The organism is Micromonospora sp. RL09-050-HVF-A, from assembly GCF_019374995.1.
In the GTDB taxonomy this organism is placed as follows: Bacteria; Actinomycetota; Actinomycetes; order Mycobacteriales; family Micromonosporaceae; genus Micromonospora; species Micromonospora antibiotica.
Map to the genome: position 1 here is coordinate 803,838 of NZ_JAGKQP010000002.1, position 227,405 is coordinate 1,031,242.

Genomic DNA, 227,405 nt, shown 5'->3' on the forward strand with positions numbered 1-227,405 from the left:
CGTGCCGGGCGGGGGTGGCCGCGTCGCGTAGCAGCCGGTCCACCTCCGCGTCCTCGCCGGGGGAGTCGACCCGGACCAGGGCGTCGGCGTCCGGCGGGGCCGCCCCGGTGAGCACCCGCGCCCAGGGCAGCACCGCCGGGTCGGGCAACCCCGCCTCGCGTACGGCCCGCCGGAACAGCGCGACCCGCCGGTTGTCGGGGTTGCCCACCACGGTCAGTCGCATGTCACTCCGACACCGCCGTGTAGCGGTAGGTCTCCCCGTCGTCCTCGTCGGCTTCCTGCGGTTCGGAGACGTCCACCTCGACCCCGGGCAACGCGGCGACCACCCGGTCGGCGGCGTCCTCCGACAGGTAGTGGTGGTGCAGGTCGAGCGCGGACAGGTGGGTCAGGGGCTGCCCGCCGAGCAGTGCGGCGAGCCCGTCGTCGGACAGGGTGCCCAGCGACAGGTCGAGCCGCTCCAACCGGGGCACCACGGCGGCGGTGGCCAGCGCGGCGGCCAACTCGTCGGTGATCACGGAGTTGCGCAGCCCGAGCCGGCGCAGCGCCGGGAAGAGCTTGCCGGCCAGCAACGCGTCCAGGTCGGCCACGGTGGTGTCCCCGCCGTAGTCGTCGGTGCCCAGCCACAGGTCCAGGTGGTGCAGTGCGGGCAGCTCCGAGCCGAGCACCGCGGCGACGAACTCCCGGGGCAGCCCGCCGCTCTGCACCGACAGCGTCCGCAGCCGGTCGTGGCGCACCGGGGAGAAGCTGAAGTCCTCGCCGCCGCGTACCCGCAGCACCTCCAGCTGCGGGTAGGCGGTCAGCAACGGGCTGACGTCGCCGACCCGCATCCAGGAGACCTCGCACTCCTCGGTGACCATGTCGCCGAGGAACAGGGCCCGCAGCCGGGGCAGCCGGGGGGCCGCCGCGCAGAGCTGGGCGATCGGGGCGTGGTGGAACGCCGCGTATCCCCAGGCCCCGACGACCAGCGCCTCGGCCTGGTCACCGACCTGCTCGACGAACCTGTCGAACCGGTCCCGGAACTGTTCCGACAGGGTGTCCTGCCGGGTGTTGCCGTCGAAGTGCCAGTCGGCGACCCGCCAGCAGACCGGGCCGTCCACGGTGGGCAGCGGACCGTCGGCAGGGAACTCGACCACCGGCCGGCCGGCGAACGTCTGCGCGTGGGAACCGAACGTCATCGTCGCTCACTCCCCGACCGCGGTGAACCGGTAGACGGTGCCGTCGTACTCGTCGGGCGTCTGCGGGTCGTCCAGGTCGACCTGGACACCGGGCAGCGCGTCGGTCAGCCGCTGTGCGACCTCGCGGGAGAGGAAGTGGTGGTGCAGGTCGAGGCGGCGCAGGTGGGTCAGCGGCTGCCCGGCCAGCAGCGCCTCGGCGCCGGGGTCGGTGAGCACGCCCATCGACAGGTCGAGCACCTCCAGCCGGGCCACCACCGGGGCGGTGGCCACCGCCCGCGCGACGTGGTCGGCGAACTCGGCGTTGCAGACCGCCAGGTGCCGCAGCGCGGGCAGCCGGTCGCCGGCCAGGATCGCGGCCAGGTCGTCGACGCCGGTGTCGCCGCCGTAGTCCTGCCGGCCGAGCCACAGGTCGAGCCGGTGCAGGGCGGGCAGGTCGCTGTCGCCCACCGCCCGGGTCACCTCGGCCGGCAGGCCGCCGGTCTGGAAGCCCAGTTCCCGTAGCCCGGTGTGGCGTACCGGTTGCAGGGTCAGCTCGTTGGCCCCGCGTACCCACAGCGTCTCCAGCTGCGGGTAGGCGGTGAGCAGCGGGGTGAGGTCACCGTGGGTCAGCCAGGAGATCTCGCACTGCTCGCTGACCAGGTCGGCCAGGAACACCGCGCGCAGGGCGGTCCAGTCCTTCGCGGCGTCGGCCAGCAGGTCGACCGGGAGGGCCCGCTCGTACGCCGAGCCCCACTCGCCGATCACCAGGGCGCGGACCGCCTCGCCGGGCACCTCCGCCCGCAGCGCCGCGACCAGGCCGGCGAACTCCTCCGGCTCGGCCTCGAAGTCCTCGACCTCCAGCCGCCAGGCGACGGCCGACGGGTCGTCGGGCAGGGTCATCCCCGGTGTGAAGGGGACCACCGGCATTCCGGCGAACGACGACATGTGCGAACGGATCACGCCTACCTCCGGCTCGACTGGTGTGACAGCGGCGCGACCGTAACAGGGCCGACCGACAGGATGATCAGCCGCCGGGTGACCGGACCCGTCCGCGCCAACCGGTGGTGTCCGGCCGGTGACGCTTTACAGCGGAAGCAGGGTGTGCGAGGCTCGGGTGAGCGCTCCCACGGCGGTCCGTGTTCGGATACCCCGGGGAGTTCGCTCGTGAGAAATCGCACCCGGCGGGCGGCGTCGATCGTCGCCACTGCCGTCACCACCACCCTCGTCGCCGGTGTCGTCACCGCCGTCTCGGCGCAGGCCGCCGCCGGCTGTCAGGTCACCTACCAGGTCGGCGCCCAGTGGACCGGTGGCTTCACCGCCGCCATCTCGATCAAAAACCTGGGTGACCCCGTCAACGGCTGGCGGCTCGGCTGGACCTTCCCCGCCGGGCAGACCATCACCAGCGCGTGGGGCTTCACCGCCAGCCCGGCCAGCGGCGCCGTCGTCGCCACCAACCTCGACTACAACGCCGCCATCGGCACCGGTGGTGTGGTGGACGTCGGGTTCAACGGCACCTGGACCGGCAGTAACCCCGACCCCGCCGGCTTCACGCTCAATGGCACGGCCTGCACCGGGACGACCACCCCCACCACCGCCGCGCCGACCACCCCGCCCCGACGACCACCCCGCCCCCCACCACCCCGCCCCCCACCACCCCGCCTCCGCCGACCACCCCACCGCCGACCACGCCGCCGCCGACCAGCGGGACGCCGACGGTCGCCTCGGACGGCACCGGCAGGTACCGCACGGTGCAGGCCGCCATCGACGCGGTGCCGGCGAACAGTTCCAGCCGGACCACGATCACCATCAAGCCCGGCACCTACCGCGAGGTCGTCCGGGTGGCGTCGAACAAGACCAACGTCACCCTGCGGGGCCTCGGCTCGGCACCGTCGAACGTGGTGCTCGTCTACAACAACTCCGCCGGCACCCGTAAGCCGGACGGCACCACCTACGGCACCTTCAACAGCGCGAGCATGTTCGTCGACGGGGCGAACTTCGTCGCCGAGAACCTGACCATCGCCAACGACTTCGTGGAGAACTCCTCGGGCGTCGACCAGCAGGCGGTGGCGCTGCACCTGAACGCCGACCGGGCGGTGCTGCGCAACGTCCGGCTCCTCGGTGACCAGGACACCTTCCTGGTCAACGACAAGACCCGCGCGTACGTGGTCGGCTCCTACGTCGAGGGCACCGTCGACTTCATCTTCGGCGGCGGCACGATCGTCGTCGACAGCAGCTCGATCTACGAGAAGCGGTCGACCGGTGGACCGATCACCGCCGCCCGGACGCCGGCCAGCAAGACGTACGGGATGCTGATCTACCGCTCGACGATCACCGGGGCGACGAACAACACCACCCAGCTCGGTCGTCCGTGGGGGCCGGACGCCCAGGTCCTCTACCGCGAGTCGACGCTCAGCGCGACCATGAAGACCGCCCAGCCCTGGATCGACATGTCCGGCAACGTGTGGCAGAACGCGCGGTTCCGTGAGTACCGCAACACCGGGCCCGGTGCCGGCACCAACGGCAACCGTCCCCAGCTCAGCGACGCCCAGGCGGCCACCTACACGCCGCAGCGCTACCTGGCCGGCAGCGACGGCTGGAACCCGATGTGAGCGTCCGACCGACGGCGGACGAGCCTCACCCGAGGTGACCCCGGTCCCCGCGTCGGGTTCCGACGCGGGGACCGGACGGTCCGCAGCACGGGCCGGTCAGTCGGCCGACCGGCCTGGCCCGTGCTGCGCAGGTGCCCTCGCGCTCCTCGATGAGGGCGCGACGCAGTCGTTGCCGCTCGCGGCGGATGACCAGGAACTCGGTGCCGGCCTCCCCGACGAGGGTGGGCATGTGCTTGAACCCCAGGGCCAGCAGCATGATGCCGGCGATCATCGGCAGGTGCGGGTGCCCGCCACCACCACCGCGAGGGCGGAGGCGACCAGCAGGCCGACCGAGTTGGTCAGCCGGGAGCCGGCGATGCCGACCGCGGTCAGCACCTCCCCGAGGGCGGTGATGACGATCAGGTCGTGCCGTTCGGTCCAGTGCCGGGCGGGGAAGATCATGCGCGGCGGCAGTGGCAGGGCCTGGCCGACGACGTAGTCGACGATGCCGGCCAGCACCCACAGCAGCACCTGCGCGGCGATTGTCCGGTCGGTGGGCAGCGCGGTGCGCGGCAGCAGCGCCGCGCCGGTCAGCAGGCCGGCGGCCAGGACCGGGGGCACGGTGAGCGCCAGGACGTCGCGGGCCCGCAGCTGCGGCGACGAGTACAGGCGCAGGCCCAGGTAGCAGCAGCGTACGGCGAGATGGCAGCCCGACGCGGGTATTGGCGACGCAGGGTGAGCCCGCCGCGCCCAAGGGTGCAATGTTTTGCGGATCATTGCCGGCAGATGTCGAAAACTTTGCCGCAAGGTCTTGCAAAACCTTTCATCGATGCCGCATCGTCTTCTCCACCGGACGGCCGTCCCACCGCCCAGCGCCTCTTCGACCCCCGGAAGTAGGTCCACTCCCGATGTCCGCACCCCGCGTTTCCCGGGGAACCCGTCTGCGACGGGGCCTCCTCGCCCTCGCTGTCACCGCCTCCTCCCTCGCCGCGCTGAGCGCGCTGCCGGCCACCGCCCCCGCGACCGCCGCCGTAGCCCTCAACGACAGCGAGGTCACCGCCAACCTCTGGGAATGGAACTGGCGCTCCGTCGCCGCCGCGTGCACCGACCACCTTGGTCCGGCCGGGTACGGCGCGGTGCAGGTCGCCCCGCCGCAGGAGTCGGTCAGCCTGCCGAGCAGCGCCGACGGCGTCCACCCCTGGTACGAGGTGTACCAGCCGGTCTCCTACCGGCTGGAGAGCCGGTTCGGCACCCGGCAGCAGTTCGCCGACATGGTCACCACCTGCCACAACGCCGGCGTGCGGGTGTACGTCGACGCGGTGGTCAACCACATGGCCGGCGCCAACAACCCCGAGTCGGTCGTCGGGTACGCCGGCACCGACTTCTCCGGCCCCGGTTACAGCTTCCCCGCCGTGCCCTACGGCACCGGCGACTTCCACCGCCCGGGTGACAACTGCCCGACCTCCGGTGCGATCAACGACTGGAACAACGAGGCCCAGGTGACCAGCTGCGAGCTGCTGTCCCTGACCGACCTCTACACCGAGAAGGACAGCGTCCGCACCAAGGTCGCCGGCTTCCTCAACGACCTGGTCGGCCTCGGGGTCGACGGGTTCCGGGTGGACGCGGTCAAGCACGTCAAGAAGGACGACTTCGCCGCGATCCTCGGCAAGGTGCGCAACACCACCGCCGAGAACAAGCGCCCGTACGTCGCCCAGGAGATCTTCGACGGGGCCAGCAACGACGCCCTCAAGGCCCGCGCCTTCACCGGCAACGGCGACGTGCTCGACTTCGGGTACGCCAAGGGCCTGAAGTCGGCGTTCCAGGGCTCGATCGCCAACCTGGCCAACGTCGGCAGCTGGAACCTCGACGCGCCGAGCGCCAACGTGTTCGCCATGGTCACCAACCACGACCTGGAGCGCGACGGGGTGGTGCTGTCCTACCGCGACGGCAGCGACTACGTCCTGGCCAACTACTTCGCGCTGGCCTACCCGCACGGCAAGCCGTCGGTCTACGACAGCTTCACCTGGTCCAACCGCAACCAGTCGCCGCCCGCCGACGGCAACGGCTACGTCACCGACACCGTCTGCGGCAACAGCTGGAACTGCCTGACCCGGTCCACCGGGATCAAGGGCATGGTCGGCTGGGCGAACACCGCGAAGTCGGTCCGGACCGTCTCCGACTTCACCGTGGTCAACAGCAACGTCATCGGCTTCCACCGGGGCGACCGGGCCTGGATCGGGATCAACGACTCCGGTTCCGCCAGCACCGCCACCTTCACCACCGGCCTGGCCGACGGGTCGTACTGCGACGTGATCTCCGGGGCGCGGGGCGGGTCCGGCTGCACCGGCACGACGGTGACCGTCAGCGGTGGCCGGGCCACCGTGCAGATCCCCGCCAACGGCGCGGTGGCGCTGCACGTCAACGCGAAGAGCGGCCCGGCGACCACGCCCACCGCCACCCCGACGCCCACGGCCAGCGCCACGCCGACGCCGACCGCGCCGGCCGGCACGGTCGCCACCACCTTCACCGTCACCGCGTCCCTCGCCGGTGGTCAGGACGCCTACGTGGTCGGCAGTGTGCCGGCGCTGGGTTCGTGGGCCCCGGCCGCCGCGGTCAAGCTGACCGCGCTGGGCGGGGGGACGTACCGGGCGGTGGTCAACCTGCCGGCGGCCACGGCGGTGGAGTTCAAGTTCCTCAAGAAGACCACGGCCGGTGTGGTGACCTGGGAGTCGGGGAGCAACCGGACGTTGACCACGCCGGGCGGCGGCACCGCGTCGGTCACCGACACCTTCCGGGGTGACCCGGCCGGCACGCAGGGGGCGTCGTTCACGGTCAACGCCACCACCTCGTACGGGCAGAACGTCTTCGTGGTGGGCAGTGTCGCGGCGCTGGGCTCGTGGAACCCGGCGAACGCGGTGGCGCTCTCCTCGGCGGCGTACCCGCTGTGGCGGGCCACGGTCGCCCTGCCGGCGAACACGACGTTCGAGTACAAGTACCTGAAGAAGAACCCCGACGGCACGGTGACCTGGGAGTCCGGGGGCAACCGCAGCGCCACCGTCGGGTCGACCGGCTCGTGGAGCGCCAACGACACCTGGCGGTGACGCCGGGCGGGTGCGGCGGCCGGTCCCCTTCCCGGGGGTCGGCCGCCGCGCCGTCGGTGCCGGGTGCACCGCCCGGCGGTGGGGTGCAACGGGAGAATCAGTCGCGGGCGACATGTTGACGACAGTCGATGCATGCTCGTATCGTCCGGGAAAGCGCTTTCTCTGAGCCGCCACCCCGTCCGCCCACCGTCGGAGGTACGCCTCATGCGACCGTCCCGCCAGCGTCGGCTGGCCCTGCTGTTCGCCGCGGTGCTCGTCCCCGTGGTCGCCCTCCTGGTCGGACCGGTCACCACCGCCTCCGCCGCCACCGCGTTCAGCGACGACTTCACCGACGGCGACACCGCCGGCTGGTCGAAGTCGGGTGGCACCTGGACGGTCGTCACCGACGGCTCCCCGGCCGTCCGGCAGTCCAACGCCGGCAGCGAGAACGCCCGGCTCTTCGCCGGCAGCAGCGGCTGGACCGACTACCTCGTCCAGGCCAGGGTGAAACCGCTCAGCCTCGGCACCGGCGGCCAGGTCGGCCTGCTGGCCCGCGCGTCCGGGTCGACGCGCTACTACCGGCTGGCGCTGCTGCCCGGCAACCAGGTGCAGTTGCAGGCAGTGAACGGCGGCGCGGTCACCGTGCTGGCCGGCATCGTCCACCCCGTGACCACCGGCACCTGGCACACCCTCGTCGTCGAGGTCGTCGGCAGCACCGTACGGGGCCGGGTCGACGGGGTCTTCGTCGGCGAGGTCACCAGCTCGCTGATCGGAGCCGGCCGGATCGGGTTGCAGACCGCGTACTCGTCGGCGTCCTTCGACGACGTCCTGGTCAGGGACAACGACGTTCCGCCGACCACCCCGCCCGCCCCCACCCACACCCCGCCGCCGAGCCCGACCACACCCCCGGTGACCCCGCCGGCCACCACGCCGCCGTCGACCCCGCCGCCCACCAGCCCGCCCACCGTCCCGCCGCCCGGGACCGTCGTGCTGGTGGTGGCCACCGACGGCGACGACGCCAACCCCGGGACGCTGGCCCGGCCGTTGCGCACCATCCAGCGCGCGCACGACCTGGCCGAGCCCGGCACCACCATCGCGGTACGCGGCGGGACCTACGCGCCGACCAGCACCATCAAGATCCTCAAGGACGGTACGTCGTACCAACCGATCACCCTGATGAACTACCAGGGTGAGAAGGTGGTCATCGACGGTGAGAACATGCCGTACACGCCGGGCGCGGTGGGTTCCAGCATCCCCCGGGCCGACCGGGGCGCGCTGCACGTCGAGGCCGACTGGTGGCGGTTCGTCGGCCTGGAGATCGTCCACGGCCCGTACGGCATCTTCGGCGTCGACACCAACTACGGCAGGTACGAGCGCCTGGTCACCCGGGACAACTACGAGTCCGGGCTGCACCTGCAGGGCGCGTCCAGCGGCAACCGGATCATCAACCTGGACAGTTACGGCAACCGGGACCCCCGCAAGAACGGCGAGAGCGCCGACGGGCTGGCCATCAAGGAGGGCTCGGGCCTCGACAACCGGGTGAGCGGTGCGCGGCTGTGGCGCAACTCCGACGACGGGTTCGACGCCTGGCTGTTCCAGTCGCCGATCCTGATCGAGGACAGCGTCTCCTACGACAACGGCTACAACTACTGGAACCTGCCCGACTACTCCGGCGACGGCAACGGCTTCAAGCACGGTGGCGGCAACGACCCGCGCCCCGCCGTCGACCACGTCACCCGCAACAGCATGGCCTGGGGCAACTCGGCCGGCGGCTTCATCGACAACGGCAACCCCGGCACGCTGCTGTTCGACCGCAACACCGCGTGGCGCAACGGCAAGGCCGGTTTCGACGTGTCCCGTTCCACCTCCCGGCTCAGCCGCAACCTCGCGGTCGGCAACACCCCCGACGTCTCGCCCGGCTCCTCGACCGGGACCGACAACTCCTGGAACCTCGGCGGCACCTGGCCGCTGGTCAGCACCGACCCGTCGACCATCACCGGCCCCCGGGCCGCCGACGGGTCCATCCCGCCGTCTCATTTCCTGCGCCCGGTCGACGCTGCCGACGTGGGTGCCCGGCTCTGAGCCACCCGACCGGGTCGTGCTCCCGCCCGCACCGGCGGGAGCACGACCGACCCGTCCGGGCGGCCCGGCCCGCCGGCCCCCGACCGGCGTGGTCGGGGCCGGCCGGGCGGTGCGGCGTCGCCCGACGGGGACTCAGCGGCCCTGGAGGGCGCGTACGTTGTCGCCGAAGGTCCAGCCCTTGGACCCGTCCCAGTTCACCGACCAGGTCATCATCCCCTTCAGGCCGCCCCGGTAGGTGTTCCAGGCCTGCGCCACCGAGGCCGGTGCCAGGTAGCCGCCGCCGGCGCCGGGCTGCGCGGGCAGGCCGGGGACCTGCTTGTCGTACGGGACGCGGATGGTGGTGCCCTGGATGACCAGGCCGGCGTTGAGGCAGTCGGTCTGGGCGGTGAAGCCCGCCACCGTCCCGGCCGGGTACGAGTCACCGGCGCAGCCGTACATGCTGCCGTTGTAGTACTGCATGTTCAGCCACCAGAGCCGCCCGTTGTCGACGTACCGCTTGATGACCGGCAGGTACGCGCCCCAGATGGAGCCGTAGGTGACGCTGCCGCCGGTGACGTACGCGGTCTCCGGTGCCATGGTCAGGCCGAAGCCGGCCGGCATCTGGGCCAGCACGCCGTCGATGATGCGGATCAGGTTGGCCTGCGAGGTGGACGGCCGGGTGATGTCGCCGCTGCCGGTCAGCCCGGTCTCGATGTCGATGTCTATGCCGTCGAAGTGGTACCGCTTGAGGATCGGCACGACGGTGGCGACGAACCGGTCGGCGACGGCGGCCGAGCCGAGGTCGATGCCGGCGGTGGCACCGCCGATCGACAGCAGCACAGTCAGCCCGGCGGCCTTGGCCTGGCACATCTCGGTCGGGGTGGGCACCCGGACGGTGGCGTCCATGCCGTCCTCCCAGAGCACCGTGCCGTCGGCGCGGATCACCGGGAAGGCGGCGGTGACCACGTTGTAGCCGTGCCCGGTGATCCGTGGGTCGGTGATCGGGATCCAGCCCAGCGGCGGGTGGACGCCGTTGGCCGCGCCGTCCCAGTTCTCCCAGTAGCCCTGGAGCACCTTGCCGGTCGGCCGGGGCTTCAGCGCACAGCCCGTGCCGTCGGGCGGCGGCGTCGTCGTGCCGGGGGTGGGCGTGGCGGTGGGTGTCGGGGTCGGGGGACGGGTGGGCGTGGCGGTGGGTGTCGGCGACGGCGTGGGGGAGGGTGTGCCGGTGCAGGTGCCGAGGTCCCGCCAGAGCGCGGGCACGGCGGCCGGGTTCCAGCCTGCGCCGGCCGGCGGGGTGTGGGTCACCAGCGACTCGTAGAGGCGGCCGAGGTAGCTGATCCGGGTGCCGGCCGGGTAGCTGACGCCCTCGACCCAGGCCGGTGCGGAGCAGGCCGCCAGGACGCGGGCGTTCCCCGTGGTGGTGGTCGGTGCGGCGAAGCCGTTCGCGGCGGGCAGCGCGGCGGCGAGCAGCACCGCGCCGGCCAGTACGGCCGTCGTCCCGGGTCGAAGTTGCATGACATACCTCCTCGTCGATGGCGGGGAGGTTATCAGTTAAGTTTGTTAAATGTAAATGCCCGACTGCCGACGGGGTCGCGCCGCCGCCCGCCCCGGGCGGTCGTGCGGGCGGCGGCGCGTGTCTCAGGGGATCGGATTCCAGCCGTCGGTGCCGGCCAGGTAGCGCTGCGGGGTGTAGGTCGACGCCTGCGCGTCGGTCAACTGTGGCCGGTCGACGGTGACCGTCGACCCGGGACCGTCGTTGCGGTACTCGAAGAACCGGGCGTCACGCCAGGAGAAGCCGGACATGTCGCTCCACGGGGAGTCCTTCACGTGCGCACCGAGCACGCTGTCGCGGAACACCACCTGCCCGATCGCGTTGACGTCCCCGCTCGGGTGCCACGGTCGGCCCAGGTGCACGCTCTGCGCCGCCGCCGAGTCGGTGGTCAGGGTGCAGTCGGTGAAGAGCAGCCCGTACGGGTTGCCGATCATGGTGGACGGTGCGGTGACGTACCCGTTGTTGCTCGTCGAGCCCCGGCTGAGTGACCGGATCTCGCAGTGGTCGAAGACCCCGGTGCCCCGGCCGAAGACGAAGTCGACGTCGCCCTCGACGTAGCAGTCCCGGAAGTACGCCCGGCCGACCGCGTCGACGGAGGCGCTGTTGTGGTAGAGGGTGTCCTGGTTGCCGAGGAACCGCACGTCGTCGAAGACCAGCCGGTCGGCCCGGGTCAGCACGGCCACCGCCTGCTCGGCGCTGTAGTCGTGCGCCGCCTCGTCGAAGTCGTTGGCGAAGGTCAGGTGCCGGGCGGTGAAGTCGTTGCCGTCGATGGTCACCGAGGCGCTGCCCGACGTGCCGTACGTGCCACCGCCCGGCTTCGGGGTGCCCGAGGCGTTGTCATAGACGATCACCACGTCCCGGGCGTCCCCGGTCGACCCGACGAACGACACGTACGGCTTGCCGGCCGGGACCGTCACCCGTTCCCGGTAGGTGCCCGGCCGGATGGTGATGGTGTACCGGCTCGTGTTGCCCACCGGCACCGCGTCCACCGCCGCCTGCACGCTGGTGAAGTCACCGCTGCCGTCCCGGGCGACCAGCGAGGACCCCTCGGCCGGCCCGGTGGGCGTGGGCGTCGGGCCGGTGGGCGGCGGGGTGTCCGACGGGGTGGCGGTGGGGGTGCCACCGGGGGTCGGCGTCGCGCCGGTCGGGGTGGTCGTGGGGCTCGGTGGCGCACTGGTCGGGGCGGGTTCGCCCCGGGTCACCAGCACGTCGTCGAAGCGGGCGGTGGCGTTGCCGGTCTGCACGCCGATCCGGCCGGTCGCGGTCAGGGTGCCGGTGCCGGAGCCGACCGCGACGCCGTCGACCCAGCCGCGTACCACCGTCCCGGCGACCTCGATCCGCAGGGTGTGCCAGCCGCCCGCCGTCACCGGGTGGGACACCGTGCCCAGCGGGGTGACCCGGCCGCTGCGTACCGCCTCCAGCCGGACCTGGTCGCCGGCCGACAGGGCGAGCCGGTAGTAGCTGGTCGTGCCGCTGGCGCGGGCCAGCAGCGCGACCATGCCGTTGCCGGGCAGGGTCAGCGGCTTCACCCGGGCCCGCACGACCTGGTCGGCCCACGACGCGCTGCCGGCGAACAGCCGGGCGTCGCCGGTGTCGGCCCTGGCCTGCTGCAACGCCGGGCTGTCGTCGGCGGCCACCGACCAGGTGCCGCCGGACCTCGACCAGCCGGCGAGGTCGCCGTCGGTGAAGTCGTCGCTGAACAACGGCGCGGCGTGGGCCACCCGCGCGCCGCCGAACTGGGTGAGGGCGAGCAGTACGGCGGTGAGCGCCGCGACGGTGACGGCGAGCGGGCGGAGGCGCTTCGTGCGCATGGCGGATGAACCTCCGGGGACGGGGATGGAGGTGGGAGACAGTACGTGAAAGCGCTTTCCTGGCGCACCGTAACTCCGCCCATACGCGACTGTCAATGCGCAGCGACCGCCGGAAACGGGTGTCCGTCCCGGCTGCGCGGACCCCTCAGCCCATCCCGAGGGCGGCGGCGAGTTGGCGGAGGGTCGGCGGGGCGTCAGGCTCACGGGCCACCCGGGCGAGCACGTCCCGGCCCGCCGGGCGGTGCCGGATCTCGGCGGGCGCGATCCGGTCCGCGTCGACCAGGATCCGGCCGGCCCCGGCCGGATCCGCGTGGTGCAGATGGGCGCGGGCCGCATCGACCAGGTACGCGGCCCGGTGCTCGACGGGCAGCCACCGCCAGCCGTCCCGCCGGGTGACCGCCTCGTGTCGGGCCAGCGCGCCGTGGGCGTCGCCCAGTTCGACGGCCGTGGCGGCGCGCGCCACCGCCACGGCCGTCGGTCCGAAACCGGTCCGGTGGTGGTCGTGCCCGTCACCGACGAACGTGGCCAGGTCGTCGGCCTCGTCGAGCAGGTCGGCCACCGCCGCGTCGTCGCCGTGGGTGGCGGCGGCCAGGGCCGCCTGGAGGAGCAGCGTCCCGCACAGGGACAGCTCCGGGGACACGTCGCACCCGATCACCGGCGGGGCGATCCGGTACGCGGCGGCCAGCATCGCCGACTTCGCCACCCGCACCTCACCGGAGGCGCGCAACACCTGGCCGAGCTGCACCGCTGCGGCGGCGACCAGAACGGAATCGTCGGTCGCGGTGCCCATCGCCCGATCGACCGCCAGCCACGCCAGCTCCGGCGCGGCCAGCTTGACCAGCAGCGACGCCGTGACCCGGTACGTCTCCACCAGCGGCCCCCGGCCCGCCACCGGATCGGCGGCGTGGGCGCGTTCCGCGTCGGCCAGCAGTTCCGGCAGCAGCGCCACCACCTGGGGATAGCTGGCGTGCTGGAAGGTCGTCCAGGCGTGGGCCACCCGCCGGGCCACCTGGCCGGCGGGTGGCACCGGCCGACTGCCCGCCGGGCGGGCCAGCGGGATGTCGTAACCGGGAGAGGGCCACCCGGATCCGCGCGACGTCCGCCGTCCACCCGGTCACCTCGGCCGACCGGGCGTCCCGACCGAGCAGCACCCCCGGGTCGATGCGCAGCACGGCGGCGATGTGCTGGAGCGTCGACACCTTGTCCAGCGTGCGGACACCCCGTTCGATCTTGTCCACCCAGCTCTTCGACTTGCCCAACCGGTCGGCGAACACCTGCTGCGACAACCTGCGCCGGCCCCGCCAGTACGCCACCCGCCGCCCCACCGGCAACAACTCACTACTGTCCACGACGCCACCGCCGGTCGGGTACGGCCCGGGTGGTCTCCTCGGCCGGTATCCGTTCGGCGTCGGCCTGGGCGAGAAGCCGTTGCCTCGCCTCCTCGTGCTCCGCCGCCTGGATCTGCTCGCCTCGGCTCGCTGCCGGCTTGTCGCCCTGGTCCCGCATGTCGCCTCCATCGGTAGGGGCGCGGCGACACGTTCCTGAGATGACATCACGCCGCGTCCTGCGTCGGTCACCAACTTCAACGAGCAGGTCACCCGAACACAGGTTGTCGTGACTCAGGGCGATGACACAGGTGCGAATGGTGCGATTCGATGATCGTGACGCATCAACTCGGACGTGCCGTACCAGCTCAGCGCGCGCCGCCCGTCAGCTCGGCCAGCTCCGCCAGCTCGTCCGTCATCGCTCGACGGCGACCCGTGACGATGGTGTCCACGATGTCCCCCGCGTACCGCTGCTGCCGCAGCCAGGTGGGGGCGGTGTCCCGCAACTGAGTCAGCACCGCCGTGGCCTGCCCGTACCGCCGCAACTGCGCATAAGCCCATGCCAGGTCCAGTCGATGCCGCCGCCACGCCGACGCGCTGATGGTGGGCACCGGGGGCACCAGCGCGGACAGCTCCAGCACCCGGCCCGCATCCCCGGCCACGGCTGCCGCCTCCACCCGTTGCATCTGCACCTTGGCGTCGTCGAACCCGCCCACCAGCATCAGGTGATCCGATGCCGGCACCCGCTCGCCGATCCGGGCTGCCGCCGCGGCGGCGACGCCGATGAGATCGGCCACCTCGTCCGGCCGGTTGTCCCGGGCGTGCGCGGCGGCGGCGCTCAGCAGCAGCCACCCCCAGGCGGCCAGCTCTTCCGGGGCTGCCCGAGACAGTCGCGGCTCCACCTCGTCGGCGGTCACCACCGCCAACCCGGCCGACTCGCCAATTCGTCCCTGCCGCATCAGCAGCCAGCACATCGTCCGAATGACGGTGGCCGCCACCACCCGGTTCGCGGACCGCTGGGCGGCGTCGAGCGCTGCCGACAGTGCGGTCTGCGCCAGGTCATCGGCCCGCAGTTGGATCAGCAGACCACCCGCCAGGTGCTGGGCGCGGGCCAGTAGGTCGTACGCTTCGTGCTGCCGGTCACTCCCCACGAGCCCGACGGCGGCACGTACGTTCACCAGCAGCGGCGGCACCACCCGCAGCGCGACCGCGTAGTCACCGGCATGGTAGACGTGGTCGGCGGCGTGCAGATTCCGTCTGAGCGTGTCGAGGTCGGGGGGTTCGTCCGCCGGCACGACGAGCGGAGCGCCGTCGATCCCCCGCACCGGGGCCACCACTCGGCGGATCTCCGCCAGTGACAACTGTCGGTGACCCGGCTCCCCGCGCGCGGCGGCCTGCGACGCGTCGCCCAACAGCGCGGACGTCGAGACTCCCAGGGCGCGGGCGAGCGCGTGCAGCGTATCGAGGCGAGCCGCGCCCCGGCTGCCCTGCTCCAGCTTCCGAATCACCTCGACGCTGATGCCCGACCGTTCGGCAAGCTGCTCCTGCGTCAGCCTCGCCTCACGACGGATCTCCGCGAGACGATCACCCACTGTCGGTATAGCCATGCCGTCTCCTGCCAGCGCGAGGAGCAACCGCCGCCGGCTCGCCCGGGAGGCTGTCACTTCGGACGGTACACCTCGCACCGATCGCATGAGGTGTCCGGGTGGTTACCGTACGCGTTGTCCTCGGTAGATGCCTCGGCGCGGTGTGATCAGTCCTCGGTCTGGGGGCCGAGCAGGCGGATCTCCTCGATGTCCAACGTCGCCTGCACCTCCCGCAGCACGCTGTCGTCGATCTCGTTGTTGTCGCGCAACCGGGTCACCTCGCGGCGCTTGTGTTCCAGCACCCCCAGCCGCAGCCGGGTGTCCAACTCCTGGGCCCGGTCGGCCTCCGGCCCACCACCGGTCTCCGTCACCAGGTCCAGGTGCCGCTGGTAGTCGGCGCGCAACCGGTCCACGGCCGCCGCGTCGACAGCGAGGTCGGCGGCGACGTCCGGCAGCGCCGCCAACGCCACCTCGGTGGTCCGGCGGCGGGCGTGCCGGACCTCGTCGCCACGCGCCTCGTCGCCGCGCAGGCCGGCCCAGCGGGCCACCGCCGGCAGGGTGGTGCCCTGCACCAACATGATCGACACGATCGCCACGGCGGTGCAGAAAATGATCAGATCCCGTTCCGGCACCGGCGTGTGCGTGGTGGCCGTGGTCACCGGCACCGCGAGGGCGGCGGCCAGCGACACCGCCCCCGGAACCCCGCCCAGCCGGCCGCCACCCGCACCCGCCGGCTCACCGTGGCACCCCGGCCCACCACCGGCAGGCCGTAGGAGAACAGCTGCAACCACACCAGCCGGACCACCACCACCATCAGGGTGACCGAGGCGGCGATCGCCACCGACCGCATCAGCGAGGTGCTGGTCACGTGGTTCACCGCCCGGGGGATCTGCATCCCCAGCAGCACGAACAACGCCCCGTTGATCAGGAAGGTGGACAGGTCCCAGAAGGCGTACGCCAACACCCGGGACCGGGCCCGGATGATCCTCGGGCTGGCGTACGACAGCAGCAGCCCGGCGACCACGACGGCGAGCACCCCGCTGGCGTGCACCACCTCGGCGAGCAGGAACGCGGCGAACGGGGTGAGTACGCTCAGCGCGCCCTCGCGCAGCGGGTCGTCCAGCCGGCGGCGGATCAGCACCACGACCAGGCCGACGACCAGCCCGGCGGCGACGCCTCCGCCGGCCGAGCCGACGAACCGGCCCAGGAAACCGAACACCCCCGGCGCGGTGCCACCGACGATCAACCCGACCGTCACCGAGAACAGCACCAGCGCGGTGCCGTCGTTGACCAGGCTCTCCGCCCGCAGGGTGGTCAGGATCCGGCGGGGCATCCGCTTCGCCAGGCCGGCCACCGCCGCCGCGTCGGTGGGGGCGAGCACCGCGCCGAGCACCCAGGCCGCCTGCGGGCTCATCCCCAGCCCCTTGGCGACCAGCGCCACCGCCACCATGGTCACCACCACCAGCGCCACCGCCAGCGAGGCGATCACCAGCAGGTTCGCCCGGATCTCCCGCAGGCTGATCACCAGGCTCTCCCGGTAGAGCACGGCGGGCAGGAAGAGCAGCAGCACCACGTCCGGTTGGAGCACCACGTCCGACAGGGGCGGCAGCAGCGCCAGCAGCCCGCCCATGGTGATCAGCAGCACCGGCGGGGCCACCCGGTACCGGCCGCCGATGGTGGTGCCGACCAGCACGGTGGCGGCCAGCACCACGATCAGGACCAGGACCTCCACGGCACCCCCCGCCTCCACCCGACATGCTGGTACGAAGTCGGCGGCGAGGCGGGGAGAATCCGGGATCTGCCCGGACCGGGTCAGGTGACCCGGGACGGCTCCGCCGGCACCTCGGTCCAGGCCCGCCGCTCGGCGAGGTCCCGCAGCCGGTCCATCGCGTCCCACACGTCGACGTGCCGGGTGTAGAGCGCCGCCGGGCCGAGCCGTAGCCGGTCGGGCACCCGGTAGTCGCCGACCACCCCGGCGTCGACCAGGGCCCGGGAGATCCGCAGCGCCTCCGGGTGGTGCAGCGACACGTGTCCGCCGCGCCGACGCGGGTCGCGCGGGGAGGCGAGCTGGAAACCGTGCGGGACGAGCCAGGCGTCGGCCAGCTCGATGATCAGTTCGCCGAGGCGTAGCGACTTCTCCCGCACCCGGTCCATCCCGGCGTCGGCCAGCACGTCCAGGGCCGGGTCGAGGGCGGCCATCCCGAGCACCGGCGGGGTGCCCACCAGGAACCGCTCCGGGCCGGGCGCGGGATCGTAGCCGGCCCCCATCCGGAACTGGTCGCGCTGGCCGAACCAGCCCCAGATCGGCTGGCGCAGCGACTCCTGCAACTCCCGCCGGACATAGAGGAAGGCCGGTGCGCCGGGGCCGCCGTTGAGGTACTTGTAGGTGCAGCCGACCGCGAGGTCGACCCCGGCGGCGGTCAGCTCCAGCGGCACCGAGCCGACCGCGTGCGACAGGTCCCACAGCACCAGCGCGCCGACCCGGCGGGCCGCGTCGGTCACCGCCGCGACGTCCAGCAAGGCCCCGCAGCGGTACGACACCGCCGAGAGCACCACCAGCGCCACGTCCTCGGTCAGCGCCGCTGCCAGGGTGTCCGGGTCCAGCCCCTCGTCGAGGTCGGAGGGGAGTAGCCGCAGGGTGTGCCCGCGCTGGGCGGCCAGCCCCTCGAGCAGGTACCGGTCGGTGGGGAACTCCTCGGCGTCGGCCAGGATCGTGCCCCGGCCCGGCCGGGCGTCGAGGGCGGCGGCGGCCAACTTGTAGAGGTTGACCGAGGTCGAGTCGGAGACGATCACCTCGCCGTCGCGGGCGCCCAGCGCGTGGGCGGCGATCCGGTCACCGATGCGGCGTGGCCACTCGATCCAGGTCGGCCAGCTGCGGACCAGCTCGGTGCCCCAGCCGTCGCGGACCAGGCCGGCCAGGTGGTCGCCGGTGGCGGCGGGCAGCCGGCCCAGCGAGTTGCCGTCGAGATAGAGCAGGTCGTCCACCACGAACCGGTCCCGCAGGCCGGCCAGCGGATCGGCGGCGTCCCGTTCCTGCGCGTCGTGCCGGGATGTCGGTGCGGTCATGGTGTCCTCCCTCCGCCCGGGGACACCCGGGCCGATGCAGGCTAGCCGATCGCCTGGTCGGCCCACCCCGGCCGGTGCCCCAGGCACCGCAGGCCAGCGCCCCGGCGTCGGGGAAGCGCCCGGCCGCCCCCGGGCTGTGCCGCGTACCCCGGGCGGGTCGGCGGTCGGTCAGCGGACCGGGACGGTGGCGGTGACGGTGGCCTGGTCGATGTCGCTGGTGCGGACGGTGAACCGGATCGTCCAGTCCCCGCGCGCCGGCAGGCTGATCTCGGCGCTGCCGTGGTGCGGCTCCGGGGTGTCCACCGGCACGGCCATCGGTTCGATCCCGGCCGCCGGCAGGGCGAGGCTGACCGTCCACTGGACCACCGGCAGCGGCTGCCCCTGCGGGGTGTAGACGTAGGCGTGCAGCGAGTTCGGCACCCCCACCCGTACCGGATAGATGTCGAACTGGAGGGTGTAGGTGCCGCTGGTCAGGGTCTGCGCGACGCCCTCGCGGGTGGCGCGGGCGGCCTCGGTGTCGGCGGTCCGACCGGGCGGGGTCTGCACCAGCACGGCGGTCAGTGCCAGCACCACCGCCGTGGCGGCGAGTTCCACCCCGGCGGCCCGCGCGACCCGGCCCGGCCGGTCGGCGGCCCGGCCGTCGCGCACCGCCCGGCGTTGCCAGGCGGCGACGCCGAGCACGGCGGCGAGCAGGGCCGCCTTGGCGCACAGCAGCCGACCGTAGGTGGTGCCGACCAGCGCGCCGGGCCGGCCGAGTTCGATCGCGGCCTGCCCGACGCCGGAGGCGACCAGCCAGCCCACCGCGACGGTCGCCCACCGCGACCAGGCCGGCAGGATGCGGCCCAGCACCCGCCGGTGCGTGCCGCGCAGCACGAACACCGCCAGGGTGACCAGCCCGCCCAGCCAGACGCTCATCCCGGCCAGGTGCACCACGTCGGCGAGGATGCTCACCGGCGGCAGGGGCGTGGCCACCGGGTGCCCGGCCAGCGGCCAGGTCACCAGCCCGGCCAGACCCACCACCGCGAGCGCCGTCCGCCGTCCGCGCCCGGCCCGCCCGCCGGCCACCGCCGCCAGCAGCCCGGCGGCGATCGCGGCGAGCGCCAGCCGGGCCCCGAGCACCGGCCCGACGTCGCTGCCCGCCACCGCCGTCAGGTCACCACGCGACAGACCGCCCACCGGCACCCCGACCATGTCGGCGGCCTGCGCCACCCACGTCCCGGCGGTGCCGACGGCCACCAGCGCCAGGCCGACGTACCCGGTGACGGTCACCGCGCGACGGCGGCGACGGCGCGGCCAGCGCACCGCGCCGAACAGGGTGGGGCCGACCGCCAGCACCAGGCCCAGGTAGCCGACGTACCGGGCGGCGGGGGTCCACCCGCCGGAGGGGCGCTCGTCCACGCTGACCGGCTCCGGGGGCGTCGCCGACGGCGCACCGGCCGAGTAGGCGAAGCTGCCGGCGACCGGGTGGCTGTCCGCCGAGATCACCCGGTAGCTGACCAGGTACGTGCCGAGCGGCCGGTCCGGCACCCGCACCGGGATGCGCAGCGTGGCCCCGTCCGCGACCGGCTCCCCGGCGGTGACCCGCCGCCCGTCCGGGCCGAGCACCTGCACCCGGCCGATGACCGGGGAGACCGACTCGCTGAAGACCAGCACCACCTCCGCGGGCGGGGCACCGATCACCGCGTCCCGGACCGGGCTGGTGGCGACCAGCGCGGCATGGGCGGCGGCCGGGGTCGCCGGGGTCAGCGGTACGGACAGCAGCGCGAGGAGCAACCCCAGCAGCACGGCGGAACGGGTGGTACGCACGCACAGTGGTTCGTATTTCGTGATCACATGGTTCAACCGTCGCCGGAACGATTCGGCTCACCGGTCGGGTGCTGGTGCAGGGCGAGGGTCAGCAGGAGGCGGGCGTCCGGGTCGTCGAGGGCCGGGCCGAACAGGCCGCGCAGCTGCCGCATCCGGTAGCGGACCGTCTGCGGGTGGGTGTGCAGGTCCTCGGCGACGGCGACCACCTGACCCTGCCGGCGCAGCCAGCCGTGCAGCGTTTCGGCCAGGGCCCGGCGGGTGATGGGCCGCAGCCCGGCCAGCGGGGCCAGCACCGTGCCGGCGAGGTGCCCGGCCAGGCCCGGCTCCCAGGCGGTGAGCAGGGTGAGCAGGTGGTCGTCGCAGGACACCACCGGGTCCGGGCCGAGCGCGCCCTGCTGGTGCAGGGCCAGCGCCCGGCGGGACAGCCGGTACGACAGCCGCGCCCGCTGCCGCTGCACCGTCGGCCCGAGCGCGGCCCGTCGCCCGACCAGCGCCTGCCGGGCCCGGTCGAGCCGTCCCGGCGTACCGGGATCGGGCAGCACCACCCGGATGGCGTCGCCGACGACGGCGGCCAGCGCCCCCGCGCCGATGCCCCGGGCCACGTGTTCGGCGTCGGTGCCGTCGACGCTGCACACGGCCACGGTCGCCGGCAACGGCCAGCGGGCCGCGTCGGCGGCGGCGTGCAGCACCGCCCCGGTCGGCGGGTCGGGCTGCACGAGGAGGGTGACCAGCCGGCGTCGGGTGGTGGCCCAGTCCTGGGCGGTGTCCCGCTGCTCGGCGAGGAACCCCTCGGCGGCGGCCCCGGCCAGCGCGTCGACGTAGCCGAACAACGCCCCGGCGATCACGTACAGGTCGGCCGGGGCCGGGCCGGCCGGTGCGGTGGCGGGCCAGCCGGGCGTGGCCGGCGCGGTGGCGTGTTCCACCAGGAAGGCCCAGATGTCGCGGGCCCCGAGGGTGAGTACGGTCCGCAGCGCGTCCACCCGGTGCCCCTCGCGGTACTCGGTGCGCCCCAGGGCGTGGAACACCTCCCGGGTGCTGGTCAGCTCCCGGGCCGGGTCGGCGACCGCGTCGACGAAGGTGTCGACGGCGGTCTGTACGCCCAGGGCCAGGCCCTGCCCCTGCCCACCGGTCAGCGACCGGCCCTGGGCGGCCATCGCGGCCCGGACGGTGGTGAGGATCCGCTCGTGCAGCGGCCCGCGCAGCCCTCGCAGGTGGTCGCCGACCGACGGCGCGAGACCGGCGAGACCGGGCTCGATGTCGAGCAGGGCGTCGGACACGATCGGCCATCCTTTGTCATCCGGGTGACAATTCCGCTGGTGAATCCTGCACCCCGGCACGGATCATTTTGGCACCACGCTACGTAGGGTCGGCGCATGGAGACGGATGTCATCGTGATCGGCGCCGGCCTGGCCGGTCTGGTCGCCGCCGCCGAGGCCGCCGACGCGGGCCGTCGGGTGCTGCTGCTCGACCAGGAGTCGGAGCACAACCTCGGCGGGCAGGCGTTCTGGTCGTTCGGCGGGCTGTTCTTCGTCGACTCGCCCGAGCAGCGGCGGATGGGCATCCGCGACTCGGTCGAGCTGGCCTGGCAGGACTGGACCGGCAGCGCCGCCTTCGACCGGCCCGAGGACCACTGGCCGCGCCAGTGGGCGCAGGCGTACGTGCACTTCGCCGCCGGGGAGAAGCGGGCCTGGCTGCGGTCGATGGGCCACCGGGTCTTTCCCGTGGTGAGCTGGGCCGAGCGGGGCGGGGGAGCGGCCCACGGGCACGGCAACTCGGTGCCCCGGTTCCACGTCACCTGGGGCACCGGCCCCGGCGTGGTCGAGCCGTTCGCCAGGCGGGTCCGGCAGGCCGTCGAGCAGGGCCGGGTGACGCTGCTGTTCCGGCACCGGGTCGACGAGCTCGTCACCACCGCGGGAGCCGTCACCGGGGTACGCGGCGCGCTGCTCGCCCCCGACGACGCGCCCCGGGGGCGCAGCAGCTCCCGGGAGGTCGTCGGCGACTTCCAGCACGACGCCCAGGCCGTGATCATCACCTCGGGCGGCATCGGCGGCAACCACGACCTCGTCCGGCGGGCCTGGCCGGCCCGGCTCGGAACCCCGCCCACCCGGATGGTCACCGGCGTACCCGCCCACGTCGACGGCCGGATGCTCGCCATCACCGAGACCGCCGGCGGGCAGGTGATCAACCCGGACCGGATGTGGCACTACACCGAGGGGCTGCGCAACTGGGACCCGATCTGGCCCCAGCACGGCATCCGCATCCTGCCCGGCCCGTCCTCGCTCTGGCTCGACGCCACCGGGGCCCGGCTGCCGGCGCCGCTGTTCCCCGGCTTCGACACGCTGGCCACCCTGCGGCACCTGCGCGCCACCGGCCACGACTACAGCTGGTTCCTGCTCACCCAGAAGATCATCGAGAAGGAGTTCGCGCTGTCGGGCTCCGAGCAGAACCCGGACCTGACCAACCGCAGCGTGCGGCAGGTGCTGCAACGCGTCCGGCCCGGCGCACCCGGGCCGGTGGAGGCGTTCAAGCGGCACGGGGCCGACTTCGTCGTCGCCGACACCCTGCCCGAGCTGGTGGCCGGGATGAACAAGTTGGCCGCCGAGACCGACGGGCCGCAGCTCGACACCGCCGCGCTGACCGCCCTGGTCGAGGCCCGCGACCGGGAGATCGCCCACCCGTTCGGCAAGGACGCCCAGCTCGCCGCGATCCGGGGGGCCCGCCGCTACCGGGGTGACCGGCTGATCCGGGTCGCCACCCCGCACCGGCTGCTCGACCCGGCGGCCGGCCCGCTGATCGCGGTGCAACTGCACGTGCTGACCCGCAAGAGCCTCGGCGGGCTGCACACCGACCTGTCCGCCCGGGTGCTGCGCCCCGACGGCGAACCGCTGGCCGGGGTGTACGCGGCCGGTGAGGTCGCCGGCTTCGGCGGCGGGGGCATGCACGGCTACAGCGCCCTGGAGGGCACCTTCCTCGGCGGCTGCCTCTTCTCCGGCCGCACCGCCGGCCGTGCCGCAGCGGCAGCCGTCAGCTGACCGGCACCGACACCCGGCCGGCACCGTGAGCCGACCGGCCCGGGCTGTGCCCCCGGTAGGCTCTGCGGCCGTGGACGACGACGCGCTGACCGCGCTGGTGACCGTCGCGGCGGGGCAGGTGACCCTGTCCGACAGGCGTACCGAGCGCCGCTGGTCGGTCGGGGTGGCGGCGTACCGGCTCGGCGTGGTACCGGTCACCCAGGGGTGGTACGCCCGGGTGACCGGGGAACGGCCGGGCGCCATCCGGGGCGACCGGCTGCCCGTGGAAGGGGTGTCCTGGCTGGACGCGGTGCGCTTCTGCAACGCGCTGTCCCGCCAGGAGGGGCTGACCCCGGCGTACCGGCTGCACGACGACGGTGCGGGCGTGGACTGGGACCGGGGCGCCGACGGCTACCGGCTGCCCACCGAGGCCGAGTGGGAGTACGCCTGCCGCGCCGGCACCCCGGGCCCGCGCTACGGCCCACTCGACGAGATCGCCTGGTACCGGGGCAACTCCGGTGAGCGGCCGCACCCGGTCGGTGGACGCGCCCCCAACCCGTGGGGCCTGTACGACACCCTCGGCAACGTCTGGGAGTGGTGCTGGGACGTCTACGACGCCGAGGTGTACGGCAGCTACCGGGTGTTGCGTGGGGGCGGCTGGTTCGACGAGCACTGGAGCTGCCGGGCCTCGGTGCGCCGTCGCAGCCACCCGACGCTGCGCATCGACGACGTCGGTTTCCGGGTGGCGCGTTCCCTGCCGCGCTGACCACGACCCCGGCACGGACCCTCCGGTCGGCCCGGGGTCAGGGCACGCGTCGGGTGCTGTGCCGCGCGATCAGCGGGGTGGCCAGCTCGATCCGGTGGCTGTCCAGCCCCTCCCCGGCGATCAGGGACAGCAGCATCCGGGTCGCCATCCCGGCCATCTCGGCGAGCGGCTGACGGACGGTGGTCAGCGGCGGGGCGGCCCAGCGGGCGGAGTCGAGGTCGTCGAAGCCGACGATGCTGATGTCGTCGGGGACCCGGGCCCCGCGTTCGTAGAGCGCCTCGTAGGCGCCCAGGGCCATCTCGTCGGCGCAGGCGAACACGGCGGTGGGCGGCTGGGCGAGGTCCAGCAGGGCGTTCATCTCCCGGTAGCCCGACGGGGAGGTGAAGTCGCCGTGGCGGACGTACCCGGCGGGGATCTTGCGGTTTGCCGCGTTCATCGCGGCCCGGTACCCGTCGACCCGGGCCCGGCTGCACGGCACGTTCGGCGGCCCGCCGATCACCGCGATCCGGTGGTGACCCAGGTCGAGCAGGTGCTCGGCGGCGGCCACCCCGCCGGACCAGTTCGTCGCGCCCACCGACGGGATGCCCGCGCCGGGCTGGCCCGCCGGGTCGATGATCACCACCGGGATGCCCAGCTCGTCGAGCTGGCCCTGCTGGCTGGGGGACAGGTCGGACAGGACGAGCAGCACCCCGTCGCACCGGCGCTTGGACAGCTGCTCGATCCACCGCCGGTCGGGGCGGGTGCGGCTGCGGCCGTGCACGGCGGAGACGACCACCCCGACGCCCGCCCGGTAGGCCAGCTCCTCGACGCCGTCGAGGATCTGCATCGCCCACGGGCTGCCGAGATCCCGGAAGACCAGGTCGATGAGGCCGGCGGCCCCGGGCATCGAGGGCGCCCGGCGGGCGGTGTACGACCGCCGGTCGAGCAGGTCCTGGATGCGCCGCCGGGTCGCCGGGGCGACGTCGGGTCGACCGTTGAGCACCTTCGAGACGGTGGGGACGGACACCCCCGCGGCGGTCGCGATCTCCGACAGCGTCGCCCGGTCCTCCGCCATGCCCATCTCCTTCGGTCGTGCGCCCGTCGGCAGCATAGCCCGAAAGTTTCGGAGGTCGGGGGTCGGGCCGGCCGGCGCGGCGGTCGGACCGCTCGTCATCGACGGTCGCCGCCGACCCGTGTCGAGGGCCGCCGTCGCTCGACAGGGACTCGAAACTTTCTCGAAACGGAAGTATCCGGTACGTCCTGTCCCCGGCCGGCGGACCGGTCCGCCGAAATCGGGCCGGGGCGAACCGCCCACCCGGCCCGATTTCGACTCCGGCCGCCCATGCGGCATGCTGGTGCCCGGCGGCAGGAACCTCTGTCGGCGGCCGGCGACGACCCGCGGACACGCGGTCGTCCCTGCGCGGGACGTGCGGGAGGACAGGGCGGCGATGGCCGAGGCTCAGGCGAGGCGTTCCGTGTTCACCGGCACCGGTGAGATGGCCGGGCGGATGCGCGCCCTCGACTGGTCCGCCACCTCCCTCGGCGCGGTCGAGAGCTGGCCGGCGAGCCTGCGTACCGCCACCCGGATCTGCCTGACCTCCCGCTTCCCCATGATCGTGTGGTGGGGGCCGGAGCTGCGGTTCCTCTACAACGACGCCTACGGCCCGCTGCTCGGCAGCAAACACCCCGCCCTCGGCAAGCCGGGCGACCAGGTGTGGGCCGAGATCTGGCACATCATCGGTCCGATGCTGCGGGGCGTGGTGGAGACCGGCGAGGCGACCTGGTCGGAGGACCTGCTGCTGCCGATGAACCGGCACGGCTACTGGGAGGAGACGTACTGGACGTACTCCTACAGCCCGCTGCACGACGACGACGGCGTGGTACGCGGCGTCTTCACCGCGGTCAGCGACACCACCGAGCGGGTGATCGGTGAGCGCCGGCTCGCCGCGTTGCAGGACCTGGGCGCCCAGGCCGGCACCGCCCGTACCGTGGGCGAGGCCTGTGACCTGGTCGTCGGCTCGCTCGGCCGGTCCGCGGTCGACGTGCCGTACGCGGCCGTGCACCTGCGGACCCGCGGCGGTGAGCTGCGCCCGGCCGCCAGCACCCTGGCCGGTGAGGTCGACCGGTCCGACCCGACCGCACCGCCGGTGTGGCCGGTCGCCGAGGTGCTCGCCACCGGCCGGCCCGCCCACGTCACCGACGTCGTCGCCCGCATCGGTGACCTGCCCACCGGCGGTTGGCAGACCGCGCCGACCGAGGCGGTGGTGCTGCCCCTGCACGGCGAGACCGGCGCCGAGGACATCGGTGTCATCGTCCTGGCCGCCAGCGCCGGACGGGCCCTCGACGACGGCTACCGCACCTTCCTCGACCTGGTCGCCCGGCAGGCCGCCGCCCTGATCAACGGTGCGGTGGCCTACGAGGTGCAGCAGCAGCGGGCCGAGGAACTGGTCGAGTTGGACCGGGCCAAGACGGCGTTCTTCTCCAACATCAGCCACGAGTTCCGCACCCCGCTCACCCTGATCAGCGGGCCGTTGCAGGAGTTGCGGGCCCGCCTCGGCGACCAGGACGAGCAGGTCCGCGACGAGCTGGAGGTGATGCACCGCAACGCGTTGCGGCTGGGCAAGCTGGTCACCGCACTGCTCGACTTCTCCCGCATCGAGGCCGGCCGGATGCAGGCGAGCTACGAACCCGTCGACCTGGCCCGGTTCACCGCCGAACTGGCCAGTGTCTTCCGGGCGGCGGTCGAACGCGCCGGCCTCACCCTGGACGTCGACTGCCCGCCGCTGTCCCGGCCGGTCCACGTCGACCGGACGATGTGGGAGAAGGTGCTCCTCAACCTGCTCAGCAACGCGCTGAAGTTCACCTTCCAGGGCGGTATCCGGGTGTCCGTCGCCGAGCGCGACGGCATGCCGACCGTGCAGGTCGCCGACACCGGTGTCGGGGTGCCGGCCGACGAGATCCCCCGGCTGTTCGAGCGCTTCCACCGGGTCCCGCAGGCCCGGTCCCGGTCCCACGAGGGCAGCGGCATCGGACTGGCCCTGGTGCAGGAGCTGGTCGGCCTGCACGGCGGCACCATCACCGTCGACAGCACCCCGGACGTCGGGACCGCCTTCACCGTGCGGTTGTCGTACGGCGTGGCCCACCTGCCCGCCGAGCACGTCGTCACCGGCATCGGCACGGCGACGCCGTCGGACACCGCCGAGCCGTTCGTCCAGGAGGCGCTGCGCTGGCTGCCCGCCGGCGACACCGACGACCGGCCGGCCGGACGACCACCGCCGGCTGACCGTCCCGGCCCGGACCGTCCCCGGGTGCTCGTCGCCGACGACAACGCCGACATGCGCGAGTACCTGCACCGGCTGCTGCGTTCCCGGTACGACGTCACCGCCGTGGGTGACGGGCTCGCCGCCCTGGCGCGGGCCCGAACCGACCTGCCCGACCTGATCGTCAGCGACGTGATGATGCCCGGCCTGGACGGCCTCGAACTGGTCGCCGCGCTGCGCGCCGAACCCCGCACCATGGGGGTGCCGGTGCTGCTGTTGTCGGCCCGCGCCGGTCAGGAGGCCGCCGTCGAGGGGCTGGAGGCCGGCGCCGACGACTACCTGGTCAAGCCCTTCTCCGCCGAGGAGCTGTTGGCCCGGGTCCGGGCCAACGTCGACCTGGCCCGGTTGCGCAACCACCACGCCAACTGGCGGGCTGCGATGATCAACTCGCTGCAGGAGGGCTTCTTCGTCCTCGACGCCGACGGCGCGTTGGTGGAGATGAACACCGCCTTCGCCGACCTGTTCGGCTACGGCCCGGAGGGCCTGCCCTACCGTCCGCGCTATCCATGGTGGCCCGACGAGACCACCGACCCGTCGGCACACCGGCTGGTGGCCGACACGTTCTCCCAGGCCATGACGGTGACCCACGGCTCGTTCGTGGTGCCGCAGCGGCACCGCGACGGTCACCGGCTCTGGACGGCGGTCGCCTTCAACGCGGTCACCGACGACCACGGCCGGCGGCTGGTGGTCGGCACCATCCGCGACGTCACCGCCGAACGGTACGCGGTGCAGCGGGAGACCGCCCTCAGCGCGCTCAACCAGCGGTTGTCCCGGGCCGCCAGCACCACCGAGGTGTTGCGCGCCGGAGTGGAGGAACTACGCCAGCTGTGGCAGGCGCACCGGGTGCTCGCCACCCACTGGCCGGCGGCCGGCACCCCGACGGTGACCGGCACGCCGACCACCGACTGGGCGCAGCTGCCCGACCCGGTGCGCGACACCGTCACCGCGCTGCGGTCGCAGCCACCCCTGCGGATCACCATCGACCCGGCCACCAGTGTCCGGCCGGCCGGGGCCGGCACCACTGTCGACTCGCCGCAGGGTCCGCTGGTGATCTGGCTCGAACTCGACCCGGCGCGGGGTTTCGGCACCGAGGACCAGATGCTGCTGCTGCTCCTGTGCGGTGCCCTCGGGCAGGCGTTGCACCGGGCGCACGCCGCCGACCAGCAACGCGAGGTGGCGGTCGCGCTGCAACGGTCCATCCTCGGCCCGGCCGAGCTGCCCGCCGGCTTCGCCGTACGCTACGAGCCGGCGACCCGCCCCCTGGAGGTCGGCGGCGACTGGTACGACGCGGTGAGCCTGCCCGACGGCCGGATCGGCATCGTCGTCGGGGACTGCGTCGGCCGGGGCCTGCCCGCCGCCGCGGTGATGGGGCAACTGCGCAGTGCCTGCCGGGCCCTGCTGCTGGAGGCGTCCGGCCCGGCCCAGGTGCTCACCGCCCTGGACCGGTTCGCCCGGATGCTGCCCGGGGCGTCCTGCACCACGGTGTTCTGCGGCATCCTCGACCCGGAGACCGGCGAGCTGACCTACAGCAGCGCCGGGCACCCCCCGGCGATCCTCACCCACCCGGACGGCCGCACCGAGCTGCTGGCCGCCGGTCGGGGCAGCCCGCTGGGCATCCCGTCCCCCGGTGGACGCCCCGACGCGACAAGCGTCGTACCGCCCCGGGCCGTGCTGCTGCTCTACACCGACGGACTGGTGGAACGCCGTCGCCAGTCGCTCGACAGCGGGATCGCCCAGGCCGCCTCCGCCGTGCGGGAGCACCACACCGCCGGGGTGCAGCAGCTCGCCGACCGGGTGATGGACCGGATGACCCCGCAGGGCGGCTACGACGACATCGCCCTGCTGCTCTACCGCCACCCGGCACCGCTGGAGTTGTCGTTTCCCGCCGACCGGTTGCAGATGGCCCCGGTGCGCTCCACGCTGCGGCAGTGGCTGCGGCGTACCGGCGCCGACCCGCACGTGGCCCAGGACGTACTCGTCGCCACCGGGGAGGCCTGCGCCAACGCGGTCGAGCACGGCCACCGCGACGCCCGCCCCGGGCTGATCCGGCTGCACGCGGTGGCCGCCGGTGCGGACCTGTTCGTCACGGTGGCCGACTCGGGGCGGTGGAAGGTGCCCGAGATCGACCATGACCGGGGGCGCGGCATCAACCTGATGCGCGCGCTGATGGCACACGTCGACATCCGGACCACCGATGCCGGCACCACCGTCGAGCTGCACACGAGGATCCCCGCATGAACACGCCCCTGGGCCTGTCCACCGGCCTGCGGGCCGACGGCGCACCGGTGCTGACCGTCACCGGCGAGATCGACATGAGCAACGCCGACGAGTTCCGGGCGGCGATCGTCGACGCCGTCGTCGACGGGCACCGGCTGACCGTCGACCTGACCGCCGTGGAATACCTGGACAGCGCCGCCCTCGCCGCGTTGTTCGCCCACGTCGACCGCCTGTCGGTGGTGGCGAACCCGCTGCTGGACAGCGTCCTGACCATCTCCGGTCTGGGTCGACTCACCACGGTCACGATCCGCGACTGAGCCGCCCGGCCGGCGGGTGACCCGGCGCCCCGGGTGATCAGCTCGCCGTCACGCAGAACTCGTTGCCGTCCGGATCGGCCAGCACGATGTCGCCGTCCGCGCCGGCATCCAGCCGGGTGGCCCCGAGGGCGACCAGTCGGTCGACCTCCGCCTGCTGGTCGCCCTCGGGGGCGAGGTCCAGTCGCTGCCGGTTGCGGCCCTGCCTGGGAGCCACGGGCGGACCACCCCAGGCGATCTTCGTGCCGCCGTGCGGTGACTGGACGGCGGTCTCCTGGTCCTGGTCCCAGACCAGCGGCCAGCCCAACGCCGCGCTCCAGAAGAGACCGACCGCCCGGGTGCCGTCGCAGGCGATCTCCCCGAGTGGACCGCAACCGGCGAGGAAGTTGTTGTCCGCCTCGATGACGCAGAACTCGTTGCCCTCGGGGTCGGCCAGCACGATGTGCCCCTCCTCGGGTCGCTGCCCGACGTCGAGGTGGGCGCCGCCGAGGTCCAGCGCGGTCGCCACCTGCCGCTGCTGGTCGTCGGGGCTGGTGCTGGTCAGGTGCAGGTGCATCCGGTTCGGACCGGCCTTGCGGGTGGGGCTCGGGACGAACCGGAGGCCGAGCTGGGTGTCCGTGCCGGGCAGGAGCGCCCGACCGGTGGCGTCCTCGACGACCTCCCGGTCGAGCAGGCCGGCCCAGAAGCGCGCCAGTCGGGTCGGATGTCGGGCGTCGAGGGTCAACGTCAGGGGTCCCGAGAGCATCACCGCACCGTAGACACCGGCCGGTGCGGCGACAAGGCAATATCGCCGGGCCCCGACCGGAGCGCGCGGCGGGCCCGATCCCCGCCCGCCGCGCCGGTCTCGCCCCAGCCGTGCCCGCCGCGCCGGTCTCGCGCCCCCAGCTGCCCGCCCCAGCCGCCGGCGGCACCCGGCGGGTGCCCGGTCAGTGGCCGTGCCAGGAACGCCACAGGGACGCGTAGACGCCGTCGCTGGCGACCAGGTCGTCGTGCCGGCCGATCTCGGTGATCCGGCCGTCCTCCAGCACCGCCACCCGGTCGGCGTCGTGCGCGGTGTTGAGCCGGTGCGCGATGGCGATCACCGTCCGGCCGGCCAGCACCGCACCGAGCGCCCGCTCGGTGCGCCGGGCGGTCGTCGGGTCCAGCGCGGCGGTCGCCTCGTCGAGGATCAGGATGTCCGGGTCGGCCAGGACGAGCCGGGCCAACGCCAACTGCTGGGCCTCGGCCGGGCCCAGGTCGCGCACCCCGGCCCCGAGCGGGGTGTCGAGGCCGTCCGGCAGATCGGCGTGCCAGTCGGCCCCCACCGCCGCCAGGGCGGCCCGCAACTGCGCGTCGGTGCCGCCCGGCGCGGCGAACACCAGGTTGTCCCGCAGCGTGCCGAGGAAGACGTGGTGCTCCTGGGTGACCAGGGCGATCCGGCGGCGGCGTTCGGCCGGGTCGAGGTCGGTGACCGGGACCCCGCCGAGGCTCACCATCCCCCGGGCGGGCACGTCGATGCCGGCGAGCAACCGGGCCAGGGTGGACTTGCCCGCCCCGGACGGGCCGACCACGGCCAGCCGTTCCCCCGCCGCGACCGTCAGGTCGATGCCGTGCAGCACCTGCGGGCCGCCCGCGTACCGGAACGTGGCCCCGCGCACCTGCACCATGCGCCCGGTGGGCAGGGCCGCCCGGCCCCGGGGCTCCGGCGGCACCTGCCCCACCCCGAGCACCCGGGCGTACGAGGCGACGCCGCGCTGCGCCTGCTCCACCCACAGCAGCAGCCGGTCCAGCGGGTCGATCGCCTGTTGCAGGTAGAGCGCGGCGGCGACCACCTCACCCAGGCTGACCCGTCCCCGCGACAGCAGCACACCCCCGGTGAGCAGCACGGCGGCGATCGGGAGCGGATAGCTGCCCTCCACCACCGGAAAGAACGCCGACCGCAGGGCGAGGGTGGCCCGTCGGGTGGTCCACACCGCGCCGATGCGGGCGGTGCCGTGGGCGACCCGGTCACGGCCCAGCCGCAACGCCTCGACGGTGCGGGCGCCCTCGGCGGTCGTGGTCAGCGCCTCGGTCAGCTCCGCCGTCGCCGCCCCTCGGCCAGGTAGGCGGGGGTGGCCCGGCGCAGATACCGGTGGACCGCCAACCCGATCGACGGGAACCCGGCGAGCGCGACCAGGCCGAGCAGCGGGTCCAGCAGGAACACCGCGCCGAACAGCAGCGTCAACTGGGTGCCCGCGATGACCAGCACCGGCACCACGTCACGCAGCATGGTGCCCACCGTGGACACGTCCACCGAGCTGCGGGTGGCCAGGTCACCGGTGCCGGCGTGCTCGACCACCGAGACGGGCAGGCCGAGCAGGCGGGTCACGAAGTCCTCGCGCAGCCGCGCCACGGCCCGCTCACCGAACCGGTGCCCGGCGTACTGGGCGTAGCGGGCGAGCAGCCCCTGCACCAGCACGCAGCCCCCGATGGCCAGCGCCAGCCGGTCCACCGCGCCCGCCCCGGCCCCGGCGGTGACCTGGTCGACGATCCGCCCGATCAGCCACGGCGCGGCCAGCCCGGCGAGGGCGGCGGCGCTGTGCAACGCCAGCACCCCGACGACCGCCCACCGGTCACCGGCGAGCACGTCGCGGGCGGCCCGCCGGACCACCGCCGCACTCGCGACCGGGAGCTTCGTCATCGTCCGGCCCGCCCCACCGGCGTGTCGTCGGTGCCGCTGGTCCGCCAGACCAGCCGCCGGTAGTCCGGGTCGGCGGCCAGCAGCGCGGTGTGCGTCCCGGTGCCGGTGATCCGACCGTCGCGCAGGTGGGCGACCGTGTCGGCGTGCCCGAGCAGCACCGGTGAGGTGCTCAGCAGCACCGTCGTGCGGCCCGTACGGGCCAGCCGCAGGCGCTGCGCCACCCGGGCCTCGGTGTGTGCGTCCACCGCCGACGTCGGGTCGACCAGGATCAGCACCTCCGGGTCGGCGAGCAGGGCGCGGGCCAGCCGGACCCGCTGCCGCTGACCGCCGGAGAGGGTACGGGCCCGGTCGCCGACCGGGGCGTCGAGACCGTCGGGCAGCCCTTCGACGACGTCGCGGGCCGACGCCACGTGCAACGCCGCGTCGATCCGGGCGTCGTCGACGGTGCCCTGTGGACCGGCGAGGATCTGCCGCAGCGTCCCGGCGAAGAGGTACCCGTCGTGGTCGGCGACCAGGATGCGGGAGCGCACCTCGTCGAGGTCGACGGCCGTCAGCGGGACCCCGCCCCAGGTGACCGCGCCGGTGACGTACCGCCCCAGCCGGTCGGCCAGGGCCGCCGCGTCGCCCGGGTCGTCGGCGGCGACGCCGATCAACCGGCCCACCGGGACCGTCAGCCCGCTGTCGGGGTCGTGCAGCGGGGCCGGGCCGGCCGGGGCGGGACAGGTCGCCGGGCCGCCCACCGGGTCGGGGGCGAGCCGGAGCAGGTCGACGATCCGCCGGGCGGCGACCCGGCCCTGGATCAACTGGTAGCTGCCCTCCAGCAGGAACCAGACCGGCACGATGAGCACCGCCACGTAGCCGTAGACGGCCACCAGTTGCCCGACGGTGATCTCGCCCGCCGCGGCCGTGCGGGCGGCCAGCCACACCACCACGGCGAGGAACAGCCCGGGGATGACGGCGGTCAGCGCGTCGACCCAGCTGAGCACCGCACCGACCCGGTAGCCCTCGGCCCGCAGCCGTTGCGACCGGGCGGCGTACCGGCGGGCGAACAGGTGCCGGCCGCCCACCCCGGCGAGCACCCGCAGGCCGGCGACGATGTCGTCGGCCCGGGTGGTCAGCTCGCCCTGCTGTTGCCGGTAGACCGCCTCGGCCCGCTCCAGCTGGCGCAGCAGCGGGCCCACGACCAGCGCGATCACCGGCACCCCGAGCAGCGTCACCAGCGCCAGCACCGGGTCGATCGACCAGAGCACCACGGCCGCGACCGCGTACGCCAGTACCGCGCCCACCCCGGGGCCGGTCAGCGTGAGCACCTGCGAGGTGCGCACGATGTCGTACCCGCCGACGGTGGCGACGTCCCCGGCGGCGAGCCGGCGGGGCAGCACCGCCCCGACCCGGGCGAGTTGCCGCAGCAGCACGGCCGCCGAGCGGGCGCTGGCATCCTCGCGGATGAACGTCATGGTCCGGTGCCGCATGATGCCCGCCCAGGCCAGCGCGGCCCCGGCGACGACGATCGCGGCGACCCAGCCGAGCAACGCCCCGGTGTCGCCGGTGCGCAGCCCGTCGTCGACGGCACGGGCGACCAGGAACGGCCGCACCGACAACCCCACCATCCAGACCGTGCCGAACAGTGACCCGCGCAGCACCCGCCACGGTTGGCTGCGGACCAGCCACCAGATGTACCGCAGCGGTCCCGCCGTGTCCGGGGTGCCCGGGTCCGGGTGGGGCAGGCGTGGAGGCACCGACCCAGGCTAGTCACCGGCCGTCGGCCGCACCGGCCCGTACGCGGCCACGGCGCGGTGGCGTACACCTCAGTGCCCGGCGGGGTGGCGGCATTGACGCGGCGTACGGCGACCGGCAAGCTCCTGTGCTCGGATCGTCGGCGGGGGGTCGCCGGCCACGGCGGGGGAGGGGCGATGACGCGGCGGCCGGCAACCCGCTTGTCGTCGCTGCTCACCACGCTGCTCGTCGTCGGCACGGCGACGGTGGCCGTCCCCGACCCGGCGCGTGCGGCGGCACCGGCCACGGTGTGCCGGGTCCGCGACGGGCGGCTGACCGAGATCTCCGGCATGGTCGCCACCGACTCCGGGTTCGTGATGGTCAACGACGGCGCCGACGAGGCGTCCCGGCGGCGCATCTTCTTCCTCGACACCCGGTGTGCGGTGGTGCGCACGGTGGCCTACCCGTCGCGGCCCCGCGACACCGAGGACCTGGCGGTCGGCGCGGACGGCACGGTCTGGGTCGCCGACACCGGCGACAACGACCGGACCCGGTCGACGGTGGCGCTGTGGAAGCTCGCGCCCGGGGCCCGCCGGCCGGTGCTGCACCGCCTGGCGTACCCCGACGGGGCGCACGACGCGGAGGCGCTGCTGCTCGACGGGGCCGGCCGGCCGGTGCTGGTGACCAAGCAGGGCGGCAGCGCCGGCGTCTACCTGCCGGCCGGGTCGCTGCGGGCCGGCGCGACGGTGCCGTTGACGCTGGCCGGGCAGGTCCGGTTGCCACTCACCACGACCCCGAACCCGTACTCGTTCTTCGGCCGTCGGCTGGTCACCGGCGGGGCCGTCGCCCCGGACGGCCGCCGGGTCGTGCTGCGCACCTACGCCGACGCCTTCGAGTACGAGGTGACCGACGGCGACGTGGTGGCCGCGCTGACCGGCGGCACGCCCCGGACCGTGGCGCTGCCCGACGAGCCGCAGGGCGAGTCGGTCAGTTACAGCCGCGACGGCCGCTGGCTGCTCACCGTCTCCGAGACCGCCGGTCAGCCACCCGGCACCCGGCCGACGGTGCTGCGTTACGCCCGCCCGGCGGCCCCCACGCCGGCCGTGTCGTCCCCACCCGCCCCGACGGCGTCCGACGGAGCCCCGACAGCAGCGTCCCCGGGCGCGACCGCCACCGCCGTTGCCCGGTCCGGCGTCGACGGGACCCGGTCGCTGCTGCTGGGGGTCGGGGTGATCGTCGCCGGCCTGCTGCTGGCGGCGCTGGTCGGGGTCGTCCGGGCGCGGCGGACCCGCCACTGAAGCGGGGGACGGCGACGGCCGGGTGTCCCGGTGAGGGATGCTGGACCCGTGCAGATCAGCATCCTCGGCCCGCTCGCCGTCGACGGCCGGCCGGTCCGGGGCGAACGGCTCGCCGCCGTGATCCGCACGCTGGTCGACGCGCGGGGCCGGGCGGTCTCCACCCCGTTGCTGGTGGACGCGGTGTGGGACGGCACGCCCCCGGACGACGCGACCGGCGCGGTACAGGCCCTGGTCTCCCGGGTACGCCGGCTCGGGCTGCCGGTGCTCGCGGTGCCGGGTGGCTACCGGTTGCCCGCCGAACAGGTCACCGTCGACGCGGTCCGGGCCCGGTCGCTGCTGGAGCGGGGCCGGGCCGCCCTGCGTGACGGTGCCGGGCCGGCCGCCCGGGACGCCGCCGACGCGGCCCGGGTGCTGTTCCCCGAGGTCCCGGCCTGGGACACCGAGGAGACCAGCCGGCTGTTCGCCGACGTCGTCGCGTTGCGCGCCGAGGCGGCGTTGACCGGCCCCGGCCCGTATGACGACAGTGACCTGCGGCGGCTCGTCGCGCGGACCCCGCCGGACGAGCCGTCGGCCGCCCTGCTGGTCCGGATGCTCGCCGCCCAGGGGCGCGACGCCGAGGCCCTGGAGGTGGTCGCGCGGTTGCGCACCGAACTGGCCGACCGCTACGGCACCGACCCGTCGCCGGTGATTAGCCAGGTCCACCTGGCGTTGCTGCGGGGTGAACTGACCGCCCCGACCGGCCCGGCGTCGCCGGTCGCGTCGACCCGGACCGTGCTGCCGTCCGGGTGGCGGCGGCCGGTGACCGCGCTCGTCGGCCGGGACCGTGACGTCGAGGCGGTGGAGGCGGCGCTGACCGGCGCGGCCCTGGTGACGGTCGTGGCCACCGGCGGCGCGGGCAAGACCCGGCTCGCCGCCGAGGTGGTACGTCGGGCGGTGGCGGCCGGACGGCCGGCCCGGGTGATCGAACTGGCCGGGCTGCGGGCCGCCGAGGAGGTGCTGCCCGCCGTTCTGGCTGCTCTCGGCGGAGCGGACACCACGACGGCCGGCGGCACCCTGGGCCTCGACCGCCGGGTGCTCACCCCGCCGGAGCGGCTGCGTGCCCTGGCGCCGGATCTCGACGGCCTGGTGGTGCTGGACAACTGTGAACACCTGCTGGACCCGGTGGCGGCGGTCGTCGCGGACCTGGTCGCGGTGAGCCCACCGGAGGTGGCCGTGCTGGCGACCAGCCGGGCGCCGCTGGGCCTGGTCGGGGAACGGGTGCACCGGTTGACCGCGCTGCCCGACGCCGACGCGGTGGCGCTGGTCGAGTCCCGGGCCCGCGCCGGTGGTGCGGTGCCCACCTGGGACACCGACCGGACGTTGGCCCTGTGCCATCGCCTCGACAATCTCCCCCTGGCCCTCGAACTGGCCGCCGCCCGGCTGCGGCACATGCCGATCGACGACGTGCTGGCCGGGTTGACCGACCGGTTCGCGCTGCTCGACGCCGCGCTGCGCGGCCTGCCGGATCGGCACGCGAGCCTGTGGGCGATGGTCGACTGGAGCCGGGAACTGCTCGCCCCCGCCGACCGGGACCTGCTCCAGCGGGTCGCGGTGGTCCCCGCCCCGTTCACCGCCGACCTCGCCGCCGCCGTCGCCGGCCTGCCCGACGTCCGGCGTGGGTTGGCGCGGCTGGTCGAGCAGTCCCTGTTGACCCTCGTCGAGGGTGACGGTCCACCCCGCTACCGGATGCTGGAGACCGTCCGCGAGTACGGCGAGGCCCGGCTCGACGCGGCCGGTGACCGCGCCCCGGCGACGGCCGGCCTGGTCGGCTGGGCCCGACGGCAGGCGGTCGGGCTGCTCGACCGGTTCATCGGCCCCGGCCAGCTCGACGCGTTCGCCGGGTGCGCCGCCGAGCAGGACAACCTCGTCGCCGGCCTGCGGTGGGCGCTCGGGCACGACGACGAACCGGCCGCGGTGGACATCGCCACCCCGCTGTTCCACCTGTGGACGGTGCGGGGCCTGCACCTGGAGGTCTCCGGCTGGTCCCGGGGTCTGCTGCACCTCGACGCCCCCGACCGGCGGGGCGGCTCCGCGATTGTCTCCGGCCGGACCGGCGGCCGACCGCTGCCCGACGCCGACCGGCTGGCCTGGATGTGCCTGCTGGTGGCGGTCAACGCCGGCATCACCGGCCCGCTGCGGCTCACCGTGGTCGCCCGCCGGGCCCTGCGCCGGCTGCTGACCGAGCGGCCCGGGGAGGTGTCCTCCCGGCACGCGGTGCTCGCCTCGGTGCTGCCGGCGTTCGACCAGCTCGACCCGGAGCTGGCGATGCCGAGCACCACCGTGCTGGTCGAGCATCCCGACCCGTACGTGCAGGGCTTCGGCCTGTTCGCCCGCGCGGCGATCCGGGACAGCGGCGGCCTGCCGGCGGCGTCCCTGGCCGACGCCGAGCAGGCGTACCGGCGGTTCGGGGCGGCCGGTGACCACTGGGGGATGGCGATGGCGGCGCAGGCCGTCGGGCAGGCGCTGACCGTCACCGACGGCGGCGGGTCCACGACGTGGCTGGCGCGCGGCGTGCACCACATGGAGCTGATCGGCGCGACCCAGGACGTCCGTGCCGTGCAGGTGATGCTGGACGTGCAGCTCGCCCTGGGCGGCGACCCGGCGGCCGAGCGGCGGCTGGTCGAGACGGCGGCCCCCGGCCAGGGGGAGGAGATCGAGACCGCCCAGGCGAGCCTCGGCCTGGCTCGCCTGGCCTGGCAGCGCGGGCGGCACCCCGAGGCGCTCGGCCACGCCGACGCGGTGATCCGCGCGCTGGCCGGCTGGACCGGTCCGCCACCGCAGCCCCGGGTCGTGCTCCGGGTCGCGGTGGTGGTGCTGCATCTGCGGATCGCCGAGGTTTGGTCGGCGGCCCGGCACGACGTTGGCGCCCGCGCCGCCGACCTGCTGGCCGCCGCCGGCGCGGAGGCGCTGTCGTCGCGGGACCTGCCGGTGATCGGGACCTGGGCGTTGGGTGGCGCCGAACTCGCCGCCTGGTGCGGCGAGGTCGGGACCGCCCGTGAGCTGTTCGCGCTCGGTACCCGGCTGGGCAGCAACTCGGCGACCTTCTTCCCGTCCGGCGTCGGCGAACGGCTCACCGCCGCCCTCGGTGACGAGGCGCGACGGGAGCCGTTGCTGGCCGGGTGGCGGGCGCGGCCGGCCGCCGCGGCCACCGCCCGCGTCGGCGAGCTGATGGACGACCTGCTCGGCCGGGTCAGACCCGCCGACGGTACGCCCGCAGCGCCAGGGGCATGAACACCGCCACGAAGCCGGCGCACCACAGCAGCGTCCACCACACGTGGTTGCCGACCGGGGTGCCGAGGAACAGTCCGCGCATCGCCGTCACCAGGTGGGTCAGCGGGTTCACCGTCACCACCGCCTGCATCCAGCCCGGCAGGGTGCCGGCGGTGACGAACACGTTGGACGCGAAGCTCAACGGCATGATCAGCGCGAACATCACCCCCTGCACCGCGCCCGGCGTGCGGACCTTCATCCCGACGTAGACCGGCAGCCAGCTCAGGCAGAGCGCGAACAGCACCGCGAGCAGGCACCCGGCGAGGGCCTGCACCGGGCCGGACTCGATCCGGAAGCCGAGCAGGTAGCCGATCGCCAGCGTCGACACGGTCACGATCACGTACCGCACCACGTCGCCGAACACCGCCCCGACCAGCGGTGCGGACCGGGGGACGGGCAGCGAACGGAACCGGTCGAAGATGCCCTTGGCGATGTCGGTGTTGAGGTTGACACCGATCGCGATGCACCCGGTGGCGATGGTCTGCGCCAGGATGCCCGGCAGCAGGTACTGGAGGTAGTCGTGGGTGGAGCCGGCGACCGCGCCACCGAAGACGTACACGAAGATGACCAGGAACAGCACCGGTTGCAGGGTGACGTCGATCAACGCCTCCGGGGTCCGCCAGGTCTTGATCAGGCTGCGTTTGGCCAGCGCCAGCGAGTGCCGCAGCAGGCGCAACGGCCGGGGCTGCGCCACGACCGTGGACAGCGTCGGCCCGGTGCGGGGCGGGGTGCCGGTCAGGGTGCTCATGCGGCGACCTCCGTACGGGTGGTGTCGTCGTCGGCCGCGGTGCGGCCGGTGAGGGTGAAGAAGACCTCGTCGAGACTCGGCAGGTGCAGCGAGAGTTCGGTGACCGCGATGCCGGCGGCGGCCAGCCGGGCGACGCTCTCGGTCAGCGCGGAGTCGTCGGAGACCGGTACCGCGAGCACACCCCGGCGGATCTCGTCGGCGGGTGCGCCGGAGCCCACCCGGGACAGGATCGCCGCCGTCGGGGCCAGCTGTGCCGGGTCGGTCGGGCGTACCTCCAGGGTCTGTCCGCCGACGATCCGCTTGAGCCCGTCCGGGGTGTCGTGGGCGATGACGCGGCCGTGGTCGATCACCGTGATGGCGTCGGCCAGCGCGTCGGCCTCCTCCAGGTACTGCGTGGTGAGCAGCACGGTCGCCCCGTTGGTCACCAGCGACCGGACCACGTCCCACATGTCCTCGCGCTTGGCCGGGTCGAGGCCCGTCGTCGGCTCGTCCAGGAAGATCACGTCCGGTGAGCCGACCAGGCTGGCGGCCAGGTCCAGCCGGCGGCGCATCCCACCGGAGTAGGTCTTGGCCGGCCGGTTCGCGGCGGCGGTCAGGTCGAACCAGTCGAGCAGTTCGGCTGCCCGCCGTCGCGCGCCGGCCCGGCCGAGTTCCAGCAGCGTCCCGAACAGTTCCAGGTTCTGCCGCCCGGTCAGGTCCTCGTCGACCGAGGCGTACTGGCCGGTGAGGCCGATGGACTGCCGGACCCGCTCGGCCTGGCGTACCACGTCGAGGCCGTTGATCCGGGCGGTGCCGGCGTCCGGGGTCAGCAGCGTGGACAGGATGCGCACGGCGGTGGTCTTGCCGGCCCCGTTGGGGCCGAGCACCCCGAGCACGGTGCCCCGGGGCACGGCGAGGTCCACCCCCTGCAACGCCCGGGTGCGGCCGAAGGACTTGACCAGGCCCTCGGCCTCGATCATCAGTTCAGCTGTCATGCCGTGCAGCGTGCGCCGGTCGGCTGACACCGCGCCGACACGCCGCCGACACCGGCTGACATCCGCTGGCAGGGGGTGCTGCGGTGGCCCGGGGGATGGTGCGGTGGCCCGGGGGATGGTGCGGTGGCCCCACCGCCGGCGGTGGGGCCGCGCGGTCGTCGGCGGGTCGGGTCAGCAGCGGACGATGGTCGAGTTGGTCAGGGTGATGTTGCTGATGGTCAGGTTGTCGGCGCAGGGGTTCTCCACGATCCGGTTGTTGACCAGGGTGAAGTTGCGCAGGGTGAGGTCCCGGTTGCCGGGGAACTCGGTGCGTTCGGCCAGCCGCACCTCGCCGCCGCCGCTGATGGTTCCGCCGTTGGTGGCCAGGCTCACCCCGTAGCAGTTCTCGATCAACACGGCGTTGTTGCCGGTGTTGGCGATGTCGACCCGGTCGATCGTTGCCCCGCCGGACTCGGAGACGCAGAAGACGCCCCGGCCGCCGCCCCGGGCCCGGACGGTGCCGACCCGGATGTTGGTCGGGTAGCTGTCGCCGATGCGGCCGTTGCGGTTGGCCATCCGGAACGCGGCGTACCCGGTGCCGGTGCCGGCGTTCTCGGCGTCCACGGTGGACACGGTGGCGTTGATGGTCTGGTTGAGCAGCAGGCCGGACTCGCCGACGTTGCGGGCGGTGACGGTGCCCACGGTCAGCCCGTCCACCCCGTACGTCTCCACGGCGTGCGAGCTGGCGCCCGAGACGTACACGTTGTCGATGCGCACGTTGCGGGTCCACTGGCTGGTGTCGCCCCGGTTGTCGACGCGGACGCCGAGGCCGGCGGAGAGCCGCATGTCGAGCTGCCCCAGCACGACGTTGGTGACGTTGCGCAGGAAGACCCCGTAGAGCGGGGTGCCGGTGAGGGTGAGGTGCTGCACCTCGACCTGGGTGGTGCCCCGGGAGTAGACGGGGGCCTGGTCCCCCGAGCCGGTGCCGGTGACGTTGATCGTCCCGCACACGTCGAGGGTGGTGTAGCTGGGCAGCGAGATGCGGGAGTTGGCGCTCATCGTGCCCGAGCCGCGCACCACCACCCGCTGCTTGCTGGTCCGCCCGGCGGTGAGGCTGTTCACCGCGGCCTGCACGGCGGCCCGCAGGTCGGTGCCGGTGTGCACGGTCGTGCCACCGTTGCGGACGGTCCAGGTGCCGCCGGCCAGCACCGCCTCGGCCTGGAACGCGCCGCTGCCGCAGTCGGCCGTGCCGCCCGGCCGGACGAGCTGCCACTGCTGGTTGGCCCCGTCGAGGTCCTGGTACTGGGAGATGGTCGCCCCGTCGGCGGTGGACCGTTCCCACACGTCGAGGGCCTTGCCGGAGTGCCGGTTGAGCAGCCGGACGTAACCGCCCGTGGAGTCGACGAGCCGGAAGTGCTGCCGGGTGTTGCCGCTGGCGGCCGGGTTCTGCACCAGGGCGGTGCCGTCGAGGGCGTTGGGCAGTTCGAGGACCTTGCCGCTGTGCGCCGAGCGGATCTGGTGGTAGCCGCTGCCGACGTCGACGAAGCGCCACCGCTGCACGGCGAGGTCGTTGCGGGTGTACTGCTTGACCGGTGCGCCGTCGGCGGTGGCCCAGTCGTACAGGTCCATCGCCTTGCCACTGTTGCGGTTGACGAGCACGTAGTCCGCGCCGGGGTCGACGGTGGCCGCCGAGGCGGCCGGTGGGGCGACGGTGGTGGCGGTGGCGACCAGGGCGAGGACGGTGACGGCCAGCAGGCCGGGTCGCCGGGGGCGGGATCTCCGGGTGGGGGTGACGGGTGGCATGGGGCTCCTTCTGCGGGGGTGCGGTGCCGGGACGGGCGGCCTCCGGCTGTACCGTATCGACAGAGGTGGATTCGGGCAATTGCCCGCCGATCAGTGCCGATCCGGGCAGGCCAGGACACCGTCCCGTCGGCCGAACGGGGGCACCCGTGCGGCCGACGTGCCGACCGGCCCACCGGTGCCGGTGCGGTGCGGGGCGCTGTTATCGTCAGCGGCCGGGCGGCGACCGGGCCGCCCGCTCGTCTCCGGACAGGTGGTCGCCGTGACCCGGGCCCGTACGCTCGTCCCGCCCGTGCTGCTGGGCCTCGTCGTCGTGGCGCTGCTGCTGTCCGGCCTGCACCCTTACGACCGGCTCACCTGGCTGCTGGAGACGGTCTGGGTGATCGTCGGGGTGCCGGTGGTGCTACTGGTGTGGCGGCGGTTCCCGTTGACCACCCTGCTGTGCTGCCTGCTGGCGGCGCACGCGCTGATCCTCATCGTGGGCGGGCACTGGACCTACGCACGGGTCCCGTTGGGCGACTGGGTACGCGACGCGCTCGACCTCTCCCGCAACCCGTACGACCGGCTCGGGCACTTCGTGCAGGGCTTCGTCCCGGCGATCCTGGTCCGCGAGATCCTCGTCCGCCGGTCCCCGTTGCGGGGCAGCCGCTGGCTCGCCCCGCTGGTGGTCTGTGCCTGCCTGGCCTTCAGCGCCTTCTTCGAGATGATCGAGTGGTGGTCCTCGGTGGCCGGTGGCTCCGCCGCCGCCGACTTCCTCGGCACCCAGGGCGACGTCTGGGACACCCAGTGGGACATGTTCCTCGCGCTGGTCGGGGCGGTCACCTCGCTGACCCTGCTCAGCCGGTGGCACGACCGTCAGCTGCCGGCCGCGACGCCCGCCCGCCCGGCTCCTGCCGTCGCGGTGGGCTGACCGGCCGGGCGGCAGGTCACGGCCGGTCGGCCCAGTCGTCGAGGACGGTGGCGACGTCCAGCGGGTCCGCCGGGTCCGGTGCCGGTCGCGGCGCAGCGGCGGGCGTCCGGGCGAACCGGGGTGCCGGTGCCGGCTGCACCTCGCCGCCCACCGCGACGAAGGTGCCCCGGGCGGCGTTGTGCGGATGGCGGTGCGCCTCGGTGGGGGCGAGCACCGGCGCGACACAGGCGTCGAGGTCGGCGAAGACCGCCGTCCACTCGTCGCGGGTGCGTTCGGCGAACCGGGCGGTGAACCGGCGGCGCAGCTCCGGCCAGCCGTCCGGGTCGTGCTGGGCGGGCAGCGTCGGGTCGTCGGCCAGGCCCAGCCCGGTCAGCAGCGCGGCGTAGAACGCCGGCTCCAACGCGCCCACCGCCACGAACCGGTCGTCGGCGGTGCGGTAGGTGTCGTAGAACGGGGCGCCGCCGTCGAGCAGGTTGGCACCGCGGGGCGCGGACCACCGACCGTCGCCGAGCATCCCGTGCAGGAACGCGGTGAGCAGCGCCGACCCGTCGACCATCGCGGCGTCGACCACCTGCCCGAGGTCGGAGCGTTCCCGTTCCAGCAGCGCGGCCAGCACGCCGGTGGCGAGCAGCATCCCGCCCCCGGCGAAGTCGCCCAGCAGGTTCAGCGGGGCGTGCGGGCGTTCACCGGGACGGCCCAGCGGTTCCAGCGCGCCGGACAGCGCGATGTAGTCGATGTCGTGCCCGGCGCGGGCGGCCAGCGGACCGTCCTGACCCCAGCCGGTCAACCGGGCGTACACCAGGCGGGGGTTGCGGTCCCGGCAGGTCCGGGGCCCGAAACCGAGCCGCTCGGCCACCCCCGGCCGGTACGCCTCGACCAGCACGTCGGCCCGTTCGACCAGGCGCAGCAGGTCGGCCACCCCGGCGGGGGTCTTCAGGTCCAGGGTGGTGACCCGGCGGCCCCGGTGCAGCGGCCCGGTCGTCGGGGCGGCCAGTCGTCCCGGGGCGGGGCCGCCGGGCCGGTCGACGCGCACCACGTCCGCGCCGAGGTCGGCCAGCACCATGCAGCCGAACGGGGCCGGGGCCAGGCTCGCCAGCTCCACCACCCGCACCCCGGCCAGCGGCCCGGTGGCGTCGGGCCGGCGGTCAGAGGGCACGGGCGATCAGCTCCTTCATGATCTCGTTGGTGCCGCCGTAGATCTTCTGCACCCGGGCGTCGGCGTACATCCGGGCGATCGGGTACTCGGTGGTGTAGCCGTAGCCGCCGAACAGTTGCAGGCAACGGTCGACGACCTCGCACTGCCCCTCGGTGAGCCAGGCCTTCGCCATCGCCGCGGTGGCCACGTCCAGCTCGCCCCGGTCGTGCCGGGCGATGCAGTCGTCGAGGAAGACCCGGCTGACCCGGGTGCGGGTGGCGCACTCGGCCAGCACCATCCGGGTGTTCTGGTGGCCGATCAGCGGTTTGCCGAAGGCGGTGCGTTCCTTGACGTACGCGGTGGTCAGCTCCACCGCCCGCTGCATCGCCGCGACCGCCCCGATGCCGATGACCAGGCGTTCCTGGGGCAGTTGCCGCATCATCTGGCCGAAGCCGAGCCCTTCGGCCCCGCCGAGCAGGTGCGTCGTCGGCACCCGCAGGTCGTCGAAGAACAGCTCGGCGGTGTCGTTGCCGTGCAGCCCGATCTTGGACAGCAGCCGGCCCCGCCGGAACCCGGCCCGGTCGTCGGCGACCTCGCAGACCAGCAGGGAGATGCCGGCGGCCCGTTGCGTCGGGTCGGTCTTGACGGCCAGGATGAGCAGGTCCGCGAGGCCGCCGTTGCTGATGAACGTCTTGGCCCCGGTGACCAGGTAGTCGTCGCCGTCGCGGACGGCCCGGGTCCGCATCGCCTGCAGGTCGGAGCCGCCGTCGGGTTCGGTCATCGCGATCGCCCCGACCAGTTCGCCGCGGCACAGGCCGGGCAGCCAGCGGCGCTTCTGTTCGGCACTGCCGTAGGCGACCAGGTAACCGGTGACGATGCCGCTGTGCACGCCGAGGCCGAGGGTGCTCTCCCCGACGTGCGCCTGCTCGTGCAGCAGGACCGCCTCGTGGGTGAAACCGCCGCCTCCGCCGCCGTACTCCTCGGGCACGGACAGGCCGAGCAGGCCCAGCTCGCCGGCACGCCGGTAGTGGTCGCGGTCCGGGTGGCCCTGCGCCAGCAGCCGTTCGGTGTGCGGCAGCACCTCCCGGGCGAAGAAGTCACGGGCCAGGTCGGCGAGGTCGTCGTGCTCGGGCGCGCGCCACGGTGGGGAGTAGTCGTGGAGTCCAGGCGTCGGCATGGATACACCCTCACGCCCTGTTGGCGGCGTGTCAACAATTCCTGATCATCGTCCGGTGGCCCGCCCGGTCTGCCCGAGCGGACCGGTGCCGCACCGGGTCGGGGAGACCGGCGCAGCCGCCGCCGCCCGGCTGACGGGACCCGTCGTCGGCCCGGGGTGTGTCGCGCCGACCTGCCGATAGGGTGCGGCGGGTGAGCGTTGACACGGAATCACGGCGACGGCGGCTGGAGCCCGACGCCCGGCGCGGGCAGATCCTCGCCTGCGCGGTGAGGCTGTTCGGCGCGCGCCCCTACGCCGACGTGTCCACCACCGACGTCGCCCGCGAGGCCGGGGTGGCCCGGGGCCTGATCAACCACTACTTCGGCACCAAGAAGCAGCTCTACCTGGAGGTCGTCCGGGTGATGGTGACCGTGCCCGGGGTGGCCGTCGAGCGACTGCCCGTCGGTGACCTGCGCACCCGGGTCGACGCCAGCGTCACCTGGTTCCTCGACGTGGTGTCCCGGCACCGCGATTCCTGGCTGGCCGCGGTGACCGCCGGGGGGATGGGCCACGACGCCGACGTCGCCCGGGTGCTCACCGAGGCCGAGGAGGTCGCGGCGGACAGCGTCCTGGTGGCGGTGGGGCTGGCCGACGTGACCGTCCGCCGGGCCGAACTGCGCGCCATGATCCGGGCGTACGGCGGGCTGGCCACCGCGACCGCCCGGGAGTGGCTCCAGCGGGGCGCGTTGGACCGTGACCAGGTGCACCTGCTGCTGACCGCCACCCTGCTGACCATCGTGGAGCAGGTCTATCCGGCGGTCGTCGGCCCGGCCGGGGCCTCTCAGGCGGGTGGAGCCGGATCGGGCCGTTGCACCGCCATCGGCACGGTGTCGAGCCGGGCCCAGTCCTGACTGATCCCGGCGGCGGTGCGCAGCAGGCGGGGCAGGTGCTCGTCGGTGAGCCGTTCCAGTGAGGTCTCGGCGGCGTGCACCGTGACGTTGAGCGCGGCCACCACCCGGCCGTCGCCGTCGCGTACCCCGGTGGCGATCGACCGGATGCCGGCGGCCAGGTCCTGGTCGGCCAGGGCCCAGCCGCGTGCCCGCACCTCACGCAGCTCCCGGTCCAGCTCGTCGCGGTCCGGCCGCCAGCGGGCGGTGATGCCGGAACGGCCGGGCACGGCCAGTACGGCGGTGAGTTCCGCCGGGGTGAGGGCGGCCAGCAGCACCTTGCCCATCGAGGTGGCCACGGCCGGGAACCGGGTGCCGATGGTCACCGCGAGCGTGACGATCTTGGGCACCGCGACCCGGGACACGTAGACGATGTCGCTGCCGTCGAGCTGGGCCAGCGACGTCGACTCGTCGGTCTCGGTCACCAGCTGTCGCATGTGCGGGCGGGCCACGTCCCAGATGCTCAACGAGTTGACGTAGGCCACGCCCAGCTCCAGCACCCGGGGGGTGAGCGCGAAGCCCCGGTCGGCGGTGCGGACGTAGCCCAACTCCTCCAGGGTGAGCAGGATGCGCCGCACGGTGGGGCGGGCCAGCCCGGTCACCGCCGCGATCTCGCTGAGGGTCATCGTCGGCTGGCCCGGACGGAAGCAGCGCAGCACGTCGAGGCCGCGCGCCAGCGCCTCGATGAAGTCGGTTCCGGCCTCGCGCCCCATGGAGTCCCTTCGCTGGCTGCCCCGCGCCCGGCGGGTGGTCACCGCCGGGCGCGTCGGATGGCTATTGTTTCCACTGCGCCGAGCCGGCGTCCCACTGGGTGTAGGTGTACGGGTTGTCCAGCACCGCAGTCTCGGGGACGTCCGGGTTCATCCCCTTCTCCCACGCGTCGGCGCCCATGGTGTCGGTGAGGTGTTCGACGGTGCGTCCGACGGCGGCGCGGGCGGCGGCGAGGTCGACGCCGACCAGCCGGTGCTCGTGCTTGACCAGCCGGCCGTCGATCAGCACGGTGTGCACGTCGCCGCGCTGGGCCTGGAACACCACGTGGCCGTAGGGGTGCAGGATCGGGAACATCACCGGGGAGTTGTCGTTCTTGATCAGCACCACGTCCGCCTTGCGGCCCGGGGTGAGGGCGCCGACGAGGTGGTCGAGGCCCAGGGCCCGGGCACCGCCCCGGGTGGCCCACTCCACCACCTGCTCGGCGCGCAGGTGGCAGTGGGTGACGGTCTCCTGTCGACCGTGCGCCTCGAGGTGTTCCCGGGACCGGTCGGCGCTCAGCGTGGCGCGCATCGCGGAGAACAGGTCCCCGCTCCACCAGACGCTCGTGTCCATGGACAGCGAGACCGGGATGTCGTGGTGCCGTAGCTGCCAGGTGGGCGGGTAGCCCTGGCCTGCGCTCTGCTCGCTCTCGGTGGACACCGAGACCGAGCCGCCGGTTGCCGCGATCCGGTGGTACGAGTCGCGGTTGAGGGTGGCGGCGTGCACGTAGACCGTCGAGTCGGTCATGAACCCGTGCTCGTGCATCAGCCGGATGCCGTCGTCGTTGGTGGCCCCCCACACCCCGGCGTGGGTGGTGACCGGCACCCCGAGGTCCCGGGCCACCTCGAAGGCGGCCCGCTCGGGGAAGGCCGGGTCGCCGGTGACGTCGAAGGCCATCTGGAAGCCGAGCCGGTCGCCGCGGCCGTGGATGCGGCGGGTGACGAAGTCGCGGAACTCGGGGGTGGTGGCCCACTCCCACGGACCCTGTTGCAGGTTGCCGTAGGCGAGCACGAACCGGCCCGGCACCGCCTCCAGGGCGTCGACGGCGGCATCGGCGTGCTGCGGGGTCTGCAGGCCGTGTGACCAGTCCACGGTGGTGGTGACGCCGGCGTCGACCGCTTCGATGGCGGCGAGCAGGTTGCCGGCGTAGACGTCCTCGGGGCGGAACAGCTTGCCGGACTCCAGGTAGTACCAGACGAAATACTGGGTCAGCGTCCAGTCGGCACCGTAGCCGCGCATCGCGGTCTGCCACATGTGCCGGTGGGTGTCGATCATGCCGGGCATGACGATGCCGCCGGCCGCGTCGATCTCCCAGGTGCCCTCCGGCACGGCCAGTTCCGCGCCGACGGCGGCGATCCGGTCGTCGATCACCAGCACGTCGGCGCGGGGGAGCACCGTGTGGGTGTCGTCCATGGTCAGCACCAGGCCGTTGCGGAAGACCACCGGCTGGCCTGCCGCCGGTGTCCGCCCCTCGTTCGCACTCATCGCCGCCACTTCCGTTCCGGGGTGCCTGCGGACGCTTGTCCGCTCTACGGTCAGATCAGGGTTTCGCCAGTGTGTTCCCGGTCACCGGCCATGTCAAGAGCACGTTACCGTCGTGTCTCCGGTTGCTTTCTAACGCGTGGAACTGGGAGTTTCCCGAGAATTTAGTCGAGGTGTTGACGTCTCATGGAGTCATCGGGAAACTGATCGAGCGGACACTCGTCCGCCTAGCGGTCAACGAGAGGGTGGATCATGGCGGAGGAGACACCGGGCCGGACCGGCCCGCTGCACGGCGTCGTGGTGGCCGACTTCTCCCGCATCCTCGCCGGGCCGTACGCCACCATGCTGCTGGCCGACCTCGGCGCCGAGGTGATCAAGGTGGAGGGGCCCGGCGGCGACGACACCCGCACGTGGATGCCCCCGGTCCGCGACGACGTCTCCACCTACTACCTGGGCATCAACCGCAACAAGCGGTCCATCGCCCTTGACCTGAAGGACCCCGACGACCTGGCCGTGGCCCACCGGCTGGCCGCCCGGGCCGACGTCCTGATCGAGAACTTCAAGCCCGGCGGGCTGCGCCGCTTCGCCCTCGACTACGACACCGTGGCCGCCGGCAACCCCCGGGTGGTCTACGCCTCGATCAGCGGGTTCGGCACCGGCGCGGGCGCGGGCTACCCCGGATACGACCTGATGGTGCAGGCGATCTCCGGGCTGATGAGCCTCACCGGCGACCCGGACGGCTCGCCCTACCGGGCCGGCATCTCCGTGTTCGACGTGATGGCCGGGCTGCACGCGTCGATCGGCATCCTGGCCGCCCTGCACCACCGCCACGACTCGGGGCGCGGCCAGCACGTCGAGGTCAACCTGCTCTCCTCCGCGCTGTCCGGGCTGGTCAACCACAGCAGCGGCTACGTCGCGGGCGGAGTGGTGCCCTTCCGGATGGGCAACGCCCACCCCAGCCTCTTCCCGTACGAGCCGTTGCCCGTCGCCGACGGCGAGCTGATCGTGATCGCCGGCAACGACGGGCAGTTCCGCCGGCTCTGCCAGGTGCTCGACCTGCCGGAACTGGTCGACGACCCCCGGTTCACCCGCAACCAGGACCGCACCGCCAACCGGGAGGAACTACGTCCGCTGCTGGTCGAGCGGCTGCGCCGGCGCACCCGCGACGAGTGGTTCACCGACCTGATGGCCGCCGGGGTGCCCTGCGCCCCGATCAACACCATCGACGGCGGGGTCGCGTTCGCCGAACGCCTCGGGCTGGACCCGGTGGTCACCGTCGGCGAGGGCGCCGCCGCGGTCCCCGGCATCCGGCACCCGATCACCCTTTCGGACACCCCCGCGCGGTACGGCACCCCGCCGCCCGCGCTCGACGAACACGGCGAGGAGATCCGCGCGTGGCTGACCGGCAGCTAGACTTCCCGACCTCGATCGGCACCTCCGACCCGACCACCATCCGGCTACTCGGTCAGGACCTGGCCGGTGACCTGATGGGTCGGGTGGGCTTCGGTGAACTGGCCTTCTGGCTGGTCGCCGGGCGTCGCCCCGGCCCCGGCGAGGTCCGCGTCTTCGAGACCGTCCTGGTGGCCCTGGCCGACCACGGCTTCACCCCCACCGCGATCGCCGCCCGGCTGACGTACCTCAGCGCGCCGGAGGCGTTGCAGGGCGCGATCGCCGCCGGCCTGCTCGGCGGCGGCTCCCGCTTCCTCGGCGTCACCGAAGACTGCGGCCGGTTCCTCGCCGACACCCTCGCCGGTCTCACCGAGCCACCCACCGACGACGCCGGCTGGGACGCCGTCGCCCTGGACGCGGTCCGCGCCGCCCGCGCCGCCAAGCGCCTGGTGCCGGGGCTCGGCCACCCGGTGCACAAGGAGACCGACCCGCGCACCCCGGTGCTGATCGCGATCGCCGAGCAGGAGGGGCTGCGCGGGCCGCACCTGCGGCTGTTCGAGGCGATCGGCCGGGTCCACCCGCAGGTGCTCGGCCGCACCCTGCCGCTCAACGGCGCGGGGGTGTGTGGCGCGGCCCTGGCCGACCTCGGCCTGCCCATCGACCTGCTGCGCGGCTTCGCGCTGCTGGCCCGCACCGCCGGCCTGCTCGGCCACCTCGCCGAGGAACGCCGCCGCCCGCTCGGCATGGACATCTACCGCACCGTCGACCGCAACGCCCGGTACGTGCCGGACGACGCCGACTGATCCCCACCCCACCGTCTGCGAGAGGAGCGGCCATGGCCCAGGTCGTCGCGGTCATCGCCTCCACCCACCACCCGTTCTACTACCGCGCCACCACCGCCACCGGCGAGGACCGGCCCCCGTTCGCCGACGAGTGGGCCCGCAAGATCCTCGCGTTCCGGGAGACCCTCACCCGGGCCAGGCCGGACGTGCTGGTGATGGTCGGCTCGGACCACTTCCACCAGCTCTGGCTGGACAACATGCCGCAGTTCCTGGTCGGCAAGGCCCCGTTCTACGACGCCAACTGGTACAACGAGGAACGCGAGTTCGGGCTGCCCCGGATGCTGCTGCGCGGCCAGGAGGACCTGTCGGCCCACGTGCTGCGGGCCGGCCTGGACGCCGGTTTCGACCTGGCATTCAGCAACGAGCTGCGCATCGACCACAGCATCACCTGCCCGATCATCACGCTGCGGCCCGAGGCGGACCTGCCGATCGTGCCGATCTACACCAACATCTTCGCCCCGCCGCTGCCGCAGCCGAAACGGTTCGTGCAGCTCGGCGCGGCCATCCGGGAGATCGTCGAGAGCTGGCCGAGCCACCTGCGGGTGGCCGTCATCGGCACCGGCCACCTGTCGTTGGAGCTGGGCGGGCCCCGCCAGTTCGGCCCGCAGGGCCCGGACCCGGAGTTCGACCGCCGGGCGGTGGAGTGGATCGCCAACGGCGACCTCGACGGCTGCCTGTCCGAGGTGACCCTGGACAGCCTGCACGCCCCCGGCAACGCCACCCACGGCTTCATGGACTTCATGCTGATGATGGGGGTGGCCGGCGCGGGCGCCAAGGCCGACCACGTGGACACCCTGGACCTGTTCCACACCATGGAGGCGTACTTCACCTGGTATCCGAACGGAGCGCCGGCATGAGCCGCTACCTGGTCGACAAGTTCCTCTACACCGTCGACCGCGATCCGGAGCTGGTCGAGCGCTACCGCACCGACCCGCACGCCACGGTGGCCTGGTGGGAGGCCGAACGCGCCAATGCCGTGCTGAACTGCACCACCGGTGAGGCGAGCACCTGGCTGCGGTTCACCGACGAGGAACGCGACGCGTTGGCCAGCCACGACCACGTCCGGCTCTTCGCTCTCGGCGCCCACCCGTTCCTGACGTTGACCCTGTTCATCGCCATGTTCGAGCGGGACCACGACGAGCCGATGGCCTACCAGAAGCAGTACGGCCTGCGGTTGGCCCACTTCTCGCTGCCCTACCCGGACATCGCCACCTGATGACCGCCGGACCCGACGCCGCGTCGATGCCCGCCGTCGTCGTCACCGGTCACGGCGAGCCACCCGAGGTGGTCACCCGCCCCCGCCCGGTGCCGGCCGAGGGTGAGGTGCGGGTACGGGTCACCGCCGCCCCGCTGACCCCGCTGGACCTGCTCTGCGCCTCGGGCACCTCCTACCTGGGCGCCCCGGCGCTGCCGTACGTCCCCGGGGTGCAGGGCGTGGGCACCCTCGACGACGGCACCCCGGTCTGGTTCCCGACCCGGGCGGGACTGGCCCCCGGTGACGGCAGCCTGGCCGGGTACGCGGTGGTCCCCGCCGCCGACCCGGTCGTGCTGCCGGACGACGCCGACCACTGCCTGGTGGCTGCCCTCGGGCTCTCGGCGGTCGCCGCCTGGGCGGCGTTGACCCTGCGGGGCGGCCTGCGCCCCGGGGAGGTGGTGCTGGTGCTGGCCGCCGGTGGCACGGTCGGTCAGGCCGCGGTGCAACTCGCCCGGCTCGCCGGGGCGGGCCGGGTGGTCGCGGCCTGCCGGTCCGACGCCGCCGTCTACTCCGCCCGCCGCTGCGGCGCGGACGCGGTGGTCCGGCTCGCCGACACCGACGATCCGGAGAACCTCGCCCGGCGGTTCCGGCAGGCCGCCGCCGGCCCGGTGGACCTGGTGCTGGACCCCCTGTTCGGGGTGCCCGCCGCGGCGGCCCTGCGCGCCCTGGCCCCGGGCGGCCGGCTGGTCAACCTCGGCGGCTCGGCCGCACCGACCGCGACGATCGACTCGGCGACCCTGCGCGGCGGGTCGTTGCGGATCCTGGGCTACACCAACAACGAGCTGACCGCCGCCGAACGCGCCACGGCGATCGCCCTGGTCGCCGGGCACGCCGCCGCCGGTCGGTTGACCGTCACCCACCAGGTACGGCCGCTGGCCGAGGCGGCGCAGGCCTGGGCCGACCAGCGCGCCGGCACCACCGCCGGCCGGTTCGTGCTGGTGCCCCCGGGCTGACCGTCCGCCCCGTGCAGCCCGTCGGCGACAGCGTCGGCCGGTCGGCTTCCATCCGGCCGACCGGCGATGCCGTCGTCTGCGGGCGGGAGCAGGTCGGCTGACCGATTCCCGACCGCCGCTGCCGCCGGGTTGCCTGCCGGCGCGAGGATGAGGCGGTGCTCGAGCTATCACCGCGGGTCGCCGTCCTCGTCGTCGATGCCGCCCGTACGGCCGTCACCCGCTACGCCCCGGAGGAGCTGGAGGTCTTCGACGCGGTCGCCGCCGACTGGCGGGCCGGCACCGGGCGACCCGCCCGGACGTCGGGGGCACCGGGCAGCGCCGTCGGCTTCGGCATCGACACGTCACTGGTCGGCGAGCTGTTCCTGCAGGCGGTCGCCGCCGCCACCAGCGAGGTGCTCGTCCTGGGTGCGACCGGGATCGGCACCGGGATCCTGGCCGGCTGGCGTCGCCGCCGTCGCCCGTCCGAACCGTCCCCGGGCACCGAACCGTCGTCGACCCCGCCGGCCGGGGACCGGGACGGCACGTCGGCCGACCCTCGACCGGCCGTCTGCGCGTCCGCCGCCCCGCTTCCCGGCACACCGGCACAGCAGGACCGGCTGGAGCTGACCGCCGAGCAGGCGGTCCTGCTGCGGGCGGCCTGCCGGCGGCACGCGCTCGCGCTGGGCCTGCCTCCGGAGGCGGCCGACCTGCTCGCCGATGCCACGATCGGCGCGACGGTCACCCCGGACGACCGGTGACCGGACCCGCCACCGGTCCGCCCGGTCCGGTCGACGCGGCCGGACCGGGCGCCACCCGTCCCGCCGGTGGGCCCGCCTCGGCGTCGAGCGCCGGTGGGCCCGGCCCGGCGTCGAGCGCCGGTGGGCCCGGCCCTCGGCAACCCGTCGGGGCGGTCGGCACGCGATCCGGTTCCGCACCGGACCGGCTGGGCTGGTGGTACCTGCTCGTGGTGGCGGCGCTCGGCGCGGTGGGCGTCGGTGCGGGAGACCTGTACTTCCTCGCCGACCGGTCGCTCAGCCTGCCCTGGGCGGTGGCGTTCGACGCCTGCGAGCGGGCGTTCGGGGCGACCACCGTCGACCCGGTGCCACCCGGGTTCACCGACTGCCTGGCCGAGCCGACCCGACAGCGGGCCCTGGTGCTGCTCGTCGCGGTCGCCGTCGTGCTGGGCTGCGCGGCGGTGCTGCTGGTGGCGGTGCCGGCGGTCGACCTGTGGCGGCTACGTCGGCACCGGCGTTTCACCGTCGGCGCGGCGGCGCAGCGGTTCGCGGTGCTCTGCGCCGCCGAGGGACTGACCGGCCGGGATCGACCGCGCCTGCTGATCGCCGGTCCACCGGTGCGGCAGGCGTTCACCGTGGGGGTCGTCGGTCGACGGCCGATCGTCGTCCTCCCGGTCGGGCTCGCCCTGGCCCACCGGGAGCCGCGACGGTTCGACCCGGTGGTGCGCCACGAGCTGGCCCACGTCCGGGCCCGGGACGTGGTGTGGGTGGCCGCCGTCCGCGCCCTGGTCTGGTTGCCCCTGCCGGCCGTCGCCGTCGGTGGGCTGCTGGAGGTCGGCGTGTTCGGACCGAACCGGACCGTCGCCGGGGCGTTCCTGCGGGCTGGGCTGCTCGCCACCCTGGTCGCGGTGCTGTCGGCGGCGTTGCTGCGGGCGCGTGAACGGGCGGCGGACCGGCAGGCGGCCCGGGACGACCAGGCCGGGGCACTGACCGCCCTGCTGCGCGCCGACGGCGCACGGGCGCGCGCCGACGGCGGCGGACGGGTGCGCGGCGGGCCGGCGCGGGCAGCGCTGCGGACGGTGTTCGCCCGGCACCCGACTCCTGAGCAACGGATCAGGTCGCTGCGGGAGTCGTCGGACCGGCGCGGCGGTGAGGTCACCCAGGGGATGGCGGTCGGCGCGGTGACGGTGGTGAGCATGGCCGCCGTCCACGAACTCGTCGCGAACGCGCACTACCCGGCGCTGGGCTGGCTGCCCCGGCTGGTCGACGTCTGGGTCGCCGCCGTGCTGCTCGTCGGCGGGCTGTTTCCGTCGCTGCTGCGGCGGGCGACCACCGCCCACCGGTCCGCGACCGCGCCCGGCTGGTGGCGTCCGGTCGCCGGTACGGGCCTGGGTCTGTTCGGCGCGACCCTGGTCGTCGCCGTGCTGCCACTGCCCGGCAGCGCGGGACTCTTCCTCGCCGAAGGGGCGGTCGCCGGTCTGGTCTTCGCCGCGGTGACCGGCGTGCTCGGCGCGGGCGCGGTGGCGCTCTGCGTGCTCGTCGCGGCGGCGCTGGCCGACCTGGCCCGACCTCGCACCGGCAGCTGGCGGTACGCCGGGCACGCCACCGCCCTCGCGGTGACGGTCGCGGTGCTCTGGCCGGTGCCGGGGCTGCCACCGCTCTGGTCCGACCCGGAGCTGGTGCGGATCTGGCTGGCCTACGACCTGCCCGACACCGGTTGGCTGCTGCTCGCCCTCGGGCTGCCGGTACTGCTGGGCGTGCGCTTCCTGGTGACCGCCCGACGCGCCGACCGGCACCACGGCGGCTCCCTGGCCCGCCGGATGGTCGACTCGACCCGGGTCCGGGTGGTCGCGGTGGCCGTGCTGGTCGGCGCCGGTGGTGCGGTCGGGCAGCTGCGGTTCGCCCCGCCGGGCACCCTCGACGAGGCGGTCGGCGACGCACAGGCCCGTGGGCTGCTCACCGGGCTCGTCGGCGTCGTCGTCCTGGTGATCACCGCAGCCGGGTCCGACCCCGGTCCGACGAGCGACCCCGGTCCCGCGTCCCCGTCGGACCCCGGGGCCGGTCATTCACCCGCCCCGGGCCGTCGGGGCGGGGTCGCGGACCGGCTCGGTGGGGCGTTGCTCGCCGCGACCGCGGCGACCCTCGGGTCGGCGCTGGTGCAGTACCTGGACGCGGCCCTGGCCGGGCGGTCCGCCGCCGGGTCGGCGTTGCGGCTGACCGTGGGCAACCCGCTGGTCTGGCTGCTGTATCTGGCGGCCCTCGTCGTGCCGGTGCTGCTGCCCCGGGCCGTACCCCGCCGGATGGTGCTGCCGACCCGGCTGGTGCTGCCGGCGGCGGTGTCGATCGTGCTGACGGTGACCGTGCTGGTGCTCGGGCCGGGGGTGCCCGGCGTCCGGGTCCCGGTGCCGACGGCCGGCACCTCGTCCGCCTCCCGCGCAGCCCCTGACGCGCCGACCCCGTCGGCACGGGTGGTCCCCGACCCGCCGCCCGCTGCCGGGCGACGACTCACCGCTGCCGAGGCGCGGGTCGCCGTCGATGCCGTCCGGTCGGCGCTACCGACGTCTTGGGAGTCCCGACCGGTCACCGCCGCCGGCAACGATCGGATCGAGCCTACCGAGTGTGTCCCGCTGGCCCGCGACAGCTACCTCGACCGGCTCAGACCGGGGGAGCGGGCCCGGGCGGCGGCGCGGTACGCCACCCCACGCGGCAGACTCGGCATCGCCTCGACCACGGTGGAGGTCGGTGTCACCTCGTACGTCGGGCCGGTGGGCGGGGGCGTGTTCGCCGCCGCCGAGACCGCCCGGGCCGCCTGTCGGCGGTTCGTCAGCGGTGGCGTGCGGTTCACCGTCGGGGGCCGCGCCGCCCCGGCCCTGGGTGAGCAGTCCTGGCGGGTCGACTATGCGCTGGCCGTCGGTAGCGGGCGGAGCCGGATCACCGGTGCGACGGCATTCGTCCTGGTGCGGGTGGGACACAACCTGGTCGCCGTGTCCATGGTCGTGACGGCACAGCCGTTGGACGAGCGGCTGCTCACCGCTGTGGTGACCACCGTGGTCGGTGCACTCGGTCCGCCCTGACCGTCCACGACCCACACCGGGCGGCCGATCGGACGGCGTCCCGCCCGACGCGGAACCGTCTGCCACTTTACTGTTAACAAACTTTAAATTACCGTGGGGGCAGTCACCGGGTTCGATCCGAGCGGCGCGTCGTAGGGCCGTCCGGCGCCCGCCGTCGACCGCACGTTTCGCCCCGAGGAGGGTCCCCATGCGTCGAACCGTCACCGTCCCCCTGCTGGCGACGGGTGCCGTCGTCACCTCCCTGGGTCTCGCCGCGCCCGCCCAGGCCCACGGCTACGTCTCCGCCCCGCCCAGCCGCCAGGCCCTCTGCGCCCAGGGGAAAGTGCCCGACTGCGGTCAGATCCGGTACGAGCCGCAGAGCGTCGAGGGCCGCAAGGGGCTGCGCAGTTGCAGCGCCGGGATCACCGGGTTCGCCGTCCTCGACGACGACAACCGGGGCTGGCCGGCCACCCCGGTCGGCAGCACACTCACCTTCACCTGGGTGAACACCGCCCGGCACGCCACCAGCAACTGGGAGTACTTCGTCGGCGACACCCGGGTCGGTGTCGTCGACGGCGGCGGCCGGCAACCCGAGGCCACCGTCTCGCACACCGTCAACCTGGGCGGCCTCACCGGCCGGCAGAAGATCCTCGCCGTCTGGAACATCGCCGACACCGCCAACGCCTTCTACTCCTGTGTGGACGTGCAACTCGGCGGCGGTGGCCCGACCCCCACCCCGACCCGTACCCCGACTCCCACCCCCACCCCCACCCGTACGGTCACCCCGCCCCCGACCACTCCCGGGCCCTCGCCGACCGCCGGCGGCACCTGGACGGCCGGCCGCAGCTACCAGGTCGGCGACCTCGTCACCTACCAGGGGGCGAGCTACCGGTGCCGGCAGGCGCACACCGCGCTCCCGGGCTGGGAGCCGCCGTACGTGCCCGCCCTGTGGACCCGGGTCTGACCGGCGTCGCCGTGCCCGTCCACCGAATCCGGGCCGTGCCCGTACCCCGGCAGGCGGATGGCGGAGCGCCACCGTCCACCATCGACCGCACCCGGTCCGACCGCCGCCGTCCCGGCCTGCGCCGACTGGGTGTGGTGGTCGGCGCGGTCGTGCTGCTCACCGGGTGCGCGCCCGCCGTGTCCCCGGCCACCCCGGGGCCGCCCCTGTCGAGCGGGTCCGGCCCGCCGCCCGTGATCGGCGGATCCGACCTGGTGTTCCTGCACACCATGACGGCCCACCAGGAGCGCACCCTGGTCATCGTCCGGGTCGCGCCGCAGCGGATCCGCCACCCGCGACTGCGTACCCTGGTCGCCGCCATAGACGCGACCGAGACCGACGAGGTCGCCCAGGCCCGCGAGTGGCTGCGCGCCGCCGGGGCGGAGCCCGGCGGGCACCGGCACGAGCATCCCGCCCCGGGCGGCGCACCCGACCCGGTGTCCCGGCTGCGGGACACCCCCGTCACCGGGTACGACGCCGCCCTGGTGGCGGTGCTGGTGGTGCAGCAACGGCAGGCGGCCGTGCTGGCCCGGGCCCACCGGGCGTCGGCGGTCTCCCCGATCGTGCGTGACCTGGCCCGGCGCATCGACGAGTCCCGTACCGCGCAGGTCCGGCTGCTCACCGAGCTGCCGGTGGCCCGGGTCGCGCCCTGACCGGGCGGGCAGCTGTCGGCGGACGACCGGCCCCACCAGCCGACGTCGGCAGTACGGTGGGGTGCCGGAGCCATAGCGCAAGCGGCTGAAATAACCACCCGTACGGTCAGCGGGTGGGAGTCGTTCGGCCACCCCGACGGAATCGATGTTCCTCGTCTTCCTTGGCCCCGGTATAGTCCCGTCAATCCTCATTGGAGTGTCGCAGGGAAAGCACGTGATCTGCGTGATGGCAGCTGGGCTGGAGAACGCGGTGGCCGGCCCACCATTCGTCGGGCGGCACCCGGAGATCGCGCGTCTGCGCGCCGCGCACGTCGACCGCGTACGCACCGCGACGCAGGTGGTCTGCGAGGTGGTGGGCGACCCCGGCATCGGCAAGACCCGCTTCGTGCACGCGGCGTTGGACCGCTGCGCCCCGGCCCTGCCCCTCGTCGTCGGCACCGGCGCGGAGGCCGAACAGGGCATCCCGTTCCACGTCTTCCGGCACGCCTTCGGCACCGCCCGGCCACCCCGGGCCGACCCACGGCGACCTCCCACCGGTGGGGCCGAACCCGACGGCGCGCTGCTGCCCCGCTTCGCCGGCCCGGTCGACGTGCGGCTGTTCCGCACCTATCAACTGGCCCGCCGGCTGCTCGCCCTGGCCGCCCGGGACGGGCTTACCCTCGTCCTGGACGACCTGCACTGGGCCGACACCGCCTCCATCGGGCTCGTCACCCACCTGCTGCGTTACCCGGTGCCCGCGCCGCTGCTGCTGATCCTGGCCTACCGGCCCCGGCAGATGGCCACCGCGATGCCGTTCGGCCCACCGGCCACCGGCGTCCCGGCGGGTCGGTGCCGGGAACGCATCGAGCTGGAGCCGCTCAGCCTCGCCGAGACCGTCGAACTCTACCCGGACGACGACCCGGATGAGCTGGACGAACGCCACGAGTGGGCCGCCGGTGTCCCCGGCTACCTCACCGCACTGGCCGGCGTCGTGCCGACCGGTGACCGTGACGCCCCGTCGACCGGCCCGCCCCGGCTCACCGACCGGGCGGTGGCCACCCTGCGTGCCGAGTGGGCCGGCCTGCCCCCGGCCGACACGGCGTGCCTACGCGCCGCCGCAGTGCTGGACACGCCGTGCGCGGTGGAACTGCTCGCCGAGGTGGCCGGCCTGCCCCCACCGCTGGTCAACGAGTCCGCGTGGCGCCTGGTCCGCCGCGACCTGTTGCGGGTCGTCCCGGCGACCTCGCGGTTCACCTTCCGACATCCGCTGCTGCGCTCGGCGGTCCGTCAGGACACCGACCCGGCCTGGCGGGCCGAGGCCCACCACCGAGCGCTGACCGCGTTGCTCGCCGGGGACGCGCCTCCGGCGGAACGGGTGGCGCAGGCCGAACAGCTGCTCGGCCTGCCCCACGACCGGCCGGTCGAACCGTACGTCGAGGTGCTCTGCCGGGCCGCGAGGGAGATCCGCCGCGAGGCCCCGGAACTGGCCGTCCGTTGGCTGCGGGCGGCGTTGCGCGCGTTACGCCCACCGGCCGGTTCCCCCGACAGCCGGCACGACGTCACCCTGCTGTTGGCCCGGATCACCGGGGAGGCGGGCGACCTCGCCGAGAGCCGGACGTTGCTGCGGGAGGTCGTCCCGGAGCTGCCCGCCGACCCGGCGGGTCGGCGGGCAGCCGCCGTCGCCCAGTGGGTGCGGGTGGAACGGCTGTTGGGCAACTACGCGGAGGCCGCCGCGATCAGCCGCCGGGAGCTGATCAGGATGCCGACGCCGAGCGCCGGGGCGTACCAGCTCGCCACCGAACTCGGTGCCGTCGGCATCCTGTCCGGCCACCCCGCGCCGGTGCCCGGCGGCGCACCCGACGGAGACGCCAGCGGCATCGACCGGGCCGGTCTGCTCGCGGTACGGGTACTCGCCGCCGCCCACGACGGTGACGTCGCCATCGCCCGGGACCTGCTCGCCACCGCGACGCCGATCGTCGACGCGCTGCCCGACCGGGACCTGCGCGACCACCCCGACTGTCTGCTGGCCCTGGGCCTGGCCGAGCTGTTCCTGGAACGCCCCGCCGACGCCAGCCGGCACCTGGACCGCGGCATCGCCCTGGTCCGTGACGCCCACCGCGACGACGGCCTGTGCCAACTGCTGCTCGGCCGCAGCCAGGTGGCCTACCACCGGGGGCAGCTCGGCACGGTGATCGCGCTGGCCACCGAAGCCGGGACCGTCGCCCGCCGGATCGGCAGCCGTTCCCTGCTCAGCTTCGCCCTCGCGTTCGAGGCGCAGGGCACCGCCTGGCGGGGCGGCCCCCGCGACGACGAACGCGCGGTGGCGCTGGCCCGCGGCGCGGTGGAGTACGCCAGTGACCTGGACAGCTGGTCCGGGCGCACCGCGGCGACCGCGTTGGCCACCGCGACCCTGCTCGCCGGTGACCCGGTCACCTGCCGGGAGATGCTCACCGACGCCGGTGGGGACAGCCGACTGACCCGCCTCCAGGCATCCCTGCGTCCGATGTGGCACGAGCTGCTCTGCGCTGCGGCGCTGGCCGCCGGGGAACTGCCCGAGGCGCAGCGCCGGGCCGAGGCCGCGTTGGTGGCCGCCGACCTGATCGACCTGCCCGGGCAGCGCGCCTTCGCCGAGTCGGCGTACGGGGAGGTGCTGCTCGCCCGCGGGGAGGTGGCGGCGGCCATGCCCTACCTGCGTGCCGCGGCGGACCGGTTCCGGGCCGCCGGCATGGTGTTGCGGCACAGCCTGGCCCTGGTCTCGATCGCCCGCGCGGCGGACGTGGTGGACCAGGGCGGTCCCACCGCCGCCCGGGCCCGCCACCGGGCGTTGGAACTGGCGGCCCGGTGCGGCACCGACCGGGTCGGCCTGCGGCTGGCCCGACCGCTGCGGGCGCTCGCCGAGACCGCGCTGACCGACCGGGAGTGGCACATCGCCCGGCTGGCCACCACCGGTGTCACCAACCGGCTGATCGGCCGTCAGCTCCACATCAGCCCCCGCACCGTGGAGGCGCACCTGACCCGGATCTACCGCAAGGCGGGGGTGGAGTCCCGGTCCGGTCTGGTCGCCTGGGTGTCCCGCTTCGACGACACGGACCGCTGACCGGCCCCGCGACGCAGGAGCGGCCCACGGGTCGGTCACGACCCGGTCAGCCGTTGTCGACGGGCCGCTGCGGGCCGGGCGGATTCTCCAGCAGGTCCGCGACGTAGGCCTCCGCCTGGTCCTCCACCGCCAGCCGGAACGCCTCGGTGAGCACGTTGACCACCCCCTGGGTCAGCAGGATCGTCTCCCGGTCCACGTCGGACCACGACGGACGGTCACCGGTGCCACCCAGTTCGGGGGCGAGGGCCAACATCCGGGCGGTGACGGCCGCGACCAGTTCGTCGGCGAGGGGCCGGACGCTGTCCAGCACCTCGCTGAGCGCCTGCAACGCCGGCACCGTGCCCATCCGTACCCGGTGCAGGTCCAGCGCGGCGCGCAGCGGCCGGGGCCGCACCGTGCGGACCGTGCCGTCGGGGGCACGTCCGAGCACCCCGTGCCGGGTCAGCGCGTGGGTGAGCGCGGGCCGTTCGGTGGCCAGCCGTTGCAGCATCGCGGTCAGGCCGTCGGGTGCCTCGTCGCCGCTGCGCACGCCGAGCATCGCCTCGATGGAGACCAGGTTGAAGCCCTGCCGTTGCAGGGTCAGGATGGCCTCGAGGCGGCGGACGTGGGAGTCGTCGTAGAGCGCTACCCGACCCCGGCGCACCGGTGGGGCCAGCAGCCGGCGGGCCTGGTGGGCGCGGATGTTGCGCGCCGACATCCCCACCTTACGGGCTAGCTCCTCCACGGTGTATCCGACCGCGGTGCCGGCGGTAGCCGGCCCGGTCGTCACCCGGTCGATGGTCACGGTGGCCTCCGCAGGCGTCGGGGACGGGGTACGGCGACCTGCCGGCCGGTTGCGGCGGACGGCGGGACTCCCCGGGGCCGAGCGTATGACCGGGTAACTGCCGGGCGACAGGAGGGGAACCACTACTTGTCCCCGTCGGCGATCAACCATTATCCTCCGTGAGCGCGCGATCACTGTCCCGTATCGCCCGGTCTCTCCACTCCTGTCCCACCGGTCAGCCTGTCCCAGCGGTCAGCCGGCGCGGGCGGGCGCGGTGAACGGCAGCAGCACCCGGAACACGGTCGCCCCCGGCACACTGTCCACCCGGATGTCGCCGTGGTGCTTGTTGACCACGATCCGGTACGAGATGTCCAACCCCAGACCGGTGCCCTCACCGACGCCCTTGGTCGTGAAGAAAGGCTCGAAGATGCGCGGCCGTACCGCCTCGGGAATGCCGGGTCCGGTGTCGGCCACCTCGACCGTCAACAGGTCGCCGGCCCGCCCGGTGCGCAGTGTCAGCACGCCCTGCGCGCCCATCGCCGACAGGGCGTTGTCGATCAGGTTCGTCCACACCTGGTTCAGCTCAGCCGCGTACGCCGGCAGGGGCGGCAGGTCCCGGTCGTAGTCGCGGACCACCCGTACCCCCAGCGGGATCTTGGCCTTGAACATCACCAGGGTGGCGTCGAGCAGGTCGTGCACGTCCACCACCTGGTGCGGGGCCCGGTCCAGCTGCGAGTACTGCTTGGCCGCGCCGACCAGGGTGGAGATCCGGGTGACCGCGTCGTCGATCTCGGCCATCAACTGCTCGGTGTCCAACGTGTACGCAAGCCACCGCACCGCCGACTCCAGGTCCTGCGGGCCGACCACCTCGCGGACCTGTTCCAGCCAGGCGACGTCCAGGCCGGCGGCGACCAGTGTCGGCGCCAGGTCCCAGCCGGCGGTGAGCCGCTGCCCGTCCAGCCAGTCAGCCAGCTCGTCCTCGGCGTCGCTGACGGCCATCGGGGACAGTTGCGGGGCGCGGGCGGCCCGCTTCACCGCCTCCTCCTGCAACTCCACCAGGGCGTGCAGCCGGCTGCCGTCGAGCCGGCCGTCGGCGATCATCGCCAGTTTGTGCCGCATCCCGGCGACCCGGTCCCGCAACGCCGAGGTGGCCCGTACGGCCGCGCCGGCCGGGTTGTTCAGCTCGTGGGTGAGCCCGGCCGACAACGAACCGAGGGCGAGCAGCCGTTCCCGCTCGCCGACGATGCTCTGGGTGTCGCGCATCCCGAAGAACAGCCCCTCCAGCAGGTGCATCGCCATCGGGAACCAGGTCCGCACCGCGTGGGCGAACGTCTCGGAGGGCAGCACCAGGAACTCGGCGTCGGTGACCGCCCGCAGGGTGTTCAGGTAGACCTGGTCGACCTGCCCGCCCAGGTACGCCTGGGTGGCCCCGCCGTACACCCCGCGCTGGTCGGTGCGGTTGACCTCCAGGTCGTCCCCGTGCACCCGCCGGCTCATCGACACGGTGCCGGACAGCAGGGTGAAGAAGCAGGTCGCCGGCTCGCCCTCGGCGTAGACGACGGTCCCGGCGGCCCGCTGCTCGACCCGGCCGTGCTCGGCCAGCCAGTCGAGCTGCCCGGCGTCGAGGGCGGCGAACAGGAACAGCTCCCGCAGCTGGTCCGGGGTGAGTCGTTCGTCGGAGTCGCTCACTGTGCCTCCAGATAACGGTGTACCAGCGAGACGGCCATCGCGCCCTCACCGACCGCCGAGGCGACGCGCTTGACCGACGAGGCCCGCACGTCCCCGGCGGCGAACACCCCCGGCAGGCTCGACTCGAGGTGGTACGGGTCGCGGGCCAGGGTCCAGCCGGGTGGTCGCCGGCCGCCTGCGGTCAGGTCCGGGCCGGCGACGATGAAGCCCCGCTCGTCGCGGACCAGCACCCCGTCCAGCCACTCGGTGCGTGGTTCCGCGCCGATGAAGATGAACAGCCAACTGGCGTCCATCTCGCGGACGTCGCCGCTGCGGGTGTCGCGCAGCCGCAGTCGTTCCAGGTGCCCGTCACCGTCGCCACCGACCACCTCGGTGTGCGGGTGCACGACGATCCGGTCGTTGCGTTCCAGCTGCTGGATCAGGTACGACGACATCGAGGCGGTCAGGTCGGCGCCCCGGATCAGCAGGTGCACCTGGCTGGCGTACCGGGAGAAGTACACCGCCGCCTGGCCGGCCGAGTTGGCCCCGCCGACGATCCACACGTCCTGGTCGACGCAGCTCGGGGCCTCGGTCGACGCCGCGCCGTAGAACACCCCCAGCCCGGTCAGGTCGGCCAGGCCGGGCGCGTCGAGCACCCGGTAGGACACCCCGGTGGCCAGCACCACCGTGTGGGCGGCGATGGTGCTGCCGTCGCCGAAGTGCAGCAGCCGGGCCGCTCCGGCGCTCTCCAGCCCCACCACCTCGCGGGTGCTGAGCAGTTCCGCGCCGAACTTCAACGCCTGCCGGCGGGCCCGGTCGGTGAGCTGGGCGCCGGAGACCCCGTCGGGGAAACCGAGGTAGTTCTCGATCCGGCTGCTCTGTCCGGCCTGGCCGCCGGTGGCCCGCCGCTCCACCAGCACGGTGCGCAGCCCTTCCGACGCCCCGTAGACGGCCGCGCCGAGTCCGGCCGGGCCGCCACCGACCACCACCAGGTCGTAGAAGTCGGCGGACGGGGCGACGGTGAGCCCGGCCACCGCCGCCAACTCCGCCTCCGTCGGGGCGATCAGCGCCTTGCCGTCCGGGGTGACCACCAGCGGTACGTCGGTGGCGTCGGCCCCGGCGGCGGCGAGCAGCCGGCCACCCTCCGGGTCGTCGGTGAGCAGCCAGCGGTAGGGCACCAGGTTGCGGGCGAGGAAGTCCCGGACCGCGAACGACGGGGCCGACCAGCGGTGCCCGACCACCCGGATCTCGTCGCTGGCCTGGTCGGGGCTGGCCGCCCAGGCCTCCAGCAGGGTGTCCACCACCGGGTAGAGCTTCTCCTCCGGCGGGTGCCACGGCTTGAGCAGGTAGTGGTCCAGGTCGACCACGTTGATCGCGTCGATCGCCGCCTCGGTGTCGGCGTACGCGGTCAGCAGCACCCGGCGGGCGGCCGGGAAGAGGTCCATCGCGGCCTCCAGGAACTGGATTCCGTTCATCTCGGGCATCCGGTAGTCGGCCAGCAGCACCGCCACCCGTTCGCCGCGCAGCTTGATCTCCCGCAGCGCGTCCAGCCCGCCGGAGCCGGAGTCGGCCCGGACCACCCGGTACCGGTCGCCGTACCGGCGGCGGATGTCCCGGGCCACGGCCCGGGAGACGGCGGGGTCGTCGTCGATGGTGAGGATCACCGGCTGTGCCATGGTGCCCATGTAAGCACAGCGGGCGGTCCGGGCCGCCGCGCCGCCGGGGCGGTCCGGCGGCGGGTGTCCGTGGCGTTATCCGTTGGCTTTCGTCGGGGCGCGGCCTATGGTGGGCCTCATGTCCCTGGCCGTTCGACTGCGCCGTCCCACCGCCACCGGTTCTCCGGTGACGGCGGTCGTGGTCGGCCGGTTCGAGGCGGTGGCGCCCGGTGCGGCACAGTCCGCCGTCGTGCCCACCCAGGGGCGGCCGAGCCCGATCCCCGCCGGGCGTGGCCCACCCGGAGAAACGCTCCTCCTCCGGATCGGCCACCAGGGCGAAGCCATTTCGGCTTCGGCCCTTTTTCTGTTTCCGTCCCTTTTTCTGCCCGTCGTTCCCCGCTTCCCGAAGCGCGGTGCCCCGAAAGGACACGCCATGAGCACCGACCTGCACCACCAGGCCGAGCAGCACCGGCTGACCATGCTCCGCCAGGCCCTCACCGATCAGTTCGCGACGCAGACGGCCCGGTTGACCGAGCTGACCGCCGACACCGGCGACCCGGCCGAGGCGCACACCCGGGGCGCGTTGATCGCGGCCACCAGGCAGAGCCTGGACCACCTGGCCGCAGCGCTGCGACGGCTGGCCGAGGGCGGCTACGGCCGCTGCGAACGCTGCGAGGCGGCGATCCCGGCGGAACGGTTGGAGGTGCTGCCGCAGGCCCGATTCTGCGTTCCCTGCCAGCAGAAGGCGCACGGCTGACCGGCCGTCCGTAGCCGGCGGTGGGGCGGGATGGGGTCGGGGACCCCATCCGCTGATTGCCCTTTCCGGTCGATGGCCTCGCCGGTGGCCGGCCTTTCTGATTGATGGCCTCGCTGGTGTCGGGCCGGCCGCCAGCGGGGCGGTCGCCCCGGCGGGCGGATTCTCCCCGGCCTCCCGGCAACGGTGTCCTGCCGGGAGGCCGGGGAAGCTCGGAACCCCGTTCCGCCCCGCCATGATGCCGGGGAACCCACCCACCGGGCCGCCGGCCCCGACGACCGCCCCATCAACCACCTAGCTACCTAGGATGCCTTACGCGAGCTGACCCCCGGCGTCACCATCGACCAGGCGCCCAATCAGGACGCCGCAGTCAGGGGAGCCGGAGCGTGGTACGAACCGGTACGGTGCTCGCCGTGACCGCAGACGATCACCGGGCGGCCGGCCCGGTCGCCGTGCTCGCCAATCCCACCGCCGGCCGGGGCCGCCATCGGGGTCTGCTGCCCCGGGTGCTCGACGGCCTCGCCACGGCCGGTCGGCCGGTGGAACTGCTCACCGCGCACACCCCGGCCGAAGCGGAGGCGGCCTGCCGCGCGGCGGTCGCCGCCGGAGCGTCCGCGCTGGTCGCGGTCGGCGGTGACGGCACCGTCCACCAGGCCCTCCAGGTGGTCGCCGGCACGGCCGTGCCGTTCGGCCCGGTGCCGGCGGGCACCGGCAACGACTTCGCCGCCGACACCGGGTTCCCGGCCGACCCGCTCGCCGCCGTCGAGGTGATCGCCGCCGCGCTGCGCGCCGGTCGCACCCACCCGGTCGACCTGGCCCGGATGTCCACCGCCGGTGGTGCCGACCGCTGGTACGGCGCGGTTCTCGCCGCCGGATTCGACGCGATCGTCAACGAGCGCGCCAACCGGATGCGCTGGCCGCGCGGCCCCCGCCGGTACGACCTGGCGATCCTGGTCGAGTTGGCCCGGTTGCGCCCGCGTCGCTACACGCTGCGCCTCGACGGCACGGAACACCACGTGGACGCCGTGCTGATCGCCGTGGGCAACTGCGCCAGCTACGGTGGTGGGATGCGGATCTGCCCCGCCGCCGACCCCACCGACGGGCTGCTGGACGTGGTGGTCGGCGGCCGGTTCGACCGGCGCACCCTGATCCGGGTCAAGCCGCGCATCTACGCCGGCACCCACGTGGCGCATCCGCTGGTGCGCAGCTACCGGGCCCGTACCGTCGAGGTGGCCGCCGAGGGCATCACCACGTACGCCGACGGCGAGCGGTCCCTGGACCTGCCGGTGCGGATCACCGCGGTGCCCGGGGCGGTGCGGCTGCTGCGCTGAGCGGCCCCTGCGGCGGCGGCACCGGTGTGGGCAGGGCAGGACCGCCCCCACCCGCCGGCCACCTACCCGCCGGGAGGGGCGGCGACGCGCGGGGCGGCGACCCGGACCGCGCCGATGCTGGCGACGACCACCAGGCCGATCGCCAGCACCTCGACCGGGTGCAGGTCCTGGCCGAGGATCAGCCAGCCGGCGAGCGCGGCGAGCGCCGGCCCGAGACTCATCAGCACCGCGAAGGTCGAGGTGGCCAGCCGGCGCAGGGCCAGCAGTTCCAGGGTGTAGGGCAGCACCGAGGCGAGCAGGGCCAGCCCGGTGCCGAGGGCCAGCACCCCCGGATGCCACAGTCGCGCCCCGGCGTCGGCCAGACCGAACGGCAGGGTGAGCACGGCGGCGAGGGCGAGGGCGAGGGCCAGGCCGTCGGCGCGGGGGAACCGGCCGCCGACCCGGGCGGAGCAGACGATGTACGCCGCCCACAGCGCGCCCGCCCCGAGTGCGAGGGCGGCGCCGACCGGGTGCAGCCGGTCGAATCCGCCCTGGCCCAGTAGGGCCACCCCGGCGAGCGCGAGCCCGGCCCAGCACCAGGCCGTCCACCGGCGGGCGGTCAGCACCGACAGGGTGAGCGGCCCGAGCACCTCCAGGGTCACCGCCGGGCCGAGCGGAATGCGTTCGATGGCCTGGTAGAAGACCGAGTTCATGCCGGCCAGGGCGAGGCCGAAGGTGCCGACGGCCAGCCAGTCCGCCCGGTCGTGCCCGCGCCACCGGGGACGGCACACCAGCAGCATCAGCAGCGCCCCGATGGCCAGCCGCAGGGTGACCGTGCCGGCCACCCCGACCCGGGGGAAGAGCAGCGCGGCGACGGCGGAGCCGAAGTGCACCGACAGCGCCCCGCCGAGCACCAGTCCGACCGCCGCCGCCCGGCCGGAAGTGTCGATCATGGGGAGGGCAGGGCCAGGTCGAGCACGGCGCCGAGGCCGTTGGGGCGGCCGGGGCCGGCGGCCGGCAGCACCAGCGCGCCGCACCCGGCGGCGACCGCCCCGGCGTCGGCGGGGGTGTCGCCGACCATCAGGGTCCGCTCGGGGTCCACCCGCAGCATCCCGCAGGCCCGCAGGAAGATGCCCGGGTCCGGTTTGCACCGGCCCACCTCGTACGACAGCGCGTACGCGTCGACGAGGTCGGCCAGCCCCCAGGCGGCGAAGAACGGCCGCAGGTCGAAGCCGATGTTGCTCACCACCGCCACCGGAATCCCGGCGGCCCGCAGTGCGGTCAGCACCGGCGCGGTGTCCGGGTAGGGCACCCAGCCCTGCGGCACCAGCACCCGTTCGTAGAGCGCCTCGGCGAAGCCCTCGATCCCGGTGTCGACCGTCTCGGCCAGCCCGGTGTACGCGGCCCGGTGGGCGTGCTCGTAGAGATCCCGGTCGGCCCACAGCTCGGCCAGTCGGGGTGGCACCCGGGCCGGCAGCGGTCCACCGGCCCGGCCCGCGGTGAGCAGCCGGTCGGCCAGCGCGGTGGCCCGCATCCGCTCCAGGCTCACCCCGCACGTCGCCGCGGCGGCGACCACCCAGTCGTGGGCGGGTTCGACCTGGGCGAGGGTGCCGTGGAAGTCGAAGAGCACGGCCTGCACGGGGCGGCGGGACGCGTCGGTTCGGGGGGTGTCCCCGACGCCGTTCGTGGCTTCGGGCGGTTCGACGTGATCCGGCACGTCGTGCACCCTACCGACCCGCCCCGACCCCGCTGCCGGACGGCCTTGGCGGGTGGCCGTCGGGGGTACCGATTAATCTTGCTGACATGTCGAGCCCCGCCGAGCGGTACGCCGAGGCACGCCGCCGGGCTGCCCAGGCCGCCCAGTTCCCGGCCCTGGAAGAGTTCGCCCTCGACCTGGGGTTCGATCTCGACGATTTCCAGCGCGAGGCGTGCCAGTCGTTGGAGCGGGGCAGCGGGGTGCTGGTCTGCGCCCCGACCGGGGCGGGCAAGACGGTGGTGGGTGAGTTCGCCGTCCACCTGGCGTTGCGGGGCACGCCTGCGGCGGTGTCGGCGGCGGCCGACGAGCCGGCGACGCCACCGGTGCGGCGCAAGTGTTTCTACACCACGCCGATCAAGGCGCTGTCCAACCAGAAATACCACGACCTGGTGCAGCGTTACGGGGCCGCGCAGGTCGGCCTGCTCACCGGCGACAACGCGATCAACGGGGACGCCCCGGTGGTGGTGATGACCACCGAGGTGCTGCGCAACATGCTCTACGCCGGGTCGACCACCCTGGCCGGCCTGGCCTACGTGGTGATGGACGAGGTGCACTACCTCGCCGACCGGTTCCGGGGCGGGGTCTGGGAAGAGGTGATCATCCACCTGCCCTCCTCGGTGACCCTGGTGTCGCTGTCGGCGACGGTCTCCAACGCCGAGGAGTTCGCCGACTGGCTGGTCACCGTGCGCGGTGAGACGGCGGTGGTGGTCAGCGAGCACCGGCCGGTGCCGCTGTGGCAGCACATGCTCGTCGGCAAGCGGATGTTCGACCTCTTCCACGACGCCGACGCGGCCCGCAAGCACGACGTGCACCCCGAGCTGCTGCGCTACACCCGGGAGCAGACCCGGCGGCTGGAGCTGGGGGAGGGGCGCAGCGCCGGCCCCGGCGGCGGGCGGCGTGGCCCGCGCTGGCGGGGCCCGATGCGCCCCGACATCGTCGACCGGCTGGACCGGGAGGGGCTGCTCCCGGCGATCCTGTTCATCTTCAGCCGGGCCGGCTGCGCCGCCGCCGTGCAGCAGTGCCTGGCGGCCGGCCTGCGGTTGACCTCGGCGGAGGAACGCGCCGAGATCCGCCGGGTGGTGGAGTCGCGGGTCACCGCGATCCCCGGTGAGGATCTCAGCGTCCTGGGCTACTGGGAGTGGCTCGACGGGTTGGAGCGTGGTCTGGCCGCCCACCACGCCGGGATGCTGCCGGTGTTCAAGGAGGTCGTCGAGGAGCTGTTCGTCCGGGGCCTGGTCAAGGCGGTCTTCGCCACCGAGACCCTGGCGTTGGGCATCAACATGCCGGCCCGGTGCGTGGTGCTGGAGCGGCTGGTCAAGTTCAACGGCGAGGCCCACGTCGATCTGACCCCGGGGGAGTACACCCAGCTCACCGGGCGGGCCGGTCGACGGGGCATCGACGTCGAGGGGCACGCGGTGGTGGTCTGGTCGCCGGAGACCGACCCCCGGCACGTGGCGGGCCTGGCCTCCACCCGCACCTATCCGCTGCGGTCGAGCTTCCGGCCGTCGTACAACATGGCGGTGAACCTGGTCGGCAGCGTCGGCGTCGAGCCGGCCCGTGCGTTGCTGGAGTCGTCGTTCGCGCAGTTCCAGGCGGACCGGTCGGTGGTCGGGCTGGCCCGCCAGGTGCAGCGCAACACCGAGACCATCGAGGCGTACGGCGCGGAGGCGGTCTGCCACCAGGGTGACTTCGACGAGTATTTCGCGTTGCGGGTGGCCATCGCCGACCGGGAGCGGGCCATCGCCCGGCAGGGGCAGACCCAGCGTAAGGCCGCCGCGGTGGCGGCGTTGGAGCGGTTGCGGGTCGGTGACGTGATCCGGGTGCCGTCCGGGCGGCGGGCCGGGCTCGCGGTCGTCCTCGACCCGGCGACCGGGGGGTTCGGGGAGCCCCGGCCGCTGGTGCTCACCCAGGACCGTTGGGCGGGGCGGATCAGTCCCGGCGACTTCACCACCCCGGCCGAGGTGCTCGCCCGCATCCGGGTGCCCAAGCACTTCAACCACCGCTCACCGGCCGCCCGGCGGGATCTCGCGGCCGAGGTGAGCAGCACCGGGCTGGACCGGCACGGCGGCCGGCGGGGCGGGCGTTCCCGGCAGGCCGCCGGTGAGGACCACCGGCTCAGCCAGCTCCGCACCGAGCTGCGTCGGCACCCCTGCCACGCCTGCCCGGAACGGGAGGACCACGCCCGTTGGGCGGAGCGGCGACGCCGGTTGGAGAACGACACGGAGGAGCTGCGGCAGAGGGTGTCGGGGCGGACCGGCTCGCTGGCCCGGACCTTCGACCGGATCGTCGCGTTGTTGACCGCCCGGGGCTACCTGTCCGCCGACGGGCGGGTGACCGACGCCGGGCGGATGCTCGGCCGGATCTGGACCGAGGCGGACCTGCTGGTCGCCGAGTGCCTGCGGCGGGGCGTCTGGGACGGGCTGTCCCCGGCGGAGTTGGCCGCCGCCGTGTCGGTGGTGGTCTTCGAGGCCCGCCGGGACGTCGACGAGCGGGCGTCGCTGCCGCGCGGGCCGGTCGCCGACGCGGTCGACGAGACGCTCAAGTTGTGGAGCGAGATCGAGGCCGACGAGGCGCAGCGGGGGTTGACCGTGACCCGGGAACCGGATTTCGGGTTCGCCTGGCCGATCTACCGCTGGGCGCGGGGGGAGACCCTGGCCAAGGTGCTCGCCAGCGGGCACCAGATCGACGGTGAGATGCCCGCCGGGGACTTCGTCCGGTGGGCCCGGCAGGTCGCCGACCTGCTCGGTCAGCTATCCGACTCCGGTGGGGCGTCGATCGAGCTGCGGGCCACCGCGCGGCAGGCGATCGCGGCCGTGAACCGGGGCGTACTTGCCCATTACACCTCCGCCTGATCATCACTTTCGGTCACCGACGGGCGGTGAATCGACGCATCGCACGGTCACCGTGACGGCACCGGCCAGGAAACCGGGGGGCCGATGTTGCGCCTGCTCGGAGCCTCCCCGATCATTGCTCGGGCGCGGTCTCCTACGCGCCGGTAATGAGTGGGGGGAAGGCCGCCGTGGCGGAGATCAATCACTTTGAGTACGGGTGGATCACACCCGCGTTGAGTTACGCACTGTCCGTGCTCGGTTCGTTCCTCGGTCTGGTCTGCGTCGGGCGGATCCGTACCGCCACCAGCTCCGGGCAGCGCTTCTGGTGGGGTCTGCTGGCGGCCTGGGCGATCGGCGGCACGGCGATCTGGGCGATGCACTTCATGGCCATGCTCGGCTTCGCGGTCACCGGCACCCGGATCCGCTACGACGTTCCGCTCACCGTCGCCAGTACGGTGATCGCCGTCACCGCCGTCGGGATCGGCCTGGCCATCGTCGGCACCGGTCGGCTGGGTGCCGCGAAGGTCCTCGGCGGTGGCCTGTTCACCGGCATCGGTGTCGCCGCCATGCACTACACGGGGATGGCGGCGATGCGGCTCAACGGCGACCTGAGCTACGACGCCACCCGGGTCGGGCTGTCGGTGGCCATCGCCGTCGTCGCGGCCACCGTGGCGCTGTGGCTGGCGATGACCGTTCGCCGGGGGCTGGCGATCGCCGGGTCGGCCCTGGTCATGGGGGTCGCCGTCAACGGTATGCACTTCACCGGGATGAGTGCCCTGTCGGTGCACCTGCACGAGCGGCGCGGGGAGCTGACCGGCGCGGGGGTGAGCACGCTGCTGGTGCCGATCGTCCTCGCGGTGATCCTCGTGGTGGTCGGGCTGGTCTACGCGTTGCTCGCCGCCCCCACCGACGACGACCGGGCCGCCGCCGCCTACCTGCACGCCCGGCAGGCCAACGCGCCGGTGGTCGAACCGGAGACCGCCCCGGACCCGGTGGGACTGCGTAGCCGGTCGGCCACCCTGGGTCGGCCGGGCACCCCGTTCCCGTCCCGCCGGGACGTCCCGCCCCCGCGCTGACCGGGCCCGTGCCGGGACTGTCCCCGCCGCGCTTACCGGGCGTGCGTCGCGCGCACCGGGCCCGGCCCGGCCGGGACGTCCACCGGCCGGGCCCGCACAGCCGTGGCCGGCCGGGTCAGGGCTGCGCGGCGAGGGCGTCGACCAGCCGCCGGCAGGAGCCGGCCAGGTTCCACCGTTGGGCCAGCTCCAACAGCCGGTCGGGATCGGCGGGCGCGGTGGGTAGCGTGGTGACCAGCGTCGGCAGCGGCACGTCGGTGGCGACCCGGACCACCTTCGGGGCCACCGCCAGATAGTCGCGGGCGCCGTCGAGCTTGGCCCGCAGCCCCGGGGCGAAGCCGGAGCCCGGGTCGTCGAGCGCGGCGAGGATGCCGGGCAGGCCGCCGTAGCGGTCGATCAGCCGGGCGGCGGTCTTCTCGCCGACCCCGGGCACCCCGGGCAGCCCGTCGCTCGGGTCGCCGCGCAGCGCGGCGAAGTCGGCGTACCGGTCGGCGGGGACACCGTAGCGGGCCCGGACGGCGGCGGCGTCGCAGTCGTCGAGCTTGGCCACCCCGCGACCGACGTAGAGCAACCGGACCCGGCGGGCGTCGTCGATGAGCTGGAACAGGTCCCGGTCGCCGGAGACCACCTCCACCGGGCCGGGTTGGGTGACCGACAGGGTGCCCAGCACGTCGTCGGCCTCGTAGCCGGTGGCCCCGGCGGCGGTGATGCCGATCGCGGCCAGCACGTCGAGGATCACCGGCACCTGCGGGGAGAGGGTGTCCGGCACCTCCTCACCTCCCTCGGGGGCGACCCGGTGCGCCTTGTACGACGGCAGCAGCTCCACCCGCCAGGCGGGCCGCCAGTCGTGGTCGAGCGCGCAGACCATCCGGTCGGGCCGGCGGGTGCGGACCAGGTGGGCGAGCATGTCGAGGAACCCGCGCACGGCGTTGACCGGCTGGCCGTCGTCGGTCCGCGCCGCCGACTCGGGCACCCCGAAGTAGGCCCGGAAGTAGAGGCTGGGGGCGTCGATCAGCAGGATCGGGGGTTGGTCTGCCACGCCCGACAGCCTGGCACACCCCACCGACGGGATGGGGGACGGCACGACGGTCGACCCGGGCCGCAGCTCGGGCCGGCCGGTGACGCGGTGGTCTCCCGCACCCGTCGGGTCACCAGCGCACCGGCACGGTGACCACGATGAGGGTGTCCCGGCCATACCGGACCCGGAGCCGGTCGAGTAACCGGTGGTGGCGGGAAACCGGCGTGACACCCACCGGCCGGCGGGGCGAGACTGCGGGCATGGAGTTCGTGCCCGGTCTGGTGCTGTGCCGCCGCTTCCACGACGAGGTCCTCGCGCCGCTGCTGGCGAGCCGACTGCCGGGCCTGCGGTACTCGGCGGGGTTGCTCGACGGCGGTTCGGAGCTGCTGGGTCTGGACACCGAGCGCTCCACCGACCACGACTGGGGCCCCCGGGCGCAGATCTTTCTGGCCGAGCCGGCCGACCTGGCGTCGGTGCGGGCGGCGTTGGTCGACCTGCCGACCCGGTTCCTGGGCCGACCGACCCGGTTCCTCAGCTGGCCGACCGCCCGGCTGGGGGTGCCCGACGCCGCCGGGGACCGTAGCGGGGTCGAGGTGGCGGGCTGGCGGGACTGGCTGCGGGGCCGGCTCGGTTTCGACCCCACCGTCGCGGTCACCACCGACGACTGGCTCGCCACCCCGACCCAGCGGCTGGCCGAACTGACCGCGGGTGCGGTCTTCCACGACGGGCTCGGCGGCGCGGTCGGCGCGGTCCGCGCCCGCCTGGCCTGGTATCCGGACGACGTGTGGCGGCACGTGCTGGCCGCCGGGTGGACCCGGGTGGGGCAGGCCGAGCATCTCGTCGGCCGGTGTGCCGAGGTGGGCGACGCGTTGGGCAGCCGCCTGCTGGCCGCCCGGGTGGCCCACGACCTGATGCGTCTCGGTCTGCTGCTGCACCGGCGCTGGCCGCCGTACGACAAGTGGCTCGGCACCGCGTTCGCCGCGCTGCCGGATGCCGGGCCGGTGGTGGCGGCGCTGGCGGACACCCTCGGGCCGGGCGACTGGCCGCACCGGCAGGCGGGCCTGGTGCGGGCGCTGGAGACGGTCGGTGAGTGGACCAACGCCACCGGGCTGGCCGCGCCGGTCGTCACCACGGCCCGCCCCTTCCACGGGCGGCCCTTCCTGGTGCTCGACGCGCCCCGCCTCGCCGCCGCGCTGCGGGCCGCGGTCGTGGACCCGGCACTGCGGGACCGGCCGCTGCTCGGGGCCGTGGACCAGTACGTCGACAGCGTGGACGTGCTGACCCACCCCGATCGTGCGCGCCGGGTCTGCGCCGTCGTCGCCGGCTGACGGTATCGCCGGGGGGACGTGGCGTCGCCGGGCGGCGGTCTCCGTCGGGGTGGGTCGCGGCCACCGACGGTCGGCGTCGCCGCGTGCGGCGACGCCGACCGTCGGTGGCCAGCCGGGTCAGCCCCGGATCCGGCTGCGGATGAACTCCCCCGACTCGGTCAGCACGGCGGTGCCGGTGAAATCGGTGCCGGCGCAGGTGCCCCGCCGGAACACCGAGTTGCTCTCCGGCCCGTCGGAGAAGCTCCACATCGCATAGCTGATCTTCAGGCTCTTGAGCAGGTCCAGCCAGGTGGTGGCGCTGTCGAGGTCGTTGGGGCCGTCGCCGGTGAAGGTCTGGGTGCCGAACTCGCTGACGAACAGCGGCAGGCTCCGGGCGGCACGGGCCACCGTGGCCCGTTGCAGGTCCCGGTGGGACGCGGCGTAGAAGTGGAAGGTGTACATGATGTTGGCGGCGTCGACCGGGTCGTCGATCACCTCGGTCTCGTCGGCGCCCTCGGAGACGCCGAGCGAGGAGAATCCCCGGGTGCCGACCAGCACCACGCTGTCCGGGTCGGCGGCCCGGATCACCGGGATGACCTGCTCGGCGTAGCTCTTGATGTCGGCCCAGCCGACCCCGTTGGGCTCGTTGGCGATCTCCCAGAGCACGTTGGTCCGGTCGGCGTGCCGGGCGGCGACCTCGGCGAAGAACGACGTGGCCCGGTCCAGGTTGAACCGGGGGTCGCCGGGGGTCAGGATGTGGAAGTCGACCACCACGTAGAGGCCGAGCGCGCTGGCGGTCGCCACGGCCTCGTCGACCTTGCGGGTGAAGCCGGCCGGGTCGGTCTCGAAGCCGCCCTCCTGGACGTACATGGCCACCCGGACGAAGTCGGCCCGCCAGTCGGTGCGCAGCGCGGCCAGCGAGTCCGGGTTGAGGCAGTTCGGGAAGAACTGGAGGCCGTGGCTGCTCATCCCGCGCAGTTGGATCGGCTCGCCGGCCTCGTCGCACAGGTTCACCCCGCACACCCGCAGCCGGCCGTGCACGGCCACCGGGGACCCGGCGGGCGCGCTGGCCGGGCCCGCGGTGGGCCCGTCGGTGGCGGTGGCCGGGGGAGCGGTGGTGCCGGTGGTCGGGTCGGTGGCGACGGGGCCGGCCGTGGCCGGTGGCGCGGGCTCGGTGTCGGCACTCGCGGTGGGGACGGCCAGGGCCGCCCAGCCGGCGACCAGGGCGGCGAGGGCCACCCCGGTCCAGGTCAGTGCTGCGCGTCGGTGCATCGGAATCTCCGGTCGGGCTCGTCGGGACCCGGGGAAGGCATCCGGTGGTACGAGATCGACGCGGCCACGGTTCACCCCGGGACATGGTCGCCTCCCGACCGCCGGACTGGGCCCTGGCCCAAACGACCGTTAAGCTGACGGGGTGGCGCCCGACGACGGGCAACGGCTCACCACCCTGGAGTTCATCGCGCTATGACTGTCGACCGGATCCTGCCCACCGACGAGGCCCACGACCTGCTCGACCTCGCCACCGAACTCGCCGACCGGGAGCTCGCGCCGAGGGCCGCCGGCTTCGAGGAGCGCGCCGAGTTCCCCCGGGACGTGCTGCGCACCCTGGGCCGGGCGGGCCTGCTGGGCCTGCCCTACGCCGAGGAGCACGGCGGTGCCGCCCAGCCGTACGAGGTGTACCTCCAGGTGCTGGAGATCCTGGCCGGGCGCTGGCTCGCGGTCGCCGAGGCGGTCAGCGTGCACACCCTGTCCTGCTACCCGCTGGCCGAGTTCGGCACCGACGCCCAACGCAAACTGCTGCCGGACCTGGTGGGCGGGGAACTGCTCGGGGCGTACTGCCTCTCCGAGCCGCAGGGGGGCTCGGACGCGGCGTCGCTGACCACCAGGGCGGTCCGCGACGGCGACGACTACCGGGTCACCGGGGTCAAGGCGTGGATCACGCACGCCCGGGTGGCGGACTTCTACAACGTCTTCTGCCGCACCGGCGAGCCGGGCCCGAAGGGCATCTCCTGCCTGTTGGCCGACCGGGACACGCCGGGCATCGTGCCGCAGGCGGCCGAGCGGACCATGGGGCTGCGCTCCTCGCCGGTGGCTCAGGTCGCCTTCGACGACGCCCGGGTGCCGGCCGACCGGCTGATCGGCGGCGAGGGGGCGGGGTTCACCATCGCGATGTCCGCGCTGGACTCGGGGCGGCTCGGCATCGCCGCCTGCGCGGTGGGCCTGGCCCAGGCGGCGCTGGACTACGCCGTCGGTTACGCCCGGGAACGGCAGCAGTTCGGCCGGTCGATCATCGACTTCCAGGGGCTGGGCTTCCTGCTGGCCGACGCGGCCACCCAGATCTCCGCCGCCCGGGCGCTCACCCTGGCCGCCGCCCGGCTGCGCGACGCCGGCCGGCCGTACTCGATCGAGGCGGCCAAGGCGAAGCTGTTCGCCACCGACGTGGCGATGCGGGTGACCACCGACGCGGTGCAGGTGCTCGGCGGGGCCGGTTACGTGTCCGACCATCCGGTCGAGCGGTACATGCGCGAGGCGAAGGTGCTCCAGATCGTCGAGGGCACCAACCAGATCCAACGGCTGGTGATCTCCCGGGCGTTGGCGAGGGACTAGCCTGTGCCGGTGACCTTTCCCCGGATCACCATCGACCCCGAGGTGATGGGTGGCGCACCCTGCGTGCGGCAGTCCCGGATCCCGGTGGCGACCCTGCTGGCGATGATGGCGGAGGGGATGTCGGTGACGGACATCCTCACCGATCTGCCCTTCCTCGACGAGGACGATCTGGCCGAGGTGTTGAACTTCGCCGCGGACGCGGTGCGCGACCGGGCGGCCCGCTGAGCGTCATCTCCGGCGGGACGTCGTCGCCAGGGGAGCGCTCCACCGGGTAGGTTGCACGCGTGGAGGAGATCGACCGTGCCATCGTCGCCGCGCTGACCGCCGACGGCCGTCTGTCGTACACGGATCTGGCGGAGCGGGTCGGCCTGTCGGTCTCGGCCGTGCACCAGCGGGTCCGCCGGCTGGAACAGCGCGGCGTGATCAACGGGTACACCGCCCGGGTGTCGTTCGAGGCGCTGGACCTGCCGATGACGGCGTTCGTGGCGATCCGGCCGTTCGACCCGTCCCAACCGGACGACGCGCCGGAGCGGCTGGCCCACCTGCCCGAGATCGACTCCTGCTACTCGGTGGCGGGGGAGGACTTCTACCTGCTGCTGGTGCGGGTGGCCGGGCCGGCCGACCTGGAACGGGTGCTCCAGGAGATCCGCACCGCGGCGAACGTCACCACCCGCACGACGGTGGTGCTGTCGACGCCGTACGAGGGGCGACCGCCGAAGATCACCGTCGGCGAGTTGCGGCCCCGGGCCCGGGGTGGCGCGGAGGCGTCGGCCTGACACCCCCCGGTGGGTGCGCCGTCGGTCGGTGGCGTGACGCGGGGCCCGCTCAGCGGCCGTTCCAGCGCAGGAGCACCGGTCGGCCGTGTTCGTGGCCGAGCACGCTGACGGTGGCGGTGTCCAGGCGGAGTTTGCCGCCGCCGGATGGGGGCAGCCCGATCCACCGGGCGCCGACCACCCGCAGCTGGTGGGCGTGCCCGACCAGGCCCACGTTGCCCCGCTCCAGCAGGGGAGTGAGCCGGGCGAGCAGCCGGTCGACCCGGGCGCCGATCTCGTCGGGGGCCTCCCCGTCGGGGCAGCCGTCGGTCCAGATGTCCCAGTCCGGCCGGTCGGTGTGGATGTCGGCGGTGGTGCGGCCCTCGTACCGGCCGTAGTTCCACTCCACGAGGTCGTCGTCGGTGTGGTCGACGGTGAGGCCGGCGAGCTGCGCGGTGCGCAGCGCCCGCCGCCGGGGGCTGGCGAGCACGGTGGCGAGGCGCTGGCCGGTCAGCACCCCGGCCAGCGCGCGGGCCTGCCGCTCGCCGTCGGGGGTCAGCTCCAGGTCGGTGTACGAGGTGTGCCGCCGGCTGGCGCTCCACGTCGTCTCGCCGTGCCGGATCAGGATGATCTCGCTCATCCCCCCAGTCAACCAGCATTCGCCGGGCCCGGCCCGGCTCCGCCCGCAGTTCCCGGCGCGGAGACACCGGTCCGTTTGCCGGTTTCCGCCACCGCCACCGCCACCGGGGCCGCCACCGGGACCGGGACCGGGACCGTGCCGTCGTTCTGCGGGGTTCCCACCTGCGGCGGGAGTGGATCGTCACCCCGCCGGTCGGGTGAGTCTGGCGGCGACGGCGTCGAGGACCCAGTCCAGGCCGGTGGCGAAGGAGACCTCGGCGGCCACCTCGGTGCCGTCGTGCACGGCCCTGCTCAGCGCCGGGAAACGGCCGGTGGCCAACATCTTCGTCACGTGCGGGCCGCAGGCACGCTGCCACTCGCGCTTGGACAGGCCGGTGGCGCGTTCGGCCCGCAGGTCGGCGACCTCGCGCCTGATCGCGCCGGTGAAGTAGGCGCTGACCGTCTCCACGGCGCGCATGACGGTGTCGACGTCGGCGAGGCCGTCGAGGGCGGCCAGCGTGGCTTCGGTGACGGCGAGGCCGTTCGGGCCCAGGGCCGGGCGGCCGCCGAGCAGGTCCGCCAGCCATTCGTGCCGCAGCGCGGCCTGTCTGGTGCGGTGGGCGAGGCCGCGCAACGCCTCCCGCCAGTCACCGGGTCGCTCCCCGGGGAGGATCTCGGCGTACACCTCGTCCACCATGAGGTCGAACAGTTGGTCCTTGGTGGAGATGTGGCCGTACAGCCGCATCGGGCCGGCGTTCAGTCGGGCGGCGACCTTACGCACCGACACCGCCGCCAGCCCGCCCTCGTCGGCCAGCGCGATGGCGGCGGCGATGATCTGCCCCCGGTCGAGCGGTACGGGGGGGTTCGGCGGGGCGGGCCGGTCCCAGACACTCATGATCACTCCCTGTCGTTGCGCTGAATTGTAGGGGAGCTATACGGTGTATCGCCATGAGACATCGTATTGCTGTGGTCGGGGGTGGCCCGGCGGGTCTGACCTTCGCCCGGGTCCTGCACCGCCACGGCCACCCCGTCGCCGTCCTCGAACGTGATCCCTCGCCCGACTCCCGCCCTCCGGGCGGCACGCTGGACCTGCACGAGGGGCTGGGGCAGCGGGCCCTGGACAAGGCGGGGTTGCTGGCGGAGTTCGAGGCGCTGTCCCGTCCCGAAGGACAGGCCATGCGCATCCTGGACGCCGCGGGGACCGTGCTGCGGGACTGGAAACCCGCCCCGGACGAGCGGGCCAATCCGGAGATCGACCGCGGGCAACTCCGCGATCTGCTGCTCGGCTCTCTGGACGTGCGGTGGGGGCGGGAGGTGACGCGGGTGGTGCCGGGGGCGGGGGAGGGCGTCCTGGTGCATTTCGCGGACGGGCCGCCGGAGGCGTTCGATCTCGTGGTGGGCGCCGACGGCGCCTGGTCCCGGGTCCGTCCGGCGGTCTCGTCGGTGACGCCGCAGTACACCGGCGTCACCTCGGTCGAGACCTCCCTCGACGACGTCGACACCCGCCACCCTGACCTCGCCCGGCTCATCGGTGAGGGTTCGGTGTCCGTGTACGGCGTGAACCGGTCTCTCGTCGCCCAACGCAACAGCGGCGGTCACGTCAAGGTGTACGCCAGGCTCCGCGCGCCGCTGGACTGGCACGCGCACCTGGACCTGGCCGATGTCGAGGCCACCCGGTCGGGTCTGCTGGCGCTGTTCGACGGCTGGGCCGCTCCCGTGCGCGACCTGCTCGGCCACGGCACCGCCTTCGCCCACCGACCCGTGTACGTCCTGCCCGCGTCCCACACCTGGGACCATGTCCGGGGGGTGACGCTACTGGGCGACGCCGCCCACCTGATGCCACCGTTGGGGGCGGGCGCGAACCTCGCGATGCTGGACGGTGCCGAGCTCGCGGAGGCCATCGCCGCCGACCCGGAGAATCTGGACGAGGCGGTCCGCGCCTTCGAGGAACGGATGTGGGCCCGGGCCGCCACCTGGTCGAGGATCACGACGGCCGGTCTGGAACGCCTGGTGAGCCCGGACCCCGCCGAAGCCCTCGCCCTCTTCGACCAGGTCCAGCCCTCCTGACCACCGGCAGCAGACCACCGCTTGCCGCCTATTGTCCTAGGATGGCCTACCGGTGGTGTGCCCCGGCACACCACGAACATCAGCGCCCACGGCGCAAATCCGTTTCGAGCCGGACAGAGCGGGGACGCCACGGGTGCGGGGCATCGGCCCCGTGACCGCCGGAGCGACAGGAGGCGACATGAGCTTCACCGACAAGGCGAAGAACAAGGCCCAGGAGCTGACCGGCGCCGCGAAGGAACGGATCGGCGACGTCACCGACAACGAGCGGATGCGCGCCGAGGGTGCCACCGAGCAGAGCGAGGCGCGCGCCCGGCAGGCCGGTGAGCACGTCAAGGACGCCGGTCGCGACGCCCGGGACGCCATGCGCTGAGCGGATCACCATCCGGACAGCCCCCTGAGCATGCTCAGGGGGCTGTCCGGGTTAGCGTGCGGGCATGGTGGTCGCCCGGTCGTTGGTGTTGTTCGTCCTGGCCGCGCTCGCCGAGATCGGTGGGGCGTGGCTGATCTGGCAGGGCTGGCGGGAGCACCGGGGGCTGTGGTGGATCGCCGCCGGGGTGCTCGCGTTGGGCGTGTACGGCTTCGTGGCGACCTTCCAGCCGGATGCGAACTTCGGCCGGATCCTGGCCGCGTACGGCGGGGTGTTCGTGGCGGGATCGCTGGCGTGGGGGGTGCTGGTGGACGGTTTCCGGCCGGACCGGTGGGACCTGACGGGCGCGGCGATCTGCCTGCTCGGCGTCGCTGTGATCATGTACGCCCCGCGCGGGGTGTGACGCGCGCCGCCCCCGGGACCGGTCGGGTCGTCGGGGGCGGCGGGGTGGGTGTGTCGTGGGGTCAGTCGTCGCGGTGTGCGGCCCACCACTGCTGGCCGGCCTCGGGGAGGGTGTCGATCGGGTCGTAGTAGGCGTAGCGCTTGTTGAGCGCCTCCAGGTCGGCCGACTCGATGGAGGTGCGGTAGTTCTTCGTCCAGTAGGAGATGCCGCGTTCCCGGTCGTACTCGGTGAGCATGTGCACCCAGCGCTTGCCGACGAAGGGCACGTCGCAGACGATCCGGGGGGTGGCGTAGCCGGGCAGGTAGCCCATGATGTCGTGTTGGAGCTGCTGGGCGTGCCAGACCGGGACCCGCCAGTGTTCGGCGTTGGGGATCATGTCGCACATGTAGAAGTAGTACGGCAGGATGCCGGCCTCGCCCTGCAGGGCGAAGCACAGGTCGAGCAGGTCGGGGGTGGTGGCGTTGACGCCGCGCATGAGTACGCCCTGGTTGCGCACGTCGCGGACGCCGACGTCGAGGGCGGTCTGGGTGGCCTTCGCGACCAGCGGGGTGATCGACTGGGCGTGGTTGACGTGGGTGTGGATGGCCAGGTTGACGCCGCGGCGGGCGGCGGTGCGGGCGACCCGTTCCAGGCCCTCGACGACGTCGTTCTGGAGCCAGTGCTGGGGCAGGCCCATGAGGGCCTTGGTGGCGAGCCGGATGTCGCGGACGGTTTCGAGTTCGAGCAGCCGCATGAGGTACGACTCAAGGTTGCGCCACGGGACGTTGGCCACGTCGCCGCCGGAGACGACCACGTCGCGGACGCCGGGGTGGGCCTTGAGGTAGCTGATGTGGGCGTCGTAGCGGTCGACGGGCTTGAGGGTGAGCTTGAGTTTGTCGACGGCGGGGGTGGAGTTGCCGACCAGGTCCATCCGGGTGCAGTGTCCGCAGTACTGGGGGCAGGTGGAGAGCAGTTCGGCGAGGACCTTGGTGGGGTAGCGGTGGGTGAGACCCTCGGCGACCCACATGTCGTGTTCGTGCAGTGAGTCACGGCTGGCGTAGGGGTGTGACGGCCAGTCGGTGCGCCGGTCGGCGGCGACGGGGATCATGTAGCGGCGGATCGGGTCGGCGCGGAACGCCTCGGTGGTCATCGGGGCGAACGGCACCATCGTGTTGATCATCTGGGGTGGCACCAGCATCGACATGGTGGCCAGGGCCTGCTGGTCGGCGGCGAGGTCGGTGTAGAAGGTCTCGTCGACGGTGTCGCCGAGGACGGCGCGCAGCTGCTTGATGTTCTTGACGCAGTTGACGCGTTGCCACTGGGCGTTCTCCCACTGCTCGCGGGTGACGTGACGCCAGCCGGGGAAGCGGGTCCAGTCGGGCTCGACCAGGGGGCTGCGGCGGTATTCGTAGGGCTGGCCGGCGGTCGGTGCGGCGACCGGGGCGGGGCGGGGCCCAGGGATGGTCGCCATCGGTTGGGTCTGGGTCACGGCCCCTCCTCGTGGTGTGCGTGGCCGGGGTGGCCGGCGGGTGCGAGCCGGGGTGGCCGGCGGTTGATGATCGGTAGATCCGAAGGCTACTGGAAAATATCCGGCGAAGAAATTAGTCTGCCGTAAGTTTTCCCGCGATGCGAGTCCTGGTCGGGGCTTCGGGCGGTTGAGGGGGGAGGTTGGTGTGACGTCACCGGTGGGCCTGCACCGTGTCGTGGAGCCGGCGGGGGTGCTGCCGCAGGCGGCCTGGCGGCTGGACGCCGACCCCCGGATCGCCCCGAACGAGGTGCGCATCCGGGTCGAGCGGTTGAATCTCGACGCGGCGAGTTTCCGGCAGTTGGCGCAGAAGCACGACGGGGACGGGGAGAAGGTCCGCGCCGAGGTGCTGGAGATCGTGTCGACGCGGGGCAAGATGCAGAATCCGGTGACCGGTTCGGGGGGGATGCTGATCGGCACCGTGGAGGAGGTCGGTCGTCGGTCGCCGTTGGGGTTGGCGGTGGGTGACCGGGTGGCGACGCTGGTGTCGTTGACGTTGACGCCGTTGACGATCCTCGACGGGTTGGCCCGCTGGGACGGGCGCAGCGAGCAGGTGCCGTGTGACGGGTACGCGATCCTGTTCGCCCGGTCGATCGCGGCGGTGCTGCCGGGGGACCTGCATCCGGAGTTGGCGTTGGCGGTGCTGGACGTGTGTGGGGCGCCGGCGTTGACGGCCCGGGTGGTCGCTGAGCAGGTGGCGCGGCGGGAACGCGCCGGTGACGGGTCGGCGGTGACGGTGGCGGTGATCGGTGGGGGCGGTAAGAGCGGGTCGTTGTCGTTGGCGGCGGCGCGGCGGGCGGGTGCGGGTCGTACCGTGGGGGTGGTGCCGGTGGCGGCGGAGCGGGATGCGCTGGTGGCGGCTGGTCTGGCGTCGGTGGTGGCGTTGGCTGATGCCCGGGATCCGGTGGGGTTGTCGTCGGCGGTGACGACGGCGTTGGGTGGGCCGGCGGACGTGACGGTGGTGTGCGTGGACGTGCCGGGGTGTGAGCACGGTGCGGTGTTGGCCACGGCGGACGGCGGCACGGTGATCTTCTTCTCGATGGCGACGAGTTTCGCGGCGGCGGCGTTGGGTGCGGAGGGGTTGGCGGCGGACGTGACGATGCTGGTGGGTAACGGGTTCGTGCCGGGGCACGCGGATCTGGCGTTGGGGTTGTTGCGGTCGGAGCCGGGGGTACGTGGTCTCTTCGAGTCCCGGTTGGCGGCAGACTGAGTGCCATGACGAACCCCTCGACGTTGTATCGCGGTGGAGTGCTGCACTGTCCGGCGGAGCCGAGCGCGACGGCGCTGTTGGTGCGGGACGGGCGGATCGCCTGGTTGGGTGGTGCGGCGGATGCGCCGGCCGCCGATCGGGTGGTGGAGCTGGACGGGGCGTTGGTGACGCCGGCGTTCGTGGACGCGCACGTGCACGCGACGGATACCGGGCTGGTGTTGTCGGGTCTGGAGCTGTCGTCGGTGCGGTCGGCGGGGGAGTTGCTGGCGGCGGTGTCGGCGTTCGCGGCGGGTCTGCCGGGTGACGCGGTGGTGTTGGGACACGGTTGGGACGAGTCGGCGTGGGGGGATCCGCGGCTGCCGGATGCGGTGGAGCTGGATCGGGCGGCGGGTGGCCGGCGGGTGTACCTGTCGCAGGCGTCGATCCATTCGGCGTTGGTGTCGCAGGCGTTGCTGGCGGCGTGTCCGCAGGCGGCGGTGGTGCCGGGTTTCGATGCGTCGGGGTGGTTGCGGCGCGACGCGCATCATGTGGTGCGGGCGGCGGCGCTGGGTTCGGTGGGTCGGGCGCAGCGGGTGGCGGCGCAGCGGGTGGCGTTGGCGCATGCGGCGTCGTTGGGGATCGCGGCGGTGCACGAGTGTGGTGGTCCGCAGATTTCCGACGAGGAGGACTTCACCGGGTTGTTGGCGTTGTCGGGGGCGGGGTTGCCGGAGGTGTACGGGTACTGGGGTGAGTTGTCGGGGGCGGCGCGGGCGCGGGAGTTGGGTGCGGTGGGTGCGGGTGGTGATCTGTTCGCGGACGGGGCGTTGGGGTCGCGGACGGCGCACGTGTCGCGGGATTACCTCGACGGTGAGGGTTGCGGTCACGGTTATCTGAGTGCCGGTCAGGTTCGTGATCATTTGGTGGATTGTGCGGCGCACGGGATGCAGGGCGGGTTCCATGCGATCGGTGATGCGGCGATCGCGACGGTGTTGGAGGGGTTCGCGGGGGCGGCGGCGGTGTTGGGCACGGACCGGGTGCGGGCGGCGCGGCACCGGGTGGAGCATGCGGAGATCATGAGCAAGCGGTTGATCGCGGGGTTCGTGGAGTACGGGGTGGTGGCGAGTATGCAGCCGGCGTTCGACCGGTTGTGGGGTGGTGCGGGTCGGATGTACGAGTCGCGGTTGGGTCTGGCCCGGTCGTTGGAGTCGAATCCGATGGGGGCGATGCACGCGGTGGGGGTGGCGTTGGCGTTCGGGTCGGATTCGCCGGTGACGCCGTTGGATCCGTGGGGTTCGGTGCGGGCGGCGGCGGCGCATCACAGTGCGTCGCAGCGGATGAGTGTGCGGGCGGCGTTCGCGGCGCACACCCGGGGCGGGTGGCGGGCGGTGCATCTGGACAACGAGGGGGTGATCGCGTTGGGTGCGCCGGCGACGTTCGCGGTGTGGTCGAGTCCGGCGGGGGTGGAGCGGGGGTTGCCGGTGGTGCAGGCCGAGGATCCTGAGTTGCGGGGTCCGGCGGATCCGACGCCGTTGCCGGTGTGTCGGCGCACGGTGTTGCGTGGTGAGGTCATCTATGAGGAAGGCGTTTCGTGAGCGAGCGATCCATCGGTACGGCGCGGCAGGGCGGGTCGGGCAAGCTTGGTCTTGATCCGGTGTTGGTGGGTCGGGCGCGGGAGTTGGCGCGTCGGGCCGGGCAGCCGGTGGTGGATCTGGCGCGGAGTCACACGACGGTGTCGGTGGAGCGGGCGGTGTTGCGGCTGGCGGGGGTGTCGGGGGCGGATCCGGACGGTATTCCGTGGGTGAACCGGTTGGTCGATGCGGTGGTGGCGGATGTGGGGCTGGGGCACGGGGTGGCGTTGCCGGTGTTCGACGCGTTGGCGCGGGAGGGTGTCGACGATGTGACGGTGTTGGCGCAGGAGGCGGCGGCGGGGTCGGTGCGGTTCGTGGTGCCGTCGGGGAGGGCGGCGACGGCGGCGCGGCGGGTGTCGCGGCGGGCGGTGGCGGCGGGGGTGCGGCGGGTTGATCGGCGGCGGGTGGAGCGGGAGCGTCTGGTCAGGCGGTACGGGGATCCGGTGCGGCGGCCGTGGATCTATCTGATCGTGGCGACCGGGGACATCTATGAGGACATTCCGCAGGCGCAGGCGGCGGCGCGGGCGGGTGCGGATGTGATCGCGGTGATCCGGTCGACGGGGCAGTCGTTGTTGGACTATGTGCCGGAGGGGGCGACCCGGGAGGGTTTCGCGGGGACGTATGCGACGCAGGAGAACTTCCGGTTGATGCGGGCGGCGTTGGATGAGACGTCGAAGGAGTTGGGTCGGTATGTGCGGTTGACGAATTATGCGTCTGGTTTGTGTATGCCGGAGATGGCGACGTTGGCGGGTCTGGAACGGCTGGACATGATGCTCAACGATTCGATGTACGGGATTTTGTTCCGGGACATCAATCCGATCCGGACGTTCGTGGACCAGCGGTTTTCGCGGCAGGTGCACGCGCGGGCGGGGATCATCATCAACACCGGTGAGGACAACTATCTGACCACGGCGGATGCGGTGGACGAGGCGCACACGGTGACGGTGTCGCAGTTGCTCAACGAGTTCTTCGCGCATGAGGCGGGGTTGGCGGACTGGCAGTTGGGGTTGGGGCACGCGTTCGAGATCAATCCGGATGTGCCGGAGTCGTTCCGGTTGGAGTTGGCGCATGCGTTGTTGGCGCGGGAGTTGTTTCCGGATGCGCCGTTGAAGTGGATGCCGCCGACGAAGCACATGACGGGTGACGTGTTCCGGGGGAACCTGTTGGACGGGTTCTTCAATCTGGTGGGCACGATGACGGGGCAGGGGATCCTGTTGGTGGGGATGATGACGGAGGCGGTGGTGACGCCGTGGTTGTCGGATCGGGACATCGCGTTGCAGAACGTGCGGTACGTGTTGGGTGCGGCGGGTGGGTTGCACGAGGATTTCGTGCCGGCGCCGGGTGGGTTCATCCAGCAGCGGGCGAACCGGGTGTTGGGTGAGGCGGTGCAGTTGTTGGAGCGGATCGGGGACCAGTCGTTGTTGACGGCGATCGCCGAGGGCACGTTCGGCATCATGAAGCGCCCGGCGGACCGGGGTAAGGGGTTGGCGGGGGTGGCGCGGCACGAGGCCGGCTACTACAACCCGGCGACGGAGATCCTGGAGCAGCCGGCATGAGTGAGCGCACCGAACGCAGTGCGGGCCGCGAAGGCATGCCCGGCGGGAACGGCATGAGTGAGCGCACCGAACGCAGTGCGGGCCGCGAGAGCACGCCCGGCGGGAACGGCACGGGTGTCGTGGGGGCTGGCGCGGTCGCCGGGAAGCGGGTCGTGCGGCCGTACGGGGACACCACCGGTGACGGGATGGTGCAGGTGTCGTTCACGTTGCCGGTGCCGCACGACAAGCGGGCCGAGGGTGCGGCGGTGCAGTTGGCGAACCGGATGGGTATCGATCCGGCGATGCTGGTGCACGCGAAGCCGATGAGTGACGGGTTCACATTCTTCGTGGTGTACGGGCGGGTGAACCACCTGGTGGATCTGGATCAGGTGCAGGTGGTGGAGCGGGACTTTCCGTTGCTGGGCGCCAAGGAGGTCAACGCGGTGGTGAAGCAGCGGTTGCGTCGGAAGTTGTCGGTGGTGGGGGCGTGTATCGGCACGGATGCGCACACGGTGGGTATCGACGCGATCCTGAATGTGAAGGGTATCGCCGGGGAGAAGGGGCTGGAGTATTACCGGGAGTTGAAGGTGACCAATCTGGGTGCGCAGGTGAGTGTGCCGGAGTTGGTGGAGGCGGCGCGGCGGGAGCGGGCGGATGCGGTGTTGGTGTCGCAGGTGGTGACGCAGCGGGATGCGCATCTGCACAACACGCGGGAGATGTCGGCGGCGTTCCGGGAGGCGTTGCCGGCGGGTAAGCGGCCGTTGCTGATCGTGGGTGGGCCGCGGTTCGACGAGACGATGACCGCGGAGTTGGGGGTGGACCGGATCTTCGGTCGGGGCACCACGCCGGGTGAGGTGGCGTCGTATCTGGTGCACGCGTTGGTGACGAGCAGGAAGGCGGGGGCATGAGCGATTCGCGGGTCGGGTTGACGGTGACGCATCGGCGGTATGTGCCGTATTCGCACGCCCATTACGCGGGGAACCTGGTGGACGGGGCGTACACGTTGGGGTTGTTCGGGGACGTGGCGACGGAGGTGTGTATCCGTACCGATGGTGACGAGGGGTTGTTCGCGTCGTACGCGGATGTGCAGTTCCTGGCGGCGGTGCGGGCGGGTGACGTGCTGGAGGTGACGGCGACGGTGGTGCGGGTGGGTACCCGCAGCCGGACGGTCGATTTCGTGGCGCGGGTGGTGTGTCGGGGTCGGCCGGAGCGGGGTGGGTCGGCGGCGGAGGTGTTGGCGGAGCCGGTCGTGGCGGTGACGGCTACGGGCACCGTGGTCGTTCCCGGGGCGGCGTGAGTCTGGCGGTCTGCGCCGACGTCGGGTCGACCTGGACGAAGGCGGCGGTGGTGGACCTGGCCGTGGGGCGGTTGGTGGGGGCGGCGTCGGCGCCGACGACGGTCGGTACGGACGTGCTGCACGGGTTGGACGCGGCGGTGGGTGCGGCGGTCGACGGGGCCGGCGCGGGGCGTGCGGGTGCTCTGCCGTGGTACGTGTGTTCGTCGGCGGGTGGTGGGTTGCGGTTGGCGGTGGTGGGTTACGAGCCGTTGGTGACGGCGCAGGCGGGTCGGCGGGTGGGGTTGTCGGCGGGGGCGAACGTGGTGCACGTGGCGGCGGGCCGGTTGGCGGCGGCGGAGCTGGCGGCGGTGCGGGCGGCCCGGCCGGATGTGGTGTTGCTGGTCGGTGGCACCGACGGTGGGGACGTCGACACGGTGACGCACAACGCGACGCGGTTGGCGCGGGCCCGGTGGCGGGTGCCGGTGGTGTTGGCCGGCAACGTGGACGTGCGGGAGGGGTTGCGGGAGGTGTTGGCGGCGGCGGGGGTGCCGGTGACGGTGGCGGACAACGTGTTGCCCCGGATCGGGGTGTTGGCGCCGGCGTCGGCGCGGGCGGCGATCCGGGAGGTGTTCCTGCGGCACGTCATCGGGGGTAAGCGGTTGTCGCGGGGGTCCCGGTTCGCCCGGTTGGTGCGGGCGGCGACCCCGGATGCGGTGTTGACCGGGGTGGAGGTCCTCGCCGACGTGGTGGGGGGTGATCTGGCGGTGGTGGACGTGGGTGGGGCGACGACCGACGTGTATTCGGTGTTGACGCCGGACGAGCGGGCGGGTGGGCCGGGTCGGGAGGTGGCTGGGGCGTTGTGGCGGGCCCGCACCGTGGAGGGTGACCTGGGGATGCGGTGGAGCGCGCCGGGGGTGGTCCGGGCGGCGGTGCAGGAACGGTTGCTCGATGCGGTCGGGCAGGAGGAGTTGGCGGCGGCGGCGGCGGTGCGGGCGGCTGATCCGGGGTTCCTGCCGGTTGATGCGGCGGGTCGGGCGGTGGACGGGCGGATCGCGGTGTTGGCGGCGACGGTGGCGTTGCGGCGGCATGCCCGGGGTGCGGCGACGGGGGAGCGGGCGGGTCGGGATCTGCGGGATGTGCGGCTGCTGGTGGGTTCCGGTGGTGTGCTGCGTCACGCGTCGGCCGGTGCCGGGGTGGGGGTGTTGGCGCAGGTGCTCGTGGATCGTGCGGGTGGGTGGCCGTTGCCGCGGGCGGCGCGGCCGGTGGTGGATGTGGATTATGTGCTGGCCGCCGGGGGGTTGTTGGCGGGGGAGCATCCGGTGGCGGCGGCGGCTTTGTTGCGTCGGCATCTCGGTGGGGATTGAGACCCGCCGACGCGACACGCCGGGTTGGTGGACGTGACTGGCCGGTGGTGGGTTGACAGCGGCGGGGGTGTAGGCCGTACCGTCTTTGAGTCCTACTACGGGAAGCGGCTGTTGTTCGCTTCGTCCCTTCGTCCGCTGGCCGAGCGACATTGTTGGTGCGTATTTGTCGCGGCGGCCAGGTCCAGCGGGCGGGGGTCGGCGGGGCGGCGCGAACCGGCCGCGGTTACCGGTGTACGGGCAGGGTGAGTGGTACGGCCAGTAGACAACGGCCGGGCGGGGGCAGCCAGTCCACCGTCGGGTCGGTCCGAAGGTCGGCGTCGCTCATTTTGTCCCACCGGCCGGGAAGGGCCTGGGAGCATCGGGGCGCGGCTGAGGCCGCGCCCCGATTTCGTGTCCGCCCGCTGCGGGGGTCGGTGTCACCGGTGTTCCCCGGGTCGGGCCGACCGGCGTCGCGTTGTCCGGGGCGGGGCGGGTCGGCGTCGGGTGGGCTCGGGCCTGCGGCTCGGTGGTTCGGGGGTGCCGGGGTGGGGCGGGTAGCCTTCGGCCCGTGATCGTGGTGAGGTGCCGGTGACGACGCTCGACCGGGATGAGACGCGTACCCCGGTGGTGGTACGACCGACCAGGGGGCCGGTGCCGTTGCGGGTGGCGGTGCCGGTGGCGGTGGCGGCCGGGTTGGCGCTGCTGGTGGCGTTCCCGCCGTACGGGTGGTGGCCGTTGGCGCCGGTGGGGGTGGCCGGGTTGGCGGTGGCGGTGCACCGGCGGCGGTTGCGGGCCGGCGCGGGGTTGGGGTTCCTGACGGGGGTGGCGTTGTTCGCCCCGTTGTTGGCGTGGACGAATCTGCACACCGGGCTGCTGCCGTGGGTGTTGTTGTCGTTGTTGCAGGCCGGCTATGTGGCGTTGCTGGGGGCGGCGTCGGCGTGGGTGTCGCCGGTGGTGGACCGGTGGCGGTGGGCGTGGCCGGTGGTGACCGGGGTGTTGTGGGTGGGGCAGGAGGCGCTGCGCGACCGGACGCCGTTCGGGGGGTTCCCGTGGGGGCGGTTGGCGTTCAGCCAGGACGCGTCGCCGCTGCTGGGGTGGGCGTGGCTCGGTGGGGCCCCACTGGTCACCGGGGTCGTGGCGGTGGCCGGCGGGTTGCTGGTGGTGGGGTCGTGGCGGCGGTGGCCGGGCCCGGACGGGGTGTGGCGGCCGGTGGCCGGGGTCGCGGTCGGGTTGTTGCTGCTGGTGGGGGTGGGGTTGGCGGTGCCCACGGGTGCCGGCGGTGGCCGGTCGGTGCGGGTGGCGATCGTGCAGGGCAACGTGCCGCGGTTGGGGTTGGATTTCAACGCCCAGCGGCAGGCGGTGCTCAACAATCACGCCGATGCGACGGTGGAGTTGGCCGGGCGGGTCGCCGCCGGTGCGGTGCCGCGTCCGGACCTGGTGGTGTGGCCGGAGAACTCCTCGGACATCGACCCGTTGCGCAATGCCGCCGCCGGGGCGCGGATCTCCGCGGCTGCGGACGCGATCGGTGCGCCGATCCTGGTCGGTGCGGTGCTTGCCGGTCCGGGTGACGGTGAGGTGCGCAACGCCGGCATCCTGTGGCGGCCGGGCACCGGCCCGGACATGGCCCAGTTGTACACCAAGCGGCATCCGGTGCCGTTCGCCGAGTACGTGCCGATGCGGTCGTTGGCGCGGAAGGTGTCGTCGCAGGTCGACCGGGTGCGGGCGGATTTCGTGCCGGGGTCGACCCCGGGGGTGGTGGACGTGGGCCCGGTGGTCCTCGGTGACGTGATCTGTTTCGAGGTGGCCTACGACGGTCTGGTGCGCGACACCGTCGACGGTGGGGCGCAGTTGCTGGTGGTGCAGACGAACAACGCCACCTTCGACGTGGCGGAGGCCCGGCAGCAGTTGGCGATGGTGCGGTTGCGGGCGGTGGAGCACGGTCGGGCGGCGTTGATGGCCTCGACGGTCGGGGTGTCCGGGTTCGTCGCCCCGGACGGGCGGGTAAGCGACGCCACCGGGTTCAACACCCGGGCGGTGGTGGTGCGGCAGGTGACGCTCTCCGACGGGCGTACCCCGGCCACCCGGGCCGGGCGGTGGCCGGAGTCGACGCTGGCGGGTCTGGCGGTGGCGGCGTTGGTCGTCGCGGGGATGCTGCGCCGTCGGCGGGAGGTCACCGTCGCCGGGTGAGCCGGCAGGAACGGGGGACAGGCGTGGGTGAGGCAGTCGCGGGGCAGCCCGGGGTGGGTCGGGTGCTGGTGGTGATTCCCACCTACAACGAGGCCGACAACGTCGCCGACGTGGTGGCCCGGGTCCGCCGGGCGGCACCGGCGGTGGACGTGCTGGTCGCCGACGACAACAGTCCCGACGGTACGGGGGCGTTGGCGGAGGCGATGGCCGGCACCGACGCGCAGGTGCACGTGCTGCACCGGCCCGGTAAGGAGGGGTTGGGGGCGGCGTACCTGGCGGGGTTCGGGTGGGCGCGGCAGCGCGGCTACGACGCGGTGGTGGAGATGGACGCCGACGGTTCGCACGCCCCGGAGGATCTGCCGGCGTTGTTGACTGCGGCCCGCGACGCGGATGTGGTGATCGGGTCGCGGTGGGTGGGTGGGGCGCGGGTGGTGAACTGGCCGTGGCGGCGGTTGGTGCTGTCGCGGTGCGGGAACCTGTATGCGCGGATGGCGTTGGGGATGCCGGTGTCGGACGCCACCGGTGGTTTCCGGGTGTACCGGTTGTCGGCGTTGCGGGCGATGCGTCTGGAGTCGGTGTGTTCGCAGGGGTATTCGTTCCAGGTGGAGTTGTCGCGGTTGGCGCACCGGGCGGGGGTGCGGATCGTGGAGGTGCCGATCACGTTCGTCGAGCGGGAGCGGGGGGCCAGCAAGATGAGTCCGTTGATCGTGGCGGAGGCGTTGTGGCGGATCACCACCTGGGGGCTGCGGGACCGGCGGCCGGGTCGGCTGCGTCGCGGTCACGACCGGTGGCCGTGAGGTGGGGCGTGGCATGCTGGAGGAGCGGGCCTGTCGCCCCGGGCGCTGTCCGGTTGACGGTGGTGGGCGGGTGCCGCGCGACGCGGATGAGGTGAGATGCGCCGATACCTGAGGTTCGTGCCACCGGCCCTGCTGTTGGCGGTGGTGGCGGAGTTGGCGGTGTTCGTCGTGGTGGGCCGGGCCGTCGGGTTCGGCACGGCGGTGCTGCTGGTGTTCGCCGCGTCCCTGGTGGGTCTGGTGTTGCTGCGCCGGGAGGGGATGCGCGCCTGGCGGGGGTTCCGTACGTCGGTGGAGTCGCGGCAGCCGCCGGGCCGGCAGGTGACCGATGGTCTGGTCGGGTTGGCTGGTGCGTTGCTGCTGGCGGTGCCGGGTCTGTTCAGTGGTGTGGTGGGTTTGGTGTTGCTGGTGCCGCCGGTGCGCCGGTTGGTGCGCTCGGGGGTGCAGCGGGCCACTGAGCGGCGGGTGTCGTCGATGGTGGCCGGTGACCTGTTCGGCCCGCGTACGGTGCGGGTGCGTCGGGGTGAGCCGGCGACGTCGACGCCGCCGGTCGATGGTGACGTGGTGGCCCCGCCGCCGGTCGACGGGGGTCGGGCCATCGAGGGGGAGATCGTGGAGCCCCGCCGGCCCTGACCGGCCGGTGGTCCCGCCCAGGAGCGGGCACTGTCGTCCCATACCTTTCGGTCCGCCCCGCAGCCCGGGTGGGGCGTGGGCTCCGGTTGTCCCGGTGGGCAGGGACGCGACGGCGCCCCCGGGGATCTCCTCCCCGGGGGCGCCGTCGTGGTGCGGTAGGTCAGGCGCGGCCGCGGCGGGTGCGGACCTCCTGGAGCCGTTCGGCGAGGATGTCCTCCAGCTCGGCGATGGAGCGCCGTTCCAGCAGCATGTCCCAGTGGGTGCGTGGCGGCTTGGCCTTCTTCTGCTCCGGTTCGGTGCCGTCGACGAGCCGGGCGACGCTGCCGTCGAACTTGCACTCCCAGGTGGTGGGGACCTCGGCGTCGACGGCGAAGGGGACCTCGAACTGGTGGCCCTTGGCGCAGAGGTACTCGCGGGTCTGGCGCGGCGCGAGCTCCGTGTTGCGGTCGGATTCGTAGCTGACCGCGCCCAGACGGCTTCCGCGCAGCATGCGCTCGCCCATGATCGACTTCCCCTCGTTCGTGGTGCTGGTCTTCCGGTATAACGGCCGGTCACCGCCGGGGCATTCCCGCCCGTCGGGTGGGACGGCCCCCGCAAGGGTAGCCCGCCGTCGCACCGCCCCGGCGGGTTCGTCTGCGGCCGGGTCGACATCGGTGCCGTGTCCCGGGTGTGCACCGCGATGGTAGCCGCCGCCGGTGCGTCCCGCGCCGACGACGGGCCGTGCCGGGGCGGCCGGTGGCGATAGCATCCGCGGCATGGCCACCACCGTGCATCCCGGCGCGTGCCCCCTGGACTGTCCCGACACGTGTGTCTGGCAGCTCACCGTCACCGACGGGCGGCCGGTGGCGCTGCGCGGCGACCCGGGTCACCCGTTCACCCGGGGCGCGTTGTGCGGCAAGGTCAACCGTTATCTCGACGCGGTCACCGGGCCCGACCGGCTGACCACCCCCCTGGTGCGGGTCGGCCCCAAGGGGGTCGGGCCGGTGTCGTACCGGCCGGCGAGCTGGGACGAGGCGGTGCGTCGGGTCGCGGCCGGGTTGCGGGCCAGCATCGACCTCAACGGACCGGAGTCGGTCCTGCCGTACTACTTCGCCGGCACCATGGGTCTGGTGCAGGGCTGGTCGATGGGTCCCCGGCTCTTCGCCCACCTGGGGGCATCGCGGTTGCGGACCACCATCTGCACCGCGGCGTCCCGGGCCGCCCTCGGGTCGATCTACGGCGGGTCCGTCGGTTTCGAACCGGAGTCGGTGGTCGAGGCGAAACTGATCGTCCTGTGGGGGGCGAACCTGCTCTCCACCAACCTGCACCACTGGCCGTTCGTGCGGCAGGCCCAACAACGCGGCGCGTACGTGGTCACCATCGACCCGTTGCGCACCGACACCGCGGCCCGCAGCGACGAGCACGTGGCACCGCTGCCCGGCACCGACGCCGCCCTCGCCCTGGGGTTGATGCGGCACGTACGGGACGTCGGTGGGGTCGACCGTGGGTGGTTGGACGCGCACACCGTCGGGTGGGAGCGGATGGCGGCCCGCCTGGACGAGTGGCCGGTGGAGCGTGCCGCCGCCGAGTGCGGCCTCGACGTCGATGTGGTGCGTCGCCTCGGCGAGCGGATCGCCACCACCCGTCCCACCGCCATCCGGATCGGGCTCGGCCTGCAACGGCACGCCGGGGCCGGGCAGGCGGTCCGGGCTATCGCGGCGATCCCCCTGCTCACCGGGGATTTCCGGTATCCCGGCGGCGGGGCGTTGGCCACCACCAGCGGGCATCACCGGGTCGACTCCGACCGGGTCGCCCGGCCCGCCGGGATGCCCGCTCCCCCGGCCCGGTCGATCAACATGAGTCGACTCGCCGCCGCCCTGACCGGGGAGGCGGACCCGCCGGTCACCGCGCTGGTGGTGTTCGACACCAACCCGGTCGCCACCGTCCCGGACCAGAACCTGCTGCGTCGGGGGTTGACCCGCGGTGACCTGTTCACCGTGGTGCTGGAGCAACGCTGGACCGACACCTGCGACTTCGCCGACGTGGTGCTGCCGGCCACCATGCAACCTGAGCACCTGGACCTGCACACCTCCTACGGTCACCACTACGCCACCCTGAACCTGCCGGTGCTGGACCCGCCGGGGCAGGCGCTGCCCAACACGGAGATCTTCCGGCGGATCGCCGCCGCGCTCGGGCTGGACCATCCCCGGCTGCGGGACAGCGACGAGGACCTGGCCCGGCAGCTGCTCGACGGCACCGGCATCAGCTACGACGAGTTGGTGCGCAGCACGTACGTGCGGGCGACGGGGGTGGCGGTGGGGTCCGCCCCGTACGCCGAGGGTGGGTTCCCCAGCCTCGACGGGCGGGCCCGGTTCCACGACCCGCGGCTGACCGCGCAGGGCGTCGACCCGCTCGTCGGGTACACCCCGCCGGTCGAGGTGGGTGACGCGGCGCTGGCCCGCCGGTTCCCCCTGGCGTTGATCTCCCCCGCCGGCCGGTTCTTCCTCAACTCGACGTTCGCGTCGTTGCCGTGGCACCTCGGTCGCACCGGTCCGCCGCGCATCCACCTGCATCCCGTCGACGCCGCCGCCCGGGGCCTGGCCGACGGTGACCCGGCGCGGGTGCACAACGACCGGGGCGAGTTCCTCGCCACCGTCGCCGTGGACGACGCGACCCGCCCCGGGTTGGCGTTCACCTACAAGGCGTACTGGGCCCGGTTGAGCCCCGGCGGCAGCACCGTCAACGCGGTCACCGGGGTCCGGGACACCGACCTCGGTGGGGGGCCCACGTTCCACGACACCCGGGTCGAGGTGCACCCCGCCCCGGTGGGCCGACCGGGCGACGCGGGCGGTGACCCGTCGGGGTCGGCTCAGCCCGGCTGAGTGGGGCCGCTGAGCCGGGCCAGCGCGCCGGCCAGGTCACTGACCTGGTCGGCGAGTTGACCGGCCCGGCGTTGGGCGGCGTCACGGTCGGCCTGCGCCGCCGGCAGCAGCCGGTCCAGTTCGGCCAGCCGGGCCCGGTCGGCGGCGGTCGCCCGGTGCGCCTGCGTCACCTCCGCGCGGGCCCGGGTCAGCTCGGCGGTCAGCGTGTCCACCCGGGCCAGGGCGGCGGCCAGGTCCTCGGCGGCGCGGGCGGTCAGCGCGGCGGTCTCCTGCCGGGCGGCCGTCGCGTCGGCCCGCGCGGCGGCGACGTCCCGCCGGGCCGCCTCGGCGGTGGCCTCCGCCTGCCGGGCCTGCTCGGTGGCGGTGTCGGCCCGGGTGCGGGCCGCCGCGGCGTCGGCGTGGGCCTGCCGGGTCTCCTGGCGGGCGGCGGCGGCCTCGGCGGCGGCGCGCTGCGCGTCGGCCGACTCCCGGGCGGCGTCAGCGCGGGCGGCGTCACGTTCGGCGGTCAGGTCGGCGGTGCGTTGCCGTTCGGCGTCGCGTTCCGCGCGCAGGGTCCGCAGCTCGTGCCGGGCGGCGTCCCGGTCACGTTCGGCCTGCACCCGCAGCGCCTGCGCGGCGCTGGCGTCGCGGCGGGCCGCGTCGGCGGCGGTGTCGGCCTGCCCGGCCCGCTGCTGTGCTTCGGCGGCGCGGGCGTCGGCCTGCGCGGCGCGGGCCCGCGCCGCGTCGGCGTCGGCGGCTGCGGCCCGGGTCTCCTGCCGGGCCCGGGTGGTCTCCGCGGCGGCCGTCTCGGCGGCTTCGCGGGCCTCGTCGCGGGCGGCGTGGGCCTGGGCGATGGCGGTGGCGGCGTCGGCGCGGGCCTGGGCGAGTTGCCGTTCCACCCCGACCGGGGACAACTCGGCGTGCAGCGCCTCGGTGAGGGTTTCCACCACCTGGTCGAGGCGGTCGACGGCCTCCCAGGTGCGGGCCACCTGGCCGGGCAGGCCGGGGGCGTTGCGGTGGCGCATCCGGGAGTTGCGTGACGCCCGTTGGCAGGCGCCGTCGTTGTCCCGGCAGTAGCGGAACGGGCGTCCCGCGCCGGCACGTTGCGGCACGTCACGTCCACAGTGCGCGCAGGGGCGCAGGTCGGTGGGGGAGGGCTGCGGGTCCATCGCCGGGCAAGTCTAGAGGCTGCACCCGGCCCAGGGTGCGGCGGCGTCGCGCGGGCGTCGGGATGGTCCACCGGTACCACGACCGTTACCGTGGGCCGGTGGCCGTCTCCCCGTACATCGTGAAGTTGCGTGCCCACGTCGGGCACGACCTGTTGCTGCTGCCCGGGGTGACCGGGGTGGTCCGTGACGACGCGGGTCGGGTGCTGCTGGCCCGTCGGGGCGACAACGGCCGCTGGTCGCTGCCGGCCGGGGTGGTCGACCCGGGTGAGCAGCCCGCCGAGGCCGTCGTGCGGGAGGTGTGGGAGGAGACCGGGGTACGGGTCGTCGTCGACCGGATCGCGGGGGTCGCCACCCACCCGGTGGTCTACCCCAACGGCGACGCCTGCGAGTACCTCAACGTGTGGTTCCGGTGCCGGCCGGTCGGTGGGTGGCCCCGCGCGGACGGTGACGAGTCCACCGAGGTCGGCTGGTTCACCCCCGACGCGTTGCCGGAGTTGGACGAGTGGGCGCGGTTGCGGCTGGACACGGCCGCCGCCCCCGACGACGCCCCCTGGTATGCGCGGCCCGGTGAGCGGCATCCCGCCCTGTGTCGACCCGACGCGCTGTGACCCACCGACGCGCTGTGTCCGGCCGGAGGTGTGCCGCTCACCCGGTGCCGGCCGGCCGACCGTCGAAGGCCACCCGCACCGCCGTGCCCGCCGGCAGGTCACAGACGGCGTCGCCGTAGGGGCTGCGCACCCGTACCCGCTGAGCGGACACGGCGACCAGGCGGGCGGTGACCCGACCCTCGTCCCAGGTCAGCTCCTCGACGGTGATCCGCCCCCGGCAGGTCACCCCGCGCAGCGTCCCCCGGGTCAGGCCCGGTGGCAGCGCCGGCAGCAGCCGCAGCAGCCCCGGCCGGGACTGCACCAGCGCCTCGATCAGCACCGCCGGCAGGGTGTGCGCGGCGTCGGCGTTGTAGGTCACCCGGCCCGGGTTGTGCGCACTCATCAGCGACCGGAAGAACATGTCCGCCGCGACGATGCGCCGCAGGTACGCCCCGACCAGTGGCCCGTCGCCCAACCGGGCCGCCACCAGGGCCCGGTGCAGGGTGCCGTGCGCGGAGCCGTCCTCGTCGCCGCGGACCGTCAACGCCCGGTGCGCCGCCGCCGCCAACTCCGGGGTGTCGTCGGGGTCGACCTCCCCGGTCGGCCACACCGGATAGAGGTGGCTGACGTGCCGGTGGTCGTCGTCGGGGCGGTAGCCGGGCCACGCCCACTCGGCCAGCGCACCCCGCTCGTCGATGCGGTAGCCGGGCAGCCGGTCCCGGGTAGCCGCCCACCGCTGCGACCCGGTCACCTCGGCGGCGACCGTCATGGCGTGCCGGGCGGCGGCGACGTCCATGGTGGCGTTCACCGCGACGGGCACCGGCCGCCCGGTGTCGTCGAGCGGCCCGGTCTCCGGCGAGTACGACGGCACCAGCGCCGGCTGCCCGTCGACGTCGGTGAGCACGTCGGTGAAGAAGTCGGCGACCTCGGCCAGCCACCCCGCCACCTCCCCCAGTGGCTCCCCGGTCACCTGGTGGTGCTCGTACAGCGGGTGCAGTAGCCAGTGCGCACCGGCCAGCCAGGCGGTGAACGGCCAGTGCGGGTGGACGTGGAACAGGTGCCCGTGTTCGCCGTCGGTGCGGCTGGGCGCCAGCAGGCCCCGCGCCCCGTAGACGGCGCGGGCGTTGTCCCGCCAGTGGTCGACCTGGGCGCGGACCAGCCGGGCGTGCGCGGCGGTCACCTCGGGCAGCGCGCCGACGTTCGCGCCGGCCAGTTGCAGGTTGAGGTTGGCGTCGGTGGTGAAGTCCCCCGCCCAGGCGGCGTCCCAGGACCCCGTCCAGATCCCGGTCAGCCGGGGCGGCAGCACCCCGCTGGCACTGAACAGCAGGTACCGGCCGGCGTGGAAGAGCCGTTCCAGCAGGGCCGGGTCCAACCGGTCGGCGGCGACCTGCCGGGCGGTCAGCGCACCGACGGGCAGGTCCCGGTCCGCCGCCGGCACCGCCAGGTCCAGGTCGACGCGCTGGTACGGGCCGGTGTGCCGGGCGACGTGCCGGGCCAGCAGGGTCGGGTAGTCGTCCGGGCCGGCGGCCAGCCGACGTTCCTGCGCGGCGGTGCGCCACCGGGGGCTGCGGGTACGGTCCAGGACGGTGGTCAGCAGCGCCGGCCCGTGCACCAGCACCCGGTCGCCGGCGGGTTCGGCATCCCCCCGGACCAGGGTCACCCCCTCGAACCCGTACGCCCCGCCGACGTCCGGGTAGCGGCCGCGTACCCGCAGGAACACCAGCCCGTCGTGGCGGTAGGCGGTGGTGTCGTAGTGCACCGTGTCGGGGCGGCCGGGCAGGTCACCGGTGGCCCCGACGACACACCCACCCTGGTCGAGGTGGGTGACGACGAGCCGGTCGGCGCGGGAGACGAAGCTGCGTCGCCGTCGCCCGGACCACGACACCACCACCTCACCGGTGCGGAAGTCGGTGTGCCGCCGGTAGTCACGCACCGGGGCGGGTGCGGCGTCGACGGTCAACGCGAACCCCGGGTGGTACGGCTGGGTCCACGCCAACTCCCGGCCGCCGGTGAGCAGTTCGCCGGCCTCGGCCCGCCGGCCGGTGAGGACCAGTTCCCGGATCCGGGGCAGCAGCGCGGCCAGCTGCGGTGCCCGCGCGTCGTGGGTGCCGTTGGGCAGCACGAACCGGTGGTGGTTGAGCACGAGCCGCTCGGCGTGCGGTTCGCCGGGCACCATCAGCCCGTACTCGCCGTTGCCGGTGAGGAACGCGTCGGGCCAGTCGACGGCGGGGGCGTCGTCCCAGATCCGGTGTGCTGCCGGTGGTGGCCCGCAGGTCACGGCCGGGCCCGCACGGTCGGTGCGGCGGTGCTGTCCCGGATGGTCAGCCGGGGCGGCAGCAGGGTCACCTCCGGCACCGCCTCGTCGTGCAGTTTGCGCATCAGCAACGCCACCGCCTGCCGGCCGATCTCCTCGGCTGGCACCGGCACCGAGGTGAGCCGGGGCCCGGCCTGCTCGGCGAACTGGTCGGGGCAGATCGCCACCACCGACATGTCCTGCGGCACCCGCCGGCCGAGGGTGGGCAGGCAGGCCAGCACCGGCCCCACCGCCGCCTCGTTCTGCACCACCAGCGCGGACAGGTCGGGGTGCCGGTCGAGCAGGTCGGCGAGTTCCTGCCGGATCGAGGCGGGTCCCTCCTCGAAGGGTTGGGTGACGACGGTGACGCCGTGCCGGTCGGCGGCGGCGGCCACCCCGGCGCGGGTGCGGTGGGCGAACCCGGTGCCCCGGTCGTAGACGGCGGCGGGGGCACCGAGCAGCGCCACCCGGCGGTGCCCGAGCCGGGCCAGGTGTTCCACGCACACCTGCCCGGCGCGGTGGAAGTCCAGGTCCACGCAGGTCAGGCCGGTCGGGTCGGCGGGGACACCGATCAGGACGCTGGGTCGGGTCAGGTCCCGCAGCAGCGGCACCCGGGAGTCGTCCAGCTCGACGTCCATCACCAGCATCCCGTCGACCATGGCGCTGCCGGCGATGCGGCGTAGCCCGGCCGGTCCCTCGTCGGAGGTGACCAGCAGGACGTCGTGGTCGAAGCGGCGGGCCGTGGTGACGACCGCGATGGCGAACTGCATCACCACCGGCACCTGCATGCCGGCGCGCAGCGGTAGCACCAGCGCGATGGTGTTGGCCCGGCGGCTGGCCAGTGCCCGCGCCCCGGCGTTGGGGTGGTAGCCCAACTCCCGGATGCTGGCCAGCACCCGGGTGCGGGTCACCTCGGAGATGGCTCGTTTGCCGCTGAGGACGTACGACACGGTGCTGACGGCGACCCCGGCGTGCCGGGCGACGTCGACGATGGTGACCTGGTCGGGTGACTTGCGTCCGCGCCCGGGTGCGCCGGTCACCGGGTACCGCCGCCGGCCGGGACCGCCGGGCGGGACTGCTGCGGGGCGGGGCGGGCGTGTACGGTCACCGCGCCGACGGCCCGGATGTCACGGGAGGAACGGCCGACCAGCAGGGTGTGGGTGGCGTCCTCCACGACGGGGCCGTCGCGGTGTTCGTCCCACCAGGACAGGTCGGTGGTGCGCAGCCGCAGGGTGACCCGCTGGTGTTCGCCGGGGGCGAGGGTGAGCCGGGCGAAGTCGCGCAGCTGCCGCAGGGGCTGCTTGACCCGGGAGTGTCGCTGCCGGGTGTAGAGCTGCACGATCTCCGTGCCTTCCCGGTCGCCGGTGTTGCTCACCTCGACGCTCACCTCGACCTCGTCGCCGACGGGCACTGTCGGTGCGCTCACCTGCAGGTCAGCGTAGTCGAACCGGGTGTAGCTGAGGCCGTGGCCGAACGGGTACAGCGGTTCGCCCCGGTAGTAGAGGTAGGTGCTGTCCGCGCCGATGACGTCGTAGTCGAGCAGGTCGGGCAGGTCGGCGGTGTCGGCGTACCAGGTCTGGGTGAGCCGGCCGGCGGGGTCGGCGTCGCCGAGGAGCACCTGCGCGAGGGCGGTGCCGTGTTCCTGCCCGCCGTGCGCCGACCACAGCACCGCCGAGACGTGTTCCTGCGCCCACCCCACCGCGTACGGGTAGCTGCTGGTGAGCACCAGCACGGTGCGCGGGTTGGCCGCGTGTACGGCGCGCAGCAGCCGGTCCTGTCCGGCGGGCAGGTCCAGGTCGACCCGGTCCTCGGTCTCCCGGCCGTTGACCATCGGGTGGTTGCCCAGGACGACGACCGCCACGTCGGCGGCGGCGGCCAACGCGGCGGCCTCGGCCACTCCGTCGGCGACGAGTTCGACGGTGAATCCGGTGGCGGTGTCCGGGTCGGTGGCGTCGGCGCGTAACCGTCCGTCGTCGCCGACCCGCACGTACGCGCCGGTGGCGAGGTGGTGCAGCAGGGTCGTGCCGTCGGGGCGGTGGTGCAACCGGAAGGTCTCCCGCACGATCCAGCCGCCCGGTCCGGGCCGGTCGTTGATCAACGTTCCGTCGTCGTCGACGCCGACGTGCCGGCCGTTGGCCACGGCGCGGAGCGCCACCACGTCGCGTCCCCAGTCGAACACGTCGAACCAGGTGCCGTCGCGGCCCTCGTCGGCGGTCAGCGGTCCCCCCTCGGACGAGCGGGGGCAGCGGACGTGCCGGTTGCCGACGCGCAACGCGATCCGGTCGGCGCCGGGGTGGTGGGTGACCGTCGGCAGCGCCCGGGCGAGGCCCTCCCGGACGGTGACCGTGTAGGGCAGGGTGCCGCTGTACCAGTCGGTGTGGACGGTGTCGGCGAGCGGGCCGAGCACCGCCACCCGGGTCGTCGGGTCGGTCGGCAGGGGCAGCAGCCCGTCGTTGCGTAGTAGCACGACCGACTGGCGGGCGGCCTCCCGGGCCAGGTCGCGGTGGGTGGGGCTGTCGAGCACGTCGGGGGACACCCCGGCGAACGGGTCCTGCCCGGGTGGATCCAGGTCACCCAGCCTGATCCGGAGGGTGAGGATGCGCCGCACCGCCCGGTCCACGTCGGACTCGTCGATGAGTCCCCGGTCGAGGGCTTCGGTGAGCCGTCGGATGGTCTGTCCGCTGTCGGTGTCGTCCTCGGTGAAGTTGTCGATGCCGGCGCGTAGGGCGGCGGCGAAACCGGTGACGTGGTCGGGCAGGTGACCCTGCACCCCGGCGATGTTGGTGACCGCCCCGGCGTCGCCGACGACCATCACCTCGTCGGTGGTCCACCGGCGCAGTTCGTCGTTCAGTAGTGGGCTCAGGTGCGCGGGAACCCCGTTGACCAGGTTGTACGAGGCCATCACGGCGACTGCCGCACCGGCGGCGAGCGGGGCGCGGAACGCGGGCAGTTCGTACTCGTGCAGCACCCGGGGTGGCAGGTCGCTGGAGGTGGTGGCCCGGTCGGTCTCGTTGTTGTAGCCGAGGAAGTGCTTGACCGTCGGGGCGGTACGCAGCCGGTGGGGGTGGTCGCCGCGGAGCCCGAACGCGTAGGCGGTGGCGAGGCGGCCGGTCAGCCACGGGTCCTCCGACCAGCCTTCCTCGTTGCGGCCCCACCGGGGGTCGCGCAGCGGGTTGACCACCGGTGCCCACACGTTGAGCCCGACGGCGGCCGGGTCGGCCTGGTGTTTGACCCGGACCTCGTCGCCGGCGGCGGCGCCCACCGCCCGGATCAGGTCGGGGTTCCAGCTGCTGGCCAGGCCGACGACCTGGGGGAAGACGGTGGCCGGGCCGAGCCAGGCGACCCCGTGCAGCGCCTCGGTGCCGGTGCGGAATCCGGGTAGGCCCAGGCGTGGCACCGGGGCCTGCCACTGGTGCAGCAGGCCGATCTTCTCCGGCAGGGTGAGCCGGGCCAGCAGGTCGTCGGCGTGCCCGGCGGGGGACGGGCCGGTGGCGCGGTCGGTGGGGTCGTTCATGCGGTTACCTTCCGGTGGGCTCGCGGTGAGGCGCCGGCCGGCGGTCGAAGCGCTTCGACGGCCATGGTGACGTGCGGCATCGCGTCGTGGTGGCTGCGGCGGTCGTCGGCCCGGAGCGGCGAAGCGCTTCGACGATCGCGGAGAACATGCCGCCCCGGGTGCCCGAACGACGGGGCGGCGGTTCGAGGTTGGCACCTGCGCGTCGGTCGGTCAAGGGGTGACCGGCACCCGGATCAGGCGGTGGGGAGTCGACCGGCCTCGATGGTGGCCAGCGCGGCGGCGGCGCCGCCCAGCGCGGCGGCGGCGGAGTCCAGCGTGGAGGCTTCCAGGCGGCACCCGCCGGCCTGCGGGGCGAGGGTGCGGGCGACCAGCTCGATGCGGGCGGCCGGCAGCAGCCAGGGCGCCAGGGTGGCGAAGTGTCCGCCCACCACGATCGCCTCGGGGTTGAGCAGGTTGGCCAGGATCGACGCCCCGTGCCCGAGGTGCCGGCCGATCTCGGCGAGCCCGGCCAGCACGGCCGGGTCCCCCTGCCGGGCCGACGCCACGATCCGGTCGAGTTCCGGCAGGTAGTCGGTGACCGGGCCGTCCCGCCCGGCGTCGGGCAGCAGCCGGTCGACCACGGCCGGTAGCGCGGTCGACGCGGCCAGGCAGCCGCGTCGACCGCACGGGCAGGGTGGTCCGGCCGGGTCGAGGCAGAGGTGGCCGAGTTCGCCGGCGTGGCCCCGGCCGCCGCGCAGCAGCCGGCCACCGGCGAGCACCCCGGCGCCGACGGAGATCCCGCCGGTGAGGTGGACCAGGTCGGTGGCTGCGGCGTACCCGCCGTGTCGCTGTTCGGCCAGGACGGCGAGGTTGGCGTCGGTGTCGACGGCCACGGTGAACCCGGTCTCCCGCAGCGCGGCCCGTAGGTCGGCGGCGAGCGGCACGTCCCGCCAGCCGAGTCCGCTGGCCAGGGGCACACCCCCGGCGGTGTCGACCAGGCCGGGCACCCCGACGGTGAGGCCGAGCACCGTTCGCCCCTGTCCGGTGACCCGGCCGATCGCCCGCCGGGCCAGGGTGACCAGGGCCCGGACGGTCTCGGCGGGGGAGGCGGTCGGGGCGGGGAACGCCCGTCGCCAGGTGAGCAGCCGGTTGCCGCCCAGGTCCACGGCGACCACCACCAGGTCGTCCGCGCCGATCTGGAGGCCCAACGCGGCGTACGGGGCGCCGTCGAGGACGAGCATGGTGGCGGGCCGGCCAACCCGGTTGCCGGTCAGCCCGGTCTCGCGGACCAGCCGCCGGTCGAGCAGTTCGGTCACCAGACTCGACACGGTGGCCTTGTTGAGGCCGGTGGCGGCGGCGATGTCGGCCCGTGAGCAGGGTGCGTGCAGGCGGACGTGTCGCAGGACCACGGCCCGGTTGGCCACCCGGACGTCGCCCAGGTCGGTCGGCTGCGGTTCGTTGTGGATGCTGATCACGATCTGCCCGCTCCCTGCGCCCGACGGTGGGTGGTGCCGGTGCATCGTCGCCCACCGCCGGCCCCCCGCACGGGTACGCCGGTCGGCCGGTGGGCGACGATGCCCGGCGGGCCGGTGCACCGTCGGAAAGTCTGTTCGGCTGGAAACTCAACTAACTCTACCGGCCCCCGGTGGCGGGGTGTCCGGGCCGGTGTCACCCCGCCGGGGAAGGGTCGGCCACGATCGTCTCGTCCGGGACCAACGGTGGTCGGTACGGCATCGGCGTCTCCTCGGCAGCGCTCTGCGGCGGTACCGACAGTTTCTTTGCCTTCCCAACGAACTGTCAACGATTAGGTTTGATTGGACCACGATGCAACCGATTGACATGGGCAAATAGTCTTCATAGTTTGGACACCTATCAAACAAAGTCAACGGGATGGTGGGTATGTGGGACGACGGGCGGCTCTGCCACGGCGGTGACTACAACCCCGAGCAGTGGCCCGCCACCACCTGGCGCGAGGACGTCGCCCTGATGCGCCGGGCCCGGGTCAACCTGGTCACCGTCGGCGTCTTCGCCTGGTCCCGCCTGGAGCCGGCCCCCGGCCGCTACGACTTCGGCTGGCTCGACGAGGTGCTGGACCTGCTGCACGACGGCGGCATCCGGGTCGCCCTGGCCACCCCGACCGCCTCGCCGCCGCCCTGGTTCTCCCTGGCGCACCCCGACGCGCTGCCGGTCACCGCCGACGGCGTACGACTGCACCACGGCAGCCGCGACACCTACTGCGCCGCCGCACCCGCCTACCGGGCCGCCGCCCGGGGTATCGCCGCCACCCTCGCCGCCCGCTACGCCCACCACCCGGCGCTGGCGATGTGGCACGTGCACAACGAGTACGGCACCACCTGCCACTGCCCGCACACCGAGGCCGCGTTCCGCCGCTGGCTCGTCGACCACCACGGCGACCTGGACACCCTCAACGCCGCCTGGGCCACCAGTTTCTGGAGCCAGCACTACGCCGACTGGGCGTACGTGAGCACCCCCCGGGCCACCCAGTACCTCGGCAACCCCGGGCAGCTGCTGGACTTCCGGCGGTTCTGGTCCGACACCCTGCTCGCCGCGTACGTCGAACAACGCGACCTGCTCAAAGCGGCCAACCCGGCGATCCCCGTCACCACCAACTACGTCCTCGGCGACTGGGTGCCCGTCGACCACGCCCGCTGGGCCGCCGAGGTGGACCTCGTCGCCATCGACCACTACCCGTCGGCGGTCGACGGCGGCGCCGAGGAACAGACCGCCCTCGCCGCCGACCTGGCCCGCGGGTGGGCCCGACACGGACGCCTGCGCTCCGCCGACCCGGCCCGCGCCACCGCCCCGGCGACGTGGCTGCTGATGGAGAGCGCCGCCAGCCAGATCCACACCCCCGGCCGGGCACACACCAAGGAGCCCGGCCGGATGGCCCGGCACAGCCTCTCCCACGTCGCCCGCGGCTCCCGGGGGGCGATGTTCTTCCAGTGGCGGGCCCCGGCCGGCGGCGCGGAGCGCTTCCACTCCGCCCTGGTGCCGCACACCGGGGCCGACAGCCGGGTGTTCCGGGAGTCGGTACGCCTCGGTGAGCACCTCGACCGGCTCGCCGAGGTCACCGCCGGCGAGACGGCCGCATCCGTCGCACTGGCCACGGACGCCGCCAGCGGCTGGGCGCTGCGCCACCCCGGGATGCCGTCCGAGCTGCTCGACGGGCACGCCGAGCTGGCCGCCGCGCACCGGGCGCTGTGGCGGGCCGGGTACGGCTGCGACGTGGTCGTCCCCGGTGACCCCCTCGACCGGTACCGGCTGCTCGTCCTGCCCGCCCTCTACCTGGCCGACGACACCACCGCCGGCTGGGTCCGCGCCCACGTCGAAGCGGGCGGGCACCTGCTGGTCAGCTACCTCAGCGGGGTCGCCGACCCGCACGCCCGGGTCCACCTCGGCGGCTACCCCGGCGCCTACCGGGACCTGCTCGGCCTGCGGGTGGAGGAGTTCCATCCGCTCGCCGCCGACGAGCAGGTGCTGCTCTCCGGCGGCGGGACCGGCCGGATCTGGTCGGAGACCGTCCAGCTGCACGGCGCCGAGCCGGTCGGCACGTACGTCGGCGGGGTCCTCGACGGCCGACCGGCGGTGACCCGGCACCGGGTCGGCGACAGCACCGCCTGGTACGTGTCGACCCGACCCGACGACGCCACCTACCGTCGCCTGCTCACCGAAGCGGCCCGGACCGCCGGCGTGCACCCGGTCTGCCCGGACGCCCCACCCGGGGTGGAGGCGGTCCGCCGCACCGCACCCGGGGCGAGCTGGCTGTTCCTGCTCAACCACACCGACCGACCGCAGCGGGTGCCGGCCGACGGGCTGGACCTGCTCACCGGCGTCCCCGCCGACGGGGCGGTGACCCTGCCCGCCGGTGCAGCGGCGGTGCTGCGCGAGCACCCCCGATGACCCGCGGGTGGGTCCGCCGATGACACCCGTCACAGCCGGTCCGCCGATGACCACCCGGCCCGGCCCCGCCTACCCTTGCCCCGGTGTGGACGAGAAACACGGCACCGCAGCGGGCGCTACCCCTCTGGCCGCTGTACGCCATGTTCGCGGCGATGCCGTTGTGGTGGCTGCTCGGCGGCCTCTACCTGGGGTGGGCGCTGTTCGGGATGCTGCTGGCGGTGGTCCTGCTCACCCACGGCAAGGTGGTGTGGCCGCCCGGCTCGGCGTTGTGGTTCGTCCTCGTCGGGCTCGTCCTGATCAGCGCCACCCGACTGGAGAAGGCCAGTGGGCTGCTCGTCTACGGCCTGCGGCTCGGATTCGTGCTGACCGCCTTCGTGGTCTACCTGTACGTCTACACCGCCGCCCGGCAGGGAGCCCGGTGGGAACGGCTGTTCCAGCCGGTGCTGTTGTTCTGGCTGGGGATGGTGGCGCTCGGCTGGGTCGGCGTGCTGGCCCCCCGCCTGGCGTTGACCACCCCGGTGGAGTCGCTGCTACCCGACGGGCTGGCCGGGCAGCGGATGATCCGGGCGGTCACCCACGTGCACTCCACCGAGTTCAACCCCACCGGCCGTAACCCGTACTTCCGTACGGCGGCCCCGTACCCGTACACCAACAACTGGGGGACCGGCTTCGCGCTGCTCGTGCCGTGCGTGTTGGCGTACCTGTCGGCGGTGCGGACCGGCCCGCTGCGCCGGGTGCTGGTGGTGTCCCTGCCGTTGGCCCTGGTGCCGGCGTTCCTCACCCTCAACCGGGGCATGTTCATCGGCCTGGGGGTGGGGCTGGCCTACCTGGGGCTGCGGGCGCTGCTGCGCGGCGACGTCCGGCTCATCGGCACCATCACCGCCGGCGTGGCGGTGGCGTGGGTGATCACCCTGGTCGTCCCGGTCGGCGACATGATCATGAACAGGGTGGAGAACACCGACTCGACCCGCGACCGTGCCGACCTCTACCGGCAGACCCTCGACGCGGTCCTGCGTTCGCCGCTGCTCGGCTACGGCGCCCCGCGCAGCGCCGACACCACCACCGGCGCGGAGCCGCTCGGCACCCAGGGGCAGGTCTGGCTGACCATGTACAGCCACGGCGTCCCCGCGCTGCTGGCCCTGTTGGCGCTGCTCGTGGTGCTGGTCCGCAGCACGGCGGTCGCGGTGTCCGCCGCCGGCCGCTGGTTGAGCGTGGTGCCGGTGGTCGCCCTGGCCCTCGCCCCGTTCTACGGGTTCACCGACATGAACCTGTCGGTGATGTTCTTCGCCATCGCGCTGGCCGTGGCTGCCGTGGACGGCCCGGTGAACCGGGAACTACCGACGGCGGCGTCCCGACCGTCGCCGGTCTGAGCGGATCAGCCGCTGGCCACGGCCGCCCGGGACCGGTCGGCGGCGATCCGTACCGCCATCGCGGCGAGCACGCTGCCGGTCACCCACCGCTGTACCCGTGCCCAGCCCGGCCGGCGCACCAGGAACGCCGACACCGACCCGGCGGTCAACACGATCAGGGTGTTCACCGACAGGGCCACGACGATCTGGGTGCCACCGAGCAGCAGGCTCTGCACCGCCACGTCACCCCGGGTGGGATCGACGAACTGCGGCAGCAGCGACACGTACAAGATGGCGATCTTGGGGTTGAGCAGGTTGGTGAGCAGTCCCATGGCGAACAGCCGGCGCGGCCGGTCCACCGGCAGTTCCTGCGGGGTGAACGCCGACCGCCCACCCGGGCGCAACGTCCGCCACGCCAACCACAGCAGGTACGCCGCACCGGCCAGCTTCACCGCCGTGTACAGCGGCGGCACCAGCACGAAGACCGTGGCGATGCCGGCGACGGCGGCGGCCAGGTAGACCCCGAACCCGGCGGCCACCCCGAGCAGGGACACCAGCCCGGCCCGGCGGCCCTGGCTGACCGACCGCGACACCAGGTAGACCATGTTCGGCCCGGGGGTGAGCACCAGACCGAGCGCCACCAGGGCGATTCCCACCACCGCACCGACCGTGACCATTGCCGCCCCCGCTCCGCCGTCCCCGACCGCACCCTACGCCGCCGCGCCGTCACCGGCCGTCCCGGTACGACGTGACGCCGGCCCCGAACCCGGTAAGGCAGGGGTTCCGGACCGGCGGTGACAGCGGCCACACTGCTCAGATGTCGGTGACCCTGCGGACCGCCCCCACCGCCGCCGCCCCTGCACTGGTCCTGCGCTGGTGGCGCGACGACGACGTCGACGCCCTGGTCGAGGCGCACCGGGACCCGGAGCTGCGGGCCCGGACCCGTAACCCGTTGACCACCCCGGCGCAGGCGAGACGCTGGGTGGCCGGCAACCGGCAGGGCTGGGCGGCGGACCGCCGGTTCAGCTTCGCCGTCTGCGAGCCGCTGCCCGCCGGGGAACGGCTGGTCGCCTGTGTCCTGCTCAAGGACGTGGTGCCGGGACGCGCCGACGCGGAGATCGGCTACTGGACGGCCGGGCCGGCCCGTGGCCGTGGCGTCGCGTCCCGGGCGGTGGACGCGGTGAGCCGCTGGGCGTTCACCCGGTTCGCCGCGACCGGGCTGACCCGGCTGGAACTGCTGCACCAGGTCGACAATCCGGCGTCCTGCCGGGTGGCGGAGAAGGCGGGGTTCCCCTTCGTCGAGGTGCTGCCAGCCCGGCCACCGTTTCCCCGCGACGGGCACCGCCACGTCCGCCACCGCGGCTGAGCCGGCCACCGGGCAGCCGGGAATGCCGGCCCCCGCGTCGGCGCTGCACCGGTGACGGCCAGGACGGTGGACGGGGGAGGTGCCCGCGATGGTGGACGCGTGGGAGGCGGCGGTCGAGGCGCAGATCCGCAGCGCCCAGGAGCGCGGCGAGTTCGACAACCTGCCCGGCATGGGCAAACCGATCCCCGGCCGGGACCTCCCCTACGACGAGTCCTGGTGGATCAGGAGTTTCCTGGAGCGGGAGGCGCTGCCCACCGACCTGCTGCTGCCCACCCCGTTGCAGTTGCGCCGCCGGGTCGAGCAGGTCCCCGACGAGGTCCGTGACCTGCCCACCGAGGAGTCGGTCCGGGAGTTCGTCGGGCTGCTCAACCAGGAGATCGTCGCCTGGCTGCGGTACCCCGAGGGCCCCCGGGTGGTGGTCCGCCCGGTCGACACCGAGGCGGTGCTGCGCCAGTGGCGGGCCCACCGCGCCGCCCGGAACGCCGCCGCCGGGGCCGCGCCGGCACGGGCGCTCCCGCCGCGTCCCGGGCGACGGTGGCGCTGGCCGTGGCGGCGGGCCTGAACGACCGCCGTCGACCCGCCGGTGCCCGGTCCGGCCCGGCTGCGGCTCAGCCGACGGCGGCCCGCCAGGTCCAGTCGGTGCGTCGCGGCCGGCCGGCCAGGGCGATCCGCCCGGTCATCCAGAGCAGCACGTCGGCCGGATCACCGGCGGGTGCGTCGGGGAACAGCCGTCCCAGCACCGCCGCGCTGGGCGCCGCCGGGGCCGCCACGCCACCCCGAACCCACCGGTGATGTCGTACGTGTGCAGCAGCGTCTCGGCGATGCCCATGGCGGCGAAGCCAGGCGGGTCGCAGGGCCCCCAGTGCCAGGCCCGGGTGTGCGCGGGCACGGTGTCGAGCGCGGCGGCGAGCAGCCCCCCGCAGGCGGCCACCACCACCAGCACCTGCGCCGGGGTGGCGTCGGGGCGTACCCGCAGGTCGAGCGGGAGGTAGGCGGTGTCGGGGCGGCCGGTGAGCTGGGTGGCGTAGCCGAGCAGGTCATGGGCGATGTGCGCGGCGGTCGTCCAGCACGACCAGTCCAGGTCACCGGCGGGCCCGGTCCAGTTCCGGTCGGTGTACGGGCCGAGCGTGCGGGTCAGTTCGTCGATGGCGTCCCGGACCCCGCGACCGGTCAGCCGTTCCTCGGTGGGCATGCGACCGATCCTCGCACCACCGTGTCCCGCGCGCCGGGCCGTGTGGCGTGGCTCAGGCCCGACGTGCGGGCTGCGGGCCGGTGGGAGACCTGGCGGCGACGAGGGTTTCGAGCACCGACCGGCCGGGCGTCGGACGCCGGCCGAGGAGTGCCTCCAGGGTCGGGTCGGTGACGGCGAACTCGCCCCGCCGGGCCGCCCGGTACATGCCGAGGGTGAAGTCGGCGGCGGCCCCGGGCATGCCCCGGGCGACGGCGGTGGCCCGCCACTCGTCGTCGTCGAGGACGACCCGGGTGACGGTACGTCCGGTGAGGTCGGTGAGGATGCCGGCGACGTCCGCCAGGTCGAGCATCTCCCCGGCGGTCAACGCGGGGGTGACGCCGTCGAGCACGCCCTGACCGGTCAGCGCGATGGCGGCGGCCTCGGCCAGGTCGTCGTGCGCGGTCCAGGACACCGGCCCGTCGGCCGGTGCCACCAGGCGGCCGGTGGTCAGGGCGTCGCCGATGACGAACCCGAGGGCGCCGGCGTAGAAGCCGTTGCGCAGGGCGGTGAAGGGCACCCCGGTCGCGGCGAGGTGCTCCTCGGTGGCGGCGTGGGTGATCTGGGCGGGGAAGAGCGACTCGCGGGAGGCGGCCTGGTGGCTGGTGTAGAGGATGCGGGCGGCTCCCGCGGCGTGGGCGGCGTCGACGGCGGCCCGGTTCGCGGTGACCGCGTCGCCGCCCCGGATGGCGGCGGACACGATCAGCACCCGGTCGGCCCCGGCGAAGGCGTGCTCCAGTGTGGCGGGCTCGGTGAAGTCCCCCCGGCGGACCCGTACGCCGCGTTCGGCCAGGTGGGCGGCCTTGTCGACGTCGCGCACGCTCACCTGCACGGTGGTGGCGGGCACCCGGGCCAGCAGTTGGTCGACGATCCGGGAGCCGAGCTGCCCGGTGGCACCGGTGATGACTAACACGAGAGCGACCCCTTCGGCTAATCAACGTTACGCTGTAGACGTTAACACCGATATTTCGCCGCTAACAAGGGGCTGTTATCGTTGATTCGTGACCGTGACGCCCGACACCCCGCCCCGCGACGACGTGCGATCCGACATCGTCGCGGCAGCCGCCCGCCTGCTTCGTGAACACGGGGCACACGCGGTGACCACCCGAGCCGTCGCCCAGGCCGCAGGCGTACAGGCACCCACCATCTACCGGCTGTTCGGTGACAAGAACGGCCTCGTCGACGCCGTCGCCGAACACGTGCTGGCCAGCTACGTCGCCACCAAGACGCACCGCACGGATGCCGCCCCGCAGGACCCGGTGGCCGAGCTGCGCGCCGGGTGGCGTACGCACCTGGAGTTCGGCCTGGCCAACCCCGAGTTGTTCCGGTTGCTCGGCACGCGCGGGCCCGGCGACCCGTCCCCGGCGTCGGTGGCGGGTCTCGCGGTGCTGCGCTCGCGGGTGCGCCGGCTCGCCACCGCCGGCCTGCTGCGGGTCGACGAGCAGCGGGCCACCATGATGATCCACGCCGCCGGTACCGGCGTCATCCTCACCCTGCTGGGGACCCCCACGCCGGAACGCGACCCCGGACTGGGTGACGCCGTGTTCGACGCCGTCCTCGGCGGCATCCTCACCGCCGCCCCGGTGACCCCCGACCCGACCCTGCGCACCGTCGCGGTGACCCTCGCGGCGCTGACGCCCGACCTGCCCGGCCTCACCGACGCCGAACGCACGCTGTTGACCGAGTGGCTCGACCGGTCGCTGACCCGGCTGCGCCACCCGCAGCCGTAGCCGACCCGGACCCGCCGGCGTCCCGGTCCCGGGCAGCAGGGCCAGCGACGTCATCGTCTCCGCGCCGGTCGGCACCTCGCCACCGTGCCCGGCGATGGCGCGATCCACGTCCGGCCGCAGGCGGCGAGAACGCTCCGCAGGTGCTCGCCGCCCTCACGTCAGCAGTGGCGGAGCCGCGGCCGTGACGCTCAGCGGAACCGGTCGACGGTGACGGGGATCAGCCCCTGGAACCGCACCTGCGCCGTCAGGCCGTGCAGGAGCACGCCGACCGGATCGTCGCGGTCGCCCGTCAGGTCGCACGTCACATCCAGTCCCCAGGCGGCACCCGCGGCGATCCGGCGCAGCTCCCAGCGGAAGGCGTCGCGGCCCACCCGACGGCGCACCGGGCCCAGGACACGCACCCCGGGACCCGCGAGGTCGCCGGTGACCGGCAACTGCCACGCCTCGCCGAGCGCCGTGAGGCCACCCGGGGTCAGCGCGCCGGCGAACAGGATCCGGTAGAGGCGCGTCTCGCGGAACCCCGGGGTGGCCTCGCGCCCGTGCAGCAGCAGGGGCGGCGACGGCGGTACGGCAGGTGCACCGAAGCGCGTCCGCAGCACGGCCTCGTGCGGCAGGGCGGCCCCGCAGAGCTCCTGGTAGAGCGTCGCCGCGCCGGTCCGACTGACGGGTGTCACCCGGGCCCGTAGCGCGGGATCGACGCGCAGGCGCCGGCTGGTGGCCGACGCGTCGCACCACCGGCCCTCCGAGCGGCTCCAGCCGCCACCCACCAGCCCGACGCAGGAGTGGTCCCCCGCGAGAAGGAACTCCTCGGCCAGCAACCCCTCGGGCTCGCCGACGCCGTCGTGGACCACGTAGTAGTGCAGAGCCGTCGTCACCCGTCGATTGTCAGGCCGGCGGTGTGCGACCGCGATCCGGCTCACCGCAGCCGCTGCCCTACCCCTCTATTATCCCACGGGCGCATTCTTCAACTACAACGGGTAGTGGATTACGTGCGATCCGGTGACCGCTACGGTGCCGGCATGCTTACTGGCGAGGAGAAGTTCGTTCGTCGCGGGCACGTCCGGCTGTGGACCGAGCGTTTCGGCCACCCGGGCCACCCCACCGTCCTATTGATAATGGGCACGTCCACCCAGGGCATCGGCTGGCCCGACGACCTGGTGGAAGCCCTGGTGGACAGTGGCCGGCAGGTGATCCGCTTCGATCACCGTGACACCGGCCGTTCCGACTCCGTCGATTTCACGGCGCACCCCTACGCGCTCGCCGACCTGGCAGCCGACGCGGCAGGTGTCCTGGACGGCCACGGCGTCACCGCCGCGCACGTCGTGGGGACGTCGCTGGGCGCGGCGATCGGGCAGTGGCTCGCCCTGCACCAGGCGTCACGGGTCCGCACGCTGACGGCGATGGCCTCCTCTCCGATGGGGAACAACCCCGGTCCGGCGTGGGCGCGGGCGATGGCGGGCCAACCGCCTGCGGCTGATGAACTCCCGCCGCCGACGGCGTGGTTCCTCGGCCATCTGATGGACGCGGCGAAGGCGCCCCGCGCGACGGCCCGTCAACGCGTGGACGCCGACGTGCGGACCTGGCGGGTGCTCAACGGTGGTGTCCTGCCCTTCGACGAGCCGGCTGCGCGGCGGTTCGTCGAGCACTGTCACCAGCGGGCCGACAACCTCGCTGCCGCCGCGAACCACGATCTGGCCGGCCGGCGCTGGGACGACGACCGGCGGGCGGCGCTGTCTGGCATCACGGCCGCGACGTTGGTCCTGCACGGCAGCGACGACCCGCTGTTCCCGCCGGCCCACGGTGAGGCCGTCGCGGCGCAGATCCCCACCGCGCGGCTGGAGATCGTGCCCGGGATGGGCCACCACCCGTTCTTCTCGCCCGGGCTCACCGAACGGATCGCCGGCTCGATCATCCGCCACACGAGCTGAGTCGGCCCACCCCGCACCCGGGCCACGGCCCGGCACGGATCCCTGCGTGGCCCGGGTGCGGTCGGTCCCGGCGGAGCCACCGTGGCGGCCATCCGGAGTGAGGACGTCCGGATGGTCACCACCCACCCCTACATCAATTAACGGATTATCAGTAATGACAAACCAGTAATTGGATCAGCCAAAACGGGCATAACGGTGTAGCACCATAATGACTGTTCTGTTGTTTCCCGGTCCAGGTGCAGGGGTTGGCTATCCGCTGCGGTTGTCCTGCCCCGACGGGCACCGCCGCTACGCCGGTCCGGTCAGCGGCGGATCGATCGCCTCGGGGGTCACCGGGGTGAAGAAGTTGACCATGTTGCCGTCGGGGTCGCGGAAGAGCAGGGCGCGGTCACCCCACGGCATGGTCGTGGGACCGGACAGCCGCCTGGCCGTGGGGGCGGTAGCCTGCGCCGATGCCGGTCAGGGACTTTCACCAGGACGACTGGCCTGCGGTTCGGGCGATCGTCGAAGCCGTCGTCGCCGCAGGCGACACCTTTCCGTACGACCCCCGGTGGTCGACCGAGGCGCTGCGCGACGTCTGGGTGGAGCGTCCGCCCGGTCGGACCACGGTCGCCGTGGTGGGGAACCGGGTGCTGGGCACCGCGAAGATGGGCCCGAACCGGCCAGGCCCCGGCCGGCACGTCGCCACCGCCAGCTTCATGGTGGCCCGCAACGCCCGGGGGCGGGGGGTCGGTCGCGCCTTGGCCGAGGAGGCTCTCGACTGGGCACGCGACCAGGGCTACGCGGCGATGCAGTTCAACGCGGTGGTCGAGGGAAACGACGCTGCCGAGCGGCTGTACCGGCGGCTGGGGTTCACCGTGGTCGGCACCGTGCCGGCGGCCTTCGACCATCCGACCCGGGGGAGGGTCGGGCTGCACGTCATGCACCGCTTCCTCTGAACGGCGGTGCGGTTGGCCCTCGGTCCGGGTGCCAGGATGGGGCGATGAGCGACGAGCCGATCGACCTGGTGTCCGCGCTGGCCTCCTTCGACCAGTTGTGGAGCCCGCGCATCGTCACCCGGGTCAACGACTATGACGTGCGGGTGGCGAAGGTGGCCGGGGAGCACGTGTGGCACACCCACGACCACACCGACGAGTTCTTCCTGGTGCTCGACGGCGAACTGCGCATCGGGCTGCGGGAGGACGCCGGCGAGCGGACGGTGGTGTTGCCGCGCGGCGCGGTGTACGTGGTGCCGCGCGGGGTGGCGCACCGTCCATCGGCTCCCGACGGGGCGTCGATCCTGATGTTCGAACCGTCGGGGACGTCCAGTGTGGGGGACCGGCACGACGAGGTGCCCGCGCACGTGGACGCCACCACCGGCCACGCCCTCTGAGCCGGACGACTCCCACCCGGCTGTCGGACCTGGGGTGTCCGGGAGCGGGCGACGCCTACGCCAATTGGTGTAGGGAGTACGCGGTGGGTGTCGACCACTGTGACATCCGCGGGACGACGCGGCACAGGACGGGACTTCCCTAGCGTCGGGGCATCCCCGATCGAGGAGGCCCCATGTTCCGCTCCGACCCGGTCAGCACCTCGTCGCCATCCCGTGGAGCGCGGCGGATCCCGCCGGCCACGGTGCCGCGCCCGCCGCGTACCGGCCGCCGGATCGCCGTGGACATCGCCGCGGGTGGGCTGGTCCTGCCGCTGGTCGGCTTCGCCGTGGCCGATCTGATCAACCCGGATTGGAGTCCGGTCGAGACGATGATCAGCCACTACGTACACGCTCCGCACGGTGGGTGGTTGGTGCCGCTCGGCACGCTGAGCATGGCCGTCGCCTCCGGGACGCTGACGTGGCTGGCTGCCGGGTACACCCGGGGTGGCCGCACCGGCCTGGCGCTGCTCGGGGTCTGGACCGTCGGCCTGCTGGTCGCCGGGGTGTTCCCCACCGACCCGCCCGGCCAGTGGGACCAGCCGCCGAGCATCGCCGGCACGCTGCACGGGATCGCCGCGCTGCTCGCCTTCACGACGCTGCCCGTAGCCGCGGCCGTGCTGAGCCGGGTGTGGCGTCGGGATCCCCGGTGGCGTCCGGTCGCCGGTGGGCTGGCCGTCACGGCGGCGTCGTCGGTGGTCACCTGCGCACTGTTCATGATCACGTTCTTCGACGTGATGGGTGGTCCGTCCCTGGCGGTCGGCGCGTGGTCGACCGTCACCGGTCTGGCCGAGCGGGTGATGGTGTGGTCCTAGGTCATCGATGGATCGCTCCTGCGCCGCGCTGCCCGGGAGCGGGACGGGGTTGCCGCGTCGGGCCGTCACCGTGGTCCTGGCCGTGCTGACTCTGGTCGCCGTGCCGACCGCCACCGCGCTCGCCGGTGGCAGCGTGACCCTGTACGGCGTCCTTCCGCTTGCCGGGACGCTCGCCGTCCTGGTGGTGCTCCGTCGGCGGTGGCCCGTCGCCGCGCTGCTCACGGCGGTGGCGGCGATGGCGGCGATGAGGGGCGCCGCTCTGGTGGAGGTGGGCTGGATCTGGCCTGCCACCGTGCTGGTCGCCCACGCTGTCATGATCGGACGCATCGGCGGGGTGGTCGGGACCGGCGTCGTCGTCCTGGCCTATGCCGCCGGGTGGGAGTGGACGGTGCTCGGGCACAGCCCGGATCTGGTTGTCGCCCGGGTCGGTGGCGAGGCGCTCTGGCTGGCTCTCGTGGTGGCGGTCGGTGTCGCGTACCGCAACCGGCGCGGCTGGCAGCAGGAACTGGCCGCCCGGGTGAGGCAGTCCGCCTACGAACGCGACCTCGACGCCCGGCGTCGGCGGGCGGGCGGAGGAACGGATACGCATCGCGCACGAGCTGCATGACGTGGTCTCGCACACCCTCGCCGTCGTCGGGGTCCACCTCAACGTGGCCCTGGACACGCTGGAGTCCGCGCCCGACGAGGCCAGGGACGCGCTCCAGCTCGCCCAGGACGTGCGCGGCAGGGCGATGGCCGACCTGCGGGCCCTGGTCGACGTGTTACGCGACGGGTCCACGGCGACCATCGAGTCACCGGCGGCCCAGTTGGACGGGCTGGCCGGCCTGGTCGCGCAGGTGCGGGCCGCCGGGATCGACGTGGAACTGCAGGAGACGGGCGACCGGGCGGCGGTGCCCGCCCCGGTGGCGCTGGCCAGCTACCGGATCGTGCAGGAGGCGTTGACCAACACCGTCCGCCACGCTGCGGCCACCCGAGCCGTGGTGACGCTGTGCTACGAACCGGCACAGGTCACTATCACCGTCACCGACAACGGCACGCCGGTCGAGTGCGACCGGCCGGCCACCACCGGCGATCCGGTCCATCTCGGGACCAGCCGGCCGGCCGGCGAACCCGGCAGCCCGGACACCGCCGGGCACGGCATCGCCGGAATGCAGGAACGGGTCCGTGCGCTCGGCGGCCTGCTACGGGTCGGTCCCGCCGCCGGAGCCGGGTTCACGGTCCAGGCATCGATTCCGGTGGCCAGGTGACCATGGCGATCTCCGTACTGCTCGCCGACGACCAGCACCTGGTGCGGGCCGGGTTCCGCAGCCTGCTCAAGCGGGACCGTGACATCACCGTCCTCGGTGAGGCGTCCACCGGCGACGAGGCGGTCCGCACCACCCGGGCACTACGGCCCGACGTGGTGCTGATGGACATCCGGATGCCGGGTATGGACGGCATCACGGCCACCCGCCAGATCGTCGCCGACCCGCAGTTGCGCGGCTGCCGGGTGGTCATCCTCACCACCTTCGAAACCGACGAGTACGTCTTCACCGCCCTGGCGGCGGGGGCAAGCGGGTTCCTCACCAAGGACGTCGACCCGGACGGCCTGCGCCGGGCCGTCCGGGTCGTGGCGGCCGGCGAGGCGCTGCTCTCCCCGAGCGTCACCCGCCGCGTGGTCGCGCAACTCGCCCACCGGCCGGCGGCCGGCACCGGCGGGGTGCCGCTCGCGGCGCTCACCGCGCGCGAACGGGAGATCGTCCGGCTGGTGGCGACGGGCCTGTCCAATGACGCCATCGCCGGTCACCTCGTGATCAGCCCGCTGACGGTGAAGACCCACGTCACCCGGGCCATCGCCAAGCTCGGCGTCCGCGACCGGGTCCAACTGGTGATCCTGGCGTACGAGACCGGGCTGGTCCGTCCGGGCGAGGCCGCCGCGCCCACCGGACAGGCACCGTCCGACGGTTGACGCCGGCGCAGCGGGGTCGCGTCACCCCGAGCGGGCGGTGGTGCGACGGCGGCGGCGGGACCGGTGGATGGTCGGCCATCTTCGGGTTGACGGGCGCGCCGCGACGCGGTAAATACTGAAGTACGAGTTGAGTCGACCTGACTCAACTCAAGGACCTTCGGCCCGAGGAAACCGAGGAGGCACGACCATGCTGATGCGTACCGACCCCTTCCGTGAGATCGACCGGCTCGCCGAGCAGCTCTTCGGCACCACCAGCCGCCCCGCCGTGATGCACCTGGACGCCTGGCGCGACGGCGACCACTTCCACGCGGCGTTCGACCTGCCCGGGGTGGACCCGGACAGCATCGACTGCACCGTGGAGCGCAACGTGCTGACCGTCCGCGCGCAGCGCCGCCGGGCCACCACCGACACCGTCGAGCTGGTCGCCGCCGAACGCCCGATGGGCACCTTCTCCCGGCAGCTGTTCCTCGGCGACACCCTCGACACCGACCGGCTGGAAGCCACCTACGAGCACGGGGTGCTGACGCTGCGCATCCCGATCGCGGAGCGGGCCAAGCCGCGCCGGGTTCCCGTCACCGCCAGTAACGGGCGCAAGCAGCTCACCGCCTGATCGCCACCGCTGCTGTGGGGCCCGGCCCGGCCCCACAGCAGCGGTGCACCGGCGCGCCTCACGGTGAATCCCCACCGAGGCTGAGAGTCTTTTTCGCATGCTGCGTCCCGACGTCCCCGTCCTGCCCCGCGCCTCGGCCCGCCCGGCGCTCACCGGCACACCGGTCGACTTCACCGAGGCGTGGTTGCGTAACCGTCGGTTATCGGCGCACACCCGCGACGCGTACCGGCGCGACATCGCCGGCTGGCTCACCTGGTGCGCCGCCGGGGACCTGGACCCGTTGCGGGCCAACTTCCTCGACGTCAACGCCTACGCCCGGCAGTTGGAGGCGACCCCGTCGGCGCGCAGCGGGCGGCCGTTGACCCCGGCCACCGTCGCCCGGAAACTCTCCGCGCTGTCCAGCTGGTACGAATTCCTGGTCAAACTGCGGGCGGTGGACGCCAACCCGGTCGCCGGCGCCGACCGGCCACGCATCGACCGGGACCACTCGGCAACCGTGGGGCTCACCCCGCAGGAGGTCGACGCCCTGCTCGCCGCCGCCGACACCGACACCGGCCCGACCGCCGCCCGCAACCGGGCCGCCGTCGCCCTGCTGGCCGACCTCGGCCTACGCGTCGGTGAGCTGGTCTCGCTCGACCTGACCGATCTCGGGGCCGAGCGCGGGCACCGCAGCGTCCGGTTCGTCGGCAAGGGCGGCAAGGCCCGCCGTCGCGCGCTCACCCCCGGCACCGCCCACGCGGTCGACGCCTACCTCGCCGACCGGGCGGCGACCGCGGGGGTGAGCGTGGACGCGTTGACCGGTCCGCTGCTGGCCACCGCCACCGGTGGCCGCCTCGACCGGCACTCGGTGTTCCGGCTGGTGCGCCGGTTGGCCGAGACCGCCGGCATCGCGGCGGCGGCGAAGCTGTCCCCGCACTCGCTGCGGCACGCCTTCGCCACCACCGCCCGCGAGGAGGGGGTGCCGTTGGAGGACGTCCAGGACGCGATGGGACACGCCGACCCACGGACCACCCGCCGCTACGACCGGGACCGGCACAACCTCGACCGGGACCCGGCGTACGTCATCTGGGCGGCCCGGGCGCGGCGGCGCAGCTGAGAAAACCGATTGACGGAGTAAGCGCTCACTCCCGAGCCTGGTGTCATGACGGCACCCGGGGGACGTCGGCGGCGCGCGCCGGCCATGAGCGCCGACCGACGTCGCGCCATGATCGTGCAGACGGCCCTGCCGCTGTTGACCCGCCGGGGCACCGCCCTGACCACCGCCGAGGTGGCCCGGGCCGCCGGGATCGGCGAGGCGACGGTGTTCCGCGCCTTCGCCGACAAGCAGGCCCTGCTCGACGCCTGCGTCGCCGAGGTCCTGCGACCTGACGCGCTGCTCGACCGGTTGACCCGCATCGACCGGGAACAGGCCCTCACCGACCGACTCACCGAGGCCGCCACGGTGATCCACGCTCACCTGGCCCGACTGGGTGCGGTGCTGGGCGCCCTGCACGCCGCCGGCCGGTCCCGCCAGACCCCACCGCCGACCGGCGCGGCGGTGGGGGCGGTCCGGTCGGCGGTGGCCGCGCTGTTCACCCCCGACGCCGACCGGTTGCGGCTGCCGGCCGACCGGCTCGCCGACCTCTTCCTCGGCCTGCTGTCCCCACCCGGGCCGCTGGGCACCACACCGCCGTCGACCACGGCACTGGTCGACCTGTTCCTGCACGGCGCACTCACCCACCCCGACGGCCACTGACCCCCGGCCGTCGCGGTCGGCGGGGCCTCGTGGTCAGCAGAGCAGGTCGAGGTGGTGGTGGGCGTCGGCGGAGATGTCCTCGTGCCGCAGCCACCGCCGGGCCCACAACCGGGCGGCCACCTCGGCCTGCCCGTCACCCCAGGCGGCGTGTTCGACCAGCAACGCCGTGGCCAGCGCGTACGCCATCCGCAGGGCGAGACTACGCGCGCCGGCCAGCACCGCCACCGCAGCCGGTTCGGCGGTGACCTCACCCAGGGTGTCCCGCAGCTCCCCGACGACCGTGGCGAGGGTGTCCGCCAGTGCCGGGGACAACGGTCGGGCCAGGTCCACCGCCCCGGCCAACCGACGCAGCAGCGGTGCGCCGGCGTCCTCCCGGGTGACCGCGCGCAGCACGTCCAGGGCCAACACGTTCGTGGTGCCCTCCCAGATCGGCAGCACCTGGGCGTCGCGCAGCAACCTCGGCACCCCGGTGTCCTCGACGTAACCGGCCCCGCCGAACGCCTCCCCGTACTCGGCGGCACTGGCCACGGCCAGCCGACCGGTGGCCAGCTTCGCCAACGGCGCGACCACCCGCAGCTCGGCGGCAGCCTGCGGATCACCACCGACCTCCACCCGGCCGAGCAACGCGAACGCATGCCCGGCCAGGGCGAACGCGCCCGCCGCGTCGACCGCCAACGCACCGAGGGTGGCCCGGTGCAGGGGGTTGTCCAGCAACGACCCACCCGCGACGTGCCGGCCGCGCGCGTACGCCAGCGCGTAGGCCAGACCCCGCCGCATCCCCGACGCGGCGGCCGAGGCGTTGTGCACCCGGGTCACCACCACCAGGGTCATCGCCCGCACCAGGCCCGGCACCACCGGGTCACCCAACGGCAACGCGTACGCGTCACGCAACCCGATCTCGGCGGTCGGCAACGCCCGGGTGCCCAACTTGTCCTTCAGCCGGTGCACCACCACCCCCGGTGCGGGGTGGTGCGCGGCGGCGGTGCTCCCCGCCAGCGGCGAGTCGGCGGCGTACCGGGGCACCAGGAACGGGGCGAGGACCCGGCTGCCCCGCCCGGCGCCCTCCGGCCGGGCCAACGCCACCGCCACCGTCGCGTCGGCCGCCGAGCAGAACCACTTCTCCCCGGTCAGCCGCCACGACCCGTCGGCGGCCGGCCGCCCCAGCGTGCTGGTGCCGGACAGGTCGGAACCGCCCTGCGACTCGGTCATCCACTGCCCGCTGACGATCGCCGTGTCCGGGTCGGTGGCGATCAACCGGGGCAGCCAGGCGTCACGGACCTGCACGTCGACGTCGGGGCTGCTCAGCAGCGCCGCCGCCCCGTCGGCCATCGCCACCGGGCAGGAGAACGTGGCCGACTCCGGCCCGTACAGGTGCAGCAGGGCGTGCTGGACGACGCGGGCGGCGGCCCCCCACCTGCCACGCGCCGACTCCAGGTAGGGCAACGCGACCACGGCGTGCCGGGCGGCGGCGGCCCGCTGCGCCTGCCAGCCGACGCTGGTGTCGATCCGGTCGACGCGGGCACCCCACGGGTCGTAACGCACCAGCGTCGGCGGGTGGGCCTCGGCGTCGGCGTGCGCGGCCCGCAACGGCCCGACCACGTCGGCGGCCAGCGCGGTCAGCTGGTCCTGCGCGGCGGCGTGCCCGGCCGGCCCGAGCTGCCGGGTCAACCACGACCGCAGCAACCCGTCCCCGGCGTACGGGTCGTCGATGTCCGTCACCGGCTGCACGTAACGGCTCATCCGTCGCTCCTTCACCAGGGGTGTGCGCCGACGGTAGACGATCGGCGCGGCGGCGCGACAGGGGCGAAGCGGCTGCGCGGCACCGCCCCGCCCGCATACCGTCGCAGGTGATGGGTGTGGAACAGGCGTGGACCCGACCGGCGCGGCGGCACCGCCCGGTGCGCACCGGGCTGTTCCTGGGTGGCCTCGCCACCGGCCTGTGCCTGGTCGGGGTGGCCGGGCTGGGCGTGTGGAACGCGCAGGTCGTGGTGGGCGCGACCGGCCCGGTGCGGGAGACCGCCGACGGGTTCTTCCGGGAGTTGTCCGCGGGGCAGGTGGAGCAGGCCTACCGCCGGTTGTGCGCGCAGACCCGGGGCCGGTGGAGCGAGATCGGTTTCGCCGGGTGGGTCCGCACCCCACCGGTGGTCACCGGCTACGAGATCCTCGACGTGTCGGTACGCACCAAGGGGGGTCGGCCCGCCGGTGAGGTGGCGGTGCGGGTCACCCGCGACGGTGGGGCCGCCGAGCAGCGTCAACTGCCGGTGGTGAAGGAGGACGGCAGGTGGCGGGTCTGCGGGGACCCGTACTGAACCCGTCCGCTCAGGCCCGGGGGCCGAGATCGCCGGAGCGGTAGTGCCGACGGCACAGCACCTGGTAGCGCACGTCGGCGGTGTCGACGGTGTCCCCGATGACGACCTGCGCCCCCTCACGGACCACCCGGCCGGCGACGACCCGGGCGTTGAGCAGGCCCTCCCGGCCGCACCAGCACAGCACCTCCACCTGGATGCGGGCCACCTCGTCGGCGAGTTCGAACAACCGCCGGGCGGCCGGGAACAGGCAGGACCGGAAGTCGGTGGCCAGGCCGAAGGCGTACACGTCGACGTCGTAGCCGTCGACCAGCTCGGCCATCTGCTCGACGTGCGCCACGTCGTAGAACGACGCCTCGTCGCAGATCAGGTAGTCGATGCGGACCCCCTCGGCCCAGGTGTCGCGGACCAGGGCCCGCAGGTCCAACTCGTCGGTCACCTCCACCGCCGTGTGGGCCAACCCGATGCGGGTGGTCACCTGCGGGCCCAACGACCTGTCGATGCGGGTGGTGACCAGCCCCCGCCGCCCCTGCCGGGCGTGGTTGTAGTTCATCTGCAACGCCATCGTCGACTTGCCGCAGTCCATCGGACCCCAGAAGAACTTCAACGCGGCGGCGTGCAACGGGCGGCCGTCGACGCCCCGCGCGGCGGCGCAGCCGGCCCCGCCGTCATCCGGGCCGGGAAGCGGGCGGGCCAGGCAGGTAGGGGTGGCAGCGGCGTCGTCGGTCACGTCGGGGCAGCCTAGCCCATCGGCACGGGTGGATCGGGCCGATGGTCAGAGCACCCGGGGCGGGGTGTTGCCGGCGGCGATGATGGCCCGGCGCATCGGCACCGCCGCCAACAACGCGAACCCGACCACGAAGAAGATCAGCAACGACACCAGACCCACCCGGTAGGAGGAGGTGAGCTGGAAGACCAACCCGAACGCCAGTGGGCCGAGCCAACTGGTGCCCTTGTCGCTGATCTCGTAGAACCCGTAGTACTCGCCCTCCTTGCCGGCGGGGATGAGCTGGCTGAACAGCGACCGGCTCAACGCCTGGCTGCCGCCGAGGACCAGACCGATCGCCCCACCGAGGATCATGAACGGCAGCGGCGCCTCGGCGGGCAACCGGAACGCCCCGATGATCACCCCGGTCCACAGCACCAGCGACAGCAGCACCGTCTTCCACGCGCCGATGCGCCGGGCCAACGCCCCCAACGCCAACGCCCCACCGAAGGCGAGGAACTGCACCAGCAGGATCGTCACGATCAGGGTGCTCTGCCCCAGCCGCAGCTCCTCGGTGCCGTACTGGCTGGCCAGGGTGATCACCGTCTGGATGCCGTCGTTGTAGACCAGGAACGCCAGCAGGAAGTACAACGTCAACGGGTACGCCTTGACCTCCCGCAAGGTCCGCCCCAGCTGCCGGAACCCGTCGGTGACGACGTTGCGGCCCGCACCGCGTACCGCCTCGACGGTGGGATGGTCGCGCAGCCACCGCAACGGCACCAGGGTGAACACCGCCCACCACACCCCGGCCGACACGATCGACCAGCGCGCCAGGTCCAGGGTGCGCTGCGGGTTGTCGTCCTCGCTGAGCAGCGTGACCGCCACCAGGTTCAACGCCAGCAGCACACCACCACCGAGGTAACCGATCGCCCAGCCGCGACTGGACACGGCGTCACGTTCGTCGGGGCCGGCGAGCTGCGGCAGGAACGAGTTGTACACCACCACCGCCGCCCCGAAGGCGATGTTGGCGACCAGGAACAACACCCCACCGAGCAGGTACCGCTCGCCGGTGACCAACGCCATCGCGACGGTCGCCCCGGCCCCGGTGAACGCCGCCCCGGCCAGCAGCCGCTTCTTGTGCAGGGTCCGGTCGGCGATCGCCCCCACCACGGGCAGCACGAACACGGTCAGGAACACCGACAACGAGATCAGGTACGGGTAGTACGAGCCGGCGGCGATCCGGATGCCCAACGGGTGCACGTACCCGTCGCAGCTGTCCGCGCCGAGTTCGCAGCCGGCCGCCAACTCGGTGACGGTGGTGAGGAACGGGCCGAGGAAGACCGTGATGACGGTCGTCTGGAAGGCCGAGTTGGCCCAGTCGTACAGGTACCAGCCACGCCGTTCCCGGCGCAGACCCGCCGGGGCGTCGACGGCGGTGGGGGTGGTGACCGGGTCGGCCATCATGGTCCTCGGGGCTCAGGCGGCCCAGTGGCCGCGGCTGCGGTAGACGTCGCGCAGCACGCCGACGTGATCGGTCATGATGCCATCCACACCACGATCCAGTAAGTCGTGCATCTGGGCAGGTTCGTCGATCGTCCAGACGTGCACCTGCAACCCCGACCGGTGGCAGTAGGCCAGGAACCGGCGGTCGACCACCGGCACCCCGCCGTAGCGGGGCGGCACCTGCACCGCCACCACCGACTCCGGCAGCCGCACCGGCCGGCCGTGCCGCGACGCCCACCACAGCCGGGCCACCCCCCGCATGCCCAGCCCGGTGGCGACCCGCCCTGCGGTGGCCGCCCGCAACCGGGCCAGCCGGGCGTCACTGAACGACGCCAGCAGCACCCGGTCGGCCGCGCCGGCCCGGGTCACCGCCGCCACCGCCGGGGCGACCCCACCGTCGGCCTTGACGTCGATGTTGAACCGGACCTGCGGCCACCCGGCCAGCACCTCGTCGAGCCGGGGTACGACCGTCGCACCGCCGACCCGCACCGACGCCAGGTCGGCCCAGCGCAGGTCGGCGATGCGTCCCCGCTGCCCGGTGACCCGGTGCAGGGTGGCGTCGTGGAAGACCACGCACACCCCGTCGGCGGTGGCGTGCACGTCGGTCTCCACGTACCGGTAGCCCAGGTCGACGGCCCGGGTGAACGCGGCGACGGTGTTCTCGTCTCCGTCGGCGGCACCCCCACGGTGGGCGAAGGCCAGCGGGGCGGGGGCGTCCAGGAAACCGGGACGGATCAGCACGCAACGCAGTATGCCCGTCCGCGGCGACCCCCGGGTGGCCGACCGGCAACGTGTTCCGTGGGTGGCGGGTCAGCTGACGGTGGGGCGGCGGTGGACCCGGCTGGTGTCGACGGGGCGGCCCGGGTCGACGTGCCGGGGCCGGTCGGGTTCGTCGGCGCGCAGCGGGGCCAGGGTGTCGGTGATGGCGTCGATGATCCGGTCGGTGCCCCGGCGGGCCGCACCGGGTGCGGTGGGGGAGAGGTCCCGCAGGTCCAGCGGCGCACCGAAGCGGACCCGGATGACCGGGCGGTGCACCAGCGCCCGGGCCAGCGCCCGCAGCATCCCCCGGGGCGCCCGGTAGGGCAGCACCTCGTGCGACCCCCACTGGGCGACGGGCACCACCGGGGCGGCGCAGGCCATGGCGAGGCGGGCGGTGCCGGTCTTGCCGCGTTCGGGCCACATGCCGGGGTCCAGGCCGATGCGTCCCTCCGGGTAGACCAGCACCACCGACCCGGCGGTGACCGCGGCGGCGGCGTCGTCGAGCGCCCGGCGTACGCCGGTGGTGCCCCGGTCGACGCGCAGGTGCCCGGCGTGGCGCATCAGCGCGCCGAGGCCCGGGGTGCGGAACAGCCCGCCGGTGGCCATGAAGCGGGGTGCCATGCCCCGGGCGCGGCAGGCGGCACCCAGCACGATGGGGTCGAAGGGGCTGATGTGGTTGGCGGCCAGGATCAGTGGTCCCCGGCGCAGGTGCGCGGGGACGTCCCCGCTGACCTCCAGCCGGGCGAACAGGGCGACGACCAGCCGGGCGAACAGTTGGGCGGCACGCCAGAACAGGGGTGGCTGCCAGCCGGGGGGCGGGGTGTCCATCAGTCGCCGATGGTCGCACGGGTGTGGGGGAGGGCCGGATCCGGGTCGTGCGGCCTGTGGTGATCAGGGTCATTGGTCCCGGGCCGGATCGGGACCCCCGGCCCTGCCACCCGAGCTACGACACGCAGTAGTATTTACTACGTCTCGTAGTATTAACGGCAGGGGGATCTCGGTGGACGCGTTGGACGTCGCCCGCTGGCAGTTCGGTGTCACCACCGTCTACCACTTTCTCTTCGTACCACTGACCATCGGACTGTCCGTCCTGGTCGCCATCCTCCAGACCCGCTGGCACCGCACCGGCGACGAGAAATACCTCAAACTCACCAAGTTCTACGGCAAACTCTTCCTGATCAACTTCGCCATGGGCGTCGTCACCGGCATCGTGCAGGAATTCCAGTTCGGCATGAACTGGTCCGACTACTCCCGCTTCGTCGGCGACATCTTCGGCGCACCCCTGGCCATCGAAGCCCTCGTCGCCTTCTTCCTCGAATCCACCTTCATCGGCCTGTGGATCTTCGGCTGGGACCGGCTCCCCAAACGCCTGCACCTGGCCAGCATCTGGGCCGCCGCCATCGGCACCAACCTGTCCGCCTACTTCATCCTCGCCGCCAACTCGTTCATGCAGAACCCCGTCGGCTACCGCTTCAACCCCGACACCGGACGCGCCGAACTCACCGACTTCGTCGCCGTCCTCACCAACAAGGTCGCCCTGATCACCTTCCCGCACACCCTCGCCGGCGCCTTCCTCGTCGCCGGCTCCCTCGTCACCACCGTCGGCCTCTGGCACCTCATGCGCCACCGCACCAGCCCCGACACCGACGCCTACCGGTACGCCACCCGCTTCGGCGCCTGGGTCGTCCTGATCTCCTCCACCCTGGTCCTGCTCACCGGCGACATCCAAGGCAAGATCATGACCCAGGTGCAGCCGATGAAGATGGCCGCCGCCGAGGGCCTCTACACCACCGAGAGCCCCGCCTCGTTCTCCGTACTCACCATCGGCAGCCTCGACGGCAGCCGCGAGGTCTTCGCCCTCAAGATCCCCTACCTGCTGTCCTACCTCGGCACCGGCGACCCCAACGGCACCGTCCACGGCATCAACGACCTCCAGGCCCAGTACGCCAGCCAGTACGGCCCCGGCAGCTACACCCCGATCATCCCGGTCACCTACTGGAGCTTCCGCTTCATGATCGGCTTCGGACTCGCCGCCGCCGCCATCGCCCTGCTCATCCTCTGGACCCAACGCAAAGGCCGCACCCCCACCAACCGCTGGCTGCTGCGCGCCGGCCTGATCATGCCCGCCCTGCCGCTACTCGCGAACTCCTTCGGCTGGATCTTCACCGAGATGGGCCGCCAACCCTGGATCGTCTTCGGCGAAATGCTCACCCGCGACGGCGTCTCCCGCAGCGTCTCCCTCACCGAAGTCCTCACCTCCTTCACCGCCTTCACCCTCATCTACGCCGTCCTCGCCGTCATCGAATTCAAACTCCTCATCCGCTACGCCCGCGCCGGCGTACCCGACGTCACCCCCACCCCCGACGACACCGAGCGCCCGCTCGCCTTCGCCTACTGACCCGGAGCCCCACCGTGGAACTCACCACCATCTGGTTTCTCCTCGTCGCCGTGCTCTTCACCGGCTACTTCATCCTCGAAGGCTTCGACTTCGGCGTCGGCATGCTCCTGCCCATCCTCGGCCGCGACGACCGGCAACGCCGCGTCCTCATCAACACCATCGGCCCCGTCTGGGACGGCAACGAGGTCTGGCTCATCACCGCCGGCGGCGCCATGTTCGCCGCCTTCCCCGAGTGGTACGCCACCCTCTTCTCCGGCTTCTACCTGCCCCTGCTACTCATCCTGCTCGCCCTCATCGCCCGCGGCGTCGCCTTCGAATACCGCCACAAACGCCCCGAAGCCTCCTGGAAACGCCGCTGGGACCACGCCATCTTCTGGGGCTCCGCCATCCCCGCCCTACTCTGGGGCGTCGCCTTCGCCAACATCTTCCGCGGCGTACCCCTCGACGCCGACCACGAATACGTCGGCGGCCTGATCGACCTGCTGCACCCCTACGCCCTGCTCGGCGGCCTGACCACCCTCGGCCTGTTCCTCACCCACGGCGCCGTCTTCCTCGCCCTCAAGACCACCGGCGACATCCGCCACCGCGCCGGCACCCTCGCCGTCCGACTCGGCGCCGGCACCGCCGTCGTCGCCGTCGCCTTCCTCACCTGGACCCTCACCATCCGCTCCAACCCGGCCGCCGTCGTGCTCGCCGCCGCCGCCGCCCTCGCCCTGCTCGGCGCACTCGCCGCCGCCCGGGTACGCCGCGAAGGCTGGGCGTTCACCGGCACCGCCCTGGCCATCGCCCTCGCCGTGGCCACCCTCTTCACCGCCCTGTTCCCCAACGTCATGCCCTCGACCCTGGACCCCACCGGCACCCTCACCGCCACCAACGCCGCCTCCACCCCCTACACCCTGAAAATCATGACCTGGGTGGCGGTGATCTTCACCCCGATCGTCCTCGCCTACCAAGGTTGGACCTACTGGGTGTTCCGCAAGCGAATCGGGGTACAGAACATCCCGCAACACTGAAAGCGCGCGAGGGGCGCGGGGACGCGGGGCCGGGGCGAGGGGGTCGCACCGGCCCCGCAACGCGCCCCGGCACAAACCGATCGCCACCCCACCCACCCACCGCTATCGTCGCCCGCATGCACCACACCCCCCACGTCCGGGAACTCACCGACGACGACGCCACCGCCGCCTGGCACCTCGGCCGCACCGCCTTCGGCTCCGACCCGCAACCCCCACCACCACCCACCACCACCCCCGGCACCACCCGCTACGGCGCGTTCGACCACACCGGCCGCCTCATCGGCAAAGCCGTCGACCTGCACCACGACCAGTGGTGGGACGGCCACACCGTCGCCGCCGCCGACATCGCCAGCGTCGCCGTCACCCCCGAAGCCCGCGGCCGGGGCGTCGCCCGCGCCCTACTCACCACCCTGCTGCGCGGCGCACACGACCGGGGCGCCGCCATCAGCGCACTCTTCCCCACCGTCGCCGCCCCCTACCGGGCCTGCGGCTGGGAAACCGCCGGCACCCTACGCACCGTCGACCTACCCACCGCCCTGCTCACCCGCCACCAGCCCAGCCCACACCTCACCGTCCGCCCCGGCACCCCCGCCGACCTCACCGCCGTCGACGAACTACACACCCACACCACCCGACACCGCCGCGGCCTACTCGCCCGCACCGGCCCCCTGCACGAACACCACCGCGCCCGCCACACCACCGCCAACACCCTGCCCTACGACGGCCTCACCCTCGTCGAACACCACGGCCACCTCGTCGGCTACGCCGGCTGGAACCGCCGCGACGGCTACGGCGACCAGGGCACCCTCACCATCGAAGACCTCACCGCCACCACCGCCGACGCCGCCCGCGAACTCGTCGGCATCCTCGCCAGCTGGCACAGCGTCGCCCCCACCCTGCGCCTCACCCTGCTGTCCGGCGACCCCCTCACCCCCCACCTGCCCGTGGAGAAGGCCCGCGAACACGAACAGGACACCTGGATGCACCGCCCCGTCGACGTCACCCGCGCCATCCGCGACCGGGGCTGGCCGGCACACCTGCACGGCACCACCACCTTCACCCTCGACGACCCCCTCGCCGACTGGAACACCGGCACCTGGCACCTGGAGATCACCAACGGCGACGCCGACCTACGCCGCACCACCACCCCCGCCGACCTGCACCTCACCGTGCGCGGCTTCGCCCTGCTCTACACCGGCGCCGCCACCGCCCGCACCATCGCCCAGGCCGGCCTGCTGCACCACCCCACCGGCACCGACCCCGCCCCCCTCGACCTGCTCGCCGCCGCCGGCCCCGCCCAACTCGGCGACTACTTCTGACCCCCACAGGTTCCGGCACCCACCGCGCGACCGCCCACAACGCCCCCACCGCACCACACCGGCCGCTACACCACCCCGGCACACGCACCCACCCGCGCCGCGGTGACGCCCCGACCGCCGCAACAGCCGCCGGGCCGCCCACCACGAACCAACCTCAACGGGCCTCGCGCAACTCCGCCAACCGCGCCTCGATCTCCGCCAACTCCGCCCGCAACTTCTCCGCCTGCTGCTCCGCCTCCGACCGCTCCGCCGACAGGATCTGCTCCACCGCCTCCTGCACCCCCGGCACATCCACCAGCGCCACCATCCGCAACGCCTCCGCCGGCTTGACCACGTACGGCTTCGCCAACGCCTTCGCCCCCTGCTGCGCCGCCACCGTCCACTCACCGTCGGCGTACGCCAACGTCACCGTCAACCCCGCCGGACCCTTCGGCTTCGCCACCTTCGCCGGCCGACGCGCCGCCGGCTTCTCCACCACCGGCTCCGGCTTCGACTCCACCCTCGACTCCTCCCGCCGCTGCACCGGCACCCGGGGGGTGTCCAGCACGAACTCCGGCTCCGCCTTCGCCGTCGACTCCACCTGCTCCACCACCGGCTCCGCCTTCGCCTCCACCACCCGACGACCCGCCCCCCGCGGCGCGACCGCCACATCGGCGGGGGAGAAGGGCAACTCGTCGCGCCCGAACCGCACCACCACGAACTCGTCGGACACCGCCGGATCGGTCAGCTCCACCACCTGACCCACCTGACCGGCGATCTGCCCCGCCGACGCGGTGAACACCACCTTCGGCTTGCGCCCCGCCGTCAACGCCTCCCGGATGCCGCGTACCTCGTCATCGGACAAACCCTGGCCCACCATCACAACCCTCTTTCGTACACGTGTGTCATTCCTGCCTTGATACCAGTCGACGGCGACATCCGGAAGATCAACCCCCCAGCACCCGCAACGCCTCGTCGGCGTGCTCGTTCATCCCCAACTCGCTGTGCACCACCGCCAGCACCCGCCGATCCACCCCGATCACGAACGTCATCCGCCGGGTGCTCAACGGCCCCAACGGCAACCGCCGCCGCACCCCGAAGGCCTGCGCCACCACACCCTCGACATCCGACAACAACGGATAGTCGAACCCGTGCAACCGGGAGAACTCAGCCTGCTTCGCCACCGGATCCCGACTGATCCCCACCCGCTGCGCACCCACCGCCGCGAACTCCGCCGCCAGATCCCGGAAATGGCAACTCTCCGCCGTGCACCCCCGGGTCATCGCCGCCGGATAGAAGAACAACACCACCGGCCCCGACGCCAACAACTCCGACAACCGCCGCGGCGTACCCGTCTGATCCGGCAGCTCGAAATCCTCCACCAGATCGCCGACACTCACACCCACCACACACCTCCACCGGTCCGTCCGAAACGCGGTGAGCGTAAGCGATCGACCCACCAACCCACCCACCACCGCACCGCAACCCGTGCACCCCGCCCACCCGCGGTACCGTCGGCCCACCGCACGCCAGGCCCACAGGGGGAGTACCGCATTGACTCCGGTCACCATCATCACCGGCGGCAGCCGCGGCATCGGCGCCGCCACCGCCCGCCGACTCGCCACCGAAGGCCACCACCTCGTCATCGGCTACCGCCGCGACCACGCCGCCGCGGCCACCGTCACCGCCGACATCCACCGCCTCGGCCGCCGCGCCGTCGCCGTCCCCGCCGACACCACCGACCCGACCCACATCGACCGCCTCTTCACCGCCGCCGCCGACCTCGGCCCCCTCACCGCCCTGGTCAACAACGCCGGTGTCACCAGCCCCATCGGCCCCTTCACCGACCTGCGCCCCGACGACCTGCGCCGGGTCGTCGACGTCAACCTCATCGGCTACGTCCTCTGCGCCCAACAGGCCGCCCGCCGACTCACCTCCGGCGGAGCCATCGTCAACATCTCCTCCGCCGCCGCCACCCTCGGCAGCCCGGGGGAGTACGTCCACTACGCCGCCGTCAAAGCCGCCACCGACACCCTCACCATCGGTCTGGCCAAGGAACTCGCCCCCCGCGGCATCCGGGTCAACGCCGTCGCCCCCGGCATCATCCGCACCGACATCCACGCCGACTCCGGCGTACCCGACCGACCCGACACCGCCGCCGGGCGCATCCCACTGGGCCGCGCCGGCGAGCCCGACGAGGTCGCCGGCGCCGTCGCCTGGCTGCTCGGCCCCGACGCCACCTACACCACGGGCACCGTGCTGCGCGTCGCCGGCGGCCTGTAGCCGGCCCGGGTGCTCGCCCAGGGGCACGGAAAGGGACTTGCGCACCCGACGCAGGCAGCTAATGCTACATCCGTAGCATTTAAGGAGAGCTGATGTCACCACTTGAGACAGCGCCGCACCGCGAGGTGGCCCTGCCACCGGGCTGGGCCCCGTATGCCGTGACCGGGGACACCACCGGGAACCTGTGGATGACACTGGTGACCCCGCCGGGACTCGCGCGATTCGATCCCGCGGACACCGCCACCGGCGGTGGGGCCACCTCCGCGGTGCGCCACGAACGCCTCCCACACAGCCACGGCCATCCGATGCAGCTGACCGTCGCCCCCGACGGCGCGCTCTGGTGCACCAGCACCGACGACCGGCTCAGCCGCCGAGACCTCCACGGCGACCACACGGTGATCGACCTGGCACCCGGCTCAGCGCCCTACGGCATCGCCGCCGCACCGGACGGGGAGGTCTGGTTCACCGCACCCGGGCTCAACCAGATCGGCAGGATCGTCACCACATCGGGGGACATCACCATGCTCGACCTGCCGATTCCCGACGCGCGGGCGGCGATGCTCACCGTCGACGACGCGGGACGACCGTGGGTCGCGCTCAACGCTGCCGGCGCCCTCGCCTACGTGCACGACGGCGCGGTACGGACCGTCGAACTACCCGGCGGCCGGGCACCGGCCGCACCGGTCGGCATCGCCGCCTGCGCCACGGGGATCTGGTACGCGGACATCGCCGGCGGCTGCGTCGGCAGGGTCGACTCGTCCGGCTCGACAGAGAAGATCAGCTTCGCCGACCCCGCCTGTCGGCCCCACGCCGTCGCGGCCGACACCGACGGCGGATGCTGGGTCACCCTCTGGGGCACCGCCCAGTTGGCCCGGATCACCGCGGACGCAGACGTGACCCTCCACCAGTTGCCCGGGCGGGAACCGCACGGCCTGTGGGTCGAGGACCGCCTGGTGTGGGTGGCGATGGAGAGCGGATCCCTGGTCGCGGTCGAGAAGGGAAACAGCGCGACCCGCTGACCCGACGCCGAGACGGACACCGCGCCCGGCCCGCCGATCTCCCTGGTTCCTCTCCGGAACCGCACGGCGACGCACCCGTCGCACACTGCCGGGCCGACCGACGCTGCGCTGCGGGCCACCGGGCTGAACGCCGAACGGTCGTCGACCTGCCGGGCCGACCCCTCTCCAAGAATTCGATAATGCACATTATGTAAAGTTGACCGGATCGGGGCGCTCCTCCCATGGTCCGCGCCTGCGGCGTGACCATGGGTGGCGACGTGGCTGCCGGTGCGGTCGCCGTCATGGGTCGACCGCCGTCCGGCCTGGCGGGCACGAAACCCGGACCCCGGCTGGCGAGCCGCTCCTGGCCGCCGTCTGAGCAGCGGCATCACGAGCCCGGTGAGCAGCCCGTGGCCACCTCAGGTGGCGCACGGACCGGCACGGAGGGCCGGACCGGTTTCGGCAGCGTGTGGCCGGGATCCGCCCGACGGCATGCGTCCCGCGCGCCACTCCCCTTCCCGGTGGCCATGAACCCGAGAAAGCTGCATAATATCCCTTATGCATGACATTCGGCACGAATCGGTTGAACGACTCATCGAGGAGTTCCTGACCGCGCGGGCCACCCGTAAGCCCTCCCCGCACACCCAGGATGCCTACCGGCGGGACCTGCGCAGCGTCGCGGCGTTGGCCGGCGCGGAGCACTCCCCTGCCCTGCCCCTGGACGCCCTGATGATCTCCGCCCTCTCCCCCCGGGTGATGCGGGCGGCGTTCGCCCGGTTCGCCGCACCCCGGGCGGCGGCGTCGGTGCACCGGGCCTGGTCGAGCTGGAACGGGTTCTTCTCGTTCCTGGTGGCCGAGCAGGTGGTGGCGGGCAACCCGATGCCGGCGGTGGGGCGTCCCCGTACCCCGCTCCCCCAGCCCAAGCCGTTGCGCGGTGAGGACACCCCGGAGTTGCTGCTGGCGTCGGTGTCGCGGGAGGACGGGCGGCAGCGTGATCCGTGGCCGGAGCGGGACGTCGCGGTGCTGGCGTTGGCGTTGTGCGCGGGGCTGCGCCTGGCGGAGCTGCTGGCGTTGCGGGTGTCGTCGGTGTCGGGGCGGGCCGGTGAGCGGCGGGTGGCGGTGGCCGGTAAGGGTGGCCGGCCGAGGGTGGTGCCGGTGGAGCCGGAGTTGGACGAGGTGGTGTCGGCCTACCTGGACAGTCGGCGGCGGCGGTTCGGGGCGCGCAGCGTACGCCCGGACGGGGTGTTGTTGGTTGACCGGCAGGGTGATCCGCTGCGTCGGGGCGGGTTGCAGTACCTGGTGGATTCCTGTTACCGGCGGGCGGGGATCACCGACCGGGTGCCGGCGGGGGCCCGGTTGCACGCGTTGCGGCACACGTTCGCCACCCGGTTGGCCGAGGACGGGGCGGGGGCGGCGGAGATCATGCGGTTGTTGGGGCACGCGTCGTTGGCGTCGTCGCAGACGTACATCGAGGTGACGGCGGGTCAGCAACGGGCGGCGGTGCGGTCGAACCGGACGAACCGGGTGTTGGTGGGGTTGGTGTCGGATCAGCTCGGGCGGTAGGAGCAGCGGGTGCCGGTGCTGATCGTGGTGCGTAGGTGGTCGCCGAGTACGGGGTCGCTGGTGGTGATGCGGTCCAGGGCGCGGCGGATGGCCTTGCCGACGGCGATGCGGGCCCGTTCGGTGTTGCCGGTGAAGGTGCGGTCGCGACCGTGGAGTCCGGTGCGGGCGGCGAGTTCGTCGATGAGCCACTGGCGTTCGGTGCGGGCCTGTTCGGCGCGGTGCGGGTCGTGGGCGTTGTCGGCTTCGTCGATGGTGGTGTCGAGGTCGCGTAGTCGTCGCCGGTAGGCCCGTTTGGCGGTGTCGTCGAGGACGGGTTGGCGGTCGGTGGTGGTGTCCGCTGCGTCGCCGGCGAGTTGGATGGCGGGGATGTCGTGTCCGGGGTTGGCGATGAGGATGGCGAGGTATCGGGCGCCGACGCAGTCGTCGATGGTGGCGGTGCGGTGGCCGAGGGTGAGTTGCCAGTGTCGGCCGTGGCGGTGGCATCGGATGTGGGGGCGGTGGGGGGTGTGTGGGCGTGGTGGTGGGGTGGGGAGGGTCATGCCGAGTTCGGTGGCGTCGGTGTGGGCGAGTTGGCGTTGTCGTTCGGCTTCTCGGCGGTCGTGTTGGCCGGAGCGTTGGTCGAGGGCCTGGGCCAGTCGGGCGCGGGAGAGGGTGGCGGCGGGGAGGTGGCCGAGTCTGAGGTTGTCGTGTACTGCGGCGTGGAGGTGGGTGATGGCGCGGTCGGTTTCCCCGGCGGTGAGGGCGGCGGTGCCGAGGGTGTGTTGGGTGCTGCCGAAGCAGGTGATGGCGAGGCTGGCGAGCATGGGTCGGTCGGCGTAGGGGGTGAGGAGGTCGTATGCCTCGGTGGCGAGGTGACCGTCGTCGAGGAGGTGGGCTGCTTCGACGATGCCGTGGAGGGTGACGAGCCAGCTGCTGGAGCGGGGCAGGGTGGTGAGGTCGTTGCCGTGGAGGCGGGCGAGGGCGGCGGTGGCTTCGCGGCGGTGTCCGGCGAGGGCGGAGGCGACGGCGAGTGCTGCCTGGTAGGAGTGGTCGACGGTGCTGAGGGTGGGTGAGACGGCCAGTGCGCGCAGCATCGGGAGGTGGTCGGCGAGGTGGCCTTGGTACCAGGCGATGGTGGTGAGGTGGGCGCCGTGCCAGCCGGTGGTGTCGGCGTCGCCGGCGGTGGTGCCGCGTTGGGCGCAGGTGGCGGCGCGGGCGCGGGCTTCGGTGAGTTTGCCGGCGCGGATGGTGAGCATGACGTCGATGGCGTGGGCGACGTAGGACACGGCGAGGTGGTTGTGGTGGGTGAGGTGGGTGTGGAGTTCGGCGAGGCTGCGTTCGGCTTGGGGGTCGGTGTCGAGGAACTGGTCGACGGTGCGCCAGAGGAGGGCGACCGTGAGGTCGCTGGGGCGGCCGGTGGCGAGGGCGGCGGTGAGGGCGTCCTGGCTGAGTTCGTGGCGTAGTCGGGTGTGGTCGGGGCCGAGGAGGCAGTGGTGGGCGAGGCTTGCGGTTTCGGTGAGGGCGACGGGGTCGCCGGTGGCGCGGGCCTGGGTGACGAGGGTGAGGGTGTCGTTGTGGGTGGCGGTGCGGTAGTCCTGTTCGGCGGCGAGTCGGGCGCGTAGTCGGATGCCGAGGGGGGTGTGGGGGTCGGTGGTGGCGATGGCGTGGTGGAGGCGGTGGAGCAGGAGGGTGGCGTCGCTGGTGGTGCGGTGTTCGTGGACCCAGAGGCCGCCCATGCCGGTGACGGCGAGGGTGCGGGTGTGGTGGTCGCCGGTGGCTTCTGCGGCGCGGTAGGCGGCGTCGAAGTGGATGCGGCTGGTGGTGAGGTCGCCGTCGGTCCACAGGGCATCGGTGGCGCGGCGTAGCAGTTCGGTGGGGTGGGTGGATGTGGTGGGTGTCCTCACGGGTCACACCTCTCAATGAACCGAGTCAATGGGGTGATTGAGGTGAGTCTCGCATCGGTTTGGTTGGTGGCGTCAACTGCGTTCGCGGCCGGGAATCCGACATTGGGGGGTTTTGCGTGGCTGGGTGTCTGTTGATTGCACCGAGGTTGTGGTCGGATTGCTCGGAGGTGTTGCGGGGGCGCGGTGCGGGCAGGGTTCGGTGGAGGTGAGGGGTGACGGTGCGGGACGATTTCCGGCTGGTGGCCGATGCGGTGGCGGCTGATATCCGGTCCGGGCGGATGCGGCCGGGGCAGCGGCTGCTGCCCCAGCGGGAGTTCGCCCGGCGTCACGGGATGGCGGTGTCGACGGCGGCCCGGGTCTATCAGGAGCTCGCGCGGCGGGGTCTGGTGGCCGGGGCGGTGGGTCGGGGCACGTTCGTGGTGGATTTCTCGGTGCGGTCGGGGGACGCGGACCTGGTCGATCTGGAGGCCAACTTTCCGGTGTTGCCGGGGCAGTCGTCGATGGTGGCGCGGGCGTTGGGGCGGGTGTTGGCACCGGCGGGCCTGGAGGCGGCGATGCATCCGGTGCCGGTGACCGGGTCGCGGGAGTCGCGGCGGGTCGGTGCGTCCTTCCTGTCCCGGCCGGGGTGGGTGGTGGACTCTGAGCGGTTGTTGTTCACCGGTAGTGGGCGGCAGGCGATCGCGGCGGCCATGGTGGCGTTGGTGGCGCCGGGGCAGCGGCTCGGGGTGGAGGAGTTGACGTATCCGGTGGTGAAGACGATCGCGGCGCGGCACGGTGTGACGTTGGTGCCGATCGGTATGGATGGGGAGGGGTTGAGTGCGTCGGCGTTGGAGCAGGCGCATCGTCGGGCGCCGCTCGCGGCGGTCTACCTTCAGCCCACGTTGCACAACCCGTTGGGGGTGACGATGTCGGCGGCGCGGCGCATCGAGTTGGGTGGGCGGCTCGCGCGGTTGGGTCTGGTCGCGATCGAGGATCGGATCAATTCGTTTCTGCACGACGAGGAGTTGCCGTTGGCCGCGCATGCTCCGGAGCAGACGATCCTGGTGGACAGTTTGTCCAAGCGGGTGGGTGCGGGGCTCAATCTGGGGTTGCTGGTGTGTCCGGCGGGGTTGGCCGGGCGGGTCGCGGCGGCGGTGCGTTCCGGTACGTGGGGGGTGCCGGGTGTGGCGTTGGCGTGTGCGACGGCGGTGTTGGCTGATGGTACGGCGCAGCGGATCGTGCGGCTCAAGCAGCAGGACGCGCGGTTGCGGCAGGCGGTGGTGGCGGAGGTGCTGGCCGGGTTCGACGTGCGTGCTGATCCTCGGTCGTACCACGTGTGGTGGCGGTTGCCGGGTGGGTGGTCGACGGGGGCGTTCGTGTCGGCTGCGGCCCGGCAGCGGGTGGTGATCAGTCCGGCGGCCGACTATGCGGTGGTGGGGGTGCCGGTGCCGGATGCGGTGCGGTTGTCGACGTCGTCGCCGGATGTGGAGACGTTGCGGGGCAGTGTGGCGTTGCTGGCGGCGATTGCGCGGGGGGCGCCGGAGGAGGTGGGTGCGGCGTACTGAGGGGGCCGGAACGGGGTGGCACGGGGTGGAACGCCGTTAGGGGTGTCCGTGCTGGTGTCCTGATTCGGAGGAGACATGTCCCGTGTTCACAGAGTGCTCTGCCTGCTGGTGGCGGTGGTCCTCGCCGGGTTGACCGGTGCGGTGCCGGCGTCGGCCGGGTCGGGTGTGTCAGCGGTCCCGGTGTCGGCGGGGTCGGGTGTGTCAGCGGTCCCGGTGTCGGCGGGGTCGGGTGTGTTGGCGACGCCGCCGAGTGCGGTCGTCGACTGGGAGGGCCTGCCGACGTGGAGTGGTGGGTACGGCCCGATGCGTAACCAGAGCAATGGTCTCAAGGCGCTGCGGTACGCGGAGCGCGACTACGGCATCAATCTGAACTGGACCGACTGGCCGAATTCGCGGTGGGAGGTGTACGGGGAGGGTCTGCCGACGAACGCGCCGATCACGAACACCACGAAGGTGGCGTTGCGGGTTCCGGGCGGGGGTTACCTGCGGTGGGGTGCGCAGAGCTGGGGCATCGACCTGGTCTGGTCGGCCACTGCGGTCTACGAGTGGAACGTGATCACCACGGCGGGTGGTCAGGCGTTGTTCAATCGCAGCCGTAACGACTATGTGGTGTATGGCAGCCGGCCGTGGGGGGTCAACCTGATCTGGTCGGGTGATGCGATGGTCACGCCGCCGGATTCGGGGGCGACGGGGGTGCGGACGTTGTTGACGTACAACTGTCACAACGACCGGCGGCCGCTGCGCATCTGGATCAACGACATGGACGCCGGGGGTGTCTGGACGGATCTGGGTCTGTTGGGTTCGCAGTGGAGTGGCAGCAGCTGTCCGGTGGGTTCGCCGTTCAACTACTCGCCGACGGTGGCCAATCACCGGATCCAGGTGGTGGCGGTGGACTACAGCGCCCCGGGGTGTGCGAACGATCCGGTCATCGGGTCGTGTCGTCGGTCGATGGTCGGCATCATCAGCAATCCGGCTGGTGGGGTCGCGCAGATCACGGTCTCGTAGCAGGTCGGTCAGTGGGGCCCGGTCGTCGTGTGGCGGCCGGGCCCGGCGCGTGTGGGGTGGCGGGGCCCGGTGGGCGGTGGGGTGTGGCATGGTGGGGGTGGATGCGACTGGCGGCACGGGGATGGGTCAACCATCGGGGAGCTCGTCGCGGAGGTCGACCGCCTGGGCCTTCGTGGTCGAGGTGCGCCATGTCTGTTTCCTCTTGCCCCTCCCCCACGTCTGGTACGGCCCGGTTGTTGCCGGGTGGGCCGGTGGCGGAGCGGATTCTCGCCGAGGTCGCCGAGGGGGTGGCGGCGTTGCGGGCGGTCGGGGTGGTGCCGTCGTTGGCGACGGTGCTGGTCGGTGACGACGACGCGAGTGTCGGGTATATCCGGATCAAGTCCCGGCAGGCGGCGGAGTTGGGTTTCGCGTCGCCGCATGTGCGGTTGCCGGGGTCGGCGACGCAGGCGGATCTGCATCGGGTGTTGCGGGATCTCAACGACGATGCCGGGGTGCATGCGGTGTTGGTGCAGCATCCGGTTCCGGGGCATCTGGATTACGACCGGGCGTTGGAGGTGTTGGATCCGGATTCCGACGTGGACGGGATGCATCCGGTGAACATGGGCCGGTTGGCGTTGGGGTTGCCGGGGCCGTTGCCGTGTACGCCGGCGGGGATCGAGGCGTTGTTGGCGTTCCACGGGGTGCCGGTGGCGGGGCGGGAGGTGGTGGTGCTGGGTCGGGGTGCGACGTTGGGTCGTCCGTTGGCGATGTTGTTGGCGCAGAAGCGGCCGACGGCGAATGCGGCGGTGACGGTGGTGCACACGGGGGTGGCGGACTGGCCGCGGTACACGCGGCGGGCGGAGATTCTGGTGGCGGCGGTGGGGTGCCGGGGATCGTGCGGCCGGAGCATGTGCGTCCGGGTGCGGTGGTGGTGGGTGGTGGGGTGCGGTATGCGGGTCGCCGGTTGTTGCCGGATGTGGACGAGGCGTGTGCGCGGGTGGCGGGGGCGATCACGCCTCGGGTGGGTGGGGTGGGTCCGACGACGGTGGCGATGCTGTTCCGTAATGCGTTGCGGGCGGCGCAGCGGGCTGCGGGTCGGGGGTGACCGGTGGTGGGTCAGCCGAGGTCGACGACGAGGGGGCGGTGGTCGGAGATGGTGGAGCGTGGGTTGTCGGTGGCGGTGACGGGGGGTAGGAGGTGCCGGTCGTGGGGGTCGGCGAGGATGTGGTCGAGTTGCACGCGGGGTGCGGTGGCGGGGTAGGTGGGGCGGCGGGCCAGGGGTTGCCAGCCGGTGAGGAGGCGGGCGGGGCCGGCGGGGAGGTTGAGGTCGCCGAGGAGGATGCGGGGGGCGGGTAGGGCGCGTAGGGCGCGGACGGCGCGGCGGAGTTGGTGGGCGTTCCAGCCGGGGACGAAGGACAGGTGGGTGGCGGCGACGGTGAGGGGGCCGTGGGGGGTGTCGAGGACGGCGGCGAGGACGACGCGGGGTTCGTCGCGCAGGAGGATGAGGCCGCCGCCGGGGCCGGGGACGTAGATGGGTGAGCGGACGGGTGCGGGGTTGAGGCGGGTGACGTGCCAGCTGCGGACCCGGTGGCGGCTGATCAGGCCGATGCCGTAGCAGGGTTCGCCGTGGCCGTCGTCGTCGTGGCGTAGGGGGCGGAAGTGTTCGCCGGGGGTGCCGACGACGGCGGCGGCGAAGCGGTGTTCGGGGCGTCGAGGGCCTGGGCGGCGAGGGTGGTGAGGTCGTGGTGGCCGCTGCGGGACTGGTCGCGGTCGACTTCCTGGAGGGCGAGGATGTCGGCGTCGAGGGCGTGGACGGCGGCGGTGAGCCGGGCGGGGTCGACGAGCCCGTCGGTCAGGGAGCGGCCGTGTAGCAGGTTGAAGGTCGCCAGGCGCACCTGTGCACCCTACGTCCGTGGCACAGTTACCGAATGATCAAGTTGTTGTGTTGTTCGGTGTTGGTGTTCGTGGCGTTGGGTGTGGTGGGGGTGTGGCTGCGGCGGCGACGTGGGCGGTGAGGTGGGCCACTTGAGCGGGCGGGTGGCCGGGTGGGGTGGGGAGAATGGCCGGCCGTGGATCCTGTGTCGTTGACGACTCTGCTGGCTGCGGCTGCCCTGGCGGGGTGGGTGGATGCGGTGGTCGGTGGGGGTGGGTTGTTGTTGTTGCCGGCGTTGTTGGTGGCGGTGCCGGGGGTGCCGGTGGCGACGGCGTTGGGGACGAACAAGTTGGCGGCGATCGCGGGTACGTCGACGGCGGCGGTGACGTTCGCGCGGCGCACGCGGGTCGATTGGGCGGTGGCGGGTCCGGCGGCGGTGTTGGCGGTGGGGTGTGCGGGGGTGGGTGCGGCGTTGGCGGGGGTGGTGCCGGCGGGGGCGTACCGGCCGGTGGTGTTGGTGGTGTTGGTGGGGGTGGCGTTGTTCGTGGTGTTGCGGCCGCGGTTGGGGACGGTGGCGGTGCCGGCGCGGCGGACCCGGGTGCGGGTGGTGGCGGCGGTGGGGGTGGCGGGGGTGGGTATCGCGTTGTACGACGGGTTGATCGGGCCGGGGACGGGGACGTTCCTGGTGGTGGCGTTCACGGTGTTGGTGGGGGCGGATTTTCTGGGTGGTTCGGCGATGGCGAAGGTGGTCAACGCGGGGACGAATCTGGGGGCGTTGGTGGTGTTCGCGGTGACGGGGCACGTGTGGTGGTGGTTGGGGTTGGCGATGGCGGTGTGCAACGTGGCGGGGGCGGCGGTGGGGGCGCGGATGGCGTTGCGGCGGGGTGCGGGGTTCGTGCGGGTGGTGTTGCTGGTGGTGGTGGTGGCGTTGGTGGTGCGGTTGGGTTACGACCAGTGGCTGGCCGGCTGAGCGGGTGGGTGCTCGGCGGGCCAGCCACTGGTGGGTCTGGGGTGGTTCAGGCGTGTCGGACGACGGTGTCGTAGTCGAGGCGGGGCAGGCGGGGGTGCCAGGCGTCGGGGCCGGGGTGTCCGATGTTGACCAGGAGCAGGGACTTCCAGCCGGTGTCGGTGAAGAATTCGTTGTCGACGCCGGTGGCGTCGAATCCGCCCATGGGTCCGGCGGCGAGGCCGGCGGCGCGGATGGCGAGCAGGAAGTAGCCGACCTGGAGGCCGGCGTTGAAGCGGGCCATGCCGTCGCGGACGGTGGGGTCGGCGGCGAAGTGTTCGCGCATGCCGGGGCGGATGGGGAAGACGGTGTCGAGGTGTTCGTGGAAGTTGGTGTCGGCGGCGAGGACGGCGACGACGGGGGCGGTGGCGGTTTTGGTGCGGTTGCCTTCGGCGACGTGGGTGAGGAGGCGGTCGCGGCCTTCGCCGGGGCGGACGAACAGCACCCGCAGGGGTTGGACGTTCATGGCGGTGGGTGGGTACTTGGCGAGGTCGAAGATCGCGTGGAGTTGTTCGTCGCTGACGGGGGTGTCGGTGAAGGTGTTGGCGGTGCGGGCTTCGGTGAACAGTTGGGCCTGGGCCTGCGGGTCGAGGGTGATCAGGTGGTTGGGCAGTACGTCGGTCATGGTGTCCTCCGGTCGGATCGGCGATTGCTGCGACCACAGTAGCAGCTAGTTTTTTCGAAGTGGCTAGGGTGAGTTACGGACCACGTATGCTGGGCTTATGACGACGTGCTCCCCGATCGACGACGGGCCCCGCGCCTGTCCCGGGGGGCTGTCCCGGGCGTTCGCGTTCCTGGGCAAACGGTGGAACGGCATGATCCTGGGCACCCTCGCCCAGGGGCCGGCGGGCTTCGCCGAGCTGGCCCGGGCACTGCCGGGGATCAGCGAGTCGGTGCTGTCGGACCGCCTCGGTGAGCTGGCCCGGGTCGACCTGGTCAGCCGCACCGTGCGGGAGGGCCCCCGCTGGGGGTCAGCTACCAGCTGACCGGCCGGGGCGCCGCCCTGCTGCCGGCGCTGGACGAGCTGGCCCGCTGGGCCGACGAGAACCTTCCCGCAGGTCGTTGCTGAGCGGTGCCGGTCCGCGCCGAACACGACCGTGCCGTGCTGGCCGGGCTGCTGCGGCGCGATCCGGTGCTGCACGCCTACCAGTTGGGTGACCTGGACGACTTCTTCTGGCCCTACACGTCGTGGTTCCGTCGGGGTGAGCAGGTGGCGTTGCTCTACCACGGGGCGGCACAGCCGGTGCTGCTGCTGTTCGCCGCCGAAGAGGACCGGCCGGCGGCGGCGGCGCTGCTCGACGAACTGGCCCCGGTGCTGCCCGCCCGGCTGTACGCGCACCTGTCCCCCGGGCTGGAACAGGTCCTCGCGGGCCGGTACGTGATCACCCCGGCGGGGGCGCACCTGCGGATGGCGTTGACCGACCCGGGTCGGCTGGCCGGGGTCGCCGCCTCGGGTGAGGTGCTGACCGGGGCGGACCTGCCGGCGCTGCGGGCCCTGTACGCCGACGCGTACCCCGGTAACTGGTTCGACCCGCGGATGCTCGACACCGGCCACTACCTGGGGGTACGTGCGGGTGGTGAGCTGGTCGCGGTGGCCGGGGTGCACGTGTGGTCGCCGACCTACCGGGTGGCCGCGGTGGGCAACGTGACCACTCGCCCGCAGGCGCGGGGTCGGGGGTTGGCCCAGGCGGTCGTCGCCGCGCTGTGCGCCCGGCTACGCGACAGCGTCGATCACGTGACGTTGAACGTGCGGGCCGACAACACCACGGCGGTGCGCCTCTACGGGCGGCTCGGTTTCACCACGGTGGCACGGTTCGGTGAGTACACGCTGACCAGCGGGGCGGGTTGAGCCGGCCGGTCAGCGGTGGCGGCTCGGTGAGTCGAACCGGCCGGCGCGGATCTCCCGCAGCGCCTTGCGGCGGATGTCACCGCGCAGGGTGTCGACGTAGAGCCGACCGGCGAGGTGGTCGGTCTCGTGTTGCAGGGCGCGGGCGAGGAACCCGCTGCCGGAGATGGTCAGCGGGTCGCCGTGCCGGTCCACGCCGTGCACGGTGGCGTGCAGGGCCCGGCGGGTCGGGAAGTACAGCCCGGGAATGGACAGGCACCCCTCGTCGTCGTCCTGGGTCTCGTCGGACAACTCGATGGTGGGGTTGATCAGGTGGCCGCGGTGGCCGTCGGCGTCGTAGACGAACACCTGGGCGTCGACGCCGATCTGCGGGGCGGCGACACCGGCCCGGCCCGGTTCGCCGGTGAGGGTGTCCATCAGGTCGTCGACGAGCTGCTGCAGGGCGGTGTCGAAGCGGGTCACCGGGGTGCAGGCGGTGCGCAGAACGGGGTCACCGATGATCCTGATCGGGCGTACGGTCATGCCCGGAAGGCTATCGGGGGGTCACCGGCGGCGGTGGACCGGCGCACCGGTCGGCCACCAGGGCGGCGATACCGTCGAGGATGCGGGCCAGTCCGAAGTCGAAGGCACGGGTCGGGTCGGTGGCGGCCTGGTACTCCTGCCCGGCGGCGGCGCCGACCCGGGCGGCGGTGGGGAAACGGGCCGGGTCCATCACCTTTTCCAGGTAGGGGGCGTGGGCGTGCCACCACTGTTCGTCGGTGAGGCCGGTGCGGGCGGTGGCCTGGGCGGCTTCCACCGCGCCGCGTACCGCGCCGTGGACGTAGGAGTCGACGAGGGTGATCACGGCGTCCATCTCCAGGTCGGTCAGGCCGATACCCTCGACGGCACGTAGTTCGTGGTCGTAGCGTGCGGTGACCTGCGGACCCAGGGGTGGGCGGGTGGTGGCGACCTGCAACAGCCAGGGGTGGCGCAGGTACAGCGCCCAGTTGTCGCGGGCGACGCGTTCCAGGCGGTCCCGCCAGCCGCCCGGGACGTCCGCCGGTCGGGGGGTCTCGCCGTGCACGGTGTCGAGCATGAGGTCGAGCAGTTCACCCTTGCCCGGCACGTGGGTGTAGAGGGACATGGTGCCCACGCCGAGACGTTCGGCGACCCGACGCATGGACAGCGCGGCGAGTCCGTCGGTGTCGGCGACGTCGATGGCGGCCCGGACGATCCGGTCGACGCCCAGGTCGCCGCTGCGGCTGGTGCGTTCGCGGGTGCGCCAGAGCAGGGCGAGGCTGCGGGCGGGGTCGCCGGTGCCGCTGTACTCGACGTGCATGCGGCCACCATAGCGGCCGGTGCGGTGGTCAGTCGGCGGCGAGCAGGGCACGCACCGGGGCGGCCTTGGCGGCGGCCTCGGCGACCTCGGCGTCGGGGTCACTGTCCCAGGTGATGCCGCCGCCGGCCCACAGGTGCAACCGGTCGGTGTCGGCGGCGGCGGTGCGGATGGTCAGGCCCAGGTCGAGGTGGTCGGGGCCGATCCAGCCGAACCCGCCCATGCCGGCGCCCCGGCCGACGGGTTCGACGGCGGCGACCAACGCCAGCGCGGCGTGTTTCGGGGCGCCGGTGACCGACCCGCCGGGGCAGGTGGCGCGCAGCAGGTCAGCCAGGCCGATCCCGTCGGCGAGGGCCGCGGACACGGTCGACTCGGCCTGCCACAGGTCGCACCAGCGGCGCACGGTGAACAGGTCGTCGACGGTCACCGAACCGGTGCGGGCGATCCGGGCCAGGTCGTTGCGTTCCAGGTCGACGATCATGACGTGTTCGGCGCGTTCCTTGGCGGAGGCGAGCAGCTCGCGGCGGCCGGCGGCGGTGGCCGGGCGGGTGCCCTTGATCGGGCGGGTGACGACCCGGCCGGCGTGCACGGCGACGAGGGTCTCCGGTGAGGCACAGCCGATCGTCCAACGGTCGCCGTGCAGGGTGCCGCCGTAGCGGGCGCCGGGCAGGCCGGCGAGGCGGGCCAGCGCGGGCCGCGGGTCACCGGTGTAGGTGGCGGCGGCGTGGCCGACGACGTTGACCTGGTAGACGTCGCCGCGGCCGATGGCGGCCCGGACGGTGCGCACCGCGTCGGCGTGCTGCCCGGGGGTCCAGCTGTCCCGCCAGGGGCCGACCCGCAGGTGCCCCGGCACCGGCCCGGTCGGGGGCGGGCGGCGGGTGCCGTGGTCGTAGACGACGACGGCGACGTCGGGCAGGTCCGGTGCCGGGCTGGCCGCGCCGGTGGGTGCGCCGACCATCCGGGCGCCGGCGGCGGCGGAGACGAACAGGGCGGCGCCGCAGGGGCCGTCGGTGCGGTGGGTCGCCGGGCGGGTCAGGTCGTCGACCGGCAGGCCGTGCGCGGCGAGGAAACCGGCGATCTGCGCGGCCGGGTCACCACCGTCGGTGATCCGCCACTCGAAGCGGTCACGTTCGACGAGCACGCTGCGGCACCGCGCCGGCACCCCCGGTACGTCGACCGGCACCGTTGGGAGCGTTTCCACGCCAGGTGGCCCATTCCTGCTCATCCGTTCAGCGGATTTCGGGGCAACATGACCGAAGGCTGCTCGATCCGGTGCGCTGTCCCTTGGTACTGTGCGTCACTGGTCATGTGAACCATGACACAGTGCCCCCACAGTCCGGAGAACCCGATGTGTCAGCACCAGATCACCTGCCCTTCCGCCGAAGCGACCGACCGGGACGCCGCCCGGGTCATCGCCTGCTTCCCTGAGCAGGGCTGGAGCCTGCTCTGCAACGGTGTCATCGTCTTCGAGGACACCGGTGAACTCCTTCCCGACGGCAGCACCATCGCCCCGCACCGCGGGCCGGCCCGGCACGCCCTCGTCGCCTGACCGATCACGGTCCGTCGGCGTCACCAGCCACATCATCGCAGGCTGGCCCCCCGACAGGGGCCGCCCTCCCCGGTCGCCGCACCGGGGCGGCACGTCCGCCGCCCCGGCACCGCGCCTCAACCCTCGAACGCCTCCGGCGCCGGGCACGAACACATCAGGTTCCGGTCGCCGTACGCGCCGTCGACCCGCCGCACCGGCGGCCAGTACTTCCCCGCCCGGTCCACCCCACCCGGGTACGCCCCCACCGACCGCGGATACGGATGCGGCCACTCGTCGGCCGACACCATCGCCGCGGTGTGCGGAGCGTTGGCCAGCGGATTGTCCCCGGCCGGCCACTGTCCCGACGCCACCTGGTCGATCTCCGCCCGGATCGCGATCATCGCGTCGCAGAACCGGTCCAACTCGGCCAGGTCCTCACTCTCGGTCGGCTCCACCATCAGCGTCCCCGCCACCGGGAACGACATCGTCGGCGCGTGGAACCCGTAGTCGATCAGCCGCTTCGCGACGTCGTCGACACTGACCCCGGTCGCCTTCGACAGCGGACGCAGGTCCAGGATGCACTCGTGCGCCACCAGGCCCTTGTTGCCGGCGTACAGCACCGGGAAGTGCTCCCGCAGCCGCACCGCCACGTAGTTCGCCGCCAGCACCGCCACCCCCGTCGCCCGGGCCAGCCCCGCCGCGCCCATCATCCGCAGGTACGCCCACGGGATCGGCAGGATCCCCGCCGACCCGTACCGGGCCGCCGAGATCGCCGGCGCCCCCTGCACCCGGGCACCCGACGGGTCCCCCGGCAGGTACGCCGCCAGGTGCGACCGCACCGCCACCGGACCCACCCCCGGCCCACCCCCACCGTGCGGAATGCAGAACGTCTTGTGCAGGTTCAGGTGCGACACGTCCGCCCCGAACCGGCCCGGCTTGGCGAACCCGACCAACGCGTTGAGGTTCGCCCCGTCGACGTACACCTGACCACCGGCGTCGTGGACCTTCGCGCACAACGACGCGATGCCCGTCTCGTACACCCCGTGCGTCGACGGGTACGTCACCATGATCGCCGCGAGAGCGTCCCGATGCTTGTCGATCTTCGCGTCGAGGTCGACCAGGTCGACGTTGCCATCGGCGTCACAGGCGACCACCACCACCCGCATCCCGGCCATCACCGCCGACGCGGCGTTCGTGCCGTGCGCCGACGACGGGATCAGACACACGTCCCGGTGGGTGTCACCCCGGTCCCGGTGGTAGGCGCGGATCGCCAACAACCCCGCCAACTCCCCCTGCGACCCGGCGTTGGGCTGCACACTGACCGCGTCGTACCCGGTGACCTCCGCCAGCCACCCCTCCAACTGCCCGATCAGCTCCCGGTAACCGGCGGTCTGCTCATCCGGGGCGAACGGGTGCAGATGCGCGAACTCCGGCCACGTCACCGGCTCCATCTCGGTGGTCGCGTTCAGCTTCATCGTGCACGACCCCAACGGGATCATGCCCCGGTCCAGGGCGTAGTCGAAGTCCGCCAACCGGCGCAGGTACCGCAGCATCGCCGTCTCCGAATGGTGACTGCGGAACACCGGATGGGACAGGAAGTCGGTGTCCCGCGCCAACCCCGCCGGCAACGCCACCTCCACGTCACCGACGACCGGATCCACCCCGAACGCCTCCCACACCACCGCCAGGTGCGCCCCGGTGGTCGTCTCGTCACACGACACCCCCACCCGGTCGGCGTCGACCAGCCGCAGGTTCACCCCCCGCTCCCGCGCCGCCGCCACCACCCGCGCCGCCCCACCCGGCACCACCGCCGTTACCGTGTCGAAGAACACCCCGTCGACGACCTCGACGCCACCGGCGCGCAACCCCGCCGCCAACCGCAACGCCATCCCCCGGGTCCGGTCGGCGATCCGCCGCAACCCGTCCGGCCCGTGGTACACGGCGTACATGCCGGCCATCACCGCCAGCAACACCTGCGCGGTGCAGATGTTGCTGGTCGCCTTCTCCCGCCGGATGTGCTGCTCCCGCGTCTGCAACGCCAACCGGTACGCCGGCTCACCGGCCGCGTCCCGGGACACCCCGACCAGCCGACCCGGCAGCATCCGCTCCAACCCGGCCCGCACCGCCAGGTAACCGGCGTGCGGCCCACCGAAACCCATCGGCACCCCGAACCGCTGCGTGGTGCCCGCCGCGATGTCCACCCCGATGCGCCCCGGCGCCCGCAGCACCGTCAACGCCAACAGGTCCGCCGCCACCGTCACCAACGCCCCCACCGCGTGCGCCGCATCGACCAGCGGCGCATGGTCACGCACCGCACCCGACGCCCCCGGGTACTGCAGGTGCAGACCGAAGAACTCCGCCGGCAACTCCTCCACGGCCAGGTCCACCACCCGCACCTCGATACCGAGCGGCTCGGCCCGACCCGCGAGCACCGCCACGGTCTGCGGCAACGCGTCCGCGTCCACCACGTACACCGTGCTGCGGCTCTTCGACGCCCGCCGCGCCAGCGTCATCGCCTCCGCCGCCGCCGTCGCCTCGTCGAGCATCGACGCGTTCGCCGTCGCCAACCCCGTCAGGTCCGTCACCATCGTCTGGAAGTTCAGCAGCGCCTCCAACCGGCCCTGACTGATCTCCGGCTGGTACGGGGTGTACGCCGTGTACCAGGCCGGGTTCTCCAACACGTTGCGGCGGATCACCGCCGGGGTGTGGGTGCCGTGGTAACCCAGGCCGATCATCGACACCGCGACCGTGTTGCGGGACGCCAACGCGCGCAGCTCGGCGATCGCCTCCCGCTCCGTGGCCGGCGCCGGCAGATCCAGGGTGCCGTGCCACCGGATCACCTCGGGAATCGCCGCGTCCATCAGCTCGTCGATCGAGCCGTGCCCGACGACGTCCAACATGCGGCGCTCGTCATCCGGGCCGGGACCGATGTGCCGGTCGGCGAACTGTTCTGCGGTCATGCGTGCGCTCCAGACTCCACGGGGCGAGGTCGACGGATCGGCCTCCCCCTGAGTCACGCCGCACGGCGCTCCACAGTGCCTGCCCGTCGCGGTCCTTCTGCCTGAGAGGTTCCGGGGAGAATCTGCCCCTTCGGCGCCGCCCGGATACTGCTGGGCGATCTCTCCCGCGTGGGTGGTGTCGGCATGGTCAACGCTACCAGCGCCACCGTTACCGGCGGATGTCGTACCCCCCGGGTCGACCCCACCGGGCGGAGATCAACCCGCCACGGGCGTGACCGCCACCACCGGGGCGGACCCGCCGACCCCGTCACCCGCAGCGCGGTCCGCGCCCGCCACCACCCGCTGCACCACCTGCGGCAACACCCACCCCAACGGGGCATCCACCCGCAGCGCCGCATACCCGTCACCCCGGGTGACACCCTGATTGGCGATCACCACCGCCGTGCCCAGTTTCGCCGCCCGCAACACGAACCGCCGCCCCGACCACACCGTCAACGACGACCCCAGCACCAGCAACGACCGGGCCGCGTCGACCATCGCGAAACACCGCGACACCCGGTCGGCGGGCACCGTCTCCCCGAAGAACACCACGTCCGGTTTCAGCATCCCCGCACCACAACGCGTGCAGTCGACCAACCGGAACGCGGCCACCCGCTCATCGTCGAGTTCCACGTCACCATCCGGATTCACCACCGCGACCGTCGCGTCGAACCCCGGGTTCGCCGCCACCAACCGCCGATCCAGCTCCTCCCGCGACGTGCGGTCACCACACCCCAGACACACCACCGTGTCCAGGCGGCCATGCAGATCCACCACCCCGGTGCTACCCGCCGCCGTGTGCAGACCATCGACGTTCTGGGTGATCACCCCGTCGACCAGACCGGCGGCCTGCAACCGGGCCACCGCCCGATGCCCGTCGTTCGGCGACGCCCGCGCGACCATCCGCCACCCCAGGTGACTACGCGCCCAGTACCGCCGCCGGGCCGCCGGCTCCCGGGTGAACGCCTGATACGTCATGGGCGGATGCCGGCGGGCCACACCCGTCGGCCCCCGGTAGTCGGGAATACCCGACTCCGTGGACAACCCGGCCCCACTCAACACCACGACCCCACCAGCGGCGACCAGGCCCGCCAACGCGTCGATCGTCTCCGTCACCCGTCCATGCTGCCTCAGCCGCCGCACCCCGGCGACCCTGCGGGTCCACTCAGCCGCCCAGGACCGCCCGCAGCTGGGCGCTCGCCCCACCCGCCGCCGCCGCATCCGCCCGCAGCTGCTCCGACTGCGCCGCCAGATACGACTGCCACCGGTTCAGCTGCTGCTGCGCCGCCGCAACCGCCGCCAACGCCGCCGCGTGCCGCTCCTCCAACGCCTGCAACTTCCCCGCCAACTCCGGCGACGGACCCCCACCGGCCGGCGGCCCCGCCCCACCCACCTCACCGGCCCGCCGGTGCGCGTCAGCGACGATCTCCTCAGCCTGCCGCCGCGCATCCGCGATGATCTCCGCGCCCTCCGCGCTGGCCTCACCGATCGTCCGGTTCGCCTCGTCCTGCGCCCGCATCGCCAACTCGACAGTCATCGGATCCGGGCCCTGCGGCGCGTTACTCGGCAACGTCCCGTGCCGCAGCATCTCCACCTGACTCAGCAGCCCCTGGTTCTCCCGCCGCTGCCGCTCCAACTCCGCCGTCAACAACCCGATCCGGTCATCCGCCGACCGGACCAACGCCGCGACCTCATCAGCGGACAACCAGTGACTGCCCCGGAACCGCCGCTCCTCCAACACCGACAACTGGCGGGCGATCTCACCCTCCTCCGCGCCGAGCCGATCGGAGTGGTCCACGCTCATCGGGCACCCGTCCCACTGAAGTCACGCGGAGCACCGGCACCGGCCTCGGCGAGCGGCGGATAGAGGGAATGATCATAGCTTTCCGTCAGGACCTGCTCCGGATCCACACCCGAACGCGCCAGGATCGCCACCGTCTCCCGGGTCATCTCCGGACTGCCACACACCAGGATCTCCGTGTCCGCCCACGGCCCCAACCGCACCGCCGTGTCACCGGCCCGACCGATCGCCCCCTGCCAACCCCAACCCGTCTCCACCGTCGGCACGTACCGCAACCACCCCGTCCCCCCATGCGGCCACCCCGCCGCCGGCGACAACGCCGCCAACCGCGACACCGCCACCTCGTCATACAGGTCGTCCGGGGTACGCCCACCCACCACCAGCGTCGTGCGCCGCCCCGCACCCTGCTGCACCGCCTCCACCACCGCCCGCAACGGCGCCAACCCCGTACCCCCCGCGATCAACAACAACGGCAGGTGCGGCGACCGGTCGAACGACGACAACGCCGTCCCCGTCGGATGCCCCAACAACAACCGGTCACCCGCCCGCAACCGGCGCACCAGATGCGTGGAGAACCGGCCCGCCGCCCGCACATGGAACTCGATCGTCCCGTCCGCACGCGGCGCGTTCGCCGGCGACAGGTACCTCCACGTCCGCAACTGCGGCACCTGCACCGGCAACGACTGCCCCGGCCGGTAGCTGCACAGGTAGTTCGGACGCACCGTGAACACCATGATGTCGGCGCGGCGCCGCTCCGCCGTCAACACCTCCGCCTCCCAGTGCGGCGGCGACGTCCGTTCCGCCTCCGCCGCACCATCGAGCATCAGCTTCGCCACCAACTCGTACGCCGCCGCCCACTGCGCCCGCAACGCCGGCGTGAAGTACGGGCCCAGGAACCGCTCCAACGTCGCCAGCAACGCCTGACCCACCCAGATGTAGTGCCGCTCCGCCAACACCACCGGATTACCCCGCTGGTCCTGACCATGGAACCGCCGATGGTCGGCACCCAACCGCTGCGCGAACGCCGACAACGCCCCCGGATCGTCCAAACTGGTGATGATGTGCCCCAACGCCGCCAGGAGCTTGTCCTCCTGATACTGCATGTTCGTCGGGAACATCGACCGCGCCTCCGGCGCCACCACGAACAACGTGGCATAGAAATACTTCGCCGCCTCCGGGCCGGCAGCGGAGAACTGGCTCCAACTCTGGCGCAACGCCGCGTTGTCCATCCTCAGTCCTCCTGCGCGCGAGCCACGTCATGACGCTCACGCAACGTCATCTCCACCACACCATCCGGGTCGTAGGCGCGGTCAGTCTGCCAAAGATTCGGATTCGGGACCCGGGTGTCGTAGTAGCGGTGGTGCACCGCGTGCAACGCCGCCCACCCCACACTCCCGTTGAGCCACGACCAGTCACCGTGCACCGGACGACCCGCCCGCTCCTCCTGCGCACAGAACTTCATGAACAACTCCGACTCGGTGTGCGGATCGGACACCCGCACCCCCGCCTCCCGGAACGAGTGCAACACCGCCTGGTTCAACACCAACGCCGCATGCTCCCGCCACAGAGTGTCCTCCCGCGACGTGTCCAACCCCAACCCCGCCGCCACCACCGGCAACTGGTCATACCGCTGCCGGTCACCCATGTTCCGGGTCCCGATCTCATCACCCAGATAGTGACCGTTGAACGGCGCGCAACTGTAGTCGACCCCGCCGATACGCAGACGCATGTTACTGATCACCGGCAGCGCATGCCAACGCAGCATCAGATCCGCGAACCACGGATGGTCCGGATGGGTCAACACCACCTCCCGCACCAACTCCCGCGGCACCTGCCACACCGACGGCGACTCGTGCGCCGTCTCGATCACCCACGGCAACAGGTCGAACCGCCCCGGCACCGGCGGCGGCCGCCACCCCAACCGGCGAGCCGCCCGCACCATCGCCACCTGCGCCGGATCACCCACCACCACACCGTCGTCCCGCAGATGACCGCAGTAACGGACCAACTGGTCGTTCCAGATCCGCGCCCGCGGACCCACCCCGGGCCGGTCCGGCGCGAAAACCGTGATCACCGACTGGATCCGACCCCCGTTGTCCCCCGCCGCCAGATGCGCCGACAACTCCCCGGCGATACCCGCCGCCGTCGTCACGTGCCGACGGTCCCGCACCCGCAACCCCGCCCACCGCACCCGCCCCACACACCGCGCCGACTGCCGCCACGCCACCCGCGCCCCGTACACCAACTCCTCCCGGGTGTGCCGGTACGAACCGGTCAACGCGATCTCCTCGCGCACCTCCGCCAACCGCGCCGCCAACCCCGGCAGCTGCCGCTCGGCGTGCAACGCCTCCAGGAACTCCGTCGCCTCCGCCACCACCTCCCCACCGGAGTGGACCGCGACACCCGGCGGCGACACAGCGGAGACCGGACACCGCGACCCGGCATCGTGACCGGCGACGACACCACCGGCCCGCACGGCACCCACGCCGACATAGTGATCAATGTGCACTGTGGTTCGTTTCCCGTCCTCGGCGGGACCACGGATGCGACCCCCGCACCATGCTCCACGCATCAACCCGACGCCACCACCAACCGTCACTCACCGTGACCGATCGATGTTCTCTGGTGATCGCCCTGGACAGGATTCACGGCCGAACCACCGCTGTCAACAAACCCGACTCCACCCGGGAACATCCACCATGGACCCCACCCGCCCACCCCACCACCCAGGTCACGAGCCACATCGATACGACACCCCACCACCCACACAACAAAACGCCGCGACCGGAACCCCGGCCGCGGCGTCGACGACACCACGAATCACCCCGCCCGCCGCCGCGCCCGACGCGCCGCCAACTCGTCACCCACCACCTCCGACGACGACCCCTGCGCGACACCACCCGCAGCCGACACGGACTCCCCACCCCCGGCCACCGCCGGCTCCGCCGGCAGATGCGACAACGACCCCTGGATCTCCTTGAACGCCCCACCGATCGCGATACCGAACACCCCCTGGCCACCCTGCAACAGGTCCACCACCTCCTCCGGAGACCGGCACTCGTACACCGTCGTCCCGTCCGAGATCAGCGTGATCCCCGCCAGGTCCTCCACCCCACGCGACCGCAACGCCTCGATCGCCTTCCGGATGTTCTGCAGGGACACCCCGGCATCCAACAACCGCTTGACGACCTTCAACACCACCAGGTCCCGAAACGAATACAACCGCGACGTACCCGAACCCGACGCGTCCCGGACACTCGGCACCACCAACGTCGTCCGCGCCCAGTAGTCCAGCTGGCGGTAACTGATCCCCACCGCCGAACAGGCCGTCACACCCCGGTACCCGACCGCACCGTCGCCCTCCAGCGACGACGACACCGCGCCCGACCCGCCCCGCTCCACGCCTGGCTCAGGCTCCCGTGGCTCGTGCATCCCGACAACCTCCCCGTCAGTGCGGCACCACGTCGACTACGCCGACGCCCACCCCTCGACACGGCAACCCTAACGCCGCACCAAGGGGTTACCACGGAGAAACCGCCGCGACACGCCGCGCGACGACACACCACACACCGACGCCGCCACCACGACGACCCGGCCTCAACCGGCGAAATCCTCCGGACGCACCTGCTCCAGGAACTCCCGGAACTTCTCCACCTCGTCCTCCTGCTCGTCGGGAATCACGATCCCCGCCTCACTGAGGACCTGCTCCGCACAACGAATAGGCGCACCCACCCGCAACGCCAACGCGATCGAATCACTCGGCCGGGCCGACACCCGCACCCCGTCACCCAGCAACAGATCAGCGTAGAAGACGTTCTCCTTCAACTCGGTGATCTCCACCGCCCGCAACGGCGCCTGCAACGCCGCCAGCACGTCCCGCAACAAATCATGCGTCAACGGCCGGGCCGGTTTGACCCCCTGCTGCTCATAAGCGATAGCCGTGGCCTCGACCGCACCGATCCAGATCGGCAGATAGCGGTCGCCCTCGACTTCCCTGAGCAGGACGATCGGCTGGTTGCTGGGCAGCTCCACCCGAACCCCGACCACGCTCAGCTCGCGCACCGCCGCCTCCGTGTCGTTGTCACCTACACCCGCACCGCGCCTGTCCCTGCACGGTACACGGACCTCGACACGGCCGTCCCATCCGCACCAGCACCCGCACCGCGCCAGAAAAGGGGTTACCCCGGCAAGCCTACGACACGCTTCCCGGGGCAGAACCTTCCGCGCACACCACCGAACCGGGTCACCGACCCAACGTCGACCGCAACCCCACCCGCACCAACGCCGCATGCAACTGCTGCGACAACGCCACCAACTCACGTGCCGTCTCCGCCGCCCGCGCCCGCGCCGCCGGATCCGACTGCCGCGCCAACGGCGCCACCAACTGCGCGAACAAACCCACCTCACGATCCGCCGACGACCGGTAACCCCGCAGATGCCGAGGCTCCAACCCGTACGCCGCCAGACCCGCCACCGCCCGCGCGATGATCAACGCATCCGCGTCGTACCACCCCGGCGGATCCGGCACCAACACACCCAGCCGCTCCAACTCACCCAACGTCGACTCGGCGATCCCACTACGCGCCACCAGATCGGCCCGCCCGAGCCGCACCTGCGACTCAGGCTCCTCCACCGACCGGCCCGGCACCTCACCACCGGGACCCACCGCCACCAACGTCGGCCGCTGCCGGCCCGGCGTCTCGTCACCACCGTCCCACTGCGCCAACTGCTCACGGATCACCCGCAACGGCAGAAACTGATCCCGCTGCGCCGTCAACACGAAACGCAACCGGGCCACATCGTCCCAGCTGTACTTCCGGTAACCCGCCGCCGTCCGCTGCGGCTCCACCAGGCCCTCGGCCTCAAGGAACCGCAACTTGGAAATCGTGACGTCCGGAAACTCCACCCGCAGCTGACCCAGCACCTCACCGATACTCATCAGCGGGTGTGACCGGGCCGCCCCGGACGGCATGGAGGCCGCAGGCTCGTTCACCCCCGGCCGGCCTCCTCCTCCGGGCGAGGACCGGCGATGAACACCACCCGGAACTTACCGATCTGCACCTCGTCACCATTGCTCAACGTGGCCGCCTCGACCCGTTCCCGGTTCACGTAGGTGCCGTTCAGGCTCCCCACGTCCCGCACCGTGAACGTCCCCGAATCCCGATGGAACTCAGCATGCCGCCGCGACACCGTCACATCGTCCAGGAAGATGTCACTGTCCGGATGCCGGCCACTCGTCGTCACATCATGGTCCAACAGGAACCGGGCACCCGCATTCGGACCCCGACGAACCACCAGCAGCGCCATCCCCGGCGGCAACGAGCCGGACATCCGACTCGGCACCACATCGGTGTCCGGACCCTCCAGCACTTCGTCCAGCGAACCGAGATTGAGCGTCGAAGTGACGTCGAGCGGGGGGAACTCGTCGCCTGGGCGCGTCATGGGACCACCTCACGGATCAGTTCGGTCAGCATCAGGATAACGGCGGGTATGGCCGCCGGGCAGATCACACACCCGGCGGCTGGCTCCCCGTGCCCAGGAAGGCAATCACCCAACACTCAACCATTTGGGGTTCTCGGTCGACTGGGCGAGCCTAGCCAGCGCCGAAATGCAGGGCAACCGGACGCGCGGCAAACATCACCCACGCCCGGCACGACACCAATCAGCTCTCGGTGAGCTCACGGTACGCGTCAGCGGTCAACAAACCATCCACCGCCGCCGGATCCGCCGGCACGATCTCCACCAACCAACCCGCACCGTACGGATCCGAGTTGATCACCTCAGGAGAGTCACCCAACGCCTCGTTACGCGCCGACACCGTCCCGCTCACCGGCGCGTAGAGCTCCGACACACTCTTGGTCGACTCGATCTCACCCAACGACTCACCGGCCTCCACCACCACACCGGAGTCCGGCAACTGCACGAACACGATGTCACCCAACGCATCCTGCGCGAACTGGGTGATACCGACCCGGACGGTGCCACCCTCGGCACCCACCACCCACTCGTGCTCGGCGGTGTAACGCAGATCCTCAGGAATCACCAGCGCGTCCCTCATCCATCGGTGCACCGGGACCACCCGGCGCGGCCGCGCCGGCCTCAGGAGACCGGACGGGCGTGTTCCAGCTTCAACGGCGCGTGCAGCGCCGAAACCTCGGCAACCTCACGATCCTCGACGCTCACGTTACCGCCGTCACCGCGAACCGATGCGGCCACCCCGCCCGGAATGTTCAACGCGGTACGCATCGTCTCCGGATCACCGATCACCGTGATCGTGAACGGACCCGTCAACGTCCGCCCGTCCACCACCAACGCATCCCCCGACCCGTCCAGGAAGTACGTCGAGGCGATGATCCGCATCGTCGCCCGATCCCCACCCGAGATCTGCATCGCCTCCGCACCCGCACCCCGCAACTCCTGCACCGCATCCAACACCCGGTCCGCCCGGATGGGCTTGCCACCCGGCTCGAACCGCACCGCCAACCCCGGCCCCCGCGCCGGCAACGTACCCGCCAGGATGCCCATCTCGTCGGCCCGCTTCGTCGCCTCCTCCAACGCCGCCTGCCGACCCTGCTCCCCCGACCGCAACTGCCGCTGGCTGTCCTCCAGGCCCTCGATGTCCTGCTGCAGACGCTTCTCCCGGGAATCCAGATCCGAGAAGATCCGCACCAGGTCCTCCTGCCGGGTCGCCGCCAGGGTCGGATCCGTCGACGTGGTCTTCAACTGCACCACCAACGTGAACCCCAACAACGCCAGCAACGCCGCGATCATCACCCCCGCCGACGACACCTTCCGACCCGGCATCCGCGACGACGCCGACTCCACGGGCTCCGCCGCCGACGACACCGGCCCGGACTCCACCGGCCGCGCCCCGGACGACGCCACCTGCGCCAGGTTCACCGTCTCGCCGCCGTCGTCACCGGACCCCGGGCCACCCTCGTCCGGCACCAGCGAACTCACCTCGTCCGCATCCGGCGCGTCCGGACGCGGATCCGGGCCAACCGCCGGACGACCCGCCTCCGGCTGCGGCCACCCGGTACCCGTCTCCCGATGCTCGTCGCTCACGTCACCAACCTACGCCCGGAACAGGTGCCGGCGGATCGCCGCCACATTGCCGAAGATCCGCACCCCCAACACGACCACCACACCCGTGGACAACTGACCCCCCACCCCCAACTGGTCACCCAGATACACGATCAACCCGGCCACCAGCACGTTCGAGATGAACGACACCACGAACTGCTTGTCGTCGAAGATCCGGTCCAACTTCGCCCGCACCCCACCGAACACGGCGTCGAGCGCGGCCACCACCGCGATCGGCAGGTACGGCTGCAACGCCGCAGGCACCGTCGGATCAAGATAGATCCCCAGCACCACACCGGCGAGCAACGCCAGCACCGCGATCATCGGACACCTCCGGAAGGGCGGGAAGACGAACCCGGACCGGACGACCCGGCACCGGACGAACGAACAGCACCCGAACCCGTCGACGACGGACTCGGACTCACCGACGGCCGCGCGTAGCGTAGCCGCGGCTCCGGAGCGGACGGCAGCGTGAGGTCGTCCGCCCGGCGCACCTCGAACGACAACCCCGTGTCCCGGGCCACCCGACGCATCAGATACGCCGAACGGCTGTCGTCGAACCGGTCCCGCAACGCCTTCGGCCCGATCGCCGAAACCTCGTACGGGCTGGTCACCGGACGGAAGTCCACCAGGATCGCCGCGCCCGCCGACCGGATCGTCGACGTCGCCGTCAACCGCTGACCGTTGATCGCGATCGCCTCCGCACCCGCGGCCCACAGATCGTTGGCGACCTTCTGCAGATCCGAGTAGATCACCCGGGACGGTCCGGCCCCCGAGTCACCGCCCACCGCCCCGTCGTCCTGCGACGGCGCGTCGGCCAACCGCACCACCACCCCGTCACCACGCACCCGACCGAGACCGGTCCCCGCCTCCAGGTTGCGCAACCGGGCCGCCTGCGAACCACTCAACGCCGCGTCGCGCTGCCGACCGACCTCCTCCCGCAACCGCGCCGCCCGCACGGTCATCGCGTCGGTCTCCGCCTCCCGCTGCTTGATCTGCGCGATCAACGCGGCCCGCGCCTGACTGCGACTCGGCTCGTCGGCCATCGTCTCCCGGTAGGCCACCGCGAACAGGAAACCCACCGCGACGACCACCACGATCGCCACCACCCGCGCCGAGCCACCCCGCCAACCGGCCGTCGGCGGCGCCTCCCGCCGACGGGCCGCCGCGTCGGCGTAGCCCGGATCCAACGGATTCTGGAACAGCTCGGTGAGGAAGTCCGGGGTGAACAACCGGACCGGGGGCTTCGACCCGTCCTGTGGCGCGCTCACGCGGCAGCTCCCCCGGGACCCGACCGTGCCGCCCGGACCAGCTGGGTCGCCTGCATCACGTACATCGCCCCGGCCACCCAGTACAGCACCAGCCCCCACCAGGCCGCCCCCAGCCGATCGCCCCGACGGTCGTCGCCGTCACCGACGTGGTCACCGACGCGACGAGCAGCAGCGGGAAGGCGGCCAGCAGCAGGAAGGTGGCGGTCTTGCCGACGTAGTGCACCGGCGGCGGGCCGTAGCCGTAGCGGCGCAGCACCGCCAGTGAACCGAGCAGCAGCAGCTCCCGGGCCAGCAGCGCCGCGGTGAACTGCCACGGCACCACCTCCCGGGCGGTGAAGGCGAGCAGGGTGGCGAGGATGTAGAGCCGGTCGGCGAGCGGGTCGAGCAGCTCGCCCAGCCGGCTGACCTGCCCGAGCCGACGCGCGATCCACCCGTCCACCCAGTCGGAGGTGCCGCCGAGGGCGAGCACCACGATCGCCGCGACGTCCGCCTCCACGACCAGGAACAGCCACAGAAACAGGGGTACGCCGAGCAGCCGGACGAAGCTGATCAGGTTCGGCAGGGTCATCACCCGGTCTGCCCCACCCGGTGCACCCGGATGCTCTGCCCGAGCCGGCCGACGTGACACCGAACCTCCCTCCGCAGCACGATCCGCGGCACCCCGCACGGGTGCCGCGATCAGTCGTGCGCTACCGGGCCGGCGGGTGCCGGCGTCTCGGTGATCCCGGCCGGGACCTCCCCCTGATGCGGCCCGCGGTGGTCGACACCCCGGGCCGGCAGCCACTATATCGGGCTCGTTGTGGCCTTTCGGTACGACGCGTTCGCTGTCGGCGACGTGGTCTGTCGTGTGCTGCGTCACCACCGCTAAGGCATCCTAGGATAATAGGGGAACGCGGTCCGCCCTCAGGCGGTACGCACGGCCGTGTCGGTCTGGGGCGGCGTGCCCGAGGCAGCCGCCTGACCGAAGGCCACCAGCGCCAACAGCAGTTCGTGCTGGGCCCGCGCCGGCATCCGGTCCAGCACCGCCTGCACCGCCCGGTGCCGGCGCTCCCGGACCTCGGCCAACAGGGTGACCGCCGCGGCGGTCAGGACCAGCCGCACCTCCCGCCGGTCCCGGGGGTCCGGGGTGCGACGCAGCAGGCCGGTGGCCTCCAGCCGGTCACAGAGCCGGCTGGCCGACGACGGCACCACGTCCAGCAGCTCGGCCAACCCGTTGACGTTCGTCTCCGGCCGCTCCCTGATCAACGCCAGCACCCGCAGCTGGGTCGGCGGAACCGCCACCTGGTGACGGGAAGTGGCCGAGTCGAGCACACCGACGAGCGCCTCGGCGGCGGCATCGATCGCCGCAGCAAGATCCGGAGGTCGATCCACCCGCTGTCCCCTGCGATTCTCCGCTGTCGTGTGTCGCTGACGACCGATCACCGAGCGCGCCACCCGCCCGGACCGCACCAGTCCAGGCACACGACGACGGCGTCGTCACGGAGATCAGTGTCGGCATGATATGCGAACAGCTCGCGCATCACCGTACCGACCGCCTCCGTCGCCGGTTGCAGCCGCGTCGACCGCATCGACCGGGCCATGGCCCGCTCACCGTATGCCTCCTGGCCGCCCGGCTGCGCGTCGTACACGCCGTCGCTGACCACGAAGAGCCGGTCACCGGGCAGCAGGTCGAACTCCTGGACCGTGTAGCGGGTCTCGGCGAACATGCCCAACGGCAGCTGCGGCTCCAGGGTGATCCGTTCGATGGCGCTCCCCCGCAGCCGCAGCACCCGCGGCGAACCGGCGTCGACCGCCCGCGCGCGACCGGTGGCGGTGTCCACCGACAGCAGCAACGTCGCCACGTGCCGCTGCCCGCGATGCTGGTAGAACAGGGTGTCCGAGGCCAGTTCGGCCTGCTCCACCAGACCACCGCCCGAGCGTCTCGCGTTGCGGATGGCGTTGACCGTGAGCGCGGTGAGCATCGCGGCGGCCAACCCGGTCCCGGCCCCGTTGAGGACGGTGAGGGTGAGCCGCCCCGGGTCGACCGACCAGTCGAAGTGGTCGCCACCCACCGAGTACGCCGGTTCGAGCTGCCCGGCCAGCAGGAACGCCTCGTTGGTGACGCTGCGCCCAGGCAACAGCTCCCACTGCATCTCGGCGGCCATGCTCAGCCGCTCCCGACGCCGCGTACGCCGGTAGCGGTCGGTCTCCCGGTCGGCGGCCCGCAACGTGGTGGCCAGGTCGACGGCCAGGTCGGCGATCAGGTCCACGGTCGGGTGGTCCGGACCACCGGCCAGCTCGACCAGGAACACCCCCAGGCGTTCCCCCCACGCGGTCAGCGGCGCCCACACCCGCAAGGGCCCGCCGTCGTGCGGGTCGAGCACCGGTCGCTGGCCGCTGAAGCAGCGTTGCGCCGCGCCCTGGCCGCTGAGGGACCCGGCGGACAGCTCCGGGTCGAGCACCGACCACAGCCCACTGATCCGGTAGTCGGCCAGGAACACGTCGACCCGCACCGCGTCGAGGGCGGACCGGAGGGCCCGGTCGACGGCCTCCACCACCTGGTCGGGTGGAGCCTCACGTAGCGCACGCGACATCGCTGCGAGCGCATCCGACATGATCGTCCCTCCGAGATTCTTGCTACAGGGCAAGCATCATACGGAGCGATCGGCCCCGTTCCGACCGGGGTCACCACGGCTGGGACCGCCCCCCGCACCGCCGCACCGCAACCGACGACACCCTCCTTCGACCCGACCCGACCCGACCCGACCGACGCCGACAGCCGTACCGGCCGGGTCGGGGTCGGCGGTTTCCGCCCCGCCGACCCCCGCCCGGCCGTGATACTGGCGCGGGCGGGAGGTGCGCGGGGTGAACTCGGCGAACGGCGCGGCGGTCGTGGTGGGCGTGGACGGCTCGGAGTCGGCGCTACGCGCCGTCCGGCTGGCCGCGACCGAGGCGGTGCGGGGGCACCGGCCACTGCGGGTGGTGCACGGCTTCATCTGGCCGCTGCTGCGGGTGCCGATCGACCCGCTCGCCGGCAACCCACCCGGCGGCGGGTTGCGCCAGCAGGCACAGAACCTGGTGGAGGCGGCCGTGGCCGAAGCCCGCACGGCGCAGCCCGGCGTCCGGGTGACCGGAGAGATCATCGACGGTGAGGCCTCGGCGGTGCTGCTCGGCGAGACACCCGGCGCGGCGGTCATCGTGCTGGGTGACCGGGGCCTCGGCGGATTCACCGCGCTGCTGGTCGGTTCGGTGGCGATCCAGGTCGCCACGCACGCCGACTGTCCGGTCCTGGTCGCCCGGGGCGAGGAACACCCCGACGGCCCGGTGGTCGTGGGGGTCGACGGCTCGCCGGCCTCCCGCGCCGCCGTGGACTTCGCCGCCGCGCAGGCGTCCGCCCGGGGCGTCCGACTGCGGGCCCTGCACGCCTACACCCACCCGGCCTCCACCCGCCCCGGCGACATCCAACCCCTGGTGTACGACGAGTCTCGGCTGCGCGACGAGGAGGACGACGTGCTCGCCGGGTGCCTCGTCGGGCTCGCCGGACGACACCCAGACGTGCCCGTCGACCGGGAGCCCGTACACGCCCGGCCGGTCGCCGCGCTCACCGAGGCGTCCCGCCGGGCGCAGCTGGTGGTGGTCGGCGGTCGGGGTCACGGCGAGCTGGGCGGCCTGCTGCTCGGCTCGGTCAGCCACCGGGTGCTGCACCACAGCGCCTGCCCGGTCGCCGTGGTCCGCACCCCGACCTGACGGCACCGCCGGGCACACCCGGCCCGGCGCGTGACCAGACTGCGGAACGTGGGCGACACGCCACAGAGGAGTGCCGATCCGATCACGGCCCTTCCGCAGCGCACCGGGCCCGGTCCGGGCGGGTGGAACCGGGCCCGGTGACGGCAGCGCACCGGCACCCGCACGGGCCCCGCCGTCGGGGTGGTCAGCCCCGGTCGCTGTCGTCGTCGGCGGTCTGCGCGCCCGGACCGTACGGGGACGCCTGGCCACGGGGCGTCGGGCGACCCCGGTCACCGCGCGAGGTGCCCCGGTTGGCGGGGTGTCCGGTCGCGGGAGGCCCCGCGCTGTCCTGCACGGTCGGGTTGTTCCCGTTGCGGCGCATCTCAGGCTGCTGCACGTTCGTCACGGGTGTCTCCTTCCCGGGTGGGGGCACGGTGTTCCGCGCCCGGCAGCGGTTACCCGGCACCGGGAGCCGCATGCGGGCCCCGGCAGGTCGACCCCGGGGGGCCAGGGGTGAGCTGCGGCAGGACGGGTAGTACCGGGTGATGGGGGACGATCGACGGCTGGCCCGGACGCTGCTGGACCGGCAGAGCCGCACCTACGCCGAGGAGGCCGGCATCACGCTTGCCGACCGGCCCGGCCCGCTCTACCAACTGCTGGTGCTCACCACGTTGCTGAGCACCCGGATCCGGGCCCAGGTGGCGGTGGCCGCCGCCCGGGAACTGTTCGCCGCCGGGTGGCGTACCCCGCAGGCGATGGAGGCGGCACCATGGCAGGACCGGGTGGACGCGTTGGGTCGCGGCAACTACCGCCGCTACGACGAGCGGACCGCCACGATGCTCGGCACCGCGGCCCGCCTGTGCCTGGACCGCTGGCACGGTGACCTGCGGCGGATGCACCGGGAGGCCGGGGGCGAACCGGCGGCGCTGCGACGGCGGCTGACCGAGTTTCCCGGCATCGGCCCGACCGGGGCGGACATCTTCCTGCGGGAGGCGCAGACGGTCTGGCCGGACGTGCGTCCGTACGCCGACCGGCGCACCCTGGCCGGCGCGAAACGACTCGGCCTACCGGCCGACCCGCACGGGTTGGCCGGGCTGGTCGCCGAACCGGACTTCGGCCGGCTGGCGTCGGCGCTGGTCCGGGTGGCCCTCGGGGAGGAGTCGGCCGGTGAGGTGACCCGCACCGCCGCCGCGACCCGCTGACCGGTCGCCCCCGCCGCGATCCCGTCGCCGCCGCAGACGTTGATCGCGCTGGACGAGCCGGGTGGCGCACGGGGCCACCGGAGCAGCGGTCAGTCGACCGGTTTGTTGCCCGCCGGCTTGGTCAGGTACCACACCAGCACGGCGGCGAGCAGGGCCAACAGCACCACCCCGCCGGAGACCCCACCGCCGTCCTCGGTGGAGCTCCGCCCGGTCACCCCGAAGTAGATCACCGCGAGGCCGGCGACCACCGCCAGAAACGTCCGCATTCCTCGGTCCTTCACGCCCCGCACCGTACGAGCACCCGCCCTGCCGGGCCGGGCGATCAGACCCGGTTCCCCCTTCCGGGCGACGCCGACGGACCGGGCGGGTCCACCGCGCCGACCGCCGGGGCGGGATGGGTCCGCCCGGTCAGTCGGTCTCCAGGTCGTCCAGGGAGATGGCGTGGGTCATCAACCAGCGGGCCAACGCGGCCATGCCGAACAACCACAGCGGCGCACTCTCGGTGGGGCCGTTGGTGGCGAAGATGGCGAACCGCAGGTCCGGGGCCCGGTACGCCTCGATCCGCCAGCGATGGTTCCGGTCCCGCCAGACCGCCGAAGGGTCCATGGGCGTCACGGTAGGCGACCCGGAGCCACCCGGAGGGCGGTTCGCCGGTGTGCCCGGTCCGGCCGGCCGGCGGGGGCAGGTTCAGCGCCACCGTCGGGTCAGGGCCACCGCCCGGCACCGGGGTCGACGGGGAACGCCGCCGGCTGCGACCCGCGCCGGCTGCCGGCGGGCCCGGCCCACCGGTCAACCCGTCCCGGTCACCTCGCGGGCGTCGTCAGGTAACCGGCGGGTCACCCCACGGCGGTCCAGCAGCTCCAGCAGCGGCACCGCCACCCGACGGGTGGTGTCCAGGGCCTGCCGGGCGGCGCTGAGGGTGAACGGCTGCGGCAGCCGGGCGAGGACCCTCACCGCCTCGTCGGCCGCGTCGGGCAGCAGCACCACGTTGTCCGCCAGCCGTAGCAACGCACCGGCCCGCACGGCCGCACCGACCTCCCGGGGGCCGAGGCCCAGCGCGGCCAGCCGGTCGGCCTGCGGCGCGCGGAACGGGTGGGTGGCGTACTCGCTGCGGACCCGGTCGACCGCGCGGGCCACCGGCTCGGGTAGGCCGCCGGACGCCCCGGTGCCGATCCGGCCGGCCCGCAGCGTCAACGGCGGCCGGACCAACGCCTCCACCAGGGCCCGGTCGGGTAGGCCGAGGCGCTGCCGCAGCGCCTCCACCGGGGCGCCCGCCTCCAACGGGTGCGCGGCCACCCAGGCGGTCACCTCCTCGACCAGTCGTCCGCCCAGCCACCGCCAGTGCCCGGGGTCGGCCAGCCAGTCCCCGGCGACCGGGGCGACTGCGCCGGTGACTCCCATCCGGGTCAGCTCACCGGCCCGGACGAGCCGGCGGCGGCGCAGCTCCCCCGCCAGGTCGGGCTGCCCGTCCAGGTCGGTGAGGACGGTCGCGCGGGCGGCGGCGGCACCGCGTCGGCTCAACGGTGGCGGTGCCACGTCCAGCACGGTCACGCCACCGCAGACGTGGTGCCGCCCCGGATCGCGCAGCACCGCACGGTCCCCGATCAGCAGCGGCAACGGACGGGCCAGCCGCAACCGCACGGTGTCCGCGCCGAGCGGACGGACCCGCGCCGGCACCGCCGCCGACCCGACGTGCAGGGTCAGCGTGACCGGCAGGTCACCGGCCGGGTCGCCGGCCAACCGCACGTCGAGCAGGTCGGTCCGGTGGAACTCACCGGGGGTGAGCAGGGCGTCGCCCCGGCCGAGCCGGTCCCGGGGCACCCCGCGCAGGTTGACCGCCACCCGGGACACCGCGGCGACCCGAGACGCGGCCGTCCCGAGCCGGTGCAGGCCCCGGACCCGGACCGGTTCGCCGGTGGTGGCGAGCGCCACCTGGTCACCGACGTGCAGCTCACCACCGCCGAGGGTGCCGGTGACCACCGTGCCGCTGCCCCGGATGGTGAACGCCCGGTCGATCCACAGCCGCACCGGCCCGTCGGTGCGCGGCGGGGGCAGCCGGGCCACCAGCCGGCCCAGGGCGGCGCGCAGCTCGGGCAGGCCGACACCGGTGACGGCGCTGACCGCCACCGACTCGACCGCGCCCAGCGACGTCGCGGCGAGCCGCGCACGGGCCTGCGCCGCCGCCGGTCCCGGGTCGGCCAGGTCCGCCCGGGTCACCACCAGCAGCCCGTGGGACACCCCGAGGGCGTGCAGGGCGGCCAGGTGCTCGGCCGACTGCGGCATCCAGCCCTCGTCGGCGGCGACCACGACCAACGCCGCCGGCACCGGTCCCACCCCGGCGAGCATGTTCGGTACGAACCGCTCGTGCCCGGGCACGTCGACGAACGCGACCGTGTCACCGGTGGGCAGGGCGGTCCAGGCGAAGCCGAGGTCGATGGTCATCCCCCGGCGGCGTTCCTCGGCCCACCGGTCCGGTTCCATCCCGGTCAACGCCCGGACCAGGGTGGACTTGCCGTGGTCGACGTGCCCGGCGGTCGCGACGACGTGCATCTCAGTCGGCCACCCGCAGCACCATGTCGCGCACCGTGTCGTCGGCGTCGGCGGGTACGCAGCGCAGGTCCAGCAGCAGCCGGCCCCGGACCACCCGGCCCAGCACCGGCGGGTCGCCCTGCCGCAGGGCGGCGGCGTACCGCTCGGGCAGGCTCAGCGCCCACGAGTCCAGCTCGACGCCCGGGGCGCCGCCCCCACCGACGACGGCGACGCTGGGCACCACCTCGGCTTTGTGTCCCTCGGCACCGAGGGCGTCGCGCAGCCGTTCGCAGCGGTCCCGCAGCACGGTTGGGTCGGCGTGCAGGGCGGCCCGGGTGGGGGTGGTCGGCCCGTGCAGGGTGGCCGCCAACGCGGCGAGGGTCAGCTTGTCCACCCGCAGCGCCCGGGCCAGCGGATGGCGACGCAACCGGTCGACCAGGTCGGCGTCGCCGAGCAGCAGCCCGGCCTGCGGGCCGCCGAGGAGCTTGTCGCCGCTGGCGGTGACCAGGTGCGCCCCGGCGCGCAGGGTGCCCGCCGCGTCCGGCTCGGCGGGTAGCAACGGGTCGGCGGTGAGCAGGCCGGAACCGATGTCGGCCACCACCGGCACGCCGAGGGTGGCCAGGTCACCGACACCGACGGCCGAGGTGAACCCGGTGACCACGAAATTGGACGGGTGCACCTTGAGCACGAAACCCGTGTCCGGGCCGACCGCCCGGGCGTAGTCGTCGCGGGTGGTGCGGTTGGTCGTGCCGACCTCGCGCAGGCGGGCACCGGTGCTGGCCAGCAGGTCGGGCAGGCGGAACCCGTCGCCGATCTCCACCAGTTCACCCCGGCTGACCACGATCTCCCGGCCGGCGGCCAACGCGGTCGCGGCGAGCACCAGGGCCGCCGCGCCGTTGTTGACCACGTGCACGGCGGCGGCGTCGGGCACCGCCGCGGCCAGCGCGGCGAGTGCGTCGCGGCCCCGGCGGGCCCGCCGACCGGTGCCGAGGTCCAGTTCCACGTCGGTGCAGCCGGCGGCGGCGACCAGCGCGTCGACGGCGGCCGGGGACAGGGGGGCCCGCCCGAGGTTGGTGTGCAGCACCACCCCGGTGGCGTTGAGCACCGCCCGGGGCCCGGGGGCGGGCAGGTCGGTGAGGACGGCGTCGCGTACCTCGTCGGGGGTGATCTCACCGTGGCGGGCCCGCTGCTGGGCGCGGGCGACGGCGACCTTCACCCGGGCCCGGCCGAGGGTGGCCACCGCGGCGGCCACCGCCGGATCGGCCAACAGCACGTCGGTACGCGGCACCCGCCGTCGCGGATCGACCGCCGCCTCGCCCATGCGTGTCAGCTCCCCCGGTGGTTGGCGGAGACGGACGGGAATCGAACCCGCCTGGCCCGGATCCCGGACCACACCAGCTTTGAAGGCTGGGAGGGGCACCAGCCGCCTGAACGCCTCCGCCCCCGAGTCAACCACAGCGCCACCCCGACGGCGCGGTGAGGTGTCAGACCTGCTCCGACCGGCGACGGATCCGTTCCCGCTGCGGCAGGACCGTGTACTTCGGGTCCCGCGCCGAGGCCACCCCGCCGTGGAAGATGCCGAACCGGGTGGCCACCGAAGCGGCCAGCAGCGCGGTGCCGGACAACGCGGACACCACCCGGCTGCGCCGGCCGGCCAGCGCCCCGACCACCCCGGCGGCGGTGAGCAGGCGACCCGCGCGCAGCAGCCGACCCGCCCTACCCAGCCGGTAGGGCTCACTGAGCAGACCCAGCCGGGTTTCCACCGAGTGCGCACCCCACAGTTCCAGGGCGGCCCCGGCCACCGCCATCCGGCGGGCCGGCCCGGCCTGGGCACAGGGCGCGGCGAGCAATCCCACACCGGCGCCGCTGGCCAGCGCGCTGCCCGCGAAGATGGTCGGCAGCTCCGGGTACGCCTCGTGCCAGGACGGCACCGCCGTCCCGGCCAGCAGCACCCCGGTGTACGTGGCCAGCGCGGGCGCGACGGCGGCGGCGGCCAGCCCGGCGACCTGCCCGGCCGGCGGCAGCAGTCGACGGGCCAGTCCGGACACCCCGCCCCCGGGCAGCAGCCGGGCGCCCTCGGCGACGGCGGCGAGCCCGGCGGCCGGGCCGTACGCGGTGAGGATCCAGGTGCCCACCGACATCGGCGAGGTCGGTTTCGCCACCCGCAGCATGTGGTGGAACCGGGCCGGCCGGCCCAGGTCGTTGACCAGGAAGTACGCGCTGGCGGTGACCGCGCCCAACGCGGTGACCCGGCCGGCCCGCCGCAACGCCGGCCGGCCGGTGAGCTGCCCCCCGGCGGCCAGCAACGACGACCCGGCGGCCAGCCCACCGGTGAACAGGTAAGCGGCGATGTCCCACCGCCACACCGGGGCCTTGAGGATCGGCCGGCCGTAGTAGGAGGTGAACTCCGCCTCCGGGACGCGCAGCTCCTCGCCGCCGCGCCCACCCCGGCCACGCCGCCGCGCCACCGGCGGCACGTCCCGGGGCGGCACCGGCGCGTCGGCCGAACCCGGGGCGCCGGCCGGGTGCGCACCCTCGGCCGGTCCGGCACCGACCTTCGGGCCGTGGCCGAGCCGTACCGAGGAGCGCTGCGGCCGGAACACACCGTCGGCGGCGAGCCGGGCGCGGAAGCCCCGGAACCGCTCCCCCACCGGAATCCGGCCGGCGGTCACGACGACCCTCCGACGAACGCGGCGACGGCCGCCGCCGTCATGGCCAACGCGGCGAGCCCCGCCCGCCGCCACATCCGGGGCAGGTCCCGGGTGGTGACCACCGGGTCCGGGGGCAGGCCGTACACCTCGGGCTCGTCGAGGAGCAGGAAGAACGCGCCGTCGCCACCGACGCCGTCGGTCGGGTCGTGACCGTACAGCCGGGCCTCCGGGACGCCCCGGTCGTGCAGGGTGGCGACCCGCTGCGCGGCCCGCTCCCGCAGCTCGTCGAGGGGGCCGTACTGGATGGACTCGGTCGGGCAGGCCTGGGCGCAGGCCGGGGTCATCCCCGCGCCGAGCCGGTCGTAGCACAGCGTGCACTTCCACGCCCGGCCGTCGCCCTTACGCTGGTCGATCACCCCGTAGGGGCAGGCGGAGATGCAGTAACCGCAGCCGTTGCAGATGTCCTCCTGCACCACCACCGTGCCGAACTCGGTGCGGAACAGCGACCCGGTGGGGCAGACGTCCAGGCAGGCGGCGTGGGTGCAGTGCTTGCAGACGTCCGACATCATCAGCCAGCGGAAGTCGGTGCGGGTCTCCACACCGGTGTCCCGGCCGGGTGGCGCGGCCCCGGGCATGCCGAGGAACCGGGTGCCCGTGCCGCCGGCGCCACCCGCCGACGCACCGACGGTGCCACCCGGCGCGGTGGCCATCCGGGCGGCGGCGTCGGCGTCGCCCGGGGGTACGCCCGGTTCGGTGCCGCTGGTGCCGGTCGTGCCGGCGGCGACCGCCGCCGACGTCGCGCCGGCCGAAGCACCGGTCGGGTTCCCGGCGAACGGGGCGGTGCGGTGCCCGGCCGGCACCGGCTGCTCGACGAAGGCCACGTGCCGCCAGGAGTTCGCGGTCAACGCGCCGGTGTTGTCGTACGACATGCCGAGCAGGTCGAAGCCGGACTCGGGGACGGCGTTCCACTCCTTGCAGGCCACCTCGCATGCCTTGCAGCCGATGCAGACGCTGGTGTCGGTGAAGAACCCCATCCGGGGCCGGCAGCCGTCCAGCCCGCGTCCGGGGCCGGATCGAGCGGGCCGTAGAGGCTGTTGCCGTCAGGCATGGTCGGCGCCCTTCTCCCGTGGCCCGTCGTCGCTGCGACCCGCCGGCCGCAGCACCGGGGTCGTCACCGTCGGCGGGCGTTCCCCGGGCACGATCCCGGCCCGTCGACGGTAGTCCTCGACCAGGTCCCGCAACACCGGGCCGGTCGGTCGCCGGCCCGGCCGGACGTCGCAGGTGCCGACCTTGCTCTCCTGGATGAGCACGTTCGGGTCCAGGGTGATGCCGAACAGGTCGTTGGCCGAGTCGCCGGTGACCAGCCCCTCGTAGCCGAAGTGGTACGGCAGCCAGAGCTGGTGGATGATCCGACCGTCCACCCGCAGCGGGGTGAGCCGGTCGGTGACCAGCACCTTCGCCTCGATCACCGCCCGGCCGCTGATCAGGTGCGCCCAGCCGAGGTGGGTCAGCCCCGTCTCGGCGGCCAACTCCGGGGACACCTCCACGAACATCTCCGGTTGCAGCTCCGCCAGTGGACGCACCGTACGGCTCATCGCCCCGGCGGTGTGGTGCTCGGTGAGCCGGCTGACCGTGAACACGTACGGGAAGACCTGGCTGTGTTCCTGCGGTGGGCTCGGGTTCACCGAGTTCACCGGGTGGGCGTACACCTTGCGGGTCGGGTTGGCCTGCTGGCCGTAGAGCGGGTTGCGCAGCGGCGACTCCGCCGGCTCGTAGTGCGTCGGCAGCGGACCGTCGAGCACCCCGCTCGGCGCGTACAGCCAACCCTTGCCGTCGGCCTGCATGATGAACGGATCGTCGCCGGCCAGCGCCGCCGGGCCGGACGCCCCCTGCGGCGGCCGGTACGTCGGCGGTTTCGTCCGCTCGAAGTCCGGCACGTCGTGACCGGTCCACTCGCCGGCCTGCGGGTCCCACCAGACGTACTTCTTGCGCTCGCTCCACGGGCGGCCCTGCGGGTCGGCCGACGCCCGGTTGTAGAGGATGCGCCGGTTCGCCGGCCACGCCCAGCCCCACTCGGCGGCGACCCAGTCCTGTTCGTGCCGGGACCGGCGGCGGGCGGCCTGGTTGACCCCGTCGGCGTAGACGCCGGAGTAGATCCAGCAGCCCACGGCGGTGCTGCCGTCGTCCTTCGCCTCGGTGAACGAGGACAGTGGACGGCCGGTGGACACGTCGTACCCGTTGATCTCGCGCAGCACCGCCTCGGCGCTCGGCTCGTCGTGCGGGCCGTCGGTGGGGTAGTCCCAGGCCAGGTCGAGCAGGGCGCGGTCGCGGCGGTGGGGGGAACCGGCCAGCCGCTCCCGCAGCCGCCGCCCCAGGTGGTAGAAGAACCACAGCTCGGAGCGGGCGTCGCCCGGTGGCTCGACGGCCTTCTCCCGCCACTGCAACAGCCGCTGGGTCTGGGTGAAGGTGCCCTCCTTCTCCACGTGCGAGGCCGCCGGCAGGAAGAACACCTCGGTGCGGCACTCGGTCGGGACGATCTCGCCGGTGGCCACCTCGGGGCCGTTCTTCCAGAACGTGGCGCTCTCGATCATGAACAGGTCGCGGACCACCAGCCAGTCCAGGTTGGCCATGCCGAGCCGCTGCGCCCGCCCGTGCGCCGAGCCGACAGCCGGGTTCTGGCCGAGCAGGAAGTACCCCTTGATCTTGCCGTCGATCATGTTGAGCACCTGCTGGTAGGTGCCGTGGTCGCCGGTCATCCGGGGCAGGTGGTCATAGCAGAAGTCGTTGTCCGGGGTCGCCGCGTCCCCCCAGTACGCCTTCAACAGGCTTGCCGCGTACGCCCGCGCGTCGCCCCAGAAACCCTTCTGCCCGGGGTGGCGGATGCTGTCCACCCAGTCGTCGAACGTCGGGTGGTCGGCGTGGTGCGGCATCGGCAGGTAACCGGGCAGCAGGTTGAACAGCGTCGGGATGTCCGTCGAGCCCTGGATGCTGGCGTGCCCCCGCAACGCCAGGATGCCGCCGCCCGGCCGACCCATGTTGCCCAGCAGCAACTGGATGATCGCCCCGGTGCGGATGTACTGCACACCGACGCTGTGCTGGGTCCAGCCCACCGAGTAGACCAGCGCGCCGGTGCGGTCCCGGCCCGAGTTCTCCGTCCAGGCCCGCGCCAGCTCCAGGAACTTGTCCCGGGGGATGCCGCAGACCCGCTCCACCATCTCCGGGGTGTAGCGGGCGAAGTGCCGGCGCAGGATCTGGTAGACGCAGCGCGGATGCTGCAGGGTCTCGTCCCGCTCGGCCTGCCCGTGCACCTGCGCGCCGTGCGACTCGTGGATCAGGCCCGCCGCGCCGTCGCGTTCCTTGGCGGTGTGCCCGTTGCCGGAGTCCCCCTCGTGCCCGGCGTACTGCCAGCTGGTCTCCACGTAGCTGTCGGTGTTCGGGTCGTAGCCGGAGAACAGGCCGTCGCCGTCCTCGGTGTCGGCGAACTGCTCACTGACGATCGTCGCCGCGTTCGTGTACGCCAGCACGTACTCCCGGAAGTCCAGCTCGTTGTCCAGGATGTAGCGCACCACGCCGCCGAGCAGGGCGATGTCGGTGCCCGCCCGGATCGGCAGGTAGGTGTCGGCGACCGCGCTGGTGCGGGTGAACCGGGGATCGACGTGGAAGACCTTCGCACCGCGCCGTTTGGCCTCCATGACCCACTGGAAGCCCACCGGATGGGCCTCGGCCATGTTCGAGCCCTGGATGACGATGACGTCAGCGTTGGCGAGGTCCTGTTGGAAGTCCGTCGCGCCACCGCGACCGAAGCTGGCCCCCAGACCGGGGACGGTGGCGGAGTGTCAAATGCGGGCCTGGTTCTCGATCTGGAGCGCCCCCATCGCGGTGAACAGCTTCTTGATGAGGTAGTTCTCCTCGTTGTCCAGCGTCGCCCCACCCAGGCTGGAGATGCCCAGCGTGCGGTGCAACGGCCGGCCGTCGCTGTCGACGTCCTCCCAGGTCTGCTCGCGGGCGGCGAGGATCCGGTCGGTGATCATGTCGAGCGCGGTGTCGAGGTCGAGGTCCTCCCACTCGGTGGAATACGGTCGCCGGTAGCGGACCGTGGTCTGCCGCAGCGGGCTGGTGACCAGGCTCCTGCTGGCCGAGCCCTTCGGGCAGAGCCGCCCCCGGGAGATCGGGCTGTCCGGGTCGCCCTCGATCTGGGTGACCCGGTCGTCGGAGACGTACACCCGCTGCCCGCAGCCGACCGCGCAGTACGGGCAGACCGAGCGGGCCACCCGGTCGGCGGTCTCGGTGCGGGCGGTCAGCCCGGCGGAGCGGTCCGACTGCGCCGCCGCGCCCCGGCCGAGCGGGTCGGTGCCGGTGAGCTGGCGGTAGACCGGCCAGCCCGCGATGAAGGTACGCAGACCCACTGCGCTCCTCCCTCCCCGGCATGATCCGACCCTCTGAACATAGGCCAGCGCGGCGGAGGATGCGACCCGGTGCGGGGATCTCCACGCACCGATACGGCGCTGCCCCCGACCGGTCCGGTCGGGGGCAGCGCCGTATCGCGATGGCGGAGCGCCGATGTGCATGTCGCCTCTCGGCGCGTGGCGCAACGCGGCTCCAGCCGAACGGAACTCCGCGACGGCAATTCAGGTGAGGCCCGGGGACACTGGACACACCGACGCTCCTGCCGCCAGCTTACCCCGCCGGGCCCTTCCGCGCCCCCGTCGCGCCCGGCCGGGCCGGCCCGGGCGCGGGCACCGGCGGCGGCGGTTCGTCGGAAGCCACGTACCTGAGCTGGTCGAACCGGCGTTACCCTGACACCATGCAGGCCACCCTGGCGACCGCCCCCCACCTGGCCCGGCCGGGCCGACCGGTGGTGGTGGCGCGCACCCTGGCGGAGCTGACCGGCCCCACCAGCGGGGTGGTGGAGCTGCCGGTCCGGCTGATGTGGAGCAGCGAACGCACCTTCGACCTGGCCGAACCGGACGATCTGCTCTGGTTGTACGAGAACGTGCTGCGGGAGACCACCCGCGCCGACGACCTGCGGGCGCTGATCGACGGGCGCACCCTGCGCCGGGTGTGGCGGCGGCTCAACCTGCCCCGGGGGGTACGGGCGGCCTGGGAGAGCCGACACCGGGGCCTGCGGACCGCGTGACCCACCTGCACGACTTCTACCGGGAGGTCGCCCGGGTCGCGCTCACCGCGGCCGGGCCGCACCGGTTCGTCCTCGGCGGCGGGGTGGCCTGGGCGGCGCACGGTCTGGTCACCCGGCCCACCGAGGACGTCGACCTGTTCGCCGACGTGGAGGGGGCGGCCGCCGCGGCGGCGGCGGAGGTGTGCGCCGCGTTGGAACAGGCCGGGTACACGGTCGCGCCGGCCGACCCGGACAGCGACCTCGGTGACCTGTTCGAGGGCTTCGACCGGGACATCCGGGACTTCGTCGTCGGCCGGGACGACCGGCGGATCCGGCTCAGCCTGGCCCGGCTCGACCGGTACCGCTCACCGGTGGTGATGGACCTCGGCCCGGTGATGGACCTGCGCGACCTGATCGCCAACAAGACCGCCGCCCTGGTCAACCGCCGGGAGGCCCGCGACTACATCGACGTCGCCGCCGCGCTGGCGCAGTACCCGGTCGACGAGCTGCTGGCGCTGGCCCGGCAGGTGGACCCGGCGCTGGTCGACGAGGACGTCCGGGCCGCCGGCCGCTACCTGGACCGGCTGCCGGACCGCCGGCTCGCCCGCTACGGCCTGGACCCGGCGCAGATCGCGCAGGTCCGCCGCCGGATGGCCGGCTGGCCCCGCTGAGCGTCCGCCGCCGGCCCGTGCCACGGGGCGCGGGCCGGCGGTCGGCAGGCCGGGCCGGGTGCGCGCGGGTGGGCAGCTCACCTGGTGAAGCGGCCGCCGGTGACGCCGAGGATCTCCCCGGTGACGTAGCTGGATTCCTGGGAGGCGAAGAAGACGTACGCCGGGGCCAACTCGGCGGGTTGCCCGGCCCGGCCCAGCGGGGTGTCGGTGCCGAACTTCTCCACCTTCGCAGGTGGCATGGTCGCCGGGATCAGCGGCGTCCAGATCGGGCCCGGGGCGACCGCGTTGACCCGGATGCCCCGGTCGGCGAGCTGCGCCGCGAGACCCTTGGTGAAGTTCGCGATGCCCGCCTTGGTGGTGGCGTAGTCCAGCAGCGGCGGCGACGGGTCGAACGCCTGGATCGAGGTGGTGTTGATGATCGTCGCGCCCTCCTTCAGGTGCGGCACGGCGCTGCGGCAGAGCCAGAACATGGCGTACAGGTTGGTCTTCATCACCCGGTCGAACTGCGCGGTGCTGATCGACGTGATGCCGTCGTCCTGGGCCATCTGGTAGGCCGCGTTGTTGACCAGGATGTCCAACCCGCCGAGGTCGGTGACGGTCCGGTCGACCAGGTCGCGGCAGTGCTGCTCGTCGGTCAGGTCGGTGCGCACCGCCACGCCCCGCCGGCCGGCCTCCTCGATCAGCCGCACCGTCTCCCGGGCGTCGGCGTCCTCCTCCTCGTCGAGGTAGGAGACGACGACGTCGGCGCCCTCCCGGGCGAAGGCGATCGCCACCGCCCGACCGATACCCGAGTCGCCGCCGGTGATCAGGGCCCGCTTGCCCGTCAACCGGTCGCTGCCCCGGTACGACGTCTCCCCGTGGTCGGGCGCCGGGCCCATCCGGTCGGTCCGGCCGGGAGCCGACTGCTGCTGGGCCGGCTGACCATCCTGGTGGCCGTACTGCTCGGTGGGGTCCTGCGGGGTGTACTGGTCCTGGCTCACCGTGCCGCTCCCTGCCTGGTTTGGTCCGTTCTGGGTCCCTGGCTGACCTACCCCGACCGGTACGCCGGAAACAACAGTCGGACCCGACGGTGGAACCGGATGTGACAGGGAGATGGCCGGTGGGGTCGGTGTGGTGAAACACCCCCGACCACTGTGGCGGGAGCGACGGCTGCTCGTTATGGTGCGCAGCGGCGCCCCACGAGGCGCGTCCACCCCCGATGGAAGGCATTTTTCATGACCTCCTCCTCCGGCGCGTCGCGCCGCCAGGTGCTGGCCGTCGCCGCCGCCGCGGCGACCGCCCCGCTGATCGCCGGCGGGCCCGCCCAGGCGGCCCAGCGGCAGGGCCCGCAGGGTGCGAAGACCTGGGACCTGACCGTCCTGGGCACCTCGGACACCCACGGCAACGTCTACAACTGGGACTACTACCGCGACGCCGAGTTCGACGACAGCAAGCACAACGACGTCGGCATCGCCAAGCTCGCCACCCTGGTCAACCAGATCCGCGCCGAGCGGCGGGGCCGGGCCACCCTGGTCCTCGACGCCGGCGACACCATCCAGGGCACCCCGCTGGCCACGTACTACGCCAAGCAGGAGCCGATCACCGTCACCGGCGCGACGCACCCGATGGCCCGCGCGATGAACATCCTGCGGTACGACGCCGTGACGCTGGGCAACCACGAGTTCAACTACGGGCTGCCGCTGCTGGCGACCTGGATCGACCAGCTGGGCTTCCCGGCGCTGGCCGCGAACGCGGTGAACGCCCGCACCGGCAAGCCGGCGTTCCGGCCGTTCGTGCTCAAGCGGGTGCGGCCCGGTGGGCCCGGGACGCCGACGCTGACCGTGGGCATCCTCGGCCTGACCAACCCCGGCGTGGCCATCTGGGACAAGGGCAACGTGGAGGGCAAACTGCTCTTCCCGGGCATGGTGGAGACCGCCGCGAAGTGGGTGCCGGTCATGCGGCAGCGGGGTGCCGACCTGGTCATCGTCTCCGCCCACGGTGGCGACAGCGGCACCTCCAGCTACGGCCCGGAGCTGCCCAACGAGAACCCGGTGGCGCTGATCGCCCAGCAGGTCCCCGGCATCGACGCGATCCTGTTCGGCCACGCCCACAACGAGGTGGTGGAGAAGTTCGTCACGAACACCGCCACCGGGGCGCAGGTGCTCACCGCCGAACCCTCCAAATGGGGCCAGCGGCTGACCCGGATGGACTTCACCCTGACCCGGGAGCGGGGCCGCTGGAAGGTCGTCGGCAAGGGCGCCACCATGCTCAACACCAACACCGTGGTCGAGGACCCCAAGGTGCTCGCCGCCGTGCGGGGCCAGCACGCCAAGACGGTCGGCTACGTCAACACGGTGGTCGCCCGGTCCACGCAGGAACTGTCCGCCGCCGAGTCACGCTACCGGGACACCCCGATTCTGGACTTCATCAACCACGTCCAGACCGAGGTGGTCACCGCCGCGCTCACCGGTGGCCCGTACGCGGCGCTGCCGGTGCTGTCGATCGCCGCGCCGTTCAGCCGCACCGCCGTCTTCCCGCAGGGTGACGTGCGGATCCGTGACGTCGCCGGGCTGTACGTCTACGACAACACCCTGGAGGCGGTGGTGCTCACCGGCGCCGAGGTGAAGGCGTACCTGGAGTTCTCGGCGAAGTACTTCACCACGCTGCCGGTCGGCGCACCGGTCGACCCGGCGACGATCAGCGACCCGGCCGTGCCGGACTACAACTACGACGTGATCTCCGGGCTGGACTACGACGTCGACGTCTCCCGGCCGGTCGGTCAGCGGATCACCCGGCTGGTGCTGCCCGGCACCGACACCCCGGTCGCCGCCGACGCGCAGTTCGTCGTCGCGGTGAACAACTACCGGCGCAGCGGCGGCGGGAACTTCCCCGGCATCGTGAAAACCCAGGTCTACAACGCGCAGCAGGAGATCCGTCAGCTGCTCATCGACTGGGCGCAGGCCCGGGGCACCATCGACCCGGCCGACTTCTTCGTGCCGAACTGGCGGCTGGTCCGGGCCGGCGTGCCGGTGTTCTGAGCCACCCCGGCCGGCGACTGCCACACCCGACGGGTCCCGGGGTGCCACCCCGGGGCCCGTCGCGCCGTTCAGCCGCCCGAACGCAGGTCCTGCTCGTGCCGGCCGGGGGTCGGGTCGGGCTGGTAGCGGGGCGGCTCGGTCTCGGTCGACGTCGTCCGGTCCTCGGGTCGGACCGGCGGCGGCAACTCGCCGAAGCGCATGTGCCGCAGCAACGCGTGCTGCTCGTCGGTGAACGGTTCGCTCATGACGCTCAGTGTGCACCCGGCATCAAGGCCGGCGGGAGGGGTAAGCGGGCGGTTCCGTCGGCGACGAGAGGACGAAACCATGCGTGCGGTACGGATGACCGCCCCCGGGGTGCTCGAACAGGTGCAGGTGCCGACGCCGACGCCCGGCCCCGGCGAGGTGCTGGTACGCGTCGGCGCGGTCGGCGCCTGCCACTCCGACCTGCACATCCTCGACGCCGGGCCGGGGGTCTTCCCCACCCCGATCACCCTCGGCCACGAGATCGCCGGCACCGTGGACACCCTCGGCGACGGCGTCACCGGCTGGTCCGCCGGGGACCGGGTCGCCGTCTACGGGATCATCGGCTGCGGCACCTGCCGGGGCTGCCTGCGGGGCCGGGAGAACCAGTGCCGCACCGTGCCGGTGGGCGGGATCGGGCTCAGCCGTGACGGTGGGCTGGCCGAGCACGTGGTGGTGCCCGCCTCCCGGCTGCTGCCCGTCGGTGACCTGGAGCTGACCCAGGCCGCGCCGCTGACCGACGCCGGGCTGACCCCCTACCACGCGATCGAGCTGGCCCGGCCGGTGCTGCGGCCCGGGACGTCGGTCGTGGTGATCGGCATCGGCGGCCTGGGGCACATGGCGGTGCAGATCCTCGCCGCCACCACCGCCGTGCGGATCATCGCGGTGGACAGCAACGTCGCCGCCCTCGACCTGGCCACCCGGGTCGGCGCGCACCACGTGGTGCCGGCCGGCCCGGACACCGTCGAGCGGATCCGGGAGCTCGTCGGCCCGGCACCCGACGGCGCGGACGTGGTCATCGACTGTGTCGGGGTGGACGCCACCCTCACCACCGCCCGTGACGTCGTGGCCACCGGTGGCCGGCTGCTGCTGGTGGGCCTGGGCGGCGGCACCATGCCGGTGCGGCCGGTCGCCGACGAGCCGCCCACCGTGCCGTTGGAGACCAGCGTCGAGGTCCCGTTCTGGGGCACCCGGGCCGAACTCCAGGAGGTGATCGCCCTGGGCCGGGCCGGGCTGCTCACCGCCGACGTGCAGACCTTTCCGCTGGAACGCGCCCCGGAGGCGTACGACCTGCTGCGCGCGGGTGAGATCCACGGCCGCGCGGTGATCGTGCCCTGAGCGGCGGCGTAGGTGGTGCGGTCAGCGGCCGACGCCGGGGGCCGGCGGCTGCCCGCCGCCCCGGGCGGGCAGCCGATCCAGCAGGGCCAGGGTCGCGCGCACCGGCCCCCGGTCCAGGGTCCGGTCGAAGCTGGACCGGCCCTGGCAGAACCGGACGAACATCGCCCAGCCGGCCGGGGTCGCCAGGAAGGCGTGGCACACCTCGGGGCGACGGGCGAAGGTCTGCAGCAACCGGTGCCCGGCGCGCATCGACGGCACCAGCCGCTCGTGCACGTCCCGGGGGTAGCGGTCCAGGTCACCGGCGGCGACCGCCGCACCGGCCAGCGTCCCGGACCGCAGCGCGTAGCTGATTCCCTCCCGGGTCCACGGCTCCAGCAGGCCCGCCGCGTCCCCGGCCACCAGCACCCGACCGTGGCGCAGTGGCGCGTCGTCGGCCCGGCAGCGGGTCAGGTGCCCGGAGTCGTGCTCGGCCGCCACCTGAGCCAGGCCCAACCGGTCGAGGAAATTGTGCAGGTAGGCGCGGGTCCGGTCGCCCTCGCCGCGGGCACCGATCACCCCGACGGTGAGCACGTCGCCCTTGGGGAACACCCAGCCGTACGCGCCGGGGAACGGGCCCCAGTCCAGCAGCAGCCGCCCCCGCCAGCGGGCCGCCTCGGCGGGTGACACCGGCAACTCCCGTTCCAGACCCAGATCCACCTGGCGGAACCGGACGCCCACGTGCCGGGCGGTCACCCCGGCGGAGCCGTCCGCCCCGATCACCGTGCGGGCGGTCAGGGTGGTGCCGTCGGCCAGTCTGACGCGTACCCCGTCGGGGTCCTGGTCGAGGGCGCGCACGGCGACGCCCTCGCGGACCTCGGCCCCGGCGGACACCGCCGCCGCGCGCAGCCGGTCGTCGAACTCGTCGCGGCGCACCATCGTCACCAGGGGTGTGCCGTGCCGGCGGGTGAAGCCCCACCGGCCGTCCCGGGTGAAGGTGACCCGGTCGACCCGGTCGTGCGCCGGCACCTCGATGCGGCCGGCCACCATCGACAGCGAGGTGCCGATCAGGCCACCCCCGCAGGTCTTGTAACGGGGGTGCACGGCCCGGTCCAGCACCAGCGTCCGCACCCCGGCCGCCGCGGCCTCCCGGGCCGCGCTGAGCCCGGCCGGCCCGGCGCCGACCACGACGAGATCCCAGATGATCATGCCGGTCAGCCTAGGGCACCCGGCCCCGCGCCGAGGGGTACGACCGGCCGTGCGGCAGGCATTGTCGGGTGGCCAGTGGGTAGACCGCGTCACCCGGACCGCCCGACCGGTCGGCCGGGCCCACGGCAAGGAGGGCACCATGCAGCAGGTACGTCTGTCGGAGGTCGAGGTGCGCGTCTACGAGGCGGTCAGCGTGCTGGAGACCCGCAGCCAGGTTCCCTACCCCGACCTGATCGCCGAGGAGGCGGGGCTGGCCGAGCAGGACGTCCACGCGCCGCTGCGCCAGCTCACCGAGAAGGGCCTGCTGCACCGGGAGGACTCGCCGCTGGCCGGGCTGGACTTCGGCCCCCGCTGGTGCGCCCGCCAGCCGGCGTGAGCGCAGTCGCGCCCCGCCGGCCGGCCGGGTCGGGCACCGGTTTGCCGCACCGTCCCCCGGGTAGCGCTGCGGCATGCCCGATCACCGGTCCGTACGGGATCATCGGTACGTGCCCGATCGCCGTCACGCGCCAGATCGCCGGTCCGTGGTGACAGCGACGGACGACCGCCGCCGTTGGCAGGCCCTCGGGGTCGGCCTGGTCGCGGCGTTCATGACGCTGCTGGACGTCAGCATCGTCAACGTCGCCATCCCGTCGATGGACCGGTCGTTGCAGGCCAGCCCCAGCGACCTGCAGTGGGTGCTGTCCGGCTACGCGCTGACCTTCGGGCTGGTCCTGGTGCCGGCCGGCCGGTTCGGCGACGCCCGGGGTCGACGTAACGCCTTCGTGGTCGGGGTCGCCCTGTTCACGCTCACCAGCGCACTGGCCGGGCTCGCCCAGTCCCCGACCTGGCTGGTCGCCGCCCGACTTCTGCAGGGCGTCGCCGCCGGGGTGGTCAACCCGCAGGTGACCGGCCTGATCCAGCAGCTGTTCCGGGGCGCGGAGCGGGGTCGCGCGTTCGGCCTGCTCGGCGCCGTCATCGGCATCTCCACCGCCGTCGGTCCGCTGCTGGGCGGCCTGCTCATCCAACTCGGCGGCGAGGACCACGGCTGGCGGTGGGTGTTCTTCGTGAACGTGCCGGTGGGGGTACTCGCCGTGCTGCTCGGCTGGCGGCTGCTGCCCACCCGGGCCGCCGGCCGGCTCGACCGGCACCGGCTCGACCCGGTCGGGGTGCTGCTGCTCGGGGCCGGTGTGACACTCCTGCTGCTGCCGTTGGTGCAGCGGGAACAGTGGCCCAGCCCGTGGAAGTGGGCGCTGATCCCCGCCGGGCTGGTCGTCCTGGTCGCCTTCGGACTCTGGGAGCGCCGCTTCGGCCGCACCCGGACACCGCTGTTCGACCTGGGACTGTTCCGGTTGCGGTCGTACACCATCGGCGCGGTCATCGCGCTCATCTACTTCGGTGGCTTCACCGCGATCTTCTTCATCTTCACCCTCTACCTCCAGAACGGTCTCGGCTACCGGGCGCTGACCGCCGGCCTGGCGATCACCCCGTTCGCCCTCGGCTCGGCGCTCGCCGCCGCCCTCGGTGGCCGGCTGGTCACCCGGTTCGGCCGGCCGCTGGTCGGGCTCGGGCTGGTCATGGTGCTGGTCGGGCTCGGCGGGGTGGTGTTCGTGCTGCGCGGCGACCCGCACGGCTCGATTCCGCTGCTCACCGCGCTGCCGCTGCTGCTCGCCGGGCTCGGCAGCGGCCTGGTGATCACCCCGAACCAGACGTTGACCCTGTCCGAGGTGCCGGTGCCGCAGGCGGGCAGCGCGGCCGGAATGTTGCAGACCGGTCAGCGGATCGGCTCGGCCGCCGGCATCGCCGCCGTCGGCGCGTTGTTCTTCTCGTCGCTGGCCAGCACCGACGGTCAGTGGGCCGCCGCGTTCCGGCATTCCCTGCTGCTGGCCATGGGCATCGTCGCGTTGGCGTTGGTCGCCGCGGCGACCGACATCGTGCTGAACCACCGCGCCGCGCACCACCGCTGAGCCCGCCGACCCGACGTCGCACCCGGGGGGACGCCCCGACGTGACGCGCCGACGCCGACCGGCCGGTCCCGTGACGGGAACCGGCCGGTCGGCGCTGCGTCAACTGGTCACCAGTGCTGCTGGACGAGGTCCGCGGCCTGCTGCTCCCACTGGGCGTACGCGTACGGGTAGGCCGAGACCTGCACGGTCTGCGCGGCGGTGGTCAGCGGCAGGTCCTCCCAGCCGGGCACGTTCTTCAGCGCGGAGAAGAACGCCCGGGAGGCGTACCGCGGGTCGGTGATCTGCTCCGGGCTGCCCCACCCCGACGACGGGCGCTGCTGGAACAGTCCCTGCGAGTCGTGGTCGTTGTAGGCGCCGAGGTGCCCCAGGTTGTACAGCTTCGACTCCTGCAACGAGGTGGCCACGCCGATCACGGCGCCGCGCTCCCCCACGCCGGTCCGCTTGGCCTCGGCGATGATCGCCTTGGCGTTGGCGACCTGCGCGTCGTCGAGCGGGACGCGGGACTGGGCGCCCTCCAGCCCGTGCGGGATGAGTTCGTCGGTGCTCGGCTTGCCGGCCGGCACCTCGGTGGTGGGGCTGCCCGTGGTCAGGCCGGACTCGACGGTGACGCCCTGCCGGCTCTTGCCGGTGGCCAGGTCGATCGCGGCGCGGGCCCCCTGGTGGGGGCCGGTGGTGACGGGGGCGGCCACGGCCGCCGGGCCGAACGCCAGTCCGCCGAGGGCGGCGACGCCGGCGATGCCCAGTGCGGTCCTGCGGTCCTTCGCGATGGCCGGGAGCCATCGAGTGAAGTCCAGCTTCACGATGGTTGCCCTTTCGATCGTGGCGACGCGCTCCGGGGTGAGCGGGCCTCGGGGGAACTCCCACGCCAGCCGGGGGTGTGGTGGCCGGCGTATGGGGGACACAACCAGCCGGGCATGTCGGTCATTCCGGAAATGCCGTGGCCGACCCGGGCTGTGGTCCGGGTCACCGGCAGGCGACTCGCGCGGTCTCATACCGGACAGTCGACCCGAATCGCACGACGCGGGTCCGGAGGGGCGTGGCCGTCCGGAGGGGTGTGGGCCGCCCGCGCGCAGGCAGGAGGGCACCGGACGGCTGGCAGCAGGAGCCCAGCGGGCGGACCGGTGCCGGCGTCAGCCGTCGGTGCCGAACCCGTGATCACCACCCGGGCCTGCCCGGCACCGGAGTACGCAGCCTGCTCGGGCAGCCCCAGGGCGTCCCGGAAGAAGGCGACCGCAGCGTCGTAGTCCTCGGCCTCCACCACCAGGCGCAGCTGCCGTACGCCCGGGGGGCGGTTGTCGTCGGTCACCCGGCCGATCCTGGGCCCGCCGGGGCCGGGCGGCGGTGAAGGCCGCCCGGCCGGTGCCGTCAGTGGCCGCGGGTCAGCCACTCCTGCAGGTGGGGGGCCTCCGCGCCGATGGTGGTGTCGTCGCCGTGTCCGGTGTGCACCACCGTGTCCGCCGGCAGGGTGAGCAGGCGGGTCCGGATCGACTCCACGATCGTGGCGAAGTCGCTGTACGACCGCCCGGTCGCCCCGGGGCCACCGGCGAAGAGGGTGTCGCCGGTGAAAACCGCGCCGAGCGACGGGGCGTGGAAGCTGCACGCCCCGGGGCTGTGGCCGGGGGTGTGCAGCACCCGCAGCACCGTGTCCCCGACGGTGATCTCCTGACCGTCGGACAACTCCCCGTCCGGGGCCAGCCCGGGGTGCACCAGATCCCACAGCACCCGGTCGTCGGGGTGCAGCAGGATCGGCGCATCGGTGACCTTGGCCAGTTCGGGGGCGACCCGGACATGGTCGTCGTGGGCGTGGGTGGCGAGGATCGCCACCACCCGGCGGTCGCCGACGGCCCGGCGGATCGTGGCCACGTCGTGCGGGGCGTCGAGGACCACGCACTCGGTGTCGTCGCCGACGACCCAGACGTTGTTGTCGACGTCGAAGGTCTGCCCGTCGAGGGAGAACGTGCCGGAGGTGACGGCGTGGTCGACCCGGGCGGTCACGGGAACACCACCACCGAACGCAGCACGTCACCGTCGTGCATCCGGTGGAACGCCTCCTCCACCTGGTCCAGGGCGATCTCCTCGGTGACGAAGGCGTCCAGGTCGAGCCGGCCCTGCAGATAGAGCTGGGTGAGCAGCGGGAAGTCCCGGCTGGGCAGGCAGTCGCCGTACCAACTGGACTTGAGCGCGCCGCCCCGGCCGAAGACGTCCAACAGCGGCAGGTCCACGGTCATCTCCGGGGTGGGCACCCCGACCAGGACGACGGTGCCGGCGAGGTCCCGGGCGTAGAACGCCTGCTTCCAGGTCTCCGGCCGACCCACCGCGTCGATCACCACGTCCGCGCCGAACCCACCGGTGGCGGCCCGGATCGCCTCGACGGCGTCCTCGGCGGAGGCGTCGACGGTGTGGGTGGCGCCGAACCTGCGCGCCCAGTCGAGCTTGCGACCGTCGGTGTCCACCGCGACGATCGTGGTCGCGCCGGCCAGGACGGCACCGGCGACCGCCGCGTCGCCGACCCCGCCGCAGCCGATGACGGCCACCGAGTCACCCCGGGTGACCTGCCCGGTGTTCATCGCCGCGCCGAGGCCGGCCATGACACCGCAGCCGAGCAGCCCGACGGCGGCGGGCCGGGCCGCCGGGTCGACCTTGGTGCACTGGCCGGCGTGGACCAGCGTCTTCTCCGCGAAGGAGCCGATGCCCAGCGCCGGGGTCAGTTCGGTGCCGTCGGTGAGGGTCATCTTCTGGGCGGCGTTGTGGGTGTCGAAGCAATACCACGGCCGGCCACGGCGGCAGGCCCGGCACACCCCGCACACCGCCCGCCAGTTGAGCACCACGAAGTCGCCGGGGGCAACGTCGGTGACCCCGGCACCCACCTGCTCCACCACCCCGGCCGCCTCGTGGCCCAGCAGGAACGGGTAGTCGTCGTTGATGCCACCCTCGCGGTAGTGCAGGTCGGTGTGGCAGACCCCGCAGGACTGCACCCGCACCACCGCCTCGCCGGGCCCCGGGTCGGGCACCACGATGGTGGTGACCTCGACCGGAGCGCCCTTGCTCCGTGAAATGACGCCCCGGACTTCCTGGCTCACGTTGTGTCCTCCCTGCTTGCCGGCACGACGGCCGGGTGGGGTCCCGCTCACCGCCGAACCTACCGCGATCATGCCGCCCGCCCCACCGGTCCGCCGGACCCACCACCCGCCGGCCCGTCACCCCCGCCGTCGGGCCACTCCCCCCGGGGTACGCACACCGCGTCGCCGGGCGCCGCCGCAGCTTCCCCCGGCCGAGTGGCGTGCCGGCGGCGGGCGGCGTTGCGGTACCGCAGCACCTGCACCGCGCCCAGCACCCACAGCAGGTACTGCACGGCGAACGCCCACCGGAACGCCGCTAGCGGTGGGGCGGCCGCACCCGCCGGGGTGGTCACGTCCAGCACCACCCCGATCGCCAGCACCAGCACGATCGAGGCGACGAATCCGCCGACGTTGACGATGCCGGTGGCACTGCCGATGCGGTGCACCGGGTTGGACGTGCGCGCGTAGTCGAAGCCGACCACCGCGCCGGGGCCGTTGAGGGCCAACACCAGCACCAGGATCACCAGCAGCCAGTACGGTGCCCGGCCGGGCCAGGCCAGCACCGCCGCCCACACCCCGGCGCTGGCCCCGGCGATGACGAAGATCAACACCGAGCGGTGGAACGGGTGCCGGGCGCACAGGTACGCGACCAACGGCCCGGCGAGCAGCGCCCCGACCGTCATCAGGGTGAGCAGGGACGCGGCGACGGTCGGCGGCAGGCCCTGCCCCTGCACCAGGAACGGGTAGCCCCACAGCAGCGCGAAGACCGCACCGGAGAACTGGGCGACGAAGTGCGACCACAGGCCCAGCCGGGTGCCCGGTTCGGCCCACGCGGCGGCCAACTCCCGGCGCACGGTGGACAGGGCGGGGGTGGCGGCGACGCCCGGCCCGACGTGCGGGCCGTCCCGGACGACCACCAGCACCAGCACCACCGCCGTCGCCCCGAGCCCGGCGGCGACCAGGAACGCCGGGGTCCAACCGGCCAGGTGCAGCAACGCCACCAGTGGCACCGCGGCGAGGATCGCCCCGACCTGGCCGAAGGTGCCGGTGAGCTGCACCAGCAGCGGGTTGCGTCGACCCGGGAACCAGAACGCGACGATCCGCAGCACGCTGATGAAGGTCATCGCGTCACCGAGGCCCACCAGGACCCGCCCGCCGACCGCCAACCGGACGTCGGTGGCGACGGCGAAGCAGAGCTGACCGGTGACCATCAGCGCGCCACCGGCCAGCAGCAGCCGACGTGAGCCGTACCGGTCCAGGAGTACCCCGACCGGGATCTGCATGGCGGCGTACACGGCGAGCTGGGCGACCGAGAACACCGCCAGGGCGGAGGCGTTGATGTCGAAGCGGTGGGTGGCCTCCACCCCGGTCACCCCGAGGGAGCTGCGGTGGAACACCGCCGCCAGGTAGGCGGTGACGGCCACCGCCCAGACGGCGGTGGCCCGACGACCGGCGGGGACGCTCACCGGCACGCCGACCCGGTACCCGCCCGCGTCACCCCGACCGGCCGCCGGTCGGCCCGCGCGGCGGGCACCCGTGCCGGCGTACGGCGTTTCGTCATGCAGCAATGGTGCGTCGCCCGGGGCCCGGTCGCCCCGGCGGGTGCACCGCCGGTGGTCCGCGCCACTACCGGCACCGGGTGGCCCGCACCCCGCCGGCACCCGGTCGCCCGCGCCGGCACCGACCGCGGGGGCGGACCACCCGGGCAGGATCACCCGACCGATCGACCCCGCCACGCGGGGTGATCGGCTGACTGGGCACAATCGACACATGTCTCCCCGCCGGTGGTTGCTCGCCGATCAACTCGGGCCGCACTTCCTGGACGACGACCGGCAACCGGTGCTGCTGATCGAGGTCAGCGAGTTGTTCCGGCGTCGGCGGCTGCACCGGCAGAAGGCGCACCTGATCCTCAGCGCCCTACGCCACCGCGCCGCCGAACTGGGCGACCGGGCGCTGCTGGTGCGCGCCGGCACCTTCCGGGAGGCCCTGGCGTCGGTCGACGGCCCGGTCGAGGTCTGCCACCCCAGCACCCGGGCCACCCACGACTTCGTCAGGTCCGTCCCGGGACTGACCGTGCTGCCACCCCGCGGCTTCGTCACCGACCGGGCCGACTTCGCCCACTGGGCCGACCAGCCCCGACGGGGACCGCTCCGGATGATCGACTTCTACCGGCACGTGACCCGACGGCACGGGGTGCTCACCGGCCCCGGGCCGACCGCACACGCCGGACCCACCCCCGGCGGGCGGGCCCTGGACGTACCGCCCGCACCGCCGATCGTCGAGGACGACATCGACGCCGAGGTACGGGCCGACCTGGACCGGTGGGAACGCGACGGGGTGCGGTTCGTCGGCCGGGACGCCCCCCGCGCGCACCCGGCCAGCCACGCCGAGGCCGACCAGCGGCTGGAGCACTTCCTGCGGTACCGGCTGCCCGACTTCGGCCGCTACGGCGACGTGATGAGCGCCGAGGACCCGGTGCTGGCCCACGGTATGCTCTCCGCCTCGTTCAACCTCGGGCTACTCGACCCGGCGGTGGCGGTGACCCGGGCGGAGGCCGCCTGGCGGGCCGGCGACGCCCCACTGGACTCGGTGGAGGCGTTCCTGCGCGGTCTTCTCGGCTGGCGCGAGTTCCTCTGGCAGCTCTACTGGCACGTCGAGCCGGCCCGGCCGGACACCGGCCGGTTGGCCGCGACCGAACCGCTGCCACCGTGGTTCCTCGACCTCGACGCCGACGCGGTGGAGGCACGCTGCCTCGCCGACGTGCTCGCCGGAGTCCGGGACCGGGGCTGGGCCCACCAGGCCCAACGGCTCCTGGTGCTGGGCAACCACGCGTTGCAACGCGGGTGGCGCCCCGCCGAACTGGCCGACTGGTTCCAGCGCTGCTTCGTCGACGGCGTCGACTGGGCGATGAACACCACCGTCATCGGCCTGAGCCAGTACGCCGACCTGCCCCGGGTCGACACCCGCCCCTACGCCGTGGACGGCCGGTACATCGACGAGATCAGCGACTACTGCACCGGCTGCCGCTACCAGCCGGACCGGGAACTCGGCGATCTCGCCTGCCCGTACACCGGGGGGTTCGCGGCGTTTCTGCACCACAACCGGGAGAAGCTGGTGGCCGACCCCCGGCTGGCCGCGGAACTGGCCGCCCGGGACGACCCGCAGCACCGGGAGGCGGTGCTGGCGCAGGAGGAGAAACGGGGCAGCAACCCGCCCTGACCGGCGGTGCCGGGACGCGGGCCCCTCACGCCACCTCACCCGCGGGCAGGTCGGTCGGGACCGGGGCCGCCGACCGGGGAGACAGGGCGGAACGCCCCGCCGCCCCACCGGCGAGGCGGATACCGGCGGTGAGCAGCCGACCGTACGAGCCGGGCAGGACCCGGCCCAGCAGATCGGGCAACTTCGCCGACCAGCCGATCAGCACCCGGCCGCGACGCCGTTCGACGCCGTCGAGGATCACCTCGGCGGCCCGCTCGGGCGCGATGGACAGCAACTTCTCGAACTGCCGCAGCGTGGCCGCGAACTCCTCGCGGGCCACCCCGCTGCCGACCCGGGCGTTACGGGCGATCCGGGTGGCGATGCCGCCGGGATGCACCGACGTCACCCCGATGCCGTCCTCGGCCAACTCGTGCCGCAGCGCCTCGGTGAACCCGCGCAGCGCGAACTTGCTGGCCGCGTAGGCGGTCTGCCCGGCCGGCGCGATCAGGCCGAACAGGCTGGAGACGTTGACCAGGTGCGCGCCCGGCTCGGCCTTCAACGCCGGCAGCAGGGCATGGGTGAGCTGCACCGGCGCCCGGAAGTTGATGTCGACGACCCAGTGAAACTCGTCCATGGTGACCTGGTCGAACCGGCCGCCGAGGGCCACCCCGGCGTTGTTGACCAGCAACCGGATCCGGGGATGCCGGGCCTGGATCTCCTCGGCCACCCGGGCGGTGGCACACAGGTCGGCCACGTCGACCACGTGGGTGTCGACCCGTCGACGGGGGTGGCTGGCACGGATCGCGGCGGCCACCGCGTCGAGCCGGTCGACGTCCCGGTCGAGCAGGACCAGGTCGCTGCCGCGCCGGGCCAACCCGTGGGCGAGCGCCTCACCGATTCCGCTGGCGGCACCGGTGACCACGGCGGTCCCGGCCGGGAAAACGAAGCTACGCACGCGGCCTCCTCGCTGCGAAACAGGAACGGATTGCAGTGTGGTCGACGGTGGGTCGACTCAACCGACCGGGGTGTCGGCGGCCGCCCGGGAGAACCGCACCCCCTCGTCGACGAGCCGGCCGTGCTTCATCAGCAGGACGTCCCGGACGTAGTTCTGGTGCAGCCGCCACGGCGTCCGGGGACCCTGCTTGGGCAGACCGTCCACACTGCGCAGCACGTACCCCGACCGCAGGTCGATGATCGGCGACAACGGCCCGTCGGCGGGCGCGACGGGGGTGACGACCTGCTGGCCGGTGGCGTCCAGGTGCCGCAGCAACCGGCAGACGTAGGTGGCGACCAGGTCGGCCTTCAACGTCCAGGAGGCGTTGGTGTAACCGATGGTCAACGCGAAGTTCGGCACCCCGGAGAGCATCATCCCCTTGTACGCCACCGTCGCGCCGAGGTCGACGTCGACACCGTCCACGGTGAGGGCCATCCCGCCGAGGGCCAACAGTTGCAGGCCGGTGGCGGTGACCACGACGTCGGCGGGCAGTTCGACGCCGGAGCCGAGCCGGACGCCGCCGGGGGTGAACGTGTCGACGGTGTCGGTGACCACCGACGCCCGCCCCGACGCCACGGCCGCGAACAGGTCCCCGTCCGGTGCCACGCAGAGCCGCTGGTCCCACGGGTCGTAGCGGGGCGAGAAGTGCCGGTCCACGTCGTAGCCGGCCGGCAGCCGCCCCCGGGCCGCCCGCAGCAGGAACGCCCGCACCGCCTTCGGGGCCCGCCGGCTGAGCTGGTAGTTGACGGTGCCGAGCAGCACGTTCTTACCCCGCACCAGCGGGTACGCCAGCCGGGCGGGCAGCCCGCGGCGCAGCAGGTCGGCCACCCGGTCCCGGGTCGGCAACGCGATCACGTACGTGGGGGAACGCTGGAGCATGGTGACGTGCCCGGCCCGCCGCGCCAACGCCGGCACCAGGGTCACCGCCGTGGCACCGCTGCCGATCACCACCACCCGCCGGCCGGTGTGGTCGAGGTCCCCCGGCCAGTGCTGCGGGTGCACCAGACGGCCCGCGTACCGCTCGACACCCGGAAAGTCCGGTGTGTAGCCGGCGTCGTACCGGTAGTAGCCGGTGCAGGTGAACAGGAAGTCACAGGTCAGCACCACCTCCTCGGCGGTGTCGTCGCGTCGGGCGTGGACCGTCCACCGGGCGGTGCCGCTGTCCCACCCGGCGCGGACCACCCGGTGGCGGAACCGGATGTGCTCGTCGACGCCGTACCGCCGGGCGGTGTCGCGCACGTAGCGGCGGATGGAGTCGCCGTCGGCGATGGCCTTCGGGTCGGTCCACGGCTGGAACGAGTAGCCGAGGGTGAACATGTCCGAGTCGGAACGGATGCCCGGATAGCGGAACAGGTCCCAGGTGCCGCCGATCGCGTCGCGCGCCTCGAACACCGCGTACGTCTTGTCGGGGCAGTCGCGTCGCAGGTGACAGGCGGCACCGACCCCGGACAACCCCGCACCGACGATGAGCACGTCGACATGCTCGGTGGCCATCGCACCTCCCGGGTCCCGAGGCGGTGACCGGACCATATCCCACCCGGTCGCCGCCCCGTCGCCGTCCGGCGGACAATGGTGGGGGCCGCAGCCGGCCCACGGGGATCTCCGGCCCGACCGGCCGGCACCAGCGTCGAGGCGGGGAGAACGGACGGCATGTCGGAAACCAGCGGGCTACGGGCCGACTGCGCCCGGTGCGTCGGGCTGTGCTGCGTCGCGCCCGCCTTCACCGCCTCCGCCGATTTCGCCCACGACAAGCCCGCCGGCCGACCCTGCCCCCGGCTGGGCGCCGACTCCCGGTGCGGCATCCACGACGAGCTGCGGGAACGCGGCTACCCCGGCTGCGTCGTGTTCGACTGCTTCGGCGCCGGCCAGCGGGTCAGCCAGGTCACCTACCCGGGGCGGGACTGGCGCGACGACCCGACCACCGCCGCCGGCATGTTCGCCGCGTTCGCCGTGGCGCGGCCGCTGCACGAACTGCTCTGGTACCTCACCGAAGCAATGACGCTCACCCCGCACGGCCCGCTGCGTGACCAGCTGCGCGCCGCCCGGGACGCCACCGACACCCTGGCCGCCGGCACCCCCGGGGAGCTGGCCTCGGTCGACGTTGACGCCCACCGGGGCCGGGTGAACCCGCTGCTCGCGGCCGCCAGCGAGGCCGCCCGCGCCGGCACCGGCGGGGCCGACCGGCGGGGCGCGATGCTGCTCGGCGCGAACCTGCGCGGTGCGGACCTGCGCGGTGCGAACCTGCGGGGCGCGTGCCTGGTCGGCGCGGACCTGCGGGGAGCGGACCTGCGCCGGGCCGACGTCACCGGCGTCGACCTGCGCGGGGCGGACCTGCGCGGGGCGGACCTGTCCAGCACCCTCTTCCTGCACCAGTCGCAGCTGGAAGCGGCCCGGGGTGACCGGCACACCGCGCTGCCCGCCCGGCTGCGCCACCCCGGGCACTGGACCGGGCTGACCCTCACCCCGACCCGCCGCCTGGGTGCCACCGGCCGCGCACGCCGCCCCCGCCGCTGACATCCCAGCCCGGTGGTGGACCCAGCCGGGTGGTGGTGGACCCGGCCGGTGGTCGGCCCGTGCTCCACGGGCCGCACCGAGCGCGGCGGGAACCCGGCCGGTGGGCGCGGTGCTCGACGGGCCGCACCGCCGCACGGCGGGTCGGGTTTGCCCGGCGGTGTGGCGGGCAGGTAGGTCGGCATGACGGACGAACGACACACCGACCGGGCCGACACCGACGAGCCGGACGGCGTACCGGCGTACGAGGCGTCGCTGCGCCCGCCGGGCGAGTCGCTGGGCAGCGGCGGCGACTTCGCCGACCTGCCCGCCGAGGAACACCTGTCGGCCCGGGAGACCAGCCGCGCGGGGTACGACGTCGATGCGGTCTCCGGCGCGGGCGACCCCGCCGAGGAGGAAGCCGCCAACCCCGCCACCGAGTGACCCGACCCACCGCCTGCCACCGACCCGGGCCGGCGGCAGGCGGGACCGGTCGCGGGCTCGGCGGCCCACCGGGAAGGCCGCAGCCGGGGCGGCACTCAGCGGGAGGTGCCCACCGCCGACCGGGCCTCGGTCATGCCCCGGTTGGCCAACGCGTCCGCGCGTTCGTTCTCCGGGTGGCCGTTGTGCCCCTTCACCCAGTGCCAGCTCACCTCGTGCCGGGCGCAGGCCGCCTCCAGCCGCTGCCACAGGTCGGCGTTCTTCACCGGCTGCTTCGCCGCGGTCCGCCAGCCGTTACGCTTCCACGACGCCAACCACCCGGTGATGCCGTTACGCACGTACGTGCTGTCGGTGTGCAACCGCACCACGCAGGGCCGGGTCAGCGTCTCCAACGCCTCGATCGCAGCGGTCAACTCCATCCGGTTGTTGGTGGTCGGGGTGGCCTCGCCACCGCACAACTCCCGCTCGTGCCCGCCGAAACGCAGCACCACACCCCAACCGCCCGGCCCGGGGTTGCCGCTGCACGCCCCGTCGGTCCAGATCTCCACGACCCTGCCGGCCGCCGCGTCCACCATGCCACCGAACCTACCGCTCCGGTCCACCGGCGACCGTCGCCGTGCCCTCAGCGCCGGGTCAACCGGGCGCGCAACCGACCGGCCGCGTCACCGAACACCGCCGAGGTCATCGGCAACAGCGGACTGGACCGCATCACCGCCAGATCCTCCGCCGGGGTGGTCGCCCCGTCGAGGAAACGCAGCACCCGCGACGCCGGGTTCCGGTCGAACAGCCGGTCGAAGAACTCCGGACCACCCACCGCACCGGAATCCCACGCCCGCAACGCCACCGCGTCCATCCACCGGTGCCGCCCCGGATACGCCGCCCGGGGCACCGGCGGCCGACCCGCGGCGAGCGCGGCGGCGACCTGCCCGGCCTGCCGGTGCATCGCCGAGAAGGTGAACCCGGTCGACGGACGGGTCGCCCCACCGGCGGTGCCCAACCGCACCACCCGGGGCGACGGCCGCCGGTCGAACGGCGCGTCCGTCATCGGGATCACCCCGTCCTCGACCTCCCGCACCGTCAACGCCGCCAGGTCCAGACCCAACAGCCCGGCATACCCGCGCAGCCCCGCGTCGTAGCCCGCGTCGGAGAGCACCGCCGGGGAGAACTCGGTGTACTCCACCAGCGCGTACCGGTCACTGACCGGCAGCACGTAGCCGAAGGAGACACCCCGTCGCGGCTGCGGGGTGCGAAAATCCATCAGCACCGCCCGCCCCGGATCGAACACCGGCGTCGACGACTCCAACCACCAGCCCCGGAAGTGCTGCAACCAGGCCGTCCGGCCGGGCCGACGCGGTAGACGGGGACGCGAGTCGAGCACCCAGCCGGCCCGCAGCACCGCCCGCCCGTCGGTGTCGCGCACCGACACCGCCGAGCCGTCGTCGTCGAGCACCCCCACCGCCGCGTCGTACCGGACCGCACCGAGCCGCTGCTCCGCCTCAGCGGCCCGCTCGTACACCGGCGCGGAGCGCAGCATCGCGTACCGCAACGGGGTCAGGTCCAACACCCGGGCGACGGCCGGGGTGGCCACCTCCACCCGCGACCAGCTGGCGCTGAGCATCGGCTCCAGGTCGCCCCCCGGGGTGCCCCAGAACGCCCAGGTGCGGTCCTGACCACGCTTGCGCACCGGGTCCACCACGGCGACCCGCAGCCCCGGCAGCACGTGCCGGGCCAACGCCGCGAGGACCAGCGATCCGGCCCCGCCGCCACCGACGACGGCCAGGTCGACTTCGGCCGGTACGCGCACACCCACCCGGCCACGCTGTCACACCACCACCGACCAGCGGCACGGACCCCACCCCACCACGCGCACCCGCCCACACCGGGCCGCCCACCGGTGGCGGCACGCCGCCGGCCGCGTACCCGGGTAGCGTGCCGCCCCATGAGCCCGTCCGCCAACGCCCTCACCGCCCGCTGGGCCGCCCGACTGGACGACCGGCAGACCGTCCTGTCCGGCGCCGGGGTGTACCCGCTGCTCGCCCTGCTCGCCCGGTACGCCACCGGCCCGGCCCGCGACGAACTGCACGCCGTCGCCCCCACCCCGGCCACCCCCGTCGACTCCCCCACCACCCGGCTGGCAACCGGCTTCTGGTCCCGCGCCGGACTGCCCCTGGGCCGGCGGTGGCGCACCGAACTGGACAACACGACCCGGGGTGAGCTGACCGGCGACCCGACGGTCGACCAGCCGCGACTCGACCAGTGGGTACGGGAGCAGACCGACGACCTGATCGACCGGCTGCCGATCCAGGTCCGGCCGGGCACCGCCCTGGTGCTGGCGAACGCGCTGACCGTGCTGGTCGACTGGGCCACCCCGTTCCGGCCGGCCCACTGCCAGCCGACGACCGGGCCGTGGCAGGGCCGCCCACTGGCCGGACTGCACCGCTGCGGCGGCGACCCGGCCTCGCTACGGGTCGCCGACACCCCCGCCGGCCCGATCAGCCTGCTCACCGTCACCGGGGACGCCGACGTCGACGTGCTGCTCGCCCTCGGCCCGGCCGGACAACCGGCCGCCCGGGTGCTCCCCGCCGCGCTCACCGCCCTCGACCACCCCGCGACCCTGCCCGCACCGGCCGGGCCGGGCGTCACCGAGGACACCGTCCAGGGGTACGACGACCGCCCGGAGCTGCTGGTGCGTACCGTCGGGTTCACCGTCACCGGCGACCACGACCTGCTCGACCACGCCGACCTGTTCGGCCTGGTCGCCGCCGGACGCGACGGCGACCACTTCCCCGACATCAGCCCCCAGTTGTCGGTCTCCGACGCCCGGCAGAGCGCCCGGGCCGAGTTCACCGCCACCGGATTCCGCGCCGCAGCCGTCACCGCCATCGGCATGCGGGCCGGCTCCGCGCCACCCCGCACCACCGTCCGTCGACGACGGATCCGCCTCGACGTCGACCGCCCGTTCGGTTTCCTCGCCGTGCACCGCCCCACCGGTCTGGTGCTGATCGCCGGCTGGGTGACCGACCCCACGGGGGCCTGAACCGGCCGGTCACCGGCGACGCGTAGGTTCGGTGCGACCGGACGACCAGCGCCGACGATCGGGGAAACCCAGCATGACGGACAGCACGCGCCAGCCACTGCGGGTCGGGCTGCTCGGCTACGGCGTCGCCGGCCGGTTCTTCCACGCCCCGCTGATCGCCGCCACCCCCGGCCTGCGGCTGAGCGCCGTCGTCACCGCCGACCCGCAACGCCGGGAGCAACTGGCCGCCGAGCACCCCGACGCCCGGGTCGTCGACGACGCCGGGGCGCTGTGGGCCGACCCGGACGCCCTCGACCTCGTCGTGGTGGCCACCCCGAACGCCTCCCACGTGCCCCACGCCCGCGCGGCGGTCGCCGCCGGGCTGCCGGTGGTGGTGGACAAGCCGCTCGCCGCCACCGCCGACGACGCCCGCGCACTGGTCGACGAGGCACACCACCGGGGCGTCCCGCTGACCGTGTTCCAGAACCGCCGGTGGGACGGCGACTTCCGCACCGTACGACGGCTGGTCGAGGACGGCGCGCTGGGCCGGGTGACCCGCTTCGAGTCCCGCTTCGAACGCTGGCGACCGCAGATCAGGGCCGGCTGGCGGGAAGGCGGCAGCCCGGCCGACGCCGGTGGCGTCCTCTACGACCTCGGCGCCCACCTCGTCGACCAGGCCGTACAGCTGTTCGGGCCGGTCGGCACCGTCTACGCCGAGGTGGACCGGCGGCGACCCGGCGCACAGGTCGACGACGACGCGTTCGTGGCGCTCACCCACGTCGGCGGGGTCCGCTCCCACCTGTGGATGAGCGCGGTCACCGCCCGACTCGGCCCCCGACTGCGGGTCCTCGGCGACCGGGCCGGATACACCTGCCACGGGCTCGACGGGCAGGAGGACGCGCTGCGCCACGGCGGCCGACCCGGCACCCCCGGCTGGGGCGAGGTCACCCCCGACCGGTACGGCCTGCTCGGCGCGGGCGACGACCTCCGGCCGGTGCCCACCGAACCGGGCCGCTACCAGGACTTCTACGCCCAGGTCGCCGCAGCGCTGCGCGGCGACGGGCCGCTGCCGGTGGACCCCCGCGACGCGGTACGCACGGTGGAGCTGATCGAGCTGGCGCACCGCTCGGCCGCCGAACGGACGGTGCTACCCGTCCCCGCCTGACGTGACGGGCTGCCGGGGTGCCGTGCCGGCGTAGGCGGCGGCGACGGCGGACCGGTCGAACACCCGCCAGGTCGCCGCGGACACGGCAACGGCCACCACGAACCCCGCCCAGTAGGGTGCGGTCAACCCGAACGTGCCGGCCACCACCCCGCCGAGCAGCGCGCCCGCGCAGTTGCCGCCGGCCGCGATGAACAGCGTCGTCGCACCGACCCGGCCACGTAGCTCCGACGGGGTCAGCCGCTGCCGCAGCGAGTGGAACACGATCCCCCACAGGGCGCCGTGCACGCCGAACGCGAACAGCGCGAACCCGACCAGCCAGGCGCTGGTCGAGGCGGCCAGCGTCAGGTGCAGCCCCGCCTCGACCAGCAGCCCGATCCGCACCGTCCAGGTCGGGGTGACCCGGGCGATGAGCCGGTCACCGACCACCGCGCCGAGCAGTCCACCTACCGACATGCTGGTGAACAGCAGGCCGTAACCGACGGAGTCCAGACCGAGCCGCTGCGTCGCGAGCAGCACCAGCACCGCCATCGCGGCCGTCAGGGTGAGGTTGAGCAGGCCGATCAGCACGGCCATCGCACGCAGCAGCCGCTGGCCGAGCAGGAACCGGAAACCCGCCCCGATCTCCGCGCGCACCGACCGGGCCGCCGATGGGACCGCCTCCCCACCGCCCCGGTACGACCCGGCGATCAGCGCGACGAGCACCGCGCTGAGCGCGTACGTGCCGGCGTTGACCAGGAACGGGAGGCTCTCGGCGAGCACGAACAGGAACCCGCCGAGCGGGCCCGCCAGCATCCCCTGGGCCAGCGTGGTGCCGCCGCCGAGCCAGCCGTTGGCCCGTTCCAGCCGGGACGTCGGCACCAGCGTGGGGAGCATCGCCTGACTGGCCGACCGGAACACGATCTCGCCGGTGTTCACCACGAACAGCACGGCGTACAGCAGCGGTATGCCGGCCCGCCCGGCCAGCATCGCCGCGCCCAGCGACACCAGGGCGACCACCCGCACCCAGTCGATGACCACCATCAACCGCCGCCGGTCCAGCCGGTCGGCCAGCACCCCGCCGGGCAGGGCGAAGAGCAGCCAGGGCAGCCAGGCCGCCCCGGCGGCGGCGGCGACCACCAGCGGGTCGTCGCTACGCGCCGCCGCGTACAGCGGGGCCGCCACCGTGGCCATGCCACTGCCCAGCGCCGACAGCGTGCTCGCCGCCCAGAGCCGGCCGAACCGGGCGTCCAGGCCCTCCCCCGTCACGGTCCGGCAACCTACCAGCCAGGTCGGACACCCACCGTCGTCCACCGGCTCGGGGCGGTCGGCCACCGAATTGCCGTTGAGCGGACCACCGGCATCTGCCACCGTCAGCCGGTGACTGACAACGACGACCCGGGCCCCGGTCGGCCCGGCACCGACTACCGCGCCCTCAACCGGGCCAGCTGGGACGACCGGGCCGCCGCCCACGCCGCCTCCCCGGACTACGCCGTGGACCGGTTCGCCGCCGACCCGGCGTACCTCAGCGAGGTGGTCCGGTTCGACCTGCCCCGCCTCGGTGACGTGGCCGGGCTGCGCGGCGTGCACCTGCAGTGCCACATCGGCACCGACACCGTGTCGCTGCACCGGCTCGGCGCGCGGATGACCGGCCTGGACTTCTCCGGCGCCTCGCTGGCCCAGGCGCGGGCGCTGGCCGAGCGCACCGGCGCGGCCGTCGACTTCGTCCAGGCCGACGTCTACGACGCGCCCGACGTCCTCGGTGTCGGCGGTTTCGACCTGGTCTACACGGGCGTCGGCGCGTTGTGCTGGCTGCCGGACATCAGGCGTTGGGCGGGCGTGGTCGCCGCCCTGCTGCGGCCGGGCGGGCGGCTGTTCCTGCGCGAGGGGCACCCGATGCTGTGGGCCCTGGACGAGACCCGCCCGGACGGCCTGCTGGCCGTCGAGCACCCGTACTTCGAGCGCACCGAACCGGTGGTGTGGGACGAGGGCGGCACCTATGTGAGCACCGAGGCGACGTTCACCCACAACACGACGCACGAGTGGAACCACGGTCTCGGCGAGGTGGTCACCGCCCTGCTCGACGCCGGGCTGGAGCTGACCATGCTGTGCGAGCACGACAGCGCCCCCTGGGACGCGCTGCCGGGGCGGCAGGTCCGCGACGGGCACGGCGAGTGGCGGCTGACCGAACGCCCGTGGCGACTCCCCCAGACGTACACCCTCCAGGCCCGTCGCCGCTGACCTTTCGCCGGGCCGTGTCCGCCAGCCGCCTCCTGTCCCGGAAGGCGGCTGGCGGTTTGTCGGGGTGGGTACGGTCTGTGCCGCGCGCAGTGGGTCACAGCCGCTAGGGCATCCTAGGAGGCTGGGTTGTGGTCGGGGCGGGGTGTCCGCACTGTCCCGGCATTTCCGCCGCTCGGCGGCGCAGGGGAAAACACGTGACGGCAACGAAGATTTCTCATTTACCCCGTTACGGTGGGTCAACCCTCCTAGTGTTGGCCACACCGGTGAGTTACGGAGTTGGCCACCCGAACGACGTCCCACGCAGACAGCGGACGAAAAGTGAGGGAAGACGCGTATGAAGGCACAGAAGGTTCTCGTAACGACGGCGCTCGGCGTGGGACTCGGCACGCTCCTGCTCCCGACGGCAGCGCTCGCGGACACCACGGTGTCGCCGGCCAGCACCCCGGTCGGCGGAACGGTCGTGCTCACCGCGACGACCTGCAACCCGAAGTCCGGTGACGTGCTCTTCCACGTCACCGGCCCGGACCGGGACCAGAACGTCCGCTCCACCACCGCCGCCGCCGGCGGTGGGCTGAGCGCCGAACTCTTCACCGCCGGTTTCACGCTGGGCACCTACACCGTCGCCGCCACCTGCGGTGACGGCAGCGCCGCCGGCAGCGCCACCTTCGCCGTCACACCGATCGGCGGGGCACCCGCCGGCGGTGGCGGCGGCACCGGCAACACCGGCCTGCTGGCCGCCGGTGGCGCGCTCGCCGGGGCCGCCGCGCTCGGCACCACCGTGCTGCTGCGCCGCCGACGCCGGGCGGCGGCCACCGTCGGCTGACGGCCGGCGGCGACCCCGGCGCGACCGACGCCGGGTCGCCTGACGGCGAGCCACACACCATCCCTGGGACGGGTGCCCGCACCGGCGCGAACCGGCGCGGGCACCCCGACCACGTCGGACGTCGGGGAGGACGGGCGATGGGCGTACGCGAATGGACGGTCCGGACCCGCACCGCCGTCACGGCGGTCACGGTCAGCGGTGCCGCCGGGATCGCCCTGCTCGCCGCCGGGCTGACCATCGGACCGGTCGGGCCACCCCAGCCGAGCATCGACGTCAGCGGCGGCAACAGCAGCCGCTCCCCGATCCCGGCCCTGCCCCGCTCCACGCCGGTCCGCATCGACATCGCCGCCATCGGCGTCCACGCCGACCTGGTGCCGGTGGCGGGCGATCCGAACGGCACCCTGGAGGTGCCCCCACTGGACAGTCCCGCCGTCGCCGGCTGGTACCGGCCGGGGGCCAGCCCCGGCGAAGCGGGCAACGCCGTCGTCGTCGGGCACGTCGACACCCGGGACGGGCCGGCGGTCTTCTTCGACCTCGGGCGGCTGCGCCCCGGCGACACCGTCCGGGTGACCCGCGCCGACGGGCGGACCGTCACCTTCGCCGTCGACGGGGTCGGGACGTACCCGAAGCGGGGTTTCCCCACCGCGCTGGTCTACGGGCCGGGCGGACCTGGGCCGGCGTTGCGCCTGGTCACCTGCGGGGGGCGGTTCGACGAACGGTCCCGCGACTACTCCGACAACATCGTCGTGCGGGCCACCGCCGTCGGCTGACCGTCACCCGGCCCCACCCCTGTCGCGCCGGCCTACTACGGTGGGCCGGCGGACGGGCGGCGAGGCGGAGGTACCCGGTGGAGCGGCGAGCGCTGACGACCCTGCTCGGTCCCCGACTGCACACCCTGGTCGGCCGGCTACGCCGACAGGCCGGGGAGACCACTACCGCCACCACCCGACGGGTCAACCCCGATGCCGTGGTCGACTGCGCGGTCTACGTCAACGGCCGCCGGGAGACCGGCCGGCCACACTACGCCGACGCGTACGCCCGGGCCCGGCGCAGCCGCAACGCGTTCGTGTGGCTGGGGCTGCACGACCCGGGCGCGGCGGTGCTCGCCGCCGTCGGGCAGGTCTTCGGTCTCGACGAGCTGACAGTCGCGCAGGCCCTCGCCGACGGGCACCGGCCCACCGTGCAGCGGCACGGCCCGGTCACCCTGCTGGTGCTGCGCACCGCCGCCTACGTCGCCCAGGGCGACCTGACCGCGACCTCCGAGGTGGTGGACACCGGTGACGTGATGGTGCTGCTCGGCGACCGGTTCGTGGTCACCGTCCGGCACGGCGCCTCCGGCGCCCTCGCGCCGGTCCGCCAGGCGATCCAGGGCCGCCCGTCGCTGCTCGCCGAGGGCCCGTGGGCGGTGGCGTACGCGGTGACCGCCCGGATGGTCGACCTCTACCTGGAGGTCGCCGCCCACCTCGAGCAGGACCTGGAACGGGTCGAGGAGAGCGTCTTCGCCCCGGAGCACAACGCCGACATTCAGCAGATCTACCAGCTCAAACGGGAGTTGGTGGAGTTCAAGCGGGCGGTGCTGCCGCTCCAGGAGCCGTTGCGCGCCCTGGTCTCCGGCCCGGACGACGGCCCGCCTGCGGGGCTGCGCCGCTGGTACGTCGACGTGGAGGGCCGGCTCACCCGGGCCGTCGACCGGATCACCTCCTACGACGAGCTGCTCAACTCGATCCTGCAGTCCCGGCTCACCCAGCTCGCGGTCGACCAGAACAACGACATGCGCAAGATCGCGGCGTGGGCGGCGATCGCCGCCACCCAGACCGCCGTGGCCGGCGTCTACGGGATGAACTTCGCCCGGATGCCCGAGCTGTCCTGGCGGTACGGCTACCCGGCCGCGTTGGCGTTGATGGCGACGGCGGCATTCACCCTGCACCGGATGTTCCGCCGATCCGGCTGGCTCTGATCCCGCCGGCCGGGGTCCGGCCGCGTCGACAGCCGGACCGCCGGCAGCCCGGCACGGCACGCCCGGCTGGGACCGATGAGGGGTCCGGGCACCCGCCGCCGTGCCCGTCCGGCACCCGCCTCGTGCCGGTACCGCAGTTTCCGCGCGGGATGGCGGGTTCGCCCTGCGCGGGGTCGGGCGGTGGCGGTCACCGGGCGGCGGATGGGACCGGGTGGGTGCTTACGCCGGTGGAGGTGGTTTCGGGCGTGGTGTCCGGTTCCGCGGCGGCGCGGTCGTCCGGTGATCGGCGGGCCGTCCCCGGTGGGTGCGGTGTCCCGTGGCCGGGGCCACCCGCACGGCGGAATCGTCGCCGGGGCCGGGGCGTTGTACCTGGCATACCACCGCCACTCCCCCACCCCCCGGGGGGGGACGGCCCCGGAACCCCGACCGCGGAATGCGGTCGCCACCGGGTCGGTTACACCTCCCTGGACGCCCGAGCAGGTCCCCCCCGACCGCCAGGCGATCCCCTGAACTTCCGGCCACGCCCCACCCCCTGAGGGCGTCCGCCACACCCCCGAATGCAGAGGAGCACGCGACCATGCGTACCGATCTGATCCGCAAGACCGCCCTGACCGCCGCCGGCCTCGCCTTCACCACCGGCGCCATCGCCGGCCCACTGACCACCGCCCACGCCGCCGACGCCCGAACCCCCACCACGGCGCAGACCGAACGCCGACCCGCCGGCGAGCGTGAACTGACGATGAACTACCAGCCCCAGCCCAACTTCTACTACTGCGGCCCCGCCGCCACCCGCAACGCCCTGTCCGTCCAGGGCAAGAACATCGACGTCGACGCCATGGCCAAGGAAATGCGCACCACCGAAAACGGCACCGACAGCATCAACGACATCACCCCCGTACTCAACAAGCAGACCGGCCGCAAAGCCTACGAAAGCACCGAAATCCGCACCACCAAGGCCGACGACAAGCAGACCAACGAACTCCGCACCGACATCGTCCGCACCATCGACGACGGCCGCGCCGTAGTCGCCAACATCGCCGGCACCGCCACCGACACCGACGGCACCACCCACGCCTTCGAAGGCGGCCACTACATCAGCGTCATCGGCTACCGCGACGCCGGCAAGACCGTCACCATCGGCGACTCCGCCAACCCGAACACCGCGTCCTACCGGATGAGCGTCGACAACCTCGCCGACTGGATCGCCACCCGCGGCTACACCTCCTGACCCCGAACACCGACACGGGCCGCCCCCACCCAGGGGGCGGCCCGATCGTCGGTCACGGGGCGTGCGGCAGGATGGGCGTCATGGCCAAAGACGCATCCCGGCGGTCCTGCCCCTGCGGCACCGGGCTGTCGTACGACGACTGCTGCGGGCCGCTGCACCGGGGCGAGGGTACGGCCCCGACGGCGGAGGCGTTGATGCGGTCCAGGTTCAGCGCCTTCGCCGTCGGCGACCCCGCCTACCTGTTGCGCAGTTGGCACTCCCGCACCCGGCCGGGCGGGCTACGACTCGATCCCGCCCAGCGGTGGACCCGGTTGGAGATCGTGGAACGCACGCGCGGCGGCCTGCTCGACAGCACCGGCACGGTGGCGTTCCGCGCCCACTACCGCGACGCCGGGCAGCCGGGCACCGTGGACGAGCACAGCCGGTTCGTCCGGGAGGACGGCAACTGGGTCTACCTCGACGCGCTGCCGGGCTGATCCCGGCGACGCCGATCGCGCCCGGGCCCGGGAGCCCCGGCGGCGGGCGTCGGCCCCTCGGCAACGGCGCACGTCCGCCGCCGCCCGCTCACCGCCCCGGTGCCGGCTCACGAAACCACCTCCCCCGGCGGGCGGGGCCGCGGCACCGCACCGGACCGCCCCGACACCAGCAACGCGGCGGCGACCAGCAGGTAGGGCCCGGCCGCCGCCGCGAACGCCATCGCGTGCCCGCCCGTCGTGGCGACCAGCGCGTAACCGCCGTAGGCGACGATCATCGCCAGGTCGGTGCCCATCCCGGCGAGCGAGGTGACCGTCGCCCGCCCCGGGCCGGTGATCCGGGCCTGCAACCGGGCGTCGGCGAGCACCGTGGCCAGTTGCAGGGCGCAGAACGCCACGCCGAGCAGCACGAAGCCGCCCGGATGTCGTACGACGGCCCCGCCGGCCAGCGCGACCGCGGCCAGGGCGAGCAGCGCCGCGTACCCCCGGGTGGACAGGTGCTCCGCCGTCGGGGCGAGCAGGCCGCCGACGGTCATCCCGAGCCAGACCGGCAGGAGCAGCAGTGGCACCGTGGACGTCGGGACACCGGTGTCCCGGGCCAGCAGCGGGGTGTACTCGTCGAGGATGCCCCAGAGTGCCGTCACCGCCGGGACGAGCAGCACGGCGGCACGTACCCGCCGGTCGGCGCGTGCCTCGGCGAGACCGGTGCGCAGGCTCGCCCACCAGCCCACTTCGGCCTCCGCGCCGTCCGGTGGCCCGGGGACCGGCACGGTCGACGAGCCGGCGGCCGGCGCGGCGGGACGGTGTTCCGGGAACCGGGTGGCCACGGTGGCGGCCAGCACACCGGACAGCACGCTCGCCGCGCCGACCGCCGGCCACCCACCGACGGCGAGGACCGGGCCGGCCAGACCGAGCGAGGCGAGCACGCCGAGCACCCCGGCGGTCCGGGCCCGGCCCATCGTGCGGGCGTACCGTCCGGCAGCGCCGAGCCGGTCGAGTTCGGTGTAGACCAACGCCTCGAGGGCGCCGGAGCCGAACGCGCCGGCGGCACCCCAGAGCACGAAGCCGAGCGCGAACGCCCACCACGACGGCACCAGCACCCACAACGTGAAGCAGGCCCCGGTGAGCAGCGGCGCGAGGCAGAGCAGCAGGCGGCGGGAGACGGTGTCGGCCCAGGCCCCGGACGGGACCTCCAGCAGGACAGCCGTCATCGACCAGAGCACGAACAGCCCGGAGATCTGCCCGACGGTGAGGCCGGTGTCGCTGAACAGCAGGACGTACACCGGATAGAGCAGGACAAGGTCGTCGAGGAACAGGTAGCAGTAGAGCGTGGTCGACAGTCGGCGGACACGGGTGTCGGGCACCCGTGTGCAGGTGAGGGTCATCAGGGCCTTTCCACGGGACGGAACGGACGCGGGAGGTACGGCGTCCGCGGCGGCCCGCGGCTTCGGCCTTCAGGGCCGGATCAACATCGCCAGGTCATCCGCCGATGCTAGCCCGTCGCGGCCCTGGGGTGCGGCCCTGCGGGGTGCACACGGCGGCGGGGCGGGACCCTGGTCCGGTCCCGCCCCGCCGCCTGCGCTGTTCAGCCTCGGGGCGTGCCCGGGTCCAGCGGGGGAATGACCATGGTGGCCTCACTGTCGGTGGTGGAGCCGTCCACCGGCCCGGCCTGGCGCGGCACCGCGACGCCTGACGTGTCGGTGACGTCCCGGTCCGCGCCCGGCGCTGCCGGTGGGGTCGGTTCCGGGTCGGCAGGACGGGACACGACCTGGGTCTGCTCCGCCTCGTCGGACCGTGGCAGGACCTGGGTCGCCTCGGCGTCGTCGGGGCGGGTCACCACCTGGGTGCGCTCGGCGTCGTCGTCCAGCGACGTCGGTGGGGTGGGTGTGGCGGCGGTGGGCACCGGCGGGGTGCGCTCGGCCTGCGCGTACGGGCCCAACCGGGCAGCGACGTCCTGCCGGCCCGCCTGGTAGGCACGGGCGTGGGTGGCGATGGTGCGGGACTCCTGCTCGGCACGGGTCAGCCAGGACTCCCAGCGGGCCTGCATGGGACGGATCAGTCCGCCGCCGACCCCGACGACGAGGATTCCGCCGACGGTGGCGAGGACGGCGATCAGCACCGGCGTGGTGACCGCGGTGGCGACACCGATCTGGTTGAGGGCGGCGATCACCCCGAGCCCGAGGATGAACACCGAGGCGATGTTGGCCAGCACCCGGCCGTAGGACAGGCCGCCGAGCGCGCTGCTGATGATGTCCTTGACCGCGTTGGCGATCGCGGCGGCGACCACCACGATGACGATGGCGACGAACGCCCGGGGCAGCCAGGCGATCACCCCGGCGATCAGGTCGGAGATCGGGTTGGGCCCCCAGATGCCGAAGGCGAGTTGGAGGGTCACCAGCAGCACCCCGTAGTAGGCGAGCTTGGCGACGATGTCGCTGGCGTCGTAGCGGGAGCGGGCCAGGGCGGTCTTGATGCCGCCACGCTCGACGGCCCGGTCGAAGTGCACCCGCTCCAGCACCTTGTCGACGATCCTGCGGACGGCCTTCGCGATCAGCCAGCCGGCCACCAGGATCGCCACGAAGGCGACCGCCTTGGGCAGGAACAGCAGCACCGCGCGGAGGGCGTCACCCGCCGCGTCGCCGAAGTTGTCTGTCATCCGTGGTCCTCCACCGTCAGCTCGGTCGACCCCCGAAGCTACCCCCGGCCGGTGCGCCGGAAACTCCGGTCGGACCGGACGGTCAGCCCGACGTGCAGGTGGGCAGCAGTGACACCACCACCGGGCCGGTGGGGGCGGAGGCGTTGCCGGCGTCGTCGACGGCGATCACCTGGACCGGGATCCTGGTGGTCGCCGGGGGCGTCGGCAGGTCGCCGAGGGTGCCCGCGAAGGTGTCCGGGCCGGTCTGGGTCATGGCGACCGTGCGGGTGGCCCCGTCGAGGGTGTAGCGCAACGACACCCGCAGCAGGTCGCCGGCAGCCCCGTCGTCGAGGACCCGGGCGGTGACCGTGGTCGAGGTGGCCACGTCGGGGCAGCCCTTCGGCTCCACCGTGGCCGGGCTGGCGTCCACGGCCGACACCGTCGGCGGGAACACGTCGGGGGGCAGCAGCGGGCTGATCGGCGTGGCCGGTGGTGTGGGACTCGGGGTGCGTACCCGGGTGGTGGCGGCGGTGGCCGACCGGGCCGGGCTGGTGGGCGGTGGGTCCGTCGTGGTCGCCGCCGGGGTGGGGCTGCGGCTCGGCTCCGGCGGCACGACGCTGATGGCCGGGGCGGCGGCGAGCGGCGCGGGGCTGCGGGTGGTGGCGGCGGTCGCTCCCGGCCCGACGGCACCGTCGGCGAGGGTGAACGCCCCGGGCCCGCGGGCGACGTAGCCCAGCCCGACGACGCCGACCAGCAGTGCCGCGGTCAGCCCGACACCGACCAGGGCGTTGCGGGTGCCGCCGCGCCGGGGGCCCGGGTGGGGCCCGGCGGGGTCGACGGCGGCCGGGTCGACGTGCCCGGGGGCACCCTCGGGGAAGGGGAGGCAGGCGGCGAGCAGCGCGACCCGTTGGGCCAGCTGACGCCGCCCCCGTTCCTCCCACTCCCCGCCGTACGAGCGGGCGGCGGTGTGTTCCAGCTCGGTGAGGAAGATCTCGGCGGGCTGGGTCCGGTCGGCGGGGCACCAGGCCAGGCCGTGGCGGAGCAGATCGTGCACCGGGGCGGGGGTCGGGGTGCCGGGGATCGGGGTGGCGCTGTGCTGCGCGCGCAGGGTGGCCAGGTCCCGTCCGTCGTAGGGAGGTCGGCCGGTGAGGCACTCGAAGAAGGTCGCGGTGGCGGCGTAGATGTCACCGGCCGGCTCGGCGGGGGCCCCGGTCCACTGCTCGGGGGCCTGGTAGTGCCGGTTGCCGGTGGGCGGGGTGATGCCGACGTCGGTGAGCGTGGGCCACCCGTCGCGGGTGACGAGCACGTTGTCGGGGCGGTGGTCACCGTGCACCACACCGCGGGCGTGTACAGCGGCGAGCCCGGCGAGGGAGCCCTTGAGGACGCAGAGCGCGGCCTCCGGACCGATGGGGCCGCGCGTGCGCAGCAGCTGACGCAGCGGCACGCCGTTGACCAGCTCCACCACGATCGCCGCGGCGGCGTGCGTCTCGGCGTACTCGAAGAGGCGGCAGACGTGCGGGTCGTCCACCTCGACCAGCAGTCGCGCCTGCTCGCGCAGGGCCATCCGGAAGGCCGGATCGCCGCCGAGGGCCGGGGTCAGGTAGCGGATGGCGACCGGGGTGCCGGTGGCGTCGTGGGTGGCGAGCAGCACCGGGCCGGACGTGCCCGCGCCGAGCTGCCGTACCGGGGTGTAGCCGGACAACCGCCAGTCGCCGGTCACCCGCCGGCCTTTCCGGTCCGCCGGGACTGGTCACAGGTCAGGGCCACACTGATCATTCTTACCCGGCGGGAGCTGCGGTGAATCGGCGCAACGGTTGTTTCCTCGCCTCCGGTCGTCCGGCTGCGAAGATTACTTTCGGTCACCGGGGTGGGGTCGGGGGCTGTCCGCCCGTCGCGGGCGGACGGGCGAACTGCGGGGCGATGTCGGCGATGCGTTGCCGCATCGGCCGCTGCCGCAGCGCGGCCAGCGCCTCGTCGACGAGGCGGCTCAGCGGGTACGCCAGCTCCGCCTCGAACCGGCGGGCGGCGGTGGCGGTGGCGGCGTACTCGGCGTGCAGGACGGGCAGCAGGTGCCGGGCCCGGTCGGTGGGGGTGACGACGCGTTGCCGGGCGTCGACGCCGGGGGTGAGGGTGACCAGCCCGTCGGCCGCCATCCGGGCGACGGTCTGGCTGGCGGCGGAGTGGGTCACCCCGGTCGCCCCGGCCAGGGTACGGATCGACGCCGGCCCGAGGCGGTCCAGCGCGATCAGCACCGGGGTGTAGCGGGGTCGGAAGCCGGGCAGCCCGAGGTCGGCGTAGACGGCGGCGACGTCACCGTCGAGCAGGTCGAGCAGGTGCCGCAGTCGGGTGCCGAGCAGTGCGGGGTCGGACGGTTCGTCGGGCATGCCGTAATGTAACAGCGCTGTTGTATCTCGCGCTCCCGGGGAGGCCACCGATGGACGAGCGGTACCCACCGATCGAGCCCTACGACCAGGGCATGCTCGACGTCGGCGATGGCAACGCGGTCTACTGGGAGGTGTGCGGCAACCCGGCCGGGCGGCCCGCGCTGGTCGTCCACGGTGGACCGGGCTCGGGCTGCGGCCCGTGGGCCCGGCGGTACTTCGACCCCGACCGCTACCGGGTGGTCCTGTTCGACCAGCGCAACTGCGGACGCAGCACCCCGCACGCCGCCGACCCGGCCACCGACCTGCGGCACAACACCACCGCGCACCTGGTCGCCGACATGGAACGGCTGCGCGGGCACCTGGGCGTCGACAGGTGGCTGCTCTACGGCGGCTCGTGGGGCTCGACGCTGCTGCTGGCGTACGCGCAGCGGCACCCGCAGCGGGTGTCGGCGATCGTGATCGGGGCGGTCACCACCACCCGCCGGTCGGAGATCGACTGGCTCTACCGGGGTGTCGGCCGGTACTTCCCCCGCGAGTGGGAACGGTTCCTCGCCGGCGGCGGCGTCGGCCCCGACGACGACGTGGTCGGCGCGTACGCCCGGCTGGTGCAGGACCCGGACCCGGCGGTCCGCGAGCGGGCGGTGCGCGACTGGTGCGCCTGGGAGGACGCGGTGGTCTCCGCCGAGGGGGTGGGCAACCCGTACGGTGACCGCCCGTCGGCCGAGCGGACCGCGATGGTGCGGATCTGCGCGCACTACTTCTCCCAGGGGGCCTGGTTGGCCGAGGGTGAGCTGATCCGGCACGCCGACCGGCTCGCCGGCATCCCGGGGGTGCTGATCCACGGCCGGGTCGACCTGGGCAGCCCGCTGGCGACCGCCTGGGAGCTGCACCGGGCCTGGCCGGGCTCGCGCCTGCAGGTGGTCGAGGGGGCGGGGCACTTCGGCACGGCGCAGACCCGGCGGCACCTGCTGGCCGCCCTGGACGACTTCGCCGTCGCCGACTGAGCGGTCGCCCCGGGTCCATCCCCCGACGGCAGGACATTCGGACAGTTCTGCCCGGCACGCCTCGAAGACGGGCAGAATCGATCGATGCCGCCCTCTAGCGCCGACCGCCGGAGTGGCAATATCCTCCATCACACGCGGAGTCACTGGAGCTAGTTTTCGTCGTCAGCGCCGCCGTCGCTCGCCGAGGAGATGCCATGTCCGTCGTACGCCCCGCACTCGACCGTCGTACGCTGCTGCGGGCCGGTCTCGGCGCGGCCACCGTCACGGTCGTCGGGTCCGACCTGGCCCTGCCGGGCGTCGCCGAGGCCGCCCCGGGCGCGGACCTGGACTGGATCATCGACTGCGACGAGTGGGACGCCCGCCCGCCCGCCGACCCGCTGTCGGTCAGCACGATCCCCACCAACAAGATCATCGTGCACCACATGGCCTTCCCGAACGTCACCGACCACTCCCGCGAGCAGGCGGTCACCCTGGCCCACGACTGCCAGGACCTGCACATGGACGGCAACGGCTGGTCCGACACCGGCCAGCACTTCACCGTCAGCCGGGGCGGGTACGTCCTGGAGGGACGGCACGGCAGCCTGGAGCGGCTACGGGCCGGTGACCGGCAGATGGTCTCGGCGCACTGCCCCGGCGAGAACGGCCGGGCCATCGGCATCGAGAACGAGGGCACCTACGTCACCGACACGCCGCCACAGGCGCTGCTCGACTCCCTGGTCCGGCTCTGCACCACCGTCTGCCGGCAGTACGGCCTGCACGCCCACGACATCTTCGGCCACTGGGACTTCCGCGCCACGCTCTGCCCCGGCGCGCAGTTCTACCGCCTCTTCCCCGGCATCCGCCGGCAGGTCGCGCACCGGCTCGGCACCCGGGCGGGCGAGGCACCGGCCCGCCGCTGGCCCGACCTGTGGCGCTTCGTCAACGCCCCCGGTGTCCAGGTCGCCCAGTACCTGCTGGCCCACCGCGGCTACCCGGTCACCCCGAGCGGCACGTTCGACGCCGCCACCGTCGCCGCGGTCGGCGACTGGCAGGCCCGCAACGGCATCCCGGTCGACGTCGACGCCACCCTGACCGCCCCCACCTGGGAAACCCTCGCGCCCGAACTCGACCGCGACGCCACCGGCCTGCCCGTGCAGGCGGTGCAGTTCATCCTGAACTGGAAGGGCTACGCCGAGGTCACCGTCACCGGCGGTTACGACCCGGCCACCCGCCGCGCCGTGCAGGACCTCCAGGCGCTGCACGGCCTGCCCCGCACCGGCACGGTCTCCACCGAAACCTGGTGCGCCCTGGTCGGCGGCATCGTGCGGCAGTCGCTGCGGCACTGACCACACGCCACACCGGCAGGCTGTTTGGGCGACGGCGGCAGCGGGGAGTGTGGCCGGCATGACGTGGGCCCGCCGCACCGTACCCGTGATCGCCGCCGCCGTCGCCGGCCTCGCCGCCCGGGACGTCCTCCAACGTGACCATGCGCTGCTGCGCAACTTCCCGCTGGTCGGGCGGGCCCGCTACCTGCTGGAGGCGATCGGCCCGGAGCTGCGGCAGTACATCGTCGCCGGCAACGACGAGGAACGCCCGTTCACCCGGGACCAACGGCGGTGGATCTACGCCTCGGCCAAGCAGGAGAACAACTACTTCGGCTTCGGCACCGACAACGACATCGAACGCAGCCCCGGCTACCCGATCATCAAACACCGCACGTTCGCCCGGACCGTCCCGTCGTCGGTGCCGACCGCCGGGCACGACGTACGGCTGCCGGCGGCCAAGGTGCTCGGCGGGCCACGCGGCCGGGCGAAGGCGTTCCGCCCCGGGTCGGTGGTCAACATCTCCGGGATGAGCTTCGGCTCGCTGTCCGGCAACGCGGTGTCCGCTCTCAACCAGGGGGCTGCGCTGGCCGGCTGCCTGCAGAACACCGGCGAGGGTGGGCTGTCGCCGTACCACCGCCACGGCGGCGAGCTGGTCTTCCAGCTCGGTACGGCGTACTTCGGCTGCCGGGACGCCCGGGGCCGGTTCGACCTCGCCCGGCTGCGCGACCTGGTCGCCGGCGCTCCGGTGCGGGCCCTGGAGATCAAGCTCAGCCAGGGCGCGAAACCCAGCCTGGGCGGGCTGCTGCCCGGGGCGAAGGTGTCCGCCGAGATCGCCGCCACCCGGGGCATCACCCCCGGGCAGGACTGCGTGAGCCCGTCGCGGCACGCCGAGTTCTCCGACTGCGACAGCCTGCTGGACTGGGTGGAGCTGCTGGCCGCCGAGACCGGACTGCCGGTCGGCATCAAGTCCGCCGTCGGCGACCTGGGGTTCTGGGAGGAGCTGACCACGCTGATGCGCGACACCGGCCGGGGCGTCGACTTCGTCACCGTCGACGGCGGCGAGGGCGGCACCGGCGCCGCGCCGCTGATCTTCACCGACTCGGTGTCGCTGCCGTTCCAGCAGGGCTTCGCCCGGGTCTACCGCACCTTCGCCGAGCGGGGACTGCACGAGCAGACCGTCTTCGTCGGCGCGGGCAAGCTCGGCCTGCCGGACAACGCCGTGGTGGCCTTCGCACTCGGCTGCGACCTGGTCAACGTGGGCCGGGAGGCGATGCTGGCGATCGGCTGCATCCAGGCCCAGAAGTGCCACACCGACACCTGTCCCACCGGCGTCGCCACCCAGAACGCCTGGCTGGCCCGAGGGCTGGACCCGGCCCGCAAGTCGGTGCGGGCGGCGAACTACATCGGCACCCTGCGTCGGGATCTGGTCAAGGTCGCCGAGGCGTGCGGGGTGGAGCATCCGGGGCTGATCGACACCGACGCGGTCGAGATCCTCGACGGCCGGACCTCGGCCCGCCCCCTGCGGGAGGTCTACGGCTACCAGCCGCAGTGGGGGTTGCCGTCGGCGGCCGACCGGGCGGAGATCGCCCGGCTGATGGCCGGCGAGGCACCCCGGGGTGGCAGCGCCCTCCCCTCGGCCACCGCCCAGCGCTGACCCGCGACCCGAACCGGGCAGCTCAGCACCATTCTTCGAACATGTGTGCGAGCATGGTTCGGTGTCGACCGGAGCCCGCATCCTGCACGCCGACCTGGACGCGTTCTACGCCTCGGTCGAGCAGCGGGACGACCCCCGGCTGCGCGGCCGGCCGGTGATCGTCGGCGGCGGGGTGGTCCTCGCGGCCAGCTACGAGGCGAAGGCGTACGGCGTGCAGAGCGCGATGGGCGGCCGGCAGGCCCGGCGGCTCTGCCCCGGGGCGGTCGTGGTGCCGCCGAGGATGGCCGCGTACACGGCGGCGAGCCGGGCGGTGTTCGCCATCTTCCGGGACACCACCCCCTGGGTGGAGGGGCTCTCCATCGACGAGGCGTTCCTCGACGTGGGGGCCTGCGCCGGCTCGCCGGATCGCCGGTGCAGATCGCGACCCGGCTGCGTCGGGTGGTGCGCGAGCAGGTCGGGCTGCCCATCACGGTCGGGGTGGCCCGGACGAAGTTCCTCGCCAAGGTCGCCAGCGGGGTGGCCAAGCCGGACGGCCTGTTGGAGGTGCCGCCCGACGGCGAGCTGGCATTCCTGCACCCGCTGCCGGTGGAACGGCTCTGGGGTGTCGGCCCGGTCACCGCGGCGAAGCTGCGCGCCCGGGGCATCCGGACCGTCGGCCAGGTCGCCCGCCTCGACGTTCCCGCCCTCGAGTCGCTGCTCGGCGTCGGCGCGGGCGGGCACCTGCACGCGCTGGCCCACAACCGCGACCCACGGCCGGTGCAGGTGGGCCGGCGCAGGTCGTCGATGGGCGCGCAGCACGCCCTGGGGGCCGGGCCGCACTCCCCCGCCGACGTCGATGCGACGCTGGCCGGGCTGGTCGACCGGGTGGCCCGCCGGATGCGGGCCGCCGGCCGCACCGGCCGGACGGTGACCCTGCGGCTGCGGTTCGCCGACTACACCTCGGCCACCCGGTCCCGGACGCTGCGCCGGGCCACCGACCGGACGACACCGCTGCTGAACACCGCCCGGTCGCTGCTGCGCGCCGCCCAGCCCGAACTCACCCGACGCGGGGTCACCCTGATCGGGGTGGCGGTGGGCAACCTCGACGACGCCCCGGTGCAGCCCGAACTGCCGTTCGACGCCGACCGGGACATCGAGCTGGACAGCGCCGTCGACGCCGTCCGGGACCGGTTCGGGGCGGCGGCGCTGACCCGGGCCACCCTGCTCGGCCGTCGCCCCGGCCTGGAGATGCCCCGATTGCCCGACTGATCCGTCGGGGCTTCCCCGGCGCCGCCGGCTCGGGCATGCTGGATCGATGGGAGAGGTACTGCCGATGCCCAGCTTCGGTGACCTGTTCACCGACGTACGGAGCGACGAACGGACGATGCGGGTCAGCTACCACCCGGAACGCGGAGCAGTGGTGCTGTCCCTGTGGAGCGGCGTGACGTGTCGGGGTTCGTTCCGGATGGCCCTCGACGACGTGTCCCGGCTGCACGGCCTGCTGGCCGAGATCGGGGCCTCGCTCGCCCCGACCACGGTGCTGCCGGCCGTCCCGCCCGCCGGTGGGCCACCCGGCCCGGTCGACGCCGCCGCCCGGGTCGCACCGAGGTCACCGGTCGTCGACCAGACCGGCGACATCTCGGGCACCACCCACCGGGGCGTGCTGCCGGTCCCCCGGGTCGCCTGACCCCGGAGGCGGCCGTCCCGGGCGCGACCACGGCCCGGCTGCGGGTCCGTCCGCCCACCGCGACCGCCGCTCACCAGGCGCAGGGCGCGTAGTCCTTGAGGAAGCAACCGTAGAGTTCCTCGCCCCGCTCGCCCCGGACGATCGGGTCGTACACCCGGGCGGCCCCGTCGACCAGGTCCAGCGGGGCGTGGAAGCCCTCGTCGGCAAGGCGCATCTTCGTCGGGTGGGGACGCTCGTCGGTGATCCAGCCGGTGTCGACGCTGGTCATCAGGATGCCGTCGGCGCGCATGTCCTCGGCGCTGGTGCGGGTGAGCATGTTCAGCGCCGCCTTGGCCATGTTGGTGTGCGGGTGCCCCGCCCCCTTGTAACCCCGGGCGAACTGCCCCTCCATCGCCGACACGTTCACCACGTACGACCGCCCGGCCGGTGCGGCGGCCAACGCCGGCCGCAGCCGACTGACCAGCACGAACGGGGCCGTGACGTTGCACAGCTGCACCTCGAGCAGCTCGACCGGGTCGACCTCGTGCACCCGCTGCACCCAACTGTTGGTGTCCCCGAGGTCGGGGGCGAGCCCACCGGCGTCGATGGCGGTGGCGGCGGCGATCCGCTCCGGCGTGGCGGACCGGCCGGTCAGCGCCAGCGCGGTGAGGGCATGCGGGGCGATGGCGGCCGCCGGCACGGTCCCGTCCGGCAGCGCCAGGGTGACGCCCCGGCCACCGGTGAAGGTGAGCAGCTCCGGCAGCGGCCCCTCGGGCAGCGCCGCCGACTCGGCGGCGACCAGGTGGGCGTACGCGCCGGGGGTGCGGCGTACCGTCTGCGCGGCGTTGTTGATCAGGATGTCCAGCGGGCCCTGCGCGGCGACCGAGTCGGCCAGCGCCACCACCTGGGCGGGGTCGCGCAGGTCGATGCCGACCACCCGCAGCCGGTGCAGCCAGTCGGCGCTGTCCGGCATGGCGGTGAAGCGGCGGACCGCGTCGTGCGGGAACCGGGTGGTGATCGTGGTGTGCGCGCCGTCGCGCAGCAGGCGCAGCGCGATGTACATGCCGATCTTGGCACGTCCCCCGGTGAGCAGCGCCCGCCGCCCGGTCAGGTCGCACCGTGCGTCGCGGCGCTCCCGGTTGAGGGTGGCGCAGTCGGGGCAGAGCTGGTGGTAGAACGCGTCGACCTGGCGGTAGCGGGTCTTGCAGATGTAGCAGCCGCGCGGGTTGATCAGGGTGCCGGCGGAGTCACCGGCGGTCGGTGAGGCGAGCGGGATGCCCTTGGTCTCGTCGTCGATCCGGCCCGGTGCACCCGTCGCGGTGGCGGCGGTGACCGCGCGGTCGTGGGCCAGGACGCTCTCCCGCCGCTCCTCGCGTCGCCGCTGCTTCACCATCTTGAACAGCCGGGCGGTGGCCCGCTGCACCCGTACCACGTCCGGGTGGTCGCTGGGCAGCGCCTCCAGCGCCGCGAAGACCCGCAGCGCGACCGCCAACTCGTCCTGGTCGACACCCGGGGTGCCGGCGTCGCGCCCCCGGCTGTCGGCGTTGCCCGATTGTCCGACGTTGTCCACCGTCATGTCCGCTATCGTCCCGCCCTGCCATCCGGGGCCGACCGCCGGCCCGACCCGGGAACTCTACGCACCCGGGGCGGACCGGCGCGACGCGCGGGGCTCGGCGTCGGCGGCGAGCTGGGCCACGGCCCCCGTCCGGGGCCGCAGCCGGAGCCCGCCGGTCAGGGCAGCCTGATGCTCCTGGTGTTCGGGAAGCTGTAGGGGCAGGACGCCGAGGACCCGGTGCCGACCACGACATAGCCGGCCGGGATCGGCGAGGCCGAGCAGATGGTGGTGATGCCCGTGGTGGACGGGGTGGTGATGGTCCAGGTGTTGGGGAAGCTGTACGGGCAGGACGCCGACGACCCCTGCGCGATGATCACGAAACCGGACGGCAGGGTGGACGCCTTGCACATCACGCTCGCCGAGCCGGTCGGCGGGATCTTGATGGTCCAGGTGTTGGGGAAGCTGTACGGGCAGGACGCCGACGAGCCCTCGGCCAGGATCACGTAGCCGGTCGGCACGGCGGAGGCCTTGCACATCACGGTGGTCGAGGTGGTGGAGGGCGTGGTGATCGTCCACGTGTTGGGGAAGCTGTACGGGCAGGACGCCGACGAGCCCTCCGCGATGATCACGTAGCCGGCGGGGATCGGCGAGCTCTTGCAGATCGTGGTGGTCGCGGCGCTGGCCGGCGTCGCGACGGCGAGCGTGGCGGCGACCCCCGCGACCAGCACGGCGAGCAGGGCCAGGACGGCACGCAGCGGGGTGGTCGTCCCCGGGCCCCGCCGCCGCAGCAGTGGGCTGATCCGCTCGGTCCAGTTCATGCAGAGGTCCCTTCGTTCAGACGCGTGACTACCGAGGGCATCGTCGCCGGCACGCGCTGTGAGCATAATGGACGGTGTGGCACCCCCGGACAACCCCCGGATCGTCGCGCCCCAGTCGGGAAGCCGACTCGACACCCCGGGTCGCGGCCGTCCGCCGAGACCGGCTCCGACGGGACACTGCCTTGCGTAACCGGTTGGTACGGTATCGGTGACCACGGTCCGCCGTTGACCGAGGCGTCCCGGCCAGGCCGGGCCGGCGTCGGTGACTGTCCCCCGGGGAGGGTGGAATGTGGGCGGATGAGGCTGCCCTGGACGCGGCGACCCGCCGCCTCGACGGGTGGGAGGCATCGTTCACCGACCGGGCGGAGCGGGCGCAGCGCCTCGCCGCACAGGTGCAGACCCTGACCGGCACCGCCCGCAGCCCGGACCGGACCGTCGAGGTCACCGTCGACCCCACCGGTCTGCTGGTCGACCTGCGGCTCGACGAACAGACCCGGCGACACTCCGCAGCCCACACCGCCCGGCAGATCATGGCCACCGCCCACGCCGCGCGCACCGACCTGCTGCGGCAGCTCACCGAGGCCACCACCCGGGTCCTCGGTGCCGACGACCCGACCGCCCAGGCGATCATCGCGTCGCACCGGCAGCGGCTCGACCCCGGCCAGGACACCCCGGATGCTCACCGGTGACGGCATCCGGGTCGATCCGGACGACCTGACCACGCACGCCGCCCACCTCGACCGCCGCGCCGACAGCCTGGACACCGCCCGACAGGCCGGCGACCACGTCCGGCTCGACGCCGATGCGTACGGGCAGCTCTGCGCGATCATGCCGACGCTGCTCGGCGGCCTCCAACGGACCCTGGTCGACGGCGTCGACACCGCCGCCGGATCGGTCCGCGACACCGCCGGCAAGCTCCGCCGCAGCGCCGAGAGCTACCGGGCCGCCGACACCCGCGCCGCCCGACAACTCGACCAGATACGGAACCGTCGGTGACCGGCAACCCGCTGGTCGCCACCGCGTCGGACGCCGGCCCCAGCGCATGGGCCGGGATCTGGATCTGCGAGGACATCGAACTCATCGCCCAGGGCGTCCGCACCGACAGCTGGATCGACGGCAGCCTCGGCGTGGTCAGCGCCGGCCTGGACGCCCTCGCCCTCGTCTCCGACCCGGTCGGCGCGCTGCTCCAGTACGGCATCGCCTGGCTCATCGAACACGTCAAGCCCCTCAGCGAGGCCCTCGACTGGCTCGCCGGTGACCCCGCCCAGATCACCGCCCACGCCCAGACCTGGCGCAACGTCGCCGCCGCCCTGCGCGCAGACGCCGTCGAGTTGACCCACGCGGTGCGTACCGAGGTCGCCGGCTGGGGCGGCGACGCCGGCACCGCCTACCGGGCCTGGGCCGCCGGGCAGCACCAGGCGATCACCGGCCTCGCCCGGGGCGCCGACACCCTCGCCGCCGCCACCGAGGGCGCCGCCGGCCTCGTCGCCGCCGTCCGGCTCCTCGTCCGCGACGCCATCGCCGCCTGCGTCTCCCGCCTCATCGTGTACGCGGGCGAACTACTCGCCACCGGCGGACTCGCCACGCCGTGGGTGGTGGAGCAGGTGACCACGCTGGTGGGCTCGTGGGCGGCGCGGATCGCCCGGCTGCTGCGCGGGTTGCTGGCAAGCCTGCGGCGGTTGCTGCCGGAACTGCGCCGCCTCGGCGACCTCATCGAGAAACTCAAGCAGGCCCTCAACCGGCTCCACCGGGGCGATCCGGCAAGCGGAAGGAACGCGTCCCCTCCCGACACTCCTCGCAGCTCCGAGCCGCCGCTGCATCTGGACGAGGAAGAACGGTTCCGCCAGCTCGGCATGGACCCGGCGACCGGCAGGTTCCGGCCCAGTGAGGCCGAGACCGCTGCCCAACTGGAGCGGGAGTTGAAGGTGACGCTGTCCCGGGCACCTGAGGGCTCGTCCGCCGACTGGGTCGACAGCAACGGACGTACCTATGACGCGGTCGGCAACTTTCCGGGCCATTACTTCGACCAGCAGTGGCCCCAACTGCAGTACCAGATCGAGCGACATTTGACCAAGGCCGACTTCGTACCGGTCGACGTTTCGCGGTTCTCAGCGGAGCAGATCGCTACGATCGAGCGGTTCATAGCCGATCGCGGCCTTGGCCCGCGAGTGTTCATTGTGGGGAAATGATGGCTGGCCTCATCGTGCTGAAGCCCGGCGTCGATTGGACGGCGACCGGCGGACTGTTCGACTGGACGTTGGAGTTCCTCATCACAAGACTCTCCGACAGGCGGGTCGCGGACCAACTCCAGGAAATCGTCGACAACAACCTCGGCTCTGTCTGGGTCCATGAACTGCCCCCCAGCGTGCAGGTGGAGATCTTCGGTCACTGGCGACACGGCCTGGTGGAAGCCGGCAAGCAGGATCTCCCGGAGAACGACCACAAGACCGACGTTCTCCGCCACCTCCAGGAACTGGTGGACGCCACGTACTCGGCCGGTATCCAGGCTGAGGTGAGACGAGATCATGACGCTTGACGATCTCACCGCGATGATGGCTGCTGTAGAAAGCCACAGGTACGAGAGCACTCCCGAGGGTGCCCTCTCGATCATGCCGCCGCCGGGATACACCCATGCCGTCATCGCGACCCGCCTCATGGTGTGGCTCGCCCAGGGCGGCATCCCGGCGGACCGGCTTGCCCAGGCGGTGGGGCTACGCATCCCAGGACGGCACGGTGGGGTCGGCGGACGCATCCCGGACCTGGTGGTGTGGAGCAAGGAACAGTCCGATGGCGTCTGGTTGCCGGTGGCCGACGTGCTACTCGTCGTCGAGATCGTCTCACCCGGTTCCGAGGGCGTGGACACCGTCACGAAGCGCAGCGAGTACTCCGCCGCAGGAATCCCCCAGTACTGGATGGTCGACCAGGACCAGGCGCAGACGGTGACGATGCACCATCTGGACGGCGACCGCTACGCCGTGCGGGCCAGCATGCCGCTCGCCTGGGTGCTCAACACCGACCCGGCAGAGCACGACCTCGGCTGACCGCACCGCCCGCACCTCAGGATGGCGGGGCCTCCTCACGCCCTGCGCCAGCAGCGTTCGTGAACCGGCTGGTCACGTCGATTCCGTCACGCAGGTAGTCGCCGAGCCTGATCCGTACTCCGTTCCGGACCACTTCGGTGCCCGCGCCGAACGACTCCGGCATCCGCCGGGTACGCCACCAGCGCAACGGCTCCCCCGCGGCCCGTTTCTGCCGCTTGAGGACCGCCTCCGCCTCGATGACGTCCGCGTGCCGACCCTCGACGACCTCCACCAGTTGGGCACCCGCCCGCAGGTGTTGCCGTACCCGGCTCGCCCCGCCGACGCCGAACTTCAGCAAGCCGCGGTGCCGCACCAGATACAGCAGGTACGGCGTGTCCCGCAGCGCGGCGAAGGTCCGGTCGTCGGGCTCGGGTGGGCACTGGGCGCAGGTGCGGTCACGCAGCCGTTGCCACGAGTCGCAGCGCAGGTGCAGGCCCCAGGTCCCGTGCGAGAAGGGTGCCTGCCGTTCGCCGTACCACGGTAGGCCGTGGACGTCCCCGGCCAGGTCGATCCAGCCGTCGCGGCGGTGCCGGTCGAGTTCCTCGCCGAGGGCGATCGCGGCCTGGAACTCGGCGGCGGCCCGGGTGGGGATGGTGTCGGTGTCGGCCAGGCCGGCGAAGTGGCGTACCTGGTCGGCGAGTCCGGGTTCGTCCGGTAGCCGGGCCAGCAGGCGGTTGCCGGCGGCCAGGCTCAGCCCGGCGGACCGCTCGTCCAGGCAGATGTGGCACCGGGTCCGCCAGCCGGTACGGCAGACCCGGAGGCTGCCGCAGCTGCGGCACTGATAGACGTCGACGCCCCCGCCCGGCAGCAGGCCGAGCGGTTGCATCTGGTCGGCGATCAGATCCGCGCAGGGTCGGCAATGGGCGAACCAGGCGGTGTCCGGGCCGCGCTGACGGGTGTTCGCCCGCCCGTGCACCACCTCACCGCAGTTGACGCAGATGCACTCCGTGGGTCGGCTGGCCCTAGGCCGTCGCGTCGTCATCCGCCGGTGCCGGCGGAGCGCCGGTTGCGGGACCGATGGGCACGGGCCGCCTTGGCCTGTGGGGTCCTGCCCCGGCCGCCTTCTGTCCAGGACACCTTGCTGTAGTCGTCCCAGCGGGCGTCGAGTGCAGCCGCCTTCACATGCCCGTCCGGGGTGACGGTGAAGTCGCAGCCGACCGCCTGCATCTGCAACCACACCGCGTTGACGATGTCGGCGTACCGGCCCGGTCCCACACCCCGGAGGCGTACGGTGAACTCCCGCTCGTCCTGGCTCATGGCCGGCGGATTCCCGCGCAGTGGTTGCTGCTGTGCTCGTGGCGGTGCCGCATCCAGAACACCACGTCGAGGACGCGGAGCATACTCACCGCCTCGGGCAGGACCGCCTTCTCGTGCAGTGCCCGAAGCCGCTGCCCCAACACGCCCTCCTCCTCACGGAGCATGCCGTGCAGCCACTCCCAGAAGCCGGTGCCGGTGCGGTAGGCGCAGGACACCACCGTGTCGTACACCGGCACCAGCTTCGGACGCTTGCGGGCGAGCACCTTGCCGGCGATGACCCATCCGATGCCGTCCGTGTCACGCAGCGCCCGCCACGCAGCGTCCGCGGCACCGCCCGCCACCACCAGTGGGTACGCCTCATCGGTGCCCAGCGCGACGTCGACCGGAATCCTTGCCAGGTCGGCGGCGATCCGTTCACCGGGCTGCCCCTGCAACAGGTCGAGTGCCTGCCGTGGGGGCACCCGCACACCGAGCAGTTCCACCGCGACGAGGTCTTCGGCGGTGATGGTGCCGGCCGTCTCGGGGCGGCTACCGCCACCACCGAGTTGGTCGAACTGTCCGCCGGTGAACGCCGCGTCGCCGGTGGCCAGGTAGTAACTGTGCAGGTCGGAGACCGACCGGGGATCGTCGAGCACGGCCAGCATCTCGGCGAGAGTCAGGGGTTGCGGCACGTTTCTCCTTCGAGGGCTCGTGCTCACCAGCAGCGAACGACAGGTACGAGAGTCGGCAACACAACCAGATCGACGACCGGTGGGGCAACACCACGGCAGGGCACCGCCCTCGCTCGTGAACGGCCGAGGAGAACGCCGCCGCAGTCCTCGCTCACCTGCGCTTTCGTACCGTCAGCGAGACCGGGGAGCGGGCGCACATCGCCATCCGCGTCGATGGCGACCGCCGCCGCGTCAGAAACACGACAACCAGCGGGGCGGGGATCACGCGGCTCGTTGCCACCTCCGGCGATGGTCGAGCAGCCCTACCGGATGCCCGCACGAACGGACGATGCAGGTCCGGCTCTCGTGGGCGTGCTCCCGGCGAGCGGTTCGACCTACCGGGCCCGACTCGGTTCGACCGACGTGAGCGAGCGGGACGGGCCGGAGCAGATCGGGGCTGACCGGGCGACGGGTGGTTTGAGGTACCTGGGCGGCCACGAACGATGCGACGATCAGCACGACCGCGCGGGGCTCGTCGCCGCCGTCAGCGGAGCCCTCCGGCGAAAGGCGTCGACCGCCACTGGTCGAGCATGCCGCCGAGGGCGTCCGCCAGCATCGGCAACTGGGGGGCCAGGGCGAGACAGGCGACGCCCCGCAGCATCCCCACCGCCGTCACGAAGCGCAGCACGCCCTCGTCGAGCTGCCGCATGTCCCGAAGCTGCGCCGCACTCCGGTAGGCGGCTTCCCCCTCCGGACCGACGCCGACGACGTCCCACTCGACGGGTCCCAGCGTCACCATCTCGAAGTCGGCGTAGCGGTACCCGTCCACCCCGGCGACCATGTTCACGACCGGGGAGTCCCCGTGGACGGGTTGGAGGTCGACCCCGGGAAAGGTCTTCTCGAACAGTTCGCGGGAGCGTACGAGTGGTGCCAGCACCCGCCATTCGCGGCGGGCGCGGTCCAGGTCGGCCGGGTCGATGAGTTCGGGCTGGCCGTCGAGCGCGACGAGGCCGTCCTCGACGAACTGGGGTTCGGCGGCGGACAGGAACGACAACTCGCCCGGGTAGTCGCGCAGCGCGGCGTGCAGTTCGGGGACGAGGCCGCAGTTCGCCACGTAGTCGGGTTCCCCGTCCGGGGCCAGCTCGATCAGCTGCCAGAACGTCATCGAGAAGCCGTCGTGTCGGACGGGTTCGCGGGGCACGAGGGGGCTGGGCGGAATGACCGGCACGCCCCGCTCGGTGAGCCATGCCGTCACGTCCAGTTCCGCCCGCTGCCGACCGGCCACACTGTCGAGGTCCGCATAAGCGGGCAGGACCGTGGGCACCCGGGCCACGACCGGCGACGGCGCGAGGTGCACGACCACGGAGAAGGCCTCGTAGAGCACGCGGGCGTCGGTCACGTCGAGCCCCCGGGCGCGTCCGGCGTGGACGGCCGCGTCGACCGCACGCCGGGTCCGCTGGGCGATCTGCTCCGGGGTCAGGAAGCTCTGCATACCCCCATCCTTCCTCACGCACCCGACGGGTCGGGGTCTCCGTCGGGTGCGCCGACGACACGAATGCCGGTGTGCCTCACCGGCACGATCCTCGTCAAGGCTCCACGGTCATCGGGGCCGGTCAGCCGGGGTGCAGCTCCTCGCCGATCTTGACGATCAGCCGGCGTGACTCCTCCTCGTCCAGGGCCACCCCGTCCAGGCCCGCCCAGACCTGCTCGTAGGCGGCCCACTCCGCCGGCCGGTCGAGGTAGAGCGCCCCGGTCAACGACTCCTGGTAGACCACCGGCGGGTCGGGGTCGGCGCGCAGGCCGAGCGGGAATTCCAGCAGGACGAACGAGCCGGTGAGCGCCCCGTCGTGCGCCCCGGCGGCCAGCGGCAGCACCCGGATCGACACCTGCGGCAACCGGCTCACCTTCGCCAGGTGCCGGAGCTGTCCGGCCATGGCCGCCGCGCCGCCCACCTCCCGCAACAGCACCGCCTCGCAGAGCAGCACCTCGTAGCGCGGCGGTCGGGGCAGTCGCCGTCGGAGCAGGTCCTGCCGCCGCAGCCGCGCCTCGACCGGCCGTTCCCGCTCGTCGTCGGTCGCGCCGGGCCGGTGCGGGCAGGTCGCGGCGGCGTACGCCCGGGTCTGCAACAG

General features: G+C 73.4%; 207 protein-coding genes, 1 tRNA gene, 6 pseudogenes and 2 riboswitches (2 of these 216 cut by a window edge). Of the genes and pseudogenes, 104 read left to right on the forward strand and 110 right to left on the reverse strand.

All coding sequences use genetic code 11. The features are described from left to right. The 3 genes in view from J7462_RS03825 to J7462_RS03835 are tightly spaced (at most 6 nt apart) and all read right to left on the reverse strand, a layout consistent with a single transcriptional unit that may run on beyond the window. Nucleotides 1-223: the 5' portion of an STM4014 family protein gene (locus J7462_RS03825; RefSeq protein WP_219461865.1), read on the reverse strand. The gene continues 935 nt to the left of window position 1, outside the view; 223 of the gene's 1,158 nt are visible here — the first part of the coding sequence; it begins with the start codon at nt 221-223; its stop codon lies off the left edge, out of view. 1 nt (nt 224) lies between these two features. Next, complete coding sequence (locus J7462_RS03830; protein ID WP_219461867.1) at nt 225-1,175, reverse strand: STM4015 family protein; 951 nt, start codon at nt 1,173-1,175, stop codon at nt 225-227. Between the two features lie 6 nt (nt 1,176-1,181). Next, nucleotides 1,182-2,114 (reverse strand): STM4015 family protein, encoded by a 933-nt coding sequence (locus J7462_RS03835; RefSeq protein WP_219461869.1) that lies wholly within the window; start codon nt 2,112-2,114, stop codon nt 1,182-1,184. A gap of 60 nt (nt 2,115-2,174) precedes the next feature. Between J7462_RS03835 and J7462_RS31785 the strand changes: the two are divergent. Beyond that, a pseudogene (locus J7462_RS31785) lies at nt 2,175-2,663 on the forward strand (cellulose binding domain-containing protein); the annotation flags it as partial. Between the two features lie 43 nt (nt 2,664-2,706). Here the strand turns inward: J7462_RS31785 and J7462_RS33165 are convergent. Beyond that, a complete protein-coding gene (locus tag J7462_RS33165; protein WP_308290731.1) occupies nt 2,707-2,961 on the reverse strand; it encodes a hypothetical protein in 255 nt (84 codons plus the stop codon). Here J7462_RS33165 and J7462_RS03840 point away from each other — a divergent pair. Further along, complete coding sequence (locus J7462_RS03840; protein ID WP_308290732.1) at nt 2,924-3,763, forward strand: pectinesterase family protein; 840 nt, start codon at nt 2,924-2,926, stop codon at nt 3,761-3,763. The genes J7462_RS33165 and J7462_RS03840 overlap by 38 nt on opposite strands. A gap of 25 nt (nt 3,764-3,788) precedes the next feature. On the opposite strand, the gene J7462_RS03845 is transcribed toward J7462_RS03840, so the two are convergent. Both J7462_RS03845 and J7462_RS03850 read right to left on the reverse strand, forming a co-directional pair. Then, nucleotides 3,789-4,034 carry a hypothetical protein gene (locus tag J7462_RS03845; RefSeq protein WP_219461871.1) on the reverse strand — a complete coding sequence of 82 codons (246 nt, stop codon included), beginning with the start codon at nt 4,032-4,034 and terminating at the stop codon, nt 3,789-3,791. Next, a complete protein-coding gene (locus J7462_RS03850) occupies nt 4,031-4,519 on the reverse strand; it encodes a low temperature requirement protein A (protein WP_219461874.1) in 489 nt (162 codons plus the stop codon). Before J7462_RS03850 ends, J7462_RS03845 begins: the two co-directional genes overlap by 4 nt. 131 nt (nt 4,520-4,650) lie before the next feature. On the opposite strand from J7462_RS03850, the gene J7462_RS03855 reads away from it, so the two are divergent. Further along, complete coding sequence (locus J7462_RS03855) at nt 4,651-6,843, forward strand: carbohydrate-binding module family 20 domain-containing protein (protein ID WP_219461876.1); 2,193 nt, start codon at nt 4,651-4,653, stop codon at nt 6,841-6,843. 204 nt (nt 6,844-7,047) lie between these two features. Next, on the forward strand, nt 7,048-8,904 hold the full coding sequence (locus J7462_RS03860) for a DUF1565 domain-containing protein (RefSeq protein WP_219461878.1): 1,857 nt from the start codon (nt 7,048-7,050) through the stop codon (nt 8,902-8,904). Between the two features lie 132 nt (nt 8,905-9,036). On the opposite strand, the gene J7462_RS03865 is transcribed toward J7462_RS03860, so the two are convergent. From J7462_RS03865 to J7462_RS31795, 4 genes are all read right to left on the reverse strand, one after another. After that, nucleotides 9,037-10,398, reverse strand: coding sequence for a glycosyl hydrolase family 18 protein (locus J7462_RS03865; protein WP_219461880.1), 1,362 nt, complete (start codon nt 10,396-10,398; stop codon nt 9,037-9,039). Between the two features lie 123 nt (nt 10,399-10,521). Next, a complete protein-coding gene (locus J7462_RS03870) occupies nt 10,522-12,246 on the reverse strand; it encodes a pectinesterase family protein (protein WP_255597570.1) in 1,725 nt (574 codons plus the stop codon). Between the two features lie 145 nt (nt 12,247-12,391). Then, nucleotides 12,392-13,036 (reverse strand): hypothetical protein, encoded by a 645-nt coding sequence (locus tag J7462_RS31790; protein WP_255597571.1) that lies wholly within the window; start codon nt 13,034-13,036, stop codon nt 12,392-12,394. Further along, the gene (locus tag J7462_RS31795; protein ID WP_308291094.1) at nt 12,957-13,571 is read right to left on the reverse strand and encodes a helix-turn-helix domain-containing protein; all 615 of its coding nucleotides are present in this window, start codon (nt 13,569-13,571) and stop codon (nt 12,957-12,959) included. Before J7462_RS31795 ends, J7462_RS31790 begins: the two co-directional genes overlap by 80 nt. Here J7462_RS31795 and J7462_RS33170 point away from each other — a divergent pair. After that, nucleotides 13,456-13,791, forward strand: a complete 336-nt coding sequence (locus tag J7462_RS33170) for a hypothetical protein (protein ID WP_308291138.1) — start codon at nt 13,456-13,458, stop codon at nt 13,789-13,791. The two genes, J7462_RS31795 and J7462_RS33170, sit on opposite strands and share 116 nt — an antisense overlap. Before the next feature lie 148 nt (nt 13,792-13,939). On the opposite strand, the gene J7462_RS03880 is transcribed toward J7462_RS33170, so the two are convergent. The 6 genes from J7462_RS03880 to J7462_RS03900 form a co-directional block, all read right to left on the reverse strand. Continuing rightward, nucleotides 13,940-15,178: a helix-turn-helix domain-containing protein gene (locus J7462_RS03880; protein WP_219461882.1), complete on the reverse strand. Its 1,239-nt coding sequence runs from the start codon at nt 15,176-15,178 to the stop codon at nt 13,940-13,942. A gap of 146 nt (nt 15,179-15,324) precedes the next feature. After that, the gene (locus J7462_RS31800) at nt 15,325-15,846 is read right to left on the reverse strand and encodes a hypothetical protein (RefSeq protein ID WP_255597572.1); all 522 of its coding nucleotides are present in this window, start codon (nt 15,844-15,846) and stop codon (nt 15,325-15,327) included. Further along, entirely contained in the window at nt 15,813-16,889 is a 1,077-nt protein-coding gene (locus tag J7462_RS03885) for a Na+/H+ antiporter (protein WP_308290733.1), read from the reverse strand. The genes J7462_RS31800 and J7462_RS03885 overlap by 34 nt, the downstream gene beginning before the upstream one ends. Before the next feature lie 80 nt (nt 16,890-16,969). Further along, nucleotides 16,970-18,223 carry a kynureninase gene (gene kynU, locus J7462_RS03890; protein WP_219461884.1) on the reverse strand — a complete coding sequence of 418 codons (1,254 nt, stop codon included), beginning with the start codon at nt 18,221-18,223 and terminating at the stop codon, nt 16,970-16,972. Nucleotides 18,224-18,391: 168 nt separating this feature from the next. Then, nucleotides 18,392-20,029: a copper resistance protein CopC gene (locus tag J7462_RS03895; protein WP_308290734.1), complete on the reverse strand. Its 1,638-nt coding sequence runs from the start codon at nt 20,027-20,029 to the stop codon at nt 18,392-18,394. A gap of 32 nt (nt 20,030-20,061) precedes the next feature. Beyond that, nucleotides 20,062-21,306 carry a CdaR family transcriptional regulator gene (locus J7462_RS03900; RefSeq protein ID WP_219461887.1) on the reverse strand — a complete coding sequence of 415 codons (1,245 nt, stop codon included), beginning with the start codon at nt 21,304-21,306 and terminating at the stop codon, nt 20,062-20,064. A 96-nt stretch (nt 21,307-21,402) separates the two neighbouring features. Here J7462_RS03900 and J7462_RS03905 point away from each other — a divergent pair, with 96 nt between their 5' ends. Further along, a complete protein-coding gene (locus tag J7462_RS03905) occupies nt 21,403-23,061 on the forward strand; it encodes an FAD-binding dehydrogenase (protein ID WP_219461888.1) in 1,659 nt (552 codons plus the stop codon). A gap of 70 nt (nt 23,062-23,131) precedes the next feature. Continuing rightward, a complete protein-coding gene (locus J7462_RS03910; RefSeq protein WP_308290735.1) occupies nt 23,132-23,806 on the forward strand; it encodes a formylglycine-generating enzyme family protein in 675 nt (224 codons plus the stop codon). Nucleotides 23,807-23,843: 37 nt separating this feature from the next. Here J7462_RS03910 and J7462_RS03915 read toward each other — a convergent pair whose 3' ends face one another. Beyond that, complete coding sequence (locus J7462_RS03915) at nt 23,844-24,860, reverse strand: LacI family DNA-binding transcriptional regulator (RefSeq protein WP_208566004.1); 1,017 nt, start codon at nt 24,858-24,860, stop codon at nt 23,844-23,846. Between the two features lie 373 nt (nt 24,861-25,233). On the opposite strand from J7462_RS03915, the gene J7462_RS03920 reads away from it, so the two are divergent. Together J7462_RS03920 and J7462_RS03925 are read left to right on the forward strand one after the other, a co-directional pair. After that, nucleotides 25,234-29,343: a SpoIIE family protein phosphatase gene (locus J7462_RS03920; protein ID WP_219461890.1), complete on the forward strand. Its 4,110-nt coding sequence runs from the start codon at nt 25,234-25,236 to the stop codon at nt 29,341-29,343. After that, nucleotides 29,340-29,639: an STAS domain-containing protein gene (locus J7462_RS03925; RefSeq protein WP_219461893.1), complete on the forward strand. Its 300-nt coding sequence runs from the start codon at nt 29,340-29,342 to the stop codon at nt 29,637-29,639. The genes J7462_RS03920 and J7462_RS03925 overlap by 4 nt, the downstream gene beginning before the upstream one ends. A gap of 37 nt (nt 29,640-29,676) precedes the next feature. Here the strand turns inward: J7462_RS03925 and J7462_RS03930 are convergent, their stop codons facing one another. From J7462_RS03930 to J7462_RS03940, 3 genes and pseudogenes are all read right to left on the reverse strand, one after another. Beyond that, nucleotides 29,677-30,381 (reverse strand): VOC family protein, encoded by a 705-nt coding sequence (locus tag J7462_RS03930; RefSeq protein ID WP_219461895.1) that lies wholly within the window; start codon nt 30,379-30,381, stop codon nt 29,677-29,679. Nucleotides 30,382-30,562: 181 nt separating this feature from the next. Continuing rightward, a pseudogene (locus J7462_RS03935) lies at nt 30,563-32,295 on the reverse strand (ABC transporter ATP-binding protein). After that, the gene (locus J7462_RS03940) at nt 32,292-33,938 is read right to left on the reverse strand and encodes an ABC transporter ATP-binding protein (RefSeq protein WP_219469966.1); all 1,647 of its coding nucleotides are present in this window, start codon (nt 33,936-33,938) and stop codon (nt 32,292-32,294) included. The pseudogene J7462_RS03935 and the gene J7462_RS03940 overlap by 4 nt, the downstream one beginning before the upstream one ends. Nucleotides 33,939-34,208: 270 nt before the next feature. On the opposite strand from J7462_RS03940, the gene J7462_RS03945 reads away from it, so the two are divergent. Together J7462_RS03945 and J7462_RS03950 are read left to right on the forward strand one after the other, a co-directional pair. After that, entirely contained in the window at nt 34,209-35,309 is a 1,101-nt protein-coding gene (locus J7462_RS03945; RefSeq protein ID WP_255597573.1) for a hypothetical protein, read from the forward strand. A gap of 48 nt (nt 35,310-35,357) precedes the next feature. After that, entirely contained in the window at nt 35,358-38,579 is a 3,222-nt protein-coding gene (locus J7462_RS03950; RefSeq protein ID WP_219461897.1) for a BTAD domain-containing putative transcriptional regulator, read from the forward strand. Here J7462_RS03950 and J7462_RS03955 read toward each other — a convergent pair. From J7462_RS03955 to J7462_RS03965, 3 genes are all read right to left on the reverse strand, one after another. Then, nucleotides 38,539-39,366: an ABC transporter permease gene (locus tag J7462_RS03955; RefSeq protein ID WP_219461899.1), complete on the reverse strand. Its 828-nt coding sequence runs from the start codon at nt 39,364-39,366 to the stop codon at nt 38,539-38,541. The two genes, J7462_RS03950 and J7462_RS03955, sit on opposite strands and share 41 nt — an antisense overlap. Next, entirely contained in the window at nt 39,363-40,340 is a 978-nt protein-coding gene (locus J7462_RS03960; RefSeq protein ID WP_219461907.1) for an ATP-binding cassette domain-containing protein, read from the reverse strand. The genes J7462_RS03955 and J7462_RS03960 overlap by 4 nt, the downstream gene beginning before the upstream one ends. A 171-nt stretch (nt 40,341-40,511) precedes the next feature. Beyond that, the gene (locus J7462_RS03965) at nt 40,512-42,122 is read right to left on the reverse strand and encodes an RICIN domain-containing protein (protein WP_219461909.1); all 1,611 of its coding nucleotides are present in this window, start codon (nt 42,120-42,122) and stop codon (nt 40,512-40,514) included. A 259-nt stretch (nt 42,123-42,381) separates the two neighbouring features. Between J7462_RS03965 and J7462_RS03970 the strand changes: the two genes are divergently transcribed. Next, complete coding sequence (locus J7462_RS03970; RefSeq protein ID WP_219461912.1) at nt 42,382-43,029, forward strand: DUF2238 domain-containing protein; 648 nt, start codon at nt 42,382-42,384, stop codon at nt 43,027-43,029. A 16-nt stretch (nt 43,030-43,045) separates the two neighbouring features. On the opposite strand, the gene J7462_RS03975 is transcribed toward J7462_RS03970, so the two are convergent. Together J7462_RS03975 and J7462_RS03980 are read right to left on the reverse strand one after the other, a co-directional pair. Further along, complete coding sequence (locus J7462_RS03975; RefSeq protein ID WP_219461913.1) at nt 43,046-44,185, reverse strand: CaiB/BaiF CoA-transferase family protein; 1,140 nt, start codon at nt 44,183-44,185, stop codon at nt 43,046-43,048. Beyond that, the gene (locus J7462_RS03980) at nt 44,175-45,341 is read right to left on the reverse strand and encodes an acyl-CoA dehydrogenase family protein (RefSeq protein ID WP_219461915.1); all 1,167 of its coding nucleotides are present in this window, start codon (nt 45,339-45,341) and stop codon (nt 44,175-44,177) included. The genes J7462_RS03975 and J7462_RS03980 overlap by 11 nt, the downstream gene beginning before the upstream one ends. Nucleotides 45,342-45,532: 191 nt before the next feature. On the opposite strand from J7462_RS03980, the gene J7462_RS03985 reads away from it, so the two are divergent. Continuing rightward, nucleotides 45,533-46,231 carry a TetR/AcrR family transcriptional regulator gene (locus J7462_RS03985; protein WP_219461917.1) on the forward strand — a complete coding sequence of 233 codons (699 nt, stop codon included), beginning with the start codon at nt 45,533-45,535 and terminating at the stop codon, nt 46,229-46,231. Here J7462_RS03985 and J7462_RS03990 read toward each other — a convergent pair. Together J7462_RS03990 and J7462_RS03995 are read right to left on the reverse strand one after the other, a co-directional pair. Continuing rightward, complete coding sequence (locus J7462_RS03990; protein WP_208565991.1) at nt 46,162-46,980, reverse strand: IclR family transcriptional regulator C-terminal domain-containing protein; 819 nt, start codon at nt 46,978-46,980, stop codon at nt 46,162-46,164. The two genes, J7462_RS03985 and J7462_RS03990, sit on opposite strands and share 70 nt — an antisense overlap. Nucleotides 46,981-47,041: 61 nt before the next feature. Then, nucleotides 47,042-48,502 carry an amidohydrolase family protein gene (locus J7462_RS03995; protein ID WP_219461925.1) on the reverse strand — a complete coding sequence of 487 codons (1,461 nt, stop codon included), beginning with the start codon at nt 48,500-48,502 and terminating at the stop codon, nt 47,042-47,044. Between the two features lie 249 nt (nt 48,503-48,751). On the opposite strand from J7462_RS03995, the gene J7462_RS04000 reads away from it, so the two are divergent. The 10 genes from J7462_RS04000 (at nt 48,752) to J7462_RS04045 (ending at nt 61,433) form a co-directional block, all read left to right on the forward strand. Continuing rightward, the gene (locus J7462_RS04000; protein ID WP_219461928.1) at nt 48,752-49,912 is read left to right on the forward strand and encodes a CaiB/BaiF CoA-transferase family protein; all 1,161 of its coding nucleotides are present in this window, start codon (nt 48,752-48,754) and stop codon (nt 49,910-49,912) included. Continuing rightward, a complete protein-coding gene (locus J7462_RS04005; protein ID WP_219461930.1) occupies nt 49,894-50,691 on the forward strand; it encodes a citryl-CoA lyase in 798 nt (265 codons plus the stop codon). The genes J7462_RS04000 and J7462_RS04005 overlap by 19 nt, the downstream gene beginning before the upstream one ends. A gap of 32 nt (nt 50,692-50,723) precedes the next feature. Next, nucleotides 50,724-51,587, forward strand: coding sequence for an extradiol ring-cleavage dioxygenase (locus J7462_RS04010; protein ID WP_145920058.1), 864 nt, complete (start codon nt 50,724-50,726; stop codon nt 51,585-51,587). Beyond that, nucleotides 51,584-51,946 carry a hypothetical protein gene (locus J7462_RS04015; RefSeq protein ID WP_208565987.1) on the forward strand — a complete coding sequence of 121 codons (363 nt, stop codon included), beginning with the start codon at nt 51,584-51,586 and terminating at the stop codon, nt 51,944-51,946. The genes J7462_RS04010 and J7462_RS04015 overlap by 4 nt, the downstream gene beginning before the upstream one ends. Then, a complete protein-coding gene (locus tag J7462_RS04020) occupies nt 51,946-52,938 on the forward strand; it encodes a zinc-binding dehydrogenase (RefSeq protein WP_255597574.1) in 993 nt (330 codons plus the stop codon). The genes J7462_RS04015 and J7462_RS04020 overlap by 1 nt, the downstream gene beginning before the upstream one ends. 155 nt (nt 52,939-53,093) lie before the next feature. Then, entirely contained in the window at nt 53,094-53,675 is a 582-nt protein-coding gene (locus J7462_RS04025; RefSeq protein ID WP_219461932.1) for a hypothetical protein, read from the forward strand. Further along, on the forward strand, nt 53,672-56,725 hold the full coding sequence (locus J7462_RS04030; protein ID WP_219461934.1) for a M48 family metalloprotease: 3,054 nt from the start codon (nt 53,672-53,674) through the stop codon (nt 56,723-56,725). Before J7462_RS04025 ends, J7462_RS04030 begins: the two co-directional genes overlap by 4 nt. Before the next feature lie 187 nt (nt 56,726-56,912). Then, complete coding sequence (locus J7462_RS04035; RefSeq protein WP_219461943.1) at nt 56,913-57,668, forward strand: lytic polysaccharide monooxygenase; 756 nt, start codon at nt 56,913-56,915, stop codon at nt 57,666-57,668. A gap of 35 nt (nt 57,669-57,703) precedes the next feature. Then, complete coding sequence (locus J7462_RS04040; protein WP_308290736.1) at nt 57,704-58,357, forward strand: DUF305 domain-containing protein; 654 nt, start codon at nt 57,704-57,706, stop codon at nt 58,355-58,357. Between the two features lie 196 nt (nt 58,358-58,553). Beyond that, nucleotides 58,554-61,433: an AAA family ATPase gene (locus tag J7462_RS04045; protein WP_219461945.1), complete on the forward strand. Its 2,880-nt coding sequence runs from the start codon at nt 58,554-58,556 to the stop codon at nt 61,431-61,433. Nucleotides 61,434-61,479: 46 nt separating this feature from the next. On the opposite strand, the gene J7462_RS04050 is transcribed toward J7462_RS04045, so the two are convergent. From J7462_RS04050 to J7462_RS04060, 3 genes are all read right to left on the reverse strand, one after another. Continuing rightward, complete coding sequence (locus J7462_RS04050; RefSeq protein WP_219461946.1) at nt 61,480-62,217, reverse strand: MerR family transcriptional regulator; 738 nt, start codon at nt 62,215-62,217, stop codon at nt 61,480-61,482. A gap of 231 nt (nt 62,218-62,448) precedes the next feature. Beyond that, nucleotides 62,449-63,885 (reverse strand): ATP-binding protein, encoded by a 1,437-nt coding sequence (locus J7462_RS04055; protein WP_219461948.1) that lies wholly within the window; start codon nt 63,883-63,885, stop codon nt 62,449-62,451. After that, entirely contained in the window at nt 63,882-65,540 is a 1,659-nt protein-coding gene (locus J7462_RS04060) for an FAD-dependent oxidoreductase (RefSeq protein ID WP_219461950.1), read from the reverse strand. Before J7462_RS04060 ends, J7462_RS04055 begins: the two co-directional genes overlap by 4 nt. 412 nt (nt 65,541-65,952) lie before the next feature. Between J7462_RS04060 and J7462_RS04065 the strand changes: the two genes are divergently transcribed. Continuing rightward, nucleotides 65,953-66,276, forward strand: a complete 324-nt coding sequence (locus tag J7462_RS04065; protein WP_091240169.1) for a TraR/DksA C4-type zinc finger protein — start codon at nt 65,953-65,955, stop codon at nt 66,274-66,276. 401 nt (nt 66,277-66,677) lie between these two features. Beyond that, a complete protein-coding gene (locus J7462_RS04070; protein WP_091240171.1) occupies nt 66,678-67,604 on the forward strand; it encodes a diacylglycerol kinase family protein in 927 nt (308 codons plus the stop codon). Between the two features lie 62 nt (nt 67,605-67,666). Here the strand turns inward: J7462_RS04070 and J7462_RS04075 are convergent, their stop codons facing one another. Further along, complete coding sequence (locus J7462_RS04075; protein ID WP_219461953.1) at nt 67,667-68,536, reverse strand: DMT family transporter; 870 nt, start codon at nt 68,534-68,536, stop codon at nt 67,667-67,669. After that, nucleotides 68,533-69,222, reverse strand: a complete 690-nt coding sequence (locus J7462_RS04080; RefSeq protein WP_219469974.1) for an HAD family hydrolase — start codon at nt 69,220-69,222, stop codon at nt 68,533-68,535. The genes J7462_RS04075 and J7462_RS04080 overlap by 4 nt, the downstream gene beginning before the upstream one ends. Before the next feature lie 164 nt (nt 69,223-69,386). On the opposite strand from J7462_RS04080, the gene J7462_RS04085 reads away from it, so the two are divergent. Then, on the forward strand, nt 69,387-72,191 hold the full coding sequence (locus J7462_RS04085; protein WP_208565974.1) for an RNA helicase: 2,805 nt from the start codon (nt 69,387-69,389) through the stop codon (nt 72,189-72,191). A 167-nt stretch (nt 72,192-72,358) separates the two neighbouring features. Further along, the gene (locus J7462_RS04090) at nt 72,359-73,246 is read left to right on the forward strand and encodes an MHYT domain-containing protein (RefSeq protein WP_219461955.1); all 888 of its coding nucleotides are present in this window, start codon (nt 72,359-72,361) and stop codon (nt 73,244-73,246) included. A gap of 115 nt (nt 73,247-73,361) precedes the next feature. Here J7462_RS04090 and J7462_RS04095 read toward each other — a convergent pair whose 3' ends face one another. Further along, complete coding sequence (locus J7462_RS04095) at nt 73,362-74,282, reverse strand: 5'-3' exonuclease (protein WP_308290738.1); 921 nt, start codon at nt 74,280-74,282, stop codon at nt 73,362-73,364. A 239-nt stretch (nt 74,283-74,521) separates the two neighbouring features. Between J7462_RS04095 and J7462_RS04100 the strand changes: the two genes are divergently transcribed. Next, nucleotides 74,522-75,589, forward strand: a complete 1,068-nt coding sequence (locus J7462_RS04100; protein WP_219461959.1) for a DUF4037 domain-containing protein — start codon at nt 74,522-74,524, stop codon at nt 75,587-75,589. A 117-nt stretch (nt 75,590-75,706) separates the two neighbouring features. Here J7462_RS04100 and J7462_RS04105 read toward each other — a convergent pair whose 3' ends face one another. After that, on the reverse strand, nt 75,707-76,840 hold the full coding sequence (locus J7462_RS04105) for a glycoside hydrolase family 5 protein (protein ID WP_219461962.1): 1,134 nt from the start codon (nt 76,838-76,840) through the stop codon (nt 75,707-75,709). 192 nt (nt 76,841-77,032) lie between these two features. Here J7462_RS04105 and J7462_RS04110 point away from each other — a divergent pair, with 192 nt between their 5' ends. The 3 genes from J7462_RS04110 to J7462_RS04120 are packed head-to-tail and all read left to right on the forward strand — an operon-like array spanning nt 77,033 to nt 78,951. Then, nucleotides 77,033-78,175: an acyl-CoA dehydrogenase family protein gene (locus tag J7462_RS04110; RefSeq protein ID WP_219461965.1), complete on the forward strand. Its 1,143-nt coding sequence runs from the start codon at nt 77,033-77,035 to the stop codon at nt 78,173-78,175. 9 nt (nt 78,176-78,184) lie between these two features. Continuing rightward, nucleotides 78,185-78,400: a DUF433 domain-containing protein gene (locus J7462_RS04115; protein WP_208565968.1), complete on the forward strand. Its 216-nt coding sequence runs from the start codon at nt 78,185-78,187 to the stop codon at nt 78,398-78,400. A 59-nt stretch (nt 78,401-78,459) separates the two neighbouring features. Continuing rightward, on the forward strand, nt 78,460-78,951 hold the full coding sequence (locus J7462_RS04120; RefSeq protein WP_208565967.1) for an Lrp/AsnC family transcriptional regulator: 492 nt from the start codon (nt 78,460-78,462) through the stop codon (nt 78,949-78,951). Between the two features lie 49 nt (nt 78,952-79,000). Here the strand turns inward: J7462_RS04120 and J7462_RS04125 are convergent, their stop codons facing one another. Beyond that, complete coding sequence (locus tag J7462_RS04125; protein WP_208565966.1) at nt 79,001-79,567, reverse strand: histidine phosphatase family protein; 567 nt, start codon at nt 79,565-79,567, stop codon at nt 79,001-79,003. 180 nt (nt 79,568-79,747) lie between these two features. Continuing rightward, nucleotides 79,748-80,440 carry a TetR/AcrR family transcriptional regulator gene (locus tag J7462_RS04130; RefSeq protein ID WP_219461968.1) on the reverse strand — a complete coding sequence of 231 codons (693 nt, stop codon included), beginning with the start codon at nt 80,438-80,440 and terminating at the stop codon, nt 79,748-79,750. 53 nt (nt 80,441-80,493) lie between these two features. Between J7462_RS04130 and J7462_RS04135 the strand changes: the two genes are divergently transcribed. The 3 genes from J7462_RS04135 to J7462_RS04145 all read left to right on the forward strand — a co-directional run bounded on the left by J7462_RS04135 (nt 80,494) and on the right by J7462_RS04145 (nt 82,382). Next, complete coding sequence (locus tag J7462_RS04135; protein ID WP_219461969.1) at nt 80,494-81,612, forward strand: NAD(P)/FAD-dependent oxidoreductase; 1,119 nt, start codon at nt 80,494-80,496, stop codon at nt 81,610-81,612. A gap of 178 nt (nt 81,613-81,790) precedes the next feature. Beyond that, nucleotides 81,791-81,982 carry a CsbD family protein gene (locus J7462_RS04140; RefSeq protein ID WP_219461971.1) on the forward strand — a complete coding sequence of 64 codons (192 nt, stop codon included), beginning with the start codon at nt 81,791-81,793 and terminating at the stop codon, nt 81,980-81,982. A 64-nt stretch (nt 81,983-82,046) separates the two neighbouring features. Beyond that, complete coding sequence (locus J7462_RS04145) at nt 82,047-82,382, forward strand: YnfA family protein (RefSeq protein WP_219461973.1); 336 nt, start codon at nt 82,047-82,049, stop codon at nt 82,380-82,382. Between the two features lie 61 nt (nt 82,383-82,443). On the opposite strand, the gene J7462_RS04150 is transcribed toward J7462_RS04145, so the two are convergent. After that, on the reverse strand, nt 82,444-83,850 hold the full coding sequence (locus J7462_RS04150; protein ID WP_374197500.1) for a KamA family radical SAM protein: 1,407 nt from the start codon (nt 83,848-83,850) through the stop codon (nt 82,444-82,446). Nucleotides 83,851-84,046: 196 nt separating this feature from the next. On the opposite strand from J7462_RS04150, the gene J7462_RS04155 reads away from it, so the two are divergent. From J7462_RS04155 to J7462_RS04200, 9 genes are all read left to right on the forward strand, one after another. Beyond that, nucleotides 84,047-85,096, forward strand: a complete 1,050-nt coding sequence (locus J7462_RS04155) for a zinc-binding alcohol dehydrogenase (protein ID WP_219469976.1) — start codon at nt 84,047-84,049, stop codon at nt 85,094-85,096. Nucleotides 85,097-85,101: 5 nt separating this feature from the next. After that, on the forward strand, nt 85,102-86,667 hold the full coding sequence (locus J7462_RS04160) for an amidohydrolase (protein ID WP_219461976.1): 1,566 nt from the start codon (nt 85,102-85,104) through the stop codon (nt 86,665-86,667). Next, the gene (locus tag J7462_RS04165; protein ID WP_307799036.1) at nt 86,664-88,259 is read left to right on the forward strand and encodes a lysine 5,6-aminomutase subunit alpha; all 1,596 of its coding nucleotides are present in this window, start codon (nt 86,664-86,666) and stop codon (nt 88,257-88,259) included. The genes J7462_RS04160 and J7462_RS04165 overlap by 4 nt, the downstream gene beginning before the upstream one ends. Continuing rightward, nucleotides 88,256-89,146 carry an OAM dimerization domain-containing protein gene (locus J7462_RS04175; protein ID WP_305072032.1) on the forward strand — a complete coding sequence of 297 codons (891 nt, stop codon included), beginning with the start codon at nt 88,256-88,258 and terminating at the stop codon, nt 89,144-89,146. The genes J7462_RS04165 and J7462_RS04175 overlap by 4 nt, the downstream gene beginning before the upstream one ends. Then, nucleotides 89,143-89,535: a hotdog domain-containing protein gene (locus tag J7462_RS04180; RefSeq protein WP_208565960.1), complete on the forward strand. Its 393-nt coding sequence runs from the start codon at nt 89,143-89,145 to the stop codon at nt 89,533-89,535. The genes J7462_RS04175 and J7462_RS04180 overlap by 4 nt, the downstream gene beginning before the upstream one ends. Then, nucleotides 89,532-90,878, forward strand: coding sequence for a glutamate mutase L (locus tag J7462_RS04185; protein WP_219461977.1), 1,347 nt, complete (start codon nt 89,532-89,534; stop codon nt 90,876-90,878). Before J7462_RS04180 ends, J7462_RS04185 begins: the two co-directional genes overlap by 4 nt. 567 nt (nt 90,879-91,445) lie before the next feature. Then, nucleotides 91,446-93,044 (forward strand): apolipoprotein N-acyltransferase, encoded by a 1,599-nt coding sequence (gene lnt / locus J7462_RS04190; protein WP_374197559.1) that lies wholly within the window; start codon nt 91,446-91,448, stop codon nt 93,042-93,044. Nucleotides 93,045-93,067: 23 nt separating this feature from the next. Further along, entirely contained in the window at nt 93,068-93,841 is a 774-nt protein-coding gene (locus tag J7462_RS04195) for a polyprenol monophosphomannose synthase (RefSeq protein WP_219461981.1), read from the forward strand. A 96-nt stretch (nt 93,842-93,937) separates the two neighbouring features. Continuing rightward, nucleotides 93,938-94,471, forward strand: coding sequence for an FxsA family protein (locus J7462_RS04200; RefSeq protein ID WP_219461984.1), 534 nt, complete (start codon nt 93,938-93,940; stop codon nt 94,469-94,471). A 160-nt stretch (nt 94,472-94,631) separates the two neighbouring features. Here the strand turns inward: J7462_RS04200 and J7462_RS04205 are convergent, their stop codons facing one another. Further along, complete coding sequence (locus tag J7462_RS04205; protein WP_007070998.1) at nt 94,632-94,973, reverse strand: RNA polymerase-binding protein RbpA; 342 nt, start codon at nt 94,971-94,973, stop codon at nt 94,632-94,634. Nucleotides 94,974-95,226: 253 nt separating this feature from the next. Here J7462_RS04205 and J7462_RS04210 point away from each other — a divergent pair, with 253 nt between their 5' ends. Beyond that, nucleotides 95,227-97,332 carry a molybdopterin-dependent oxidoreductase gene (locus J7462_RS04210; RefSeq protein WP_219461986.1) on the forward strand — a complete coding sequence of 702 codons (2,106 nt, stop codon included), beginning with the start codon at nt 95,227-95,229 and terminating at the stop codon, nt 97,330-97,332. Here the strand turns inward: J7462_RS04210 and J7462_RS04215 are convergent. After that, nucleotides 97,320-98,480 (reverse strand): hypothetical protein, encoded by a 1,161-nt coding sequence (locus J7462_RS04215; protein WP_219461988.1) that lies wholly within the window; start codon nt 98,478-98,480, stop codon nt 97,320-97,322. The genes J7462_RS04210 and J7462_RS04215 overlap by 13 nt on opposite strands. 98 nt (nt 98,481-98,578) lie before the next feature. Here J7462_RS04215 and J7462_RS04220 point away from each other — a divergent pair, with 98 nt between their 5' ends. Further along, nucleotides 98,579-99,088, forward strand: a complete 510-nt coding sequence (locus J7462_RS04220) for an NUDIX domain-containing protein (protein WP_219461990.1) — start codon at nt 98,579-98,581, stop codon at nt 99,086-99,088. Nucleotides 99,089-99,125: 37 nt separating this feature from the next. Here the strand turns inward: J7462_RS04220 and J7462_RS04225 are convergent, their stop codons facing one another. The 4 genes from J7462_RS04225 to J7462_RS04240 form a co-directional block, all read right to left on the reverse strand. Then, the gene (locus J7462_RS04225; protein WP_219461992.1) at nt 99,126-101,345 is read right to left on the reverse strand and encodes a glycoside hydrolase N-terminal domain-containing protein; all 2,220 of its coding nucleotides are present in this window, start codon (nt 101,343-101,345) and stop codon (nt 99,126-99,128) included. Further along, nucleotides 101,342-102,400, reverse strand: a complete 1,059-nt coding sequence (locus tag J7462_RS04230; protein ID WP_219461994.1) for a LacI family DNA-binding transcriptional regulator — start codon at nt 102,398-102,400, stop codon at nt 101,342-101,344. Before J7462_RS04230 ends, J7462_RS04225 begins: the two co-directional genes overlap by 4 nt. Further along, a complete protein-coding gene (locus J7462_RS04235) occupies nt 102,397-104,874 on the reverse strand; it encodes a beta-glucosidase (protein ID WP_219461996.1) in 2,478 nt (825 codons plus the stop codon). The genes J7462_RS04230 and J7462_RS04235 overlap by 4 nt, the downstream gene beginning before the upstream one ends. A gap of 233 nt (nt 104,875-105,107) precedes the next feature. Next, nucleotides 105,108-106,328, reverse strand: a complete 1,221-nt coding sequence (locus J7462_RS04240; protein WP_219461997.1) for an ROK family transcriptional regulator — start codon at nt 106,326-106,328, stop codon at nt 105,108-105,110. A 415-nt stretch (nt 106,329-106,743) separates the two neighbouring features. On the opposite strand from J7462_RS04240, the gene J7462_RS04245 reads away from it, so the two are divergent. Continuing rightward, nucleotides 106,744-108,774, forward strand: coding sequence for a beta-galactosidase (locus tag J7462_RS04245; RefSeq protein ID WP_219461999.1), 2,031 nt, complete (start codon nt 106,744-106,746; stop codon nt 108,772-108,774). Nucleotides 108,775-108,857: 83 nt separating this feature from the next. Continuing rightward, the gene (locus J7462_RS04250) at nt 108,858-110,144 is read left to right on the forward strand and encodes an O-antigen ligase family protein (protein ID WP_308290739.1); all 1,287 of its coding nucleotides are present in this window, start codon (nt 108,858-108,860) and stop codon (nt 110,142-110,144) included. A 5-nt stretch (nt 110,145-110,149) separates the two neighbouring features. Here J7462_RS04250 and J7462_RS04255 read toward each other — a convergent pair whose 3' ends face one another. Beyond that, the gene (locus J7462_RS04255) at nt 110,150-110,800 is read right to left on the reverse strand and encodes a LysE family translocator (RefSeq protein WP_219462001.1); all 651 of its coding nucleotides are present in this window, start codon (nt 110,798-110,800) and stop codon (nt 110,150-110,152) included. Between the two features lie 140 nt (nt 110,801-110,940). Between J7462_RS04255 and J7462_RS04260 the strand changes: the two genes are divergently transcribed. Next, the gene (locus J7462_RS04260; protein ID WP_219462005.1) at nt 110,941-111,489 is read left to right on the forward strand and encodes a GNAT family N-acetyltransferase; all 549 of its coding nucleotides are present in this window, start codon (nt 110,941-110,943) and stop codon (nt 111,487-111,489) included. An 88-nt stretch (nt 111,490-111,577) separates the two neighbouring features. Then, nucleotides 111,578-112,051 carry a DUF1992 domain-containing protein gene (locus tag J7462_RS04265; protein ID WP_219462006.1) on the forward strand — a complete coding sequence of 158 codons (474 nt, stop codon included), beginning with the start codon at nt 111,578-111,580 and terminating at the stop codon, nt 112,049-112,051. 114 nt (nt 112,052-112,165) lie between these two features. Here the strand turns inward: J7462_RS04265 and J7462_RS04270 are convergent, their stop codons facing one another. Further along, nucleotides 112,166-112,681, reverse strand: coding sequence for a maleylpyruvate isomerase N-terminal domain-containing protein (locus tag J7462_RS04270; RefSeq protein ID WP_308290740.1), 516 nt, complete (start codon nt 112,679-112,681; stop codon nt 112,166-112,168). Nucleotides 112,682-112,733: 52 nt separating this feature from the next. After that, nucleotides 112,734-113,630 (reverse strand): NAD(P)H-binding protein, encoded by an 897-nt coding sequence (locus tag J7462_RS04275; protein ID WP_219462008.1) that lies wholly within the window; start codon nt 113,628-113,630, stop codon nt 112,734-112,736. Nucleotides 113,631-113,718: 88 nt separating this feature from the next. Between J7462_RS04275 and J7462_RS04280 the strand changes: the two genes are divergently transcribed. Beyond that, nucleotides 113,719-114,447, forward strand: coding sequence for a TetR/AcrR family transcriptional regulator (locus J7462_RS04280; RefSeq protein ID WP_308290741.1), 729 nt, complete (start codon nt 113,719-113,721; stop codon nt 114,445-114,447). A 188-nt stretch (nt 114,448-114,635) separates the two neighbouring features. Here J7462_RS04280 and J7462_RS04285 read toward each other — a convergent pair whose 3' ends face one another. Then, nucleotides 114,636-115,322 carry a hypothetical protein gene (locus tag J7462_RS04285; RefSeq protein WP_219462010.1) on the reverse strand — a complete coding sequence of 229 codons (687 nt, stop codon included), beginning with the start codon at nt 115,320-115,322 and terminating at the stop codon, nt 114,636-114,638. A 144-nt stretch (nt 115,323-115,466) separates the two neighbouring features. On the opposite strand from J7462_RS04285, the gene J7462_RS04290 reads away from it, so the two are divergent. Further along, entirely contained in the window at nt 115,467-116,375 is a 909-nt protein-coding gene (locus J7462_RS04290) for an alpha/beta fold hydrolase (protein ID WP_219462012.1), read from the forward strand. A gap of 288 nt (nt 116,376-116,663) precedes the next feature. On the opposite strand, the gene J7462_RS33555 is transcribed toward J7462_RS04290, so the two are convergent. Further along, entirely contained in the window at nt 116,664-116,795 is a 132-nt protein-coding gene (locus J7462_RS33555) for a VOC family protein (RefSeq protein ID WP_357534014.1), read from the reverse strand. Nucleotides 116,796-116,827: 32 nt separating this feature from the next. On the opposite strand from J7462_RS33555, the gene J7462_RS04300 reads away from it, so the two are divergent. The 9 genes from J7462_RS04300 to J7462_RS04335 all read left to right on the forward strand — a co-directional run bounded on the left by J7462_RS04300 (nt 116,828) and on the right by J7462_RS04335 (nt 122,891). Beyond that, complete coding sequence (locus J7462_RS04300; protein ID WP_219462014.1) at nt 116,828-117,313, forward strand: GNAT family N-acetyltransferase; 486 nt, start codon at nt 116,828-116,830, stop codon at nt 117,311-117,313. Between the two features lie 44 nt (nt 117,314-117,357). Further along, nucleotides 117,358-117,747, forward strand: a complete 390-nt coding sequence (locus tag J7462_RS04305) for a cupin domain-containing protein (protein ID WP_219462016.1) — start codon at nt 117,358-117,360, stop codon at nt 117,745-117,747. A gap of 173 nt (nt 117,748-117,920) precedes the next feature. Continuing rightward, on the forward strand, nt 117,921-118,598 hold the full coding sequence (locus J7462_RS04310; RefSeq protein WP_219462018.1) for a DUF998 domain-containing protein: 678 nt from the start codon (nt 117,921-117,923) through the stop codon (nt 118,596-118,598). Between the two features lie 7 nt (nt 118,599-118,605). Then, nucleotides 118,606-119,205: a hypothetical protein gene (locus J7462_RS31810; protein ID WP_255597579.1), complete on the forward strand. Its 600-nt coding sequence runs from the start codon at nt 118,606-118,608 to the stop codon at nt 119,203-119,205. A 1-nt stretch (nt 119,206) separates the two neighbouring features. Further along, nucleotides 119,207-119,845 carry an ATP-binding protein gene (locus J7462_RS31815; RefSeq protein WP_308290742.1) on the forward strand — a complete coding sequence of 213 codons (639 nt, stop codon included), beginning with the start codon at nt 119,207-119,209 and terminating at the stop codon, nt 119,843-119,845. A gap of 2 nt (nt 119,846-119,847) precedes the next feature. Then, nucleotides 119,848-120,546, forward strand: a complete 699-nt coding sequence (locus J7462_RS04320; RefSeq protein ID WP_219462020.1) for a response regulator transcription factor — start codon at nt 119,848-119,850, stop codon at nt 120,544-120,546. A 187-nt stretch (nt 120,547-120,733) separates the two neighbouring features. Then, complete coding sequence (locus tag J7462_RS04325; RefSeq protein WP_219462022.1) at nt 120,734-121,156, forward strand: Hsp20/alpha crystallin family protein; 423 nt, start codon at nt 120,734-120,736, stop codon at nt 121,154-121,156. Between the two features lie 97 nt (nt 121,157-121,253). Next, nucleotides 121,254-122,252, forward strand: a complete 999-nt coding sequence (locus J7462_RS04330; RefSeq protein ID WP_219462024.1) for a tyrosine-type recombinase/integrase — start codon at nt 121,254-121,256, stop codon at nt 122,250-122,252. Nucleotides 122,253-122,360: 108 nt separating this feature from the next. Then, nucleotides 122,361-122,891: a TetR/AcrR family transcriptional regulator gene (locus J7462_RS04335; protein WP_255597580.1), complete on the forward strand. Its 531-nt coding sequence runs from the start codon at nt 122,361-122,363 to the stop codon at nt 122,889-122,891. Between the two features lie 33 nt (nt 122,892-122,924). Here J7462_RS04335 and J7462_RS04340 read toward each other — a convergent pair whose 3' ends face one another. After that, nucleotides 122,925-124,631 carry an acyl-CoA dehydrogenase family protein gene (locus J7462_RS04340; protein WP_219462028.1) on the reverse strand — a complete coding sequence of 569 codons (1,707 nt, stop codon included), beginning with the start codon at nt 124,629-124,631 and terminating at the stop codon, nt 122,925-122,927. A 110-nt stretch (nt 124,632-124,741) separates the two neighbouring features. On the opposite strand from J7462_RS04340, the gene J7462_RS04345 reads away from it, so the two are divergent. Beyond that, entirely contained in the window at nt 124,742-125,200 is a 459-nt protein-coding gene (locus tag J7462_RS04345) for a hypothetical protein (RefSeq protein ID WP_219462031.1), read from the forward strand. A gap of 10 nt (nt 125,201-125,210) precedes the next feature. On the opposite strand, the gene J7462_RS04350 is transcribed toward J7462_RS04345, so the two are convergent. From J7462_RS04350 to J7462_RS04365, 4 genes are all read right to left on the reverse strand, one after another. Then, nucleotides 125,211-125,927, reverse strand: coding sequence for a thymidine kinase (locus J7462_RS04350; protein ID WP_208565933.1), 717 nt, complete (start codon nt 125,925-125,927; stop codon nt 125,211-125,213). A 45-nt stretch (nt 125,928-125,972) separates the two neighbouring features. Continuing rightward, nucleotides 125,973-127,364, reverse strand: a complete 1,392-nt coding sequence (locus J7462_RS04355) for an MFS transporter (RefSeq protein ID WP_219462033.1) — start codon at nt 127,362-127,364, stop codon at nt 125,973-125,975. 15 nt (nt 127,365-127,379) lie between these two features. Further along, nucleotides 127,380-128,147, reverse strand: a complete 768-nt coding sequence (locus tag J7462_RS04360; RefSeq protein ID WP_219462035.1) for a glycerophosphodiester phosphodiesterase — start codon at nt 128,145-128,147, stop codon at nt 127,380-127,382. Between the two features lie 69 nt (nt 128,148-128,216). Continuing rightward, a complete protein-coding gene (locus J7462_RS04365) occupies nt 128,217-128,993 on the reverse strand; it encodes a 1-acyl-sn-glycerol-3-phosphate acyltransferase (RefSeq protein WP_219462036.1) in 777 nt (258 codons plus the stop codon). Nucleotides 128,994-129,165: 172 nt separating this feature from the next. Between J7462_RS04365 and J7462_RS04370 the strand changes: the two genes are divergently transcribed. From J7462_RS04370 to eis, 3 genes are all read left to right on the forward strand, one after another. Then, a complete protein-coding gene (locus tag J7462_RS04370; RefSeq protein ID WP_219462038.1) occupies nt 129,166-130,563 on the forward strand; it encodes a cytochrome ubiquinol oxidase subunit I in 1,398 nt (465 codons plus the stop codon). A 14-nt stretch (nt 130,564-130,577) separates the two neighbouring features. Beyond that, nucleotides 130,578-131,576 carry a cytochrome d ubiquinol oxidase subunit II gene (gene cydB, locus J7462_RS04375; protein WP_219462040.1) on the forward strand — a complete coding sequence of 333 codons (999 nt, stop codon included), beginning with the start codon at nt 130,578-130,580 and terminating at the stop codon, nt 131,574-131,576. Nucleotides 131,577-131,692: 116 nt separating this feature from the next. Further along, on the forward strand, nt 131,693-132,895 hold the full coding sequence (eis, locus tag J7462_RS04380; RefSeq protein ID WP_219462042.1) for an enhanced intracellular survival protein Eis: 1,203 nt from the start codon (nt 131,693-131,695) through the stop codon (nt 132,893-132,895). Between the two features lie 154 nt (nt 132,896-133,049). On the opposite strand, the gene J7462_RS04385 is transcribed toward eis, so the two are convergent. Further along, on the reverse strand, nt 133,050-133,754 hold the full coding sequence (locus tag J7462_RS04385) for a hypothetical protein (protein ID WP_208565926.1): 705 nt from the start codon (nt 133,752-133,754) through the stop codon (nt 133,050-133,052). 67 nt (nt 133,755-133,821) lie between these two features. After that, entirely contained in the window at nt 133,822-134,274 is a 453-nt protein-coding gene (locus J7462_RS04390; protein ID WP_219462044.1) for a peroxiredoxin, read from the reverse strand. 154 nt (nt 134,275-134,428) lie between these two features. On the opposite strand from J7462_RS04390, the gene J7462_RS04395 reads away from it, so the two are divergent. From J7462_RS04395 to J7462_RS04405, 3 genes are all read left to right on the forward strand, one after another. Further along, nucleotides 134,429-135,157, forward strand: coding sequence for an SDR family NAD(P)-dependent oxidoreductase (locus tag J7462_RS04395; protein WP_219462046.1), 729 nt, complete (start codon nt 134,429-134,431; stop codon nt 135,155-135,157). A 92-nt stretch (nt 135,158-135,249) separates the two neighbouring features. After that, on the forward strand, nt 135,250-136,176 hold the full coding sequence (locus tag J7462_RS04400; protein ID WP_219462048.1) for a hydrolase: 927 nt from the start codon (nt 135,250-135,252) through the stop codon (nt 136,174-136,176). 537 nt (nt 136,177-136,713) lie between these two features. Beyond that, nucleotides 136,714-137,718 (forward strand): tyrosine-type recombinase/integrase, encoded by a 1,005-nt coding sequence (locus tag J7462_RS04405; protein WP_219462049.1) that lies wholly within the window; start codon nt 136,714-136,716, stop codon nt 137,716-137,718. Here J7462_RS04405 and J7462_RS04410 read toward each other — a convergent pair. Beyond that, on the reverse strand, nt 137,703-139,601 hold the full coding sequence (locus J7462_RS04410; RefSeq protein WP_219462051.1) for a hypothetical protein: 1,899 nt from the start codon (nt 139,599-139,601) through the stop codon (nt 137,703-137,705). The two genes, J7462_RS04405 and J7462_RS04410, sit on opposite strands and share 16 nt — an antisense overlap. Nucleotides 139,602-139,819: 218 nt before the next feature. Here J7462_RS04410 and J7462_RS04415 point away from each other — a divergent pair, with 218 nt between their 5' ends. From J7462_RS04415 to J7462_RS04425, 3 genes and pseudogenes are all read left to right on the forward strand, one after another. After that, nucleotides 139,820-141,145, forward strand: a complete 1,326-nt coding sequence (locus tag J7462_RS04415; protein ID WP_219462053.1) for a PLP-dependent aminotransferase family protein — start codon at nt 139,820-139,822, stop codon at nt 141,143-141,145. 75 nt (nt 141,146-141,220) lie between these two features. Continuing rightward, the gene (locus J7462_RS04420; protein WP_219462055.1) at nt 141,221-142,150 is read left to right on the forward strand and encodes a hypothetical protein; all 930 of its coding nucleotides are present in this window, start codon (nt 141,221-141,223) and stop codon (nt 142,148-142,150) included. Nucleotides 142,151-142,243: 93 nt separating this feature from the next. Further along, nucleotides 142,244-142,325: riboswitch (ZMP/ZTP riboswitch) on the forward strand. A gap of 13 nt (nt 142,326-142,338) precedes the next feature. Continuing rightward, nucleotides 142,339-143,234: pseudogene (locus tag J7462_RS04425) on the forward strand (bifunctional 5,10-methylenetetrahydrofolate dehydrogenase/5,10-methenyltetrahydrofolate cyclohydrolase). 11 nt (nt 143,235-143,245) lie between these two features. Here J7462_RS04425 and J7462_RS04430 read toward each other — a convergent pair. Further along, a pseudogene (locus tag J7462_RS04430) lies at nt 143,246-144,024 on the reverse strand (endonuclease/exonuclease/phosphatase family protein). 189 nt (nt 144,025-144,213) lie between these two features. On the opposite strand from J7462_RS04430, the gene J7462_RS04435 reads away from it, so the two are divergent. Next, nucleotides 144,214-144,972: a TSUP family transporter gene (locus J7462_RS04435; RefSeq protein ID WP_255597581.1), complete on the forward strand. Its 759-nt coding sequence runs from the start codon at nt 144,214-144,216 to the stop codon at nt 144,970-144,972. A 46-nt stretch (nt 144,973-145,018) separates the two neighbouring features. Here J7462_RS04435 and J7462_RS04440 read toward each other — a convergent pair whose 3' ends face one another. After that, a complete protein-coding gene (locus J7462_RS04440) occupies nt 145,019-145,633 on the reverse strand; it encodes a malonic semialdehyde reductase (protein ID WP_208565915.1) in 615 nt (204 codons plus the stop codon). 97 nt (nt 145,634-145,730) lie between these two features. Here J7462_RS04440 and J7462_RS04445 point away from each other — a divergent pair, with 97 nt between their 5' ends. The 3 genes from J7462_RS04445 to J7462_RS04450 are packed head-to-tail and all read left to right on the forward strand — an operon-like array spanning nt 145,731 to nt 146,857. Beyond that, a complete protein-coding gene (locus tag J7462_RS04445) occupies nt 145,731-145,994 on the forward strand; it encodes a helix-turn-helix domain-containing protein (RefSeq protein ID WP_255597582.1) in 264 nt (87 codons plus the stop codon). Between the two features lie 17 nt (nt 145,995-146,011). Continuing rightward, the gene (locus tag J7462_RS31820; protein WP_255598148.1) at nt 146,012-146,077 is read left to right on the forward strand and encodes a hypothetical protein; all 66 of its coding nucleotides are present in this window, start codon (nt 146,012-146,014) and stop codon (nt 146,075-146,077) included. 3 nt (nt 146,078-146,080) lie between these two features. Continuing rightward, complete coding sequence (locus J7462_RS04450) at nt 146,081-146,857, forward strand: GNAT family N-acetyltransferase (protein WP_219462059.1); 777 nt, start codon at nt 146,081-146,083, stop codon at nt 146,855-146,857. A 9-nt stretch (nt 146,858-146,866) separates the two neighbouring features. Here the strand turns inward: J7462_RS04450 and def are convergent, their stop codons facing one another. Genes def through J7462_RS04465 form a run of 3 tightly spaced genes read right to left on the reverse strand, consistent with a single transcriptional unit; the run spans nt 146,867 to nt 149,394 of the window. Then, nucleotides 146,867-147,376: a peptide deformylase gene (gene def / locus J7462_RS04455; RefSeq protein WP_219462061.1), complete on the reverse strand. Its 510-nt coding sequence runs from the start codon at nt 147,374-147,376 to the stop codon at nt 146,867-146,869. 10 nt (nt 147,377-147,386) lie between these two features. Beyond that, a complete protein-coding gene (locus J7462_RS04460) occupies nt 147,387-148,172 on the reverse strand; it encodes a TetR/AcrR family transcriptional regulator (RefSeq protein WP_219462062.1) in 786 nt (261 codons plus the stop codon). 28 nt (nt 148,173-148,200) lie between these two features. After that, the gene (locus tag J7462_RS04465; RefSeq protein WP_219462063.1) at nt 148,201-149,394 is read right to left on the reverse strand and encodes a chorismate-binding protein; all 1,194 of its coding nucleotides are present in this window, start codon (nt 149,392-149,394) and stop codon (nt 148,201-148,203) included. Between the two features lie 123 nt (nt 149,395-149,517). Here J7462_RS04465 and J7462_RS04470 point away from each other — a divergent pair, with 123 nt between their 5' ends. Then, the gene (locus J7462_RS04470; protein WP_067311530.1) at nt 149,518-149,718 is read left to right on the forward strand and encodes a DUF5999 family protein; all 201 of its coding nucleotides are present in this window, start codon (nt 149,518-149,520) and stop codon (nt 149,716-149,718) included. Between the two features lie 116 nt (nt 149,719-149,834). On the opposite strand, the gene gcvP is transcribed toward J7462_RS04470, so the two are convergent. From gcvP to J7462_RS04550, 16 genes and pseudogenes are all read right to left on the reverse strand, one after another. After that, nucleotides 149,835-152,657: an aminomethyl-transferring glycine dehydrogenase gene (gene gcvP, locus J7462_RS04475; RefSeq protein ID WP_219462064.1), complete on the reverse strand. Its 2,823-nt coding sequence runs from the start codon at nt 152,655-152,657 to the stop codon at nt 149,835-149,837. Nucleotides 152,658-152,736: 79 nt separating this feature from the next. Further along, nucleotides 152,737-152,834, reverse strand: a riboswitch (glycine riboswitch). 78 nt (nt 152,835-152,912) lie between these two features. Next, nucleotides 152,913-153,812 (reverse strand): NAD-dependent protein deacetylase, encoded by a 900-nt coding sequence (locus tag J7462_RS04480; RefSeq protein ID WP_308290744.1) that lies wholly within the window; start codon nt 153,810-153,812, stop codon nt 152,913-152,915. Nucleotides 153,813-153,861: 49 nt separating this feature from the next. Beyond that, the gene (locus J7462_RS04485; protein WP_219462066.1) at nt 153,862-154,500 is read right to left on the reverse strand and encodes a hypothetical protein; all 639 of its coding nucleotides are present in this window, start codon (nt 154,498-154,500) and stop codon (nt 153,862-153,864) included. Then, on the reverse strand, nt 154,497-155,726 hold the full coding sequence (locus J7462_RS04490) for a globin domain-containing protein (RefSeq protein ID WP_219462067.1): 1,230 nt from the start codon (nt 155,724-155,726) through the stop codon (nt 154,497-154,499). The genes J7462_RS04485 and J7462_RS04490 overlap by 4 nt, the downstream gene beginning before the upstream one ends. 2 nt (nt 155,727-155,728) lie before the next feature. Then, entirely contained in the window at nt 155,729-156,973 is a 1,245-nt protein-coding gene (locus J7462_RS04495; protein ID WP_374197560.1) for a nitric oxide synthase oxygenase, read from the reverse strand. A 344-nt stretch (nt 156,974-157,317) separates the two neighbouring features. After that, entirely contained in the window at nt 157,318-157,929 is a 612-nt protein-coding gene (locus tag J7462_RS04500) for a MerR family transcriptional regulator (RefSeq protein WP_208565905.1), read from the reverse strand. Between the two features lie 165 nt (nt 157,930-158,094). Continuing rightward, complete coding sequence (locus tag J7462_RS04505) at nt 158,095-158,559, reverse strand: bifunctional nuclease family protein (RefSeq protein ID WP_088647333.1); 465 nt, start codon at nt 158,557-158,559, stop codon at nt 158,095-158,097. A gap of 181 nt (nt 158,560-158,740) precedes the next feature. Next, nucleotides 158,741-159,436 (reverse strand): MerR family transcriptional regulator, encoded by a 696-nt coding sequence (locus J7462_RS04510; protein WP_208566438.1) that lies wholly within the window; start codon nt 159,434-159,436, stop codon nt 158,741-158,743. A 50-nt stretch (nt 159,437-159,486) separates the two neighbouring features. After that, a complete protein-coding gene (locus tag J7462_RS04515; protein ID WP_067311506.1) occupies nt 159,487-159,939 on the reverse strand; it encodes an FHA domain-containing protein in 453 nt (150 codons plus the stop codon). A 220-nt stretch (nt 159,940-160,159) separates the two neighbouring features. Then, on the reverse strand, nt 160,160-160,540 hold the full coding sequence (gcvH, locus tag J7462_RS04520; protein WP_208565904.1) for a glycine cleavage system protein GcvH: 381 nt from the start codon (nt 160,538-160,540) through the stop codon (nt 160,160-160,162). A gap of 56 nt (nt 160,541-160,596) precedes the next feature. Beyond that, nucleotides 160,597-161,562: a DUF881 domain-containing protein gene (locus J7462_RS04525; protein ID WP_219462069.1), complete on the reverse strand. Its 966-nt coding sequence runs from the start codon at nt 161,560-161,562 to the stop codon at nt 160,597-160,599. Between the two features lie 9 nt (nt 161,563-161,571). Beyond that, nucleotides 161,572-161,904, reverse strand: a complete 333-nt coding sequence (locus J7462_RS04530; protein ID WP_067311500.1) for a small basic family protein — start codon at nt 161,902-161,904, stop codon at nt 161,572-161,574. Continuing rightward, entirely contained in the window at nt 161,901-162,851 is a 951-nt protein-coding gene (locus tag J7462_RS04535; protein ID WP_219462070.1) for a DUF881 domain-containing protein, read from the reverse strand. The genes J7462_RS04530 and J7462_RS04535 overlap by 4 nt, the downstream gene beginning before the upstream one ends. Then, nucleotides 162,848-163,479: pseudogene (locus tag J7462_RS04540) on the reverse strand (CDP-alcohol phosphatidyltransferase family protein). Before J7462_RS04540 ends, J7462_RS04535 begins: the two are co-directional and overlap by 4 nt. A gap of 275 nt (nt 163,480-163,754) precedes the next feature. Beyond that, complete coding sequence (locus J7462_RS04545) at nt 163,755-164,222, reverse strand: MarR family transcriptional regulator (RefSeq protein ID WP_208565900.1); 468 nt, start codon at nt 164,220-164,222, stop codon at nt 163,755-163,757. 47 nt (nt 164,223-164,269) lie between these two features. After that, nucleotides 164,270-165,445, reverse strand: coding sequence for a PP2C family protein-serine/threonine phosphatase (locus J7462_RS04550; protein WP_219462071.1), 1,176 nt, complete (start codon nt 165,443-165,445; stop codon nt 164,270-164,272). A gap of 250 nt (nt 165,446-165,695) precedes the next feature. Here J7462_RS04550 and J7462_RS04555 point away from each other — a divergent pair, with 250 nt between their 5' ends. Next, entirely contained in the window at nt 165,696-166,577 is an 882-nt protein-coding gene (locus J7462_RS04555) for a universal stress protein (protein ID WP_219462072.1), read from the forward strand. A gap of 184 nt (nt 166,578-166,761) precedes the next feature. On the opposite strand, the gene J7462_RS04560 is transcribed toward J7462_RS04555, so the two are convergent. Then, nucleotides 166,762-166,962 (reverse strand): hypothetical protein, encoded by a 201-nt coding sequence (locus tag J7462_RS04560; protein ID WP_208565897.1) that lies wholly within the window; start codon nt 166,960-166,962, stop codon nt 166,762-166,764. Between the two features lie 139 nt (nt 166,963-167,101). On the opposite strand from J7462_RS04560, the gene J7462_RS04565 reads away from it, so the two are divergent. Then, complete coding sequence (locus J7462_RS04565) at nt 167,102-167,758, forward strand: hypothetical protein (RefSeq protein ID WP_219462073.1); 657 nt, start codon at nt 167,102-167,104, stop codon at nt 167,756-167,758. A gap of 89 nt (nt 167,759-167,847) precedes the next feature. Here J7462_RS04565 and J7462_RS04570 read toward each other — a convergent pair whose 3' ends face one another. From J7462_RS04570 to fdh, 8 genes are all read right to left on the reverse strand, one after another. Continuing rightward, nucleotides 167,848-168,024 carry an amidophosphoribosyltransferase gene (locus J7462_RS04570; protein WP_208565895.1) on the reverse strand — a complete coding sequence of 59 codons (177 nt, stop codon included), beginning with the start codon at nt 168,022-168,024 and terminating at the stop codon, nt 167,848-167,850. A 142-nt stretch (nt 168,025-168,166) separates the two neighbouring features. Beyond that, nucleotides 168,167-168,364: a hypothetical protein gene (locus tag J7462_RS04575; protein WP_091240450.1), complete on the reverse strand. Its 198-nt coding sequence runs from the start codon at nt 168,362-168,364 to the stop codon at nt 168,167-168,169. A 183-nt stretch (nt 168,365-168,547) separates the two neighbouring features. After that, nucleotides 168,548-170,308 (reverse strand): selenocysteine-specific translation elongation factor, encoded by a 1,761-nt coding sequence (gene selB / locus J7462_RS04580; RefSeq protein WP_219462074.1) that lies wholly within the window; start codon nt 170,306-170,308, stop codon nt 168,548-168,550. Nucleotide 170,309: 1 nt separating this feature from the next. Continuing rightward, entirely contained in the window at nt 170,310-171,608 is a 1,299-nt protein-coding gene (gene selA, locus J7462_RS04585; protein WP_219462075.1) for an L-seryl-tRNA(Sec) selenium transferase, read from the reverse strand. A 22-nt stretch (nt 171,609-171,630) separates the two neighbouring features. Next, nucleotides 171,631-171,726: transfer RNA gene (locus J7462_RS04590), tRNA-Sec, on the reverse strand. Between the two features lie 45 nt (nt 171,727-171,771). Next, nucleotides 171,772-172,764, reverse strand: coding sequence for an NrfD/PsrC family molybdoenzyme membrane anchor subunit (gene nrfD / locus J7462_RS04595; protein ID WP_374197561.1), 993 nt, complete (start codon nt 172,762-172,764; stop codon nt 171,772-171,774). A gap of 191 nt (nt 172,765-172,955) precedes the next feature. Beyond that, nucleotides 172,956-173,972 carry a 4Fe-4S dicluster domain-containing protein gene (locus J7462_RS04600; RefSeq protein WP_305072035.1) on the reverse strand — a complete coding sequence of 339 codons (1,017 nt, stop codon included), beginning with the start codon at nt 173,970-173,972 and terminating at the stop codon, nt 172,956-172,958. Between the two features lie 66 nt (nt 173,973-174,038). Next, complete coding sequence (fdh, locus tag J7462_RS04605) at nt 174,039-177,344, reverse strand: formate dehydrogenase (protein WP_308290745.1); 3,306 nt, start codon at nt 177,342-177,344, stop codon at nt 174,039-174,041. A 398-nt stretch (nt 177,345-177,742) separates the two neighbouring features. On the opposite strand from fdh, the gene J7462_RS04615 reads away from it, so the two are divergent. After that, nucleotides 177,743-178,075 (forward strand): hypothetical protein, encoded by a 333-nt coding sequence (locus tag J7462_RS04615; RefSeq protein ID WP_219462080.1) that lies wholly within the window; start codon nt 177,743-177,745, stop codon nt 178,073-178,075. Further along, on the forward strand, nt 178,072-178,725 hold the full coding sequence (locus J7462_RS04620) for a nucleotidyl transferase AbiEii/AbiGii toxin family protein (RefSeq protein WP_208565889.1): 654 nt from the start codon (nt 178,072-178,074) through the stop codon (nt 178,723-178,725). Before J7462_RS04615 ends, J7462_RS04620 begins: the two co-directional genes overlap by 4 nt. A gap of 77 nt (nt 178,726-178,802) precedes the next feature. Here J7462_RS04620 and J7462_RS04625 read toward each other — a convergent pair whose 3' ends face one another. Further along, nucleotides 178,803-179,705, reverse strand: a complete 903-nt coding sequence (locus tag J7462_RS04625) for an SDR family oxidoreductase (protein ID WP_308290746.1) — start codon at nt 179,703-179,705, stop codon at nt 178,803-178,805. Nucleotides 179,706-179,939: 234 nt separating this feature from the next. Between J7462_RS04625 and J7462_RS04630 the strand changes: the two genes are divergently transcribed. Further along, a complete protein-coding gene (locus tag J7462_RS04630) occupies nt 179,940-181,742 on the forward strand; it encodes a bifunctional UDP-sugar hydrolase/5'-nucleotidase (protein WP_219462082.1) in 1,803 nt (600 codons plus the stop codon). A gap of 68 nt (nt 181,743-181,810) precedes the next feature. On the opposite strand, the gene J7462_RS04635 is transcribed toward J7462_RS04630, so the two are convergent. Continuing rightward, on the reverse strand, nt 181,811-181,987 hold the full coding sequence (locus tag J7462_RS04635; RefSeq protein WP_219462084.1) for a hypothetical protein: 177 nt from the start codon (nt 181,985-181,987) through the stop codon (nt 181,811-181,813). Nucleotides 181,988-182,066: 79 nt separating this feature from the next. On the opposite strand from J7462_RS04635, the gene J7462_RS04640 reads away from it, so the two are divergent. Beyond that, the gene (locus J7462_RS04640; RefSeq protein WP_219462086.1) at nt 182,067-183,101 is read left to right on the forward strand and encodes an NAD(P)-dependent alcohol dehydrogenase; all 1,035 of its coding nucleotides are present in this window, start codon (nt 182,067-182,069) and stop codon (nt 183,099-183,101) included. Between the two features lie 21 nt (nt 183,102-183,122). Here the strand turns inward: J7462_RS04640 and J7462_RS04645 are convergent, their stop codons facing one another. Next, complete coding sequence (locus J7462_RS04645) at nt 183,123-184,286, reverse strand: geranylgeranyl reductase family protein (protein WP_219462088.1); 1,164 nt, start codon at nt 184,284-184,286, stop codon at nt 183,123-183,125. A gap of 139 nt (nt 184,287-184,425) precedes the next feature. Here J7462_RS04645 and J7462_RS04650 point away from each other — a divergent pair, with 139 nt between their 5' ends. Then, a complete protein-coding gene (locus J7462_RS04650; RefSeq protein ID WP_204928348.1) occupies nt 184,426-184,662 on the forward strand; it encodes a hypothetical protein in 237 nt (78 codons plus the stop codon). A gap of 145 nt (nt 184,663-184,807) precedes the next feature. After that, entirely contained in the window at nt 184,808-186,229 is a 1,422-nt protein-coding gene (locus J7462_RS04655; protein ID WP_308290747.1) for an MFS transporter, read from the forward strand. A gap of 107 nt (nt 186,230-186,336) precedes the next feature. On the opposite strand, the gene J7462_RS04660 is transcribed toward J7462_RS04655, so the two are convergent. The 5 genes from J7462_RS04660 to J7462_RS04680 all read right to left on the reverse strand — a co-directional run bounded on the left by J7462_RS04660 (nt 186,337) and on the right by J7462_RS04680 (nt 190,760). Further along, nucleotides 186,337-187,029, reverse strand: coding sequence for a hypothetical protein (locus tag J7462_RS04660; RefSeq protein WP_219462092.1), 693 nt, complete (start codon nt 187,027-187,029; stop codon nt 186,337-186,339). A gap of 188 nt (nt 187,030-187,217) precedes the next feature. Next, nucleotides 187,218-187,535, reverse strand: coding sequence for a hypothetical protein (locus J7462_RS31825; RefSeq protein ID WP_255597583.1), 318 nt, complete (start codon nt 187,533-187,535; stop codon nt 187,218-187,220). A gap of 59 nt (nt 187,536-187,594) precedes the next feature. Further along, nucleotides 187,595-188,224 (reverse strand): MBL fold metallo-hydrolase, encoded by a 630-nt coding sequence (locus tag J7462_RS04670; protein WP_219462094.1) that lies wholly within the window; start codon nt 188,222-188,224, stop codon nt 187,595-187,597. Further along, nucleotides 188,221-189,309, reverse strand: a complete 1,089-nt coding sequence (locus J7462_RS04675) for an S-(hydroxymethyl)mycothiol dehydrogenase (protein WP_208565879.1) — start codon at nt 189,307-189,309, stop codon at nt 188,221-188,223. The genes J7462_RS04670 and J7462_RS04675 overlap by 4 nt, the downstream gene beginning before the upstream one ends. Nucleotides 189,310-189,377: 68 nt before the next feature. Beyond that, nucleotides 189,378-190,760, reverse strand: coding sequence for an MFS transporter (locus tag J7462_RS04680; protein ID WP_308290748.1), 1,383 nt, complete (start codon nt 190,758-190,760; stop codon nt 189,378-189,380). Nucleotides 190,761-191,058: 298 nt separating this feature from the next. On the opposite strand from J7462_RS04680, the gene J7462_RS04685 reads away from it, so the two are divergent. Further along, a complete protein-coding gene (locus J7462_RS04685) occupies nt 191,059-192,507 on the forward strand; it encodes a cryptochrome/photolyase family protein (protein ID WP_219462097.1) in 1,449 nt (482 codons plus the stop codon). 25 nt (nt 192,508-192,532) lie between these two features. Here J7462_RS04685 and J7462_RS04690 read toward each other — a convergent pair whose 3' ends face one another. Both J7462_RS04690 and J7462_RS04695 read right to left on the reverse strand, forming a co-directional pair. Then, nucleotides 192,533-193,441 (reverse strand): SDR family oxidoreductase, encoded by a 909-nt coding sequence (locus J7462_RS04690; protein ID WP_219462099.1) that lies wholly within the window; start codon nt 193,439-193,441, stop codon nt 192,533-192,535. Between the two features lie 57 nt (nt 193,442-193,498). Next, on the reverse strand, nt 193,499-194,974 hold the full coding sequence (locus J7462_RS04695) for an NAD(P)/FAD-dependent oxidoreductase (protein WP_219462101.1): 1,476 nt from the start codon (nt 194,972-194,974) through the stop codon (nt 193,499-193,501). A gap of 156 nt (nt 194,975-195,130) precedes the next feature. Between J7462_RS04695 and J7462_RS04700 the strand changes: the two genes are divergently transcribed. Together J7462_RS04700 and J7462_RS04705 are read left to right on the forward strand one after the other, a co-directional pair. Next, on the forward strand, nt 195,131-195,994 hold the full coding sequence (locus J7462_RS04700; protein WP_219462103.1) for a pentapeptide repeat-containing protein: 864 nt from the start codon (nt 195,131-195,133) through the stop codon (nt 195,992-195,994). A 180-nt stretch (nt 195,995-196,174) separates the two neighbouring features. Continuing rightward, on the forward strand, nt 196,175-196,414 hold the full coding sequence (locus J7462_RS04705) for a hypothetical protein (protein WP_219462105.1): 240 nt from the start codon (nt 196,175-196,177) through the stop codon (nt 196,412-196,414). A gap of 95 nt (nt 196,415-196,509) precedes the next feature. Here the strand turns inward: J7462_RS04705 and rnhA are convergent, their stop codons facing one another. Both rnhA and J7462_RS04715 read right to left on the reverse strand, forming a co-directional pair. Further along, nucleotides 196,510-196,986, reverse strand: coding sequence for a ribonuclease HI (rnhA, locus tag J7462_RS04710; protein ID WP_219462111.1), 477 nt, complete (start codon nt 196,984-196,986; stop codon nt 196,510-196,512). Nucleotides 196,987-197,033: 47 nt separating this feature from the next. Continuing rightward, complete coding sequence (locus J7462_RS04715; RefSeq protein WP_219462112.1) at nt 197,034-198,221, reverse strand: lycopene cyclase family protein; 1,188 nt, start codon at nt 198,219-198,221, stop codon at nt 197,034-197,036. Nucleotides 198,222-198,350: 129 nt separating this feature from the next. Between J7462_RS04715 and J7462_RS04720 the strand changes: the two genes are divergently transcribed. Together J7462_RS04720 and J7462_RS04725 are read left to right on the forward strand one after the other, a co-directional pair. Then, nucleotides 198,351-199,448, forward strand: coding sequence for a serpin family protein (locus J7462_RS04720; RefSeq protein WP_219462114.1), 1,098 nt, complete (start codon nt 198,351-198,353; stop codon nt 199,446-199,448). 73 nt (nt 199,449-199,521) lie between these two features. Further along, nucleotides 199,522-200,592 carry a Gfo/Idh/MocA family oxidoreductase gene (locus J7462_RS04725; RefSeq protein WP_219462116.1) on the forward strand — a complete coding sequence of 357 codons (1,071 nt, stop codon included), beginning with the start codon at nt 199,522-199,524 and terminating at the stop codon, nt 200,590-200,592. On the opposite strand, the gene J7462_RS04730 is transcribed toward J7462_RS04725, so the two are convergent. Continuing rightward, nucleotides 200,575-201,837 carry an MFS transporter gene (locus J7462_RS04730; protein ID WP_219462119.1) on the reverse strand — a complete coding sequence of 421 codons (1,263 nt, stop codon included), beginning with the start codon at nt 201,835-201,837 and terminating at the stop codon, nt 200,575-200,577. The genes J7462_RS04725 and J7462_RS04730 overlap by 18 nt on opposite strands. Nucleotides 201,838-201,948: 111 nt before the next feature. On the opposite strand from J7462_RS04730, the gene J7462_RS04735 reads away from it, so the two are divergent. The 6 genes from J7462_RS04735 to J7462_RS04760 all read left to right on the forward strand — a co-directional run bounded on the left by J7462_RS04735 (nt 201,949) and on the right by J7462_RS04760 (nt 207,293). Next, nucleotides 201,949-202,809, forward strand: coding sequence for a bifunctional 2-polyprenyl-6-hydroxyphenol methylase/3-demethylubiquinol 3-O-methyltransferase UbiG (locus tag J7462_RS04735; RefSeq protein WP_219462120.1), 861 nt, complete (start codon nt 201,949-201,951; stop codon nt 202,807-202,809). Nucleotides 202,810-203,143: 334 nt separating this feature from the next. Further along, a complete protein-coding gene (locus tag J7462_RS04740; protein WP_219462122.1) occupies nt 203,144-203,632 on the forward strand; it encodes a hypothetical protein in 489 nt (162 codons plus the stop codon). Nucleotides 203,633-203,769: 137 nt separating this feature from the next. Then, entirely contained in the window at nt 203,770-204,402 is a 633-nt protein-coding gene (locus tag J7462_RS04745; protein ID WP_219462124.1) for a class F sortase, read from the forward strand. A 77-nt stretch (nt 204,403-204,479) separates the two neighbouring features. After that, nucleotides 204,480-205,589 (forward strand): magnesium and cobalt transport protein CorA, encoded by a 1,110-nt coding sequence (locus J7462_RS04750; protein ID WP_308290750.1) that lies wholly within the window; start codon nt 204,480-204,482, stop codon nt 205,587-205,589. Nucleotides 205,590-206,166: 577 nt separating this feature from the next. After that, entirely contained in the window at nt 206,167-206,817 is a 651-nt protein-coding gene (locus J7462_RS04755) for a C39 family peptidase (protein ID WP_219462126.1), read from the forward strand. Between the two features lie 80 nt (nt 206,818-206,897). Then, nucleotides 206,898-207,293, forward strand: a complete 396-nt coding sequence (locus tag J7462_RS04760) for a YchJ family protein (RefSeq protein ID WP_219462129.1) — start codon at nt 206,898-206,900, stop codon at nt 207,291-207,293. A gap of 107 nt (nt 207,294-207,400) precedes the next feature. Here the strand turns inward: J7462_RS04760 and J7462_RS04765 are convergent, their stop codons facing one another. The 4 genes from J7462_RS04765 to J7462_RS04780 form a co-directional block, all read right to left on the reverse strand. Further along, the gene (locus J7462_RS04765; RefSeq protein ID WP_219462131.1) at nt 207,401-208,675 is read right to left on the reverse strand and encodes an MFS transporter; all 1,275 of its coding nucleotides are present in this window, start codon (nt 208,673-208,675) and stop codon (nt 207,401-207,403) included. Nucleotides 208,676-208,875: 200 nt separating this feature from the next. Continuing rightward, nucleotides 208,876-209,946 carry a hypothetical protein gene (locus tag J7462_RS04770; protein ID WP_219462133.1) on the reverse strand — a complete coding sequence of 357 codons (1,071 nt, stop codon included), beginning with the start codon at nt 209,944-209,946 and terminating at the stop codon, nt 208,876-208,878. An 82-nt stretch (nt 209,947-210,028) separates the two neighbouring features. Beyond that, entirely contained in the window at nt 210,029-211,645 is a 1,617-nt protein-coding gene (locus J7462_RS04775) for a serine/threonine-protein kinase (protein WP_219462135.1), read from the reverse strand. 139 nt (nt 211,646-211,784) lie between these two features. After that, nucleotides 211,785-212,309, reverse strand: coding sequence for a MarR family winged helix-turn-helix transcriptional regulator (locus tag J7462_RS04780; RefSeq protein WP_219462137.1), 525 nt, complete (start codon nt 212,307-212,309; stop codon nt 211,785-211,787). 50 nt (nt 212,310-212,359) lie between these two features. On the opposite strand from J7462_RS04780, the gene pip reads away from it, so the two are divergent. From pip to J7462_RS04805, 5 genes and pseudogenes are all read left to right on the forward strand, one after another. Beyond that, entirely contained in the window at nt 212,360-213,313 is a 954-nt protein-coding gene (gene pip / locus J7462_RS04785) for a prolyl aminopeptidase (protein ID WP_219462139.1), read from the forward strand. A gap of 194 nt (nt 213,314-213,507) precedes the next feature. Beyond that, nucleotides 213,508-214,638, forward strand: coding sequence for an N-acetylmuramoyl-L-alanine amidase (locus tag J7462_RS04790; RefSeq protein WP_219462140.1), 1,131 nt, complete (start codon nt 213,508-213,510; stop codon nt 214,636-214,638). A 58-nt stretch (nt 214,639-214,696) separates the two neighbouring features. After that, a complete protein-coding gene (locus J7462_RS04795) occupies nt 214,697-216,271 on the forward strand; it encodes an FMN-binding glutamate synthase family protein (protein WP_219462141.1) in 1,575 nt (524 codons plus the stop codon). Between the two features lie 61 nt (nt 216,272-216,332). Further along, a pseudogene (gene dinB, locus J7462_RS04800) lies at nt 216,333-217,519 on the forward strand (DNA polymerase IV). 46 nt (nt 217,520-217,565) lie between these two features. Then, the gene (locus tag J7462_RS04805) at nt 217,566-217,937 is read left to right on the forward strand and encodes a hypothetical protein (RefSeq protein WP_219462142.1); all 372 of its coding nucleotides are present in this window, start codon (nt 217,566-217,568) and stop codon (nt 217,935-217,937) included. A gap of 70 nt (nt 217,938-218,007) precedes the next feature. Here the strand turns inward: J7462_RS04805 and J7462_RS04810 are convergent, their stop codons facing one another. Next, nucleotides 218,008-219,492: an SDR family NAD(P)-dependent oxidoreductase gene (locus tag J7462_RS04810; RefSeq protein WP_219462149.1), complete on the reverse strand. Its 1,485-nt coding sequence runs from the start codon at nt 219,490-219,492 to the stop codon at nt 218,008-218,010. A 155-nt stretch (nt 219,493-219,647) separates the two neighbouring features. Beyond that, nucleotides 219,648-220,289: a hypothetical protein gene (locus J7462_RS04815; protein WP_219462152.1), complete on the reverse strand. Its 642-nt coding sequence runs from the start codon at nt 220,287-220,289 to the stop codon at nt 219,648-219,650. 287 nt (nt 220,290-220,576) lie between these two features. On the opposite strand from J7462_RS04815, the gene J7462_RS04820 reads away from it, so the two are divergent. The 5 genes from J7462_RS04820 to J7462_RS04840 are packed head-to-tail and all read left to right on the forward strand — an operon-like array spanning nt 220,577 to nt 223,330. Beyond that, entirely contained in the window at nt 220,577-220,978 is a 402-nt protein-coding gene (locus J7462_RS04820; RefSeq protein WP_219462154.1) for a YbaB/EbfC family nucleoid-associated protein, read from the forward strand. Further along, nucleotides 220,965-221,285: a type VII secretion target gene (locus J7462_RS04825; RefSeq protein ID WP_219462156.1), complete on the forward strand. Its 321-nt coding sequence runs from the start codon at nt 220,965-220,967 to the stop codon at nt 221,283-221,285. The genes J7462_RS04820 and J7462_RS04825 overlap by 14 nt, the downstream gene beginning before the upstream one ends. Then, nucleotides 221,282-222,478: a WXG100 family type VII secretion target gene (locus tag J7462_RS04830; RefSeq protein WP_219462157.1), complete on the forward strand. Its 1,197-nt coding sequence runs from the start codon at nt 221,282-221,284 to the stop codon at nt 222,476-222,478. The genes J7462_RS04825 and J7462_RS04830 overlap by 4 nt, the downstream gene beginning before the upstream one ends. Continuing rightward, complete coding sequence (locus J7462_RS04835) at nt 222,475-222,825, forward strand: hypothetical protein (RefSeq protein WP_255597584.1); 351 nt, start codon at nt 222,475-222,477, stop codon at nt 222,823-222,825. Before J7462_RS04830 ends, J7462_RS04835 begins: the two co-directional genes overlap by 4 nt. Next, a complete protein-coding gene (locus tag J7462_RS04840; RefSeq protein WP_219462158.1) occupies nt 222,815-223,330 on the forward strand; it encodes a Uma2 family endonuclease in 516 nt (171 codons plus the stop codon). Before J7462_RS04835 ends, J7462_RS04840 begins: the two co-directional genes overlap by 11 nt. A 16-nt stretch (nt 223,331-223,346) precedes the next feature. On the opposite strand, the gene J7462_RS04845 is transcribed toward J7462_RS04840, so the two are convergent. The 5 genes from J7462_RS04845 to J7462_RS04865 all read right to left on the reverse strand — a co-directional run. Continuing rightward, on the reverse strand, nt 223,347-224,351 hold the full coding sequence (locus J7462_RS04845) for a hypothetical protein (protein ID WP_219462159.1): 1,005 nt from the start codon (nt 224,349-224,351) through the stop codon (nt 223,347-223,349). Further along, nucleotides 224,348-224,626 carry a hypothetical protein gene (locus tag J7462_RS04850; protein WP_219462160.1) on the reverse strand — a complete coding sequence of 93 codons (279 nt, stop codon included), beginning with the start codon at nt 224,624-224,626 and terminating at the stop codon, nt 224,348-224,350. The genes J7462_RS04845 and J7462_RS04850 overlap by 4 nt, the downstream gene beginning before the upstream one ends. After that, a complete protein-coding gene (locus J7462_RS04855) occupies nt 224,623-225,297 on the reverse strand; it encodes a DUF6308 family protein (RefSeq protein ID WP_219462161.1) in 675 nt (224 codons plus the stop codon). The genes J7462_RS04850 and J7462_RS04855 overlap by 4 nt, the downstream gene beginning before the upstream one ends. 523 nt (nt 225,298-225,820) lie before the next feature. After that, a complete protein-coding gene (locus J7462_RS04860) occupies nt 225,821-226,768 on the reverse strand; it encodes a hypothetical protein (protein WP_219462163.1) in 948 nt (315 codons plus the stop codon). Between the two features lie 121 nt (nt 226,769-226,889). Continuing rightward, on the reverse strand, nt 226,890-227,405 hold the 3' portion of the coding sequence (locus tag J7462_RS04865; RefSeq protein WP_219462166.1) for a helix-turn-helix transcriptional regulator. Its footprint extends 366 nt past the window's final position; 516 of the gene's 882 nt are visible here — the last part of the coding sequence; its start codon lies off the right edge, out of view — the gene reads right to left on this strand; the stop codon is at nt 226,890-226,892.

Excerpts from the sequence above, each read along its gene's own strand:
- J7462_RS04760 (WP_219462129.1), top strand. The coding sequence starts at position 206,898 with ATGGCCAAAGACGCATCCCGGCGGTCCTGCCCCTGCGGCACCGGGCTG.
- J7462_RS03855 (WP_219461876.1), top strand. The coding sequence starts at position 4,651 with ATGTCCGCACCCCGCGTTTCCCGGGGAACCCGTCTGCGACGGGGCCTC.
- J7462_RS04060 (WP_219461950.1), bottom strand. The coding sequence starts at position 65,540 with ATGGCACAGCCGGTGATCCTCACCATCGACGACGACCCCGCCGTCTCC.
- J7462_RS04420 (WP_219462055.1), top strand. The coding sequence starts at position 141,221 with ATGTCCCGTGTTCACAGAGTGCTCTGCCTGCTGGTGGCGGTGGTCCTC.
- J7462_RS04020 (WP_255597574.1), top strand. The coding sequence starts at position 51,946 with ATGACCGCCGGACCCGACGCCGCGTCGATGCCCGCCGTCGTCGTCACC.
- J7462_RS03915 (WP_208566004.1), bottom strand. The coding sequence starts at position 24,860 with ATGGCGGAGGACCGGGCGACGCTGTCGGAGATCGCGACCGCCGCGGGG.
- J7462_RS03905 (WP_219461888.1), top strand. The coding sequence starts at position 21,403 with ATGGAGACGGATGTCATCGTGATCGGCGCCGGCCTGGCCGGTCTGGTC.
- J7462_RS04805 (WP_219462142.1), top strand. The coding sequence starts at position 217,566 with ATGGGAGAGGTACTGCCGATGCCCAGCTTCGGTGACCTGTTCACCGAC.
- J7462_RS31790 (WP_255597571.1), bottom strand. The coding sequence starts at position 13,036 with ATGGGCACCGCGACCGACGATTCCGTTCTGGTCGCCGCCGCAGCGGTG.
- J7462_RS33165 (WP_308290731.1), bottom strand. The coding sequence starts at position 2,961 with ATGGTGATCGTGGTCCGGCTGGAACTGTTCGCCGGCACCGCGTCGATG.
- J7462_RS04460 (WP_219462062.1), bottom strand. The coding sequence starts at position 148,172 with ATGCACGTCGAGTACAGCGGCACCGGCGACCCCGCCCGCAGCCTCGCC.
- J7462_RS04235 (WP_219461996.1), bottom strand. The coding sequence starts at position 104,874 with ATGAACGACCCCACCGACCGCGCCACCGGCCCGTCCCCCGCCGGGCAC.
- J7462_RS04575 (WP_091240450.1), bottom strand. The coding sequence starts at position 168,364 with ATGGACCCTTCGGCGGTCTGGCGGGACCGGAACCATCGCTGGCGGATC.
- J7462_RS04695 (WP_219462101.1), bottom strand. The coding sequence starts at position 194,974 with ATGGCCACCGAGCATGTCGACGTGCTCATCGTCGGTGCGGGGTTGTCC.
- J7462_RS04790 (WP_219462140.1), top strand. The coding sequence starts at position 213,508 with ATGTCCGTCGTACGCCCCGCACTCGACCGTCGTACGCTGCTGCGGGCC.
- J7462_RS04700 (WP_219462103.1), top strand. The coding sequence starts at position 195,131 with ATGTCGGAAACCAGCGGGCTACGGGCCGACTGCGCCCGGTGCGTCGGG.
- J7462_RS04000 (WP_219461928.1), top strand. The coding sequence starts at position 48,752 with ATGGCGGAGGAGACACCGGGCCGGACCGGCCCGCTGCACGGCGTCGTG.
- J7462_RS03980 (WP_219461915.1), bottom strand. The coding sequence starts at position 45,341 with ATGCCGACGCCTGGACTCCACGACTACTCCCCACCGTGGCGCGCGCCC.
- J7462_RS03930 (WP_219461895.1), bottom strand. The coding sequence starts at position 30,381 with ATGCTCTCGGGACCCCTGACGTTGACCCTCGACGCCCGACATCCGACC.
- J7462_RS04015 (WP_208565987.1), top strand. The coding sequence starts at position 51,584 with ATGAGCCGCTACCTGGTCGACAAGTTCCTCTACACCGTCGACCGCGAT.
- selB (WP_219462074.1), bottom strand. The coding sequence starts at position 170,308 with ATGCACGTCGTCGCGACCGCCGGGCACGTCGACCACGGCAAGTCCACC.
- J7462_RS04290 (WP_219462012.1), top strand. The coding sequence starts at position 115,467 with ATGCTTACTGGCGAGGAGAAGTTCGTTCGTCGCGGGCACGTCCGGCTG.
- J7462_RS04755 (WP_219462126.1), top strand. The coding sequence starts at position 206,167 with ATGCGTACCGATCTGATCCGCAAGACCGCCCTGACCGCCGCCGGCCTC.
- J7462_RS04740 (WP_219462122.1), top strand. The coding sequence starts at position 203,144 with ATGAAGGCACAGAAGGTTCTCGTAACGACGGCGCTCGGCGTGGGACTC.
- J7462_RS04510 (WP_208566438.1), bottom strand. The coding sequence starts at position 159,436 with ATGAGTATCGGTGAGGTGCTGGGTCAGCTGCGGGTGGAGTTTCCGGAC.
- J7462_RS04010 (WP_145920058.1), top strand. The coding sequence starts at position 50,724 with ATGGCCCAGGTCGTCGCGGTCATCGCCTCCACCCACCACCCGTTCTAC.
- J7462_RS04215 (WP_219461988.1), bottom strand. The coding sequence starts at position 98,480 with ATGGACCCGCAGCCCTCCCCCACCGACCTGCGCCCCTGCGCGCACTGT.
- J7462_RS03945 (WP_255597573.1), top strand. The coding sequence starts at position 34,209 with ATGACGCGGCGGCCGGCAACCCGCTTGTCGTCGCTGCTCACCACGCTG.
- J7462_RS04860 (WP_219462163.1), bottom strand. The coding sequence starts at position 226,768 with ATGCAGAGCTTCCTGACCCCGGAGCAGATCGCCCAGCGGACCCGGCGT.
- J7462_RS04685 (WP_219462097.1), top strand. The coding sequence starts at position 191,059 with ATGTCTCCCCGCCGGTGGTTGCTCGCCGATCAACTCGGGCCGCACTTC.
- J7462_RS04530 (WP_067311500.1), bottom strand. The coding sequence starts at position 161,904 with ATGATCGCGGTGCTGGCGTTGCTCGCCGGTGTGGTGCTGGGGATCTAT.
- J7462_RS03920 (WP_219461890.1), top strand. The coding sequence starts at position 25,234 with ATGGCCGAGGCTCAGGCGAGGCGTTCCGTGTTCACCGGCACCGGTGAG.
- pip (WP_219462139.1), top strand. The coding sequence starts at position 212,360 with ATGGACGAGCGGTACCCACCGATCGAGCCCTACGACCAGGGCATGCTC.
- J7462_RS04130 (WP_219461968.1), bottom strand. The coding sequence starts at position 80,440 with ATGAGTGTCTGGGACCGGCCCGCCCCGCCGAACCCCCCCGTACCGCTC.
- J7462_RS04065 (WP_091240169.1), top strand. The coding sequence starts at position 65,953 with ATGAGCACCGACCTGCACCACCAGGCCGAGCAGCACCGGCTGACCATG.
- kynU (WP_219461884.1), bottom strand. The coding sequence starts at position 18,223 with ATGACCGCACCGACATCCCGGCACGACGCGCAGGAACGGGACGCCGCC.
- J7462_RS04400 (WP_219462048.1), top strand. The coding sequence starts at position 135,250 with ATGTCACCACTTGAGACAGCGCCGCACCGCGAGGTGGCCCTGCCACCG.
- def (WP_219462061.1), bottom strand. The coding sequence starts at position 147,376 with ATGACCGTACGCCCGATCAGGATCATCGGTGACCCCGTTCTGCGCACC.
- J7462_RS04550 (WP_219462071.1), bottom strand. The coding sequence starts at position 165,445 with ATGTCGGATGCGCTCGCAGCGATGTCGCGTGCGCTACGTGAGGCTCCA.
- J7462_RS04845 (WP_219462159.1), bottom strand. The coding sequence starts at position 224,351 with ATGACGACGCGACGGCCTAGGGCCAGCCGACCCACGGAGTGCATCTGC.
- J7462_RS03965 (WP_219461909.1), bottom strand. The coding sequence starts at position 42,122 with ATGCCACCCGTCACCCCCACCCGGAGATCCCGCCCCCGGCGACCCGGC.
- J7462_RS04485 (WP_219462066.1), bottom strand. The coding sequence starts at position 154,500 with ATGAGCGTGGACCACTCCGATCGGCTCGGCGCGGAGGAGGGTGAGATC.
- J7462_RS04780 (WP_219462137.1), bottom strand. The coding sequence starts at position 212,309 with ATGCCCGACGAACCGTCCGACCCCGCACTGCTCGGCACCCGACTGCGG.
- J7462_RS03845 (WP_219461871.1), bottom strand. The coding sequence starts at position 4,034 with ATGATCGCCGGCATCATGCTGCTGGCCCTGGGGTTCAAGCACATGCCC.
- J7462_RS04630 (WP_219462082.1), top strand. The coding sequence starts at position 179,940 with ATGACCTCCTCCTCCGGCGCGTCGCGCCGCCAGGTGCTGGCCGTCGCC.
- J7462_RS04145 (WP_219461973.1), top strand. The coding sequence starts at position 82,047 with ATGGTGGTCGCCCGGTCGTTGGTGTTGTTCGTCCTGGCCGCGCTCGCC.
- J7462_RS04725 (WP_219462116.1), top strand. The coding sequence starts at position 199,522 with ATGACGGACAGCACGCGCCAGCCACTGCGGGTCGGGCTGCTCGGCTAC.
- J7462_RS04325 (WP_219462022.1), top strand. The coding sequence starts at position 120,734 with ATGCTGATGCGTACCGACCCCTTCCGTGAGATCGACCGGCTCGCCGAG.
- J7462_RS04440 (WP_208565915.1), bottom strand. The coding sequence starts at position 145,633 with ATGACCGACGTACTGCCCAACCACCTGATCACCCTCGACCCGCAGGCC.
- J7462_RS04565 (WP_219462073.1), top strand. The coding sequence starts at position 167,102 with ATGGGGGACGATCGACGGCTGGCCCGGACGCTGCTGGACCGGCAGAGC.
- J7462_RS04125 (WP_208565966.1), bottom strand. The coding sequence starts at position 79,567 with ATGAGCGAGATCATCCTGATCCGGCACGGCGAGACGACGTGGAGCGCC.
- J7462_RS04310 (WP_219462018.1), top strand. The coding sequence starts at position 117,921 with ATGTTCCGCTCCGACCCGGTCAGCACCTCGTCGCCATCCCGTGGAGCG.
- J7462_RS03925 (WP_219461893.1), top strand. The coding sequence starts at position 29,340 with ATGAACACGCCCCTGGGCCTGTCCACCGGCCTGCGGGCCGACGGCGCA.
- J7462_RS04210 (WP_219461986.1), top strand. The coding sequence starts at position 95,227 with ATGGCCACCACCGTGCATCCCGGCGCGTGCCCCCTGGACTGTCCCGAC.
- J7462_RS04265 (WP_219462006.1), top strand. The coding sequence starts at position 111,578 with ATGGTGGACGCGTGGGAGGCGGCGGTCGAGGCGCAGATCCGCAGCGCC.
- J7462_RS04200 (WP_219461984.1), top strand. The coding sequence starts at position 93,938 with ATGCGCCGATACCTGAGGTTCGTGCCACCGGCCCTGCTGTTGGCGGTG.
- J7462_RS04820 (WP_219462154.1), top strand. The coding sequence starts at position 220,577 with ATGTGGGCGGATGAGGCTGCCCTGGACGCGGCGACCCGCCGCCTCGAC.
- selA (WP_219462075.1), bottom strand. The coding sequence starts at position 171,608 with ATGGGCGAGGCGGCGGTCGATCCGCGACGGCGGGTGCCGCGTACCGAC.
- J7462_RS04270 (WP_308290740.1), bottom strand. The coding sequence starts at position 112,681 with ATGCCCACCGAGGAACGGCTGACCGGTCGCGGGGTCCGGGACGCCATC.
- rnhA (WP_219462111.1), bottom strand. The coding sequence starts at position 196,986 with ATGGTGGACGCGGCGGCCGGCAGGGTCGTGGAGATCTGGACCGACGGG.
- J7462_RS04260 (WP_219462005.1), top strand. The coding sequence starts at position 110,941 with ATGTCGGTGACCCTGCGGACCGCCCCCACCGCCGCCGCCCCTGCACTG.
- J7462_RS04105 (WP_219461962.1), bottom strand. The coding sequence starts at position 76,840 with ATGCACCGACGCGCAGCACTGACCTGGACCGGGGTGGCCCTCGCCGCC.
- J7462_RS31810 (WP_255597579.1), top strand. The coding sequence starts at position 118,606 with ATGGATCGCTCCTGCGCCGCGCTGCCCGGGAGCGGGACGGGGTTGCCG.
- J7462_RS04640 (WP_219462086.1), top strand. The coding sequence starts at position 182,067 with ATGCGTGCGGTACGGATGACCGCCCCCGGGGTGCTCGAACAGGTGCAG.
- J7462_RS04795 (WP_219462141.1), top strand. The coding sequence starts at position 214,697 with ATGACGTGGGCCCGCCGCACCGTACCCGTGATCGCCGCCGCCGTCGCC.
- J7462_RS03850 (WP_219461874.1), bottom strand. The coding sequence starts at position 4,519 with ATGATCCGCAAAACATTGCACCCTTGGGCGCGGCGGGCTCACCCTGCG.
- J7462_RS04085 (WP_208565974.1), top strand. The coding sequence starts at position 69,387 with ATGTCGAGCCCCGCCGAGCGGTACGCCGAGGCACGCCGCCGGGCTGCC.
- J7462_RS04570 (WP_208565895.1), bottom strand. The coding sequence starts at position 168,024 with ATGCGGACGTTTCTGGCGGTGGTCGCCGGCCTCGCGGTGATCTACTTC.
- J7462_RS04075 (WP_219461953.1), bottom strand. The coding sequence starts at position 68,536 with ATGATCGACACTTCCGGCCGGGCGGCGGCGGTCGGACTGGTGCTCGGC.
- J7462_RS04205 (WP_007070998.1), bottom strand. The coding sequence starts at position 94,973 with ATGGGCGAGCGCATGCTGCGCGGAAGCCGTCTGGGCGCGGTCAGCTAC.
- J7462_RS04135 (WP_219461969.1), top strand. The coding sequence starts at position 80,494 with ATGAGACATCGTATTGCTGTGGTCGGGGGTGGCCCGGCGGGTCTGACC.
- J7462_RS03960 (WP_219461907.1), bottom strand. The coding sequence starts at position 40,340 with ATGACAGCTGAACTGATGATCGAGGCCGAGGGCCTGGTCAAGTCCTTC.
- J7462_RS04810 (WP_219462149.1), bottom strand. The coding sequence starts at position 219,492 with ATGACGGTGGACAACGTCGGACAATCGGGCAACGCCGACAGCCGGGGG.
- J7462_RS04490 (WP_219462067.1), bottom strand. The coding sequence starts at position 155,726 with ATGGACAACGCGGCGTTGCGCCAGAGTTGGAGCCAGTTCTCCGCTGCC.
- J7462_RS04035 (WP_219461943.1), top strand. The coding sequence starts at position 56,913 with ATGCGTCGAACCGTCACCGTCCCCCTGCTGGCGACGGGTGCCGTCGTC.
- J7462_RS04305 (WP_219462016.1), top strand. The coding sequence starts at position 117,358 with ATGAGCGACGAGCCGATCGACCTGGTGTCCGCGCTGGCCTCCTTCGAC.
- J7462_RS04825 (WP_219462156.1), top strand. The coding sequence starts at position 220,965 with ATGCTCACCGGTGACGGCATCCGGGTCGATCCGGACGACCTGACCACG.
- J7462_RS04705 (WP_219462105.1), top strand. The coding sequence starts at position 196,175 with ATGACGGACGAACGACACACCGACCGGGCCGACACCGACGAGCCGGAC.
- J7462_RS04615 (WP_219462080.1), top strand. The coding sequence starts at position 177,743 with ATGCAGGCCACCCTGGCGACCGCCCCCCACCTGGCCCGGCCGGGCCGA.
- J7462_RS04850 (WP_219462160.1), bottom strand. The coding sequence starts at position 224,626 with ATGAGCCAGGACGAGCGGGAGTTCACCGTACGCCTCCGGGGTGTGGGA.
- J7462_RS04345 (WP_219462031.1), top strand. The coding sequence starts at position 124,742 with ATGGGTGTGGAACAGGCGTGGACCCGACCGGCGCGGCGGCACCGCCCG.
- J7462_RS04365 (WP_219462036.1), bottom strand. The coding sequence starts at position 128,993 with ATGGACACCCCGCCCCCCGGCTGGCAGCCACCCCTGTTCTGGCGTGCC.
- J7462_RS03830 (WP_219461867.1), bottom strand. The coding sequence starts at position 1,175 with ATGACGTTCGGTTCCCACGCGCAGACGTTCGCCGGCCGGCCGGTGGTC.
- J7462_RS03860 (WP_219461878.1), top strand. The coding sequence starts at position 7,048 with ATGCGACCGTCCCGCCAGCGTCGGCTGGCCCTGCTGTTCGCCGCGGTG.
- J7462_RS04140 (WP_219461971.1), top strand. The coding sequence starts at position 81,791 with ATGAGCTTCACCGACAAGGCGAAGAACAAGGCCCAGGAGCTGACCGGC.
- gcvP (WP_219462064.1), bottom strand. The coding sequence starts at position 152,657 with ATGACCGCAGAACAGTTCGCCGACCGGCACATCGGTCCCGGCCCGGAT.
- J7462_RS04465 (WP_219462063.1), bottom strand. The coding sequence starts at position 149,394 with ATGAGCAGGAATGGGCCACCTGGCGTGGAAACGCTCCCAACGGTGCCG.
- J7462_RS03880 (WP_219461882.1), bottom strand. The coding sequence starts at position 15,178 with ATGGCTATACCGACAGTGGGTGATCGTCTCGCGGAGATCCGTCGTGAG.
- J7462_RS04355 (WP_219462033.1), bottom strand. The coding sequence starts at position 127,364 with ATGGCCGACCCGGTCACCACCCCCACCGCCGTCGACGCCCCGGCGGGT.
- J7462_RS04635 (WP_219462084.1), bottom strand. The coding sequence starts at position 181,987 with ATGAGCGAACCGTTCACCGACGAGCAGCACGCGTTGCTGCGGCACATG.
- J7462_RS03990 (WP_208565991.1), bottom strand. The coding sequence starts at position 46,980 with ATGGGGCGCGAGGCCGGAACCGACTTCATCGAGGCGCTGGCGCGCGGC.
- J7462_RS04645 (WP_219462088.1), bottom strand. The coding sequence starts at position 184,286 with ATGATCATCTGGGATCTCGTCGTGGTCGGCGCCGGGCCGGCCGGGCTC.
- J7462_RS04330 (WP_219462024.1), top strand. The coding sequence starts at position 121,254 with ATGCTGCGTCCCGACGTCCCCGTCCTGCCCCGCGCCTCGGCCCGCCCG.
- J7462_RS04765 (WP_219462131.1), bottom strand. The coding sequence starts at position 208,675 with ATGACCCTCACCTGCACACGGGTGCCCGACACCCGTGTCCGCCGACTG.
- J7462_RS04175 (WP_305072032.1), top strand. The coding sequence starts at position 88,256 with ATGAGTGAGCGCACCGAACGCAGTGCGGGCCGCGAAGGCATGCCCGGC.
- J7462_RS04100 (WP_219461959.1), top strand. The coding sequence starts at position 74,522 with ATGGAGTTCGTGCCCGGTCTGGTGCTGTGCCGCCGCTTCCACGACGAG.
- J7462_RS04300 (WP_219462014.1), top strand. The coding sequence starts at position 116,828 with ATGCCGGTCAGGGACTTTCACCAGGACGACTGGCCTGCGGTTCGGGCG.
- J7462_RS04320 (WP_219462020.1), top strand. The coding sequence starts at position 119,848 with ATGGCGATCTCCGTACTGCTCGCCGACGACCAGCACCTGGTGCGGGCC.
- J7462_RS03955 (WP_219461899.1), bottom strand. The coding sequence starts at position 39,366 with ATGAGCACCCTGACCGGCACCCCGCCCCGCACCGGGCCGACGCTGTCC.
- eis (WP_219462042.1), top strand. The coding sequence starts at position 131,693 with ATGCACCACACCCCCCACGTCCGGGAACTCACCGACGACGACGCCACC.
- J7462_RS04650 (WP_204928348.1), top strand. The coding sequence starts at position 184,426 with ATGCAGCAGGTACGTCTGTCGGAGGTCGAGGTGCGCGTCTACGAGGCG.
- J7462_RS04340 (WP_219462028.1), bottom strand. The coding sequence starts at position 124,631 with ATGAGCCGTTACGTGCAGCCGGTGACGGACATCGACGACCCGTACGCC.
- J7462_RS04720 (WP_219462114.1), top strand. The coding sequence starts at position 198,351 with ATGAGCCCGTCCGCCAACGCCCTCACCGCCCGCTGGGCCGCCCGACTG.
- J7462_RS04770 (WP_219462133.1), bottom strand. The coding sequence starts at position 209,946 with ATGACAGACAACTTCGGCGACGCGGCGGGTGACGCCCTCCGCGCGGTG.
- J7462_RS04180 (WP_208565960.1), top strand. The coding sequence starts at position 89,143 with ATGAGCGATTCGCGGGTCGGGTTGACGGTGACGCATCGGCGGTATGTG.
- J7462_RS04335 (WP_255597580.1), top strand. The coding sequence starts at position 122,361 with ATGATCGTGCAGACGGCCCTGCCGCTGTTGACCCGCCGGGGCACCGCC.
- J7462_RS04745 (WP_219462124.1), top strand. The coding sequence starts at position 203,770 with ATGGGCGTACGCGAATGGACGGTCCGGACCCGCACCGCCGTCACGGCG.
- J7462_RS04470 (WP_067311530.1), top strand. The coding sequence starts at position 149,518 with ATGTGTCAGCACCAGATCACCTGCCCTTCCGCCGAAGCGACCGACCGG.
- J7462_RS04445 (WP_255597582.1), top strand. The coding sequence starts at position 145,731 with ATGACGACGTGCTCCCCGATCGACGACGGGCCCCGCGCCTGTCCCGGG.
- J7462_RS03865 (WP_219461880.1), bottom strand. The coding sequence starts at position 10,398 with ATGCAACTTCGACCCGGGACGACGGCCGTACTGGCCGGCGCGGTGCTG.
- J7462_RS03870 (WP_255597570.1), bottom strand. The coding sequence starts at position 12,246 with ATGCGCACGAAGCGCCTCCGCCCGCTCGCCGTCACCGTCGCGGCGCTC.
- J7462_RS04255 (WP_219462001.1), bottom strand. The coding sequence starts at position 110,800 with ATGGTCACGGTCGGTGCGGTGGTGGGAATCGCCCTGGTGGCGCTCGGT.
- J7462_RS04385 (WP_208565926.1), bottom strand. The coding sequence starts at position 133,754 with ATGGTGGGCCAGGGTTTGTCCGATGACGAGGTACGCGGCATCCGGGAG.
- J7462_RS04110 (WP_219461965.1), top strand. The coding sequence starts at position 77,033 with ATGACTGTCGACCGGATCCTGCCCACCGACGAGGCCCACGACCTGCTC.
- J7462_RS04245 (WP_219461999.1), top strand. The coding sequence starts at position 106,744 with ATGGTGGGTATGTGGGACGACGGGCGGCTCTGCCACGGCGGTGACTAC.
- J7462_RS04840 (WP_219462158.1), top strand. The coding sequence starts at position 222,815 with ATGACGCTTGACGATCTCACCGCGATGATGGCTGCTGTAGAAAGCCAC.
- J7462_RS03995 (WP_219461925.1), bottom strand. The coding sequence starts at position 48,502 with ATGAGTGCGAACGAGGGGCGGACACCGGCGGCAGGCCAGCCGGTGGTC.
- J7462_RS04600 (WP_305072035.1), bottom strand. The coding sequence starts at position 173,972 with ATGGGGTTCTTCACCGACACCAGCGTCTGCATCGGCTGCAAGGCATGC.
- J7462_RS04500 (WP_208565905.1), bottom strand. The coding sequence starts at position 157,929 with ATGCACGAGCCACGGGAGCCTGAGCCAGGCGTGGAGCGGGGCGGGTCG.
- J7462_RS04815 (WP_219462152.1), bottom strand. The coding sequence starts at position 220,289 with ATGAACTGGACCGAGCGGATCAGCCCACTGCTGCGGCGGCGGGGCCCG.
- J7462_RS04515 (WP_067311506.1), bottom strand. The coding sequence starts at position 159,939 with ATGACGCGCCCAGGCGACGAGTTCCCCCCGCTCGACGTCACTTCGACG.
- J7462_RS04835 (WP_255597584.1), top strand. The coding sequence starts at position 222,475 with ATGATGGCTGGCCTCATCGTGCTGAAGCCCGGCGTCGATTGGACGGCG.
- J7462_RS04405 (WP_219462049.1), top strand. The coding sequence starts at position 136,714 with ATGCATGACATTCGGCACGAATCGGTTGAACGACTCATCGAGGAGTTC.
- J7462_RS04160 (WP_219461976.1), top strand. The coding sequence starts at position 85,102 with ATGACGAACCCCTCGACGTTGTATCGCGGTGGAGTGCTGCACTGTCCG.